The organism is Demequina ureilytica (assembly GCF_048553575.1).
Classification (GTDB): Bacteria; Actinomycetota; Actinomycetes; order Actinomycetales; family Demequinaceae; genus Demequina.
This window is the reverse complement of the sequence record NZ_JBLZIE010000001.1, coordinates 1,136,963-1,312,173: the sequence shown is the minus strand read 5'-3', so window position 1 is coordinate 1,312,173 and position 175,211 is coordinate 1,136,963. Positions and strand designations below refer to the sequence as shown.

Sequence of the window (175,211 nt, the reverse complement as noted above, 5' to 3'; positions counted from 1 at the left end):
GGCGCATCGGCCGATCCCCGGGCAGGTGCGCGCGCAGTCGCCCGCCTGCGCGGCGTGGGCCTGGGCTACATCCACTTCGCCATCGCCGAGCCGGGATGGTTCGAGCTCGCGCTGCTCACCTTCGACCCGAACGTGGGCGACGAGCCCGGCGTGACCGTAGCCGAACAGGTGCCGGCGCCGTTCCAGCTGCTGCTGAACGCGCTGGACGGCATGGTCGAGGCCGGAGCTCTCTCCCCCGCGGAGCGCGAGCATGCGGAGTGGCCGTGCTGGTCGGCGGTGCACGGCTTCGCGGACATCGCCACGCGCGGCCCGCTCAAGCACCAGGACCGGGATGTGCTCTCGGTACTCGGCGCGCACGTCGTCGACAGAACTATTGCCGGACTGTATCGGGGGCAGGATTCGCGGCAGCACGGCCTGGCGTGAGCTCGTCGAGCAGTGCGGTGGCAGCGCTGAGCATGCCGTCCATTCCGCACCGCGCCGACAGTTGGTAGAGCTCCTCGACCTGCTGCAGCGCCTTTGCGCGGTCGCCCCGGGCCATCGCCATCCGAGCGTGCGTGAGCGCCACGTCCGCGCGTACCCACACATGCGCATCGGTCTCGCGGGCACACGCTCGCGCCGCCGTGACAAGCCACTGCTCCGCGCCCGCACGGTCAAGCGCTGCGTCGCAGGCGAGGGCGATCGCCTTGGCGGCGAGCCCTTGCCAGCACGCGTCGCTGAGCTCGCACGCCATCGCGAACGTCGCCTCGAGCTCGTCACGCACCTGCTGCGGGTCGGATCCGAGCGCGAGCCTCACGTGCGCTCTCCAGGACTCGGCACACGGCCGGAAGGCGTTCCAATGCTCGGCGTCGACGATCGCCAGAGACTGATCGAGCCACTCCTGCGCACCTGCGAGGTCACCGAGCCCATACAGCGTGCGCGCGCCCACTCCCAGCGACCAGCACTCGCGACGCACCCTTCCCGCCGCCCGCGCATGGTCGATCGCCGCGCGAAAGCCCTCCGCCGCCTCGGCCAGCATCCCGCGGTCGTGCAAGTCCGTCGCCTCGATCGATGCGACCGTCGCCAGGAGCGCCCGATCGCCGCCGGCGATCTCCCGTGCCCACTCCAGATGCATCCCCGCCGTGACGCGCCGTCCCGACAGCACGTCCACGTAGCCGAGCTCCGCGAGCGCACGCGAGGCGACCGCATCGTGCCCCGCCTCCATCGCCACGGCGACGGCGCTCGCCAGCACCACCGCGCCCTCGTCGTCATGACAATGCACGGCGTGCACCAGCGCCGTTCCCAGCTCGAGCAGGCACTCGGCGAGCACCCGCGGATCGTCCGCCTCCTCCGCCGCCGCGGCCGCGCCGCGCAGACGGTCGATTCCCGTGACCGCCACGCCTGCGGACAGCGCCGCGAGGCCCGAGGTGCGCAGCGCCACCGAGGTCGCGCGCGGCGATACGCCCTCCGGCAGCGGCTTCGGAGGCGGCCGGGCGGCGTCGCGCAACGCGGCGCTGGGCGCCACTCCGAGCTCGCGCCGCAGCATGGCGGTAGCGAGCTCCGCCTGCTGCGAGGCCGCGGCGTGGCTGCCTGCTGCGGACAGGGCGGAGATCAGCAGCACGTGCGGGCCCTCGTCCAAGGGGTCACGCGCCACCAGTGCGCGGGCGAGGTCGATGCCGCGCACGGTGTCGCCTTCGGCGAGGGCGCGAATGATGGACTCGCGAATGCCGCCGCACAGCTCGGCGTCCACACGCTCGCGCTCGACCAGCAGCCAGGTCTCGAACGACGCGCTGTCTCGCACCTCGACTCCCTCGAGAAACCGTCCCTCGGGCGGTGGTCCCGCGAAGCGGCCGTGCGCCGCAACCGTGACATCGACCTCGATTCCCGGTCCCAGTTCTCCGGTGAGGGGGTTGCCGTGGAACGCCTCAGGTGCGCCGAGCCGCCGCCTGAGCTCAGCGAGGCTCCACCGCAGCGCGCCCATCGGATCGTCCGCCTGGCTGAACAGCTCGTCGACGAGGCTCTGGCGCGACACCGGGTGGGGGGTGCGGACCAGTCGCGCCAGCAACGCCCACGACTTGTGGCCGCGCGGGCCCGCGATGGGCACGCCGTCGCGTTCGAGCCGCGGGCGTCCCAACAGTCGGACTGTGAGCATGGGGCCGGGCCTCCCCTCACCCGCGAAGCGGGCTCATGCCGCCAACGCTACTCCGCGGAGCGCGAGGAGGCTCGACGCGAGTTCGTGACGCTGTACCGCATCGGCATACGCGGCCTCCCTGCGGAGAATCGCGAACGCCCGCTCCCGCGCGATCTCCGCGCCTTGCCAGTCGGTGAGTGCCGCCGCGGCGCCCGGGTGGTCGGCCTCTGCGCTGCGGGCGAGCACGCCGAGCTCGTCGCGCACGGCGGCGGTGCCACGCGCCATGATCACGTCGGCGAGCCGGTCGAGGATGGTCTTGAGTTCCATGATGGTGTCCCTTTCTGTGGTGACACAGTCATGGTGGAACGCGTGCGTGTGACGGCGCGTGTGACCGGAGAATTCGCATGAAACGGGCAACGCCGGCTCTCGCTCGTCACGGAGATCGCCGGGGAGATCGGGGCCAACTCGCGCGTGACCGGCACCCTCGGCTGCTGGCAGGATCGAACTGTGCCCTCCCTATCCCCGCTGACACGCACCGTGCAATGGCGCGGTCGCACCGTCGCCTGGGATCGGCTCGGCGAGGGGCCGCCGGTGGTGCTCCTACACGGGACGCCGTGGTCCTCGGCGCTGTGGCGACCGATCGCCGAGTCCCTCTCGGCCCAGTACACGGTGTACCTGTGGGACATGGCCGGCTACGGAGCATCGTCGAAGGATCCCGATCACGCGGTCGACCTCGGGGTGCAGGGCGAGCTGTTCGCGCACCTGCTCGACGAGTGGGGACTCGAGCGGCCCCACGTGGTCGCCCACGACTTCGGAGGTGCCGTAGCGCTGCGCGCGCGGCTCCTCCATGGGGCGCGATACGCGTCGCTGTGCCTGGTGGACGTGGTGGCGCTGTCGCCGTGGGGCTCGCCGTTCTTCACGTTGGTGAAGGAGCACGCGGACGTGTTCGCCCAACTGCCCCCGGCGATCCATCGCGCCGCCGTCGAGGCCTACATCCGTGGCGCGAGCCACCGCGGGCTGCGCGACGAGGACCTCGCCATGCTGGTCGAACCGTGGGGGGGACCGGAGGGGAAGTCCGCTTTCTATCGCCAGATCGCGCAGGCGGACGAGCACTTCACGGATGAGGTCGAACCCCTATATCGAACGCTCCACGAGCCCACGCACATCGTGTGGGGCACCGAAGATGCGTGGATCCCGGTGGACCGCGCGCACCGGCTGCGCGACTCCATCCCTGGTGCGACCCTCGCACTCGTCGAGGACGCGGGGCACCTCATCCAACTCGACGCGACCGGAGAGCTCTCTACGGAGTTGGCCCGGTGGCTCGCCGCGCAGACGCGCTGACGAGCCTCCGGACTACCTCAGCGCGTCTGGTCGCCTTGACCGTCCGGTGCCGCCAGCAGCTCCCGGACGCGAGGCACCACGTCCAGGCCGAACCGCTCGATGGCCTCGACCTTGTCCGCGTGCGGCATGCGGCTCGCGGCGGCGACGAAGTCGAACCGGGAAGCGCCTGAGCGCCTCATCACATCGGCGACGCGCTGCGCGACGGTCTCAGCCGAGCCGACCACCAAGGTGCCCGCGTCGACCTCCGCATCGAAGCGTTCGCGCTGTATGGACCAGCCGCGTCGAGAACCTTCGCCATTGATCATGTCCGACCACACCGGCCAGAACTTCTCGCGGGCCTCATCATCGCTGTCGGCGATCAAGCCGTGGATGTGGAGTCCCACGGGCTGTTCCACCTGTTCAAAGCTTGCGAGAGCCCGGCGGTAGAGGTCGGCCAACTGCGCAAACCGATCGATCGTCCCGCCGATGATGCCGAACATGAGCGGCAGGCCGAACCGCGCGGCCCGAATGGCGGACTGCGGGCTGCCGCCCACGCCCACCCACACGGGAAGCGAGCCCGGTGCGACCGGCGGTTCCAGGACCTGGTCCTCGAGAGCCGGACGGAACCGCCCTGACCACGTCACCGGCTGCTCCCGCAGCAAACGCATCAACAGGTCGAGCTTCTCCTCAAAGAGCTCTTCGTAGTCCTCCAGATTGAAGCCGAACAGCGGGAAGGAGTCGATCGCGGATCCCCTGCCGACGATCATCTGCGCGCGGCCGCCGGAGACGGCATCGAGAGTGGCGAACTCGTTGTAGACGCGGACGGGGTCCTGCGTGCTGAGGACCGTGACCGCCGTGCCGAGCTTGAGCGTCGAGGTGCGTCCGGCGATGGTCCCCAGGATGACCGGGGCTGCGCTGTCCATCATTCCGGGGCGGTAGTGCTCCGCGATGCCGAACGAGTCGAGCCCGGCGCGCTCGGCCGCCACCGCCTCCTCGACGACGTCGCGCAGCACCTGCTGTCCCGAGACCTGCTCGCCCCCCTGCGGGGGCGGCTGGAAGGCGAAGGTCCCGATGCCAAAGTGGAGAGCGCCGGGAGCGGGGTCGGAGATCCGCAGCTCCTTGCGCACGGGCGCGGTCCCGTTGTCTGTATCGTTTAAGTTACTCATAGTGACCGGTGTAACACGCAGTAACCGGTCACTTCAACGTGACTGAGTAACACCCATGAAACCGGGAGGACCACGTGGCGAGTGACATCGACAAGGGCCAGATGCTATCGATCTGCACCGAAGACGATCCGGCCATCTTCCGCTCGGTGCTCGATCGCCTGGCGGACAAGTGGACGCTCATCATCGTCGGGCTGCTCGAGGTGAGGGCGCTGCGTTTCACCGAGCTGCTCGATTCAATCCCCGGGATCTCGCGCAGGATGCTCACGCGCACCCTGCGGTCGCTCGAGCGCGACGGGCTGGTCCACCGAAAGATCTACGCGGAGATTCCACCGCGGGTGGAGTACCGCGCCACCGAGCTAGGGCTCTCCCTCAGCGAACCTGTGCTCGCACTCGCGACGTGGGTCGACGCCCATAAGCAGGTCATCCTCAGCAACCGCGAGACGTACGACGTCGCGCTCGATGGGCCCGACTCTTCGGACTCCCCCTAGACGCAGAACGACGGCTCGCCGCTGCGCGGGAGCCGTCGTTCTCAGGCCTTGCGGCCGGCGGGGCCTGCTACTCCGTAATCTCGATCGAGCGGTCGAACGCGACGTATCCGGAGAAGTCCTTGCCCACCCGGTCCGCCGCCCCCGGCAGCAGGTCGTTGTACGACCAGGCCGCATCGGCCTTGTCGCCGCCGTCAGTCGTGGCGTTGTAGTACTGCGCGTCGCCCTTCCAGGGGCAGTGGTACTGCGTGGGGCTGGTGGGTGTGACGTTCTCGGTCAGGCTCGACGGCGGGAAGTACCAGTTGCCCTCGATCTTGACCAGGTCATCTTTGCTTGCCTCGGCCAGAACGGTGCCGTTGTGAATCGCCTTCATGTCTACCTCCGTGAGTGATGGCGCACTTCGATAGAAGCTGCCGTGTGGGGGTGGTGCGTGGGTGTCAGACCTGCTGAACGCGCTCGACGTCGCGGGTGAGCTCTTTGAGCTCCTCGAGCGTGGCGCGCTTGCCGTAGGCGGGAGTGTCGCGCTCCACGCGCCAGCTCCCGCTGAGGTGGCCGAGGTCGAGCACGTCGAAGCCCAGGTCGTCGAGGAACCCCGCGACGGCCGCCTTCGCGTGAGGGACGTCTCCCGCGATGGGCAGGGCGCGGCGGTTCTGATCACCCTTGGGCAGCCCGTCGGTGGGGATCTGCTTGGCGTAAATGTTGTTGAACGCCTTCACCACGTGGCTGTAGGGCAGGCGTGCCTGCAACAGCTCGGAGGTGGTGGACTCGTTGTGGTCGAGCGCCTCGATGCGCCCGTCGCGCTCCGGGTAGTAGTTGTTGGCATCCATCACGACCTTGTCCTCGAACGGCTCCACGGGCAGATCGTCGATCGCCTTGAGCGGGATGGCCACCAGCACCATGTCGCTCTTGCGGATCACCTCTTCCACAGTGGCGGCGGACGCGCTCTTGCCAAGGTCGCGCACCAGGTCCTGGAGGGTCTCAGGCCCACGCGAGTTCGCGATCAGCACCTCGTACTCATGCTCGACGGCAGCGCGGGCAACGTTGGAGCCGATGTTCCCGGAGCCGATGATTCCAATGGTTGTCATGGTGCGAAGAACGTCGTGCCGGGCCTGGCCATTCCTCGTGAGAGAGCCGACGGCGATCCTTGCCCCCGAGAGAGCGACCTGCCAAGCTGCGGTCATGATCACGGACGGACCTGAGCTGAGGCAGGCCGCGTTCCAGTACGTGTCCGACGTCGCACAGACTCACGGTGGAGTCATCTCGCGGGCGGAACTTGAGGCATTCGCTTACCAAGGGACGCCGATCAAGCTCATCGCCCCTATGCAAGGCATCAACAACCCCAAGGTGCTGGACGCGACCATCTCCGTGGTCTCTTCGCCCACCGGTCCGTATGCGGATGGGTCTCCCACCGAGGGCGTCTGGGACTACGCGTATGAAGGCACCACGCCCGGTCGCACGAACATCAAGCTTCGGCGGGCCTACGAACTTGGCCTGCCAATCCTCTACCTCGAGAAGATCCATGACGGTATCTATATCCCTTACGCACCCGTTCTATTGATCGGCGACCGGCCAGCAGACTTGCGCTTCGATATGGCGATCGAGGCGATTGCGCCGCTCGGAGACCCGTCCGCGGACTCCCCCGTGGAAAAGGCGTACCGGGACTCGATGGTGCGTCAGCGCCTCCACCAGCCGAAGTTCCGCGCCCGAGTCCTTACCGCCTACGCCACCCAGTGCACGGTGTGCCACTTCAAACATGCGGAGTTGCTCGACGCTGCTCACATCGCCGCCGACCACCTCGACGACAAGACAGCAGATGTCACTAACGGCATGGCGATGTGCAAAATTCATCACGCCGCCTATGACCGCAACTTCCTGGGCGTCACTCCGGACTACACGATCAAGATCAATGCCGAGCTCTTAGCTGAGGTCGACGGGCCGATGCTCAAGCATGGGCTGCAGGAGATGCACGATCTTCAGATCCACCTGCCCGTCCGACGCAATGATCGCCCCAACAAGGACCGGCTCGCCGCGCGTTACGCGGAGTTCGACGCCAGGTAGTCCGCGCCGCAGTGCCCACTGACGCTCCGTTGGCGTTGCCCCTTCACCCGGTGCACGCGTCCCGCGGCCGTCCCGAGTTATCTGGCTAGAACAGCTCAAGGGCTTGGCGGCACGACCCCGTAGACAAAATAGACCCTGTCGTCGTACCCGGTGTGCCGGTGATACTTACTTTCAGCCGTCAAGGTGATGTCCGGCTGGAAACGGTCTCCGACGTCTTCCTCGCTGACCGTCCACTCGAGCGACGCCGTTTCACCAATGGCCTGTATCGGACGACGGCCGTGATGCGCAACCCGCCATGTGAGCTCGCGGCCCTGCGGGTCGCGTCCGGCGCACTCCCAACGCAGCACATCGCCGACTTGAAGCCACTTGTTTGTCGGCACGATGTGCATGTTTTCGAGCCCGGTCGGGCCTGTAGCGTGGCCGAAATTGTCGTGAACGGACTCAATCACGGGGTAGTAGTCGCCCGTAACGTCTTGGGAACTTCTATGGATTGTCACTAGATTCCTGATCTCGCCCGCGATACCTGCGAGCAGCATCTTCTCGTGTGCCATGAGCGGCCGCGAATGTGCCGAGGGATTGCGAAACGAAGCGAGCCGTGACATGTAGGTGTCTATGTGCTTCTTGTCGCCAAGTATGGGCTTGAATTCGGCCCAGTGCTTGCTGATGATCGTTGCAAGGTCGGTCACTTCGAGAAAGTCGAGGGGGTCAATGGACGTCACTACGCTCTTGCGGCGCTTGGCTTCCTCGGACATGCGTTCGGGGATGCGCTCGAGCCGCTGTTCCGAGAGTCCGGACTTGGCGAGCCAATTGGGCCCAAGCTCTTGCTCGAGAACAGATCGAACGAGTCTCCGAAGGTCCGTCTCGGCAATTCGTACAGAGTCGGCGGGGTCCACACTGATCACACGACCACCCTAGTGCGGGTGGTTTCGCGAGTTGCTCCCTTCGGCGGCGGTGTTGAGCCGTGGGCACTCTTGCGAGTTGCGTGAGGCGCGTCATGGCTCCGGCAACGTCTCCAGGTGCATACTTTGCGCATTCCACGCCGCATCATGTTCATTCAGCTGAAGACGGGCTACGCGCTGGATCACGGCCCATCATGGATCGGCTGGGTCGACTTCAACCGATCTTTCAAGACTGCGCGATATCGCGGTAGGACGCTGCGCCGCTGGACAGGCGGTCTGGATGCGAATATCTTCGACATCGAGACCGACGAGGAGTACTGGCTCTCAGGCCCTAAGCGCGACCGTACTGATACGCGCTACGGGCCCGCGAAGACCGCAGTTGATGACGACGCACGCGATGCTTACGAGTCATTTCTCAGCGGCTCTGCGTTGCCCGGCCGCGAGAGCGGATAAGTCGCGAACGGCTCGGCCTATGGGGGCATTGACGAGTTGCTCCATTACTCGACTGTCTGCGCGCCGCGCAACTGCTCAACGAATTGCTGCCCCTCTTCGGTCAGGCCCCACTTTGCCGGGCCAAAGTGTGATTCGAGATTCGTGGTCGCCTCATCTGGACCTGGACCGCCAGCCACTTGGAAGAACACCGCGCCGTCGGCGCTGCCTCGATACTCGAGGATTCCGTCATCGATCAGGTAGTCCAAAGCTAACTTCTGCGCCACGTCGACGACCACCGTTTCCAGTTCTGGATCCGCAGTAAACCGCGACAGAACACGTCGCTCTAGGTCGCCGTAGCGACTGTTCAGCAGTGCGAGATTCGCCTTGTAGGCCTTTACCGACGTCCGGTCAATCTCGCCCCGCGTGACTCGCGCGTGGCAGACAGCGCACAACAGGATCAGGTTCTGAAACTCGTCCGGACCGCCCCTCGCGTGCTCGCGGATGTGGTGGATTTCGAGGCCCGAGGTGGCGCGACACGTTGGAACCGCACACCTGTGACCAGCCTCTACCTTCACCTGACGTTGCACCGCACGGGGGATCGACTTGCGCTTCTTCATATTGTCACAGTAGCGAGCGGCACCAGACCGCGCTCGTGCGCGCGAACGCTAGGGGCCGACGGCAGGTGACGAATGCCCGGCGCCAAGGGCTTATCGACGAGCTTCTCCCTCGGGCGGCCGAGTCAGTCCTCTAGGTACCTGCGCACCGTCTCGCGTATTGCGTCCGCGTGAAGGTAGATGTCATCGACATTGTCGATGGGCAATCGCGTCTCGTCCTTGCTGGCGTCGAGCAATCCGAGGTACTTCTGCTTCGAGTTGAACCACAGGCGCGCGATGGGCTTGCGGTTATTGTCGTCCAGCAGGATCGCGAAGTAGGACTTGGCGTCGCGTTGCGAGACCCGATTGGGCTTGACCTCGGAACAGGCGATGGCCTTGACGATGTGGTATCCCTCGAGTTCCTCGAGCGTGGTCTCGACGCCAGTGTCGCGGTCAAGATCCTCCTCGACCGCAGACTCGCTCGACACAGCATCAGTTGAATCACCGTCCGATGACTTGAGTGTCAACTCGGGCGTACCGAGAGCAGTCTTGAGCCGGGCGTTGACCTGCTCGTTGATGAACTGGCGCTGAGCCTTCGAGTGCAAAGCAGTGAACTTCTCGAGTGCGGCCTGGGTGAAGCGACCCTCATAGACCTCGCCCGCATAGTGTCGGACCAACTTCTCGCTTGGCGACTTGAACTCAGCGGTAATCGCGCGCTTGAGGGCACCGACGTATTTCAGCTCCTCGGCGGCATTCACGACGGAGTCGATGTCGAACACTTCTTTGGAGAGCTTCTTGAGTTCGGGAATGAGCGTCGGGTCGATATCGAGCAAGTCGAGTACCAGGAACGGCCTCTCGTCCATGCGATTCGCGTTGTCAAGGTCGGTGTAGAAGTTGTACACCTGGCCGTTCGTCAGCACTGCGATCCTTGCGTTCGTGACCGCGAAATATCGGAACAGTTGCGACGCGTGCTCGATCTTTAGCCCACCGGAAGAGCGCTTGCACTCGACGAGAATCTGCACCTCGCCCTCACGCATAATCGCATAGTCGACTTTTTCATTCTTCTTCAGTCCAACGTCGGCCGTGAACTCGGGCACGACCTCAAGCGGGTTGAACACGTCGTAGCCGAGGATCGCCTGAATGAACGGCATGATGAACGCGTTCTTCGTCGCCTCCTCAGTCTGAATCGCGCCTTTCTGATCCCTTACCTTGGTCGCAAGTGCTTCGAGCTTCTCTTCAAATTCCATGTCTCAGACACTATCGTCGCGCTACGACATCGTGGGGACGGCACGGTCGAAAGCCGTTGGCGGTGGTGCCCGCATGCAACCACAGCAGTAACTTGTCGATCTGCTGATGGGGATCATGGGTGTATTGACGATTTGCTCCATTGGGAGCCTGTCTGTTCACCTACTGGATCTGGTGCGCTGCGTGGCCGACCGTCCTAACCTGGCTCCATGGGACGCATCATCGTGGAGCAGCACGTCACCGCCGACGGGTTCGCGGCGGGGCCGAACGGCGAATTGGACTGGGTCGACGGATCGGTCTCGGAGCCTGGACCGATGGTCGACCTCGCGCTCGGTGAACTCGAGGAGACGGACGCCATCCTCCTCGGTGCCACCACGTACAGGATGTTCATCGGCTACTGGCCGTTGCATGTGGCCCGCAACGATCCACTCGCGGAGCCCATCAACCGCCTCCCCAAGCACGTGCTCTCCTCCACGCTCAGCGAGGCGCCCTGGGGCCACCACGCACCCGCGACCGTCGAGACCGGCGGGCCTGCCGAGATCGCTGACCGCCTCAAGGACAAGTACGAGCGCGACATCATCCTGTGGGGAAGCCTGCAGCTCGCCTCGGCCCTGCTGGAGGCCGGCCGAGTGGACCAGTTACGCCTGCGCATCGCGCCCGTCGCGATCGGTCGCGGCACTCCCCTGTGGGACGCCCCGATCCTGCCGCGCCCGCTGTCGCTGGTCGCGACCAGTCAATTGGAGACTGGACAGATTCAGCTCACCTACGACGTGACCTGACCCGCGCATCGGCCGCTAGCAAGCGCCGAGTGCGCGCTGTGCGCGCCTCAGCCGCGCGAGGGCGGCATCGCCTTCGAGTAGATCTCGTCGACGACCTTCGCGTAGTGCGCCATGATGACGGCGCGCCGCGTCTTGAGCGAGGCGGTGAGCTCCTCCCGCGCCTCGGAGAACGAGCTGGGCAGGATCCGGAATTCCCGAATGGACTCGGCGCGCGACACCTGGGCGTTCGCGAGCGCGATGGCCCGCGAAATCAGGTCGCGCACTCGGGAGTCGTTCGCCGCCTCCTCGACCGTCATGTCGGGCAGCTCGTGCGACTTCAGCCACGCGGGCAGCATCGCCTCGTCCAGCGCCACGAGCGCGGACACGAAGTGCTTGCCCTCGCCCACCACCACCGAGTCCTGAATCGCGGGGTGAGAGCGCATCGAGTTCTCCAGCACCGCGGGCTGCACGTTCTTGCCCGAGGACAACACCAGAATCTCCTTCTTGCGGCCCACAATGTTCAGCGCGCCGTCGACCATCTCGCCCATGTCGCCGGAGGCGAACCAGCCGTCGCGCATGACCTCGGCCGTGGCCTCGGGCGCGTTCCAGTAGCCCTGGAACAGGCTCGCGCCGCGCAGCAGAATCTCGCCGTCCTCGGCCAGCTTCATCTCGTTGCCCGCGATGGGGCGGCCCACGGTGCCCACGATGTTGGCGTCCTCGGGAGTGCCCATCGCCGCCGCGGTGGTCTCCGTGAGGCCGTAGCCCTGGAGCACCGTCACGCCGAGTCCCTGGAAGAAGTGGCCCACGTCCTCGTTCAGACGGGCGCCGCCCGCGAGTGCGTACTTGAGGTTGCCGCCCAGCTTGGCGCGAACCGTCGACAGCACCAGCTTGTCCGCGACGGCGTACTTGGCCTTCAGCGCCGGCCCCGGGGTTCCGGTCTGCTGCGCCTGAGAGTACTGGCGAGTGACCTTGGCGGACCAGCGGAAGATGCGCTTCTTGACACCCGACTGCGCAGCATCGGCCCTGTTGTAGACGGTCTCGAGCACCCGGGGCACGAGCACGAGGAAGGTGGGCTTGAAGCTGCCCAGGTCCGCCGCGAGGGTCTTGTGGCTGGGCGCGAAGCCGATGACCGTGCCGGCGGACAGCGCCAGAATCATGGCGATGCGGCCGAACACGTGGGCCAGCGGCAGGAACAGCAGCAGCCGGGCGTCGTCGCCCTTGACGAAACCGCCGTATCCCGGGTCGCGCTCGATGTTCAGCACCTGCTCGACGAAGTTGGCGTGCGACAGCATGGCGCCCTTGGGGCGGCCCGTGGTGCCGGACGTATAGATGATCGTGGCGATGTCGTCGCCCACCAGGTCCGCAGTGCGCGCATCGAGGTCGGCGTCCGAGATCGACTCCCCCGCGGCGGCGAGCTCGTCCAGGCCGTCGTCGTCAAGCATGACCATGGCGACGGAGGCCTCGGACACCAGCTCGGCCCGCTCCGTGGTGTCGACGCCGACCAGCTTGACCCCCGCATCGGCCACCATCCATTCCACCTGCGCGGCGGACGAGGACGGGTAGATCGGGACGCTCACGGCACCCGCGGCCATGATCGCGAAGTCCATCACCGACCACTCGTAGCGCGTGTCGCCCATGATGCCCACGCGGTCTCCGGCCTTGACGCCGCGGGCGATCAGGCCCTTCGCGACCGCGCGCACGCGCGAGTGGTACTCGGACAACGTGATCTGGCGCCAGGTGTCCTCCGTGGCCTTGACCTCGGCGAAAACAGAACGGGGCGCAGCGTGGGCTCGCGCGGCGAGCATGGCGGTCAGGTGCGTGATCTCGTCACGCGCAACCAGCGTTGGCGTCGACATTTCCGTAGTCATGCTCTTATCGTAAGTTACGGTTGCGTAGGTTACCTAGCGGAAGGGTCCCGAGTTTCGCTACGGATGAACTGCTATGGCGCTCAGGCCCCGCCCACTCAGTCCGTGACCACGTCGCCGAGCATCAGCCACGCGCCGCCCACCGCGCACGCGACGGTGACCAGCCAGAAAACGCCCACCCAGACCAGGCCCGGCACGCGCGTGGAGCGAGCCAGCGCATCGGCGTCCGAGGTGCGGCCGCCGCCGGAGCGCCGCGATCCGTGCAGCTCCACCACGGCGCGCACCGCGCCGAGCAGCAGCAGCCACGTGACCGCATAGGCGACGCCCACGCGCCACGGATCCGGTGCGGACCACGCCAGCCACCCGAAGCCGCCAATCGCCACCACCATCACCAGGAAGCCGTACACGTTGCGGATCTGCACGAGCACCAGGACCAGCACCACCAGCAGCAGCCACAGCAGCCCGAACGCGTACCCCGCTCCCAGCAGCGCCGCGGCCCCCACGCCCAGCACCGCCGGCGCCGGGTAGCCGGCGAAGGCGGTGAGCGCGAGCGGCAGCCGCTTGGTGGAACCCGAGTGCGTGGTGAGCCCTGAGGTGTCCGAGTGCAGACGAATCCCCCGCACCTGCCGGCCCAGCAGCGTCGCGATGCTCGCGTGACCCGCCTCGTGAGCAATCGTCACGACGTGGCGGACCAGGTGCCACGCCTGAGGAATCACCAGGCACACGAACACCGCGGCCAGCGGCCACAGCGCGCCAGGCGTCGACGCAACCACCTGCGCAGTCGCGTCCGCCCAGACCGCGTCCCACACGTCAAGCAAGTTCATTGGGGCTCCTCAGCGACTGCGCGCGGGCGTTCACGCGGCACGGGCGCCGATGCTCGCCCACCAGTCCTCGAGCACACGCGCGTGCGCGGCCGGCCGGTCGATCCACGGCTGGTGGCCCGAGCCCTCCATGACCACATACGTCGAGTCGGCGGCGTGCGAGGACCACTCGCGGATCCGGTCCGGCGTGGCGAACGGGTCGTTGTCGCCCGCCACCCACAGCGACGGCATCGTGAGCGACTCGATCTCGGAAGTGGTCGCCACCCAGCCTGGGCGCGGACCGCGCCAGGTCGCGGCCTGACGCATCATCTGCATGTCATGCGCGTAGGTGTCGGTGTCGCGGGACAGCGCGTAGCGCCACTCGAGGTCCGCCTGGGAGATGCCGCCCTGCGCCACCAGGTCGCCGTGGCCCATGGACCGGAACGACCGGCGCAGGTCGCCCTCGTTGACGTCGTGGCGAGCGACAGCGTTCGCGATGGGCCCGAACGTCGCCAGCCGCATCCACACCGGCAGGTTCATACCCTCCACGGCGGGCGCGCCGAGCAGTGCGACCGTGCGCACCAGTTCCGGCCGGCGCGCCGCGAGCACCAGCGCCACGAACGCTCCCGCCGAACTCGCCACAAGATCGACCGGCTCGTCGGACACCGTCTCCACGAGCCGCGACATCCAGATCTCAATGACCTCGCGCGCACGGTCGGGGGTCATGCCCGAGTAGTCCAGGGGCTCGCTGAGCGCGCAGCCGGGGCGGTCGACGACGATCGCGCGCACGCCGGTCAACTGACCCACGAGCGGCACGAACACCCCGCCCGCGGTGGGCGTGCCATGAATGAAGATCGCCGACATTCCCTCACCAGACTCGTTCGCATGCACGCGGATGCCCAGTTCGGGCGCCTCCGCCCACCGTTCCGTGGGCTCCATGCCGTGGTGCGCCCACATGGCCGCCTCGGCCTCGCGGTAGCGCTGTTCGCTGGGCTGTCTGCTCGCCGCTGCTCGAGAGGTCATGGTGACATTGTCCCTTAAGGCCCGCCCGGGCATCGGCCGCTGCTAATCGACGGAGTACGTGCCCACCAGGCGCGCCTGCTCGACCACCTCGCCGCGGTACTCGCGCAGGAAGTCTTCGCGCGCCGGAGCGCCGGCGACCGGCGTCTTCAGCGCGTAGATCCAGAAGTAGTAGCGGTGCTCGCCGTGACCGGCGGGTGGGAACGGGCCCACGTAGCCGGTACCCCCGTCGTCATTGGGGCCCGCCCTGCCGGAGTCAGGGTCGATGTCGCCATCCCGTGGGGGCAGCCCGTACAACGTCCAGTGCGTGAAGCCCCCCGGCATCGGTGCGTCCGGATCGTGGCAGACGACAGCGAGCTCGACAGCCTCGGACGGCACGCCCGCGACGTGCAGGCGCGGGGTCTCGGCGCCCTCCTGGCCAGTGAAGCGATCGTCGATCCGCTCGTTGCTGGCGATGTCGGGACTGGTCAGCCTGAGGTCCTTGATGGCCATGCGTACCTCCTCGAATCGGGTGCGTCACCTTCCATCATGCGCGCCCGATGCGCGGGTTGCGAGCGCGGCCGCGCTATGGTCGGTCGGCACGACGGCCGCGCAAGGACAGCGCGGTGCCGACGATCGCGAGCACCGCCTGCGCGATCGCGAGAATCGGCATCCCTACGGCCCATAAGGCCGCAGCGCCAAGGAGAAGCAGGCCAATGCGCACGGCGAGTTGCGCGGGCTCGGGCGGCGGCATGGGCGCGCGCGGGGACAGGAACACCGCCCAGATGGCCATGATGGCGACAGGCAGGCCGATGCCGACGATCCACGACATCGCGCCCTGGTAAGCGGCCAGCCCCCACCACGCGAACCCGACGTACATGCCGAGCTCCGCCAAGAATACGGTCGCGCCGCCAGCCCTGTTCATGGGGCTAGCGTGCCATGTTCTCGGCACGCACCAGGCCTCACACGAGGCTTGCGGAACGCTCCCACAGCTTGCGGGCCAACTCGGCGTCGCCGAGCTCCGGCGCAACCTTCGTCGCGACCTTGTAGGACTCGTAGTAGCGCCCCGGCTCAAAGTCGAGGCCCGGCTCGCCCGTCGCCAGCCACACCAACTGACCGGCGCCCTCGTCCGCGCTGATGGTGAACAGGCGCTTGAAGGGCCCGTGATAAAACCAGCGCATGAAATGGGTGGTGTCGTGCGCGAAGCCGGTGGCGACCAGACCAGGGTGGAACGACACCGCGGAGATGCCGCGGTCGCCGTACCGGCGCTGCAACTCTTCGGTGAACAGGATGTTGGCAAGCTTGCCGTTGCCGTAGGCCTTCTGGGGCGCGTAGCCCTGCTCGCCTTGCAGATCATCGATGTCGAACTCGGCGAACCTCAGCGCCGCTGCGCTCGAGGTCTGGATTACGGTGGCGTTCCCGGCTTCGAGGGCCGGCATCAGATCCATAGTGAGCACGAACGGCGCGAGGTGATTGACCTGGTGCGTCTTCTCGTGGCCGTCGACGGTCAGTTCGCGGTGCCCCATGATGCCGCCGGCGTTGTTCGCGAGGACGTGGATCTCGGGGTAGGACTCGAGCAGGGTCGCGGCGAGATCGCGAACCTGCGACAGGTCCGCGAAATCCGCAACGCGATGGATGATGCCGAGCTCGGACGCGACCGCGGCCGTCTTCTCGGGGTTGCGCCCGACGATGACGACCTCGTGGCCGTCCGCTGCCAGCCTGCGTGCGGCCGCCGCTCCTATGCCATCACTACCTCCGGTGATGACGATGGTCTTGCGGGGCATGCGAGTCCTCTCGTGCGAATGCTTCATGGTTGAGGCAAGTATGAGTGCCTGTGCACCTGGGAACCCAGCCCCTGCATCGGCCGGTGTTAGTGGGCTCGCGGAGCCTTAGGCGACGCGGCGCATCCAGCCGTAGGTGTCCTCGTCGCGGCCGTACTGAATGTCGGTGAGGCGCTGGCGGATCCCCATTGTGACGGGTCCTGCCTCGCCGCCGTTGATCTGCACGTCGAAGCCCGGCGACGCGAGCCGGCCCACCGGGGTCACGACGGCGGCGGTGCCGCACGCAAAGAGCTCAGCGATGTCGCCGCTCTCGACGCCTTCGCGCACCTCATCCAGCGTGATGTCCTTCTCGATGACCTTGCGGCCGTCATCCTCGAGCTGGCGGATCACACTCGAGCGGGTGATGCCCTCAAGGATGGTGCCGGTCAGGCGCGGCGTCTCGATGGTGCCGTCGCGGCGCACCACGAAGACGTTCATGCCACCGAGCTCCTCGAGGTAGCGATCGTCCTTGGCGTCGAGGAACAACACCTGCTGGCAGCCGTGCTCGGCCGCCTGCTGCTGAGGGAGCAGCGACGCGGCGTAGTTGCCGCCACACTTGGCGTCGCCCGTGCCCCCGGGGCCAGCGCGATGGAATCCCTGCGCGACCCAGATGGACACCGGCTTGACGCCGCCCGGGAAGTACGGGCCCACGGGAGAGGCGATGAGCAGGTAGTCGATGATGTGTGCGGGCCGCACGCCCAGGAACGCCTCGGAGGCGAACATGTAGGGGCGCAGGTAGAGGCTGGACTCTTCGACGCCAGGCACCCAGGCGGCGTCGACCGCGACGAGCGCCTCGATGGAGCCGATGAAGTCCTCGACCGGCAGCTGCGGCAGCGCGAGGCGGTGCGCGGACCGGTTGAACCGCTCCGCGTTGGCCTCCGGGCGGAACAGGTGGACGCTGCCGTCGGCCCACTTGTACGCCTTGAGGCCCTCGAAGATCTCCTGCGCGTAGTGCAGCACCGCGGCGGCGGGGTCGAGCTGAAGGGGCCCGTAGGCCTCGACGCGGCGGTCGCCCCAGCCCTCGTCGAGGCGCCACTGCATGCGCGCCATGTGGTCCGTGAACTGGGTGCCGAACTTGAGATTCGCAAGCGCGGCGTCGCGGTCGGCGACGGGCAGCGGGTTGGCGCTGGGCCGCACGTCGAAGGCTGCTGAGTTGGACAGCACTGCGTGTGAGCTGGTGTCAGTCATCTCAGCTTCCCTTCGTGGTGCGTTCTGGAGGGACATGAGTGCAAGAATCCCGCGGGATCCTGCACCCATGTCCCTCCAGCGCGCGTCAGCATGGTGCTACCCGCGGATCCGCGCGGCGAGGGCGTCGCCCACCTGCACCGTGGTGCGGGAAGAGCCGTCCTTCGCCGCCGCATCGGCCGCCACCGCGTGCTCCACGCGCTCAGCGAGCTCCGGGTAGCCCAGGAAGTCGAGCATCAGGGCCACCGAGAGCACCGTCGCGGACGGATCCGCGATGCCCTTGCCCGCGATGTCCGGAGCGGAACCGTGCACCGGCTCGAACATCGAGGGGAAGGTGCGGTCCGGGTTGAGGTTTCCGGACGCGGCGAGGCCGATGCCGCCCGAGATCGCCGCCGCCTGGTCGGTGAGGATGTCGCCGAACAGGTTGTCGGTGACGATCACGTCGAACTTGCCGGGGTTCGTGGTCATCACGATGGTCGCGGCGTCGATGTGCAGGTAGTCCCACGTGACGTCCGGGAACTCGGGAGCGACGGCCTCGACCGTGCGCAGCCAGAGGTGACCGGCGTGCACCAGCACGTTGTGCTTGTGCACCAGCGTGAGCCGCTTGCGGTCGCGCTTGGACGCCGTCTCGAAGGCGTAGCGGACCACGCGCTCCACGCCGTGGCGGGTGTTGATGGACACCTCGGTCGCGATCTCGTGAGGAGTGTCGACGCGCAGCGCGCCGCCGTTGCCCACGTACGGACCCTCGGTGCCCTCGCGCACCACCACGAAGTCCACGGCCTCGACATCGCGCAGCGGCGACACCTCGCCCGGGTACAGCCGCGAGGGGCGCAGGTTGACGTACTGGTCGAGCGCAAACCGCAGCGGCAACAGCACGCCGCGCTCGAGCACACCGGACGGCACCGAAGGGTCACCGATGGCACCGAGCAGGATGACGTCGTGCTCCTTGATGGCTTCGAGGTCGTCCGCGGCGAGGGTGTCGCCGGTGGCGTGCCAGCGCTTAGCACCCAGATTGAACTTGGTGGTGTCGAACGAGATGCCGGTCCCCTCGGTCGCGGCGTCCAGGCACTTGAGCCCTTCCGCCACGACCTCCGGTCCGATGCCATCGCCCGCGACCACCGCGAGGCGGTAGGCCTGTGGCTGAGTCTGCGCGGTCATCGAGCGGTCTGGCCGTCCACGTAGTCGGCGTCCACATCGTCCTTCCATGCGAACAGCTTGCGCAGCTCGCGGCCGGTCTCCTCGATGGGGTGGCCCTCGCCCTTCGCGCGCAGCTCAGAGAACTCCTTGCCGCCGTTGTCCTGGTCGCCGATGAACCGCTCGGCGAACGCGCCGGACTGGATGTCTGCGAGCACGGCCTTCATGTTCTCCTTGACCTCCGGGGTGATCACGCGGGGGCCGGACACGTAGTCGCCGTACTCGGCGGTGTCGGACACGGACCAACGCTGCTTGGTGATGCCGCCCTCGTGCATGAGGTCCACGATGAGCTTGAGCTCGTGCAGCACCTCGAAGTAGGCGATCTCGGGCTGGTAGCCGGCCTCGGTCAGGACCTCGAAGCCGTACTGGACCAGCTGGCTGGTGCCGCCGCACAGCACCGACTGCTCGCCGAACAGGTCGGTCTCAGTCTCCTCGGTGAAGGTGGTCTTGATGACGCCGGCGCGGGTGCCACCGATGGCCTTCGCGTACGACAGCGCGAGGTCCCAGGCGCCGCCCGTGGCGTCGGCCTCGACCGCGACGATGTCCGGGATGCCGCGGCCCGCGACGTACTCGCGCCGCACGGTGTGGCCGGGAGCCTTGGGGGCGATCAGCAGCACGTCGATGCCCTCGGGCACCTCGATGTAGCCGAACCGGATGTTGAAGCCGTGCGCGAACGCCAGCGCCTTGCCCTCGGTGAGGTGCGGCTTGATGTCGTCGTTGTAGATGGTGCGCTGGTGCTGGTCCGGCGCGAGGATCATGATGAGGTCCGCCCACTGCGAGGCCTCGGCCACCGACAGCACCGTGAAGCCGTCGTTCTCGGCCTTCACGGTCGAGCGCGACCCCTCGCGGAGCGCGACGCGCACCTCGACGCCTGAGTCGCGCAGGTTCTGCGAGTGAGCGTGGCCCTGCGAGCCATAGCCGACGACGGCCACCTTCTTGCCCTGGATGATCGACAGGTCCGCGTCCTGCTCGTAGAACATTTCAGCCATGGTGGGTTCTCTCCTTAGAGTGTTCGGAATTCGATGAAAGTGACGGGAATTGCGGGCGGCCGATGCTCGGGCCGGGTCGCGCGCTCTCGCTCAGTTGCTCAGTTGCTCAGCCGCTCAGCCGCTCAGGCGCTCACGCGTTCGAAGGCGCGCTCGGTGATCGACTTGTGCCCGCGGCCGATGGCGACGGTGCCGGACTGGACGATCTCCCGGATGTCGTGCGGCTGGAGCGCGGCGAGCAGCGCCTCGAGCTTGTCGGGCGAGCCGACCGCCTCGATGACGAGCGAGTCCGTGGACACATCGACCACGTGGGCGCGGAACAGGTCCACGACCTGCAGTACGTCCGCGCGCTGACGGGCGTCCGCGCGCACCTTGATGAGCAGCAGGTCGCGCTGGACCGACTTGTCCCGGTCGAGTTCGACGATCTTGAGCACGTGCACCAGTTTGTTGAGCTGCTTGGTGACCTGCTCGAGCGGCAACGCATCCACGTCGACGACGACGGTGATGCGCGAGATGCCCGCGTGCTCGGTCTGACCCACCGCGAGCGAGTGGATGTTGAAGGCGCGGCGGGAGAACAGTCCGGAGACGCGCGCGAGCACGCCTGGCTTGTTCTCGACGAGCACCGAGAGCGTGTGCTTGGTCATGAGGTCACTCCTCCTCGCCGCGGTCCCACTCGGGGGCGATGCCGCGGGCATACTGAATCTCGTCATTGCTCGTGCCGGAGGCCACCATCGGCCACACCATCGCGTCACGCGACACGGTGAAGTCCACGACGACGGGCTGGTCGTTGATCTCCATGGCGCGCTTGATGGTCGCGTCCACGTCCGCATCGGTCTCGCAGCGCAGCCCCACGCAGCCCATGGCCTCCGCGAGCTTCACGAAGTCGGGGATGCGGCGGGTGCCGTGGCCGGTGTGCAGGTCCGTGTTCGAGTACCGCGAGTCATAGAAGAGCGTCTGCCACTGGCGCACCATGCCCAGCGACGAGTTGTTGATGATCGCAACCTTGATGGGGATGTTGTTGATCGCGCAGGTGACTAGCTCCTGATTGGTCATCTGGAAGCAGCCGTCGCCGTCGATCGCCCACACAGTGCGGTCCGGCTCGCCCACCTTGGCGCCCATCGCGGCCGGCACGGAGAAGCCCATGGTGCCGAGGCCCCCGGAGTTGATCCAGGTGTTGGGGCGCTCGTACTTGATGAACTGGCTGGCCCACATCTGGTGCTGGCCCACGCCGGACGTGAAGATCGTGTCCGATCCCGCGATCTCGCCCAGGCGCTGGATCACGTACTGCGGAGAGCCATGGCCGTCGTCGGTGGGCGTGTAGCCCAGCGAGTAGGTGGTGCGCCAGTCGTCGAGCTGGGCCCACCATGCCTCGAGGTCGGGCTTGCCGTGGCGCTCGTGCTCGGCCTCGAGTGCTGGCACCAGCGCAGCGAAGACCTCCTTGAGGTCGCCCACGATCGGCACGTCGACGGCGCGGTTCTTGCCGATCTCCGCCGGGTCGATATCCGCGTGGACGATGGTCGCGTTCGGTGCGAAGCTGTCGAGCTTGCCGGTCACGCGGTCGTCGAAGCGGGCACCGAGGGCCACCACCAGGTCCGCCTTCTGCAGCGCCGCGACCGCAGCCACGGTGCCGTGCATACCGGGCATGCCCAGGTTCTGAGGGTGCGAATCGGGCAGCGCGCCGCGGGCCATCAGCGTGGTGACCGCTGCGGCCCCGGACAGGTCGGTGAGGCGGCGCAGGCCGGCCGATGCGCCGGAGCGGATCACGCCGCCGCCCACGTACAGCACGGGACGGCGCGCCGTGGCGAGCAGTCGGGCCGCCTCCTGGACGGTCTTGGCGTGCGGACGCGCGCCGGCGTTGAAGCCGGGCAGCTCGATGCGCTCGGGCCAGTTGAAGGTCATGGACTCTTGCTGCGCGGACTTCGCCACGTCCACCAGCACGGGGCCGGGGCGGCCGTGGGTCGCGATGTAGAACGCCTCCGCGATCGCGCGCGGGATGTCGTTCGCGTCCGTCACCAGCACGTTGTGCTTGGTGATGGGCTGCGTGATGCCCACGATGTCCGCCTCTTGGAAGGCGTCCGTGCCGATGTTCGCCGCAGCGACCTGGCCCGTGATCGCGACCAGCGGGATCGAGTCCATGTTCGCGTCCGCGATGGGGGTGACAAGGTTGGTCGCGCCGGGGCCAGACGTCGCAATGCACACGCCGGGGCGGCCCGTCGCGTGGGCGTAGCCCTCGGCGGCGTGGCCGGCACCCTGCTCGTGGCGCACCAGGATGTGACGAAGCTGCGTCGAGTCCATCAGCGGGTCGTAGGTCGGGAGGATGGTGCCGCCCGGCAGCCCGAAGATGTCGGTGACGCCTGCGGCCTCGAGCGAACGAACAATCGCCTGCGCGCCCGTCATCCGCTCTCCCGCTGACGCTGCCGCGGCCGCTGTGGCCGCGGGCCGCGCGCTGGCGGGCGCGGGGCTCATCAGCGCAGAAGGCTTGGGTGCCTTGACCTGTGCCATCTTCTCTCCCGTTGAGTCGAAATGATGAGGCGGTTCTCGCATCCGCCTCGCATGAAAAAACCCCTCAGGCTTGGGGAGCCTGTCGGGGTATGCGCGCGGACGATGCCTGGGCTTGGACTAGCGGTCCGCGCGCCCGGTAACTACGAGAATCGTCTGCATAGGCACGACTGTACGCCTACGAGGGCGCGATTGTCGCCTTTTCGGTGAGGAATCTCACATCCTGGTTCACCGTCTCGCATAGCGAGACACCAAAGCCCCCTCCCTCCCCATCCCCGCCTTAGCGTCGCAGTGGGCGCTCAGCGTCGCATCTCGAGAGTCCGCGTCTCCTGCAGGTCGCTGGGTGTCGTTCCGGCCCGCCCCGCGCTCTGCTCAGCGAGCGCATAGGTCCCACCCAACCCCCGCATCGGCCGCGAGGACAAAGGTCCCGGGCACCCCACCTGGGGTGGGCCTAGCGTCAATCAACAACGCTATTGGGAAGTGAGGCGATCGACCATGATGTGGTTCCCGTACGGAGGCGCGATGGGCGGCGGCATGTGGTTCTTGTTGGCTCTGACGTGGGTCGCAATCGCGGTGATCGGATACTTCGTCGCCCGCCGCAGCACTCCCCCAGCCCAGCCGCAGGATCCGGTGGCGGTTCTCGACATGCAATTGGCGCGCGGCGAGATCGGCCTTGACGATTACAAGGCGCGCCGCGAGGCACTGAAGGACACCAAGTGAAGGCCGACACGCGCAAGACCGGGTTCCGGCTGCGCACCGCTCGCGGCCACCTCGACGCCGTGGTGCGCATGGTCGACGACGACCGATACTGCATAGACGTGCTTCATCAGCTCTCCGCGGTGCAGGGCTCGCTCGAGGGAGTCAAGCGCGACATCATCGAGGCCCACCTTCAGAGCTGCTTGCCAGAGGCGGTCGCCAGTGGCCGCATGGACGACATCGTCGAGGAACTGATGGCCGCCGTGTTCGGCGCCGCACCGGGCCGCAAGGCAAAGGCGAAGGCCCACGCGTGCCACACGGACACCCAGAAGATCTCCGCCGCCCCGACTGCGGACACGCAGCTCTACTTCGGTGCAGGGATCTGACATGAGCTCCCCCGTCGACATCACCCTGGTGACTGCGGCCTCGTGCCACTTCTGCGCCGACGCGCAGACCATTCTCGACACGCTCTCCGGGACGTACCCGATGCGCGTGCGCCTGGTCGACATGATGTCCGACGACGGCCGCGAGCTGGTCGTCAAGCATCGGATGCCCTTCCCGCCACTGCTGATCGTCGACGGCACGGTCTTCGGCTACGGACGAATCTCTGAGCGCAAGCTCACCAAACACCTGGCGGCCCTCGCCAACACCGTGGAGGTGAAGTAGCCATGGAAGGCCTCTTCTTGGGCGGGTCGCTGCTGGCGGCTTTCGTCGCCGGCTCGGTCGCACTCTTTGCGCCCTGCTGCATCGTGGTCATGTTCCCCGCGTTCCTGGCGGCGTCGGTGCGCAACAACCGTTGGCGGCTCGTGCCGCTCACCTTCCTCTTCACCGCGGGCCTCGCGACGGTGCTGCTGCCGATCACCCTCGGCCTCAGCCTGCTCACCGAGAGCCTGCTGCGCTTCCACGAAGTCGTGTACGCGCTTGGCGCGGTGCTGCTCCTGGCCCTCGCCGTGATCTCTCTCACCGGCGCGAGCTGGTCCCTGCCGTTCCTCCGCGGCGCGCCCGACGTGTCGCGGACGGACTCCGCGGGCGTGTTCGCGCTTGGGGTGTTCTCGGGTGCGGCCAGCGCGTGCTGCGCCCCCGTGCTCGCGGGCGCCCTCACGCTCTCCGCCCTCTCCCCCAGCCTGCTGGGCAGCGCCGGCGTGGGAATGGCCTACATCTTCGGCATGGTCTTCCCGCTGGTGCTCATGACGCTGGCGTGGGACCGTCTGCGCCCGTCGCAGAAGGCCATCGGCACCAGCCAGGTCTCGCTCAAGCTCGGGCCGCTGAACGTCCGGACCACCCGCGCCGGCATCGCCGCCTCGATCATGTTCTTCGTCATGGCGATCGTGCTGGTGTGGATCACCGTCACCGGCGCCTCGCTGACGACCTCCGCGACGGAGGGCATGTCGCAGCAGATCGAGAGCGTGCTCGCCCCCATCCTCGACGGACTCGCATGGATCCCCGACCTGGCGGCCGGCGCGATCTTGCTCCTCATCGCCGTGGGAGCCATCTGGCTCTCCGCCCGCCGACCGCGGGCCACCGAAGAAGACGAGTCACCTCACACCACCGAAGGGTCCTGCCATGGGCACGAAGCCGAAGTCAAGTAGCAAGAAGCAGACCGCAGCGGACAAGCGGGCGGAAGATCGCCGCACCGCGATGATCACGTGGGCGTCGTTCCTCGCGGTGCCGGCCGTGATCGCCGTCCTCGTGGGGATCACGATCACCTCCGAGGAGGACGAGACCACCCTCACGGCGGCTCCGGACTTCACCCTCACCACGACCGCGGGCGAGCAGGTGTCGTTGGACGAGTCGCTCGCCGACGGCGACACCCTGCTCTACTTCTCGATGGGCCTCGGCTGCGACGGCTGCTTTGCCCAGATCCCCGAACTCGACGACGTGCTCGCCGAGCGCGACATCGAGATGCTCTCGATCATGGTCGACCCACCCGAGCCGGTGGCGGCCGAGGAGGAGCGGTTCGGCGTGACCCAACCCATCCTTATCGACCCCGACGCTCAGGTGTCAGCCGATTACGGGATGATCGGGATCTACGGGCACGGCGATCGCCCCAGCCACAGCTTCGCCCTGGTCAACCAGGAAGGCGAGGTCGAGTGGGTCCGCCACTACGCCGAGATGTTCGTCGAGGCGGACGCGTTCGTGGAGGAACTGGACGCCGCCGTCAAGGGCTGACCTCGGACTGATGCCGGGCCCGTCACGCCGCCTTCCGACAACTTCCGGCCGATTCGCGCAGCAGGCGATTCTCCACGCGCAACTTTGGCGGTCCCAACCCTCAGTCAGACAGGCAGTCCCGCAACGCCGGTTCGGTGTAATCGGGCACCGCGCGTGCCTCGGCCTCCGCCGCGGTGCTCGCAATGCCGTTCTCGGCGATGTCCTCGATGAGCCAGTCCATCTCGAAGATCTCGCGGCGCTGGGCCTCGCTGATCTCGACTGCCAACTCGCACACCCTGACGTCGTCCAGGTTCGCGCGCTCCGACCGCGTGATCGCCAGCGAGTGGTGCGGGATCATTGCGCTCATGTAGGACGTGTCGTCGACAGTGGCCTGACTGCGGTCGAGAGCGATGCCACCCGCAAGCACCAGGGCGCTGATGGCCACGACGGCGATGTTGGCCTTCGCGTTCTTGTACATGTTGAGCATCCAGGCGATCATCACCAGCCCCATGGACCCGCCCATCGTCAGAGCCATGAAGAGCCGGCTCTCGCTCCAGCGGACGTGGCCCCACTCCCAGGAACCCACGTACATCACGCCGTACATCACCACCATGCCTGTCAGGATCATGGCGGCGAACCTCAGGTACATCATCTTCTCGTGGCGAGCCATGCCGTCGTCGCCGTCGCTGTGCTGCTGATCGGGGTTGTCCTGCGCGTTCATGACCGGTTCCCTTTCGCTCGCGTGCGTGGACCTCGAATGCGCGGTCGACGAGCTGCAACTGGGCACCGGCCCGGCCGCCGCCGTCGCACTGCGCTCCGGCGAACTCGCGTGGGCTCGCCGGCACTGTCGTAACGCCTCGAACCGAGCGCTTTATGCCAACGAGGCTGCGGCGACGCGAACGGCCGTCGAAGTGACCACGTTGGGGAGGCGCGGCGGATTACTCGAGAATGGCGCCGCGAGAAGCTGACTGGACCAGCTTCGCGTACTTCGCGAGCACGCCCCGGGTGTACACGGGAGGCAGCGGCGCCCAGCCCTCGCGGCGAGAGATCATCTCCGCCTCGGAGACGTCGAGATTAAGCAGGCCGTTCTCGACGTCCAAGGTGATCTGGTCACCGTCGCGCACGAACGCGATGGGGCCGCCGTCGACGGCCTCGGGCGCCATGTGGCCCACGCACAGTCCGGTGGTGCCACCAGAGAAGCGCCCGTCGGTCACCAGCAGCACGTCCTTGCCCAGTCCCGCACCCTTGATGGCAGCGGTGATGGCGAGCATCTCGCGCATGCCGGGTCCGCCCTTGGGACCCTCGTAGCGGATCACCACGACGTCGCCGGCCATGATGGTGCCATCGTTCAGGGCGTCGAGCGCGGCCCGCTCTCGATCGAACACGCGGGCGGTGCCGGTGAACACCGAGTCGTCGAAGCCGGCGGACTTCACGACGGCGCCCTCGGGCGCGAGCGATCCCTTGAGGATCGTGATCCCGCCGGTCTTGTGGATCGGGTTGTTCAGCGCCCGCACCACGCGGCCGTCGATCTTCTCCGGCTTCAGCTCCTCCATGTTCTCGGCAAGCGTCTTGCCGGTCACGGTCATCACGTCGCCGTGCATCAGCCCTGCCTGCAGCAGCGTGTTCATCACTGCGGGCACCCCGCCCACGCGGTCCACGTCGTTCATCACGAACTGTCCGAAGGGCTTGAGGTCGCCCAGGTGCGGCACCTTGGCCGCGACGCGGGAGAAGTCGTCAAGGGTCAGGTCAACCTCGGCCTCGTGCGCGATCGCGAGCAGGTGCAGCACCGCGTTGGTCGAGCCGCCGAAGGCCATGACCACGGCGATCGCGTTCTCGAACGCCTCCTTGGTCATGATGTCGCGCGCGGTGATCCCCTGGCGAAGCATCTGCACGACGGCCTCGCCGGACTTGCGCGCGTACATGTCGCGGCGGCGGTCGGCGCTGGGCGGGGATGCGGAACCGGGAACGGACATGCCGAGCGCCTCGCCAACGGACGCCATGGTGTTGGCGGTGAACATGCCGCCGCAGGCACCCTCGCCCGGGCAGATCGCCTTCTCGATCGCGAGCCGGTCCTCCTCGGACATCAGGCCGCGAGCGCACGCGCCCACCGCCTCGAACGCGTCGATGACCGTGACGTCCTTCTCCGTGCCGTCGGAGAGCTTGACGTGACCGGGCATGATCGAGCCCGCGTAGAGGAAGACCGATGCAAGGTCCAGTCGCGCGGCCGCCATCAGCATTCCGGGCAGCGATTTGTCGCAGCCGGCCAACAAGACAGAGCCGTCCAGGCGCTCGGCGCTCATCACGACCTCGACCGAATCCGCAATGACGTCGCGCGACACGAGAGAGAAGTGCATGCCCTCGTGGCCCATCGAGATGCCGTCGGAGACGGAGATGGTGCCGAACTCGAGCGGGTACCCGCCGCCGGCATGCACGCCCTCCTTCGAGGCCTGCGCGAGACGCTGCAGCGACAGGTTGCACGGCGTGATCTCGTTCCACGAGCTCGCGATGCCGATCTGCGGCTTGACCCAGTCGTCATCGCCCATGCCGACGGCGCGGAGCATGCCGCGCGACGCGGTGGCCTCCAGTCCGTCGGTGACCTGGCGGGAGCGGGGCTTCATGTCTGGCGTCTGCGTCATAGACGCGAGTCTAGGACCGGCCGATGCGCGGGCGCGGCACGAGCGCGAAAACGCGCCTTGAGATTGACGCAGCGTCAACTTCAGGAGGCGTGCTGCGGCGAGTGAGCCTCCGTCACCAGACGTTCACCCAGCCGTCATCGTTCCGTGGCGCACCAGTCCCGTTCGCGTCGATACGTTGACCACAGCCCACCTCCTCCCCGCGATCCGGGGTGCGAGCCGGGCCCCTGTTCGACTCAGCCGTTCCCGGCGCGAGTGACGCCGTCGGGAGCACCCGAAACTCGGAGGAAACTCGTGCCCCTCAGCACCGCATCATCCCCGCGCGCCCGCCTCGTGGCGTCCTGCGCAGCCGCCGGCGCCACCGTCGCCCTCGGCGCCGTGCTCGCCGTCCCCGCCACCGCCGCTGTGATCGACGAGCCGCTCGTCGCCACTGGCGACAGCACCGTGACCCTGACGCCCATCGGCAGCCACGACACCGGCGTCTTCGACGAGTCCGCGGCGGAGATCGTCGCCTTCCACGCCGGCACCGAGCGCTTGTTCACTGTCGACGCGAACGCGGGCGACATCCGCGTGCTCGACGCGTCGGACGCGACTGCTCCCGCCCAGCTGTTCACCCTGTCCGCAGCCGGCATCGCATCCGCGGACGGCTCGACCATTCCCGCCGGCGCGGTCGCCAACTCCGTCGACGTGCGCTCGGACGGCCTCGTCGCCGTCGCCATCGAGGCGCCCGTCAAGACTGACGACGGCTGGCTCGCGTTCTTCGACGCAGACGGTGCCGCGCTCGGCGCGGTGCGCGCCGGCGCGTTGCCGGACATGGTGACGATCACTCCGAACGGCAAGCGTGCCGTGGTCGCGAACGAGGGCGAGCCCTCAGACGACTACGACGTGGACCCCGAGGGCTCGATCAGCGTTGTCGACCTGCCCAAGAAGTTGGGCGCACCGTCGCAGCAGGACGTCGCCACCGCAGACTTCCACGAGTTCGAGGACGCGTTACCGGCCGGTGTGCGCATCTTCGCCGGGGTCGACGGCGCTGACATGCCCGTCTCCCGTGGTCTCGAGCCCGAGTACGCCACGGTGGACCCCAGGTCCCGCACCGCGTACGTGACACTGCAGGAGAACAACGCGGTCGCCGTCGTGGACCTGGCTTCTGCGACCGTCACCGACATCCTTCCGCTAGGCGCCAAGGACCACTCGATCGAGGGCAACGGGATAGACGCGTCGGACGAGGACGGCCCGAGCGCCTACGACTACGAGGGCGCCATCTCGATCGGCACCGTTCCGGTGATGGGCCTCTACATGCCCGATGCGATCGCCTCCTACTCCTCGCGTGGCCGGACGTACCTCGTCACCGCGAACGAGGGCGACGCCCGCGAGTTCGGGGACTACGAGGAGCCCGTCCGTATCAAGGACCTGGGCGACGACGGCATCCCGCCGGTGTGCGACGGCGTGCTGACCGAGTCGCAGCTTGAGGACTCGGTGCTCGGACGCCTCGACGTCAGCACCGCATCTGGTCTGAGCGACGACGGCTCGTGCTACGAGACGCTCTACAGCTTCGGCGCGCGGTCCTTCTCGATCTGGTCCACGGACGGCGAGCGCGTGTTCGACTCGGGCGACGACTTCGAGACCATCACCGCACAGGTGGCACCCGCGCACTTCAACTCCGACAACGACGAGTCGACGTTCGACAGCCGTTCTGACGCCAAGGGCCCTGAGCCGGAGGCCGTCACCACCGGACGCATCGGCTCACGCACTTACGCGTTCATTGGACTCGAGCGTGTGGGCGGCATCATGGTCTACGACATCACGGTGCCGACCAGGTCCACCTTCGTGACCTATGTCAACAACCGCGACTTCGCCGCAGACCCCGAGTCGCCCGAGGCCGGCGACCTTGGCCCGGAGGGGCTGGCGTTCATCGACGCCAAGGACTCCCCCACGGGCGAGCCCATGCTCGCTGTCGCGAGCGAGGTCTCGGGGACCATGACCCTGTTCGCCATCGACGTCGCCCCCGGCGGCAAGGGCCAGGGCAAGGGCAAGGATCGTCGCTGAGCCTGCGCGCTCATCCAGTAGCGAGGGCCCGGGGGCCGGTCACACGACCGGCCCCCGGGCCCTCGGGCGTCTGCCCCTACGGTGCGGGTACTGCGCCGGCCAGCCTCCGCGCGCATCGGCCGCATGTGCACCTTGACATTGATGCAGCGTCAACTTCTAGAGTCGAACCATGAACACGACAGACATCACCGAGGACGACCTCGACATCGCCCAGGTCGCTCGCCTCACCGGCGTCACCAGCCGCACGCTGCGCCACTACGACCGCATCGGCCTGCTCACTCCGGCCTGGACGGGCGCGGACGGCCGCCGTCACTATGCCCGCCCCGAGCTGCTCCGCCTGCAGCACATCCTCGTGCTGCGAGAGCTGGGGACGAGCCTTGAGCGCATCGGCCGGATCGTCGATGCGGAGGACCCGACCGAGACGGTGGCTCAGCTGCGCGGCCACCTCGCCGGCCTCACCGCCGAGCGCGACCGCTACACGCGACTGGCCGCCACGGTCGCTCGCACCATCGAATCACTGGAGAAAGGCAAGACCATGACCACCGATCAGCTCTTCGACGGGTTCGACCACACCCGCTACGAGCCCGAGGCACGCCAGCGCTGGGGCGACGGCGCGGTCGACCGCTCTCATGCCAAGTGGGAGGGCCTCGGCGAAGAGGGCAAGCGCCAGCACATGCAGAGCGACCGCGAGATCGTCGAGGCCCTCGGCGCCGCGGTCCGCGTGGGCCTCGCCCCCGATAGCCCCGAGGTTCAGGAGGTCGTCGCCCGCCATCACGCCTGGGTGAGCGTCATCTGGACGCCGGATGCGGACGCCTATCGCGGCCTGACCCAGATGTACGTGGACGACGAGCGGTTCCGCTCTCACTACGACGAGATCGCGCCCGGTGCGGCCCAGCTGCTGCGCGACGGCGCCGAGGTGTACGCCGACACGCGCCTCTAGCGCCTGCTCGCTCCATGCGGCCGATGCGGTCGTCGCCAAGCCGACGACCGCATCGGCCGGTCTGGGGCCGGGCAAAGAACTTCGCTGGATGGGAATAGTTGAAAGATCATCTATTGTTGTACAGGTGTCGCCATCGCTGCCGACAGCCATGACCACCTGCACTCAACGATCAAGGACATCCCATGACTCGCATCGGTATCATCGTCGGCTCCGTCGCCGAAGGCTCCATCAACAAGAAGGTCGCGACCGTTCTTCCCACGCTCGCGGATGACCAGAGCGTCGAGTTCGTGCACCTCGACCTCACCGCTCTCCCCATCTACAACTACGAGCTCGACGGCAACTGGCCCGAGGTTGCCACCGAGTGGAAGCAGTCCATCGAGGACGTCGACGGCATCATCATCGTCACCCCCGAGTACTCCCGCTCGATCCCCGGCGCACTCAAGAACGCCCTCGACTGGGCCTCGCGCCCCTGGGGTCAGAACTCCTTCACCGGCAAGCCCGTCGCCATCATGGGCGCCTCGATCGGGACCACCGGCACCGCGATGGCGCAGCAGCACCTGCGCAACATCCTCGCGCACTTCTCGTCGCCCACGCTGGGTCAGCCGGAGACGTTCTTCCACTTCAACCCGGCCGCGTTCGGCCAGGACGGCTCGCTGCAGGACGACGCACAGGCGGCCGTGCTCGGTGGCTTCGTCAACGCCGCAGTGGACCACATCCAGTCGCACGCGCGCCTGAACGCGAACGTCTAATTGGGCGTGGCGCCTACGGAGGAAGCCGGACCGCCCCATCAGTGGTCATGAGCACTACGTAGGACGCAACGACGTCGCAGGACAGAACGGCCGCCGGGACTTCCCGGCGGCCGTTCTGCGTTGTGCCTCGCATGACACACGTGTGGTGGGCCCGCCGAGACCTGCGCCTGGATGACAATCCCGCATTGCTCTCGGCTCAGGAGGACGGCCCGGCGGTCGCGGTGTTCGCGTGGACTCCGGCCCTGCACTTCTGGTCGGGACGCCGGCGCGCCCACCTCGCTCGAGTGCTGTGGTCGCTGCGGGAGGAAACCGGCGGCGCGCTCGCCGTGCGCCGCGCACCTGCGGCCCACGCGGTGCTCGCCGCGGCCCGGCAGGCCGATGCGACGGTGGTGTGGGCAGCGCAGGAGTACACCCCTGCTGGCGTGCGCGAGCAGGCCGAAGTTGCCGAGGCGCTCGAGGCCGATGGCCGCGAGTTGCGCATGATCGGCTCGCCTTACGCCGTGGCCCCCGGCCGCGTGAGGAAGGCCGACGGCACGCCGTACCGAGTGTTCACACCCTTCAGAGGCGCGTGGCGTGAGCACGGTTGGCGCTCCCCCGCCGGTCCCGCCGACCCGGAGGGCTTCGCACACCTCGCACCGGACGCGTCCGACGTCGACATCGACCAGATCGCCGCGCACGGAGACAGCGAAGATCCGCTCGAGCGTCCCCACGAGTTCCGCGAGGCCCGCGTGCGCGAGGCGCTCGAAGACTTCGTCGGCGGCGACCTGGAGCACTACAGCGAAGAGCGCGACCGCCCCGACCTGGACTCGACGTCTCACCTGTCGAGCGCGCTGGCATTCGGGCTGGTGCACCCGCGCACCGTGCTCGCGCTCACCGGCACCGTCGACCATTCGGCGGCCCGCACGTTCGAGTCCGAGATCTCGTGGCGTGAGTTCCACGCCGACACCCTGTGGCACGAACCGCGGGCTCTGCGCGAGTCGCTGAGCACCGTCGTCCTCGAGGAGGACTGGACGAGCGGGCCCGATGCTGACCGCGCCTTCATGGCGTGGCGCGACGGACGCACCGGCTTCCCGCTGGTGGACGCCGGCATGCGGCAGCTGGCCTCCACGGGGTGGATGCACAACCGAGTGCGGATGGTCGTCGCGAGCTTCTTGGTCAAGGACCTGCACCTGCCGTGGCAACGCGGGGCCGACCACTTCAGGCGAGCACTCGTGGACTATGACCACTCCCAGAACCAGCTCAACTGGCAGTGGGTCGCGGGCACCGGCCGCGATGCCTCACCGTACTTCCGCATCTTCAACCCGGACACGCAAGCGGCCAAGTTCGACCCGAACCGAAGGTATGTCGAGCGCTGGGTTCCCGAGCTGGACACCCCCGCCTACCCGGCGCCCATGGTCGACCACAAGGCGGAGCGAGAGACGGCGCTCGCGCTCAATCAACGCGCGAAAGGCACACAAGGGCGGTAGCGTCGAAATCATGAGGGGCGATGAGGTGGACCGCTGGATGAGCCACTACGACAATCCGATGAGGGACGTCGTACAGCGAATCCGCCAGGTGATCCTGTCCAGCGACGACCGCGTGACCGAGTGCCTCAAGTGGGACACCCCCACCTTCACGTACAAGGGCAACATCGCGAGCTTCTTCCCCAAGTCGACCCAGCACGCGACGCTGATGTTTCACCAGGGCGGGCTCATCCCCGGCACCTTTCCCCACCTCATCGGTCAGGGAACGGTCGCGCGCGCGATGAAGATCGTGTCCATCGCCGAGGCCGAGGAGCGCCGCGACGAGATCAACTCCCTCGTCCAGGCTTGGATCGAGTGGAAGGACCTGGACCCCGCCCTGAACTGATGGGCGCCGCGCTCAGGCCGGGAAGGCACCCATCGCGACGAAGTTCACGGGATCGTCGCCGTGACGCATCGCCTCCACCTGCCGCCGCACCAGTGCCGTGTAGCGCTTGTCGGTCAGCAGCGCGAATCCCGCGACGTGCGGCACCACGATGCACCCGGGGGCGGAGAACAGCGGGTGGCCATCCGGCAGCGGCTCGGGATCCGTCACGTCCAGCGCCGCGCGCAAGCGGCCCGCCTCGAGCTCGGCGAGCAGCGCGTCCGTGTCCACCACCTTGCCGCGACCGACGTTGACCACCAGGGCATCGTCCGGAAGGGCTGCCAGGAAGCCCGCGTCCACCAGGCCCTCCGTCTGCTCGGTGAGCGGCGTCACCAGGAACACGACCTCCGCATCGGGCAGCAGAGCGGGAAGGTCCTCGATGGCGCGCACGTCGGTGCCGTCGGGCGCGGTGCGGGCCGATCGCGCGACGCCGGTGACGCGCGCCTCGCACGCGCGCAGCCGCTCCCCGAGAGCGGCACCAATGCTTCCGTAGCCGATGACGAGGCAGCGACGGTCCGCGAGCGACGGGGCGTAGAAGTCCGCCTCCCAGGTCTCGCGCGACTGCGCGTCCCAGAACTTGGGGAGCCGGCGCTGGCTGGCGAGAGCGAGCGCGAGCGCCATCTCCGCAGTGCGGGAGTCGTGCACGCCCCTGGCGTTCGCGAGCTTCTTTCCCGCGGGGATGAACGGCATGGCGTGCTCGTAGCCCGCGGACGGGATCTGGATCACGCGCAGGTCGGGGCACTCCGCCAGGCGGCCGTAGACCGCCTTGCCGCCGGAGAGGTGCGGAATGCACGCGATCGTGATGCGTTCGCGCTCCGCCTCCGGGACGGGATCCGCGCTGGGGTCCCACACGATGACCCGGGCGTCGTCGCCCAGCTCACCCAGGGCATCGGCAATCTTCTGGTGGGGAACGGCGACGGTGATCATGCCGCCAGTGTCCCACCCCTGGGACCCGCTCCGCCTGCCATCCGGACCGTCACCAACATCTGCGGCGATGGCTCGCCGGCATCGCGACTGTTGGGGTGCGGGGGCCGGCGTGTTGCGCCGGCGGATGTTCGGGAGGACCCGGTGCAGGGTCAGGGAATGGACGCGGCCCGCACCTTCTGGGGCGGCGGCGCCGTGCTGCCTCGCACGATGAGCTCGGTCGACATGCGCACGTGTGTCTCGCGCTCCACGCCGTTGATGATGTCCAGCAGCATCTCCATCGCCGCACGACCCATTGCCTGCATGGGCTGACGAACGGTCGTGAGCTGCGGCACCGCCAGCGACGCCTCAGGGATGTCGTCGAAGCCCACGACGGACAGGTCCTCCGGGATGTTGAGGCCGTACTCGTGGGCGACCTCCATGGCGCGGATGGCCGTGACGTCGTTGGCGGCGAAGATCGCGGTGGGGCGGTCCGGCAGCTCGAGCAGGTCGCGCGTGATCTCGGCCGCACGGTCCGGGGCGTAGCGGGACTCTCGCACGAGCGACGGGTCGACCGGCACGCCGGCGTCCTCCATCGTGCGCCGGTAGCCTGCCTCGCGCAGGTGCGCCGAGTCCAGCTCGGAACGCCCACCCAGGAACGCGATGCGGCGGTGCCCGAGCGAGATCAGGTGCGCGGTCGCCTGTTTGGCACCCGCGTACGAGTCCGCGTCGATCGTAGGCATCGACGACGGACCGAAGTGCGGGTCGACGGCGACCGCGGGGACGATCGTGCGGGCGTCGAGGACGGTCGGGGTGACGAGCACGGCGCCATCGATAAGCGAACCTCCCAGGCGCGATAGCGAACGTCGCTCCCAGCCATGCTGATCCCCACCAGAGTGCGACAGCAGCTCATAGCCGCTGCCGCGCGCGCCGATGGCGGCACCCTTGAGGAGCTCGGCGCTGAACGGCTCGAAGTCGGGCACGAGGATGCCCAGCACGTTGGTGCGCTGGTTGCGCATCGAGGCGGCGATAAGATTTGCCTCGTAGCCGAGTTCGGCAATCACCCCTTGAACGAGCTCCACCGTGTCCTTGGCAACGCCGTAGCGGCCGTTGACGACTTTGGACACTGTGGCGACGGAGACTCCCGCCTTCGCAGCGACATCCGCCATCTTGACGCGAGGGGCAGTTTCCATGGCCCGATGCTACCGCGCCGAGTCTCCGCAATGCGCTTGTGACTAAAACGTTATCCATAACGATTGACACGGTGCGTTGCCGCCTGCCATAGTTCCCGTGTTCAGCTGGTCAACGAAGATCGAAAGGACGGACATGGCGAACATGCGACGCGCGACTGCCATCACGGCATTCGCAACATCAGCCGCTCTCTTGCTGGCTGCGTGCAGCAGCGGAGAAAGCGACGACGACACCACGGAGCCCACTGACGCTGCCACCAATGGGCAGGCAGAGGAAAGCGCGGAACCGGTCACCCTCACCTGGTGGCACAACGCGGTTGCCGGCGACAACGGCGAGAATGCCCTAGGCGACTACTGGCAGACCGTGGCTGACGACTACACGGCGGAGAACCCGCACGTGACCATCGAGATCGAGCAGATCCAGAACGAGGACCTTCAGCGCACGCGCATCCCGCTCGCGCTGCAGTCCGGCGACGCTCCTGATCTCTTCCAGGCGTGGGGCGGTGGCGAGCTGGTGAGCCAGGTCGAGTCCGGCTACGTCATGGACCTGTCGGAGACGCTTGCGGAGGATGTCGACCGCCTGGGCGGCGGTGTCTCTCCGTGGCAGCACGAGGGCTCGACCTACGGTCTTCCCTTCACGTTCGGCGTCGAGGGCATCTGGTACCGCGAGTCCTTGTTCGAGGAGGCCGGCATCACCGAAGAGCCCGCCACCATGGACGAGCTCAACGATGCGGTCCAGGCTCTCAAGGACGCGGACATCACGCCCATCGCGGTGGGTGCTGCCGACGGTTGGCCCGCTGCACACTGGTGGTACAACTTCGCGCTGCGCTCGTGCTCGCAGGAGGTCATGGCGGCCGCAGGCGTTGACCGCGACTTCTCGGACCCGTGCTGGATCGAGGCTGGAGAGCAGCTCGAGGAGTTCATTGGCACCGAGCCGTTCCAGGACCAGTTCATCTCCACCGTCGCACAGACGGGAGCGACGTCCTCCGCTGGACTCGTCGCCTCCGGTGACGCGGCCATGGAGCTCATGGGCCAGTGGAACGTCTTCGTGTACGAGGGCTTCACGGACGGCACCGACGAGGGGATCGCTGCGCTGCAGGACGACCTCGGCTGGTTCCCGATGCCCGCGACCGACGGTGGCGAGGGTGACCCCTCAGCCGCTCTGGGTGGCGGCGACGGGTTCTCCTGCTACGTCGACGCTCCGCCGGAGTGCGCTGACTTCCTGTCGTTCATCGTGAGCGACGAGAACCAGATGGCCTTCACCGAGGCCACGGGCGCACTGCCCGTCGCACCGGCTGCGGCAGACGCCGTGACCAACCCTGTGCTGGTCGAGCTGGCCCAGGTGGCCGGTAGCGCTGAGTACGTCCAGCTCTGGCTGGACACCTCCTTCGGCACCAACGTCGGTGGCGCGATGAATGACGGAATCGTCAGCATCTTCGCCGGCACTGGTGAGGCTCAGGACGTGGTGGATCTCATGACCGCCGCCGCCCTGACCGAGTAGGACTCATCCACCCGACCCCCTGATCCCAAGAAAGCGAGGCTCCCTGGTGACTGCACTAGAGGCCTCGGGTACGGGAACGGGCCCCGCCGCCGATGCCAAGGCATCGGTGGCGGGGTCCGACCCTGTCACACCCGCCGCATACGACCCCCGCCGCGACCGCCGCCGCAAGTGGCTCGAGATCGCCATCTTCGTCGGCCCCGCGCTGCTGATCTTCCTGGTCTTCGTGATCTTCCCGATGATCATGGCCGCGCGCTACAGCCTTTACAAGTGGGACTCCCGCCAGCCCTTCGAGCTCGCGGAGTTCATCGGATTCGACAACTACACCCGCGCTCTCATGGGCGGGACCGACCCCGAGACCAAGGACATCTTCTGGAAGGCGTACGCCCAGCCGTTCTGGAACGCCGTGGGCAACAACGCGCAGATCATCGCGCTGTCGATGCTCATCCAGTTGCCGATCGCGATGATCATCGCGCTGGTGCTGAACCGCAAGTTCCCGGGCCGTTCGAGCGTGCGACTCATCATCTTCGCGCCGTACGTCCTCAGCGAGGTCGTCGCGGGTCTGATGTGGCTGATGCTGCTCGACCCCCGCGGCCCGGTGACCGAGATGCTGGCGGCGATAGGAATCTCCGATCCGGCGGGTGGCTGGCTCGAGGACCCCGTAGCGGGCTTCTGGACCTTCTTCTTCATCGTGTCCTGGAAGTACATCGGCCTGGCGATCATCCTGTTCCTTGCGGGCCTCTCTGGGGTCCCGCCCGAGCTTCAAGAGGCGGCGTCGATCGACGGCGCGAGCTGGTGGCAGGTCCAATGGCGCATCAACATCCCCTTGATCGGACCCACGGTCCGGGTGTGGGCGTTCCTGTCGATCATCGGCTCGATTCAGCTGTTCGACATGGCCTGGGTGCTCAACAAGGGCGGTTCGACCGGCCAGTACTCCACCATCGCCACGCTCATGGTCGACATCGGCACGCAGCGCAACGACGGTGGCTACGCCTCCGCACTCGCCATCATCATGTTCATCTTCTCCATGGTTGCCGCGCTCACCTACATGGCCGTGGTCATGCGGCGTGACAATAGCGCCCGTGCTGGAAAGGGGGCCTAGCCATGGCCACCGCAGTCAAGGACGACACGACGCGCAAGTCGCACTCGTCACGTCAATCACGTACCCGCACAAGGCTCGGCGGGGACTCTTCGATCTACGTGACGATCTTCGTCGCCCTGATCGCCGTCGGGCTCACGCTCGGCCCCATCCTCTTCCTCGCGATCGGGGGCTTCCGTACGAACGGCCAGATCGCCGCCGACCCGACCGGACTCCCGGACCCATGGGTGTGGGAGAACTACTGGGCGATCCTCACCGGCTCCAGCTTCTGGGAGTTCACCCTCAACTCGGCGATCATCGCGGTGGCCACCACGGCCGGAGTAGTGCTGTTCGGCACGATGGCCGCATACCCGCTAGCGCGGTACTCGTTCCGCGGTCGCGAGGGCGTGTTCCTGATGTTCACGGCCGGGCTGATGTTCCCGCTCACCGTCGCGATCTTCCCGCTCTTCCTGTTGCTGCAGGATCTGGGACTGGGCGGCATGTGGGGACTGATCGTGCCGCAGGTGGCCTTCGCGCTGCCCGTGACGGTGATCATCATGCGTCCGTTCCTCGCGGCACTCCCCGACGAGCTCGAGGAGGCGTCATTCATGGACGGCCTGACCCGTGTGGGGTTCTTCTTCCGCATGGTCCTTCCGCTGGCGCGACCGGGCATGGTCACCGTGGGCGTGCTCGCCTTCCTGGGCTCGTGGAACGCGTACCTGCTGCCCCTCGTGATGCTGACGGGCCGCGACGCTCCCACGACGCTGCCGCTTGGCGTGACCCAGTTCCAGGGCCAGAATGCCGCGGACTTCGCGGGCATCATGGCGTACACGTTCCTCGCCATGATCCCGGCCCTCGTGTTCTTCCTGATGATGGAGAAGCGCATTGTCGATGGACTGTCGGGAGCGGTGAAAGGCTGATGACGATGAGCACCGATTCCCTCAGCGCGCCCTCGCGCGCCGAGATCCGACGCAACGGCGTCAGTCCCAGAGTGCGTGCGCTCGTGGCGGAGCTGTCTCTCGACGAGAAGCTCGCACAGATCGTGGGCTTCTGGGAGGGAGAGGAGGGCGACTCTGTCGCGCCGCTCCAGGGCGAGCTCGCCGCGACCGGGAAGCTGGACGATGCCATGCAGCACGGCCTCGGCCACCTCACGCGGGTCTACGGCACCAATCCCGTCGAGCCGGACGAGCGGGCGGCGTACCTGTGGCAGCGGCAGCGCTCGCTCGTCAGGGACACCAGGCCCGGCATCCCCGCACTCGTTCACGAGGAGTGCCTGACCGGACTCGCGGCGTGGAAGGCAGCCACCTTCCCCACCCCCCTCGCGTGGGGCGCAGCCTTCGACCACGAGCTCGTGGAACGCATGGGCGCCCTCATCGGCAGCTCGATGCGTTCGCTCGGAATCCACCAGGGCCTCGCCCCCGTGCTCGACGTCATCCGCGACGTGCGCTGGGGACGAGTCGAGGAGTGCATCTCCGAGGACCCCTATCTCGTAGGCACCGTCGGCACGTCCTACGTGCGCGGCATCCAGTCGGAGGGCGTCGACGCGACCCTCAAGCACTTCGTCGGCTACTCGGCGTCGCGCGCCGGCCGCAACTTCGCGCCGGTCCACGCGGGCAGGCGGGAGCTGCAGGACACCCTGCTCATCCCGTTCGAGATGGCCGTGCTCGACGGCGGCGTGCACTCCATCATGCACTCGTACGCGGAGATCGACGGGCTGCCCGTGGCCGCGGACCCCGAGCTGCTCACCGTCAAGCTGCGCGACGAGTGGGGCTTCGAGGGCGTGGTCGTGGCGGACTACTTCGGTGTCGCGTTCCTCCACCTGCTGCACGCAGTGGCGGCGGACCTGGGAGAGGCCGCCGCCCAGGCGCTGGCCGCCGGCGTCGACATCGAGCTGCCCACGGGAGACGCGTACCTGGCGCCGCTGAAGGCCGCCATCGAGGCGGGCACCGTCGACGTCGCGCTCGTGGACCGCGCCGTCGAGCGTGCGCTCGCGCAGAAGGAGCGTCACGGGCTGCTGGACGCCACGTTCGACGAGGAGCCGCCCACCGGCGTCGATCTCGACTCCCCCGCGCACCGCGCGGTGGCGCGCGAGCTCGCCGAGAAGTCGGTGGTGCTGGTCTCGAACGACGGCACCCTGCCGCTGGAGGCCAGCAACGAGAGTCAGGTGCTGGGCGTGATCGGTCCGAACGCGGACCGCTTCGCGGCACTCTTCGGCTGCTACTCGTTCGCCAACCACGTGCTGTCCCAGCGCCCGGGCGTCGATCTCGGCTTCGAGGCGCCGTCGGTGCTCGAAGGGATCCGCGAGGAGTTCGCGGGCACCATCCTGGCCGCGCCGGGCTGCGGTATCGACGATGACGATCGCTCGGGCTTCGACAAGGCGCTCGAGGTCGCACTCGAGGCGGACACCGCCATCGTCGTCGTCGGCGACGAGGCCGGTCTGTTCGGCCGCGGCACCGTCGGCGAGGGCTGTGACCGCGATGACCTAGAACTGCCGGGAGTGCAGCGCGAGCTCGTCGAGGCCATCCTCGACACCGGCACCCCCGTGGTGCTCGTGATGCTGACGGGACGCCCCTACGCGGTGGCGTGGGCGATCGACCGTTGCGCAGCCGTCGTCCAGGCATTCTTCCCCGGCGAGGAGGGCGCGGGCGCGGTCGCTCGCGTGCTGTCCGGACGAGTCAACCCGTCGGGCCGGCTCCCGGTCACCCTTCCCCGCTCGGTGGGAGCGCAGCCCTACTCCTATCTGCACCCCAAGCTGGGCGGCGACGGCGAGGTCACCAACCTGTCCACCGCCCCGGCGGCGTGCTTTGGCCACGGGCTGTCGTTCACGTCCTTCACTCACGAGGAGCTCCAGACCGCCGATGCGCCCACGGACGGCTCGATCGTCGCATCGGTCCTGGTGACAAACACAGGCGACCGCGAAGGCGACGAGGTCGTGCAGCTTTATGCGCACGACGTCGTCGGCTCGATCACCCGCCCGGTCGCCCAGCTTGTCGGGTACCACCGCGTGAGCCTCGCACCCGGCGAGAGCAAGCGCGTCGAGTTCACGGTGCCCACCACCAGGCTGGCATTCTCGGACCGCTCCTTCGCGCGGATCGTCGAGCCTGGCGCGATCGAGCTGTGGACCGGTACGAGCCACAATCGGCTGACCCAGGCGAGCCTGAACCTGGTGGGCGAGGCGCACCCGGTGACTTTCCGCTCGGCCCGCTGGACCACGACGAGGATCGCGTGACCACCGAGCGCGGCACCGACCACCGCATGGGCGAGGCGTCGGTGACCGTCACCGACGCCTCCGGACGGCCCGTGGCCGAACAGAAAGTCACCATCGAGCAGACCCGGCACGACTTCTCGTTCGGCAACATCGGGTTCGACCTGGTCGAGTGGATAGGCGGCGAGGGCGACGCAGGCACTCACCTGTTCGGCGGCGCCTCCGTCGCCTCCGCGCCGGAGCTCGCCGACAGATATCTCGAGCTCTACAACGCCACCACCCTGCCGTTCTACTGGCGCGGCTTCGAGCCCAGCCGTGGGGAGCCGGACACGCAGCGCCTGCTGCGGGCCGCCCGGTGGTTCGCGGATCGCGGGGTATCCGTCAAGGGGCACCCGCTGCTGTGGCACACTCTCGCGCCCCAGTGGCTCATGGAGCTCGACGACGCGGAGGCGGAATCCGTCATGCGCGCACGGATCGTGCGAGAGACGCACGATTTCGCCGGAGTGGTCGATCTCTGGGACGCCATCAACGAGGCGGTCATCCTGCCCGTCTTCACGGCCGATCCGAACGCCGTCACGCGTCTTGCACAGACCAAGGGCCGCGTCGAGATGGTGCGCATGGCGTTCGATTCTGCGCGCGAGGGCAACCCGAACGCGCGGCTCGTGCTCAACGACTTCGACCTGTCCGCCGACTACGAGCGGCTGATCGAGGAGTGTCTGGACGCGGGCATCCAAATCGACGCGATCGGCCTGCAGACCCACATGCACCAGGGGTACCGCGGGGAGGATGCCGTCTGGGAGATCCTCGAGAGGTTCGCGCGGTTCGGCCTGCCGCTGCAGATGACCGAGACCACGCTCGTCTCGGGCGACCTCATGCCGCCCCACATCGTGGACCTGAACGACTACGTGGTGGACGACTGGCCTTCCACGCCGGAAGGCGAAGAACGTCAGGCCGAGGAGATCGTGCGTCACTACCGCACGCTCGTCTCGCACCGCTCGGTCGAGTCGATCACGTACTGGGGCCTCACCGACGAGGGCGCGTGGCTGGGCGCTCCGGCCGGGCTACTCCGTCGCGACGGCAGTCCCAAGCCCGCCTTCGACGCCCTGCTCGGCCTGATCAAGGACGAGTGGTGGGTGGCACCGACTCAGATGCGCACCAACGGCGAGGGCAGGGTGGACGTGCGGGGCTTCGCGGGCGACTACCGCATCTCGCACGGCAACAGCAGCGCCGACTTCCACATCGACCGCGGCGCCCCGGCGCGCGCTAGCGCCACGCTGGAGTAGGGAAAGCGATGACCTCCGACCGACAACGAAGTCGATCGCCCAGGGTCACGATCGGAGACATCGCGGCGCACGCGGGCGTGTCCATGCCCACCGTCTCGCGCGTCCTCAATGGGCGCGCGGGAGTGTCCGACGAGACCAGGGCGGCGGTGCAGCGCCTGCTCGACGAGCACGGCTACGAGCGCCGCGGGACCGCATCCCGTCAGCGCGTGGGTCTCATCGACTTCGTGCTGCGCGACCTCGACGCCATCTGGGCGATGCCGCTCATCCAGGGCGCCGAGACCGAGGCCATGCGGGTGGGAGCGAGCATCGTGCTCACCTCCACTCACGGCAGATCTGCGGGCAACCGGCGGTGGATCCAGCACCTCGCGAGTCGGCGCACCGATGCGGTGGTGATCGTCGTGTCCGAGCTGTCGGCCGGCGCGGCTGAGGAGCTGAGCCGTCTCCACACACCCGTGGTCCTCGTGGACCCAGTCGGATCCGCCCCGGGCGACATGCCCGCCGTCACGGCCGCGAACCGCGCTGGCGGCCGCATTGCAACCGAGCATCTCCTGCGGCTCGGCCACCGGCGCATTGGCGTCATCACCGGCCCGGCGGGGGTGAGCTGCTCCGAGGACCGGCTTGCGGGGTATCGGGACGCGCACCTGCGCCACGGCATCCCGCTCGACCCCGAGCTGCAGGCCTACGGGGACTTCATGCCCGCCTCGGGCCTCGTAGCGGCACGCCGCATGCTGGGCATGGCCCGCCGCCCCACCGCCATCTTCGCGGGCACCGACCAAACCGCATCGGGCGTGTATGCCGCCGCGCGCGAGCGAGGGATGCGCATACCCGAGGACCTGTCGGTCGTGGGGTTTGACGACGTCATCCTGTCGGAGTGGCTGCAGCCGCCGCTCACGACCGTGCGCCAGCCGCTCGAGCAGATGGCGCGGGCCGCGATCCGCGTGGCCGCCCAGATCGCCTACGAGGGCAGGCGCCCTACCGGGCGGCTGGAGCTGCCGACCTCGCTCACGCTACGCTCATCCACCTCGGCGCCCGCGCGCGCGGCGGCCTAGGAGCGGGCCCGGGTGCGTCGCTGAGCGGACCGCGGGGCCGATGCGTTCCCCCGCCAGCCGTCAGCCCGTCGCCTGGTCTGGGCGCAGGTTCACGCGGCGCAGCAGCTGCGCATTGGCCGCCACGACGATGGTCGACAGGCTCATCGCGATGGCCGCGACGGCCGGCGGCATCGTGACTCCTGCCCAGGCAAGTGCGCCAGCCGCGACCGGGATCGCGATGACGTTGTACCCCGTGGCCCACACCAGGTTCTGGCGCATCTTGCGGTACGACGCGCGCGACAGATCGATGACCGACAGCACTCCGCGCGGATCGGAGCTCGCGAGCACCACACCCGCCGCCTCCATCGCCACATCGGTACCGGCGCCGATCGCCAAGCCCACATCCGCGCGGGCGAGCGCGGGGGCGTCGTTCACCCCGTCGCCGACCATCGCGACCCTCGCGCCCTGACTCTGGAGCCGGGCCACCGCATCGTCCTTGTCTCCGGGAAGCACCTCGGCAAACACCTCGTCGATTCCCAAGTCGTGGGCGACCGCATCGGCGACCGCCTGCGAGTCGCCCGTGACGAGCGCGACTGCGATTCCCCTCTGGTGGAGCGCATCGACGGTCGCACGGGACTCCTCACGAATCGGGTCCGCGGTGGTGAAAGCCCCCACGACCTCCCCGTCGACCACCACATGGAGCACGGCACCACCGCGCTCGCGCCACCGAGCCGCCGCGTCGGTCAGCGCCTCGGGCTCGGCCACGCCCAGCTCCGCCAGCAACGCGGGGCCGCCTACCGCCACCTCGTGGCCCTCCACGTGGGCGCGCACACCCTTGCCCGGCACGGTGTCGTTCGTCTCCGCGGAGGGAATCTCCATATGCCGTTCGCGCGCTGCGACTACGACGGCGCGTCCCACGGGGTGCTCGGAGTCGCTTTCGGCCGCCGCCGCGAGAGCGAGGACCCGGTCGGCCTCCCAGCCGTCAACCACTGCGGTGTCGGTCACGTCGTGGGAGCCCTCGGTCAGGGTGCCGGTCTTGTCGAACAGCACCGTGTCCACCGTGCGCATCGCCTCGAGAGCCTGGGTGTCCTTGATCAAGATGCCCTGCCGCGCGCTCGACGAGGTGCCGATGGCGATCACCAGCGGGATGGCCAGGCCCAGCGCGTGCGGGCAGGCGATCACCAGCACGGCCACGGCCCGAGTGAGACCCGTAGCGGGGTCGTCGACGATCGAGCTCACGGCGAGGGTCAGCGCGGCGGCACCGAGCGCGATCCAGAACAGCCACGCAGCCGCGCGATCGGCCAGGCGGCGTGTGCCCGAGTGCGACTCCTGCGCCGACTGCACCATGCGTTGGACGCCCGCCAGCGCGGTGCCTTCTCCCGTGGCAGTGACCCGGATCCTGAGCGAGCCGTCGGTCGCGACAGTGCCGGCCACGACCGCATCGTCCGTGCGCTTGGAGACAGGTGCCGACTCGCCGGTGATCAGCGACTCGTCCACCGCCGCATCACCGCGCACGATCGTCCCGTCCGCGGGGATGCGCCCGCCGGGACGGACCACCACCACGTCGTCCTCGGCGAGCTCCGAGATCGGCACGGTCTCAGTAGTGTCGCCGTCCGTGACCCGCTCGGCATCGTCCGGCAGCAGCTCGGCGAGCGCCTCCAGAGCGCCCCGCGCCTGACCCACCGCCTTCATCTCCTGCCAGTGGCCGAGGAGCATGACCACGATGAGCGCGGCAAGCTCCCACCAGAAGTCGAAGTCTCCGAGGCCCAGCGTCGCGGCTGACGACGCCAGGAAGGCCACGGTGATCGCGAGCGAGATCAGCGTCATCATGCCCGGGCGCCGCCGAGTGATCTCGTCCCGCCACGCCATCGACAGGAAAGGCCAGCCACCCCACGCGAAGATCGCCGTGCCGAGCAGCGGAGGGACCCACGCCGTGCCGGGCAGGTCGTAGTTGAACCAGTCCTCGACCATCTGGCTCGTCGCGATCACCGGGACCGCGAGGACCAGGTTCCACCAGAACAGCCGGCGGAACATGTCCGCGTGGCCCGAGTGGTCAGTGCCGTGCTGCTGATGATCCATGGATACCTCCTGATAGGAGAACGTCCCTGCACCGTAAACCTTCCACTTCAGTGGAAGGTCAAGCCGTGGCTCGTGCGCGGCGGCGCAGGCCCAGCGCTACTCGCTGACCCCTGCGCGCTGAAGAATGATCTCCCGCACTCGGCCAGCATCGGCCTGACCGCGGGTTGCCTTCATGACCGCACCCACGATCGCGCCCGCCGCCTGCACCTTTCCCCCCTGGATCTTCTCCAGGACGTCGGGCTGAGCCGCGAGCGCATCGTCCACGGCCTTCTCGAGCGCGGAGTCGTCCGAGACGACCTCGAGGCCGCGGGCCGCGACCACGTCGGCCGGCGACCCCTCCCCCGCAAGCACGCCTTCGAGCGCCTGGCGGGCCAGCTTGTCGTTGATGCGCCCCTCATCGACCAGCCCCTGGAGCTGCGCGATGTGCTCCGGGGTGACCGGCAGGTCACGCATAGCAACGTCGCGATCGTTCGCGGTGCGGGCCAGCTCGCCCATCCACCACTTGCGCGCTGCCTGCGGCGACGCCCCGGCGGCGACGGTCGAGGTGATCAGGTCCAGGGCATCGGCGTTGACCGCGTCCCGCATCTCCAGGTCGCTGAAACCCCAGTCGACCTTGAGGCGGGCACGCATTTTGGCGGGGTGCTCCGGCAGAGTGCCGCGCAGCTCCTCGACCCACTCGCGGCTGGGCTCGACAGGCAGCAGGTCCGGCTCCGGGAAGTAGCGGTAATCCTCCGCCTGCTCCTTGGAGCGTCCAGGCGTGGTCGAGCCCGTACCTTCCTGCCAGTGGCGAGTCTCCTGCACCACGGGCTCGCCCGCCAGCAGCAGCCCGGCCTGTCGCGAGGCCTCGTGATGGATCGCGCGCTCGATCGCGCGCAACGAGTTGACGTTCTTGGTCTCGCTTCTCTTACCGAACGGCACCAGGTTCTGGTCCTCGCCGGGCGCGGCCTTGGCACGCAGCGACAGGTTCACGTCGGCTCGCACCGACCCCTGCTCCATACGGCCGTCCGAGATGTCGAGAGCCTTGACGATGTCGCGGATGGTCGCCACGTACGCACGGGCGACCTCGGCTGTGCGGGCACCCGCGCCCGTAATGGGGTGTGTCACGATCTCCACGAGCGGCACGCCGCCGCGGTTGTAGTCGACCAGCGAATGCGAGGCGCCCTGGATGCCGCCGGTGCCACCCACGTGGGTGTTCTTGCCGGCGTCCTCCTCCATGTGCGCGCGCTCAATGCCGATGGTGAAGACCTCGCCGTCATCGAGCACCACGTCGAGGCTGCCCTCGAAGCATGTGGGTTCGTCGTACTGCGAAATCTGATAGTCCTTCGCGAGGTCCGGGTAGAAGTAGTTCTTACGCGCGAACCGGCTCGACTCCCGGATCTGGCAGCCCAGCGAGAGCCCCAAGCGGATCGCGGACTCGACGGCCTTCTGGTTGGTCACCGGCATGGAGCCAGGCAGTCCCAAGCACACCGGGCACACTTGCGTGTTGGGCTCGTTGCCGAACTGGTTGGCGCAGCCGCAGAACATCTTGGTCGCGGTGTTGAGCTCAACGTGGACCTCGATCCCGAACACCGGGTCGAACTGCTCCATGGCCTGCTCGTACGTCAGGGCGGTCACTTATGCCACCTCCAGCTCGGGGGCCTGGGCGGCCAAGGGGCCGCCCCACTCGTCGGTCAGCGCCTTTTCGAGCGCCGCGCCGATGCGGTAGAGACGGGCGTCCTCGTGCGCGGGGGCGAGGATCTGGAATCCCGTGGGAAGCCCGTCCTCGGGCGCGATGCCGGACGGCAGCGACATGCCGGGGATGCCGGCCAGGTTGGCGGGGATCGTCGCCACGTCGTTGAGATACATCGCGAGCGGATCGTCGATGCGCTCGCCGATCTTGAACGGCGTCGTCGGTGTGGTGGGGCTCACCAGCACGTCGGCCTGCTCGAATGCCGCGGCGAAGTCGCGCTGGATCAGGGTGCGCACCTTCTGGGCGGACCCGTAGTACGCGTCGTAGTACCCCGCGCTCAGCGCGTACGTGCCCAGCATGATGCGGCGCTTGACCTCGTCTCCGAGCCCTGCGGCACGGGTCGCGGCCATGGTGCGCTCGATCGTGCCCTTCTCGACTCGCATTCCGAACCTCACCGAGTCGAACTTCGCCAGGTTGGACGACGCCTCTGCGGGGAGGATCAGGTAGTACGCCGCGAGGGCGTACTCGAAGCTCGGGCAGGAGACCTCCACCACCTCGGCGCCCAGGGCGCGGAGCTTGTCGAGCCCCTCCTCGAAGCGCTGTTCGACACCGGCCTGGTAACCCTCGCCCGAGAGCTCCTTGATGACGCCCACCCGCACGCCGCTCAGGTCGCCGTCGCGGCCCTGACGTGCCGCCTCGACACAACCAGGAATCGGCTCGTCAAGGCTGGTGGCATCCATGGGGTCGTGACCGCCCATGACCTCGTGCAGGAGCGCGGCGTCCTCGACGCTGCGTGCGCACGGGCCCAGCTGGTCCAGCGAACTCGCAAGCGCGATCGCGCCGTAGCGGGAGACACCGCCGTACGTGGGCTTCACCCCCACGGTGCCGGTCACGGAGGCTGGCTGACGGATCGAGCCGCCCGTGTCGGAGCCGATCGCGAGTGGGGCCTCCCATGCCGCGATCGAGGCCGCGGAGCCGCCGCCCGAACCACCAGGGATGCGGTCGAGCGACCACGGGTTGTGGGTGGGGCCGTAGCCCGAGTGCTCGGTGGATGAGCCCATCGCGAACTCGTCCATGTTGGTCTTGCCGAGGATAGGCATGCGCGCCTCGCGCACCTTGCGGGTGACCGTCGCGTCGTACGGCGGCTCCCACCCCTCGAGGATCCGCGAGCCCGCCGTCGTGGGCATGCCCTGCGTCACGAGGATGTCCTTGATGGCGATGGGGACGCCGGCGAGGGCAGGCAGCTCCTCCCCTGCGGCACGCGCCTCATCAACCTCGCGCGCAGTGGCGAGCGCACCCTCGGCATTCACGTGCAGGAACGCGTGGACGTCGCCGTCCACGGCCGCGATGCGGTCGAGGTGGGCCTGAGTGAGCTCTACCGACGTGATCTCGCCTGCACGGAGAGCGGCCGCCATCTGCGCGGCGCTCAAACGGGTCAAGTCCCGGGGGGCCGTCATGCCTCCTCCCCCAGGATCTGAGGCACGCGGAACCGGCCGTCCTCGGCCTCGGGCGCACCTGACAGCGCGGCCTCTTGCGTGAGCGAGGGACGGACCACGTCCTCGCGGTGCACGTTGGACATCGGGATCGGGTGGCTCGTGGCGGGAACGTCGTCACCGGCGACCTCAGCGACCTTGGCCACCGAGTCGACGATCGCGTTCAGCTGGCCGCCCAGCCGGTCGAGATCCTCGTCGGTCATATCGATCCGGGCGAGCGCCGCGAGGCGCGCCACGTCTGCGCGTTCAAGTGACATGCCCACGAGTCTAGTGGCGACGCAAACGTCGATTCCCCCGGCGCTTGCGTCGACGCGGCAACCGGTCAATCGGCGGGTCTGGGCTCCCAGGAGTAGCCGATGAGCCGAATCCCACCCTCGGCCTCCGACACCTTCGAGACGGTGCCGTCCTCGTTGTCGATGACGGTCCAGTCGAGGTCCTCACGCCGCTCGAAGCCCATGCGCTCGTACAGTCGGTGCGCGACGTGCATGGACTCCATGGTCGACAGCACGATCCGCGACGCGCCCCATTCGACCGCGAGGTCCATCGCGGCCCGCGTGAGCTTCGCGCCGATGCCACGGCCGCGCTCGATCGGCGACACCGCGAGCATGCGCAGTTCAAATTCATCGCCTTGAGCGAGCTCCACGAAGCTCGAACCCGGCGGCACCACCGTGATGGTTCCCACGACGGGGCCCTCGCCCGATTCGCCGTCCACCATCATCAGCAGCATCGCCTCCTCGGCACGCGCATGGGCGTCCTTGAGCTGCGGGATGTAGGGGTGCGCCTGGTCGACGAGGCCGTCCGCCAGGTAGGCCAGGGCGGTGAGTTGGCCGATCTCGGTGAGCCGGCTCGACTCGCTCGGATCGACGATGCGAATGGTCTCGGCCATGACTCTCCTTCGACGACCTGCAGGCGGGCTGGAATCCAATGTAGCCCACCTCACGCGCCCGCGAGCGGGGCGGTGATCAGCCCTCAGCGTCTGCTGGCGGCCCCTCGGCGAGCAGCCGTTCGAACCCGGCCTCGTCGAGCGTGGACACGCCGAGCTCCTCGGCCTTGGCGGCCTTGGAGCCCGCGTTCGCGCCCACCACCACGTAATCGGTCTTCTTGGATACGGACGATGCGGCCTTGCCTCCGCGCGTGATGATCGCCTCTTTCACGGAGTCGCGCGTGAAGTTCTCGAGCGAGCCTGTGGCGACGATGGTGAGCCCCTCGAGGGTGCGGGCGATCGACTCGTCGCGCTCGTCGGCCATGCGCACTCCGGCCGCGGCCCACCGCTCCACGATGTCGACGTGCCAGTCGACCTCGAACCAGCGCTGCACGGACTCGGCGATCACCGGACCCACGCCCTCCACTGCCGCGAGCTCCTCCTCGGAGGCGGAGCGGATTGCGTCCATCGACTCGAACGCCGTCGCCAGGGCCCGCGACGCCGTGGGCCCCACATGCCGGATCGACAGCGCCACCAGCACCCGCCACAGCGGCTGCTCCTTGGCGGCCTCGAGGTTGTCCAACAGCCGCTGGCCGTTCGTCGACAAATCGCCTGCTGAGCGGACCACACCGTCCTTCTTGGAATCCGCGTCGAGCGTGAACAGCGGCACGCGCCGCAGATCGTCTGCGGTGAGGCCGAAGAGGCCCGCCTCGTTCACGAGCACCTTGGACTCCACCATCGCCGCGGCGGCCTTCTCGCCGAGGACCTCGACGTCGAAGGCGCCCCGCGAGCCGATGAACGCGATCCGGTCGATGATCTGTGCCGGGCAACTCCTCGAGTTAGGGCAACGCATGTCCTTGTCACCTTCGCGCTGCTCCGCGAGGGCGGTGCCGCACGACGGGCAGTGCGTAGGCATCGACCACTCGCGCTCGGCGCCGGTGCGCGCAGCCGCGACGGGGCCGACGATCTCCGGAATCACGTCACCGGCCTTGCGCAGCACGACGGTGTCACCGATGAGCACGCCCTTGCGCTTCACCTCGTGCTGGTTGTGCAGGGTCGCGTACGTGACGGTCGAGCCAGCGACCGTCACCGGGGTCATCACTCCGTACGGCGTCACCCGGCCCGTGCGGCCAACGTCGACGCGGATGTCCTCCAGGGTCGTGTGCACCTCCTCGGGCGGGAACTTGTAGGCGATCGCCCAGCGCGGCGCCCTGGACGTGGAGCCGAGCTCGGACTGCACCGCCCTGTCGTCCACCTTGAGGACGGCGCCGTCGATCTCGTGCACCATGTCGTGGCGGCGCTTCTCGAGGTCGACCAGGTACGACTCGATGCGACCGATCCCCTCGAGCACCTTTGCGAACTCGCTCACGGGCATGCCCCACTCGGCGAGGACCTCGTAGATGCCCGACTGCGTGCCGATGCTCGGGTGCGGCTGCGCATCTCCCCAGTCGAGAGCGCCAAGCGCATACGTCGTGACGGCGAGCGGCCGGGTCGCGGTGACGGCAGAGTCCTTCTGCCGGAGCGAACCGGCGGCAGTGTTGCGCGGATTCGCGTAGGGATCCTTGCCCTCTTCGCGCAGTCGCTCGTTGAGCCGCTCGAAGGCCTCGACGGGCAGATACACCTCGCCCCGCACTTCGACAAGCGCGGGCACGTGGTCGCCTGACAGGCGGTCGGGCAGCCCCTCGATGGTGCGCACATTCGCGGTGACGTCCTCGCCGGTGGTCCCGTCCCCGCGCGTCACGCCCTGGACGAGCTCACCGTTCTCGTACGTCAGCGAGATAGACAGCCCGTCGATCTTCGGCTCGCACACGATCCGACGCGCGCCGGCCTCCTTGCCGATGCGCGCGAGCCACGCCTCGATCTCGTCGAGCGAGAAGGCGTTGTCGAGACTCATCATGCGCTCGCGGTGACGGACCGAGGCGAAGCCCGAGTCCCCTCGCGCGGCGCCGACCACCTGCGTAGGTGAATCGGGCTCAGCGAGCTCCGGGTGCTCCGCCTCGAGGTCCTTCAGCTCCTGCTCGAGGGCGTCGTATTGAGCGTCGGAGATGATGGGGGCGTCATCGCCGTAGTACCTGGCCCGGTGCTCCTCGACCTGCTGCACGAGGTCGCGGTGGCGGGCGCGTGGGTCGCCCTGGGCGGCGCGGGTCTCCGTCTTCTTGCTCACCCCCCTATCTCACCACGCAGGTGCGACACGTGCGATGCCCGCGACCACGACGCGCGCGGTGCACGCCGGCTGCCAAGGCGACCCCCGCATCGGCCCTGGCCACGCCGTACGCTCGCCGCCTATCCTGAGGCGGTGTCCCTCCGTCTCACCCTCCTGACCGTCGCTGCGGCCGTCACGCTCGGCGGTTGCTCCGCGCTGTCGCCGTCACCCACGCCGACGATGACCGTCGAGGCCGTCACCACGGCGACCGCAACTCCGTCCCCGGAGCCCGCACCCACCGTGACCCTGAACGCCGATCAGCAAGACCACGACGCGATGTACGACCGGCCCCAATGGCTGGGCACCATTCCACTCGAGGTCCAACCCGACAACCTGGGCGAGCGCAAGCCGACTCCAGAGGAGCTGCGCGACCGTCAGCTCGCCCCCCGGCCGTGGCTGCCCGAGCCCGAGACGGACGAGTTCGTGTCCACCATCAGCGAGGTCCCAGACGACGTCGCGGAGCGGTCCTCGTGGCGGCCCGAGTGCCCCGTGGGTCTCGACGAGCTGAGCTACCTCACCATGACGTATTGGGGATTCGACCAGCAGCCCCACCTGGGCGAGATGATCGTCCACCGCGACCATGCCGAGGACGTGGTGGGCGCATTCGAGACCATCTACGAGGGCCGCTTCCCCATCGAGGAGATGCGGGTGATCTCCCTGGAGGAGCACCTGTCGCCGCCCACCGGCGACCAGAACATTACGAGTGCGTTCTGGTGCCGCCGGGTCGTGGGCGCCGCGACGGTGTGGTCGGAGCACTCCAAGGGGCTCGCGATCGACATCAACCCGTTCCACAACCCGTACTACAAGGGCGAGGAACTGTTCCCCGAGCTGTCCGAGGCCTACCTCGACCGCAGCTGGGAGCGCGACGGCATGATCTACGACCCCAGCATCGTCTACGACGCCTTCGAGGAGATGGGCTGGACGTGGGGCGGCCACTGGGACGGCCGCGAGGACTGGATGCACTTCTCGGCCGAAGGTGGATGAGAAGTCCCAGCAGTCCATGAGTGCCGGACAGGACGGTCCGACCTCGTCACGGCGACAATGAGTGCCGGACAGGGGTGGGGCGCGGGGCCCGGGCATTCGGCCGCGCGGCACGGCAGACTGGTCCCGTGAGCAACATCCCCACGCCAGACGACATCGCGAACGCCAGCCGGGCCATCGCGGCCCACGTGCGCCGCACGCCGAACATCGAGATCCCCGGCCAGACGCTCGGCATCGACGCGACCTTGGTGTTCAAACTGGAGTTCCTGCAGGTGACGGGCGCCTTCAAAGCCCGCGGCGCCACTCACTACGTGGCCACTCAGCCCATCGGACCGACCGGGATCGTCGCCGCCTCCGGCGGGAACCACGGTGCGGCCGTCGCGTACGCCGCCCGCGAGTTCGGGCACGAGGCGCACATCTTCGTCCCCACCACGGCGAATCCGTCCAAGGTGGAGCGGCTGCTCAGCCTGGATGCGCAGGTCCATTCGATAGGCGTCACCTACGGCGACGCCCGCGACGCGGCGGACGAGTACCTCGCCACCCACGACGCGACCAGCATCGAGGCCTTCGACGATCCGATCGTCATGGCTGGCGCAGGCACCGTAGCGATGGAGCTCGACCAGGACGACCGCGCCGCGTCCGGCCGCGAGCTCGACGCGATGATGCTGGCGGTGGGCGGGGGCGGCCTCGCCGGCGGCGCGGCAGCATGGTGCGGAGATCGCATGCGCATCATCGGCTGCGAGACCGCAGGCACCGCGTCGTATGCCGCCGCTGTCGAGGCGGGACGCCCCGTGACGGTGCCCGTCTCCGGGGTGGCCGCGGACCACCTGGGTGCCCGCCGCATCGGCGATGTGCCGTGGGCAGCACTGTCCCGTGCCGCGGCGGAATCCGTGGTGGTGACGGACGACGAGGTGCTCGATGCCCAGGCACGGTTGTGGCGCTTGCTGCGCGTGGTCGTCGAACCCGGCGTCGCCGCCCCCTTCGCCGCACTGCTGACCGGGCGCTGGACGCCCGAGCCTGGTTCGCGCATCGGCGTCGTGCTGTGCGGAGCGAACGTGGTAATGCCAGCCGTGGGGCGTGCCGCAGCGGCTTCCTAGGAACCGCACCGCCCCTGCGGGGAGAGCGTTGCGCGGCACCGCGGCCGTCGAACCACGGGTGTTTCGCGGAAGTAAATTTCGCCCGAAATGGCGCGGGACTGCCTCACATTCGTGGCAGATTCATGGGATGACGGCCCGCGAGGCGGCCGTACCAAGGCCGCAGAGCGAAGGTGGAGACGTGGATCTGACGGCGGTTCAGGCAGTGCGGATCGCGCGCTCGCGCGCTGACCTCACGCTGGGCCCGGGCGAGCGGTACCTCGCGGGCGGCACCTGGATGTTCTCGGACGACCAGCCCGGCGTCACGGGTCTCGTGGACCTGTCCGGACTGCGCTGGGACGAGCTGGACGTGACCACGGCAGGCGACCTGCGCATCGGCGCCATGACCACGATCGGAGGCCTGGAGCGCTGGGCCACGACGGCCCCCTATCCGGCGGCCCCGCTCTTCACGCAATCCGCGGAGTCGCTGCTGGCGAGCTTCAAGGTGCGCGCAGCCGCGACCGTCGGAGGCAACATCGTGCGCTCATACGCTGCCTCGTCGATGGTGGCGCTCGCCGCGACCCTGGACGCCACCGCGACCATCTGGCACGCGGACGGCACCGATTCCGTGGTGCCGGTCGCGAGTCTGCCCACCGGCAACGGCACCACCTCTCTCGCCCCCACTGACGTGCTGCGCGACGTCGTGGTGCCCGGGGCCGCCCTCGGTGCGCTCACCGCCAGCCGCCGCATCGCTCTCGCCCAGCACGGCCGGTCCGGCGCGCTGCTGACGGGCCGACGGGACCTGGAAGGCGCCTGCACCTTCGTCATCACCGCCGCAACGCTCATCCCGACTGTCCTGCGATACCCGTCGCTTCCAGAGGCCAAGCGTCTGGAGGCTGATGTGCGAGGCGCGACTGGCTACTACACCGACCCCCTCGGCTCGGCCGACTGGCGGCGCCAGGTCAGCGCGGTGCTGCTGGCCGAGGTGCGCGAGGAGCTGGCGCAGTGAGGGTCGACGGCGAGGACGTCGCAGTTACACCCGCGCCCGGTCAGTGTCTGCGCACTTTCCTGCGCGACGCCGGCCACACCGCCGTCAAGAAGGGTTGCGACACGGGCGACTGCGGAGCCTGCACCGTCCTCGTCGACGGCACGGCGGTGCACTCGTGCATCACCCCCGCCTTTCGCGCGGCAGAAGCCGAGATCACCACCGCCGCCGGTCTCGCGCCGGGCGACGAGCTGAGCCCGCTGCAGGAGTCCTTCGTCGACCACTTCGGGTTTCAGTGCGGATTCTGCACGCCCGGCATGGTCGTCGCGGCATCTACCCTCCCCAAGGGGCAGGCGGATGACCTCGCTCGCCAGATGCGCGGCAGCCTGTGCCGGTGCACCGGATACCGCGCCATCGAGGAGTCGATCCAGCACTGCGGTGACGCCCGCGAGGGGTGCGGCGGTTGCGCTCGGGGCCACGACCGCGCGACCAGGAACGCTCGTGCGGACGATGCGGGGGCTGGCATCGAGGGGGTCGGCGCCGCGGCTTCCCCGCCGGCCGCGCGGCGCGTGGTCCAGGGGCGCGAGCCCTTCACGTTCGACGAGGTGCCCGCCGGCACCGCACACCTTGCGGTCGTGGGGTCCCCGCACGCTCACGCGCGGATCCTCGGGATCGACTCGTCGCGCGCGCTCGCCATGGAAGGCGTGCTGGCGGTCCTCACCCACGAGGACGTGCCCTCGGCTCGCTACTCCACCGGACGCCACGAGCACCGTACGGACGATGCGGACGACACCCGGGTGCTTGACGACACTGCGCGGTTCATCGGGCAGCGCGTGGCCGCGGTAGTCGCCGAGAGCGCGGGCATTGCCAAGGAGGCGGCGCGCCTGGTCGACGTCGACTACGAGGTTCTGCCGTCCGTGCTCGACCCCGAGGCCGCGCGCGCCCCCGGGGCACCACTGCTTCACGGCACGCTCGGCCCGGACGATCGCGTCGTGGACGCCGGTCGCAACGTCGTCGCTGCCGCGCACAGCGAAGTGGGCGATGTCGACAAGGTGCTGGCCGCATCGGCCGTGACCACAGAGGGCACCTGGACGACCTCGCGCGTGACGCACGCCCAGCTGGAGACGCACGGATCCATCGCGTGGGTCGACGAGGACGGGCGACTCACGGTGCGCACCAGCTCGCAGGTCCCGTTCCTCGTGCGGGACGAGCTCGCGCGCCTGCTCGGGCGCGATCCCGCCACCGTGCGCGTGTTTACCGCGCGAGTGGGCGGCGGGTTCGGCGGCAAGCAGGAGATGTTCACGGAGGACATCGCCGCGGTGGCGACTCTCGCCGTGGGGCGACCGGTGGCGTACGAGATGACGCGGGAGGAGGCGTTCATCCGCACCTCCGTGCGTCACCCGTTCCGCGTTAAGGTGAGGGTGGGCGCCGACTTCACTGGACGGCTCACGGCTTTGGCCGTCGACGCGCTGAGCGACACGGGCGCCTACGGCAACCACGCGACGGGCGTGCTGTTCCACGGCTGCCACGAGTCGATCGCCCTCTACCGCGCGCCCGCCAAGCGCCTAGACGCTGAGGCGGTCTACACGAACAATGTGCCGTCCGGGGCGTTCCGTGGTTACGGCCTGGGACAGGTGATCTTCGCGATCGAATCCGCTCTCGACGAGCTCGCGATCAGGCTCGACATGGACCCATACGAGCTGCGTCGCCTCAACGCCGCGCGGCCGGGGGATCCGTTCGTCGTCGCCGGCGCACCGGACCAGGACCTCATCTTCGGCTCGTACGGGCTCGACGAGTGCCTCGAGCTGGCGCGAGCCGGGCTCGACGCGCCGGACGACGTCCAGGCGCCCGCGGGCGACGCCTGGGTCACCGGCGAGGGGATGGCCGCATCGATGATCGCGACGCTGCCGCCACGTGGCCACCGGGCCGTCGCCTCGGTGAGCGTGGGCGTGGACGGCGTCTTCCATGTGGGGGTCGGCACCGCAGAGTTCGGCAACGGCACCGTCACCGTGCACTCGCAGATCGTCTCGGAAGTGATGGGCGTTCCCCGCGCGCGGGTCGAGATCACGCACTCGGACACGGACGCGGTCTCGTACGACACCGGCGCGTTTGGCTCGGCCGGAATCACCGTCGCGGGCAAGGCACTCCACGTGGCATGCCTCGAGCTGCGCAAAGCGCTAGTGGTTGCCGGCGCTCGGGTGCTCGGGGTGGAGACCAGCGAGTGCTCTCTCGTGGCGGAAGGGGTGCGGTCCGCCGATACCACCGTGGTGTTCGCCGACCTCGTGGCGGCCGTGGACGCGGAGCATGAGCGCGACGGCTTCGCGTACGCAGAGGCGTCCCTCAACCAGCTCGTGCGCTCCGTGTCCTACAACGTGCAGGCATTTCGCGTTGCCGTGAACCGCGACACCGGGGAGGTGCAGATCCTGCGATCCGTGCAGTCCGCGGACGCCGGGACCGTCATGAATCCCGAGCAGTGCCGTGGGCAGATCGAGGGCGGCGTCGCGCAGGGCATCGGTTCCTCCCTGTACGAGGAGGTCCTCGTTGATGCGGAGGGCGCGGTCGCGAACCCGGTTTTCCGCCAGTACCGGGTGCCGCAGATGGCGGACGTGCCGCGCACCGAGGTGCTGTTCGCGACCACCTCCGACGAGCTGGGTCCCTATGGGGCGAAGGCCATGTCGGAGTCGCCCTACAACCCTGTGGCGCCGGCACTGGCGAACGCGATCCGCCGGGCACTGGGGGTCAGGCCGCAGGAGCTGCCGATGTCGCGCGATCGGGTGTGGCGGCTCGCGGCGGGCTGACCACCCTGGGGATGAGGGTCAGGCGCGGGCGTGGATCGGTCCCGATGTCTCGCTGAGGCGTGGCGCCCGGGACTTGCCCGCGACGATCTCGGCCACGATCGAGACGGCGGTCTCCGCGGGCGTCACGGCACCGAGGTCGAGGCCGATGGGGCTCCGCAGGCGCGACAACGCGGCCTCTTGGACACCAGCCTGGCGCAACAGCTCCCGGCGCCGACCATCCGTGCGGCGCGAGCCCATGGCCCCCACATAGGCAGCCTCGGTGGCGAGCGCCGACACCAGCGCAGGGATGTCGAACCGCTCCTCGTGAGTGAGAATGCAGATCGCATCTCGCGGGCGGACCTCGGTACCGGCCAGGTACTCTCCCGGCCACGCGCGGATCACCTCGTGCGCGTCCGGATGGCGGGCGGTGGTCGCGAAGGCCGGCCGGGCATCGACCACCGTGATGCGGTAGCCGAGCGGCCGCGCCGCCGTCGCGAGCGCCGAGGAGAAGTCGACCGCACCCACGATGATCAGCCGCGGCGCGGGTGGACGCGCGAGGTGGAGGATGCCGGCGTCGAGCCACGGGTGCGATGCGGTCGCGGCTGGCGTCACCGCACCATCGTCGAGGGCGACGTCGAGTGCCGCAGCCTCGCCGCACGATGCCGCACGCAGTTGCTCCCGCACGCCCGCATCGGCCGGTGACAGCACGCTCACCACCACGGTGAGGTGACCGCCGCACGCGAGGCCGGCCGCGAGCGCATCCCCGTCGGAAAGCCCGAGCGTGCTCGATGGCGCGGCACGGCCGTCGAGGGCAGCACGGGCGAGCTCGTGCGCCTCCGACTCCACACAGCCGCCCGAGATCGCGCCGATCACGTCGCCGGTCGAGGTCACAGCCATCGCGGACCCCACGGTGCGCGGCGCCGAGCCGTGCACCGCCGCAACGGTCACGACGCCCACCCTGTGGCCGGCGTCGAGAGCACGCTCGAGCTCGGCGGCAATCTCCAACATGAGCCCAATCTAGGCCGATGAGGTTTCGCGTGCGTTGCGCCCCCGCGTCACTCTTTCGACACGCACGCGCAACATCGACGCCGTACTCTCGCGCCATGACGGACTTCGACCTCGTAGTGCGCGCCGACCGGGTGCTGATCGACGGAAAGTGGAAACGCGCCGCGGTGGGAGTCAGCAGGGGCGTGATCGCACGCATCGGCCCGCGTCACGCGGAATGGTCCGCGACGCAGACGGTCGCGTTACCCACCGACGAGGTGCTGATCCCCGGCGTCGTCGACACCCACGTCCACGTCAACGAGCCGGGGCGCACCCACTGGGAGGGCTTCGCTACCGCGACCCGCGCCGCGGCCGCCGGCGGTGTGACCACCATCATCGACATGCCACTCAACTCGATCCCGCCCACCACAACCGTGACCGCCCTTGAGTCCAAGCGCGCCGCCGCGGCCGACAATGCTGCGGTGGACATCGGGTTCTGGGGCGGTGCGGTCCCCGATTCCCTGGGTGCACTTGAGCCATTGCATGAGGCCGGGGTGTTCGGCTTTAAGGCCTTCCTGTCCCCCTCGGGAGTCGACGAGTTCCCTCACCTCAGCACGACGCAGCTGAGGGAAGCACTGGCGGAGACGGCCCGGTTCGGTGGGCTCGTGATCGTCCACGCCGAGGACCCGGACCGCCTCGAGCAGTACGCGGGCAGCCGCTACTACGAGGACTTCGTCGCGTCGCGACCGGTGGCGTCCGAGACGAGCGCGATCGCCACCGTCATATCTGCGCTGCGAGCCACCGGCGGCCGCGCCCACATCCTTCACCTGAGCTCCGCGGCGGCGCTGAATCAGATCCGCGGCGCCAAGGCCGAGGGACTGCAGCTGACCGTGGAGACCTGCCCGCATTACCTGACCTTCGATGCCGACCACATTCCCGACGGCGCCACCGAATTCAAGTGCTGCCCGCCTGTGCGTGACGAGGACAATCGCGAGGCGCTGTGGGCCGCTCTGGCCGACGGCACCATCGACTTCGTGGCCTCCGACCACTCGCCCGCGACCGCCGAGCTCAAGGTGGGCGCCGACGGCGACTTCGCCCGCGCATGGGGAGGCATCTCGGGGCTGCAGGTGATGCTCTCGGCCGTCACCTCGGGTGCGGCGACGCGCGGGATCGCACTCGAGACCGCCGTGTCGTGGCTCACCTCGAAGCCCGCGACCTTCGCCGGCCTGGAGGACAAGGGCGTGATTCGTGAGGGTGCGCGAGCCGACCTCGTGGCGTTCGCTCCGGGACGCACGTGGACCGTCGAGGCAGGCGGCCTCGAGCATCGCAACAAGGTCTCCGCCTTCCACGGACGCTCGCTCGCCGGCCAGGCCACGCGCACCTGGGTGGGCGGCGCTCAGGCACATCCGCTCGTGCCCGATGCGCCCCTCGCCGGCCGCTTGATCGAGCGGCCCGGGGTCGGAGCAATGAGCGCTGGCTGAGGGGCTCGGCCGGTCTCGGCGCCGCGTTGAGCGTGAGAAGTGCCGCCGCGAAACGCCGCCGAAACCAAGCATGTATAGCGTGAGGTCATTGATGGGTGCGCAACTAGGCGCGCAAAGGTGAAAGGCAGGGCCATGGCGATCGTCCTCGGGGACCACCAGTACGGCAAGGCGGAGAACCGCATCGTCAGGATCGTGCGCGACACCGCGCGGCACGAGATCGCGGACGTCAACGTGTCGACGTGCCTGCGTGGCGACTTCGATGCGGCGCACCTGAACGGCGACCAGGGCACGGTGCTCCCTACGGACAGCCAGAAGCAAACCGCGTACGCCTACGCCAAGACCGTGGGGCTCGAGTCGATCGAGGAGTATGCGCTCGCCCTCGCCACGCACTTTGTCGACGATGTCGCGCCGGTGCGCGAGGCCCGGATCGAGGTCGAGCAGTACGACTGGACGCGGGTGGACGCCGACGGCAGCGGCGCCGGCCACGACCACACCTGGGTGCGCTCGGGCCAGGAGGTGCGGACGGCGTCGGTCACGGTGACGGGCACGGCCGATGCGCGGCGCACCTGGGTGACGGGCGGCCTCAAGGACCTGGTGATCCTGAAGTCCACGGGCAGCGAGTTCCACGGCTTCCTAGAGGACGAGTTCACCGTGCTCGAGCCCACGACGGACCGCATCATGGCGACCGCACTGAACGCCAAGTGGCGGTTCGACGGCACGGAGGTCGATTGGAACGCGGCATACGCGACCATCAAGCGCGCGATGACGAGCACGTTCGCGGAGCTCCATTCGCTTGCGCTGCAGCAGACGCTGTACGCCATGGGCACCGCGGCGCTCGAGGCCGTGCCCGAGCTCGTCGAGGTGCGCATGTCCGCGCCCAACAAGCATCACTTCGAGTACGACCTGGGGCGGTTCGGCATCGACGCCCAGGGCGAGGTCTTCCACGCCGACGACCGCCCTTACGGCCTCATCCACGCCAGCGCCATCAGGGACGATGCTCCCGATGCGGGCCCCGCGTGGTCCCAGTACTCCGGCCTCGTCTGAGCGGCGCCGGAATGACACAGACCCCGGGGGTGCGCGTGTTCCGCGCGCACATCTTCCACATCGCCGGCTCCCCGAGCCAGCAGGGCGTGACGGAGGCGCTCGTGTCGATTCCGGACGGCGCCCTGGTCGTGAGCGGCGAGCACGGTGAGATCGGCTGGATCGGCCCATACGCGCAGCTGCCCGCCGAATACGCGAGCGCCCCGGTCACCCGCGCCGACTACCTGATCCCCGGATTCGTCGACTCTCACGTGCACTTCCCGCAGTCCTACGCCACGGCGGCCCATGGCGGCGGCCAGCTGCTCGAGTGGCTCGACCACTGCATCTTCCCCACCGAGACTCAGTACGCCGACCCGGAGTTCGCGGGCCGCGCGGCGCGATACTTCACGCGTCGGCGGATCGCGGCGGGCACCACGGCGGCGATGGTGTTCGGCAGCGCCTTCCCGGTGGCGCAGGACGCTCTGTACCGCGAAACTCTCGCCTCGGGCCTGCGCATCGTTTCCGGCCGCGGAATACAGACGGTGGGACCGGATACCGCATCGGCCCTCATCACCGACGAGAAGACCGCGCTGGACCTGGTCGCCAAGGAAATCAACCACTGGCACGCTGTCGACACCGGGGACCCGCGCACCGCGCGCGTGCAGGTGGCGATCGTGCCGCGCTTCTCGCTGTCGGTCACGGCCCAGACCCTTGGGGCGCTCGGCGAGCTTTATGACGAGGCGCGCATGCGCGGCGTGTACTTCCACAGCCACCTCAACGAGAACAACCGCAAGGGCGACGGCGAGATTGCAGCGGTGCTCGGGACCTACGGCGTCGAGACCTACCTCGACACGTACGACGGCAAGTTCTTGAGCGGGTCCAGGGAGGGCGGGCGCACGCTGCTGGGCCGGCGCTCGTCGCTCGCGCACGCCGTCCACTCGCAGCCGCGCGAACTCGCCCGCATGGCGGAGACCGGCACCTCGATCGCGCACTGCCCCACCTCCCAGTTGTTCTTGGGCTCGGGGACCATGCCGTGGCAGGCCACCATGGACGCGGGCGTGAACGTCGCGCTCGGCACCGACATCGGCGCGGGCGACGAGTGGCTGATCTCCCGCGTGGCGGGCGACTGCTACAAGGTCCACATCTCGGAGGACGGCGACGCCGGCACCGCGCTGCACCCTGCCGAGCTGCTGTTCGCCGCGACCCTGGCCGGCGCCCGCGCGCTCGACATGGAGCACGCCTTCGGCAATCTCGACGTGGGCAAGGAGGCGGACTTCCTGCTGATCGACAAGTCCCGCTGGGAGCCGCTGGACGGCATGCTCACCATGGGCATCCGCTCGGACGACGAGGCCGAGGCGACGCTCGAGGAGCTGTTCACGCTGCTGATGGGGCTTCGTCAGCCCGCGATCGCCGGCGTGTACGTCCAAGGCCAGGAGGTCGTCACCCCAAACCTGGACCCCGACTAACCCCTGTCCGGCACTGGTTGTCGCCTACACGAGGTCGCGGCCCCCTGTCCGGCACTGAGTGTCGCTTGGTACGGTGTCGCCCATGCACCCGGTCGCCAAGCGCTGCCTCATCTGGGCCGCCGTGCTCGTGGTGGTCGGTTCCCTCCTGTTTCAGTATGGGGCCGACCTCACGTGGTGGTTCCAAGACTTGGTGGGGGCGAATGCCGAAATCGCACTCCACGTGCATGCCTTCATCACCAATTTGCTGCACAACTTCGCGCTCCCTCTCGCGGCGGGCCTGGTGACGGCAGGAATTGTGATTCAGACCCTCGCGCCCCGACCCAAAGCGGAAGCCGGCGAGGACTGACCGCCCAGCCCGCGCATCGGCCGCGCCGCAAGTCCCCGTGACGCCGCCACGCAAGCCCACTAGCCTGGGAGGCGTGAACTCACCCATTGATGCCACCGCCACCTCCGCCTGGGCCGAGCTCGAGGCCCACCACCGCGACTTCGCACCCGACCTGCGCGGCTGGTTCGCCGCCGATGCCGGCCGCGTCAAGCGCATGAGCCTGCCCCTGGGCGACCTCTACGTCGACTTGTCGAAGAACCTCGTCACCGACGAGATCCTCGCCAGCCTGGTCAAGCTCGCAGACGAGACCGGAGTCCTCGACCGCTACCAGGCCATGCTCGCGGGCGAGCACATCAACACCACCGAGGACCGCGCCGTGCTGCACACCGCGCTGCGCCGGCCGGCCGACGCGTCCCCCGAGCTGGTCGTCGACGGCCAGAACATTGACGAGGACGTGCAGGAAGTCCTCGGCCGGGTGAACGAGTTCGCGGACCGCGTGCGCTCCGGCGAGTGGACCGGCGTCACCGGCAAAAAGGTCGAGACGATCGTGAACATCGGGATCGGCGGCTCCGACCTCGGTCCCGTCATGGTCTACGAGGCACTCGAGCCCTACGCGAACGCCGGCATCACCGCGCGATTCGTCTCGAACATCGACCCCACCGACATGGGCCAGAAGGTCAAGGGCCTCGACCCCGAGACCACGCTGTTCATCGTCGCCTCCAAGACCTTCACCACGCTCGAGACCCTCACCAACGCGCGCCTGGCCCGCGCCTGGCTCTGGGAGCAGCTCGACGCCGCGGGCGTCGACGTCTCCGACGACGCCAAGCGGGCCGATGCGGTCGCGCACCACTTCGTCGCCGTCTCCACCGCGCTCGACAAGGTGGCGGATTTTGGCATCAACACCGACAACGCGTTCGGATTCTGGGACTGGGTGGGCGGCCGCTACAGCGTCGACTCCGCCATCGGCCTCTCGCTCGCGATCGCGCTCGGCCCGGACGTGTTCGGCGAACTGCTCGACGGCTTCCACACTGTGGACACGCACGTGGCCGAGACCCCGCTCGAGGAGAACGTCCCCGTCCTCATGGGGCTGCTCAACATCTGGTACGTCAACTTCTTGGGCGCCCAGTCGCACGCCGTGCTCCCGTACGCGCAGCAGCTTCACCGATTCGCGGCGTATCTGCAGCAACTCACCATGGAGTCCAACGGCAAGTCGGTGCGCTGGGACGGCTCGCCGGTGACCACCGAGACCGGCGAGATCTTCTGGGGAGAGCCCGGCACCAACGGTCAACATGCCTTCTACCAGCTGATTCACCAGGGCACGAAGCTGATCCCCGCGGACTTCATCTCCGTGGTCAACCCGGCGTACGACCTCAAGGACGGCGACCAAGACGTCCACAGCCTGTTCCTCGCCAACTTCCTGGCGCAGACCAAGGCGCTGGCCTTCGGCAAGACCTCAGAAGAGGTCGAGGCGGAAGGCACCACCGGCGCCCTCGTCGCGGCCCGCACGTTCAGCGGCAACAAGCCCACGACGTCGATCTTCGCGCCGTCGCTCACGCCCGCCGTGCTCGGCCAGCTCATCGCGCTGTACGAGCACATCACTTTCACTCAAGGCGTGATCTGGGGCATCAACAGCTTTGACCAGTGGGGCGTCGAACTCGGCAAGCAACTGGCCGTGCAGATTGCCCCGGCGGTCCAAGGCGACGAGGACGCTTTCGCCTCTCAGGACGCCTCGACCCAGTCGCTCATCGAGTACTACAAGGCGCACCGCTCCTAGGTTCGTGCGGCAGGGGTCCGAGCCGAGCACGCGGGAATGCGGGGCCGCCAACCATCGTTGGCGTAGACTGTAGGCACAGTCTCGATCTAGCACCGTCGCAATGACACCAGCTATATCGAGACTTTTTCTGTCCCAGCGTGGGGCTCCGGAAGCCCGGACCCACGTCTTGGCTCCCGGATCAGAACTCGATCCCCAAGGAGAGCCCATGATGCTCAAGTTTTTGTCGTCCTTCTCGCGCAAGCGCAACGCCGACCCGTACTCACACCTGCCGGAGCCTATCCGAAATGGAATCCGCGCCGACATGGAAGCCACGTCACGGTACGACCTCCGGTAACTCGCGCGTAGCGCCCGGACCACTAGCCCCGTCGAGGAACAACTCCTTGGCGGGGCTTCGTCTGTCCACGCCAAGCATGCGAAAGGGACCCAGCCACGCGGTGGGGTCCGCTTGGTGTGTCAACCAGAGGACGCATCGGGCCGACGAGCGGTTTGTGACGGTGATCGCGCCCCAGTCATACTGGCTGCTCACAGCGCGCCGGGCGCCACCGGCACGCAGACCCACGAGTGTGAAGCGCCACGGAGATTCCTCTTGCGGGGCATTCGACGGACACGGGAGAGCAGCCGATGATCGCAGCCACGATCGGCGGAGTCCTGGTCCTCGCAGCGACCGGGCTGGACCTGGCACTGACGCTGCTGCATCCAACTCGTAGTGGATACCTGAGCCGCGTTGCCACCAGCGTCACCTGGCGGCTTGCCCGGACCACGGCGACTCGACTGCGCCGCAACGCCATCATCGGGTACGCGGGCCCGGCCATGATGCTGGCCCAACTGTCGAGTTGGGTCCTGGGTCTTTGGCTCGGATTCGCTCTCATCTACACCGGTCAACTCGATCAACTGGGGTACATGCCTCCTCACGACGACGCGAGCATCACCTTCGTCGACGCCATCTATTTCAGCGGTGTCTCGCTGTCCACCGTGGGCTTTGGGGAACTGGTGGCCGAGAACGATGCGCTTCGCCTGACCAGCGCGGTGCAGGCGGCGTGTGGACTGGCGGTGTTCGGCGCATCGATCTCCTACCTGCTCACCGTGTATCCATTGGTCTCCGAGACGCGCATCATCGCGCGGCTGCTGACCAGCGCCCAGAACCACCGTGGAGCGGCCGAGCTGGTGGTGCACGGCGGGCAGTCGCGGCTGCAGTCGCTGCAGCGCGACCTCATTCAGCTCGACGAGAGCACGCAACGTTTCCCGATCCTGTACTACTTCCACGCCAATGACGCCAGCGCGTCGCTCGGCAGCGCGATTCGCGGAGCCAGCCTGGTCACCATGCAGCTCCAGTTCGGGCTGGCGGGTCACGCCGTGCCGTATGGGCATTGGTACGGGCAGGTCCTCGGCAGGACCCTCACGCGCGTGACCGAGCACTTCAGTGAGCGCTTTCACCCCGGCGCCGATGCCTCCGCAACTCCCCAGCACACCTCCGAGCAGGTGGACCAGCAGTTGGCGCGCATTCGCGCGGCTGCCGCCGAAGTCACCGGAGTGCACGCCGAGGAAGAGGCGGACCGTGACGCTCTCGCGCACCTCCTGGATCACACCAACACGTTCCTCGCCGAGCTCGAACGCCAGCACCTCCACTCGCACGAGCGCATCTGACTTCCTGGCCCCACTGGACCTAGGGCGCGGTGTCCCCACGCCGCGCACGTGCAGCCGCCTGGACCCGTGCCGCGCAATATGAGTACGATGCAAGGGCAAACGCGGGGAGCTCGGGGCAGCCGAGCTGAGAGTACGGCCACCAGCGCGCCGTAGACCCGAGAACTTGACCTGGGTAATGCCAGCGTAAGGACGTGTCTTCGGCACGGGCGTGAGCACGATGGGGCCTGCCGTGGCCCTGCACCGCACACGCTCATAGAAGCCGACGACGGCTGCCTGTGCGCCGTGCGGACCCCCGGGTCCGACGCCAAGGAGTCACCAGTGATCGCCGAGATCCAAGTCCTGCCCCGCCCCGTGGGCACTCCCGATGACCGTTACGCACACGTCGATGCCGCCATCGCCACCATCGAGGCCTCTGGCCTGTCCTACGAGGTAGGCGCGATGGGCACCACCCTCGAGGGCTCTCCCGACGAGGTCTGGGCCCTGCTCCGGCAGGTGCACGAGTCCACGCTCGCGGCCGGTGCGGAGGGCTGCATGTCCATGATCAAGGTGTCCGGCGGCGTCGGCGACGCCGGACCCAGCGTCCAGGACCTGGTGGGCAAGCACCGCCGATGATGCGCGGCACCCGTGGGCGCGCCGCGCTCATCGGCACCGGCACCGTCGTCGCGCTGCTCGCGGCGTGGGAGGCGGCAGTGCGCCTGGGCGACCTGCCTGAGTTCGTGCTGCCCAGCCCCACCCAGGTGGTGACAGCCGGGGTCAGCCAGGCCCCCGCGCTCGGCCAGCACATCAGCACCACCGCCACCGAGGCGGTGCTCGGGCTCGCGCTCGGCACCGCCCTCGGGTGGCTGCTGGCCGTGCTGACCTCGGCCGTCGCGTCCATCGGCCACATCGCCCAACCCGTGGTGCTACTCAGCCAGACTATCCCCACTGTGGTACTCGCGCCGCTGATGATTCTGTGGGCGGGGTTCGGGCTCGCCTCCAAGGTGGTGCTGGTCGCGCTCACCGTGTTCTTCCCGGTGCTCGTGGCCGCGACCGCCGCCATTCGGGAGGTCGATGGCGAGTACGCCGACACCGTCGCAGGGCTGGGCGGAACCCGGGCGCATCAGATGTGGCTCGTGCGCCTGCCGGCCTCCGTGCCGGGGGCTCTCGCCGGCCTGCGTATCGCCGCTACCTACGCCGTAGGTGCCGCAGTGGTGTCCGAGTACCTCGCCGGCGAGTCCGGCATCGGCGTGTTCATCCAACGCTCTCGCAAGGCGTACGCCGTGGACCAGATCTTTGTCGGGATCGCGCTCATCGCGCTTCTGACGGCCGTGCTGGTCGCGGCGATCACGCTGCTGCGCCGCGTCGCGACGCCATGGCAGCACCACCTTCCTCAGCACTGACCGAACCTTCCCCACCCCCCTTCCAAGGAGAGAAATCATGAATCGTGACCACCGCATCGTCGCGCTCGCCGCAGGCGCCGCACTCACCCTGACCGCCTGCTCCGGCTCCGCGTCCACTGACAGCGCTGCCGCCGTCGCGCCGTCCGAGGAACCCGCGGAGCTCACCCCCGTCTCCGTGGTCCTCGACTGGACGCCCAACACCAACCACTCCGGCCTCTACCTCGCGCTCGAGCGCGGCTGGTACGAGGACGCGGGTCTCGATGTGACCGTGATCGAGCCCGGCGAGACCTCGGGGCTGCAGCTGCTCGCCGCGGGCCAGGCCGATTTCGCCTACTCGGTGGCCGAGGGGCTGCTGCCGGCCCGCGCCGCCGGCGCCGACGTGGTGTCGATCGCCACCGTGATCGAACACAACACGTCCTCGCTGCTGTCCCTCACGGAGGAGGGCATCGAGCGTCCCCGTGATCTGGAGGGCAAGCGGTACGGCTCATACGGTTCGGACCTGGAGGAGGCCATCATCTCGAGCCTCGTCGCATGCGATGGAGGCGACCCGGCGCTGGTGGAGCACACCCCTCTCGTGAGCGACGACTTCCGCATTGGGCTCACCCAGGACCAGTTCGACGTGGCGTGGGTGTTCGACGCGTGGGACACGGTACGGCTGGGAGAGGTGGACGACCTCGAGGTGTCCACGATCGCCTTCCGCGACTGGTTCGACTGCATCCCGGACTGGTACACGCCGCTGCTAGCGACCAGCGGCGAGCTCATCGAGGAGTCGCCCGAGACCGTCAGCGCCTTCCTGGACGCCACGGCGCGCGGGTACGCGGCCGCGATGGATGACCCGCAGGCCGCGAGCGACGCGCTGATGGTCGCCGCGCCCGAGCTCGACGAGGAGCTGGTCACCGCGAGCGCGCGGTGGCTCGCGGACCAGTACGCACAGGCCCCGGAGGCATGGGGCGTGCAGCAGGAGTCCACCTGGACCGAGTTCTCGCAGTGGCTCACCGATGGCGACATGCTCGACGGAGACCCCGAGGTGGATGGCGCGTGGACGAACGATTTCCTCACCGCGCAGCAATGACGTCCACCACGGCCGATGCGCGGGCCAGCCACGCAACAGCGCCCGTCCTGTCCGTGGCCGACTTGAGCATCGCGTTCCCGCCGATGCGCGGGCGGAGCGGGCTGCTGGTGCTCGACCAGGTGAGCCTCGCGCTGGGCGACGGCGAGTTCGTCGCCGTACTCGGGCCTTCCGGGTGCGGGAAGTCCACGCTGCTGCGAGCGCTCGGCGGGCTGCTCGATCCACGCGCGACCGTCGCGGGTGAGATCACCGTCCCTCGGGACGGCGCCGGCCGCCAAGCCACCGCGTGGATGCCGCAACGCGACGGGCTCCTGCCATGGCGGCGAGCGCTGCCCAATGCCATGGTGGGCGCGATCGCGGCCGGAGTGCCACGTGAGCGTGCCCTGCCCCGCGCGCGGGCGCTCTTCGAGGAGTTCGGGCTCGGCGGTTTCGAGCGGGCCTGGCCGCACGAACTGTCTGGCGGCATGCGGCAGCGGCTCGCGCTGCTGCGCACGTGTCTCGCGGAGCGTCCGGTCCTCCTCCTGGACGAACCGTTCGGCGGGCTCGACCCAGTCACCAGGCGGCGCATGAATGCCTGGCTCGCGTCGGTGCGCCTCACGGAGCGTGCGCAGGCCAACGGTGCCGCACACGTGGCCAGCGCCCCGGGTTCCGGGGTGGTGCTGGTCACTCACGACATCGACGAGGCGATGATGCTGGCCGACCGCATCGTGGTGCTGTCGGATAGACCCGGTCGGATCGTGCACGAGGTGGCGAGACAAGGGGGTCAAAACGAGGCCTACGACCGCGCGGAACTGCTAAACGCCCTCGACTGCTGAGCGGCGCAGTGGCCGGGGACGCCCGCCGAGGAACAGAATGGATCGGTTCGACGACGAACTCCGAGGGGACATCATGGACACCAGGTTCGCCAAGCTCCGCCCGTTCAATCTGATAGCAGGGCTGCTACACCTGGCATCGTTCGTGGCCATCCTGGTCCTCGCGAACGATGCCACCCTGCCCGTGCGCGCGACGTACCTGAACGGTCCGCCGGGGTCCGACGCGTTCGGCGACCCTGTGACCCTGCTGGACATCAACATCGCGTATGCCGTGGCGGGGTTCCTGCTGCTATCGGCCGTGTTCCACTTCCTGGTGATCTCGCCGGTGTTCTTCCCGCGCTACCTCGCCGGGCTGCGTGAGAACCGCAACACGTTCCGCTGGGTCGAGTACTCGCTGTCGTCGTCCATCATGATCGTGCTCATCCTGCAGCTCAACGGAATCTCCGAGTTCGCGGCGCTCGCGGGCCTGTTCACCGTGAACGCCAGCATGATCCTGTTCGGCTGGCTGCAGGAGCGCTACACGACACCAGGCGACGGTGACATGCTGCCGTTCATCTTCGGCAGCATGGTCGGGATCGTCCCGTGGCTCATCATCGCCATCAACCTCATCGGCCCCGGGAACACGAGCGAGGAGACCGTGCCCGGCTTCGTGTGGGGCATCATCGTGTCCCTCTTCGTGTTCTTCAACGCCTTCGCCATGGTGCAGTGGCTGCAGTACCGCGCCAAGCGCAAGTGGGCGGACTACCTGCGTGGCGAGCGCGCCTACATCGTGCTCAGCCTCGTCGCCAAGACGGCGCTGGCGTGGCAGGTGTTCTCGGGGGCGCTCGCAGCCTGACCAGCCGGACCTATGCGACGTCCGCGGTTGAGCTCCCGCGCGCGGGCTCAGTGCTCTGCACGCGGCCGGCCTTCCGAGTGGCGTCGCGGGAGTACATCACAGCTCGGTTGCGGCCCTCGGCCTTGGCACGGTAGAGCGCGAGATCGGCCCGCTCGTGGATCTCGGACAAGGAGTCGCCGTCGTTGAGTCCCGCGAGCCCGTGACTCACGCTGGGCAGCGCGAAGTCGAAGCCGTTCGAGCGCGCGGAGTACGCCTTGCTCATGGCCTCCAGACGGGCCAGGGCGCCGTCACGGTCGACCCCGAGGAGCACGAATCCGAACTCGTCCCCTCCCTGTCGCCCCACCGGCTCACCACTGCCAAGGAATGCCCGCAGGACGGATGCGAACGTGACGAGCGCCGCATCCCCCGCCGGGTGGCCGTGTGCATCGTTGAGCTCCTTGAAGTGGTCGAGGTCGGCCACCACGAGCAACGCGGGCACGCCACCGGACCGCGCTCGGGAGAGCGCCCGCTCTGCTTGCAAGCGGAACTCCGTTCGCCCCAGCAGGCCCGTGAGATCGTCCCGCATCGCGCGATCACGGAGCTCCTGTGTCTGCTGGTCCCAGCCCACGGCAGACACGCTGAAGGTGACTGCCACCACGCAGACCAGCAGGATGATGCTCTCGGACCCGGAGAAGCCGGCCAGCGCTGCACTGTCCGTGCCCGGACTCACGACCACCTGCGTGACTGTGCGCACTGCGTAGAAAGCCGCGAGGACGCTGCCTGCGATGGCGGTCACCAGGAGAGCGACCACGGGCTCACCGTTGGGCGTGGGACCGGGAGCCGCGCGCCGTGCCCGCAGCGCCAGCCACGTCTCGACGGACCCCAGCACGAACATCGCCGTCATGTAGATGAAGAGCGGACGGTTGCCCGCCAGGATGCCTCCAGCGCCGAGCTCGAGGATCCGCGGCGCGAGGATGGCGACAGGCGCAACCACCAGTAGCCACAGCGGCAGCCGCTCGCGTCGCAGCGACCGGGTGGCGAACCATACGCAGGTGACGCCGATCGCGGCGGTCACAATCGACGCCGGGTTGGTGATCACCTGAAGATCGGAGCCGTTGAACAGCAGCAGCAGGCGCCCAAGGCCCGCACACAGCAGCACCAGCGCCCACCAGCCCGAGAAGCTGGACCGGGTGGGGCGGTAGACACCCAGGTAGAACAGCAAGAAGACCGTCAGCGAGACGCCGCCGAGAACGATCCGCATCGTCTGGTCATCTAGCATTCGTTCAACCTAGCGGGCCCGGGGCGGCAGCCGGACCCTTGGTGACTAATCCCATGCGTCGGCGTGGTCCGGCATGACGCCGCGCGCGCAGCGACTCGGCCCGCCGCCAGCAACGAGGTCGCGCTCACACCGTGTCGAGGTTGTCCGGGGCCGATACGGCCCGGGTTCGGGACTCGCGAAGCTCAACGGATGGCGCTCGATCGCTCGTGGACCCGGTGCGCGCGCGTCCCCTGCGCCATCCGAGATCGTTGGAGTACTTGACGGATCGGTCACGTCCGTCGGCCTTGGCTCGGTAGAGCGCGAGATCTGCCCGCTCGTAGAGGTCCCCCAGGGAGTCGCCGTCGCCAGGACCTGCGAGACCGTAGCTCACGGTGGGCAGTGTGAACCCGACGTCGCTCGACCGTTCAGCGAAGGTCTCGCTGATGACGTTCAGCCGCGCCACCGCATCGGCATCGTCGACGCCGAGGAGCACGAGGCCGAACTCCTCTCCCCCCATTCTCCCCGCAAGCTCTCCGGGCCGGAGGGTATGCGTGACGACGCCAGCGAACTCCACCAGTGCGCCGTCTCCGGCAGCGTGGCCGTGGGTGTCGTTGACGTCCTTGAAGTGATCGAGGTCGGCCACCACCAGCAGCGCCCGATCGCCCTTCGACTGGGCTTGAGCAAACGCGCGTTGAGCCTGTGCGCGGAACTCGGATCGCCCCAGAAGTCCGGTGAGGTCGTCCTGCATCGCCCTGCGCCGCAGCGCTCGCGTCTGCTGATCCCAGCCCACTGCGGAGACACTGAAGGTGACGGCCACCGTACAGACCAGCAGGACCACGTCTTCGGGGCCCGACCCGGCCATGCGCTCGAACGCGCCGCTGTCGGGGCCGGCCGCCACGAACATCACGAGCCGGAACGCGTAGAACGTGCTGAGCGCGGACGCCGCAAGCGCGATCACTAGCAACGCCACCAGCGCCTCCCCGTTGGGCTCGGGCGCATCATTTGCACGCCTCGCCGCCCACGCTCGCCACGCCTCGACCGCTCCCGCGACGAACATGAGGGCCATGTACAGGGACACCGGGCCAGTGGTCGTCATCGCGCTGTTGTCGGGAACCTCCAACGCAGCGGGCACAAGCATCACGCCGGGACCGAAGACGAGCACCCACAGCGGCAGCCGCACGCGCCGCAGCGACCTCATCGCGAACCACACACACGTCGACCCAGCCGCAGCCAGCGCGGTCGAGAAGGGATAGGACACGAATCCCACGCGGCTGTCATTGAAGGCCACCAGGAAGATCGCCAGCCCGGCCAGCAGCAGCGAGACGCACCACCAGGCGGAGAAGGTCGACCGGGTGGGTCGGTAGACGCCCAGGTAGAACAGCACGAGCACGGTCAACGACACGGCGCCGAGCGCGAATCGCATGGTCTGAACGTCGAGCACGCGCCCAACCTACGCTGGCGCGGCCGACACGGCGACCAGGACGTGACTCATGTCACCGACCCTACCGGCGGGAGTCGTCCTCCCAGTGCGCGGGGCGCACCACCGGGTGCCGGCCGCTCGACGACATGGGCCCTGGCTGCCGGACCGCTCAGACCACATCGTAAGTGTCCGCGTCCGGCCTTACTCCATGCTCGAGCTCGTGGGACGCCACGGCTGCGCCGCGGTCGGACGCCAGTCCGGTCCGCACGCGCCCGCTGCGCCGCCCAAGGCCGCTGGAGTACGTCACCGACCGGTTGCGGCCGTCGGCCTTGGCGCGATACAGCGCCAGATCCGCGTGTTCATAGATCTCCGCCACCGACCCTCCGGTGTTCACGCCAGCGATTCCGTAGCTCACCGAGGGCAGCGCGAAGTCGACGTTGCTGGAACGCGCGGCAAACGCGTCGCTGATCGCGGTCAGGCGCGCGTGCGGACCGGACTCATCGACGTCCAGGAGCACAATGCCGAACTCCTCGCCTCCCAATCGTCCCGCCAATTCGCCGGGCCGGAGCGACTCCTTCAGGACGGATGAGAACTCCAGGAGCGCCCTGTCGCCGGCAGCGTGACCGTGGACATCGTTGATCGCCTTGAAGTGATCGAGATCGGCGACCACCAGCAGCGCCTCGGTGCCACTGATTCGGGCGCGCGCGAAGGCACTCTCGGCCTGCAGGCGGAACTCGGTCCGTCCCAGCAGGCCAGTGAGATCGTCGTGCATGGCCCGGCGACGCAACTCTTGCGTACGCTGATCCCAGCCCACTGCCGAGACACTGAACGTGATGGCAACAAGACAGACAAGCACGATGGCGCTCTCGGGCCCGGACCCCGCCGTGGTCCTGAAGGATTCGCTGTCCGGCCCTACCGCGAGGTGCATCGCGGTGCGCATCACGTAGAATGCGCTGACCACGCTCCCTGCCAGGGCAATTACTAGGATGCCCACCGCTGCCTTGCCGTCCAACGCAGGGCTCGCCAACGCGCGCCGTGCCACCCACGCGCGCCACGCCTCGACCGTCGCGGCCACCAGCATCACGGCCATGTAGAGGAACAGCGCGCCGTTGTCCGGCGTCAAATTCCCGGTGGGGTCTTCCAGAGCCCTGGGCACCATGACCGCGACGGGGGCGACGGCGAGCAGCCACCGCGGCAATGGCTTGCTACGGAGCGAGCGCATCGCGAACCAGATACAGGTCACGCCCAGCGCCGCCACCATGTTCGACACGGGGTTCGTCACTACCTGCATGTTGCCGTCGTCGAACGTGAGCAACGAGGTCCAGACACCCACCAACAGCAAGGACAGCGTCCACCAGCCGGAGAAACTCGAACGTGTGGGCCCATAGACACCGAAGTAGAACAGGACGAAGACGGTGAGCGACATGCCAGCCAACACGATGCGCATGGTGTCGTCGTCTATCACTGCATCAACTTACGCCTGCTCCTGCCCCCGCGAGAAGGCGCGGTGACGCAGGTCACGTGACATAGCAACGGGACCCCGCCCGCGGCTGCGTCCCGTTGCTGCGTCACCGGGCGAGCGCATCGGCCCTTCGCACGCTCACGCGATGCCAACTCACACCCTGTCGAACGTGTCCGGATCGGGGCCTACGCGGCCCTCGGGACCGCGGTCGAGCGCGTCGATCTGCTCCATCTGCTCCGGCGTCAGCTCGAAGTCGAAGATCTGGAGGTTCTCCTCCATGCGTTCACGGTGCATCGACTTGGGGAAGATGATGTCGCCACGCTGGATGTGCCAGCGGAGGATGACCTGCGAGGGTGCGCGCTCGAGCCCTGAGGCGATTCTGCCGATCACGTCGTCGTCAAGCACTGCGCCCTGGCCCAGCGGGCCCCACGCCTCGACGGCTATCGCGTGCTCGTGCGATGCGCGCCGAGCCTCATCGTTGCGGAAGTATGGGTGTGCCTCGATCTGGTTGACCACGGGGGCGAAGCCGGTCTCGCCAACGATCCGGTCGAGGTGATCGGGCTGGAAGTTCGATACCCCGGCCGAGGCCAGGCGGCCACCCTCGACCAACTCCACCATCGCCTTCCAGGTCGACACGAAGTCGCCGTCATAGCGGGTGGGCAGCGGCCAGTGGATGAGGAACAGGTCGAGCTTGTCGACCCGCAGCTTTTCGAGCGTCTCGTCGAAGGTCCGCAGCACGTCGTCGCGCTCATGGTTGGGGTTGTTGAGCTTGCTGGTGATGTAGACCTCGTCGCGCGCGAGTCCAGAGTTCGCGATCGCCTCGCCCACCTCGGCCTCGTTGCTGTACCCCTGAGCGGTGTCGATGTGCCGGTAGCCCACCTCGAGCGCCGTGCCGACGGTGGCGGCGGTCTCCTCAGGCGGCACAAGGTACGTGCCGAATCCGAGTTGCGGGATGGTCGTGCCGTCGTTCAGTGTCGTGGAGGGAATCATGTGGGGGCCAACCCCGATGGACGGTTCAAGATTCCCTTATCGGTGCGCGGGCTCAGTCCCGAGAGCCGGCTTCCTCCCAGCGCAGGACGTCCCCGGGCTGGCAGTCGAGCACCTCGCAGATCCGCTCCAGCGTGGTGAACCGGATCGCCTTGGCGCGGCCGTTCTTCAGCACGGCGACGTTGGCTGGGGTGATCCCCACAGCCTCGGCGAAGTCCCCCACGGACATCTTGCGCCTCGCGAGCATCACGTCGATGTCGACCACGATCGCCATCAGATCACCTCCGTGAGCTCGGTGCGATCCGCGATCGCGGTCGACAGGAGGCCACGCATCACCAGCATCAGGAGAACGAAGGCCGTACCTCCCACGAGCGATCCGATCCACAAGAAGGCGGCGGGTGGTCCGCCGATGCTCTCGACAAACATCATGTGCGACGAGACTGCGAGGCACATGACGGCCGCCACTGCCCCGCACCAAGCGATGGCGTCGACCCATCGCAGCGCCCTGGCAGTGAACACTTGGCCCGTCGCCCCCAGGCTCAGCAGTCGCCACACCACGGCGAGTGCCACTTGGAAGCATGCGATGGCTGCGATTCCCGCGGCCGAGTACGGCGCCTCGAGATGCGCCGCGTCGGGGTAGGTCGCCCCCATGTCAGCCGCGGTCGTAGGCACCAGCGCTTGGAAGCCGAGCGCACCGAGGAACAGAAGGACGAGGAGCAGGCGCAGCGCGCCAATCACTAGCGGGTTCATGTATTGATAATCGATAGATTTCTATCGATTGTCAAGTGTCAGCGCGGTCGATGCGACAGTGAGTGCCGGATAGCGCGCCGCGAAGCGCAGCAGGCGACAGTGAGTGCCGGACGGGGTCAGGAGCCCCGGTACGTCGAGTAGGCGAACGGGCTCAGCAGCAGGGGGACGTGATAGTGCTCGGCGCCGTCGACCTCGAACGTGATGACCACCTCGGGATAGAACGTCTCGACGTCCAGTTGCGAGAAGTACATGCCGGTGTCGAACCGCACTTGGTAGACGCCGTTCTCGAGGTGCTCGGGGCCGAAGTCGCTCACGCGTCCGTCGTCATCGGTCACGGCGGACGCTACTGGCTCCCACCCCTCTCCCCCGCGCTCGGACAGGGTCACGGAGACGCCGGATGCGGGAGTGCCGCGAACGGCGTCCAGCACATGCGTGGTGACCTGGCTCATGCGTCCTCCCATATCTTCTTGAGGCGCAGCGCGGCGATCTGCCGCAACTGCTCGGCGACCTCGTCGGTCTCGACGCCCGGGTCGTTCATGAGGCGCCGGTCCAGCTCTTCGAGAATGGTGCGGCGGTCGCGACCCGCCGCGCGGATGAGGAACACGCGCCCGAACTGCGCCTCGTACTTCTCGTTGCCCAGTCGCAGCGCAGCCTCGAGCTGCTCGTCCGGGTCCTCGCTGGATGCCTGCTCCGCACGCGAGAAAGCGGCTTCCGCCCCTTCCCCTTCGGCCTTATCGCCGATGCGCGGGTGGGCTGCCAGCGCCTCGTCCACCTCGGCCTCGGAAAGCGGGGTGGCGGCGTCCAGCCCCGCCGCCACCAGCTCATCGGCCGTCTCGAAGTCACGCCCCGCGAGTTCGTCGGCCCAGCGCTCGACGCGCAGGGCTTCCAGCAGGCGGTCTCGTTCGAACTTCATCCACCCATCGTAGGGTGAGGTCATGGATGTCACGGGAGTGGTACTCGCCGCGGGAGCGGGAAGCCGCGCGGGCGGTCCGAAGGCCCTGCGCAGAACCGAGGACGGCACGCCGTGGCTCGAGATCGCGTGCACGGCCCTGCGCGAGGCAGGTTGCCGCGAGGTCATCGTCGTCCTCGGGGCGCAGGCCGATGCGGCACTCACCTTGGTGCCCCAGGGTGCGTTGCCCGTGGTCGCCACGGACTGGGAGGACGGCCAGTCGGCGTCCCTGCGTGTGGGGCTAGCCGCCGCCGCGACGTCGAGCACCGACGCCGTGCTGCTCACCCTGGTCGACTTGCCCGAACAGACCGCCGCTGCGGGCCGTCGCGTGCTCGACGCGGCCCTCGACGACCCGCGCGGCACTCTGGCCCGCGCCCACTACGACGGCGAGCCCGGCCACCCGGTGCTGATGGGCCGCGACCACTGGGGAGACATTGGTGACACCGTGGTGGGCGACATGGGCGCCAAGGACTATCTGGTGCGCCACCTCACGGTCGCGGTGGACTGCTCGGATCTGGGCGGCGGGGCGGACGTCGACGCCTGACCACTGATCAGGCCTGAGGCGAACGCACGCTGACGGCGGCCGGCTGGACGCTGAAGTTCACACGCTTGCACTCCCCGACCTCGTCGCCGTCCAACTCCAGGACTCGCGGCTTGCCGAGTCTGAGCGTCGCCGACGTGAACTGTCGATTGGTGACGGCGCCGCTGCTCTCCGCCTTGCGCTTGCGGCCGAACAGGCGCTTGATCCCGTTGTCCCACAGCATGGTGCGCAGCGTCTGCAACCAGCCGCTCACACCGTCGGCTCGGAGCACGAGCATGTCGAGCGTGCCGTCCGCGGGGTCCGCGTCGGGCAGGAGCGTCACCCCGCCCTGCAGCATCCCGCAGTTGCCGACGATCAGCGTGTGTGCTCGCTCCCGTGAGGCCTTCCCGCCATCGACTTTGAGGTCCATGTTGATGACCTCGCTCGCGGACAGCGCGCGGCCCAGCGACTCGATGTAGGCCAGCCAGCCCACCTTGTCCTTGAGCCCCTCGGCCGTTTCGATGATCATGTGGGCGTCGATCCCGACGCCCGCCATCACCGTGAACGCGAGCTTCTCGCTGCCGTCCGACCTCGTGATGTCCGCCCAGCCCAGGTCGATGGAGCGGGCCTCGCAGTTCAGGGCTGTCTCCATGGCCTTCGCCGCGTCGTTCAGCGGGATCTCGAGGTTGCGTGCGAGGAGGTTGCCGGTGCCCATGGGGATGATCCCGAGGTCCGCAGATGACTCGACTTCCGCGAGGTACTCCGCGACGGCGCGGACGGTGCCGTCGCCGCCAGCGGCGATCACCAGGTCGACGCCGGCCTCGAGCGCATCCTTGGCCATGCCCCGGCCCGGGTCCTCCACGGTCGTCTCGAACCAGGACACCTGCATCTCCGGGTGCTCAGCGATCGCCGGTGCCAGCTCTTCTTCAAGCTCGGACCGGCTGGTCTTCGACGGGTTCAGGACGATTCCGACGTGCGTTGCACTCACCGCGGGGGCTCCCTTTGTGGATGTGGACTCGGAGCAAAGGTTGCCTTGTCCGTGATCTGCCTCAGAATACGGCACCCCTGGCGCACATCACCGAAGGCCGGACTCGGCATTGGCGAGTGGGGCCCGGGGGCGGACCAGCGCTCTCAAGAGAGCGTCAGTGTGGCCGAGTACCGCTCAACACCATGAGTTCGGCCCAAGGTCATAAACACCGCATCCAGAGTTATGACTTACGAGTTGTACCCCGCCAGTTCCAGCACGGCCCACTCGAACGCGTCCAGCGCGACCTCGACATCGTCCGCGCGCACCGCCTCGTCGCGGTGATGCGAGATGCCGTCCTTGCAGCGGATGAACAACATGGCGTAATCGCACAAGTCCGCGATCGCCATCGCGTCGTGTCCCGCCTTGGACAGCAGGTACATCGGTTCGGCGTCACCGGTGGCGCGGATCCCCGCCTCGACCGCGAGCGCCAGCGACTTCCCCACTTGGGTGGCCCGCGCCGCGTGCATCTCTGACACCTCGAAGGCAAGGTTCCGAGCCGCGGCGGCCTTGCGCGCCGTCTCCTCGATCTCGCGCCACACGTCGTCACGGACAGCATCCGACTCGGCGCGAAGATCCAGAGAGAACTCCACCCGGCCGGGGATGACGTTCATGGCGCCGGGGAAGGCCCGCAGCTTGCCCACGGTGCCCACCGCACCGGCATCGCGCGCGAGCACCTCGACTGCGGACACCACCTCGGAGGCGCCCAGCAGCGCGTCACGGCGACGTCCGTACGGCATGCCGCCCGCGTGCCCGGCCTCACCGATCATCTCGAGCTCGAACCGGCGCGCGCCCATGATGCCGCGCACCACGCCCAGAGCGCGGTCCGCGTCCTGCAGCAGCGGGCCTTGTTCGATGTGCGCCTCGAGGTAGCCGATCACCCGGGAGGGCTCGAGCGCAGCCTCGCCCACACGCGAAGGGTCGAGCCCGAAGGCCCGGAACGCATCCCACATCGTCACGCCGTGAGCGTCCTGCAGGCCCCACCATGAGTCATCCCATGTTCCGGCGACGGCGCACGAGCCCAGCAGAGTGCGCCCAAAGCGCGTGCCCTCCTCGTCCGCGAAGCCCAGCACCTCGACGCCAAAGGGCAGCTCGATGCGGCGCGCACGCAGCCGCCCCACCACCGCGATGGCCATGATCGTCCCCAGCACGCCGTCGTACTTGCCCGCACCCGGCACCGTGTCCAGGTGAGACCCCAGCAAAAGCACTGGCGCATCGGCCGTCGGACCTGCCAAGCTCCCCCGCTGATTGCCGGCAGCGTCCTGCCAAGCCGCGAGGCCCGCATCGGCCATCCACTCGCCCACGGTCCAATTGGTGCGCGCGTGCTCGGGGGTCAGGTAGCTGCGCTCGATGCCGTCGACTGCGGCGGAGATCCCAGCAAGGACGTCGCAACGCGCGAGCACCTCCGCCGCATCATGCGTTGACGCGGGTTCAGCGCTCACGCGGACGCCCCGTAGACCTCGTACGCGGCGTCCACACCAGCACCCGCGGGGGCACGATGCCCGGCCCGGCGGAGCACGGCCTCGAGTGAGGCGAGCGTCTGCAGCACGGCGTCCGCCCGGGCGTTGTAGCCCATGGTGCCCAGGCGCCAGATCTTCCCGTGCAGGGGACCGAACGAGGTGCCGATCTCGATGCCGAAGTCCTCGAGCATTGCGCGGCGCACCTCATCGCCGTTCACCCCGTCGGGGATCTTGACGCCGACGACGTTGGACATCTTGTAGGCGAGCTCTCCGAACGGTTTGAGCCCGAGAGCGGTGGTGCCGTCGAGCATCGCGCGACCGTGGAGCTGATGCCGGGCCCAGGACTCGGGGAGCCCCTCCTGCAGCAGGACCCGAGCGCACTCGCGCGCGCCGAACAGCATGGTCGTCGCCTCGGTGTGGTGGTTGAGCCGGCGCTCGGACCAGTAGTCGAAGATCTGCGCCATGTCCAAGTAGTTGGAGCGGATGGGGTGAGCCGAGACGGGGTCGCCCTCGTCGCGGATGCCCTCCTCGATGGACTTGCGCCCCTCGACCACTGCGGCGGCGCGCTCGGAGAACGTCACGGGCGCGGAGCCCGACGGACCTCCCAGGCACTTCTGTAGACCGGCGGTCGCGACGTCGATGCCCCACTCGTCGACCCGGAACTCGTTGCCGCCCAGGGTCGCCGTGCAGTCCGTGTAGAGCAGCGCGCCGTGCTTCTCGCACAGTTCGCCCAGCCCTTCGAGCGGCTGTGCGACCGTGGTCGAGGTGTCGCCATGGACGATGGCCAGCACCTTGGGGTTCACGTCGGACAGGGCCGCCTCAAGAGACTCCTCCGTGAACACACGGCCCCACTCCGTCTCGATGGTGTGGACCTCGGCGCCCGCCCGGCGGCAGATCTCCGCGAGCAGGTGACCGAACCTCCCGAAGATTGGCACGAGTACGCGGTCCCCGGGCTCGAGCAGCGACACGAGCGCCGCCTCGATGCCGGCGCGCGACGTGCCATCCACCACCATCGTGTGCGGGTTGTCCGTGATGAACACCTGCCGGTAGAGGTCCATGACCTCGTTCATGGTGTCCGTCATCCAGGGGTCGTACTGCCCCACCAACTGAGCCGACATGGCGCGCAGCACGCGCGGATCCGCGTTGATGGGGCCGGGGCCCATGAGGAGCCGCTGCGGCGGATTGATCGACTTAGGGATGATCACCCTGCCATCATGCCAAGTTCGAGGTTACCGGTGGGTTACGTGAATGCGGCCGATGCGCGCATGGGGCTGCGCAGTCACCTCACCTTGCGCTCGATTCAGCCCGCGATACCTCTACCGCAGTGCGTCGACCCATCCCAGCGCGACGTCGATGAGCGCCAGGTCGCTGCCGTGCGGTCCCACGAGGCTGAGTCCCACCGGGCCGCCGTCGAGCTCGAGCAGCGGCACGGACAGCGCGGGCCGTCCAGTGATGCCCGCCACCGCGGTGATCCCGAGCGTCGCCTCGCGCACCTTCTGCAGTCGCTCGGGCGACGCGTCGAGGGGCGGGGCGGCCGAGCTGGTCGACGGCAGCAGCAGGATGGCGTCGCCGAGAGCGGCGTCGATCTTCTCCCGCGCCGCCTGCTTGGCCTCCAGCGCCTCCTCCTCTTCAGCCTCGGTCACCGATGCGGCCCAGGCGAACCTTTCAGCGACGTCGGGCGCGAGCGCGTCCGGGTGCGCCTCGACCCACCCCTGCCACGACCGAGCGGCCTCCGCAGACTGCGTGTAGCGGAAGATGCGGAACAGCTCGGCCGGCCCGGGCATGCTCACCGGCTCGAGCGAGGCGAACACGCCGTGGGCCGCAAGACCATCGATGACGTCTGCAAGCCCTCCGCGCACATCGGCATCGGCGGCCTCAAACAGCGCCGCGGCGACCACCGCGCGGTCGCTGGCGAGCATCCGTTGCGTCCCCGGCGCAAGGGACGCGGCAGCCGCGGCGCGCAGCGTCGCGCCGTCGCGGGCGAGCCATCCCGGGGTGTCGTAGGACGGGGCGAGCGGCAGTGCTCCGGCCAACGAGACGGCGTCATGCGTGGGGCGAAGGCCCCACAGCCCCTGGTAGGAGGCGGGCACCCGGATCGAACCCGCAGTGTCCGTGCCAAGGCCCAGGCTCGCGTGGCCGCTCGCCACCGCCGTGGCGGGGCCAGACGAGGAGCCTCCGGGGATCGTGCCCGGCGCGGCCGGGTTGGGCGGCGTCCCGTACGCGCCGTTCTTGCCCGCGATCGAGTACGCGAACTGATCGGTCTGCGCGATGCCCCGCACCGAGGCGCCGGCGCTGAGCAACGCCGCAACCGCATCCGCCGGCTCGTGCTCGACTGGCGACTCGGCAAGGTAGGCGGGAACTCCGGCACCGACCCGGTAGCCAGGAACCGCAAAGACGTCCTTGACGGCGACCGTCGCTCCGGACAGGGGCCCGTCCGCGGTCGCGGGCACGAGCGGTGACCCGAGCACGCGCCAAATACGAGTGTCCAGGGCTGGCGCAGGCGCGCTCACGTGTGCTGCGGTGATGACCCAGCCGCCGGGCGTCTCACGCTCGTCACCACTGCGCTCCCACAGCTGGGTGACCAGACCACGCCCTCCCGCGTCAGCGACGTTGACGGAAGTCACGTAGGCGTGGGTCTCGGTGATGGGGCGCACCTGGATCTCCGTCACGGTGCGCGCGGGCGCTCCCCCGCGGCCCGTGCGGAATCGGTCGATGTTGGCGCGCCCCACCAGCAGGCCGCCGGAGTCGCCGCGCATCACGTCCGGCCCGTCGGCGAAGTAGGCGCCCAGCCGCTCGACGTCGTCCGCCATCAGCGCTGCCTCGTAGCCCCAGAAGGCGTCCAGCAGCTGCGGCGGCGGCTCGACGCCTTTGGGAAGCTGCAGGATCGCCTGCAGGTCGCGGGCGGCGTCCTGTGCCGGGTGCTCGCTGCGCTCAGTCATCTCGCACCGCCGCGAAGTCGCTCACTCTGATCATGGCGTGTACCCCCTGGACGAGGTCTACCACCTGCGAGATGCGGAAGTCAGTGGCAGCGCTCAGGTACGCGTAGGCCAGGTGCGCCTCCATTCCGTAGCGCGCGCTGAGGATGGCGACCGCCTGCCGCACGCACGCCCGCATTGCCTCGTCGAGATCCGCGTCGAGGCCGGTGGGAATCAAGTAGTCAGCGGACTCACCGAGAGGCCCCGCCAACGCACCGAAGGCCCGCGCCGCCTCGCGCTCCGGCACCACGTCGAACCGGACGGTCGCGCGCAGCGACGCCTCAAGCGCCGTGAGCGCCACTTCGCCATCGCCTTGAGCGAAGTGCGGGTCGCCCAGATATGCCAGAGCACCGGGGACCTGCACGGGCAGGTACAGCCGCGTGCCGGCCACGAGCTCCTTGATGTCGAGATTGCCGCCGTGCGCGCCCGGGGGCACCGAGTGCGCGCGCTCATCCGTGTCGGTCGCGACCCCGATGATCCCCATGAAGGGTGCGAGCGGGAAGCCGGCCACCGGGGGCCCGCCCTCGCGGCCTAGGAGCCATCCCCGCCACTGCCCCGCGGTGTCGCGCCCGAGCTCTGAGAACACGCTGACGCCGTCCGGTCCCACTGGCATCTCGCCAGCCAGGGCACCGCGCCCGTGGCGATTCGAGATCACGCCGTACGGCACGCGCGGAGTGAACTCGAGCAGGTCGACCACGAGCAGGTCGCCCGGCCGCGCTCCGCGCACCTCGATGGGCCCCGTGACCACGTGCGGGCCGTCGTCCGCCGAGCGAGCCCCCGACTCGGCGAACTCGGACGCCTCGGCGAGCACCGCATCGGCGCTCACCCCGTGACCCGCGAAAAACCGAACGGGATCCGATCCTTGATCAGGGAGCAGGCCCTCGTGGGAGAGGGTGTCCACCACCACCGTCGCACCGGGGTCGACCGTGAGCGCCGGAGCATCGCCCCTGGCGGGAAGCCGCCCCCACAGCGCGGTGTCGGTGGAGACAGGCAGATAGGTCGCGCCCTCGGGCACGCCCTCGCCCCTGCGCAGCACGCCGGCGTATTCGCCCATTCTCACGTCTCCTGCCTGGTCGGTGCCCTACTCTTGTTCGAGACTACCGGCGCCCTGGCCAAGGATGGCTCCACCGCGAACTCGGTGCGGGGCTATTCGACACAAGGAGGCCTCCATGCGCGACGCCCTGCGACGAGACGTCGCCCGCACCCACCTCGGGCTCATGCTCGCCCTGACGTTCTCCACCGGAGTCATCGACGCAGTGGGCTACTTGGGGCTCGACCGTGTCTTCACCGGCAACATGACGGGTAACGTCGTGATCCTCGGCATGGCCCTCACTGGCGTCGACGACCTGCCCGTGCTCGGTCCGGTGCTTGCGCTCGTGGGCTTCCTGCTGGGCGCTGCGATAGGCGGGCGCACGCTGCGCACCTTTGACGCCGGGTGGTCGAACAAGACCACCCTGCTGTTCTCCTTCGTTGCCATCGCGCTGATCGCCTCCGCCATCGTCGCGACCATCGAATCCGAGCCGCCGCACCCTCTCGCGTTCTCGATCACTGCCGCGCTCGGGGCAGCCATGGGTCTTCAGGCTGCTGTCGCGCGCCACATCGCCGTCAAGGACATCACCACCGTGGTCGTCACGTCGACCATCACGGGCCTGGCCGCAGACTCGTTCGCGGGCGGAGAGGGCCTGAACTTCTGGAAGCGGCGCATGGGCGCGATCCTGCTCATCGGCGCCGGCGCCTGCGCGGGGGCGCTGCTATTGAACATCCACATCGCCGCCGGCATGCTCGCGAGCGCGCTCATCACCATCGTGGTGACCATCATCGGACACGTGTCCAAGCCGCGGCCGGGCGATCTGGCCGGAGCCACGGGCCTGTAGCGCGCCCGCATCTCGGGGTGCCCGCCACGCGCCACCCCGCCCATACGCCCTTGCCGACAGTGTGAACCAATCGGGGGCCGACACGCGGCGCTACCCCGCATTACCCTCTCTGCGCCTGGCGTGTCTCGACGCTTCTGGTTCTAACTTTCGGGACGGCGGGGCGGCCGCGATCTCCCTCAGCGAACATGCCTTTCCCAGAGTTGCGCGCCCTCGACTCAAGTCTTAACATGAGTGTCATCGGCTCAACTTTGACGCCGACGCCGCCACAGGGGCGGTGACACGACACTTTCAGGAGGTTCACCATGGCACGAGAGGTCACTCGTCAGACGGTCCCGGCGACGGCTCAGTCGCTGTGGCAGGACGACTTCAACCGGATGGTCCGCCAGTTCTTCGGCGACTCCGACGCGTCGCTCGCGGGCGCCTTCAGCCCCGCCCTCGACGTAGAGGAGACCGAGGACGGCTTCACCCTTCACGTCGAGCTGCCGGGCGTGACGCCCGACCAGGTCGACGTCTCGATCGAGGAGAACGTGCTGACCGTTGCGGGCCAGCGCGACTTCTACTCGGACACCAACGCCGACGGCTTCAAGCGCATCGAGCGCCGGTTCGGCCGCTTCCACCGCGCGGTGAGGCTGCCCGACCGCGTGGACCCCGACGGGATCCAGGCGGCGTACCGGGACGGCCTGCTCACCATCACGGTGCCCAAGGCCGAGTCCGCCAAGCCCCGACGGATTCAGGTCGCCACGGCGTAAGCGCGGCGACGCACCAAGGGCCGGGTCCGCCTCCACGGCGGTCCCGGCCCCTTGCTGCGCATCGACGGCCCCTACACCGCCGACCACCCGCCGTCCGAGGGCAGGATCGCGCCGTTGATGTTGTGGGCGTCGTCGGAGAGCAGGAAGGCGATCGAGGCCGCGAGCGACTCCGGCCCCACGGGCGTGGGCATGGCGGCCATGGCCGTGTGAATGCGCGCCCTCCCAAGGGCCGAGTCGAAGCCCGCCTCGATTCCGGTGATGACCGGCCCGGGCGCGACGGCATTGACGCGGATGCCTTGGGGTCCGTACATGAACGCGCTCGACTTGGTGATACCGACGACGGCGTGCTTGGACGCGGTGTACGCGAGCCCCGCCGCGGAGCCTCGCAGCCCCGCCTCCGATGTGACGTTGACGATCGCTCCCGCGTGGGCCTCCAGCATCGCCGGGATCACGGCGCGCGAGAGCTTGAACAGACCGGTCGCGTTGACCGCCATCACGCGATCCCACACCTCGTCGCTGACCTCGTGCAGCGGGGTCATGTTGTCCATGATCCCCGCCACGTTCGCGAGTCCGTCGATCCGGTCTCCGGCCGTGTCCACGATGGCGTCGACGCCCGCCTGCTGGGTGATGTCCGCGAAGACTTTGACGATCTCGGCGTCCGGGTTCTCGGCGATGAGCTCGTCGAGGCCCGGCTCCTTGACGTCCGCCGCGATCACACGACCACCCTCGCGCGCAATGCGGGAGGCGGTCGCGCGGCCAATGCCGGACCCCGCGCCCGTGACAATCACCGTTTTACCCGCAAAGCGGCCCGGCGTGACGACTTCCACGAACTCGGGCAGGTCGATCTCCTCGACTCCGTCGCCGCCCTCGGGGGCCGATGCGCGGGCCGGCTCGGTCACTGCAGGCTCGGCGGACGGGTCGTAGCCCTCCGCCTTCACCACCAGCTGTGCGATCGTCTCCTCGGTGAACTGCCCCTTGCTCATGGGGATCAGACGCTTCATGGCGAAGCCGCGCACGGGCTTCAGCTGCGACTCGTCAGAGCCCGCCTCCGCGAGCATCGCCCGCAGCACGGGCCCGCCCCGGGGGTGGTCCAGCCAGTCCTTGATCTTGGTGTCGCCGCTGAGCCCCGTCGAGCCGGGAGCAGAGGTGACGCCCGGCTCCGTCGCCGGAGCCGGGTCCTTGTCCTGCTTCTTGTCCTGCTTCTTGCCGAACATGTTGCCCTCCTTGTCCGTCAGGCCTTCGTCGACACCCTCGTAGCGGCGTGCCGTGCGCCCAGGTACCCGAAGACGGTAGCTGGGCCGATGGTCGAACCCGCGCCCGGATACGTGCGCCCCATGACCGCTGCGCTGGCGTTGCCTGCCGCATAGAGGCCCTCGATGGGGGCGCCATCGGTGTCGAGCACGCGCGCGTGCTCGTCGGTGAGGAGCCCGCCCTTGGTGCCGAGGTCTCCCGGCACCACCATGAATGCGCGGAACGGACCCTTCTCGATGGGTCCGAGGTTGGGGTTCTTGAGTGACGGATCGCCGTAGTAGTTGTCGTACTTGGTGCGACCGCGCTCGAAGTCCTCGTCCACCCCGTTGCGAGCGAACTTGTTAAAGCGCTGGATGGTCGCCTTGAACGTCGCCTTGTCGAGACCCAGCTTCTCAGCGAGTTCCTCGAGAGTGTCCGCCTCCACCACGCTGCCGGCTTCGCGAAGCTTCTTGAGCCCCTGCAACGCCGTGTTGTTGAGATACCGCTTCTGGTGGCGACGGTCCGTGACCATCCAACTGTGGATCGCGGGCACCGTCTTGTGGCGTTCCAGTATCGCGTGGCCGACATCGATGTAGCTCGCGGACTCGTTGACGAAGCGCTCACCCGTCTGGTCGACGATGATCGAGTAAGGGTTGGAGCGCTCGTTCACGCTGAAGCCCACGTTGCCGTCGGTGGTCACGAGAGAGGCGCCCCACCAGGCGTCGTCCATGAGCGCCACGTCGCCGCCGGCGTCGATTCCCACCTGAATGCCGGTGCCCATGTCGCCCTCGGGAGCCGAGGTGAAGCCCTCGATGCCATGGTGCTTGAGGCGCCATTCCTTGTTGGCCGCGAAGCCGCCGGTGCCGAGCATGATGCCGGCGCGTGCCTTGATGCGCACCGTGCCACCCGGCGAGGCGACCTCAGCGCCCACGGCGACGCCCGCATCGTCCTTGATGACTCGGGTGATCGGCGTGTTGAGCCGCACCTCGACGCCCGCCTTCTGCACGGCCACCATGAGGTGACCGACGTACGCTCCGCCGAGGCCGTACAGCCGTTTGCCCGTGATCAAGCCCTTGAGAGTGCGGCCCACGAACTGCGCGCCGCGCCAGAAGCCACTGGCGGAGGACCAGGCACGGGACAGCAGCCACACGTCGTCCGTCTTGACCGGGATCGGAACCATCGCGCGCGACTTGGCGTACCAGTCGCCCAGACGCTTGGAGTCGAAGGGCTCTGTCTCGATCGCGCGCCCGCCATCCATGCCGCCGGGCTTGTCGGGGTAGTAATCGGGATAGTCGGCGCTCAACGCCCACTTGACGCCCAGGCGCTTCCACTCGTTGTAGACGACCGGCACGGTGTCCACATACGCTTCGCGGCGTGCCTTCGAGCTTGCCGGCCCCACGTCACCGATGACGGTGTCCATGTAGGTGAGCACCTTCTCGCGGGAGTCTTCCTTGCCGAGCTTGCCCATGTCAGGGTGATTGGGCATCCACAGCCCGCCGCCGCTGATCGCAGTGGTGCCGCCCCACTTCTCGGTGCTCTCGACGATCAGTACCGTCAATCCCGCGTCCGCTCCGGCGATCGCAGCGCTCATCGCAGCAGCCCCGGATCCCGCCACTAGGAGATCGACTTCTTCATCCCACGTCTGCTCTGCCATCGGTGTGCCTCCCATGCACTCGCGTCCGGACAACGTTGTCCGGTGCCTATTCTAAGCCTATGACTGACGACCGCCGGGCGAACCGGGGACCGAGCGCCGGGCCGGAGAACCGCGCCGCACTCATCGCCGCTGCCCGAACGGTGTTCGACGAGCGCGGGGTCGACGCGCCTTTGTCCGCCGTCGCCAAACTCGCCGGCGTGGGCCAAGGCAGCCTCTACCGCCATTTCCCGGACCGCATTTCCCTGACCGTGGCGGTATTCGAGGAGAACGTCGAGGAGATCGAGCGGCTGGGTGAACGGCCGGACTCGACGATGCGCGACGTCCTCGACCTCGTCACGCATCAAGCGGAGGCGGCCTCCGCATTCATCGAGACCATCGCGGTCGCGAGGGCCGATGCGCGCGTCGCGGACTTCGACACGCGGCTTCGCGCGGTGCTCGCGAGCAAATGGTCTGAGGAGGCCCGGTCCCCGGATCGTGCTGACCTCCGCGCATCGGTGGACGACCTCATGCTCGCCGTCGGCATGGTCGCGATGGTGGTCAGCCACGCAGAGCGCGAGGACCGACATGCAGTGTCGGAACGCGCGTGGCGCCTGCTGGCGCCCGGGCTCCGCGGCGACGTCCCCGCGTCGCCTGATTCCTAGAGCGTGCCTTTGCGGGCATCGGCCCAAATGTCGACTCCGGCATCCGTCGCATGCTCGTCGATCGCCGCCAGCTCCGTCTCGGTGAAGTCGAGCCGTTCCAGTGCGCCCACGTTGTCCTCGAGCTGGCGCACCGAGCTCGCACCCATGACGATCGAGGTCACTCGTGGGTCGCGCAGCGTCCATGCGAGCGCCATCTGCGCCAGCGACTGCCCACGAGATCTCGCGATCTCGTTGAGTGCCCGCAAGCGGCGCACCACGTCGTCCGTCAGCCATGAGCTGTCAAGAGAGGACCCCTCGGACGCGCGCGAGCCCTCCGGGATGCCGTCCAGGTACTTGTCCGTGAGCATGCCCTGCGCGAGCGCCGTGAAGGCAATCACTCCGGCACCGGCCTCGTCGGTCGCGTCGAGCAGCCCTTCGTTCTCGACCCACCGGTTGAGCATGTTGTAGCTGGGCTGATGGATCAGCAGGGGCGTGCCGAGGTCCCGCAGCAGGGCGGCCATCTCGCGGGTGTGCTCCGCGTCGTAAGAGGAGATGCCGACGTACAGCGCGCGGCCCGAGCGCACGGCGGCGTCGAGCGCAGCCGCGGTCTCCTCGAGTGGGGTGGTCGGGTCGTACCGGTGCGAGTAGAAGATATCCACGTAGTCCAGCCCCATGCGCGCGAGCGACTGGTCGAGGCTCGCCAGCATGTACTTGCGCCCTCCCCCGCCTTGTCCGTAGGGGCCGGGCCACATGTCCCAACCGGCCTTGGTGGAGATCACGAGCTCGTCGCGATAGGGCGCCAGATCGCTGGCCATGACCTGGCCGAAGTTGCGCTCCGCAGATCCATACGGCGGTCCGTAGTTGTTGGCCAGGTCCATGTGGGTGACGCCCATGTCGAATGCGCTCGTGATGATGTCGCGCTGCGTCTCCAGAGGCCGATCATCGCCGAAGTTGTGCCACAGCCCGAGCGACAGCACCGGCAGGTCGAGGCCGGACCGGCCAGTCCGGCGGTACTTCATGGTGCCGTCGTAGCGGCCATGGTCGGCGACATACGTCATCGTGCGTCTCCTCAGTCGTGGGGCAGTGGTTCCACAGTCATCAACTGCGCGACAGGAGCGCGCATTCCGGCTGCCCACGTTGCAAGGAATGGGGGCACCGCACAGGGACGTTGTCCTCGCCATGAGAGCCATCACCTACGACCAATTCGGCTCAGCCGATGTCCTTGAGATGAGCGAGGCGCCCGAGCCGCACATCGGGCCGGACGCCATGGTGGTGGAGGTCCACGCTGTGGGGCTCAACCCCGTGGATTACAAGATCCGAGAGGGTTACCTCGAAGGCCTCATCGACACCCACCTTCCTGCCATCCCCGGTTGGGATGTGTCTGGGGTCGTAGTGCAGCCAGGGCTCGACACTCCTGAGTTCGCCGTGGGCGACGAGGTGTTCGCGTACGCGCGTGCCGACGTGGTCTCGGGAGGCACGCTCGCGGAAAGGGTCGCAGTTCCAGTGCGGACGGCGGCGCACAAGCCGAAGTCGATCTCGCACGCACAGGCCGCTGCTGTCCCGCTTGCGGGATTGACCGCCCTCCAGACCCTGCGGCGCGCCGGCGTCACGCGCGGGACAACCGTGCTGATCCACGGAGCCAGCGGCGGGGTTGGGACATTCGGCGTGCAGATCGCCCATCACCTCGGAGCCGACGTCGTGGGAACGGCCTCGCACGGCAACCACGACTACGTGTGCAACCTAGGTGCCAGTCACCTGCAATATGGCGACGGGCTGCTCGAGCGAGCGATCGAGGCGCGTCCGCACGGCTACGACGCCATCGTGGACTTCGCCGGCGGAGAGTCGCTGGACGACACATTGTCGCTGCTGGCGCCCGATGGGGTGGTGGCGTCCATCGCCGATCCCCGTGCCGCCACCGAGTTCGGAGGCCACTACATCTGGGTGAGGCCGGACGCGGCGGATCTTGCCGAGCTGGGCCGGCTGATCGACGAGGGTCACGTGCGCGTGGAGCTGGCTGGCCGCTATCCCCTCGCGGAGGCCGGCGAGGCCTATCGCGAACTGGAGCGCGGCCACGTCCGGGGCAAGATCGTCGTGACCGTCTAGGCGGATTCCCTCACCACGAGGGTCGTCGGCATGATCGTCGTGCGCGGCCTGTCGGTCTGACCGGCCAGCACCCCGAGCAGGATGTCGGCCATCTCACGGCCCATCTCCTCGGACGGTTGCCGCACAGTGGTCAGCGGAATCTCGCACGCCTCGACAGCCGGGCTGTCGTCGTAGCCCACGAGCGCCACGTCGTCGGGGATACGCAGGCCTCGGTCGAGAGCGACCGGCATCGCCCCGCTCGTCATGAGGTCCGAGGCGACGAAGATGCCGTCGACCTCTGGATATGTCGCCAGCACCTCGCGCATCGCACGCGCGCCGCCCAGCATCGTGTAGTCGCCATCGACGACGGGACCCGGCTGGAGTCCGGCATCGTGCAAAGCGCGCCGCCATCCTTCGACTCGGTCCAGTGAGCTGTGCATTGACAGCGGTCCCGAGATGGTCGCAATGCGCGTGCAGCCCCTGTCGATGAGTCGCTGGGTGGCCTTCACGGCACCGTCGACGTTGTTGACGTCGACCACGTAGGCGTCCACGCCCGGAATGGCCGACCGGCCGCCGAACACCACAGGCATCAGCTCGCCGATCTGGCGCAACGAATGGTCGCTCGTGTGATGCGAGACCACCACCACGCCGTCGACGGCACCACCCGCGAGGTAGCGCAGCATCTTGCCCTCGGGCGCTTGGCTCGCCACCATCAGGCTCAGCACGTAGTCGGACTGCTCGAGTCGACTGGTGATGCCCGCCACGATCGAAGCGAAGTAAACATCGCCAAGGAACCGCGTGATGTCCTCGGGGACCACCAGCGCGATCGCGTGCGACTGTTGGCTCGCGAGTGAGCGCGCGGCGCGATTCGGTACGTAGCCGAGCTCCGCAATGGCCTGTTCCACCGCCGCCGCACTGTCCGGATGCACCTTGGGAGAGCCGTTCACGACGCGCGACACCGTCGCGCGTGAGACGCCCGCCCGGGCCGCCACCGCTTCAAGAGTGGGGGCGGCGGCCCGGACGTAAGCTCGGTCCTTGCCCGTGGAGTACATTCTGCGAGCACTCGCGGGCTGCTCGCGCCGGCCGGAGACCGGCCCGGCGCTTGGGACCTGTGTCATTGCCTAACCCTTCAAGGCGCCCTGCATGATGCCCGTCACGAGCTGGCGACCGGTGAAGACGAACAGGATGAGCAGCGGCACCGTGGCCAGCAGCACTCCCGTGAGGACCAGCGAGTAGTCCACGAAGTAGTTCGCCTGCAGCATCGACAGGGCAACGGGCAATGTCGGGTTCGACTGGTCGAGAATGATCAACGGCCAGAAGAAGTTGTTCCATGCTGTCACAAACGTGAACAGGAACAACATCGCCGCAGCCGGACGCGCAGCAGGAACTGCCACGTGCCAGAACGTGCGGATCATGTTGCAGCCATCCACCCGCGCCGCCTCGATGAGCTCGTACGGCAACGACTGCTGCAGGTACTGCGTCATCCAGAAAACGCCGAAGGCCGTCACCAGCGCCGGCACGATCACCGCTCCCAGAGATCCCGTCCAGCCATACTCGGCCATCAGGATGTACAGCGGCACCACGCCCAACTGGACAGGAACCGCCATGGTCGCGATGACCGCGACGTAGAGCACGCCGTTGCCCTTGAAGCGCAAGCGGGCGAAGGCGAACCCCGCGAGAGTCGAGAGCACCACCGTGCTCACGGCGACCGTCGTCGAGACGATGATCGAGTTTCCCAGCGCCTTCCAGAAGTTGACGGCAGGGTTCTGGATCACAGAAACGGCGTTGTCCAGGAAGTTCCCGCCCGGTATCCACGACATGTTCGGATCCCTGACGGTGCTGGCGTCACCGGAACCTACGAGCAAAGACCAGTAGAACGGGAACAGTGCGGCGACGACCACCGCAGCCAGGGCGGCGTAGACGAACCACCCCGGACGCAGAATGTCGGCAGAGCCGCGCTTCAGTGTGCGGGCCATCATTTGCCCCCTGAGTTGTCGGAAGAGACCAATCGACGCGTGATCCAGAAGTTGAGCAGACCGATCACGATGATGATCAAGAAGAGTAGCCATGCGATGGCCGAAGCGCGGCCGAAGTTCAACTCGCCCCAACCGGTGTTGTACAGGTACATCACGATCGTCAGCCACTGCTGGTCGGCGCCACCATTGCCCGCGGTGTCGAACATGCGCACCTCGTCGAAGATCTGCAGACCGCCGATGGTCGACGTGATGATCACGAAGATCGCGGTAGGACGGATCTGCGGCAGCGTGATCGAGAAGAATCTCCGGAGCTTTCCAGCGCCGTCGATGGCTGAGGCCTCATACAGTTCTCTCGGCACCGCCTGCATGGCGGCGAGCAGGATCAGCGCGTTGTATCCGGTCCACCGGAAGTTGACCATGGTGGCGATGGCCCAGTGCGAGGCCAACGGGTCCTTGTGCCACTGGATGGCGTCGATGCCGATCATGCCCAGCCAGTGGTTGAAGATGCCGTACTCGTCGGCGAACAGCTGAGAGAAGATCAGTGCGACGGCGACCGGCATGACGATGTAAGGCAGCAGTACCGCCATGCGCCAGAAGGTCTTGGCCTTGAGGTGGTGGTCCAGCATCGCCGCGATAAACGTCGCCATGATGAGCTGGGGAATCGTGGAGAGCGCGAAGATCGAGAAGGTGTTGCGCAGCGCGATCCAGAACTTGCGGTCGTTGAGCACGAACTCGAAGTTGCCAAACCCGATGAACTCGCCGGAGTTGCGAATGGTGTCCCAGTCCATCAGGGAGATGACCGCCGTGTAGGCGATCGGGAACAGGCCAAAGATGCCGAACACGATGAAGAACGGCGCGACGTAGAGGTAGGGCGATACCTTGACGTCCAAGCGGCCCAGGCGCTGGCGCCTGGAGTACTTCGCACGCGGGGGCTCGATGTTTGTGCTGCTGTGCGGCGGCGCGTCGAGATCTGTCGATGCCATGAGGTTCCTTTGCAGGGTCAGGAGCTAAGGATGGATGAGTCCGGACCGCCCCCGTGAGGAGGCGGCCCGGACCTCATGCATCGGTGTTAGCCGATCGCCTCAATGTCGGCGACGGCCTTCTCCCACGAGGCGGCCGGGTCGTCCGTGCCCTCCTCGACGCGAGTCAGCGCGTTGTTGATCGCGTCATTCACCTGGAAGTAGAACTCTCCCTTGTACGGCGAAGGCACGACGGCCTGGGCCCGCGCGGCGAAGATCTCGCCGATCGGAGCGTCATTGAAGTACGCGTTCGTGGCGCCCGTCACGGCCGGGTCCTCATATGCGGCGACCTGGCTGGGGTAGGTTCCAGCGTTCTGGAATGCCTTGGCCTGCTGCTCGGGAGCAGTGAGCCACGCGGCCAGCTTGGTGGCCTCTTCGATGTTCTCGCCAGAGGCGGGAACGGTCAGCCATGATCCACCCCAGTTGCCGCCGCCGTTCGGGTAGACGTCGGCGATGTTCCAGTCGGTGGTGTCGGGGGCGTTGCCCTCGATGACGCCGAGCATCCACGGCGGGCACAGCATGGTCGCGAATGCACCGTTCGAGATGCCGGCGGTCCAGTCCTCGCCCCACTGGCCGAAGTGCGACGACTGCGTCTCGGACGCAGCCGTGACCTGGTCGTAGAGAGCCTTGACCTCGGGGTTGTCGAGAACAATAACCTCGCCCGAGTCCGGGTCCTCGTACGCGACGTCGAGCTGGTTGACCATGCCCTGCCACACGCCGGCGGCAGAGTCGTAGAACGCGGAGCCGGTGGCCTCGACGTAGTCGTCGCCGACTGCGAAGAAGTTGTCCCAGTCACCGTCGAGAAGGTCAGCGACCTCTTCGGGGTCGGACGGCAGGCCTGCCTCTTCGAACAGGTCGGCGCGGTAGCACACGCCCTGCGGGCCCGTGTCCGTGCCGTAGCCGATCAGGCGTCCGTCGGCGTCGGTGGCGCCGGCCTCAACGTAGTCGACCCAACGTCCCTCGACGTCAGGCGAGGACAGGTCCGTCAGGAGGTCGGAGTACTGCATGACCTCGGGCATCCAGTCGACCTCGACGAGCTCGATGTCGGCGAGACCGCCCGGGCCGAGCTTGGTGAAGAAGTTCTCGCGAGCGTCACCCGACTCCGCGGCACGGTTGTACGTGATGGTCACGTGGTCGTTGAGCTCCATGTACTCCTCGATGAGGTCGTACTGGTAGTCAGCGTCGGTCTCGGAGTCCGAGAGGCCCGGAGTGTTGAAGGTCGCAATCGTGAGCGATACGGGCTCGCTGTTGGTCTCTTCACCGGCCTCGGCGGTGTTCTCCGTCGTCGTGCCCTCTTCGGGCTCGTCGCCACTGGCACAGCCAGCGAGGGTCAATGCGAAGATCGCGGCACCTGCGGTCAGGGCCAGCGTCTTCTTGCGTCGCGTGAAACTCACGTCCACTCCTTTGTGATTCGGATTGATATCGGACTCCTGAGAGCGCTCTCCCCTGCGTGAGAGCGCTCCCACGAATCGCGTTCACGGTATGCCCAGGGGGGCCCAGTGTCAAACCACGAACACGCTTGCAAAACGTTTCGATACCGATTCGTTACCCGCGTGGGTCAAAACGTTACGATATGGCTCCGAAAGACACTCCCTCGGACTGGGCTGCGCACTGAGAACGGCTCCCGCGGCGCCCGAGCAGGCCGGGTCCGACCGGTGGCGCGAGGCGTTGACAGCGCGGCACCGCTGCGCGAAGGTGAGCCATGACCACCGCTGCTCCACCGCGGGCCGCCACCCACGCATCGGCCGCTTGCGCGGCGATCGCCTCAATCGTGATCGCCGGCTGCGCCGCGTCAGTTCCCCCACTCCCCGAGGGCGCGCCGGTGGCGACGTGGGAGTGGAATGCCGAGGGCGCAGATCAGGCCCTCCTCGAGGGCGAGCTCGCGCTCGAGGACGGCTGCGTCTACGTCGTCTCTTCCGACGGCCTCCGTACCCTTCCAGTGTTTCCCGTCGACCGCGTGGGTTGGGATGCGGACGCAGAGACTCTCACGTATGGCGGCGCCGAGTTCGAGATGGGCGACGCCATCGCGGCGGGCGGAGGCTGGACCGCGCCGCCCGAATCGGCCATCATCCCCGACGGTTGCGAGCCGGACGAGTGGGGCGACGTGATGCTCGTCCAGGACGAGTCGCTCGCGCCGATGACGGAACGGGGCTACTAGGCGAGCTTCATCGTCGTGAGGCAGGTGGGGTCTTCGGGCCCGGTCGCGATGGGCGTCTCGGCCACACCGGCCGCTCCCTCAATGCGCAGCGTGGCATCGATGTCGCGAGGCAGCCAGACACCCGCGAAGCCGTTGTCGAACGTCGTCATGGCCTCGTCGACCAGCACCTCGCCCGTTGCCTCGTCGGTGACAGTCACCCTGAACTCCTCGTTCCCCAGCTCGCCCACGCACGTGGTGAGGCTGTGGAAGTAGCACTCGTGGGTGGTGTCGACATAAGGGGCGAAGGACAAGTAGAACTCATCGCCGTCCAACTCGACCGGTGCGGGCTCGGGCCAGTCGGCGGCGGAGACGAGCACCTCGTCGTAGCGCACCGACGCCATCAGCCCCTCGGGCCGGTCCGCGAGCGCGGTCTCGTCAAGAGCATCCACCAGCTCTTCGCCCTCGAGGCCGTCGAGACCGTGAGCGGCGAGCAGCTCCTCGACCTCTCCGGACGCACTGACAGCGGGCCCTGGGGTGGAGTCGGTGGCGGACTCCTCTGGGGCGGTGCACCCAGCGAGGACGAGGGCAGCGACAGCGGCGAGGACGAGTGAAGTACGCATGTGACTACGGTAAGCGACCCGGCGGCGCGCCTGATCAGGACCTGGGACGCACGGGTCCATGCGGTCATCGAGTCCGGCGAGCGACGGCTCAGACGTCCCGCTTCATCAGCGTCGCCTGCCCGAGCACCCGCGAGCCGTCGTAGACCACCAGCGACTGGCCCGCGGCGACACCGCGCATCGGCTCGTCGAGCTCGACCGTCAAACGGTCGCCGTCGCGCGTGACCGTGCCCGGCACCGGTGCGCCGTGTGCTCGCACCTGAGCCTCGCATCGCGTAGGCGCGCTAGCAGGGACGTCGGGAGCGAGCCAGACGGTCTCGTCAGCTTCCAGCGTCGACACCGACAGTAAGGTCTCGGGACCCACCGTCACGACGTTGCGCGCAGTGTCGACGCCGGTGACGTAGCGGGGCGCGCCGTCCGGCGTCGGTCGGCCGATGCCAAGCCCCTTGCGCTGGCCCACAGTGTAGGAGTACGCACCCTCGTGCTCGCCGACGACCGAGCCGGTCTCATCGTGAATCTCGCCCGGGCTCTCCCCGAGCGCCCGCTGCAGGAAGCCCTTGGTGTCGCCGTCGGCCACGAAGCAGATGTCGTAGGAGTCGGGCTTGTTGGACACGCCCAGACCGCGCGCAGCCGCCTCGGCCCGCACGTCCGACTTCGACTCCGCGGTGCCGAGCGGGAACATCGATCGTGCCAGCTTGTCCGGGCCCATCACGGCGAGCACATACGACTGGTCCTTCGCCGCATCGGCGGCTCGGTGCAGTTCACGCACGCCGTCGGCGCGAATGTCGATGCGCGCGTAATGGCCCGTGCAGACCGCATCGAATCCCAGCGCCTTGGCACGCTCGAGGAGGGTGTCGAACTTGATGTGCTCGTTGCAGCGCACGCACGGATTGGGAGTGCGGCCCGCGGCGTACTCCGACAAGAAGTCCTGCACCACGGTGTCGTGGAACTCATCGGACAGGTCCCACACGTAGTACGGGATGCCCAGCTTGTCGGCGGCCCGGCGGGCATCGTGGGAGTCCTCGATCGAGCAGCATCCGCGTGATCCAGACCTGAACTCGTCACGATTGCGGCTGAGCGCCATGTGGACGCCCACCACGTCGTGACCGGCCTCGAGAGCGCGCGCGGCAGCGACGGCGGAGTCGACTCCTCCTGAAAGGGCAGCAAGAACGCGCATGGGGTACCTCCGTGGGGGACCCCACCATGCTACGCGGCTCGTCCCTCCCCAAAGTTGGTCACCTGCAAGAGGTCGTCAACCACCGGGTTAGGCGCGAAGGCGGCGGCGCAGCTCGGCGAGCGTCTCCGCGTCACCTCCGTGAGCGAGGTACCACCCCTCGACCCCGCCCCGATACGCGTCCCATTCGTCGAGGACCGTCTCGATCGCGCTCATGGGCGCACTCAGGACCTCCTTCGGCACCGCTACCAAAGGGGTGTCGCCGACCGAGGTCCGGCTGCTCGCCAGCATGCGGGCGAGCACTCCCGGCATGTGGTCCTGGGTGAGCGTGTAGTCGGCGACCACGCGGGAGCGCTCCACCTCGAGCAGGCGCAGGACCAGCGCCACCGACACTCCGGTACGGTCCTTGCCTGCAGTGCAGTGCACCAGCACGGGCGCTGGGCCACGTGCCACCTCGCGCACGACGGATGTCAGGGTGGCCGCCGCCACGGGGGCGATCATCACCGCATACAGGTCAGCGAGCGATCGCAGCGGCCCGCGTGCCTCGCCATCGGTGAAGGCCGCCGCCGCCAACAGGTCGAGCTCCACCACCGTCGCCCCGTCCTCGAGCGGGTGGGCGTCGCCCTTCTCCGCCGGCCCCCGCAGGTCGATGACGGTTGCCGGTGGCCATGTCACCACGCCCTCGGGCGGCGAATCGCCCGGCATCGGCGCGTCGGAGCGATACACGACGTCCCGGACCAGACCCGGCGAGGCATCGGCGAGGTCCCGCACGTTGGCCAGGCGGTGCGACGCGTGACCCATGAACCGGTGCCTCCAGTACACCCTGGCCCAAGCGAGCAGGCCCTGCGCGCGCCTCATCGTCGTCTGCGTGGCGCCATGCGTCAGCCGAAGACGCTCGAGTCGAACGTGCCCGCAACCTTGCGCGCTCGATCAACAGCCTCGGGCAGCACCGCGACCAGGGCGTCGATGTCCTCCTGCGTGGAGGTGTGGCCAAGCGAGAAGCGCATCGTGGACGCGGCGTCGCCCTCCGTGCGCCCCATCGCGATGAGCACGTGGCTCGCCTGGGCCACTCCCGCCGAGCACGCGGAGCCGTTGGAAGCCTCGACCCCGTGGGAGTCGAGCACGAACATCATCGCCTCGGCGGCGCAGCCCGGGAAGACGAAGTGCACGTTGCCGGGCAGCCGTTCGGGGCCGGGCGCTGGCCCGGACAGGCGAGCATCCGGCACCGCAGCGCCGATGCGGTCGATCAGTTGGCGCTGCAGCGCACCCAGGCGCTCGGCTTCGACCTCGATCGCCTTCACCGCCTGCTCGGCGGCGACGGCGGCCGCGCGAAAGCCCGCGGCGTTGAGCGTGCCAGAGCGAACCTTGCGCTCCTGACCGCCGCCGTGTGTGAGCGGGGTGATGGCGAGATCGCGTCGCGCCACGAGCGCGCCCACTCCCACCGGTCCGCCAAACTTGTGGGCGCTGACCGCCATGGTCGCGAGGCCCGAGGCTCGGAAGCTGACGGGGATGTGCCCCACCGCCTGGACGGCGTCCGCGTGCACCGGGATGTCGTGCTCCGTGGCAATGTTCACGATCTCGCGCACCGGCTGGACGGTGCCCACCTCGTTGTTCGCCCACATCACGGAGATGAGCGCTATCTCATCGAAGTGCTCGGCCACCTCGGCACGCAGCGCGTCGAGATCGACGCGGCCTTCGCGGTCCACCGGCAGCGCCACGGTAGTCGCGCCGTGCTCGGCCTCGAGCCAGTGGACCGGGTCGATGCCCGCGTGATGCTCGATAGAGGTTGTGACGATCCGCGTGCGGCGCGGGTCAGCCTGGTGACGTGCCCAATAGAGGCCCTTGATCGCGAGGTTGTCCGCCTCCGTGCCGCCGGAGGTCCAGATCACCTCGGTGGGATGGGCGCCCAGGGCTGCTGCCATGCGCTCGCGCGCATCCTCGACCACGGACCGCGCGAGCCGGCCGGATTTGTGCAGTGCCGAGGGGTTACCGACCCGAGCGAGCTCCTCGACGAGCGCCAGCCGCGCCGCATCAAGCATCGGCGTCGTGGCTGCGTGGTCGAGGTAGTGCGGGGACATGTCGGGAAGTCTATCGACGCAGCAAGACGCCCGCCCCCGGAAGGATCCGGGGACGGGCGTCATGCCTGATCGGTGTCAGCGAGCCGAGGCGCGGCTCAGGAACGCGGCGATCGCGTCACGGGTCACAGGCTCGAACGGACGGAAGGTGCCGTCGTCCCAGCCCTCGACGATCCCGGCGTCAGCGGCCCACTCGATCGCGAGGTAGTGCTCCGAGCTGTCCGCAGTCACGTCCGAGAACGTCGGCTCCTGCGGGGCGGTGAACTCGGGCTCGCCGGCGATCCGGTAGAGGAACGCCGCCATCGCGTCGCGAGTGACGGAATCGAACGGACGGAACGTGCCGTCCTCCCACCCCTCGGCGTAGCCCGACTCGAGCAGCCAGATGATGTCCTCATAGTGCTCGAGAGACTCATCCACGTCGCTCGGGACGTCGTCACCGGCCTGGACCGGAGCGGCGTCCTGCCAACGGAACAGGAACGCCGCGATGGCGTCGCGCGTGGCGTGGTCGAACGGACGGAACGTGCCGTCGTCCCAACCGGTCGAAATGCCCTGTTCCGCCATCCACAGGATGTCCTCGTAGTGCTCGAGGGACTCGTCCACGTCGGAGAAGGTGGGCGTGGTGTCACCGAGAGCAAGACCCACCAGCAGCGGGTCGTGGTCCGAGGTGCGGTACCAGTTCGGTGCGTAGAGGTCCTGGATCTGGGCTTCCGACTTGAAGTCGGTGTTGTAGTCCAGGACCGGGACCTCGTCAGCGTTGATGTTCACGTGAGCCGCACCGGTGACCTGCACGGCAAGGCTCTGCGAGGCGAACACGTAGTCCAGCGCGCCCCACTGCCCGTCGAAGACGTATCCGTACCCGTCCTCGCCCTGGTCGACGTAGCCCGCCTCGCGGAGGACATCGATCGGGTCCTCCTGTGCGTACGAGTTGAGGTCTCCCAGGATGAACACGTCGTCGTCCTCAACCCCGGTGGGTGAGGTCTCCAGCCAGTCGACCATCGCCTCTGCCGCGAGGGTGCGGGTCTCGTTCCAGCAGGCCGCCCCGTCGCCAAGGTCGGAGTTGGGTCCGCTGCTCGCGCAGCTGCCCTTCGACTTCCAGTGGTTCGCGACCACCGTGAAGGTCTCTCCGGTGGCGGTCTCCTCGAACGCCTGCGCAAGCGCTGGGCGGTTGTTGCTGTCGTCAAAACGCTCATCGACGTCGGAGTCGAGCACCGCGATCGAGCCGGCCTCCGTTACCGCCGTCGTGTCGTAGAGAATGCCCACCCGGATCACGTCGGAACCGATCACGCCGGAATCGACGTACGAGTAGGTGCCTTCGCCCACCTCGGCGTTGATCTGCTCGGCGAGGTACGCCAGCGGCTCGACGCCGGCGGTGTTCTCCATCTCCATGATGCCGATCACGTCGGCGTCGAGCTTGACCATGGCGTCGACCAACTTCTCGGTCTGACGGTCGAGCTCCAACTGTGAGTCCGCGCCGCGGCAGTACTGCTCGTTGCCGACGGGACCACAGATGGGCCCGTCGCCGTCGATGGTCGTGAAGTAGTTGAGCACGTTGAAGCTTGCGACCTTCAGCGAACCGCCGACCTCGGGAGCTGCCGTCGGACGGGGGTTCTTGGACTCGAACACCGGGGCGTCCGACTCGGCAGAGGCCGGGCGCACGCGCCACGCGTTGCCCGAGGCCGAGTTGCCTGCCCAGGTGTAGGTCATGACGCCAGTGAGACCGGTCACGGAGTCGCCACCGCGCAGCGGGTTGTCCGCCGTCAGAGGCTCGCCGCCGCCACCGTAGATGATGGTCTCGGGGTTCTGGTTGTTGAAGGCGTCGTCGAGCTTGATCCGGCCCAGGTCGTTCGCGGCCTGAAGCGCATTCGCCTCGTTGCCCGGCTCGACCACCGCGGTCGGCTGGTCCTGGCGGCCGCCGCTCGAGACGGTGACCTCTCCAAAGCGTCCGAGCTGGTAGAACTCGGTCAAAAACAGCTCCTGGTCGAACTCGACGGCCATGCCCTCGTAGCGCTCGGCCTCGTCATCGTCTGCGAAGGGCAGCGTGACCGATGCGGGGGTCGCGGTCGCGGTCTCGCCCTCGAGAACCTCGACGACGTCCGGGAAGGCGATCTGCGTCTGGCCCTGGAATTCGTCGACCTCACCGGTCACCGAGACGACGTCGCCCAGCGACACTAGGTCGGTCTCTTCCTCGTAGTAGACGTAGATGCCCTCGGAGGTCGCCGGGTTGTCATCGGCGTCCTCGTCACGTGACTGGAGATAGAAGCCGCCGAGGATCGCACCGGTGCCCTCGTAGTCGCCCACGACGACACCCTCGACGGTCACCGTCTGGCCGTTGTAGGGGGACTCGTCGGTCTCGCCCTGCACGGTGCCGATCGTCACCACGCCCTCGCTCACGGTGAAGGTCGAGGCGTAGTCCTCCTGCATGGGGTTCTGCGTCTCCCCATCGAGGTCGGCGACGGTTGAGGCATCCACGGTGAGCTCGCACTCGGCGGCCTCCGTGAGGGACTGGTCGGGCGTCACCGTGTACGTGTCCGCATCTCCGGTGACCGCGATGGTGAGCCCCGCGTTGTCGCACTGGAGCGAGAACGTGCCGTCCTCGACGGACACGGGCTCGGAGAACGTGACGACGGGCGCGACCTCAGTGGGGACGCCCACGGCGCCGTCAGCGGGGTCGACCTCAGCAACGGTGGGCGCGACGTCCGGGGCGGGGCCGCCGTCGCAGTTCACCGTGTGCGTGCCGAGACCGTCGAACGTGTCCTGGTCGAAGGTCTCCCACTCGACCGAGGCGTCGAACGCGTCGGAGGGGTCGGTGTCACCGGCGCACACGGTCGCGCTGCGGCGCAGCGTGTCGTTCTGGCCGCCGCCGGTCCACTCGGAGCCGGGGTCGACTTCCAGTTGGCCGAACGAGTCGATCACCACGTCGCCGTTGTTGAGCACGAGGGAATCGTCGCCGTTGAAGTTCGCGACGTTGTTCTCCTCGTCTGCCAGCGCGAGCAAAGCGGCCTCGGACTGTGTGTTGACGATCACGTGGGTTTCGCCGGCGGGCAACGCGCCCGCGAGATCGAGCGTGGTCTGCGCGGGAATATTGCCATTCGAGTAGAGCTCAAGGGAGTAGCCGCTCAGGTCGACGGTCGCGCCGGTGGGGTTGTAGATCTCGACGGCCTTATTGAAGCTCGAGCCCTCGACGTACTCCGACAGGATCAGATCCGAGGCGGGTTCGGCCGCGGCGGCCGGCACCGCGACGAGTAGAGAGGCGCCTAGCGCGCCAAGTGCAGAAGCAGCGCCGAATCGGCGCGTGAGTGATGTTGGGGAAGTCACGATCTTCACTCTACGAAGCGAGAACGCCTGTCCCGTTGCTCCCAGGAAAAGCCTGCGTAACTCTTGTGTGAACGACGTGTGACACCCCGTCTGGCTCGGTGAGGTCCGGGTGGAACTCGCCGCCGACCGGACGGATCACCCGAGTGCGACCCGCCACGGTGACCGCGGCGCGCGACGGAGGCGCACAGTTGGCCCGGCCCGCTGGCCGATGCGCACACGGGGCGCGCATCGGCCATCGCGGTGAGACGAGCTGGAGCGAGCTACGGCGCCAAGGCAACTAAGGCAGCACAGTGCAACTCGACCCGTTCAGCACGAACTCCTCGATGTCGAGCGGCCCGTCGACGCTGGCGCCAACGAACCCGAAGGTGGTGCGCTTGCCCGGCCTGATGGTCCCGTTCCACGGCATGGACTCGACACTGACATCGGCGCCCTGCTGCGTGGCCTGCCCGCTCCACAGGTTGGTCACCTGCTCATCGCCTGCGAAGGTCCACTCGACCTCCCACCCGGTGATCGGCTCGTCGGAGGTGTTCGTGACCCACAGCTGAGAGATGAAGCCTCCGGGCCGCTGGCCGTGAATCGTGTAACTGATCTCGCAGATCGGGGTCGGTGCCGGTCCGGAGTCGAGGTCCAGCCCGACCAACACGGGGTCGTGGTCCGACGTGCGGTACCAGTCGGGCGAGTAGAGGTAGTCGATCTGCGCCTCGGACTTGAAATCGGTGTTGTAATCCAAGACCGACGGCTCGTCCGCGTTGATGTTCACGTGCGCCGAGCCCGTCACCTGCTCCGCGAGGCTCGACGAGGCGAACACGTAGTCGAGCGATCCCCACTGACCGTCGAACACGTACCCGTACCCATCTGCGGCCATGTCGACGTAGCCCGCGTCGCGCAGCACGTCGATGGGGTCCTCCTGCGCGTACGAGTTGAGGTCTCCAAGGATGAAGACATCGGGGTCCTCGACGCCGGTGGGCGAAGTCGCGACCCAGTCCACGATCGCCTCCGCTGCCAGCGTGCGGGTCTCGTTCCAGCACGCCGCGCCATCGCCCTGGTCAGCGTTGGCGCCGCTGGAGGGGCAGCTGCCCTTGGACTTCCAGTGGTTCGCGACAGCGGTGAAGGTCTCTCCGGTGGCGGTCTCCTCGAAGGTCTGCGCGAGCGCAGGCCGGTTGTTGCTGTCGTCGAACCTGGGGTCGACGCTCGAGTCCAGCACCGCGAAGTCGCCAGCCTCACTGACCGTCGTGGTGTTGTACAGGAACCCGACCCGGATCACGTCTGTGCCGATGGCACCCGAGTCCACGTAGGAGTACGTCCCCGCGCCGGCGACTCCGTTGATCGCTTCCGCGAGGTACGCGAGCGGCTCGACACCCGGGGTGTTCTCCATCTCCATGATGCCGATCACGTCGGCGTCCAGCTCGAGCATCGCCGCGACCAGCTTCTCGGTCTGACGCTCCAACTCGAGTTCGGAGTCCGCGCCTCGGCAGAACTGCTCGCTGCCCACGGGGCCACAGATGGGGCCGTCGCCGTCGATCGTCGTGAAGTAGTTGAGCACGTTGAAGCTCGCGACCTGAACGGAGCCACCGACCTCGGGGGCACTCACCGGACGCGGGTTGTTCGACTCGAACACCGGCGCATCCGCATCTGGCGAAGCGGGCCGAACGCGCCAGGCGTTGCCCGAGGCAGAGTTGCCGGCCCAGGTGTACGTCATCACACCGGTCAGTCCAGTAACCGAGTCGCCGCCGCGCAGCGTGTTGTCCGCCGTCAACGGGTCCCCGCCACCGCCGTAGATGATGGGGTCGGGGTTCTGGTTGTTGAGGGCGTCGTCGAGCTTGATCCTATTGAGGTCGTTCGCGGCCTGGACCGCGTTCGCCTCGGGACCGGGCTCGGCGACCGTGGTGGGCTGGTCGAGCCGGTCACCGCTTGAGACAGTGATCTCGCCGAACCTGCCCAACTGGTAGAACTCGGTGACGTACAGCCCCTGGCCGAACTCGACGGCCATGCCCTCGTAGCGCTCGGCCTCGTCCGCATCGGCGAAGGGCAGCGACACCGAAGCCGGCGTCACGGACGCACCGGTGTCGAGCACCGCGAGGTCGTCGGGGAACCCGATCTGCGTCTGGCCCTGGTACTCGGCCACCTCGCCGGTGACGGAGACGACGTCGCCGAGCGACACCTCGTCCTCGTTGCCGTGGAACACGAAGATGCCCTCCGACGTCGCCGGGTCGCCGTCCGCATCCTCGTCGCGGGACTGGAGGTAGAAGCCGCGCAGGTTGGGGCTCGCGCCCTCGTAGTCGCCCACGACCACCCCCTCGACGGTGACCGTCTGGCCCACGAGCGGCGACTCCTCGCCATCGCCCTGAACCGTGCTGATGAGCAGCGGGCCGTCCGAGACGGTGAACGTCGCGGTGAGGTCGCCCTCCATCGCATCCGGCGGATCGTTCGTGTCCACGTCCGTGACGGCCGATGCGGTCACGGTCAGCGTGCATTCCTCGCCTTCCGCGAGCTCGGCATCCGGCGTGAGAGTGAAGGTGGTGGGGCCAGCGTCGACAGCGAGCGACAGCGCACCGGACTCGGTGCACTCCACCGCGAAGGCGCCGTCGGCGACCACCGGCTCGGTGAACTCCACCTCGAGCGATGCGGCGGGGCTCACGCCCAGCGCACCGTCCGCGGGGGTTGTCGAGGCGACTGCGGGGGCCTCGTCCTCGACCGGGCCGCCGTCACACTCAGTCGCGTGAGACCCCAGGCCGTCGAACGTGTTGGTGGGGAACACCTCCCACTCGTCTGCGACGTCGAACTCGTCGAATGGGTCGGTGTCTCCGGCGCATACCGTGGCGAGGCGGCGCAGCGTGTCATCAGCGCCTCCGCCCGGCCACTGCGAACCCGGGTCGACGCCCACCTGGCCGAACGCGTCGACCACGGCCTCATCCCGGTACAGCACCAGTGCATCGTCACCGTTGAACAGGCCCGCGCCGCTGGTGAGATCCGCCTGGGCGAGAATCGCCGGGTCCGCGCTGGAGTGCGCCACGACGAATACATCGCCGGCCGCCAGCGTCCCGGTCAGGTCGAGATTCACCGACGCCGAGGTGTTGCCATTCGAATATTGGGTGAGGACGTAGGGCTCGAGGTCCACTGCCTCGCCGGTGCCGTTGTAGATCTCGACTGCCTTGTTGAAGCTCGACCCCTCGACGTACTCCGAGACGAGCAGTTCCGTCGGGGTGTCTGCGGCCGAGGGAAGCGCCGATGCGGCGGTCACCCCCAGCGCGAGAAGTACTGCAGAGGCGGTGGCGCGTCGTTGCATGGTAGCTCCCTGTATGTCCGGTTGATCCCACGCTAGGGCTGCTCTCCGCACCAAGCGCGGCGAGCGGGGAAACACTGGGTGAAAACTGTGTGTCCACCACGTTGCGTTGGCCGAAAGGGCGGCCCGCGGTCCTGATCCATCTCAGTACGCCCGCGGTAGCGTGTCCGAAGGATCACATGAGGAGCACACATGGCTACTTGGTTCATCACCGGCTGTTCGACAGGGATTGGCCGCGCCACCGCACAGGCCGCTGCCGACGCGGGCCATACCGTGGTCGCCACCGCCCGTCGCCGCGAGACGCTCGACGATCTCGTGGCCGGCTATCCCGAGCAGATCATCGCCCTCGCGCTGGACGTGACCGACGAGAACGCCGTCACCTCGGCCGTCGAGGAAGCCGAACGCCGTGCCGGCGGCGTCGACGTGGTCGTGAACAATGCAGGGATCGGCGCCTTCGCGACCATCGAGGAGACGCCGCCCGCGGATGCCAGGGCGGTGATGGAGGCGAACTTCTGGGGCGCCGCCGCAGTCACCACGGCGTTCCTCCCCCACTTGCGCGAGCGGCGCGCGGGCCACATCATCACCATCTCGTCGATCGCGGGCGTGCGCGGCTCCGCAGGACTGGGCTACTACAGCGCCTCTAAGTGGGCCGTATCCGGGTTCATGGAGTCACTGTGCAAGGAGGTGTCGCACTTAGGTGTCAAGGTGAGCATCGTCGAGCCCGGCCCGGTGCAGTCGCAGTGGATCCCCTCGGGCACCAAGGTGCACGATGGGCTCGACGACTACGCCGAGGTGATGGACCCGTACTGGCAGCGCATCGACGCGCTGCCGGGCAACCAGCCCGGTGCCCGCATGCCCTTGCACGCGTGCTGCTGCAGATCGCCCAGATGGACGATCCTCCCCTCCACCTGCTCGCCGGCCGGCACGCCATCACGCAGGGGCGCGGGAAGGCCGAGGGCCTCGCCGCCGAGATCGACGCGTGGGAGGAACTGGGACTGTCGATCGACACCCGCGGCTAGCACCCGCGCCGCGCGCTCCCCTGTACATAGGTTCTGTGCGCCGAACGCCGTCGGCGTGCGCATGGGAGGCGGGTTCTGGTCAGCGATCGCCGTGCGCTCGCTGCCCCCAAGCAGCAACAGGCGCCCGCCCCAGGGGGGCGGGCGCCTGCCGACCGGTCAGGACTGCTGCGGGAGAGCGTCGTAGCGGAACAGCATGGCCGCGATGGCGTCACGGGTGATCGGCTCGAACGGACGGAAGGTGCCGTCGTCCCAGCCCTCGGTCACACCCACCTCGGCGGCCCACGCGATCGCGTCGGCGTGCTCCATCTCCGAGTTCACATCGGGGAAGCCCGCCTCTGCACTGACGGCAGGCTCGCCCTCCAGACGGTAGAGGTAGGCGACGAAGGCGTCACGGGTGATGTTTCCGAACGGGCGGAAGGTGCCGTCCGAGTATCCCTGGGTGATGCCCTCACTGGCGAGCCACTCGACCGAGGCGTAGTGCTCGAGCGAGGACGGCACGTCCGGGAACGTCTGTCCCGTGGGCGTGAACTCGGGCGAGCCCTCGATGCGGTAGAGGAACGTGGCCACAGCATCGCGCGTCGCGTTGTGGAAAGGACGGAAGGTTCCGTCCGGCCATCCCTGCGTGATGCCCTCGCTGGCGAGCCACTCGATCGCCGCGGCGTGCTCGTTGCCGTTGACATCCGAGAATCCGTCACCCATGACCGTGATCGCGATCGGAAAGCGGGTGCCGGTGGTGTCGCCCTCGACCCAGAGCACCACGTCGCCGGAGACCCCGGCCGGAATCGTGACAGTCACGGACGCGGTGCCGTGCTCATCCAGGATGTCGGTCGGCAGTTCGTTGGTCACTGGGAAGGTGCCCAACTCGCCACGGCCCAGGCTGACGGTCACGGTCTCGTCGACCAGATCGGTCGGCGCGGTGAACATCAGCGACGTCAGGTCGAACGAGATCTCGTCGCCTGCCGCGACCTCAAGGGTGTCGGCCTGCAGGCCGATCGCGCGCTGGCCGTAGTCGGTGCCCAAGGCATCGTTCGCCTCCATGTAGCTGACCATGATGTCCCGGTCCACGCGTGCGGTGTCCTGGACGTCGGCACCCTCGGTGAAGGTGGAGAAGTTGTCACCACCCGATGCGAGGAACGAGTTCGTCGCCACCGTGTAAACCTCGTCGAGATCGATCGGCTCGTCGTTCAGCCACATCTGGACGATGCGGTCGCCCGGCTCCGCGGTCGCGTCATAGGTGTACTCGAAGCCCTCTGACACGCCCAGCCGCAGGAACGGACGGGATGAGCCGGCAGGCTGCCACTGCTCCTCGAGGAGCTCGGCAATCTGTGAGCCGGTGAGATCCATGGTCGACAGCGTGTTCCCAAAGGGCTGCACGTCGTAGGCCTGCCGGAATGACACGTCGGTCGGGTAGTCCCCAGTGCCGCCGGCCGTGCCGAGCAGGTCAGCGCGCAGACCACCCGGGTTCATGAACGCGATCTCGGCACCATTCGCCTCGGTGGCCCACAGGTGAACATCGGCAATCGCGTTACCCAGAGTGGACTCCGCGCCGCGCGTGCTGCCGAACGATCCACCCTCGGTCCGAGCCCGGTAGAGCGGATCGGTGAGCTCGCCAATGGTGCGGGCGCCCAACTCCTCAGAAGCCTCCTCGGCAGCGTCGACGAGCGCCTGGACCTCAGCGTCCGCAGGGAAGACAGGAGTCGTCTCGCACGGCTCCTCTTCGGTTCCCGTGCACCCGGGGTCTACCTGCTCGGTCTCAGCGATGTCGATCACGGAGGAGTCGATGCCGATGAGTTCGTCGGTGACGTTGTCGAACTCGAACACGAGTTCGTTGAGATTCATGCCGTACTGGCCGGAGGAGACCACCGGGCGACCGAAGTCCCGACCCGCCCACGTGGCGACAGGGACCTCGTGGTTGTACTCCAGGTGGGTGTGGCCGGACATGACGGCATCGATCGAATCGTCCAACTCAGAGATCATCTCCCCGAAGTCGTTGCTGGGGTCGACCGCGTCTGCGTAGTCGGTGGTCGGGGCGCCTTCGTGCACCAGCAGCACGATGGCGTCCGCGCCCTCGTCTTCGAGCATCGCCGCGGAGCGGTTAGCGGCCACGGCCTCTTTCTCGAACTCGAGGCCCTCAATGCCGGCAGGCGAGACGAGGGAAGGTGTGGAGTCGGTCACGACACCGACGAAGCCGATGCTGACATCGTCGGCCGTGTCGTCGGGCGTGGCGTTGTCGAACGTCGCCAGCCAGGTCTCGGGAAGGGCGGCCGAACCGTCCTCCTCGATCCTCACGTTGGCACCCAGGTACTCCCAGGTGGCACCGCCGTCGGTGGCGTCTTCGTTCATGACCCGGTTCACCAGGTCGTCGTAACCCTGGTCGAACTCGTGGTTGCCCACAGCCGAGACGTCGAGGCCCATGGAGTTCAGGACGTCGATCGTGGGCTTGTCGCCCGCCACCGAGCTCTCGAACGACGAGGCACCGATGAGGTCGCCTGCCGCCCCGAACACCGTGTTCGTGTACGGGCCCTGCAGTTGCTTGACCGCACCGGCCATCACCGCAGCCCCGGCCTCACCCGAGTCGAAGTCCGGAAGGATCCGGCCGTGGAAGTCGTTGGTGCCGAGGAATTGAACGGAAGTCGTCGTGGCGAGTTCCGGCTCAGGATCGATCGGCACGCCCGCGCTGGCGGGGAAGGCGATCATGAGTGATCCGCTCATTGCGGTGACGATGGTGGCGGCGGCGACTCTGCGCTTCGGTGATGAGAGAGGTTTCACCCTTCACACAGTAGGCACACAACCCTTCTCGCGCGCGACGAGAAACGTAACAGCAGGTGTCCGTTCTATGACGGGGCTGCGTATTCGCCCGATGCGCGGGAAAGAGCACCTACACCGATGAGGCCCGGTGCTCCTTGATGGTCTCGATTGCCTGAGGGATCACGTCGAACATGCTGCCTACGACGCCGAAATCGCTGATTTCGAAGATGGGTGCGTCGGGATCCATGTTGATCGCCACGATGGTGCCGGAGGCCTGCATGCCGCCGCGGTGGTGCACCGCGCCCGAGATGCCGCACGCCACGTACAGCGCGGGCGTGACGGTGGTACCGGTCTGCCCCACCATGTGCTCGTGACTGATCCAGCCCTCGTCGGTCGCGTCTCGCGAGGCGCCGACGGCGCCCCCTAGCAGCTCGGCGAACTCCGCCACCAGCGTGTAGTCACCATTCGTTCCGCGCCCGCCCGAGACCACGACAGGAGCCTCGGCCAACGGCACTCCCTCACCCTGCTCCACCATCTCCACGGAGACGATGCGCTCGCGGGTCTGCGGCAGCGTCACCTCGACCCGGCTCACGGTCGCGGCAGCCGGCTTCTCGGCCGGCGTCGCCTGAGTCGTGTTGGGCCGCACCCCGACGATCGCGCGGTCGGCATCGATGCGAGTGCGCACATTCCAGGTGGCGGCGAAGACAGTCTGGAAGGTCTCGACACGACCGTCGACCATCGAAGCGCCCGCGGCGTCAACCACGACGCCGGCGCCGTTCAGCACAGCGAGCCGGGTCGCGATCTCCTTGGTAACGAACGTCGAGATCACCACCAGCACGGGGACGTCCTGCGTCGCGGCCGCGATTGCGGCGGCCGCCTTGGCGGGCAAGCGCGACTCCGCACCGATATCCACCACGCGCACCTCGGAGGCGCCGTATTCGCCCAGCTGGGCGACAGCATCGGCCGCAGGGGCATCGCCCAGCCACACCGCGACGGGCGTGCCCAGCGAACGCGCCAGCGTGAGCGCCTCGAGCGACGGGTGCGTGACGGCCCCGTCTCGATGCTCGATCAGAACTGCGACGGTGGCGGTGCTCATGCGAGTCCCTTCTCGATGAGGAACTCGGCCAACTCGCGGCCGCCCTCCCCCTTGTCGGTGACCTGCGTACGGTTCGCGCGGGGAGGCCGCTCGGAGGCGTCCACCACCGTGGCGCGCGCGGCATCGCCGCCCACGAGCGCAGGGTCGATCCCCAGATCGGCGAGGGTCCACACGGGCACCTCGGCCTTGCGGGCGGCCATGATCAGCTTGAAGTTCGGGTAGCGGGGCTTGTTGGCCTCGTCGGTCACGGAAACGACCGCGGGCAGGGGCGCCGTGACGGTCTCGTGCGCGTCGGGCAGGTGGCGCTCGATGGTCGCCTCCCCGTCAGCCACGGAGACGGCCGATGCGAGGGTCAGCTGGGACCAGTCCAGCTCGGCCGCGAGCGCGGTGGGCAGCATCGAGGTGAGGCCATCGAGGGCCGCCATGCCGGTGATGACCATGTCGAGCGGAGCCTCCGCGTGCACCTTGCGCACGGCGGCGCCGATGATCATCGCGGTGCCGAACACATCCGATCCGGCGATGCCCTCATCGCTGACGTGGATCGCGTGGTGGGCTCCGAGCTGGAGTGCCTTGCGCACAGCCGAGACAGCATCGGGCCCGCCCACAGTGAGCGCGTAGACCTCTCCCTCGCCGGCCTCCTCGACCAGCTGAAGGGCGGCCTCGACCGCGTGCTCGTCGAGCTCGTTCATGGAGCCGTCCTCTGCGGTCCGCGTGACCGTGCCGTCGGTGAACGACCGGTTGGACTGAAGGTCCGGGACGTGCTTGACCGTGACGAGGATTCGCATGCGCCAAGCCTAGCGGTGGCAAGGCGGTGCACCGTCGGCGCTTCACGGCTCTCGAGCCCGGGCGGCTCTGGAGGCTGTGCCGCGCTCGTAGGAGGGGGCCGCCTCCACCCTCGAACGAGCCTGCTGAGGAGATTGGGCATCGCTACGTACCACCCGGCCGCGTCGCCACAGGCACAATAGGGGCATGTCCCGAGAAGGTGTCACCCCATCCCCCACGCCCCACCGCCTGGGCGTCCACCTCGTCGAGGGCGGCGCGGTGGTCGGCGTCTACGCCGGCCACGCCACCGCTGTCGACCTCTGCCTGTTCGATGCGGACGGCGTCGAGGAGCGCATTGCGCTGCACGGGCCATCCGCCGGCGTCTGGCACGCGTACGTGCCCGAGATCGCCGAAGGACAGCTCTACGGATTCCGAGCCGCGGGTCCGTGGCAGCCCAACAAGGGCCACCGGTACAACCCCGCGAAGCTGCTGCTCGACCCGTACGGTCGCGGCATCGAGGGCGACTTCACCCCCATGAACGCCGAGGGCGCCCAGACGCTGCTGTCCAACCGCGACGCGACCGACACGGCTCCGCTGATGCCGCGCTCCGTGGTCACCGTCGAGCCGGGCGGCTCGTGGCAGACCCCGCACCCGTGGGTGCCGTGGGAAGACACCGTCATCTACGAGCTGCACGTCAAGGGCTTCACCAAGCAGATGGAGGCCGTGCCCGAGGAGTTGCGCGGCACCTACGCCGGGCTGGCGCACCCCGCCTCTGTCGAGTACCTCAAGTCGCTGGGCGTCACGACCATCGAGCTGCTGCCCGTTCACGCGTTCGCGTCCGAGCCCCACCTTGACCACACCGGACTGAGCAACTACTGGGGCTACTCCACAGCGGGCTTCTTCGCGCCCCACGCGCCGTACGCGACCGCCGAGGCGCGGGCCAAGGGTGCGCAGGGCGTGCTCGACGAGTTCGTGGGCATGGTCGACCTGCTGCACCAGGCCGGACTCGAAGTCATCCTCGACGTGGTCTACAACCACACGGCTGAGGCCGGCTGGGGCGATCGCGTGCTCAGCTGGCGCGGCCTCGACAATCACGACTACTACAAGCACCAGCCGCACTCCCCGGGCCACTACGACGACATGACCGGCACCGGAAACACGCTGGACTTCACGCACCCCCGCGTGGTGCAGATGGCCATCGACTCGCTCAAGTTCTGGGTCGAGGAGGTGGGGGTCGACGGCTTCCGTTTCGACCTCGCGGTGACGCTGGGCCGCACCGGCCACGGCTTCTCGACTCGTCACCCGTTCCTCGTGGGACTCACCATGGACAGCGTGCTGGGCGGCGTCAAGCTCATCGCCGAGCCGTGGGACACGGGGCTGGGTGGCTGGCAGGTGGGCAATTTCCCGGCGCCCATGACCGAGTGGAACGACAGGTTCCGCGACCGGATCCGCTCGTTCTGGCTGACCGACACCGCCAAGGGCGCCCGCCACCACCCCACGGCACCCGAGCTCGCCACCCGGCTGGCCGGTTCGTCGGATCTTTTCGGCCACACCGAGCCGCCACTCGCACGCGGTCCGCTCGCGTCGATCAACTTCGTCACGTGTCACGACGGCTTCACGGCGCACGACCTCACCGCCTACAACGGCAAGCACAACGAGGCCAACGGCGAGGACAACCGCGACGGCACCGACAACAACAGGTCCTGGAACCACGGCATCGAGGGCGCCACAGACAACGAGGACATCCTCGCGTTGCGTCGCCGGTCGGTCCGCAACCTGCTCGGCACCACGTTGCTGTCAGCCGGCACACCCATGCTGCTGTCCGGGGACGAGTTCGGCAACAGCCAAGGCGGCAACAACAACGCCTACTGCCAGGACAACGAGATCTCGTGGCTGAACTGGTCGCACGAGCCCTGGCAGAAGGATCTGCGCGCGAGCGTCGCCCACCTCGTGAACCTGCGCCTGCTGCACCGGGTGCTACGGCCCGCGACGTTCTACGAGGGTCGCGACCCGCGTCCCAACGACACCAATCCTCGCGCTGATTCGGCCTGGTTCACCGCTACCGGTGAGCCCGAGACCGAGGACTGGTGGGAGGACCCCAGCACGCGCGTGGTCCAGTTCATGCGGTCGCTGTCCGACATCGGCGAGCCCGATGCGCTGCTCGTCATCAACGGCTGGCGGGAACCGGTGGACGTCACGATCCCGTTCGATGACGGCAACCCCTGGCGCCTCATGTGGGACTCCGCATGGGAGACGCCGGAGGGCGTCGACATCGAGGTGGTCACCCCTGGGCAGACAGAGACACTCGAGGCGCAGACCGTGCGCCTGTACCTGTCCGAGGTCTAGTCAGGCCAAGTCTCCTCACGCGACTGTGGCGCGGCGCCCGAAGGTGCCGCGCCACAGTCATGTGAGGGACGCGGCGGCAGGTAGGAGCGAGTAGTCGCGGCGGTCGTCCGGTGGCTCGCGGGCGCCGTCGCGACCGTGAGGAAGTCCGGGCGCTAGGTATCCCCCGACGCCGCCGGCGAGGGCCTTGCTGTGTCCGCGAGAGTGCCTATCGAACTCAGCGTGCGCTAGACCGCCTGAGGCGCAGCAGCCGGCCCCAGCATCGGCCCTCATCCACGCGAACCGAGCGGCGTGCGCTATCGAACACCGTCGAGAGCGGGTAGGTTCGGAACATGCCGTTCCCTGGAGAACTGTCCGTCGGACGCATCCCGATTGTCGGGGTAGGTCCCTCCCTCGAAGAAGGCCGCTGGCCGGCCCGCGCAGTCGTCGGGGAGGCGGTGCCCATCTGGGCCACCATCTTCCGCGAAGGCCACGACGCGGAGGGCGCCACCGTGGTCGTCACCCGTCCTGACGGCAAACGCGACGTCCTCCCGATGCCATGCACGGACTGGGGCAACGCCCTGTACGAGGCGGCGTGGATTCCCAAGCTCGAGGGGCACCACACCTTCCATGTCGAGGCATGGTCCGATCCGTACGCGACCTGGGCGCATGCGGCCGAGGTGAAGGTCAAGGCGGGCGTCGACGTCCAGCTCATGCTCGACGACGGGGTCACGGTCCTCTCACGTGCCCTCAAGGAGGTGCGCCGCACCGCCGCCGGCAAGGCGCGGCTCACCGCGGCGATCGAGACGCTGGGCGACCAATCGCTGGCTCCCGAGGCACGGCTCGCCCCCGCGATCAGCGACGAGATGGCCGCCGAGATGACGGCGCGCCCGCTACGCGAATGGGTGAGCCCCTCCGCGGTCTACCCATTGCTCATCCAACGGGAGAAGGCGCTGGTCTCTGCCTGGTACGAGATCTTCCCGCGCTCCGAGGGCGCCCGCTACGTGAAGTCTGCCGGCGAGTGGCGCTCGGGCACGTTCGCGACTGCGGCGAAGAGGCTGCCTGGAATCGCCGACATGGGCTTCGACGTGGTCTACCTCACGCCGATCCATCCCATCGGAGACACCCACCGCAAGGGCCGCAACAACTCGCTGCGCGCGGAACCAGGAGACCCGGGCAGCCCGTACGCGATCGGCTCTGCCGAAGGCGGGCACGATGCGATCCATAAGGACCTGGGCACGATGCGCTCCTTCCGCACCTTCGTCGGCCGGGCGAATGAACTCGGTCTCGAGGTGGCACTCGACCTCGCACTCCAGTGCTCGCCGGACCACCCGTGGGTGACCGAGCACCCCGAGTGGTTCACGACGCGGACCGACGGCACGATCGCCTACGCGGAGAACCCGCCCAAGAAGTACCAGGACATCTACCCGCTCAACTTCGACAACGACCCCGAAGGGATCTACCAGGCCGTGCGCGGCGTCGTACAGGTGTGGATCGACGCGGGCGTGACCCTGTTCCGCGTCGACAACCCCCACACCAAGCCGCTCACCTTCTGGGAGCGACTGCTGCGGGACATCGCACGCGAGCACCCCGAGGTGATCTTCCTGTCCGAGGCGTTCACTCGCCCGGCGATGATGCACACACTCGCGCGCATCGGCTTCCACCAGTCGTACACATACTTCACGTGGCGCCAGAGCGCCGCGGAGATGGGCGAGTACCTGACGGAGGTGTCGAGCAGGGAATCCTCGTTCTACATGCGCCCGAACTTCTGGCCGACCACGCACGACATCCTCACGCCCGACATGCAGGCGGGCGGCGCCCCCCTGTTCAAGGCTCGTGCCGTGCTCGCCGCCGCAGGATCGCCCAGCTACGGCATCTACACCGGCTACGAGTTCGTTGAGAATGTCCCGCGCCCCGGGGTCGAGGAGCAGATCGACAACGAGAAGTACGAGTTCAAGCCGCGAGACTGGGCTGCAGCCGATCGTTACGGCGTGAAGGACGTGCTGGTGCGGCTGAACGCCGCCCGCAAGCGCCACGTCGCCCTGCGCCGCCTGCGAGGGCTCACGCTGCACAAGAGCTCCAACGAGGACATCTTGTGCTTCTCGCGACACGTGCCCGCGGCCGAATCCCCCACCGGCAAAGCCGACACCGTGATCGTCGCGGTGAGCCTCGACCCCCACGTGGTGCGCGACGCGATCATCACCCTCGACATGGCGGCACTTGGCCTCACGGACGACGCCCGCATGGTCGTCGACGACGCCCTCACCGATGCGACGTACACCTGGGGCAAGGAGTTCTACGTGAAGTTCGACCCGGCGGAGACGATGGCGCACGTCGCCGGGGTGCGCGGACTGTGAGGGCTATCCACGGTCCGGGCGCTCGGCATGGCGCTAGGGTGAGAAGGATGAACGCGAACTCGTCCATGCGAGGCAAGAGGCCGGCGCCTCACCGGCGCCGTACCTCGAACGACGGACAGGCTGGTGATGCGCAATGACGGCCAAGGACATTGACACGAGCGCGCTCCGAGAGATCGCGGCGGGCACCCACCACGAGCCGCATGCCGTGCTCGGTCCCCACGTCGACAGCGACGGTGTCACGGTGAGGGTGCTGCGGCCCCTTGCGAGCAAGGTGAGCATCGAGACGCTCGACGGGTCATTCGAGGCGGTCCACGAACACGAGGGAGTATGGCGCGCCGAACTCCCCGGCGAAGATGCACCCGACTATCGCGTGCATGTCACCTACGACGGCGAACCGCTCGTGCAGGACGATCCCTACCGGTTCCTGCCCGGCCCCGGCGAGCTCGACCAGCACCTGTTCCGCGAGGGGCGGCACGAGCGCCTGTGGGACGTGCTGGGCGCGAACGTGCGCCGGTTCCCCTCCGTGCTCGGAGACGTCACCGGCACCTCCTTCGTGGTGTGGGCTCCCAACGCCCGCGCCGTGCGCGTGGTCGGCGATTTCAACAGCTGGAACGGCGTCACGCACGCCATGCGCTCGCTCGGATCCTCCGGACTGTGGGAGCTGTTCGTTCCCGGCGTCGGCGACGGCACCAATTACAAATACGAGATTCTTGGCAGGGATGGCCACTGGAAGCAGAAGGCCGACCCCATGGCCCGGTGCATCGAGTTGCCGCCCCTGACCGCATCGGTCGTCACCGAATCCTCGTACGAGTGGCGCGACGACGACTGGATGGCCAAGCGCACGAACTCAGAGCCGCACCGCTCGCCCATGAGCGTCTACGAGGTCCACCTCGGATCGTGGCGCCAGGGGCTCGGCTACCGGGAATTGGCGCGCGAGCTCGTCGACTACGTGTCCGAGATGGGCTTCACTCACGTGGAGCTCATGCCGGTGATGGGGCACCCGTTCGGCGGGTCCTGGGGATACCAGGTGACCTCGTACTACGCCCCCGACTCCAGGTTCGGCTCTCCTGACGAGCTGCGCTATCTGATCGACGAGCTGCACCAGGCCGGCGTGGGCGTGCTGCTCGACTGGGTCCCCGGACACTTCCCCAAGGATGAGTGGGCGCTCGGCCGCTTCGACGGCACCCCGTTGTATGAGCACCCCGACCCGCTGCGCGGCGAGCAGCCCGACTGGGGCACCTTCATCTTCGACTTCGGCCGGCGCGAGGTTCGCAACTTCCTCGTCGCAAACGCGCTGTATTGGCTCCAGGAGTTCCACGCCGACGGCCTGCGCGTCGACGCCGTCGCATCCATGCTCTACCTGGACTACTCCCGCAGCGCGGGACAATGGCGCCCGAACATCCACGGTGGCCGCGAGAACCTCGACGCGATCGCCTTCCTGCAGGAGACCAACGCCACCGCGTATCGGGTGTGCCCGGGCATCGTGATGGTGGCCGAGGAGTCCACCGCATGGCCGGGCGTCACGGCACCCACGTCCGGTGGCGGGCTCGGTTTCGGGCTCAAATGGAACATGGGCTGGATGAACGACACCCTGCGCTATCTGCGCGAGGACACGATCAACCGTTCATACCACCACCACACGATCACGTTCTCCCTGATGTATGCGTTCTCGGAGCACTTCATGCTGCCCCTCAGCCATGACGAGGTCGTGCATGGCAAGGGATCGCTGCTGACGCGCATGCCGGGGGATCATTGGCAGAAGGTCGCTGGTCTGAGAGCCCTCTACGCGTACCAGTGGACCCACCCGGGCAAGCAGCTCATCTTCATGGGCGACGAGATCGGGCAGGAGGCGGAGTGGTCCGAGGGCCGGTCGATCGACTGGTGGCACCTCGACGATCAGCTTCACTCCGGACTCAAGGATCTCGTGCGGGATCTCAACGGTCTCTACCGAGACATGCCGGCATTGTGGGAGCGCGACGCCGATTCACAGGGCTTCACCTGGGTCGACGCGGACTCGTCTGATCGCAACCTGATCGCATACCTGCGGTGGGACAGCCGCGGCGAGCCCGTGGCGGTGGTGGTCAACTTCGCCGGTGTACCCCACGAGCGCTATCGGCTGGGGCTGCCGTCGGGAGGCGAGTGGGAAGAGGTGCTCAACACCGACGCTGAGGCCTACGGCGGCTCAGGCGTGGGCAATCTCGGGAAGGTCGAGGCGACCGCGCGCGGCATCGGCGAATGGCAATGGAGCGCCGAGGTGCGCATTCCGCCACTCGGCGCGGTCATCCTGCGCCCCGCTCGGTAGGACCGGCGTCGCCGAACATATCGGCTACGACAGACGAGGGCCCCCGCACCTTCTCGGTGCGGGGGCCCTCGTCTGTGCTGAGCTGTTAGCCCTGCAGGTTGTCGTAGCGGTTGAGGAACGCCGCCATCGCGTCACGGGTGGTCGAACGGAACGGGAGGTACTTCGTTCCCTGGTCCGTCTGCCACCCGGTCGTGATGCCGGTGTCCTCGAGCCAGGTGATCTCGGTGTAGAACTCCGTGTTGGTGGACGTGATGTCCACGAACGGCGGGTTCACCGGGTCCACTCAGGCCGGCTCGTCCGCTAGGCGATATAGGAACGCCGCCATCGCATCACGAGTGATCGCGTTGCACGGACGGAACTCCGTACCGTTCTCCGTCTCCCACCCCTGCGTGATGCCCTGGCTCGCAAGCCACATGATCTCGTCATAGAACTCCGACGAGTGCTCCGTGACGTCGACGAACTCCACGTCCGGCCCCTCCCCCACAATCACCTGAGCGGTCACGACGCGGTTCTCGGGGAGCACGTGACGATCCGGGGTCATGTCCAACACGAGGTTGCCGAAGGCACCCCAGTGAGCCACGCGTACGGTCGCATTGCGGCCGGAGCCGTTGCGAGCGTGAATGGCGGTGAGCAGTTGCCCATGCTCGTCCGTCAGGTACGCGTTGTGACCGGGTCCGGCCTGTCCAGCGATGTTGGCCGAGTTCAGGAGCGGCGCGTTCGTGCGAGACCAGGATGCGGGGTCCAGCAAGTCTGCATCCAGGTCCGCCTCGAGTTGACCGACCGCGTAGGTGGTGTCCACGCCATTGCCGGAGAAGCTCACGACGATCTTGCCGTCGCGAATCAGCGCATAGGGCCCCTCGACGACCTCGGTCGAGTAGCGTTCCCAGCTGTAGTGGGGACGGATGACCGTGACAGGGTCAGACGTCAACCGCGTGGGGTCTGCCGGGTCGATCGTGGCGATCTTCATGTCCGCGGTCCCTGTCACCGGTGTGATCGGGCGGTCCGACCACATCGTGTACCAGGTGCCTCCGACCTCGAAGTAGGTCATGTCGAGAGTGATGCCGTCCGGCTGAATCGAGCTGCCGTCCGACCGCACGACCTCCTCGGCATTCGCCCAGTCCCAGTCGGCCTGGACAGCCGGGTCCCCGCCTTCGTTCAGCTTGACCACGGTCGCCTTGACTTGGTTCCACGCGCCGCCACGCGCCCAGTTGAGATACCAGTCGCCGTCGATCTGGTGTACCTCAGGCGCCCACGCGAGATTGGTGGTGTCCGTGAGAATCCAGTTGCGGGGTGCAGTCGCCAGACCCTCGATCGTGTCCGCCTTGCGGATAAACAGACCCGCCTGGCCGCGACCACTTCCGCCTGGGGGCGCGATCCCCTGCTCGTTCGTGGCGATGAGGTAGTACGAGCCCTCGAACAGGAACACCTGAGGATCGGCGAGTTGCTCCCCGGTCATGGGGAACGGGTAGTCCGCCGCCCGGACGTCACCGGTCACCTCGTAAGTGCCCGGTTGGGTGGTGTCGATCGCGTCGATCTCGGCCTGGTCCCAATCCACTGGCACCGGCGCGGATGAACCGTCGGTGTAGTGAGCGGTCACGTCACCAAGATCGTTCGGCACCTCGTCCCCGTAAGCCACCGCGGTGGCGCCGGGCTCGTCGACAGTGGTGTTAACCACGCGAGAGAAGCGACGGTCGAGCACGTCGGCCTCGGAGGCCGTGAGTACCACTGCCTCGCCCGCCTGCGCGCCGGAGGCCGCCGGAGCCGTCGCCGCTCGGGTCGGGATGACGCCCGGCTCAGCGGCGGACACGGTCTCGAAGTCTGCGGTCGCACTCACGTACGACCCGCCGTCGGAGCCTTCCCAGCCGATGAGGTACTCGCCCTCGGCGCCGTCGAAGACCACAGCGGGGTCGGACACGGTCAACTCGGTACCCAGATCCACCAGTCCCACCTCGGTGAAGGAGACCAGGTCGTCAGAGGTGAACAGCAGCACGCTCGAATCGGCGAGTGCATCGGCCGCACCGTTTTCATTGGTGCGGGTGGCCACGACGCCGAACGAACCATCTTCCATGCGGAAGATGGAGGGGTCCGCGAGCTCCTTCGCCACGCCGTTCACCGGCTCAGCGTCGAAGTCAGCGCCGGCGAACAGCACGCCCTGGTTGAGGTTCAGCGCCTCGTAGGACAATCCGTCGTAGGACAGTGACAGGTGCATCGACGAGTTCAGCGGCCCACCCGGGTTACGCGCGTAGCCCGAAGCGTAGGCAGGATCCATCTCGGCGACCATGAGTGAGAACTCGCGAGTCGCGGTCGAGGAGTCGAGAGCGACCGTCGCCGTGAGCGTGACTGGCTCAAGGCCGGAGACCGAGCCGACAACGTCGCCCGCATTCGTCACCAGAGCGGTGTCCGAGCTCGCCCAAGTAATGTCGGCGCCGAGCCGCGCCGTGGGCAGTGTGTCGCCTCCAGCGAGCACAAACGGCAGCAGCAACGACGCCGCGACCTCGGCGGCGTCCGCAGGCTGGGCCGGCAGGTTGAGCACGAAGTCGCGCGTCGCGGTGGCGCCCCCTGCGGCCGTCACGGTGGCGGTGAGGGTGACGGTCTCGGGGCTGGCGCCGAGCGTGACCTCACCGGTGTTCGAGACCACGGCTTCGTTCGAGGAACTCCACGCGATGGTGGTCTCGAACTCCCCGGCGGTGGGCAGCGTCAGATCGTCAGTCACGTTGCCGGTGTTCCCCAAGTCAAGAGCAGCGGCGCCCTCGGCGGCCACCACTGCCTGGGTGGGGGCGTCCTGCGCATCGGCAAACACATCCGCGACCGTCGCGTCGTCCAGGGCGGAGCCGTAGACGCGCAGGTCGAGCAGGCTACCGGCCCACGTCTGATCCGCAAGGTAGTTCGAGCGCCCCAGGTAGGCGTCGAGCTCGGTACCGAAGCTGGAGAAGGCGATGCTGCGACTCGCGCTGCCGATGTTCTCCCCATTGACGTAGCCGGTGATCGCGTCGTCCGAGATCACCGTCGTGTACTGCGTCCACACGCCGTTGTGCGACACGCTAGACGGCCCAGCGGGGCCGACCTCGGTGCCCCATGGCGCCGTGGTGCTGGAGCCGTCGGTCACGACGGTCTTGAAGTTGCCGCTGGGGTTGCGGGGGTTGAGCAGCCAGTAGTTGACCGGGATGTTGTCTGTCCCCTGGGGCTCGGTGCCGACGAACATCGCCGAGTAGTTGCCAGATCCGGTCGAAGCCTTGACCCAGATCGACACGGTGAACTCGTCGCGGCCCTCGAACGTGTCGCCGGGCAGCTCCACGTAGTCGGTGGTCGACGCGGAGCCGCCGGGCAGGGTTGCGCCCTCGGTACCGAAGGTCACTGCGCCGACGGCGGTGCCGTCCGCGGTACCGACGGAGTCGGAGGCGTCCGTCGTGAGCGGGTACGCCGCGACGGGGTCAGGGAGGTCGGCGATCGCGGCAGTCGCACCGCTGGGCACGGCGACGGCTGCCGCAATGCCGACCAGGCCGGCCAGGGCGGCCAGGGCGGCCAGTGGTGCTCGGGAGCGTCGCGCTCGCGCCGGAATTACGTCCGGCCTGAGCATGGGAGGGGTGGTGCGCATCATTGCGTCCTCTCGGATGGGGGTGAAGGCGCCTGTGCCGAAGCACGGGGCCAGGGATTCAGGCGGCAGGCGGGCTCGAAGGCAGGCGGCATCCGCGCATGGCGGGTGGGGTGGCGAGCGCACGCAAGAGGCCGCGGCAATCGGCACCACAGGTCGGCACGACCGTGGGGCTGGGGCCTACCTGCGTCATGGGCTCTCCTTCGAGCGTCGTGCACGGCGAACGTAATGTTAGCGTTCACTCTGACCCCGATGCTAAGCGTTCGATCAGTTCAGGTCAACACCGCGCTCGACGACCAGAGTGACCGTGGAGCGACCGCGCACACGTTGCTCGATCCGGGCGCCGCCGCGCAGCCCGATGCATCGCGATCCACCCCGGTGCACTCCAGGGCGGCGAGGACGTGCACGGTCTCCGCCCTTGGGCGTGCCGCGGAGGGCGCGAGCGGTCTAGAAGAGAGCGGCCGCGAGCGCCTGGCGGGCCTGCACCACTCGCGGGTCGTCCGCGCCCACGACATCGAACAGCTCGAGCAGCCGCACGCGGAGCTTCTCCTTCTCCGGCCCCGCGCTGGTACGCACGGTGTCGATCAGACGGGCGAAGGCGTCCTCCACCTGCCCTCCCATGACGTCGAGGTCGGCCACAGCCATCTGCGCATCGATGTCGCCGGGGGCGTTGGCGGCGGCGGCCCGCACCGCATCCAGGTCTGCGAGCCGGCTGCGCTCCATGAGCGCCACCTGGGCACGCCCAGCACGGGCGTCGGCGTCCTTGGGGTTCTCCCGTAGCGCGCGATCGTAGGCATTGATCGCCGCCGGGTAGTCCTCGCGCTCGATCGCGTCGTACGCCTCCTGGTGCAGCGGAGGCAGCGGCTCGGGCTCTGGCTCGCCCTGAGGCTGTACGGGTGCCCCGCCCACGCGGCCGGTGACGCCGTTCTGCTGTGCGATCTCCAGCACCTGGTCGAGCACGCTGCGGATCTGCTCGTCCTCCGCGTTGCCCTGGAACAGGGGCGCTGGCCGGGCTGCAATGAGCGCCATGACGGTCGGGACGGACTGGACCTGGAAGGCCCCAGCAACGGACATCTGCGTGTCGATGTCGCACGTCGCCAGCACGAACGCGCCGTCATAGCGAGCCACCGCCGTACGCATTCGCTCGACCAGCTCCTTGGAGGCTGGAGAGGCATTCGAGAGGAACACGATCACCACGGGAACCTGCGCCGACGTCTGCGCCAGCTCCTGGAGGCTCTGCTCCGTCACCACGATGGGCGCGGGCGAGGCGCCCGCCGCGTCAGGCGCAGGCGCCGGCGGCTCGTCCTTCTTGAGGAGCTGGGACAGGTCGACGGAGCCGCGCAGCGGCACCTCGGGGTGGTCAGCAGTCATGCTCGCCTAACTATCGGAGACTTGGATCAGGGTGTGCTCGGCCGCGACGACCGCAGGCGGCTCGTCGACGTCCGGACCGGGAATGTACAGCACGATCAGGTCGAGATACTCATGGGTCACGGTGTCCTCGAGCTCACCGTCAAGGAGTGGCTCGTCGTCCTCGGGGATCGACACGGTGGCGTCCTCGACCGTGAACGACGATTGGATACGCACCGGCGCGAACACGAGCGCACCGCCATCCGCAGTCTCCATCGCGTAGGAGCGATCCACGTTGGTGTCGATGGTCTCGGAGTACTCGCCATCGGAATCCTCGGCGGCCTCAGTGAGCGTCTCGCGCGCCGCGAACAGGCGCTCGCGATACGAGTCCGCGGCGTACACATCCTCGAGGTCCGAGCCCTCTCCCTCGCGAAGCAGCTCGACGTAGTCGGTGAGGGCCGTCTCTGGCGTCGGGTCAACGGCGTCGCTGGTCATCTCGAGCTGCTCCGCTCCGGATGACGTCCCGGGCATCGCGGGCAACGTAGCGCCTGGCACCATGTGGGCCCACCCGCGCAACTGGTACTCGCTGTCGATCGAGTCCTGCACCCACAGGAGCACCACCGGCGTGACGTCCTCGGAGGCCTGCTCGGTCACTGCGACAAGCGTGCGTGGCCACTCCTCGTCTCCGGAGACATAGGCGGCCTGAATCTCCGACGGAATCTCCGTCAGGTCGGGCCCGTCCTCCGCCTCCGCGAGCGTGTACTCGACGCCACGCAGCAGCTCGGCATCGCCACCCACGCGCTCGTTCAGCAGCTCCGTGTCACGGGCCTCGTCCGCCGCAGACAGCTCTGCGAGGGTCTCCTCGACGATTCGTGTGCTCTGGTCTTCGAGGAGTGCTGCGGCCTCGGTCATCGGCGGAGCGGATGTCACGGGGGCCGGAACCTCTGCGACGCAACCCGAGAGCGCGAGCGTCCCGGCTGCCGTGGCGGCGCCGGCGATCATGAGCCGATTCATCGGTGCTCCTCTCCCGGACGCTGGTCGTCGTCGCTGTGTTCATCATCTGCGTGGGCACGCGGCTCGGGATCATCCGAGCTCGGGGACGCGGGCGAGCTGGCCGATGCGGGCTGCTCGTCCTCGTCCAGGCTCGCCTCCGGTAGGTGCTCACCGTTGGCACGTCGCGCTCGGCGGCTGCGGGGCCGAGGCTCGTCGCCGTCGCCGCCCGCGCGCTGGCGCTTGGCCATCCACTCCTCGCCGCGCGCCTGCGCAGGTCGAAGGTCCACGAATCGCAGCACAAGGGCGATCACGCCGACCGCGAGCAGGAAGGCGCCCCACCAGATCAGAGGTGCGATCCACCCGTCGTCGACGTCGCGGGTGAGCGCAAGATCGGTCACCGTGAGGTCTGTTCCGTCTGAGCTGACGATAACCAAGGTCTCGCCCGGGGGCACATCCGATCCGCGGATCGACAGCCGGTCCTCGCCCCGCCATTCGGCGCGCCAGTGATCCTGGGAGGTCTGGGCCAGGATGTCGACTGGCTCGGACTCCGCATCCTCGCCCGCAGAGGGCGAGGCGCTCGGACTCGGGCTCGGACTCGACTCCTCCGCCGGCTCCTCGGAGGCCGAGGGAGACGCCGACGGGGAGGGGGAGGCCGTCGCGGCCTCGAAGGCCTCGGTCGACAGCGTCTCCCAGGTGGGCAGCCCGGTCACGAGCGTCGCCTCGTGATCCGCCAGCCACGCCTCAGCGTCAGCTGGCCTGGCCGTACGCGCGACGATCGGGCCCTCACCCGAGACCGCGATGCGGGAATCGCCAGCGAAGGCGACCATTTCCGCCTCATAGACCACGATGGCAGTGTCGACGCTTGCGGACGCGGTCACGTGGCGCGGCGGCCGCTGCGACTCGGCGACCAGACCTGCTGCGAGCAGCAGCGCGCCGATCACGCCCGCTACGAGCGCGGTTGACCTCAGACTCACTCAAACCTCCAGGTGTACACGTCCACTCTAGGACAAGGGGGTAACGCCTCACATTCCCGCTTTGTCTCACCTCAGGCCGCGCACTACCCTGGGGAGCGGACCGCGCGGCCCGTTCGGGCCGCGCGAGAGGAGACAAGCATGCCCGATGAGAGCCTTCCGTTTCCAGTCGCGATGCGAGGCTACGACCGCGAGGCCGTAGCCGCACACATCGCCCGACTGGAGGACTCGGTCAAGGAAGCCAAGTCAGCCGCGGAGCAGGCGCAGCACGACGCCGCGCAGATCCGCGCGCAGTTCGACGAGGCTCAGCGCTCCCTCAGAGAGTCCGAGCAGCCCACCTACAAGGGACTGGGCGCACGCGTCGAGCAGCTCTTGCGGTCAGCGGAGGAACAGTCCTCGGACGTCGTGCAGCGCGCCAACACGCACGCGCAGGACACGGTGGCGCGCGCCAACGTCGCCGCGCAGCAACTGCGGGCACGGGCCGACAACGAGGTAGCCGAGATACTCGCGCAGAGCCGGCGGGAAGCCGAGGAGATCCGCACGGCCGCAGAGACGGACGCGACCAACGCCCGCGACGCGGCCGGGCGCCAGGCGGCCGAGATCATCGAGAAGGCGCGCCGCGAGGCCGAGCGCACCTCATCGGCGATGGAGGCAGAGGCCGCAGAACGCCGGGCTACGGCGGACCGAGACGCTCACACGCTGCGAGCCACCGCCGAACGAGAGGCGACCGAGCTGCGCGTCAACGCGCAGCGCGAGGCGACCGAGCTGGTCGACGGGGCCCGCGCAGAGGCGGACGAGCTCGTTCAGTCGGCGCAGGCGGACGCCGAGAACACCCACGCTGAGGCCGACGCCGCTCTCGCGGCGGCCCGGGACCAGGCGAAGGGGATCAACGCCGAGGCGGCCGACGCCCTCGCTGCCGCCGAAGCAGAGGCGTCCGACGTGCGCGCCACCGCCGAGTCGCAGGCGGCGAGCATGCGAAACGAGGCGCAGACGTTCCTCACCCAGGCCAACCGAGACGCCGAGGCCCTTCGAGCGGACGCCGAGGCCGAAGCCAGAGACCTCCGCCAGCAGGCCCAGCGCGAGGCCGACTCGCTGCACGCCGAAGCCGACGAGTACGACGACCTCACTCGTGCGGACGCCGAGGACTATGCGACCGCGAGCAGGCGCGAGGCTGATGCCTACGACGCTGACACCCGTGCCCAAGCGGACGCCTATCGCGAGAGTACTGTCGCCGACGCGGATCGCGACGCCAAGGAGATCCGCGCCCAGGCGGAGGCGGACGCCGCCGAGCTGCGCGACGGTGCCGACGAGTACAACGACCGGACCCGCACCGCGGCGGACGAGTACTCCGACACCACCCGCGCATCCGCCGACGACGACGCAGCCGCAACACGCAACGCCGCCGACCAGTACGCGGACACCACCCGCGCGGAAGCCGACACCTACGGCCAGGACACCCGCGCATCGGCCGACGAGGACGCACACAAGGTCCGTGCGGACGCGGACCAGTACGGCCAGGACACCCGCACCGCGGCAGACCAGTACTCCGACACCACCCGCGCATCCGCCGACGACGACGCAGCCGCAACACGCAACGCCGCCGACCAATACGCGGACACCACCCGCGCGGAAGCCGACACCTACGGCCAGGACACCCGCGCATCGGCCGACGAGGACGCACACAAGGTCCGTGCGGACGCTGACCAGTACGACCAGGACACCCGCACCGCGGCAGACCAGTACTCCGACACCACCCGCGCATCCGCCGACGACGACGCAGCCGCAACACGCAACGCCGCCGACCAATACGCGGACACCACCCGCGCGGAAGCCGACACCTACGGCCAGGACACCCGCGCATCGGCCGACGAGGACGCACACAAGGTCCGTGCGGACGCTGACCAGTACGACCAGGACACCCGCACTGCGGCAGACCAGTACTCCGCCACCACCCGCGCATCCGCCGACGACGACGCAGCCGCAACACGCAACGCCGCCGACCAATACGCGGACACCACCCGCGCCGAAGCCGACACCTACGGCCAGGACACCCGCGCCTCCGCCGACCAGTACTCCGCCACCCCCCGCGCATCCGCCGACGACGACGCAGCCGCAACACGCAACGCCGCCGACCAATACGCGGACACCACCCGCGCCGAAGCCGACACCTACGGCCAGGACACCCGCGCATCCGCCGACCAGTACGCCGACGAGACTCGTGCCGAGGCCGACCGCTACGACGCCGACACCCGCCACGGCGCAGACGCGTACGCGCTGTCCACTAGGGAGGCCGGCGAGACGTACGCGCGCGGCGTGCGCAAGGACGCGGACGGCTACGACGTCACGACTCGCAAGGCTGCGGACGACTACTCGGGGACGACCCGCGGAGAGGCCGACGACCACGCCGCTCGTGTGCGACGGGAGGCCGAGAACTACGACGCCCACCTGCGCAACGAGACCGATGCCTACGCCGAGACCACGCGGCGCGAGGCCGACGCCTACGCACTGCAGACGCGCGAAGGCGCGGACCGCGAGGCCGCGAAGGCGATCGCCGCGGGCCAGGCCACGGCGGAGCAGCGCGTGGCGGACGGGGAGGCCGAGACCAAGCTGATCCTCACGAGGGCACGCAAGGACGCCGAGGAGGAGCGCGCCGCCGCGCACGCCGACGCCGAAGCCGCCCAGGAGGAGGCTCGCCGCACCCGTGAGGACCTGCTCGTCGAGATCGCGCAGCGTCGCGAGAAGGCCGAGCAGGATCTCAGCCGTCGCCTCGCCGAAGCCCAGGCCGAGGGCGCCGCGATGGTCGAGGACGCCCGAGTGCGGGCGGACGAGGCCGAGGAGCGGCTCAGCGCCGCTCTCGAACGCGCCGAAACGGTGCGACGCGAGGCCGAGGTCCACTCCCAGACCCTGCTCACCAACGCGCGCAACAACGCGGACGAGATCGTCTCCGGCGCGCGCGAGCACGCCGAGTCGATCATCTCCGAGGCCGTTTCGGACGCGGAGCGCGAGCGCAACAATGCCTCGCGTGAGGTCGACGAGCTCAACCGTCAGCGCGAGTCCATCACCGGGTACCTCGACGACTTGCGTGGACTGCTCGGATCCGACCCGGTCGCAAGCCTCAAGAAGGCTGCGGGGGTCTCGTCATCGAATTCCGCGCCCTCGGCGCAGTCTCCCGACGACGAGGGCGACGAGGACTCTGCCGAGTCCGAGCCGGCCGCGAACCGCAACAGCTGACCGATGGTCGACGACTCCCCGACCTCGCCGCATCTGCGACGGGCCGAGGCTCTCGACCGGCAGCGGGATGGACAGACACGTCGCGCCGCCGAGCTGGTGCGCAAGTTCGCTGAGGAGGCGCACGCGGCGGGGCTCGTCCCTGTCCCCCTGACGGCGCGGACGTACGACGGTCGCTCGCGTCTGCGCACGCACCTCCTCGGGTGGTACCTCAAGCGCGACCTGAGCGTCGCCGTGGGCACGGACGGCGAGTTCTACGTGATGTCCGCCCCACGCAGCCTGCGCGGGATGGTGAAGGGCGTCACTCTCGAGCCGGGCGAGCCGCCTCTTGAGCTCGGTCGGGGCGCGCGGGATGGTGAGTCAATGCCGCTGGCGGACGCGCTGGCGAAGCGTCTGGCTGCGGGCAACGACTGGGGTTCCTGAACCCCGCTGACCCGCTCCCCCACCTCAGGTGGGTGACTTTCACGGCCCTCAACGCGATCTGAGCCGACGGTCGGTCACTTCTGACGTGCGTCAGGACTCGAGAAGCGTCGCGAGCGCATCGGCTGTGGCCGCCGGGGCCTCGAGGGCGACCAGGTGCCCCGCGTCCTCCACCACGATGGGCTCCACGCCTGCCGCCTCAGCCATGTGATCGCCATCCGCCCGGCTCACGATCCCGTCCTTCTCACCGAGTACGACCACGACGGGAGCGCCGACGGCGCGCAGCACCTCGGTGCGGTCCGGGCGGGCCGCCATGGCCCGCTGACCCCACGCGATGCCGTCCCCGCGCTGACGGCCCACGTTGTCCGCCACCCACTCCACGAGCTCGTCGCGTCCCCGTCCCTCGGTGCCGACCATGCCCTCGGCTGCGGCGCTCGGGTCGGGGTGGCCGCCGGATTCCTCCGCGGCATCGGCCTGCCCGTAGCGCTTGTCGCGCGCCGCGTCATCGTCGGCCGTTGACTTGGTGCACACCAGGCCCAGCCCAGCGACCGCATCGGGCCACCGCTCGGCCACCGCGAGCGCCACATACCCGCCCATCGAGCAGCCGATCCACACCGCTGCCTGCGCCCCGGTCGCCTCGCGCATCGCGAGCACGGCGGCGTCCGCGATGAGGTCCAGCCCGGGATCCTCGTCAGTCAGCGGCATCTCGCCGATGCCGGGCATGTCGAACGTGATGAGATCGCCGCGCACACGATCGCCCAGGACGGCGATGAGGGGCTCCCACTGCTGGCGATCCAGCGGGAACGCGTTGAGGAGGACCACGGGGGCGGCGTCGGGGATCAGGCTCATGGAGTCTCCCTGGTGACGGGCGGCGGGCTGTCCCCCCTATTGCACCACGTCTGCCTGCACCTCGGTGGGAAGGGGCCCGCGCTCCGGTGCGACTGCCGCGACGATCGCGTCGAGCACGATCCGCACATACGTTTCGCCTACCCAGAGGTGCTTGGCGTCGTCGACGGCGATCAGCTCGACCTGCGTCAGCGGCGCGAACCGCTCGCGCGCCTCGGCTGGCTGCAGGAAGTCGTCGTGCTCGGGCACCAGCGCGGTGACCGGCTTGCCCGACTCCGCCCAGCGCTCGAGATCCTCGGAGCCCGCGCGGCGCAGCGGCGGCGATAGCAGGACGGCACCCTCGACATCGAGCTCCGACCCGTGCATGAGCGCGAGTTCAGTGCCAAAGCTCCAGCCCACCAGCCACCGATGGGGCAGACCCCTCGCGATCGCGAAGTCGACGGCGGCCCGGACATCAGCAGCCTCGCCGTCGCCTTCCTCGAACTCTCCCTCGCTGGTGCCCCTCGGCGAGGATGTGCCGCGCGTGTTGAAGCGGACCACCGCCAGCCCCGCAAGGTGCGGCAGACGCCACGCGGCCTTGCGCAGCACGTGCGAGTCCATGAATCCGCCATGGGTCGGCAGGGGGTGCAGCGTGATGAGCGTCGCGCGCACCTCGCCGTTGGCGGGAAGCGCCAGCTCCCCCACCAGCTCCAGCCCGTCCTCGGTACGCAGCACGATGTCCTCGCGGATCGCCGGCAGCACCGTCATCGCGCGGATGTCTTCGTTCTCAGCGTTCTCGTCGGCCTCAGCCACGGTTCCTCCCAAAGGTGTTCCAGCAGTGGGTGTGCCAGTGTCGCCGCTGAGCGGCCGCCTGCTCGGCCCCGAACAGGCCGTCCGCGGCCCAGGCCACCAAGTGCGGCGTGCGCGGCGGGATGTCCTGCCGGCACGCGGGACACACGTAGGTCTTGTCGGTGGGCCGGGGCGTCACGACGATGTACTCCTCGCCGCCCGGACCTGGCTCGCGTCGCCCGCCCGTGGCATTTGCCGCGCGGTCGACGTCGAGCTCGGGGTGCGGCTCTCCATACGGGCGCTTGGANACTCCCTCGAGCGCCGCTGGAAGGACTCGGCCTACTGGTACCAGGAGGTGCTGCGCCAGCGCGCCGTCGTTTCCGTCGAGCAGGCCGATGCGCTTGCGGTCACTCCGCCGCGTACCTTCTGAACGCCTCACGTGAGTAGAGCGCCCGGCCGATGCGCGCATCGGCCGGGCGCTCTACTCACGTGAGGCGTTCAGAAGGTACGCGGCGGAGTGACCGCAAGCGCATCGGCCTGCTCGACGGAAACGACGGCGCGCTGGCGCAGCACCTCCTGGTACCAGTAGGCCGAGTCCTTCCAGCGGCGCTCGAGGGAGTCGTAGTCGACGTGCACGATGCCGAACCGCTTGGCGTAGCCCTGCGCCCACTCGAAGTTGTCCATGAGCGACCACGCCAGGTAGCCGCGCACATCCGCGCCCTCGCCGATGGCCTTCAGCACGGCGCCGATGTGGCCGTGGAAGTACTCGACGCGGTCGATGTCGCGCACGCGGCCGTCCTCGTCGATCTGGTCGTCCCACGCCGAGCCGTTCTCCGTCACATAGATGGGCTTGCCCGTCTCGCGGTGGATCTTCATGAGGTGCGCGTGGAAGGCGGAGGGGTCGACGTTCCAGCCCATCGCCGTCACCTTGCCCGTGGGGGGCATGAACTCGATCTCCTCGTCCCCAGGCCACGGGGAGTTCGTGCCCGCCTTGTGACCGTCCGCGAGGGTCGCGAGCTTGGTGCTCTCCTTGCCCTTGTTCGGGTTGTGGCGGACCACGTGGGACGCGTAGTAGTTGACTCCGAACCAGTCCACCTGGCCCAGCATCTCCTCAAGATCGCCGTCGTGCAGGAACGACCAGTCGGTCAGATGCGCGGTGTTCGGCAGCAGCACCGCGGGGTACTGACCCGTGATGAACGGGTCGTGGAACATCGTGTTGGCCAGCGCGTCGATATGGTCCGCCGCCGCGCGGTCTGCGTCGCTCGACGGGTCCCACGGGCGAGGGGTGTGGCAGTTGTTCACGAGGCCGATGTCAAGGTCGCCCCGCACCTGCTTCATGGCGCGGTACGCCCGCGCGTGAGCAAGGTTGAGGTGGTGGGCCACCTGCAGCGCCTCCGCGTCGTCGGCATGCCCGGGGGCGTGTGCGCCGGCACCGTATCCGACGAACGCGGCCACCCAGGGCTCGTTCAGCGTCGCCCACCTATCGACGTCGGCGCCGAACTCCTCTGCCATGCGCCGCGCGTACACCGCGAAGGCATCCACGGTGTCGCGGGACAGCCAGCCGCCCTGATCGTCCAGGGCCTGCGGGAGGTCCCAGTGATAGAGCGTGACCATGGGGGTGATGCCCTTGGACTTGAGGCGGTCGATGATGCCGCGGTAGAACGCGATTCCCTCCTCGTTGAACTCCCCCGTGCCGAGCGGCTGGACCCGGGGCCACGCGATGGAGAAGCGATACGCCTGCAGGCCGAGCTCGGCCATCATGTCGATGTCCTCTTCCCAGCGATGGAAGTGGTCGCACGCCACGTCACCGTTGTCGCCGCCCACCACCTTGCCGGGGGTCGCGCAGAAGGTGTCCCAGATCGATGGCCCGCGGCCACCTTCGTGGGCACCGCCTTCGATCTGGTACGAGGCGGTCGCGGCTCCGAACAGGAAGTCGTCGGGGAAGGTCTCAGGCGTCGTTGTCATGTCCCTGAGTCTAACGAAACGTTGCGAACATTTCTACCGACTGGTAGGTGCATCTCTCTCCCCATTCCCAATGGACGATGGGACCCGAGTGACTCGAGTGTCTGGTGGGACAGCGCCCTCATCACTGGGCTCCCACCCGTCACATGGGCCATTGGGAGTGGCAGTGGGTGGTGGCGGCTTCAGAAGAGGCGCGTGCTCGAATCGTCCACGCCGCGCATCGCGTCGTAGTCGAGGAGCAGGCACCGGATGCCGCGGTCCTGGGCGAGCACTCGCGCCTGCGGCTTGATCTCCTGGGCCGCGAACACCCCCTCGACGGGGCTGAGGAGCGGGTCCCGGTTCAGCAGCTCGAGATAGCGCGTGAGCTGCTCGACGCCGTCGATGTCACCACGGCGCTTGATCTCCACCGCGACCGCCGCGCCCTCAGACGTGCGCGCGAGGATGTCCACCGGCCCGATGGCCGTCGGGTACTCGCGGCGCACGAGGGTGTGACCGTCGCCGAGCACGGATATCTGGGCGGCGAGCAGCTCCTGCAAGTGCGCCTCGACGCCGTCCTTGACGAGGCCCGGATCCACGCCGAGCTCGTGCTCGGTATCCGCGAGCACCTCGTGGATCTCGATCTCCAGCCGATCGTCCGTCTTGTCGTGCTGGACAGTCCACACCGCGGTCACACCGGCCGATGCTTGGGGCTCGTCCGGCACCACCTCACGGGTGGTGCATGGTGGGCTCATCCAGTTGAGCGGCTTGTACGAGCCGCCGTCCGAATGCAGCAGCACCGAGCCGTCAGCCTTCAGCATGATCGCTCTCGTGGCGAGAGGCAGATGCGCGCTGAGCCGTCCGCTGTAGCGAGCGGCGCAACGCGCGATCACTACCCGCATGGGTGAGTTCGCACGGGTCAGTCCTCTTGCGACTCCGCCGGCTCCGCGACGATGTTGACGATGTTGTGGTCGAACGAGATGAAGCCGCGCTTGATCGCGAACTCGCTCCAGTCGCCCTTCTCGCTGCGCACGCGCACGGAACCCGCACGGAGCAGCGACAGGACGGGCTCGTGGTTCGCGAGCAGGCCGATCTCGCCCTCGACGGAGGGGGCGATCACGCGCTCCGCCGTCCCGGACCACAGCGTGCGGTCCGGGGCGACGATGTCGACGGTCAGGGCGCCGGCCATGGTCAGCCGATCTCCTTCTGAATGCGGGCCCAGTTCTTGTCCAGGTCCTCAAGACCACCGATGTTGAAGAAGGCCTGCTCCGCGATGCTGTCGTACTTGCCGTTGACCAGGCCGTCGAAGGCCTCGATGGTCTCGCTCAGCGGCACCGTCGAGCCGTCCACGCCGGTGAACTGCTTCGCCATGTAGGTGTTCTGCGACAGGAACTGCTGGATCTTGCGTGCGCGGGCGACGATGATCTTGTCCTCTTCGGAAAGCTCATCGACACCGAGGATCGCGATGATGTCCTGCAGCTCCTTGTTGCGCTGGAGGATCGACTTCACCGCGTTCGCCGTCTCGTAGTGCTTCTGGCCCACGTAGCGCGGGTCGAGGATGCGCGAGGTGGAGGTCAGCGGGTCGATCGCGGGGTACAGACCGCGCGAGGCGATCTCACGTGACAGCTCCGTGGTCGCGTCCAGGTGGGCGAACGTCGTCGCCGGTGCCGGGTCGGTGTAGTCGTCAGCGGGCACATAGATCGCCTGCAGCGAGGTGATCGAGTGGCCGCGGGTCGAGGTGATGCGCTCCTGCAGCTGACCCATCTCGTCCGCGAGGGTGGGCTGGTAGCCCACGGCGGACGGCATGCGGCCCAGCAGGGTCGACACCTCGGAGCCGGCCTGGGTGAAGCGGAAGATGTTGTCGATGAACAGCAGCACGTCCTGCGACTGCACGTCGCGGAAGTACTCCGCCATCGTCAGTGCCGATAGCGCCACGCGCAGGCGCGTGCCCGGCGGCTCATCCATCTGGCCGAACACCAGGGCGGTCTGCTCGATGACGCCGGACTCGGTCATCTCCTCGATCAGGTCGTTGCCCTCACGGGTGCGCTCGCCCACTCCGGCGAATACCGAGACACCGTTGTGGTTGTTAGCGACGCGGTAGATCATCTCTTGGATGAGCACCGTCTTGCCGACGCCCGCTCCGCCGAACAGGCCGATCTTTCCACCCTGCACGTACGGGGTGAGAAGGTCGATCGACTTGATGCCGGTCTCGAACATCTCCGTCTTGGACTCGAGCTGATCGAAGGCCGGGGGCTTGCGGTGGATGGGCCACCGCTCGGTCACCTCGATGACCTCCCCCTCCTTGGCGTTCAGCACCTCACCGGTCACGTTGAAGACGTGTCCCTTGGTGATGTCGCCCACGGGAACCGAGATGGGCTCGCCGGTGTCGACCACTGTGGCGCCGCGCACCAGGCCGTCGGTGGGCTTCAGCGCGATCGCGCGCACCATGTTGTCGCCCAGGTGCTGTGCCACCTCGAGCGTCATGTGCAGCGTGCCGCCCTCTTCGCCCTCTCCCTGCGCCGACAGATCGATCTCCGTCGTGAGCGCGTGGTACATGTCGGGGATGGCGTCAGCCGGGAACTCGATGTCGACCACGGGGCCGATCACCCGGGCAACGCGACCGGTCACGGCCTGCGCCGGGGCGTCCTTCGTCTCGGCGGGCTTGTCGCCTGCCGGCTTCTTCGCGGTCTTCGCGGTGGGGGTCATGGGTGTCTCGCTTCCGATCACGAGGCCGCGAGCGCATCGGCGCCCGAGACGATCTCGCTGATTTCCTGGGTGATCTCGGACTGGCGCGCCGAGTTGGCGAGCCGGGTGTACTGACGAATGATGTCCTCGGCATTGGACACGGCGGTGTTCATCGCGCGCTGGCGGCTCGCCAGCTCGGACGCCGAGGACTGCAGCAGGCAGCTGTACAGGCGCGCTTCGATGTAGCGCGGCAACAGTGCGTCCAGCACCTCTTCAGGCGAGGGTTCGAACTCGTACAGCGGCTCGACCTCGTCCCCGGGCTCGGCCACTCCCTCGACGATCTCCAGCGGCAGCAGGCGAATGACCCGCGGCTCCTGAGCAACCATCGAGGTGAAGTGCGTGTAGACGATGTGGATCTCGGAGACGCCGCCGTCCTCTGGCGCTGCTGTGAACGCCTTGTAGAGCGCATCGGCCATCTCGGTGGCGGTCTCCACGTCCGGTGAGTCCGAGCCGCCCGTCCACTTCCCCGCCAGCTCACGCTGACGGAAGTTGTAGTAGGACACGGCCCGACGACCCGCCGCGAACTGCACGACCTCCCGGCCGTCGCGCTCGAGATTCTGGCGAAGCCTCTCCGCCGCGCGGATCGCGCTCGCCGAGTAGGCGCCCGCCATGCCGCGGTCGGCACTCACCACGAGCATCGCCACCTTGTTGGTGTCGGTGCGCTTGCTCGTGAGCGGGTGCTCGACGTCGGAGTGGATCGACACAGCGCTGATGGCCCGTGTGATCGCCTGCGAATAAGGGGTCGCGGCGGCCACGCGGGCGCGTGCCTTACCGATGCGAGAGGCCGCAATCAGCTCCATCGCACGGAAGATCTTCTTGAGCGACTGAGTCGACCGGATCTTCTGCCGGTAGACGCGCTGCTGTCCGCCCATCGGTCCCTACTTCTTCTTCTTCGCGACGATCTGCTCCTGCTCAACTTCAACATCCTCGCCGCTGGCGGTGGACGAATCGGTGGTGAGCTCGGTGCCCTCTGAGGCGAGGAACGTCGAGAGGTAGTCGTCGATGGCGGTTTCGAGCTCCGCCTCGTTGTCATCCGACATCTTGCCGGACTCGGCGATGTCGGTGAGCACCGAGGTGTTCCGACGCAGGTGGTCGATCAGTTCGCGCTCGAAGCGCAGCACGTCAGCAACCGGAACCTTGTCGAGCTTGCCCTTGGTGCCGGCCCAGATCGACACGACCTGGTCCTCGACCGGGTACGGCGTGTACTGGGGCTGCTTGAGCAGCTCCATGAGGCGCGCACCGCGGGTCAGCTGCTGACGCGAGGCCGGGTCCAGGTCGGACGCGAACATCGCGAACGCCTCGAGAGACCGGTACTGCGCGAGGTCGATCTTCAGCGTTCCCGAGACCTTCTTCATGGCCTTGATCTGCGCCGAGCCGCCGACTCGCGACACCGAGACACCGACGTCGATGGCGGGGCGCTGGTTGGCGTTGAAGAGATCGGACTGCAGGAAGATCTGGCCATCCGTGATGGAGATCACGTTGGTCGGGATGTAGGCCGACACATCGTTCGCCTTGGTCTCGATCATCGGCAGGCCGGTCATCGAGCCCCCCCCCATCTCGTCGGACAGCTTCGCGCAACGCTCGAGCAGGCGAGAGTGCAGGTAGAACACGTCGCCGGGGTAGGCCTCACGGCCCGGGGGGCGGCGCAGCAGCAGAGACACGGCACGGTACGCCTCGGCCTGCTTGGACAGGTCGTCGAAGACGATCAGAACGTGCTTGCCCTGGTACATCCAGTGCTGGCCGATGGCCGAGCCGGTGTACGGGGCGAGGTACTTGAAGCCTGCAGGGTCAGATGCCGGAGAGGCGACGATCGTCGTGTACTCGAGAGCGCCGGCCTCCTCGAGCGCGCCGCGCACTGCGGCGATGGTCGAACCCTTCTGACCGATCGCGACGTAGATGCAGCGCACCTGCTTGGTCGGGTCGCCCGTCTCCCAGTTCTGCTTCTGGTTGATGATCGTGTCGATCGCGATCGCCGTCTTGCCGGTCTGGCGGTCACCGATGATCAGCTGGCGCTGCCCGCGGCCGATCGGGATCATGGCGTCGATGGCCTTCAGGCCCGTCTGCAGGGGCTCGTGCACCGACTTGCGTGCCATGACGCCGGGCGCCTGGAGCTCCAGGGCGCGGCGTCCGTCGGTCTCGATGTCGCCAAGTCCGTCGATCGGGGTGCCCAGCGGGTCCACCACGCGGCCGAGGTAGCCGTCGCCCACGGCGACGGAGAGGACCTCGCCGGTGCGGTGCACCTCCTGGCCCTCCTCGATGCCCGTGAACTCGCCCAGGACCACGACGCCGATCTCGCGGACGTCCAGGTTGAGCGCGAGGCCGAGAGTGCCGTCCTCGAAGCGCAGCAGCTCGTTCGCCATGCACCCGGGAAGTCCCTCGACTCGGGCGATACCGTCGCCGGCGAGGGTCACGTGACCCACCTCTTCACGTACGAAGCCGGACGGCTCGTACGACTTCACGTAGCTGTCGAGCGCGTCCCGGATCTCGTCGGGACTGATCGTCAACTCAGCCATGTCTCATCTCTCCTGTCACTACCGCGTTCGCGGCTGTAGTCTTCGCTAGCCGACGAGTCGTCGTCGTGCCTCGTCGAGGCGGCTAAGGACGGTTCCGTCCACCACCTCGGAACCAACCTGAACTCGGATGCCGCCCAGGACCTCGGGGTCCACGGCGACGTTGATCTGCATGTCGCGACCGTACGCCTGCTTAAGGATCTCGCCCAGCCGGGTGCGTTGCGCAGCGCTGAGCTCGACGGCGGCAGTGACGTTCGCCACCGACCGGCCGCGCCGCGCAGCCGCGGTCTCCAGCAGCGCGTTGATGGCGGGAATCAGCCGCCGCCCGCGCGGCATCCCGACCACTCGGGTCAGCAGCGCCTGCGTCGTGGGACGCAGCTTGCCGCCGAGCGTGCCCTCGAGCAGTGCGAGCCGCTGCGCCTTGGTCGCGGACCGGTTGCTCATCGCCACCAGTAGGTCGCGCTCTGCAGTCAGCACCCGCTCCACTCGGAACAGTTCTTCCTCGACAGCCTCGAGCGTCCCCTGGTGCTCCGCGTACGAGAACACCGCGACCTCGCCGGCGTCGTCAATGGACTCCGCGAGGTCCTGCTCCCCCGACCAGCGGGCGTTGGCGAAATCGGCGACGACGTTCACGGCGCGCTCGTCCAGCGAGCCGAACAGCCGCTTCACCAGCGTGGCCTTGTCGGCACCGGGTCGTGCTGGATCCGTCAGGGCTCGCCTCAGCGAGCCCGACTTGTCCAACGTGTCGACCACCGCGAAGAGCTGCTCCGCGATCACAATGCCCTCGTCACCTGCCGCGGTCGCCACGGGCTCGAAGTCCCGAAGCACCGCCGCACGCGAGGCCTGACTGGTTCCGCGCATCGGCGCTATCCCTTCGCCTTGCTGCTGTCCGACACCTGAGTCTCGAGGTCGTCGAGGAAGGAGTCGATGATCCGCTGCTGACGAGCGTCGTCCGCGAGCGACTCACCCACGATGCGGGATGCGAGCTCGGACGCGAGAGCGCCCACCTCGCCGCGCAGCGACACGATGGCCTGCTGACGCTCCGCATCGATCTGCTTGTGAGCCGTCTGCACCAGACGCTGAGCGTCCTCGGCGGCGTGCTCGCGCGTCTCCGCGACGATCTGCCCCGCCTCGGCACGAGCATCCTCACGGATGCGCGCCGCCTCAGCACGTGCCTCGGTCAGCTGCGCGGTGTACTCCTCGAGCGCCGCGGCGGCCTCGGCCTGAGCCTGCTCCGCCTTGAGGATGCCGCCTTCGATCTTCTCCGCGCGCTCGTCGAGCACATTCTGAAGCTTCGGCAGCAGCACCTTCATGAAGACGCCGACGACGATCAGGAAGACCACCGACGACCACAGGATGTCGTAGGCGGCAGGAATCAGCGGGTTGGGGTACTCGCCCTCTCCCGCTGCCACAACGATCACGTTGGCCGGTGTCATTACGTGAAGAGGAATCCGGCGACGAAGCCCAGCAGGGCGAGCACCTCGACGAACGCGACACCGATGAACATGGTGGCGCGCAGCTGGCCGGCGACCTCGGGCTGGCGAGCCATGCCCTCAACCGTCTTGCCGATCAGGATGCCCAGACCGATGCCGGGGCCGAGCGTCGCGAGGCCGTAACCGACCGTGGCGATGTTGCCGGAGACCTCAGCGAGAGTGGTGGTGTCCACTGTGTTTCCTTCCGTTGGAGCGACGCCGTTCCGGCGCCGCAGGTCGTGATGGGTTAGTGCTCTTCCTCGACAGCCATGGTGAGGTACACCGAGGACAGCATGACGAAGACGTAGGCCTGGAGGGCCGACACGAATACTTCGAACAGTGTGAAGGCGAGTCCCGCGATCAGCGTGACCGAGCCCACGGCCTTCAGCGCGAGAGCCGCTTCGAAGAACAGGTACTGGGTCGCGGCGAAGCACAGCACCAGCAGCAGGTGGCCGGCCATCATGTTCGCCGCGAGTCGCAGCGCGAGAGTCGCCGGGCGCAGGATGAACACCTGCAGGAACTCGATGGGAGTTAGCAGGATGTAGATGGGCTTGGGCACACCCGCGGGGAACAGGCTGGTCTTCAGGTAGCCGCCGAAGCCGTGCTGCTTGATGCCCACCGTGAGGTACAGCACGTACACCCACAGCGCCATGATGATCGGCAGGCCGATGAGCGCCGTGCCTGGCATGTTGATGAACGGGATCACGCCGGTGATGTTGAACGTGAAGACCGCGAGGAACAGCGTTGTGAGGAAGGGCACGAAGCGCCGCGCGTGCTCCTTGCTCATCACCTGCTCGACGATCTGCACGCGCACGAAGTCGAGGAGCATCTCCACCAGGGACTGGCCACGGGTGGGGATCAGGGTGGCGCGGCGGGCCACGAGCCAGAAGATCAGGATCAGCACGGCTGCAGCGATGACGCGCGCCAGCATGATCCGGTTGAACTCGAAGAAGGTCCCGTCCCCGAACAGCGCCGGGGGGAAGAACTCGCCGACGGTCGGGGCGTGGAAGCCGTCCGAATAGAACAGCCACCCGAAGAAGCCGCTGGCAGAGCCGGACTCGTCGGCAGCGAGCTCGGAAGCGACCTCCGTGGTCGCATCCAGGGCTAGATTCGCCACAGAATTATCTCCTGATGTCGTGAGGCAAGCGCGGGCTGGCCGCCGAGCACGCCGGGACCGTGATGCCCCAGAATCCTAACGCATACCTACCGGTCATTCGAACTCGGATCGACATAAGGAATGCGTCCCGCCCGCATCGCCCACATGTCGATCGCGAGCGTCGCGAACACGCCAGCCAGCGCGAAGCCCGCCAGCAGCCCCCGGTGGAAGCCCTCGATGCTGCCCAGCGCCACCAGCGCGACCACGATGATCAGCATCTTGAGCAGCCACGAGCCGCCGATGTATGCCGCGAGCATGTGCGGTGCCTGCCGGTGGCCGATGAGCATCGCGACCTGCGTGGTGATGCCCGACAGCGCGGCGACTGCGACTCCCGCCTCCGCCGCCAGCACGCCTGCTCCCCCGGCCACGATTAGCCCCACGGGGACGGCGATGATGGCAAGCGCGGCGATGGCGATGACGGTCGCGCGCAGCGCGCGCCGATAGGTAGCGGTCTCTTCGTTCACTGACGTCTCCCTGGTCGGGGCGGAGGGGTGGGGTGGTCGTTGGTCTGGCGGCCGGGGGTACCAGCGGCCGATGCGCGGGCCGGGAGATCTGTGCCGTCGCCTGAGGTCCGCGCTGGCTCGTCCTCGCCGGTGCTGGCGTGCTCGTCGTGCAGGCGCTCGTGGCCCTCGGGGGTGAGCCGCTGAAGCGGCTTCACCCGTTGACCCGCCGCTCGCCAGCCGCGCGACAGCGTGCGTCGCAGCGGCGGGGAGAACGTGAGCAGGCACGAGACGATCACCGCGGTGCCAATCAGCACCAACGCACCACGCAAGGGCAGGAACACCAGCGACACCGTTCCGAAGGACAGCACCGCGGTCCACAGGTACAGCACGCTCACCGCCCACCGATGCGAGTGCCCGGTGCGCAGCAGCACGTGGTGGAGGTGGTGAGCGTCCGGCATGAACGGCGACTGTCCCTTGAGGGTGCGCCTGACCACGGCGAGGGTCATGTCCACGAGCGGCACCGCGATCACCATCAGCGGCAGCACGATGGGGATGAAGGCGGGGATGGTCTCCCGCTCGGACACCACCTCGGGGTCGATCTGCCCCGTCACCACGATGGCGGCGGCTGCGATGGTGAGGCCCAGCACCATCGACCCCGAGTCACCCATGAAGATGCGCGCAGGGTTGAGGTTGTGAGGCAGGAATCCCAGGCAGGCGCCCACGAGCACGGCGAGGATGAGGGTGGCGAGCGACGAGTAGTCGCCTGGCGACGCGGACCGCGCAAGCACGTACGTGTAGGTCAGGAACGCGGCACCGCCGATCGCCACCATCCCGGCAGCCAGGCCGTCCAGACCGTCCACGAAGTTCACGGCGTTCATCGCCACCACCACCACGATGACGGTCGCCGCGAGCGACAGGTACGAGCTGCCGATGGTGAGGCCCGCGATCGGCACGGTCACGAGCTGCACGCCGCTCCAGGCCATCACCAGTGCCGCCAGCACCTGTCCCGCGAGCTTCGCCATCCAGTCGAGGTCCCAGATGTCATCGGCCATCCCCAACGCGCACACCAGGCCCGCACCGGCGAGCACACCCCAGGCCGCGCCCGACGCGTCGAAGACGGGCTGCAGGAACGGGATGTTCTGCGCGATGACGATGCCGGCCGCGAGCCCGAGGAAGATCGCCAGACCGCCGAGCCTGGCAGTGGGCGTGGCGTGGACGTCGCGCTCGCGCACGGCGGTGACCGCTCCCACCCGGAAGGCCAGGTGCCGCATCGCCGGAGTGGCCGCATACGCAACGAGCGCGGCGATCACCATGAGGGTGAGATAGACCTTCACCCGTGGGGCCCGCCTTCGGGTTCCGGTCCGGGTGCGAACGCGTCCTCGCCGACGATCTCGACCAGCCGCTCCCGGGGCACTCCCCCGTCACGCACCACCCGCAGTCCCGCCGGGTCGGTGGCGTCGACGATGGTGGAGGCGGTGCCGAGCGGGCTGTCGCCGCCGTCGAGGTAGACCGCAACGGCTTGTCCCAGCTGCTCCCGTGCCCCCTCGGCGGTCGTGGCCGCAGGCTGGCCGGTGAGGTTGGCGCTCGTGACCGCGAGGGGCCCGGTGCGCGCCAGCAGCGCGAGGGCCGCGCCGTGGTCAGGCTGCCGCAGCGCGACGGTCCCGTGGGTGTCACCCAGATCCCAGGCGAGGGACGGCTGCGCGTGGACGATGACCGTCAGTGCGCCGGGCCACAGCTCCTCCATGAGGGCGCGAGCGGACGCCGGCACGTCACGGGCGAGGCCGTCGACCGTGCGCACATGGGGGATGAGAACCGGCGGGGGCATCTGACGTCCGCGTCCCTTCGCGGCGAGGACCGCAGCCACCGCCGCCGGCTGGAACGCATCCGCCCCGACGCCATAGACCGTGTCCGTCGGCAACACGACGACCGCTCCACGCTGCACGGCGTCCACGGCTGCGTCCAGGCTCGGACCCCACGTCGCGGGGTCGAAGCAGGGGTAGATCACGTGGACCAGTGTCTCAGACGCCCACACGGGTGGCGATGAGCATGCGGTCGCGTCCGTTCAAGTCTTGCGCGGTGCGCGCGTCGGCCCAGAACTCCGAGCGCTCGACGAAGGCGCGCAGTCGGGGGCCCTGCTCATCGCCGTGCTCCATGATGAGAGTCCCGCCCACTCGCAGCAGCCGCGCGGCCTCGTCGATGATCGCCCGGGGCAGGTCGAGTCCGTCCGTGCCCATTCCGTACAAGGCCTCGGGCGGGTCGTAGTCGCGCACCTCGGGGTCTCGCGGCACGCCGTCGGGCGGGATGTACGGCGGGTTGGCGACCACGACGTCGGCGCAGCCGTCGAACAGGTGCAGGCAGCGCCGCGCGTCGCCCAGCACGGTGCGCACCCGAGGGCGCACGTCGGACGGCATGAACCGGGCGTTCAGCCTCAGATAGACCAGAGCGCCCTCGCTGGCCTCAAGCATCGTCACCTCGGCGTGCTCGACCTCGCTCGCGACCGACAGACCGATCGCCCCGGATCCCGCGCACAGGTCCGTCACGCGCACGCGCCCGTCGCGACCCGGCTTGGCCGCGCGCGCCGCATCGATCGCGGCCTGCGCGACGGTCTCGGTCTCAGGTCGCGGGATGAACACTCCGTCGCCCACCTGGAGCTCGAGGTCACGAAAGTACGCCACGCCAGTGATGTGCTGCAGCGGCTCGCGGCTCGCCCTGCGTTCGACCCGTGCCTCGAGCAGCTCGAAGTCGAGCGGGTCCTCGGGCCAGTGATCGTCGCGAGCGGCCGCAGTGCGCACCTGGCTCAGCGACCACCCGAACGTATGCGCGATCAGCGCGACCGCATCGGCCTCAGGAGAGGGCACGCCGGCCGCGGCCAAGCGTGCTGCGATGCCGCGCAACCGTGCGCCGACGCTGGGCATCAGGCCCCGTGGGCTTCGAGTCGGGCGGCCTCGTCGGCGTCGATCGCGGACTGCACCACGGGTCCGAGGTCGCCGGAGAGCACGTGGTCGAGGTTATAGGCCTTGTACCCCGTGCGGTGATCCGCGATGCGGTTCTCCGGGTAGTTGTAGGTGCGAATGCGCTCCGACCGGTCCACCGTGCGCACCTGTGACTTGCGGATGTCCTGAGCCTCCGCATCGGCCGCCTCCTTCTGCGCCGCAAGAATGCGCGCGCGCAGGATCCGCATCGCGGACTCCTTGTTCTGGAGCTGGCTTTTCTCGTTCTGGCAACTCACCACGATGCCCGTCGGCTCGTGCGTGAGGCGGACGGCGGAGTCGGTGGTGTTGACCGACTGGCCGCCGGGACCGGAGGAGCGGTAGACGTCGACACGGACATCGTTCATGTCGATCTCCACCTCCTCGACGGTCTCGACCTCCGGGTAGACCAGCACGCCCGCAGCGGAAGTGTGGATGCGGCCCTGAGACTCGGTCGCCGGCACACGCTGCACGCGGTGGACGCCGCCCTCGTACTTGAGGTGCGCCCATACGCCGTTCTCCGGATCGACCGCGCCCTTGGTCTTGATCGCCACGGAGATGTCCTTGAAGCCGCCCATGTCGGTAGGCGTGGCCTCGAGGACCTCGGCCTGCCAGCCGCGGGTCTCCGCGAACTTGAGATACATCTTCAGCAGGTCGCCCGCGAACAGTGCCGACTCCTCGCCGCCCTCCCCGGACTTGATCTCGAGGATCACGTCGCGGGAGTCGTCGGGGTCGCGCGGGATCAGGATCCGGCGCAGCTTCTCCGTCGTCTCCTCCGCGGCCCGCTCGAGAGCGGGGACCTCGGCGGCGAACTCAGGGTCCGCATCGGCCATGCCGCGCGCTGCCTCGAGGTCCTCCTGCGCAGCCTCCCAGGCCCGGTGCGCGGCAACGACGCGGCCGAGCTCCGCAAAGCGCCGTCCGAGTTTGCGCGCGCGCCCGGCGTCCGCATGGACGTCGGGTTGCGAGAGCTGATGCTCGATGTCGGCGTACTCGTCCAGCAGAGGCAGGACGGCAGCGAAGGCTTCGGCCACGTCGTGTGGAGGCTTGTCGGACTACTTGTTCCCGTAGCGCTTCTCGAAGCGGGCCACGCGGCCGCCGGTGTCGAGAATCTTCTGCTTGCCGGTGTAGAACGGGTGGCACGCCGAGCAGACCTCGACGCTGATCGCGCCGGACTTCACGGTGGACTTGGTCTCGAACGTGGAACCGCAGGTGCACGTGACAGTGGTGGTCACGTACTCGGGGTGAATATCCTTCTTCATGGTGCTCCCTTTGAGTTGCCTCCGGGTCCTCGCGCGTACTTCGCGGTCGGTGAACCGGACGGCCAGCGGTCTATTCTGCCACGTCCGTGCACGCGGGGCTACCCGCCGGGTGTCCGCCCAGCGCGTAGCCGGCCCGCGCATCGGCCGCTTGCTCGCTCCCTCCCCCGCCCTCTCCCGCGCTGGAGGGACATGAGTGCAGCATGCCGCCAAGATCCGGCGTCCATGTCCCTCCAGGGCGCATCAACTATCCACAGAAGCGCCGTCACCGGCCTTCGTCAGCGCCGAGAGGCCGGTCAAATGCCTTCATGCGACCCATTCCGGGCCTCGTCCAATTAGGCGACGGCCTCCAAGCGTTCCTTGCCGCGAATGCCCATGCGTTCAGCCGGGCGGACATTCTCGAGCACTGGACCCGGACGTCACTCGAACACGAGGTGGCGGACGGCAACGCGAGCCGCATCCTGCCCGGGGTGTACTGCGGCGCGGTTCATCAAGCGTCTGCGCTGGTGCGCGGCGAGGCTTTGAACCTCTGGCATCCCGCCGGGCTCGTGACCGGGCCACTCGCTTTGCGGCTGTACTCAGATGCGCTCCCCACGCCGCGGCTGGCCGATATCCGTGTCATCGATGGCTTTCGTCCGCGCGTTCCGGCATGGGTCCGCTGTCGCCAAGGAAGGCCGATGCGGGCGCACAGCCTTCCGCACGGCGTCGCCTGCACTGCTCCTGAGCGCGCACTGCTCGACGCGTGGCGGTTCTCGCCTTCTGGCGACCGGCGCAACTTGCTCTACGAGGCACTATGGGCGCGAGTCTGCACGTGGCAAGGCCTCGCGCGCGAGCTGGATCGCTCCCCGCGTGTATCCGGCCGCCGCGACCTGGAGCGTGTACTCGGATGGTTCGCCGAGGGAGCGACCACTCCCCTCGAGGTGCGCGCCAAGCACGAGACCTTCGCCGATGCGCGCTTTCGCGAGTTCGAATGGCAAGTCGAACTCCGGCTGGGCCCGCGCCGTCCGGCCGTCGATATGCTCCACCGAGCGGCGATGGTGGTGGTCGAACTGGACGGCGATCGCTACCACTCCACGCGCCAGGCCCGCAATGACGATCGCGACCGACAGAACGACCTGACAACGGCGGGCTACGTCACCATCCGGCTCGGGTGGGAGGACGTGGCGCGGCACCCCGAGCGAAGCCGCCAACGGGTGCTGACCGTGGTCGCGGGCCGCCTCGCGCGTCCTGGAGGGACATGAGTGCTGGATCTGGCACGGATCCTGCGCTCATGTCCCTCCAGCGCGCACGGGGGGCGGGAGCACAGGGGCACGGGCGCGGGGCAGGCGGCCGATGCGCGGGTCGGGGACGCAGAAGGCCCCGGCCCACCTGACGGCGGGCCGGGGCCTTCTGCTTGTGCGACAGCGGCTACTTGAGCGTGAGCTCGTTCTCACCGTTCTTGTCCGGCGTGGTCTTCGCGACCTGCATCAGGAACTCGGCGTTGGTCTTGTGGTCCCTGAGGCGTCCCAGCAGCAGCTCGGTCGCGGCAATGGACTCCAGGCCGGAGAGCACGCGGCGCAGCTTCCACATGACCTTGAGCTCCTCGGTCGAGACCAGGATCTCCTCGCGGCGCGTGCCGGACGAGTTGACGTCAACGGCCGGGAAGATGCGGCGGTCGGCGAGCTGACGCGACAGGCGCAACTCCATGTTGCCGGTGCCCTTGAACTCCTCGAAGATCACCTCGTCCATCTTGGACCCGGTGTCGACCAGCGCCGTGGCGAGGATGGTCAGCGAGCCACCGTGCTCGATGTTGCGCGCGGCGCCGAAGAACTTCTTGGGCGGGTACAGCGCGGCGCTGTCCACACCACCGGAGAGGATACGGCCCGATGCGGGCGCGGCGAGGTTGTAGGCGCGACCCAGGCGGGTGATGCCATCGAGCAGCACCACGACGTCCTGGCCGAGCTCCACGAGTCGCTTGGCCCGCTCGATCGCGAGCTCCGCGACCTGCGTGTGATCGATTGCGGGGCGGTCGAAGGTCGAGGCGATGACCTCTCCCTTGACGGACCTCTGGAAGTCGGTGACCTCCTCGGGACGCTCATCCACCAGGACCACCATCAAGTGGACCTCGGGGTTGTTCGCGCTGATCGCGTTGGCAATCGACTGCATCACGAGCGTCTTTCCCGCCTTGGGCGGGGACACGATGAGGCCACGCTGACCCTTACCGATGGGCGCGACGATGTCGATGACCCGGTTGGTGAGGTTGCGGCTATCGGTCTCAAGGTGCAGGCGCTCCTGCGGGTACAGCGGAGTGAGGTCGCCGAACTCCTTGCGGGACTTAGCCTCCTCGGGGCTGACGCCGTTGACGGTCTCCACCGTCGCGAGAGCGTTGAACTTCTGACGCTGGCCGCGCTCGCCCGGCCGGGGCGGGCGAACCGTGCCGGTCATGGCATCGCCCTTGCGCAGGCCGTACTTGCGCACCTGGTTCATGGAGACGTAGACGTCCGACTTGCCGGCGAGGTAGCCGGTAGTGCGGATGAAGGCGTAGGAGTCGAGGACGTCGACGATGCCGCCGACGGGACTCAGTTCTTCGTCATCGCGGGCATCATCCTCGTCGGGACGGGCCTGGGGCTCGTTGCCACCGCCGCGCTCGGGGCGCTCGTCACGATTGCGCCCGCGGCCGCGCCCTCGGCCGCGACGCCGGCGACCGCCGCGCTCATCGTCATCGTCGCCCGCATTGCCACGACTGTCATTGCCACGGTTGTCATTGCTGCGGTTGTCGTTGTCGTTGCGCTCGTTGCCGTTGCGCTCGTTGCCGTTGCGCTCGTTACCATTGCGCTCGTTGCCCCGACCGCCGCGCCCATCGCTCTTGGATGAGTCGCCCTGGGAACCGGCGGACTGCACGGCCTCCGCTGCGCGCCGTGCCCGCTCATCGCGCTCGGCATCGGTCTCGCCCTTGCTCTGGCGATCCGATCGCGCGCGGCGCTGGCCGCCGTCACGCTGGCCGGAAGATTGCTGGCCGTTCGACTGCTCTGCTTCCGGCTGCGGCTCGTCGGCCGGGGTCGTTTCTGACCTGGGCGACCCGCCATTGCGGCTGCGCTCGTCTGCTCCGCCCTTGGTCGGCGCGGACTCAGGGGCTGAAGACCGCTGCGCCTTGGCGTCGCCGTCTCCGCGGTTTGACTCGGTCTTTGATGCATCGGGTGCGGGCGCATCGGCCTTGGCGGGCACTACGCCGCCGTTGTTGATGGCTTCCACGAGATCGCTCTTTCGCATCTTCTTGACGCCAGAGACTCCAAGCTCGGAGGCGAGAGCCTGCAACTGAGGGAGCTTCATGGCGCTGAGGGCGGCACCCTGATCGGGGCTGGCCACGGTGGTGTCTGTCACTGATGATCCTTCCCTCGCACGAGCCCGTCTGGCTCCTGAAAAGTGCGAGATACTCCCTAGCGGCGGGGAATGCGCGTACGCCATCGGCCGCAAACGCCTGAATGCTGTGGGATCGCTGTCCGCCGGGGCCGGATGCCGTCCGGGGGAAGCTCCTTCAGGCTACCACTGCACGGCGCCTGGCTCAAATACCTCCGCCGCGGCGTCCGACCTGCACCTAGCTCCGCCGCGGCGTCCGACCTGCACCCTGCGTTATCGAGAGGGCGCGGCGCTCTGCGCGGGGGCATCAGTAGCGTTATGACGAACTTGGCACAAAAGTTGTCACTCCATGCAAAAAAAGTGCATGCCGGACGCATGCCTTCAGATAGGATCGCTCATTATGATTGATCCGCACGGACAGGAGACCCTTTCGGGCTCCGCGCAGTCCGAGATCTTCCAGATCCTGCGGGACGGCAAGTCGCGCACGCGCGCCGAACTGGCGACGCTCACAGGATTGGCGCGTTCTACCGTCGCCGCACGCGTCGACTCTCTGCTGCGCGCGGGACTGATCCGCTCCGTCACTCACGCTGTGTCCACCGGTGGCCGCCCCTCCCGCCAGTTCGCCTTTGACGGCACGCGACAGGGTGTACTCGGCGTCGACATCGGTGCCACTCACACGCACATCGGGCTCAGCGACCTCCGTGGCCAGCTCCTGCTCGACACCCAGGTCTCACTCGCGGTCGCAGAGGGCCCCGAGACAGTCCTCAACTGGGTGATCGAGGAAGGTCAACGCCTGCTCAAGCAGCATGGAATGCCAGACTTCCTTCACGCCGTCGGCGTCGGCCTTCCAGGGCCAGTCGAGCACTCGACCGGTCGTCCTGTGGATCCGCCCATCATGCCGGGCTGGGACCGCTTCGATGTGCCGGGCATGCTCACCGCGGCCTTCGAAGTGCCGACCCTGGTCGACAACGATGTCAACGTGATGGCGGTCGGCGAGCGCAATGACCACTGGCCCGACGTCGACGACCTGCTCTTCGTCAAGGTCTCGACGGGCATCGGCGCTGGTGTGATCACCGGCGGCAAGGTCCACCGTGGGGCCCAGGGCATCGCAGGCGACATCGGCCACGTCTACATCCCCGGATCGGACGACATCCCGTGCCGGTGCGGCTCCACGGGATGCCTCGAGGCCGTCGCCGCAGGACCCGCGATCGCCGCGAAGCTCCGTGCAGCGGGTGTCGAGGTGGAGAGCTCAAAGGACGTCGCCGCCGCGATCAACCAGGGCAACATCGACGCGGTGCGCGCGGTGCGAGAGGCTGGGCGGGTTCTCGGCCACGTCCTCACCACCTGCGTCAGCCTCATCAACCCTGCGGTCATCGTGCTCGGAGGACCGATCGCGAATGCGGGCGACCACCTCGTCGCTGGCGTCCGGGAGACCATCTACACACGGTCGACCCCTATTGCCACCGGTAGCCTACAGATCGTCCGCTCACGCGGTGGCGACAACGCTGCAGTGTCCGGCGCGTCGTCGATGGCCATTCAGCACGCGCTGTCGGTCGAGAGCGTTGAAGCCATCGTGCGGCGCGAGCTCGCTTCCGCCTGAGCGCGGTAAGCCGGCTCGACCCGTCCTGCACATAAGGCCCTTCCAGAGACGCGAGAAGGCGCACGACACCCGCACCAGCGTGCGGGCGCCGTGCGCCTGATGCTCTCAGTCAGTCCTTCGAGCTGAAGGCCGCATCGAAGGCCGCGTCGGGCGCGTCAAAGGCGTAGCGACGCACGAACTCGAGCGCCTCGGGGGCGCCGACGAGCCTGTCCATGCCGGCGTCCTCCCACTCCACTGACAGCGGTCCCTCGTAGCCGATCGCGTTGAGCATGCGGAAGGAGTCCTCCCAGGGCACATCGCCGTGGCCGGTCGAGATGAAGTCCCAGCCACGCCGGGGATCTGCCCACGCAAGGTGCGAGGAGAGCCGCCCGTTGCGTCCGTTGAGGCGACGCTTGGTGTCCTTGCAATGCACGTGGTAGATCCGGTCCTGAAAGTCCCACAGGAAGCTCACGGGATCCAGGTCCTGCCAGACCATGTGGCTGGGGTCCCAGTTGAGGCCGAAGGACTCGCGGTGGCCGATGGCCTCCAGGGTCTTCTTGGCGGTCCAGTAGTCATAGGCGATCTCACTCGGGTGAACCTCGAGTGCGTACCGCACACCCTCGGACTCGAAGACGTCCATGATGGGGTTCCATCGGTCTGCGAAGTCCTTGTACCCGTCCTCGACCATGTCGGCGGGGACCGGCGGGAACATCGCCACCGTCTTCCAGATGGACGAGCCGGAGAAACCCACCACGGTGGACACGCCGAGCCGAGAGGCCATGCGAGCGGTGTCCTTGACCGCCTCGGCCGCGCGCTGACGCACGCCCTCGGGATCTCCGTCGCCCCACACCTGTGGAGGCAGGATCTCCTCGTGACGCCGGTCAATCGGGTCGTCGCAGACGGCCTGGCTGGTGAGGTGGTTGGAGATCGCCACGATCTTCAAGCCGTGGCGCTCCATCAGGTCGAGCCTGCCCTGAACGTACTCGGCGTCATCCCAGCGACTCACGTCCATGTGGTCGCCCCAGCAAGCGAGCTCGAGGCCGTCGTAGCCCCACTCCGATGCGAGCTTCGCCACCTCTTCGAGGGGAAGGTCCGCCCATTGTCCGGTGAAAAGGCTGATTGGTCGTGCCATGTCCTATTCCTTTCCTTGCGTCGGTCGTGCCGCGGCGTCGTTCAGGCCGCAGTCCATGCGCTGCCGGCCTCCGCGCTGCGCTCCACCGCTCCGAGCACACGCTGAACCTGGTATCCGTCCGCAAAGGAAGGAGTGGGCTGAGTACCGGAGGCGATCGCCTCCACGAGGTCCTTGACCTGGTGGGAGAAGCCGTGCTCGTAGCCGAGCAGGTGGCCTGGTGGCCACCACGCCTCCATATAGGGGTGGTCGGCCTCGGTGACGAAGATGCGGGTGAAGCCCTGCTCGGTACCAGGAGCGGTCGCGTCGTAGTACTGCACCGCGTTCATGTCCTCAAGGTCGAACAGCACCGCACCCTTCTCGCCCGCGACCTCGATACGTAGCGCGTTCTTGCGTCCGGTCGCGAAGCGCGTGGCCTCGAAGGTTCCCAGTGCTCCCGAGTCGAAACGACCGGAGAATGCGGCGTAGTCATCGACGGTCACGGGTCCCCGTTCGGCGCCGGCGGAGCCGGACAAGCCCTGACCTTCCGCGAGCACCGGACGCTCCTTGACGAAGGTCTCCATCACGCCCGACACCTCGGTGAGGCTGAGGCCGGTGATGAATTGGGCGAGGTCCACGGCGTGCGCACCGATGTCGCCGAGCGCGCCGGAGCCCGCCTTGGACTTGTCCATGCGCCACGTCAGCGGTGCCTCGGGGTCCGAGAGCCAGTCCTGCAAGTACTGCGCGCGGACCTGGCGTACGGTGCCCACCGCTCCCCGCGCGACGAGGTCGCGTGCGAAGCTTGCGGCGGGCACGCGCCGGTAGGTGAAGCCCACCATCGCAAGCACACCGCGGTCTGCGGCCGATGCGGCGGCCTCGGCCATACGGCGGGCCTCTTCCACGGTGTTGGCCAGCGGCTTCTCGCAGATCACGTGCTTGCCCGCCTCGAGAGCGGCGATCGCCATGTCGCAATGGAGGTGGCCGGGAGTCACGATGTCGACGACGTCGATGTCATCGCGCTCGATCACGGCTGCGAAGTCTTGGGACGCCTCGGCCCAGCCCCACTTGCGGGCGAGCGCAGCGTTCTTGTCGGGATCGCGGCCGACCATGACGGTCATCTCCGGATCGACCGGCAGGTCGAAGAATCGGGGGGCGGTACGCCACCCCTGGGAATGTGCGGCGCCCATGAATCCATTGCCGATCATGGCGACGCGCATCGGCGCGGGCATCTGGCTCTCGCTTTCTCTTTGGTTGAGTGGGTCGGTAGAACCGTCGGAGCGGTGGCCGCCCCCACCGAGGGGGCGGCCACCGCTACCTAGGTACTTAGGACTCGAACCCGATGTCCATGTAGTCGGCCACGTNCCCCCCCCCCCCCCCCCCCCCCCCCCCCCCCCCCCCCCCGCTACCTAGGTACTTAGGACTCGAACCCGATGTCCATGTAGTCGGCCACGTTGTCCGCGGTCACCACGGGCGCATCGAGAACGATGCGGCGCGGGATTCCGGGAGACGCGAGTGCCGGCATGTTCTCGTCGAGCGCCAGCAGGCGGGCCAGAGCGATGCCGTCAGCCGCCTGCGTGGACGGGTAGATGACAGTCGCCTCCAGGACGCTCTCACCAGACTCGATCTCACGCATGGCGTTGGCCGAACCTGCGCCACCGACCATGAAGAACTCGTCACGACCGGCCTCATCGATCGCCGCGAGGACTCCGATGCCCTGGTCGTCGTCGTGGTTCCAGATGGCGTCGAACTCGGGGTTGGCCGAGAGCAGCTGAGCCGTGACCTCCTGGCCACTGTCGATCGTGAACTCTGCCGCGACGCGTGCGTCGACGTCGAGGCCACACTCGGAGAGTGCGTCCTCGAAGCCCTGCGACCGGTCCGTGGTGAGCTGCAGCGAGTCGATGCCCGCGATCTCACCGATGATGGCGTCTGGGTTGTCGCCGAGGCGCTCGCACATGTACTCGCCTGCGCTGACACCCATGCCGTAGTTGTCACCGAGGATGGTGACGCGCGCGGCATCGCTGGAAGAGAACTCGCGGTCCACGTTCACGACCGGAACACCGGCGTTCATCGCGTTGATCGCGGCCTCGGTGAGCGCCGCGCCGTCGGTGGGGAGCAGCACGATCACGTCGACGCCCTCGTTGACGAAGGTCTCGACCTGGCTGATCTGGAGGTTCGGGTCGTTGGTGCCCTCTGCCACGCGGAGGTCCACGTCGTCGTAGGTCTCTGCGAGGTCGAGCGCGGCCGTGTTGATGGCGCCGAGCCACCCGTGGTCGGCGGCGGGACCCGAGAAGCCGATGACGACGGTCTCGCCAGAGCCGCCCTCTTCGGGTGCAGTGGTCTCTTCGGTTCCGGGGTCAGTGTCGTCCTCGGCCTCGCCGTTGTCGGCGTCGGAGCTGCAGCCAGCCAGCAGTGCCACGCCCGCGAGCGCCGCCCCGGTAGTGGCCAACATCCGCTGTCGCTTAGAGCGGAATGCGTACATGGGTTCCTCCTATATAGGTCACTGTCATCATTGCCAGTTCGTAGGGGTCACGCCTGCCGGGATCGCGCAATGCGCCTCGGCTCGTTGTCCACGCTGACGTGGCCAAAGTAGCAGAAGTGACTGGCGCGTGCGCAACTTATGTCTTCGACTCGTCATTACGGTTTGGTCACGAAAGATCTCGCGACGTACGCCTCGCGCGCGCGAAGATAAGAAGTGTCGGATGGGGCCGTCAACCACCGCTCATCACTTCCGACGGCCTCGGCGCTGTGTTATGTTTTCCGCGTGATCGAAGACGACCACCCCGTGTCATTACTCGAGGTTCGGGGCCTCGTAAAGAGTTTCGGCAGCGCGCAGGCGCTCGCAGGAGTCGACCTTGACGTGCGCGAAGGCGAGGTCCATTGCGTCCTCGGCCAGAATGGCGCAGGCAAGTCGACCCTGATCAAGACCCTCTCGGGCGCACACCAGCCCGATGCAGGCGAGATCCGCTGGAAAGGCGAGTCAGTGACGCTCGCCGACCCGGTCGCGGCACTCGAGCTCGGCATCGCCACGATGTATCAAGAGCTCGACGTCGTCGGCGGCCTCTCCATCGCGGAGAACATCTTCCTTGGCCACGAATTGGCGCGCGGAGGTGTGTCGAACCGCCGCGAGGCCGCGCGGCGCACCCGCGAGCTCATGGACCGGCTCGGGCACCCTCAGCTCTCGCCCTCTCAGGAGGTCGGAACGCTGTCCCCCGCCAATCAGCAGATCGTGTCGATGGCGCGCGCCCTCTCCCACGACATCAAGCTGATGATCATGGACGAGCCCAGCGCGGTGCTCGACTCCGGGGAGGTGGACAACCTCTTCCGCGTCGTCAAGGAGCTCACCGAGCAGGGCATCGCGGTCATCTACATCTCGCACAGGCTCGAGGAGATCGAGCGCATCGGCGACCGCATCTCGGTGCTGAAGGATGGCAAGAGCGCAGCATCGAACCTGCCCGTCCAGGGCACTCCCATGCGCGAGCTGATCTCCCTGATGACCGGCACGGACATGGAGCACGTCTTCCCACCGCGAGCGACGCTCGCGCAGGACGCGCCGGTCGTGCTCGAGGTTGAGGGGCTCTCGCTCGGACGGACCTTCTCCGACATCAGCCTCAAGATTCGGGCTGGAGAGATCGTTGGCCTCGCGGGTCTCGTGGGCTCCGGCCGTTCGGAGATCCTCGAGACCATCTACGGTCACCGGAAGGCCACGTCCGGCTCTGTGCGCCTCAAGGGCAAGAAGCTCCGCGCGGGTTCTGTCTCGGGGTCGGTCAGTGCCAACATGGGCCTGTCGCCTGAGGAGCGCAAGAGCCAGGGGCTGCTGCTCGAGGAACCGATCTACCGCAACGCGACGCTATCGACGTTTGCCCGCTTCGCAAAGGGTGGCCTCCTCGATGAGCCCGCCGAGCGCCGGGCAACAGCAGAGCAGATGAAGGCTCTCGAGCTCCGCCCAGCGGAGCCCAACCGACTCACACGCACTCTCTCGGGTGGTAACCAGCAGAAGATCATGCTCGCTCGCTGGCTCATCCACGGCACCGAGGTCCTGCTGCTCGACGAGCCCACCCGTGGAGTCGACGTCGGTGCCCGCATGGAGATCTACGCACTCATCCGCAAGCTTGCTGCGGATGGCACCGCCATTCTCATCGTCTCGTCCGAGATCGAAGAGGTACTGGGCCTCGCTGACCACGTGCTCGTCATCTCCGACGGCCGCGTCATCGACGAACGACCTGCAAACGACATCGACGAGCACGGAGTGCTCGACCTGATCATGAAGGGAAGTGCCGCGTGAGCGAGCAGACCTCCACCACCGCCGCTAGCGGCGGCTCCACCTCCGAACCGGCTGCCAACCAGTCCAATCCCGTGAAGAGGTTCTTCGCGAGCCCGGCGGGCCGGAACTCCGGCCTGGTGGTTGCGCTGCTGCTGCTGATCGCTGTGGGCGCCATCACCGGCGGCGAGAACTTCATGAACCTGGACAACTTCTTCGTGATCGTGCGCTACGCCTCGGTCATCGGTGTGGTGGCGATCGGTATGACGTTCGTCATCACCGGTGGCGGCATCGACCTGTCGGTCGGCTCGGTGCTGGGGCTAGCATCCGTCGTCGCCTCCGTCGGCGCCATTCAGACCGCGAGCGCGGGCTTCTGGCCCCTCATGGTGTTCGTCTCGATCGCCGTCGGAGTGATCGCCGGACTGCTCAACGGGATGATCATCGCGTACGGCAAAGTCGTCGCGTTCATCGCGACGCTCGCCATGCTCGTCGGTGCCAGGGGCCTCGCGGAGCTGATCTCGGGCCGCTCGACGCAGGTGGTCAGCAACCAGGGCTTCCTCGACTTCTTCCGCGGAGATCTGCTCGGCATCGACTGGGTCGTATGGATCTTCCTCATCGTCGCGGTGGCGGGCTGGTTCCTGCTCAACCGCACTACGTTCGGGCGCCGCACCGTCGCTATCGGCGGCAACCCGGTCGCGGCCCGACTGGCCGGTGTGAACGTGAGGCGCCACACCGTGTACCTGTACATGATCGCGGGCGCCTGTGCAGGCATCGCGGCGCTGATCACTCTCTCGCGCACCACTGCGGGGACCTCGACCCACGGCATGCTCCTGGAGCTGGACGTGATCGCAGCGGTCGTGGTCGGTGGCACGTTGTTGGCCGGCGGCCGCGGCACCATCGGCGGCACCGTGCTGGGCGTGATGCTCTTCGCTGTGCTGATCAACGTGTTCACGCAGAACGATCTCTCGAGTTCGTGGCAGCTGGTTGCGCGCGGCGTGATCATCGTGATCGCAGTGATGCTTCAGCAGCGGCTCGCGAACCGCGCGTCCTCCTCGACAGCCTGACGCTCGCACCGCACCGACGAAGGCCGTCGCCCCCGCGTGGGGTGGCGGCCTTCGTCATATGTGGGGACGGCATCCGGCCGATGCGGGGGCTAGGGCTGGTGGTCGGGCTCAGTTTCCTCGGGGCGCGGGACCGCAGCCGCCTCGAAGGCGGCGGGAGCGTCTACCGCCGCGACCGCATCGGCCGCCTTGCCATCGAAGCCCTGCGGGCCGTCAGCCTCGTCGATGGGCGCCGCAAACTGCGCCTCGTACAGCCGGGCGTACGCGCCGTCGGCCGCGACCAGTTCCGCATGAGTGCCTTGCTCCACGATATCGCCGTCCGTCATCACCAGGATCATGTCCGCATCGCGGATGGTGGACAAGCGGTGGGCGATCACAAAGCTGGTGCGGTCGCGGCGAAGCCTGGCCATGGCGTGCTGGACGAGAAGTTCGGTCCGGGTGTCGACCGAGCTGGTCGCCTCGTCCAGGATGAGCACGCTCGGCTGCGCGACGAACGCGCGAGCGATCGTGATGAGTTGGCGCTCCCCTGCGGACACGTTGGTCGCGTCATCATCCAGCACCGTGTCGTAGCCCTCGGGCAGCGAGTGCACGAACCGGTCGACGTATGCGGCCTTCGCGGCGTCGAGAACCTCCGCGTCGCTCGCCCCCGGCCGCCCGTACGCGATGTTGTCCCGGATCGTGCCACCGAACAGCCAGGCGTCCTGGAGCACCATCCCCGTCCGCGAGCGCAGATCATCACGCGTCATGTGCGCGATGTCGGTGCCGTCAAGCGTGATGCGCCCGCCATCAAGCTCGTAGAAGCGCATGATGAGGTTGACAAGCGTGGTCTTGCCCGCCCCCGTGGGCCCGACGATCGCCACGGTCTTGCCCGGCTCCGCCGTCAGCGACAGCCCGGTGATCAGCGGCGTCTCGGGGTCGTAGCTGAACCGCACATCCTCGAACACGAGGCGGCCCCGGAACCGTGCGGGAGTCTCTGCTGGCTGCCTATCGGGCGACTGATCGTCAGCGTCGAGGAACTGGAACACCCTCTCGGCCGATGCGACGCCGGACTGGAGTAGGTTCACCATCGAGCCCAACTGGCTGAGCGGCTGCTGGAACTGGCGCGAGTACTGGATGAAGGCCTGAATTCCGCCCAGGGGCAGGGTGCCATTGGCGACCATCACCCCTCCGAGCACCGCGATCGCGACGTACACGAGGTTGCCCACGAACATCGTCGCCGGCATGATGATCCCCGAGATGAACTGTGCCCCGAAGCTGGCCCGGTACAGCTCTTCGTTCTTGCGGTCGAACTCCGCCTGCGTCTCGCGCTGGCGCCCGAAGACCTTGACGAGCGCGTGCCCGGTGTAGGTCTCCTCGATCTGCCCGTTCAGCTCTCCCGTGTGCTTCCACTGATCCACGAACCGCGACTGCGACCTCTTGGCGACTTGGGCGACGATGACCACCGTCAGCGGGATCGAGACCAGCGCAATCAGCGCCAATTGGGGGGAGATCACGATCATCATCGTGACCACGCCCACCACCGTGAGGACCGAGGTGAACATCTGGCTCAGGGTCTGCTGGAGGGTCTGCGAGACGTTGTCGATGTCGTTCGTGACTCGGCTGAGCAGATCGCCCCGTTGGTGCCGGTCGAAGTAGCTCAGCGGCAGCCGGTGGATCTTCTCCTCGACCTCGGTGCGCATGCGGAGCACGGTGCGCTGCGTCACCCCGTTCAGAATCCACCCCTGAGCGAATGCCAGCAGGGACGACCCGACGTAAATGACGGCGACCGCGGTCAGCACCCGGTGAAGGCGGTCGAAGTCGACGCCGTCCCCCGTGATGAAGCCCTCGTAGATCACCGTCGTCGCGTCGCCCAGCACCTTGGGGCCAAGCACCGAGAGCGCCACCGAGCCCGCGCCGAGCAGCACCACGAGGCCCACCAGCCCCCGCTCGGGGCGCAGGCGACCGGCGAGGCGCCTGACCGAGCCGGTGAAGTTCATGGGCTTCTCGGGGGGCAGCTGCGGGCCTCCCATCGGCCCCGCCTGCGGGCGAGGCCGCGGCGGCGGTTGCCGAGTCTGCGTACTCATGACACCTCCTCGGCCCGCAGCTGGGTGCTGACGATCTCCTGGTAGGTCTCCGAGCTCGCGAGCAGTTCGGTATGTGTGCCACGCGCCACCACCTCGCCGTCCTCGAGCACCAGGATCTGATCTGCCCCGACGATGCTCGAGACGCGCTGTGCGACGACGATGACCGTCGCATCGGCCGCCGCGTCAGCGAGCTCGGCCCGCAGGCGTGCGTCCGTCGCCGTATCCAGCGCGCTGAACGAATCGTCGAAGATCAGCACCTGGGGCTCCCGCACGAGCGCTCGCGCGATCGCGAGGCGCTGGCGCTGACCGCCCGACACGGTGGTGCCGCCCTGGCCCATCGGCGTCTCGAGACCGGCCGTCATGGCCCTGACGAAGTCGTCACCCTGCGCCACCCGCAGCGCTTCCCAGATCTGCTCCTCGCTCGCGTGCGGGTGCCCGTAGCGCAGGTTCGATCCGACGGTGCCGGAGAACAGGTACGGCCGCTGAGGCACCAGCCCCATACGGGCCCACAGCGATTCGAGGTCCAGGTCGCGCACGTCGATGCCGCCCACGCGCACCGTCCCCGAGGTCGCGTCGTACAGCCGCGGGATCAGGTTGATCAGGGTGGACTTGCCCGCGCCCGTGGATCCGATGATCGCCGTCGTGCTGCCCGGTCGCGCTGTGAAGCTCACGTGTCGCAGCACCGGCTCCTCCGCCCCGGGGTAGGCGAAGGTGACGTCCTCGAACTCCACCGCAACGGCATCGGGCATCTCCCGGACTCCGTGCAGCGGAGGGGTCACCGTGGTCCGAGTGTCGAGCACCTCGCCGATCCGGTCCGCGGACACGGACGCGCGCGGCACCATCACGAACATGAAGGTCGCCATCATCACGGCCATGAGGACCTGTATCAGGTAGGTGAGGAACGCCACCAGCGCGCCCACCTGCATCTCGCCGTTGTCGACCCGCTCGGCACCGAACCACAGCACCGCGACTGACGAGGTGTTCAGCACAAGCGTGACGATCGGAAACATGGCAGCCATGAGGCGGCCCGCCCTGAGCGCCGACTCGGTGACGTTCTCGTTCGCCGCGCCGAACCGGTCGCGCTCCGCCTCCTCCCTCACGAACGCGCGCACCACCCGGATGCCCGTGAGCTGCTCGCGCAGCACCCGATTGATGGCGTCGATGCGCTTCTGCATTCGACGGAAGTGCGGCACCATGCGCCAGATGATCAGCGTCACGGCGATCAGCAGCAGTGGCACGGCCACCACCAAGATCCACGACAGCGCCACGTCCTGCTGGACCGCCATCACGACGCCGCCGACCGCCATGAACGGGGCGCTCACCAGCAGAGTGCAGCTCATCAGGACCAGCATCTGCACCTGCTGCACGTCATTCGAGTTGCGCGTGATGAGGCTCGGTGCGCCGAAGTGCTGCACCTCGCTCTCCGAGAAGGTGCCGACGCGGTGGAAGATCCGTGCACGCAGGTCACGGCCAATGCCCATGGCGACCTTTGCAGCGAAGTAGACCGCGATGATGGCACCGATGATCTGCAGGAACGACAGCCCCAGCATGACCCCACCCTGTTGCCAGATGTACGGGACGTTCCCGGCGGCTATGCCGTTGTCGATGATGTCCGCGTTGAGCGCCGGCAGGTACAGGTTCGCCAACGACTGCGCGAGCTGGAACACCACCACTCCCACCAGCAGTCGCCAATACGGCCTCGCGTACTCGACCAGCAGAGACCCCAGCATGGCGATCATTGCCCTTCGGCGGCGATGCCGCGCAGGATGAAGTCCGACAGGGTGGCCGGGTCGATCTCCACGTCGCGCAGGAACGGCACGGACGTGCCGAAGACCAGCACGCGCAGGAGGTCGATTGCGGTCGCGATCGGCACCCGGATGCGGTCGCGGTCCGGCTCGAGCAGCGCATGGATCACGCTCGTGGCTTCGCCGAGGACGGGCCGGCGAACATCCTGGGCATCTGCCCGGTGGCGCGCGTGATCGCGCGGCCCGAGCGCCCCCATGAACGCCACGACATCGCGCATGCGGGCGTGCAGTAGGGCCACGATCTGGTCCAGCTTGTCCGGGAGCGAGCCCGCAGGGTCGATCCGCTCCAAAGCGGCAAGCAATTCGGCGGGATCCATCACGCGCCCCACAGCCGCATCGATGAGCTCGTTCTTGTCCACGAAGGCGCGGAATACGGTGCCTTCCGCAATGCATGCGGCATCCGCGATCTGGCGCGTGGTCACCTCGGCGCCGTGCTCGAGGATCAACGGGATCGCGGCATCGAGGATCGAGGCGCGCCGGTCCGCTGGGCTCATGCGCGGGGCCCGAGCACCCCGTGAGCCGTCGTTCTGAGGAGCAGTCACCACGCGACACTAAGTGAGTGAGCACTCACTCCGCAAGTTCAGGACGACGGCTCTTCGCTCTCGGTATCCCTGCTCTCCGGTCGCAGCGCCCTGCCGAACGTGACCGAGCCGGCGTCCTGCGCGATCGGCACGAATCCCACGCGCGGGTAGAAGTGCTGGGCAGCGGCGTTGTCCCTCGCCGCAACGAGATGCACACCCGGGACGCCCCGCTCGGCAAGATGCTTCGCCATCGACTCGATGAGCGCGCGGCCCGCTCCCCTGCCCTGCGCCTCGGGAAGGAGGTCGATGTGAAGGTGAGCGGGATACGCGTCGAGCTGTGGGATCAGCGTGCGCTCCGGGTCGTTGGCGGAGGGCAGGAGCCGGCGGTCCGCCTCCGTTCGGGGCTGCCGCGGGCGGCGTGACGGCCACCACTGCTCGGTGAACCAGCGCTGGAAGGCCCGGGTGTCCTCGGCACCGACCAGGTATCCCACGGCGCCTCGCCCCTCGTCCCACACCCACGCGAAGCAGGAGGGCCCGTGAAGATAGGGCGTCGCGTAGACATCCGCTACCGCCTGATCGTCGCCGAACATGCCGGTGGCGTCAGTGCCTGCGTCGCCGGTGAGAAGGCATATGCGGGCGATGGCCTCGTGATCAGCCGTCGTGGCTGGGCGAATCGTCAGCGCGCCGCCCACTGCATGCCGCGCTCGATGAGCGAACTCACCTCTTCGCGCTGGAGGACGTCCAAGGTGTGACCGAGCGTGACGGCGAAGATACGGCCCTTCCCCCACTGACGGGTCCACGCTACGGGCATGGTGATTGGCTCGTCCCATTCGTCCCCAGGCCCCGGTACGAGCTCGCAGTCCGCAAGCACGCGGTTGTGGGCGTCGCTGAGGACCCAGTACTGCTCGGTTCGGATGGGGAAGTCCGCCATGCCCTTGGTGATCGGGTGGTCGGCCGCCCTCTCGGTGAAGTGAACCGTGTAGTCCCGGTAGGCCTCGACGTCGGTGCGACCACGGTCCTCGGGCGCATGCGGGTGCGCCGCGAATTGGGCACCGAGGAGCTGCAGGTAGTCCGTGGAGTTGCGGTACGAGTCGATGACTCCGCCGTGCCAGCCAGCGAGGCCGGCGCCTGCGGCTACCGCCTGGCGCAGCCCCTCGACCTCTTCGACAGTCGCACTGCCCATCGTCACGCACTGCACGATCAGGTCGTACCGCGCCATGATGGAGCTGTCCGCGTAGACCTCGGGCGTGTCCTCCACGTCCACGATGAAGTTCAAGTTCTCCAGCACCGGGACGAACGCGTCGGTCGCCGCGACCGGGTGGTGACCCGGCCATCCCCCTCGGACAATCAAGCAATGCTTAGCCATACCTGTCCCCTTCGCAACTCTGCGGGCGTGCCCTCCATGATAATGCCAGGCCGCGACTGATTGAGAACCATGCTTGGTCCTCTGGGTGCTACAACCGCTCGACCATCGCTCCTGGCACCCGCTCCACTGTGTGGATGCTGCGCCACGACTCCCCGCCGATGCCCTCTGCCCACGGCAAGGGACCCGTCTCGAGCCCGAGGGCCGCGAGATCCGTCCCGAGCACCAGCACCGACGGTCCGGCTCCGGACACCACGGCGGCGATGCCCTGGGCCCTGAGGTGCGCGATCATCGCGGGCGCAGCGGCCATCACCTCGGCACGGTAGCCCTGGTGAAGCCGGTCTTCCGTCGCCGCGAAGAGGTCTTCCGGACGCCACGCGAGCGCGTTCACGAGCAGCGCGGCCCGCCCCGCATTGAAGGCCGCATCCTCGTGGGGAACGTGTGAGGGAAGCACCGAGCGAGCCTGCTTGGTGGGCAGCACCGACTGTGGGATGAGGACTGCGGTCTCCACGCCATCAGCCATGACAAGCGGGCGAGAGTGCGCGCCATCCGAATCCTGCCACGCCACGGTTGCGCCCCCCAAGATCGCCGGCGCCGCGTTGTCAGGATGCCCCTCGAAGCGCGTAGCGAGGTCCAGCACGACCTCGGGCGACAGCGCTTCGGGCTCCGCGATGAGGCCCCGCGCCGCCCACAGCCCCGCGACGACGGCCGCGGCCGAGGACCCCAGACCTCGCCCGTGGGGGATCCGGTTATGAGCGCGAATGACCAGCCCGACCTGTGACGCACCGACGTGGTCCAGCGCTTCGCGCAGTGCGCGCACCACCAGGTGAGTCTCGTCTCGCGGGAGGGAGTCTGCTCCCTCGCCCTCGATCTCGATCTCGACATCCGCCGCGGCGACGGCCCGCACGTCGAGCTCATCTGCGACGCCCAATGCGAGGCCGAGCGCATCGAACCCTGGGCCGAGGTTTCCGGCAGTGGCGGGAACCTGGACCCGCACGCGATCCGCGACGAGCCTCATGCCTACAGCCCCAGCGCCTGCGCGGCGGCCTCGACGTCGACGGGGATGACGACGGGCTCGACCTCATGCCCGGCCAACGCCGTCGCGGTGTCCTTCAGTCCGTTGCCGGTCACCGTGCAGGTGATGGTCGCCCCGCGCGGGACCTCGCCCTTAGCGGCGGCCGCGAGCAGTCCGGCGATCGGGGCGGCCGATGCGGGTTCGACGAACACTCCCACGTCGGCGGCCAGACGCTGCTGAGCAGCAAGGATCTCGGTATCTGAGACCGCCCGAATCCACCCACCGGACTCGTCGCGCGCTGCGATGGCCAGATCCCACGAGGCGGGCTTGCCGATGCGGATCGCGGTGGCGACCGTCTCAGGGTCCTTGATGGGATGCCCCGCGACGAATGGGGCGGCGCCCTCCGCCTGCACTCCCCAGATGCGCGGCGTGCGGGAGGCGACCCCAGCATCGGCGTATTCGCGAAAGCCCATCCAATACGCAGAGATATTGCCGGCGTTGCCCACGGGCAGCATATGGATGTCTGGCGCGTCGCCCAGTTGATCCACGATCTCGAAGGCTGCGGTCTTCTGGCCCTGAAGGCGGAACGGGTTGACCGAGTTCACGAGCGCGACCGGGTAGGTCTCGCTAAGTTCCCGGACGATGTCGAGGCATTCGTCGAAGTTGCCGTCCACCTGCACCAGTCGCGCGCCATGCACGATGGCCTGCGCCATCTTGCCCGCCGCGATCTTGCCCTGCGGGATCATGACGACGCATGTCAGGCCCGCGTGCGCCGCATACGCGGCGGCAGAGGCGGACGTGTTGCCCGTCGAGGCACACACGACGGTGTGGTCGCCGCTCTTCACGACCTGGGTCATCGCGGCGGTCATTCCGCGGTCCTTGAAGGAGCCCGAGGGGTTCATGCCCTCGACCTTGACGAACACCTCGGCGCCCACCTCGGAGGAGATCGACCTCGCGTGCACCAGCGGCGTGCCGCCCTCGCCAAGAGACACGATCTGATCGTTCTCGTCGAACGGCAACCGGTCCAGGTACTCGCGGACGATGCCGCGCCACACGTGCGCCACTACAGCTCTCCCTCGATGCGCAGCACCGACCACACGTTGTTGACGGCATCCGACTCCCGCAGGTCGGCGACAGTCGCGCTCAGCGCGGCCTCTCGGGCCCGGTGCGTGGAGAGGATCAATCCCGCGTGTCCCTTGCCGGGCATCTGGCGCACCGACTCGATGCCGACGTCGTGCGCCGCGAAGATGGTGGCGACGGCCGCGAGCACCCCGGGACGGTCCGGCACGCTCATGCGGACCGCGTAACGCGTCATGGCAGCGGACATGGGCAGCACGTCGCGGAGCGCGTAGTTGGACTCACGAGGTCCCTTGCCGCCGCCCGCCTTGTGTCGAGCGACGGACACGATGTCGCCCAGCACAGCCGATGCTGTGGGCACCCCGCCGGCTCCCTGTCCGTAGAACATCAACTCTCCGGCCGCCTCAGCCTCGACGAACACGGCGTTGAAGGCGCCGCGTACGCCCGCGAGGGGATGCTCGAGTGGCAGCAAGGTGGGGTGTACCCGAACCGACACACCCTCGGCGGTCTGTTCGGCGACGGCCAGCAGCTTGATGACACGACCAGTCTCCGTCGCTGCGGCGATGTCGTCGGCAGTGACCTCGGTGATACCTTCGCAATAGACGTCGTCGATCCCCACGCGCTGGTGGAAGGCGAGCGAGGCCAGGATCGCGGCCTTGGCCGCGGCGTCGTGTCCGCCCACATCGGCCGTCGGGTCCGCCTCTGCATAGCCGAGCCGCTGTGCCTCCGCCACCACGTCGTCGTACTCGAGGCCCTTGGACGTCATCTCGTCGAGCACGTAGTTGGTGGTGCCGTTGACCACGCCGAGGATGCGGGTGACGCGGTCGCCGGCGAGCGACTCGCGGACAGGACGCACGATGGGGATCGCTCCGGCGACCGCAGCCTCGTAGTACAGGTCCACTCCCGCCGCGTCGGCCGCCTCATACAGCTCGGCGCCGCCCTGCGCGAGCAGAGCCTTGTTGGCGGTGACGACTGCAGCGCCGCCCGCCAGAGCACGAAGGATGAGCGTGCGCGCGGGCTCGATGCCACCCATCACCTCGACGACGACGTCCGCCGAGTCCACAAGTGCCTCGACATCCGAGGTGAGAGCACCGACGGGCACGACGGGGTCGCGCGGGGCGGCCGTGTCGCGGACATAGATTCCGGCCAGTGTCACGGGTGCGCCCACGCGTGCGCCGAGGTCATCGGCCTGCTCCAGGAGGAGTCGCACCACCTGGGTACCGACGGTGCCGCATCCGAGCACGGCGATGGTCACGGGGGCAGGGATGGGAGACACGGCCCCACTCTATCGGAGCCCGAGACAACGCCCGGGCGGCTCGTCGCGCACGGTCGCGGGCCTCACGTAGGGTGAAAGTCATGAATGAAGGCCCCGCGAAAATTGTCATGGTCTGCACTGGGAACATCTGCCGATCCCCCGCGATGCACTACCTCGCACAGCGCGAATGGGGAGACGCGGCCGAGGTCTCGAGCGCGGGCATCTATGCGGAGATCGGCATGGACGTCCCCACTCCTATGCGCACCGCTGCGCGCAGGCACGATCTGGACATCCCCGCTCACCGGCCCACCCAGCTGGACCGGGCGATCATCGCGGACGCGGACCTGGTGCTGGTTGCGACCCAGCAGCACGCCACGTGGATCGAGGAGGAGTGGAGCGGGTGGCCCTCGCACGCCTTCGGCATCAAGGAGGCGCACGAACTCGCCGAACGCGCCGAGCCGCCAATGGGCGCGTCGCCTCGCGAGCGGCTGCTCAACGCTGCCGCGTCACTGCAGTTGGCGCGCAAGCAGCAGCCCGTCGCGCTGCGCAGCCTCGACGACCCATGGTCGCTCGACCAAGACACCTACGACCGCGTGATGGACGAGATCGCCGAGTCGCTCGAGGCGATCACCCTCTGGGCAAGGCTCGCCGACCGCTGATCATCAGCGCAACGCTACAAGACGGGTCCGCGGATGCGGCTTGCCGATCCGACGGCACCCGCCCTGGTGGGATCGTTCGTGTCGCTCAGCGGGGACACATCGCCAGCATGGTCCTCGCGAGTCGTCGGGTCCTCGTCCTCGGATCCGGACGTGTCGTCGAAGGGTAGAGCGCCCTTCTCCTGGCGCTCACGCTCCACCTCTTCTGCGAGACGCTTGAGTTCCTCGGTGCTTTCACGGTTGGACTTCGCCATGTCGGACTCCTTCCCTTCGCTACGAGCGCCATCATTGCGCCCACCGCAGGCGACCTACTCGTCGCCTGCTTGGTCAGGTCAACGCTCGATGGCCGCTCAGACCTTTCTAAGGTTGGCGGGACGCTGCGTTCACCAGGCCGGACGTGTCACTTCTGCTCGTCGAGACGGTCGTCGAGAGGCGTGTCGACCTCCGGCTCGAGGTGGTCCTCGCGGGTTTCGCCTGCGGTTTCTGCTTCAGCCTTCTTATCCGCGTCGTCCATGCTTCGTCCCGCGCGTTCGCGCTCGGCCACCAGGTCGTCCGCGATCGCCTGCAGGCTCTCCGTGCCCTCGTGAACCTGCTCGTCGTCGTTGGTCCGCTTTGACATCGTTGCACTCCCTTCGCAGCCCGGACGGCAACTTGCCGCCCTGTTGACGAGAACGACGCATGCCCGCGAGGACTTCCACTCTCCTCGAGAACGGGGCTGTGCCAGGTGCTACGCGGCGAGCGCGTCAGTCCGGTGCGACATCCAGCGCCAGCAGGTCCTCGATAGTGTCGCGCCGCACCAGCAGGCGTGACTGGCCGTCACGAACGGCGACGACGGCGGGCCGCAGTGCGGCGTTGTAGTTGGACGCCATCGAACGCCCGTAGGCGCCGGTGGCGGGCACCGCCAGCAGGTCTCCGCGAGCCACGTCCTGCGGGAGCGCCACGTCGCGCACCACGATGTCGCCCGACTCGCAATGCTTGCCCACGACCCTCGAGGCCACGGCCTCGGCCGTCGACTCGCGCGACGCGATCGCCGCGGTGTAGTGGGCGCCGTAGGTGACGGGCCGCATGTTGTCGCTCATGCCTCCATCGACGGCGACGTAGGCGCGGCGTCCACCATCGTCGAGCTCGACGGACTTCACCACGCCCACGCGGTAGAGCGTGAGTCCGGCCGGACCCGCGATGGCGCGTCCCGGCTCGATGCTGAGGCGCGGCCAGGTGCCGCCGACGGACTCCACTACCGCCGCCACCGCATCGGCGATCGCGTAGGCAGCGTCCGCAGGGTCGAGCGCCTCCGCGTCATCGGTGTACTGGATGGCATACCCGCCGCCGAGATCGACCTCGGCGAGCTCGGCGCCCGTCGACGCGGTGAAGGCCGCGCGCAGCCCGAGCATACGCTCGGCGGACTCGCGGAATGCCTCGATGGACATGATCTGACTGCCAATGTGGGTGTGGATGCCGAGCAGACGCAGGTGCGGCGCCTCGTAGCACGCGACGAGCCCGCGCATTGCGGCGCCCGAGGCGAGAGAAAGCCCGAACTTCTGATCCTCGTGAGCGGTGGCGATGTACTCGTGACCGCCGGCATGAACCCCGGTGGTGACACGCACCATGACGGGTGCGACGACTCCGAGCTCCCGAGCAAGCGCGTCGAGGATCTCGATCTCGGTGAACGAGTCGACGATGATCCGCCCCACGCCCGCGATGAGCGCGCGCCTCAGCTCGTCGTCCGCCTTGTTGTTGCCGTGCAGCCCGATCCGTGCGGCGGGCATGCCGCCCCGGAGCGCGATCTCGAGCTCGCCAAGGGACGCGACGTCGAGGTGCAGACCCTCCTCGTGCATCCACGCGGAGACCTGCGAGGTGAGCAAGGCCTTGCCGGCGTAGTAGACGTCCACCTCGGCCCCGTGCCGCTCGAAGGCGGCGCCGAAATGGTCACGAAACGCCGCGGCGCGGGCTCGGAAGTCTGCCTCGTCCACCACGTACAGCGGGGTGCCGTAGGTGCCCGCGAGCTCACACACGTCGGCGCCACCGACGGACAGCGCGCCGTCCTTCCCACGCTGAACAGTGCTCGACCACACAGACACGGCTACATCCGCTCCGGCGCCGACACGCCGAGCAGGCCGAGCCCGTTCGCGATCACCTGCCGAGTGGCGTCGTTGAGCCACAGTCGTGTGCGGTGCAAGTCGGTGATCTCCTCGTCGCCCTGAGGCGTCACGCGAGTGCGGTCATACCAGCCGTGATAGACACCGGCCAGCTCTTCGAGGTAGCGCGCCACCCGGTGCTGCTCGCGGTGCTCGACGGCCATCGTGACCACGCGCGGGAACTCCCCGAGCACGCCCAGCAGCTTGGCCTCCCACTCGTGCGCGAGCAGCGAGGCATCGAAGCCGTCCTCGCGTCGAATGCCGTACTCCGCGGCGTTGCGAGCCACGCCCGATGTGCGCGCGTGCGCGTACTGGACGTAGAACACCGGGTTCGCGTTGGACTGCGAGGCCAGCAGGTCCAGGTCGATGTCGATCGATTGGTCCGCGCTCGAGCGGGCCAGTGCGTAGCGGGCCGCATCCCGTCCCACTGCGTCGACCAGGTCCTCCATCGTGACCACATTGCCTGCCCGCTTGGACATGCGGACCGGCTGTCCGTCTTTCACCAGGTTCACCATCTGGCCGATGATGACCTCGACGATCTCGGGGGCGAAGCCCAGTGCCGCAGCACCGGCCTTGAGCCGCGCGATGTAGCCGTGGTGGTCGGCGCCCAGCAGATACACGCACAGGTCAGCACCCCGCTCGGCCTTGTCGCGAATGTACGCGATGTCTCCGGCGATGTACGCGGCCTGGCCATCCGACTTGATGACCACGCGATCCTTCTCGTCCCCGAACTCCGAGCTGCGCAGCCACCACGCCCCGTCCGATTCGTACAGCGAGCCCGACTCCTTGAGCTCGTCGAGCGCACGCTCGACCTTGCCCGAGTGGTGCAGCGAGTCCTCGTGGAAGTACACGTCGAACTCGACCCCGAAGTCCGCCAAGGACTGCTTGATTTCGCGGAACATCAGGGTGACCCCGCGGGCGCGGAAGAACTCCAGAGCCTCGTCGCGCGGCAGCTCCAAGGGGTCCTTGTCCCCCGCCGCCATCGCCTCCACCATGACCTCGTCCGCGATGTCCTGGATGTACTGACCGGAGTATCCGCCCTCGGGTGCGGGCTCTCCCGACACCACCGCGTATAGCGAGTGCGCGAATCGGTCGATCTGGCTGCCGTGGTCATTGAAGTAGTACTCGCGCACCACCCGAGCACCGTGGAACTCGAGCAGGCGCGCGATCGAGTCGCCGACGGCGGCCCATCGGGTCCCGCCCAGGTGAATCGGACCCGTGGGGTTGGCGGAGACGAACTCGACGTTCACGGTCTTGCCGGTCATGGACTCGCCTCGCCCGTAGTCGGCGCCGTACTCGACGATGCCGCGCGCCAGCTCGCCTGCTGCAGAGGCCTGGAGGCGGATGTTGATGAAGCCAGGGCCCGCGACCTCAGCCGTCTCGATGCCCTCCACGTCCGCGAGGCGCTCCACCAGCGTGGCGGCAAACTCACGCGGGTTCGTGCCGGCCTGCTTCGCGAGCTGCATCGCGATGTTCGTCGCCCAGTCGCCGTGCTCGCGCTGGCGCGGTCGCTCGACACGCACCTCCTCGGGCACATCGAATGGCGACAGCTGGAAGTCGCTGTCATCGATGCCCTGAAGCAGGGCGGCGCGGATCTTCTGGGAGAGCTCGTCGGGGGTCACTTCTCGAGTCTATCGGCGCGCAAGCGGGCTCGGGCGCGCGGCCGATGCGCGGGTCACGGGCGCGCTCGTCGCCCGGCGCGTGCGCTCACCCGAGCGTGGCTTGGACCCTCTTGGGCAGTCCCTCGCGCACCAGCGCGTAAGCCGTCTCGAGCGCCTGCACCGCCACTTCACGCGGCAGTGAAGGATCGTCGATCTCGATCGAGATCCATCGCCGCTTGTCCGCGTAGTACCCGGGCGTGATCGCCGCGTGGCCTCCCACGAGTGCGGCGTTGACGTCGGGGTCGCCCTTGACGGTCATGATGCGAGCGCCAGTGGGGTGCTCGCCAACGCGGCCGAAGTGCTTGCCCCCGACCCGGAAGGTCTGCGAGCCCCAGGACGGGTAGGGCACGACCTCTGCCCCGGGCAGGCGCGCAAGCACCTCGAGGATCCAAGGCTCCACTGCGGGCAGGCTGCCAGGCTCAGTCATGCCCTCACGCTATGACCGATCTCTGACACGCGCCTGCTCAGGAGGCTGCGACGACCTCGACTGGAAGTGCGGTGCGCTCGCCGCGCTCGAGCAGCGAGATCGCATCACGCTGCCCCTCGGCCGCGAACCAGTCGATGAGATCCGCGCGCGGCTCGGCGAAGTGCGCCCAGTCGTCGATGTGCACTGGGAACACGGTCGCATCGGGCCATAGCGCACCGATCCGTTGGGTGCGCTCCGCGTCTGCGGTGAGGAGCATGTCCCCGAATCGCTCCACCTTCGCACCGCCGGCGAACACGAACGCCACGCGCACGTCGGGGAAGCGCTCGGCGACGCGAGTGGCCTTCTTCACCGACGAGTTGTCGCCCGAGATGTAGATCGTGGGCCAGCCCTCGGCCTCAAGAACGAACCCCGTCACCTGGCCGGTGAGGTGCTTGATGACGCTGGGACCGTGACGGGCAGGCACGGCAGTGATGGTCACGGGGGACGAGCCGCCGGGGATGATGGCCTGATCCCAGCGCCGCATGCCCTGGGCCCGACCGATGCGGGTACCGCCGGACGGTGTGGTGAGCACGTGTGGGACCTCGTCGAGGAGCGCGCGGCCGGAGATGTCGAGATTGTCCTCGTGCTCGTCATGCGAGAGCAGGACCACGTCTATCAGGCCGATGTCTCCCTGCGACAGCGCGGGCCCCTCGAGCTTGGTGAGGTTCCCCACCTGTCCCGGAGGATCGAATGTGGGGTCGGTGAGGAACGTCAGTCCCGCATATTCGAGAACGATGGTGGGACCGCCGACGAGCGTGGCGTGAGGGGTGCCGGTCATGGCGTCAGTCAAGCACCTCCACGGCCTCGACCTTGCACTGGACGGGGAACGACTCGGCGCACACTTCGGTCCATACGGCCAGACGGTCGCCCGCGCGCAACGTGTCCTCCAGGTCGGCGTCGCCCACGACCGTCACCTCGTCGTCGATCGCGAACTCGGTTCCCTCGAAGTACTCGTACCCCGGGTCGGGTTCGAACTCCACGCGGAGGGCCTCGCCCGCGGCGTCGACCGCGGCGGCCGTGCCGACCGCATCGGCCTCGCGATCAACAGGCTCCGAACCGCTTCCGCAGGCGGCGAGCACGAGAACGCACGCCACCGCGCCCGCTGCCCTGCGACTCATCACTGGACCGCCCCGGCAAGCACGTAGGCCCCACAAGCGATCCCGAGCATGAGCACACTCGCCGACATCGCCGCGAGCGCGAGCCCGGGGCGCGGCGTGGTCCCGTGCGCGATCAGCTGGGCGTGCGCGGTCCGGTACCGCACCGAGGCGACCACGTACGCGGTCGCCCCCAGGGCGATGCCGCTCAGGCCGATCACGATCACCACGGCGCCCGCGTCCGCCATCACCCGGATCCCCACGAGGGAGGCCACCACGAAGGCGAGCGCAGTTCGTCGCCACGCAAGCAACGTCCGCTCGGCCTGGAGGCCCTCGTCGAAGGGGCCGGAGCTCGTCACCACACCAGGCCCACCGACACGAGCGCGACGCCCACGATCATCCCCACCGTGAGCACGGGCGCGATCGACGGACCACTCAGCGGGGTGCGCAGCCGCAGCGCCCTCTCCGTGCGCAGCCAACCGAGCAGTCCCTCGACCGCGGCCAACACTCCCAGCATGACGAACAGCGCCGCGGACCACGCCCGAAGCCCTGCGTCGATGGGAACGTCGAGCGCCTCGAGGGCGACTCCGGCGGCAAAGAGCGTGAGCGCGGTGCGCGTCCACGCCAGGTACGTACGCTCGTTCGCGAGGCTGAAGCGCGGGTCCGGCTCGTCGCCGACGCCGTAGACGCGCTGGGGGAAGCGTCGGGACACGTCACGGGCAGCCATGGCTCCAGCCTATGCCGCCGACCCCCACGCCCCGCGAATCCACCACCGCGTGGTCAGAGGCCGCGCGCGAGCTGCTGGTAACCTTGATCCTCGCGGGTTGATCCCGTGTTGCCCTCGTAGCTCAGCGGATAGAGCACCGGTTTCCGGTACCGAAGGTCGCAGGTTCGATTCCTGTCGAGGGCGCGTCGCATGCTCGCGACACAGAAGCCGGAGGGGGCGCTGAGAGGCGTCGGTCCCTCCGGCTTCGTCGTGTCTGGAGCGCAACAACGCCCAACTCCGTACCGTCGATGAGTCACCGGCGCAGTGCCCGCGCAGCCGCAGCCGCCAGGCCCTGCGCGACCCGGTTCAGCAGTTCCGACTGCACCCGCCATTGCTGCCAGTACAGGGGCACCGTGACAGCTGGACCGCCGAGACCAACGAGCCCCGTCGCGCTCTCACTCAGGTCGTGCGGCAACACCGCCCAGCCCATACTCTGCTCGATAGCGCGCACCATCTCCCCCGATCCGGGTATCCGGTGCCGCGGCGGGGCGCCCGGTTCAACCCCGCATGCGGTGAGGTATCTGCTCTGCAGCTCGTCGTCCGCGTCGATATCGACCACCGGCGCGACGGCGAGAGCGGAGGCCGAGACACCGTCCGCAAACCAACGATCCACGAATGCCGCAGACGCGTGGGCGGTGTAGCGCATGTCACCCAGCAGGGTGACCGTGCAGCCAGGAATCGGTGTCGATCGCGTGGTCACCGCAGCGGCGACGGTGCCGGCGGCAAGGAGATCGACCGTGCGGCTCTCGTCCTCGCGGTGAAGGTCGAAAGTCACCTCAAGCTGATCGGCCAATGCGGCGAGCGGCTCGAGGAACCAGGTGGCCAACGAGTCACCGTTGACGGCGATCGCGACGGCCGCGCGCTTGCCAGCCACCCCAAGCGCCGCGACGACGTCTCGATCGAGTAGGTCCACCTGCCGCGCGTAGCGAATGACGATCTCGCCCGCGGCCGTGGGCCGCACAGGTCGCGAGCGCACGAGCAGTACCTGCCCGAGGGTGCGTTCCAGGGCCTGAATGCGCTGCGTCACTGCAGGCTGCGTGACGTGGAGGGCACGCGCCGCGCCGTCGAGCGAGCCCTGTTCGACCGCAACCGCGAGGGTCATGGCCAGTTCGTGGGGCACACTCATATCAGCAATGCTAATGGACATGTAGAAATCCTTAGTGGCGCTTATGCAGATCACCGCCTAGCGTGACTGGCGTGACCTTCCTCGCCGGCATGGCCCTCGGCCTGTCCCTCATCGTCGCGATCGGCGCCCAGAATGTGTTCGTGTTGCGGCAGGGACTGCGCAAGGAACACGTGGCGCTCGTCGTGGTGATCTGCGCGCTCTCGGATGCGGTCCTCATCGCCGCAGGTGTCGCGGGCGTCGGGGCGGCACTCGCCTCCATGCCGTCCCTGGTCACGGCGATCCGGTGGGCCGGGGCGCTGTTCCTGCTCGGGTATGCGGTGCTGGCCGCTCGTCGCGCGTGGCGGCCGCAGGCCG

159 protein-coding genes, 1 tRNA gene, 1 pseudogene and 1 riboswitch are annotated in these 175,211 nt (G+C 68.2%); of the genes and pseudogenes, 56 read left to right on the top strand and 105 right to left on the bottom strand.

Annotated features, from left to right (window positions below):
• Positions 1–423, top strand: a 423-nt coding sequence (locus tag ACNI3K_RS06015) for a TetR-like C-terminal domain-containing protein (RefSeq protein WP_419390936.1), incomplete at its 5' end; no start/stop codon positions are given.
• Here ACNI3K_RS06015 and ACNI3K_RS06010 read toward each other — a convergent pair.
• Positions 371–2,128: an AfsR/SARP family transcriptional regulator gene (locus ACNI3K_RS06010; RefSeq protein WP_419390935.1), complete on the bottom strand. Its 1,758-nt coding sequence runs from the start codon at positions 2,126–2,128 to the stop codon at positions 371–373. The genes ACNI3K_RS06015 and ACNI3K_RS06010 overlap by 53 nt on opposite strands.
• A gap of 33 nt (positions 2,129–2,161) precedes the next feature.
• Complete coding sequence (locus ACNI3K_RS06005; RefSeq protein ID WP_419390934.1) at positions 2,162–2,434, bottom strand: hypothetical protein; 273 nt, start codon at positions 2,432–2,434, stop codon at positions 2,162–2,164.
• Positions 2,435–2,614: 180 nt separating this feature from the next.
• On the opposite strand from ACNI3K_RS06005, the gene ACNI3K_RS06000 reads away from it, so the two are divergent.
• Positions 2,615–3,448 (top strand): alpha/beta fold hydrolase, encoded by an 834-nt coding sequence (locus ACNI3K_RS06000; protein ID WP_419390933.1) that lies wholly within the window; start codon positions 2,615–2,617, stop codon positions 3,446–3,448.
• A gap of 17 nt (positions 3,449–3,465) precedes the next feature.
• Here the strand turns inward: ACNI3K_RS06000 and ACNI3K_RS05995 are convergent, their stop codons facing one another.
• Positions 3,466–4,593: an LLM class flavin-dependent oxidoreductase gene (locus tag ACNI3K_RS05995; protein ID WP_419390932.1), complete on the bottom strand. Its 1,128-nt coding sequence runs from the start codon at positions 4,591–4,593 to the stop codon at positions 3,466–3,468.
• Between the two features lie 74 nt (positions 4,594–4,667).
• Between ACNI3K_RS05995 and ACNI3K_RS05990 the strand changes: the two genes are divergently transcribed.
• Complete coding sequence (locus tag ACNI3K_RS05990) at positions 4,668–5,081, top strand: winged helix-turn-helix transcriptional regulator (RefSeq protein WP_419390931.1); 414 nt, start codon at positions 4,668–4,670, stop codon at positions 5,079–5,081.
• 67 nt (positions 5,082–5,148) lie between these two features.
• Here the strand turns inward: ACNI3K_RS05990 and ACNI3K_RS05985 are convergent, their stop codons facing one another.
• Both ACNI3K_RS05985 and ACNI3K_RS05980 read right to left on the bottom strand, forming a co-directional pair.
• Positions 5,149–5,451, bottom strand: a complete 303-nt coding sequence (locus tag ACNI3K_RS05985; protein ID WP_419390930.1) for a DUF427 domain-containing protein — start codon at positions 5,449–5,451, stop codon at positions 5,149–5,151.
• A gap of 64 nt (positions 5,452–5,515) precedes the next feature.
• On the bottom strand, positions 5,516–6,163 hold the full coding sequence (locus tag ACNI3K_RS05980; protein WP_419390929.1) for an NADPH-dependent F420 reductase: 648 nt from the start codon (positions 6,161–6,163) through the stop codon (positions 5,516–5,518).
• 94 nt (positions 6,164–6,257) lie between these two features.
• Here ACNI3K_RS05980 and ACNI3K_RS05975 point away from each other — a divergent pair, with 94 nt between their 5' ends.
• Positions 6,258–7,136, top strand: coding sequence for an HNH endonuclease (locus ACNI3K_RS05975; RefSeq protein ID WP_419390928.1), 879 nt, complete (start codon positions 6,258–6,260; stop codon positions 7,134–7,136).
• A gap of 95 nt (positions 7,137–7,231) precedes the next feature.
• Here the strand turns inward: ACNI3K_RS05975 and ACNI3K_RS05970 are convergent, their stop codons facing one another.
• Positions 7,232–8,038: a Swt1 family HEPN domain-containing protein gene (locus ACNI3K_RS05970; RefSeq protein WP_419390927.1), complete on the bottom strand. Its 807-nt coding sequence runs from the start codon at positions 8,036–8,038 to the stop codon at positions 7,232–7,234.
• 144 nt (positions 8,039–8,182) lie between these two features.
• Between ACNI3K_RS05970 and ACNI3K_RS05965 the strand changes: the two genes are divergently transcribed.
• Positions 8,183–8,488, top strand: coding sequence for a hypothetical protein (locus ACNI3K_RS05965; RefSeq protein WP_419390926.1), 306 nt, complete (start codon positions 8,183–8,185; stop codon positions 8,486–8,488).
• Between the two features lie 44 nt (positions 8,489–8,532).
• Here ACNI3K_RS05965 and ACNI3K_RS05960 read toward each other — a convergent pair whose 3' ends face one another.
• Together ACNI3K_RS05960 and ACNI3K_RS05955 are read right to left on the bottom strand one after the other, a co-directional pair.
• Positions 8,533–9,084, bottom strand: coding sequence for an HNH endonuclease (locus tag ACNI3K_RS05960; RefSeq protein WP_419390925.1), 552 nt, complete (start codon positions 9,082–9,084; stop codon positions 8,533–8,535).
• 122 nt (positions 9,085–9,206) lie between these two features.
• Positions 9,207–10,307, bottom strand: a complete 1,101-nt coding sequence (locus ACNI3K_RS05955) for a type I restriction endonuclease (protein ID WP_419390924.1) — start codon at positions 10,305–10,307, stop codon at positions 9,207–9,209.
• A 207-nt stretch (positions 10,308–10,514) separates the two neighbouring features.
• Here ACNI3K_RS05955 and ACNI3K_RS05950 point away from each other — a divergent pair, with 207 nt between their 5' ends.
• Positions 10,515–11,084 carry a dihydrofolate reductase family protein gene (locus ACNI3K_RS05950; protein ID WP_419390923.1) on the top strand — a complete coding sequence of 190 codons (570 nt, stop codon included), beginning with the start codon at positions 10,515–10,517 and terminating at the stop codon, positions 11,082–11,084.
• Positions 11,085–11,131: 47 nt separating this feature from the next.
• Here the strand turns inward: ACNI3K_RS05950 and ACNI3K_RS05945 are convergent, their stop codons facing one another.
• The 11 genes and pseudogenes from ACNI3K_RS05945 to ACNI3K_RS05895 form a co-directional block, all read right to left on the bottom strand.
• Positions 11,132–12,931 carry an AMP-dependent synthetase/ligase gene (locus ACNI3K_RS05945; RefSeq protein ID WP_419390922.1) on the bottom strand — a complete coding sequence of 600 codons (1,800 nt, stop codon included), beginning with the start codon at positions 12,929–12,931 and terminating at the stop codon, positions 11,132–11,134.
• A 95-nt stretch (positions 12,932–13,026) separates the two neighbouring features.
• A complete protein-coding gene (locus ACNI3K_RS05940) occupies positions 13,027–13,752 on the bottom strand; it encodes a M50 family metallopeptidase (protein ID WP_419390921.1) in 726 nt (241 codons plus the stop codon).
• A gap of 30 nt (positions 13,753–13,782) precedes the next feature.
• Positions 13,783–14,751 carry an alpha/beta fold hydrolase gene (locus ACNI3K_RS05935; protein ID WP_419390920.1) on the bottom strand — a complete coding sequence of 323 codons (969 nt, stop codon included), beginning with the start codon at positions 14,749–14,751 and terminating at the stop codon, positions 13,783–13,785.
• Positions 14,752–14,793: 42 nt separating this feature from the next.
• Positions 14,794–15,240, bottom strand: coding sequence for a YbhB/YbcL family Raf kinase inhibitor-like protein (locus tag ACNI3K_RS05930; protein ID WP_419390919.1), 447 nt, complete (start codon positions 15,238–15,240; stop codon positions 14,794–14,796).
• 73 nt (positions 15,241–15,313) lie between these two features.
• Entirely contained in the window at positions 15,314–15,652 is a 339-nt protein-coding gene (locus ACNI3K_RS05925) for a DUF2568 domain-containing protein (protein ID WP_419390918.1), read from the bottom strand.
• Between the two features lie 37 nt (positions 15,653–15,689).
• Positions 15,690–16,511 (bottom strand): SDR family NAD(P)-dependent oxidoreductase, encoded by an 822-nt coding sequence (locus tag ACNI3K_RS05920; RefSeq protein WP_419390917.1) that lies wholly within the window; start codon positions 16,509–16,511, stop codon positions 15,690–15,692.
• A 105-nt stretch (positions 16,512–16,616) separates the two neighbouring features.
• Complete coding sequence (locus tag ACNI3K_RS05915; protein WP_419390916.1) at positions 16,617–17,735, bottom strand: branched-chain amino acid aminotransferase; 1,119 nt, start codon at positions 17,733–17,735, stop codon at positions 16,617–16,619.
• Positions 17,736–17,831: 96 nt separating this feature from the next.
• Positions 17,832–18,890 carry a 3-isopropylmalate dehydrogenase gene (locus ACNI3K_RS05910; protein ID WP_419390915.1) on the bottom strand — a complete coding sequence of 353 codons (1,059 nt, stop codon included), beginning with the start codon at positions 18,888–18,890 and terminating at the stop codon, positions 17,832–17,834.
• Positions 18,887–19,948 (bottom strand): annotated as a pseudogene (gene ilvC, locus ACNI3K_RS05905) (ketol-acid reductoisomerase); the annotation flags it as partial. The pseudogene ilvC and the gene ACNI3K_RS05910, both read right to left, overlap by 4 nt.
• An 89-nt stretch (positions 19,949–20,037) precedes the next feature.
• Positions 20,038–20,556 carry an acetolactate synthase small subunit gene (ilvN, locus tag ACNI3K_RS05900; protein ID WP_419390914.1) on the bottom strand — a complete coding sequence of 173 codons (519 nt, stop codon included), beginning with the start codon at positions 20,554–20,556 and terminating at the stop codon, positions 20,038–20,040.
• Positions 20,557–20,560: 4 nt separating this feature from the next.
• A complete protein-coding gene (locus tag ACNI3K_RS05895) occupies positions 20,561–22,414 on the bottom strand; it encodes an acetolactate synthase large subunit (RefSeq protein WP_419390913.1) in 1,854 nt (617 codons plus the stop codon).
• A gap of 492 nt (positions 22,415–22,906) precedes the next feature.
• Here ACNI3K_RS05895 and ACNI3K_RS05890 point away from each other — a divergent pair, with 492 nt between their 5' ends.
• Genes ACNI3K_RS05890 through ACNI3K_RS05870 form a run of 5 tightly spaced genes read left to right on the top strand, consistent with a single transcriptional unit; the run spans position 22,907 to position 25,276 of the window.
• Complete coding sequence (locus tag ACNI3K_RS05890; protein WP_419390912.1) at positions 22,907–23,131, top strand: hypothetical protein; 225 nt, start codon at positions 22,907–22,909, stop codon at positions 23,129–23,131.
• On the top strand, positions 23,128–23,493 hold the full coding sequence (locus tag ACNI3K_RS05885; protein ID WP_419390911.1) for a metal-sensitive transcriptional regulator: 366 nt from the start codon (positions 23,128–23,130) through the stop codon (positions 23,491–23,493). The genes ACNI3K_RS05890 and ACNI3K_RS05885 overlap by 4 nt, the downstream gene beginning before the upstream one ends.
• Before the next feature lies 1 nt (position 23,494).
• A complete protein-coding gene (locus ACNI3K_RS05880; protein WP_419390910.1) occupies positions 23,495–23,773 on the top strand; it encodes a glutaredoxin in 279 nt (92 codons plus the stop codon).
• 2 nt (positions 23,774–23,775) lie between these two features.
• A complete protein-coding gene (locus tag ACNI3K_RS05875) occupies positions 23,776–24,696 on the top strand; it encodes a cytochrome c biogenesis CcdA family protein (protein ID WP_419390909.1) in 921 nt (306 codons plus the stop codon).
• Positions 24,671–25,276, top strand: coding sequence for a peroxiredoxin family protein (locus ACNI3K_RS05870; RefSeq protein WP_419390908.1), 606 nt, complete (start codon positions 24,671–24,673; stop codon positions 25,274–25,276). The genes ACNI3K_RS05875 and ACNI3K_RS05870 overlap by 26 nt, the downstream gene beginning before the upstream one ends.
• 100 nt (positions 25,277–25,376) lie before the next feature.
• Here the strand turns inward: ACNI3K_RS05870 and ACNI3K_RS05865 are convergent, their stop codons facing one another.
• Both ACNI3K_RS05865 and ilvD read right to left on the bottom strand, forming a co-directional pair.
• Positions 25,377–25,976, bottom strand: coding sequence for a DUF305 domain-containing protein (locus ACNI3K_RS05865; RefSeq protein ID WP_419390907.1), 600 nt, complete (start codon positions 25,974–25,976; stop codon positions 25,377–25,379).
• A gap of 217 nt (positions 25,977–26,193) precedes the next feature.
• Complete coding sequence (gene ilvD / locus ACNI3K_RS05860; protein ID WP_419390906.1) at positions 26,194–27,891, bottom strand: dihydroxy-acid dehydratase; 1,698 nt, start codon at positions 27,889–27,891, stop codon at positions 26,194–26,196.
• A 291-nt stretch (positions 27,892–28,182) separates the two neighbouring features.
• Between ilvD and ACNI3K_RS05855 the strand changes: the two genes are divergently transcribed.
• From ACNI3K_RS05855 to ACNI3K_RS05835, 5 genes are all read left to right on the top strand, one after another.
• Entirely contained in the window at positions 28,183–29,934 is a 1,752-nt protein-coding gene (locus tag ACNI3K_RS05855) for a choice-of-anchor I family protein (RefSeq protein WP_419390905.1), read from the top strand.
• Positions 29,935–30,103: 169 nt separating this feature from the next.
• Positions 30,104–30,874 (top strand): MerR family transcriptional regulator, encoded by a 771-nt coding sequence (locus tag ACNI3K_RS05850; protein WP_419390904.1) that lies wholly within the window; start codon positions 30,104–30,106, stop codon positions 30,872–30,874.
• A gap of 182 nt (positions 30,875–31,056) precedes the next feature.
• Positions 31,057–31,623 carry an NADPH-dependent FMN reductase gene (locus tag ACNI3K_RS05845; RefSeq protein ID WP_419390903.1) on the top strand — a complete coding sequence of 189 codons (567 nt, stop codon included), beginning with the start codon at positions 31,057–31,059 and terminating at the stop codon, positions 31,621–31,623.
• Between the two features lie 131 nt (positions 31,624–31,754).
• Positions 31,755–33,089: a cryptochrome/photolyase family protein gene (locus ACNI3K_RS05840; RefSeq protein ID WP_419390902.1), complete on the top strand. Its 1,335-nt coding sequence runs from the start codon at positions 31,755–31,757 to the stop codon at positions 33,087–33,089.
• Between the two features lie 10 nt (positions 33,090–33,099).
• Positions 33,100–33,471: a DUF1801 domain-containing protein gene (locus ACNI3K_RS05835; protein WP_419390901.1), complete on the top strand. Its 372-nt coding sequence runs from the start codon at positions 33,100–33,102 to the stop codon at positions 33,469–33,471.
• 12 nt (positions 33,472–33,483) lie between these two features.
• Here the strand turns inward: ACNI3K_RS05835 and ACNI3K_RS05830 are convergent, their stop codons facing one another.
• Positions 33,484–34,434 (bottom strand): 2-hydroxyacid dehydrogenase, encoded by a 951-nt coding sequence (locus tag ACNI3K_RS05830; protein ID WP_419390900.1) that lies wholly within the window; start codon positions 34,432–34,434, stop codon positions 33,484–33,486.
• 149 nt (positions 34,435–34,583) lie between these two features.
• Positions 34,584–35,603, bottom strand: a complete 1,020-nt coding sequence (locus ACNI3K_RS05825) for a LacI family DNA-binding transcriptional regulator (protein WP_419390899.1) — start codon at positions 35,601–35,603, stop codon at positions 34,584–34,586.
• A gap of 133 nt (positions 35,604–35,736) precedes the next feature.
• Here ACNI3K_RS05825 and ACNI3K_RS05820 point away from each other — a divergent pair, with 133 nt between their 5' ends.
• From ACNI3K_RS05820 to ACNI3K_RS05795, 6 genes are read left to right on the top strand one after another with little or no spacing between them, the layout of a single operon-like run.
• On the top strand, positions 35,737–37,101 hold the full coding sequence (locus tag ACNI3K_RS05820; RefSeq protein WP_419390898.1) for an ABC transporter substrate-binding protein: 1,365 nt from the start codon (positions 35,737–35,739) through the stop codon (positions 37,099–37,101).
• Positions 37,102–37,147: 46 nt separating this feature from the next.
• Positions 37,148–38,200: a carbohydrate ABC transporter permease gene (locus tag ACNI3K_RS05815; RefSeq protein ID WP_419390897.1), complete on the top strand. Its 1,053-nt coding sequence runs from the start codon at positions 37,148–37,150 to the stop codon at positions 38,198–38,200.
• Positions 38,201–38,202: 2 nt separating this feature from the next.
• Positions 38,203–39,096 carry a carbohydrate ABC transporter permease gene (locus tag ACNI3K_RS05810; RefSeq protein ID WP_419390896.1) on the top strand — a complete coding sequence of 298 codons (894 nt, stop codon included), beginning with the start codon at positions 38,203–38,205 and terminating at the stop codon, positions 39,094–39,096.
• Positions 39,096–41,405, top strand: a complete 2,310-nt coding sequence (locus ACNI3K_RS05805; protein ID WP_419390895.1) for a beta-xylosidase/alpha-l-arabinosidase — start codon at positions 39,096–39,098, stop codon at positions 41,403–41,405. The genes ACNI3K_RS05810 and ACNI3K_RS05805 overlap by 1 nt, the downstream gene beginning before the upstream one ends.
• Entirely contained in the window at positions 41,402–42,664 is a 1,263-nt protein-coding gene (locus ACNI3K_RS05800; RefSeq protein ID WP_419390894.1) for an endo-1,4-beta-xylanase, read from the top strand. Before ACNI3K_RS05805 ends, ACNI3K_RS05800 begins: the two co-directional genes overlap by 4 nt.
• Positions 42,665–42,672: 8 nt before the next feature.
• A complete protein-coding gene (locus ACNI3K_RS05795; RefSeq protein WP_419390893.1) occupies positions 42,673–43,713 on the top strand; it encodes a LacI family DNA-binding transcriptional regulator in 1,041 nt (346 codons plus the stop codon).
• Positions 43,714–43,773: 60 nt separating this feature from the next.
• On the opposite strand, the gene ACNI3K_RS05790 is transcribed toward ACNI3K_RS05795, so the two are convergent.
• The 6 genes from ACNI3K_RS05790 to ligA all read right to left on the bottom strand — a co-directional run bounded on the left by ACNI3K_RS05790 (position 43,774) and on the right by ligA (position 52,019).
• Positions 43,774–45,771, bottom strand: coding sequence for a heavy metal translocating P-type ATPase (locus ACNI3K_RS05790; protein WP_518486592.1), 1,998 nt, complete (start codon positions 45,769–45,771; stop codon positions 43,774–43,776).
• A 96-nt stretch (positions 45,772–45,867) separates the two neighbouring features.
• Positions 45,868–47,385, bottom strand: coding sequence for an Asp-tRNA(Asn)/Glu-tRNA(Gln) amidotransferase subunit GatB (gene gatB / locus ACNI3K_RS05785; protein ID WP_419390892.1), 1,518 nt, complete (start codon positions 47,383–47,385; stop codon positions 45,868–45,870).
• Positions 47,386–48,897, bottom strand: coding sequence for an Asp-tRNA(Asn)/Glu-tRNA(Gln) amidotransferase subunit GatA (gatA, locus tag ACNI3K_RS05780; RefSeq protein ID WP_419390891.1), 1,512 nt, complete (start codon positions 48,895–48,897; stop codon positions 47,386–47,388).
• Positions 48,894–49,190 (bottom strand): Asp-tRNA(Asn)/Glu-tRNA(Gln) amidotransferase subunit GatC, encoded by a 297-nt coding sequence (gatC, locus tag ACNI3K_RS05775; RefSeq protein ID WP_419390890.1) that lies wholly within the window; start codon positions 49,188–49,190, stop codon positions 48,894–48,896. The genes gatA and gatC overlap by 4 nt, the downstream gene beginning before the upstream one ends.
• A 65-nt stretch (positions 49,191–49,255) precedes the next feature.
• Positions 49,256–49,819, bottom strand: a complete 564-nt coding sequence (locus ACNI3K_RS05770; RefSeq protein ID WP_419390889.1) for a GNAT family N-acetyltransferase — start codon at positions 49,817–49,819, stop codon at positions 49,256–49,258.
• A gap of 76 nt (positions 49,820–49,895) precedes the next feature.
• The gene (gene ligA / locus ACNI3K_RS05765; RefSeq protein ID WP_419390888.1) at positions 49,896–52,019 is read right to left on the bottom strand and encodes an NAD-dependent DNA ligase LigA; all 2,124 of its coding nucleotides are present in this window, start codon (positions 52,017–52,019) and stop codon (positions 49,896–49,898) included.
• Positions 52,020–52,151: 132 nt separating this feature from the next.
• Between ligA and ACNI3K_RS05760 the strand changes: the two genes are divergently transcribed.
• The 4 genes from ACNI3K_RS05760 to ACNI3K_RS05745 all read left to right on the top strand — a co-directional run bounded on the left by ACNI3K_RS05760 (position 52,152) and on the right by ACNI3K_RS05745 (position 57,895).
• Complete coding sequence (locus tag ACNI3K_RS05760; RefSeq protein ID WP_419390887.1) at positions 52,152–53,042, top strand: M15 family metallopeptidase; 891 nt, start codon at positions 52,152–52,154, stop codon at positions 53,040–53,042.
• Positions 53,043–53,167: 125 nt separating this feature from the next.
• On the top strand, positions 53,168–54,136 hold the full coding sequence (locus tag ACNI3K_RS05755) for a serine/threonine dehydratase (RefSeq protein ID WP_419390886.1): 969 nt from the start codon (positions 53,168–53,170) through the stop codon (positions 54,134–54,136).
• A gap of 178 nt (positions 54,137–54,314) precedes the next feature.
• A complete protein-coding gene (locus ACNI3K_RS05750; protein WP_419390885.1) occupies positions 54,315–55,121 on the top strand; it encodes an FAD binding domain-containing protein in 807 nt (268 codons plus the stop codon).
• Entirely contained in the window at positions 55,118–57,895 is a 2,778-nt protein-coding gene (locus ACNI3K_RS05745; protein WP_419390884.1) for a molybdopterin-dependent oxidoreductase, read from the top strand. The genes ACNI3K_RS05750 and ACNI3K_RS05745 overlap by 4 nt, the downstream gene beginning before the upstream one ends.
• A gap of 18 nt (positions 57,896–57,913) precedes the next feature.
• Here ACNI3K_RS05745 and ACNI3K_RS05740 read toward each other — a convergent pair whose 3' ends face one another.
• Entirely contained in the window at positions 57,914–58,882 is a 969-nt protein-coding gene (locus tag ACNI3K_RS05740) for an XdhC family protein (RefSeq protein WP_419390883.1), read from the bottom strand.
• Between the two features lie 95 nt (positions 58,883–58,977).
• Between ACNI3K_RS05740 and allB the strand changes: the two genes are divergently transcribed.
• The 11 genes from allB (at position 58,978) to heR (ending at position 70,663) form a co-directional block, all read left to right on the top strand.
• The gene (gene allB / locus ACNI3K_RS05735; protein ID WP_419390882.1) at positions 58,978–60,339 is read left to right on the top strand and encodes an allantoinase AllB; all 1,362 of its coding nucleotides are present in this window, start codon (positions 58,978–58,980) and stop codon (positions 60,337–60,339) included.
• 132 nt (positions 60,340–60,471) lie between these two features.
• Positions 60,472–61,383: a factor-independent urate hydroxylase gene (pucL, locus tag ACNI3K_RS05730; protein ID WP_419390881.1), complete on the top strand. Its 912-nt coding sequence runs from the start codon at positions 60,472–60,474 to the stop codon at positions 61,381–61,383.
• A gap of 11 nt (positions 61,384–61,394) precedes the next feature.
• A complete protein-coding gene (locus tag ACNI3K_RS05725; protein ID WP_419390880.1) occupies positions 61,395–62,825 on the top strand; it encodes an amidohydrolase family protein in 1,431 nt (476 codons plus the stop codon).
• Positions 62,826–62,907: 82 nt separating this feature from the next.
• Positions 62,908–63,171, top strand: coding sequence for a hypothetical protein (locus tag ACNI3K_RS05720; protein ID WP_419390879.1), 264 nt, complete (start codon positions 62,908–62,910; stop codon positions 63,169–63,171).
• Between the two features lie 73 nt (positions 63,172–63,244).
• Positions 63,245–64,924 (top strand): glucose-6-phosphate isomerase, encoded by a 1,680-nt coding sequence (gene pgi / locus ACNI3K_RS05715; protein WP_419390878.1) that lies wholly within the window; start codon positions 63,245–63,247, stop codon positions 64,922–64,924.
• A gap of 621 nt (positions 64,925–65,545) precedes the next feature.
• The gene (locus tag ACNI3K_RS05710) at positions 65,546–66,568 is read left to right on the top strand and encodes a potassium channel family protein (RefSeq protein WP_419390877.1); all 1,023 of its coding nucleotides are present in this window, start codon (positions 65,546–65,548) and stop codon (positions 66,566–66,568) included.
• A gap of 92 nt (positions 66,569–66,660) precedes the next feature.
• A riboswitch (TPP riboswitch) is annotated at positions 66,661–66,775 on the top strand.
• Between the two features lie 111 nt (positions 66,776–66,886).
• Positions 66,887–67,180: a thiamine-binding protein gene (locus tag ACNI3K_RS05705; protein WP_419390876.1), complete on the top strand. Its 294-nt coding sequence runs from the start codon at positions 66,887–66,889 to the stop codon at positions 67,178–67,180.
• The gene (locus tag ACNI3K_RS05700) at positions 67,177–67,947 is read left to right on the top strand and encodes an ABC transporter permease (protein WP_419390875.1); all 771 of its coding nucleotides are present in this window, start codon (positions 67,177–67,179) and stop codon (positions 67,945–67,947) included. The genes ACNI3K_RS05705 and ACNI3K_RS05700 overlap by 4 nt, the downstream gene beginning before the upstream one ends.
• A gap of 37 nt (positions 67,948–67,984) precedes the next feature.
• Positions 67,985–69,019: an ABC transporter substrate-binding protein gene (locus ACNI3K_RS05695; RefSeq protein WP_419390874.1), complete on the top strand. Its 1,035-nt coding sequence runs from the start codon at positions 67,985–67,987 to the stop codon at positions 69,017–69,019.
• A complete protein-coding gene (locus ACNI3K_RS05690; RefSeq protein ID WP_419390873.1) occupies positions 69,016–69,831 on the top strand; it encodes an ABC transporter ATP-binding protein in 816 nt (271 codons plus the stop codon). The genes ACNI3K_RS05695 and ACNI3K_RS05690 overlap by 4 nt, the downstream gene beginning before the upstream one ends.
• A 73-nt stretch (positions 69,832–69,904) precedes the next feature.
• Complete coding sequence (gene heR / locus ACNI3K_RS05685; protein ID WP_419390872.1) at positions 69,905–70,663, top strand: heliorhodopsin HeR; 759 nt, start codon at positions 69,905–69,907, stop codon at positions 70,661–70,663.
• Positions 70,664–70,673: 10 nt separating this feature from the next.
• On the opposite strand, the gene ACNI3K_RS05680 is transcribed toward heR, so the two are convergent.
• From ACNI3K_RS05680 to uraD, 8 genes are all read right to left on the bottom strand, one after another.
• Complete coding sequence (locus ACNI3K_RS05680; protein ID WP_419390871.1) at positions 70,674–71,921, bottom strand: diguanylate cyclase domain-containing protein; 1,248 nt, start codon at positions 71,919–71,921, stop codon at positions 70,674–70,676.
• Positions 71,922–72,045: 124 nt separating this feature from the next.
• Positions 72,046–73,341 (bottom strand): diguanylate cyclase, encoded by a 1,296-nt coding sequence (locus ACNI3K_RS05675; protein ID WP_419390870.1) that lies wholly within the window; start codon positions 73,339–73,341, stop codon positions 72,046–72,048.
• A 148-nt stretch (positions 73,342–73,489) separates the two neighbouring features.
• Complete coding sequence (locus ACNI3K_RS05670; protein WP_419390869.1) at positions 73,490–74,785, bottom strand: GGDEF domain-containing protein; 1,296 nt, start codon at positions 74,783–74,785, stop codon at positions 73,490–73,492.
• Positions 74,786–74,935: 150 nt separating this feature from the next.
• Entirely contained in the window at positions 74,936–75,772 is an 837-nt protein-coding gene (locus tag ACNI3K_RS05665) for an aldo/keto reductase (protein ID WP_419390868.1), read from the bottom strand.
• A 52-nt stretch (positions 75,773–75,824) separates the two neighbouring features.
• Positions 75,825–76,043 (bottom strand): helix-turn-helix domain-containing protein, encoded by a 219-nt coding sequence (locus ACNI3K_RS05660; protein WP_419390867.1) that lies wholly within the window; start codon positions 76,041–76,043, stop codon positions 75,825–75,827.
• Positions 76,043–76,519: a DUF2975 domain-containing protein gene (locus ACNI3K_RS05655; RefSeq protein ID WP_419390866.1), complete on the bottom strand. Its 477-nt coding sequence runs from the start codon at positions 76,517–76,519 to the stop codon at positions 76,043–76,045. Before ACNI3K_RS05655 ends, ACNI3K_RS05660 begins: the two co-directional genes overlap by 1 nt.
• Positions 76,520–76,635: 116 nt before the next feature.
• Positions 76,636–76,968, bottom strand: a complete 333-nt coding sequence (uraH, locus tag ACNI3K_RS05650; RefSeq protein WP_419390865.1) for a hydroxyisourate hydrolase — start codon at positions 76,966–76,968, stop codon at positions 76,636–76,638.
• On the bottom strand, positions 76,965–77,432 hold the full coding sequence (uraD, locus tag ACNI3K_RS05645; protein WP_419390864.1) for a 2-oxo-4-hydroxy-4-carboxy-5-ureidoimidazoline decarboxylase: 468 nt from the start codon (positions 77,430–77,432) through the stop codon (positions 76,965–76,967). The genes uraH and uraD overlap by 4 nt, the downstream gene beginning before the upstream one ends.
• A gap of 22 nt (positions 77,433–77,454) precedes the next feature.
• Here uraD and ACNI3K_RS05640 point away from each other — a divergent pair, with 22 nt between their 5' ends.
• Positions 77,455–78,012, top strand: coding sequence for a nucleotidyltransferase family protein (locus ACNI3K_RS05640; RefSeq protein ID WP_419390863.1), 558 nt, complete (start codon positions 77,455–77,457; stop codon positions 78,010–78,012).
• A 7-nt stretch (positions 78,013–78,019) separates the two neighbouring features.
• On the opposite strand, the gene ACNI3K_RS05635 is transcribed toward ACNI3K_RS05640, so the two are convergent.
• The 5 genes from ACNI3K_RS05635 to ACNI3K_RS05615 all read right to left on the bottom strand — a co-directional run bounded on the left by ACNI3K_RS05635 (position 78,020) and on the right by ACNI3K_RS05615 (position 84,501).
• The gene (locus tag ACNI3K_RS05635) at positions 78,020–78,976 is read right to left on the bottom strand and encodes a diacylglycerol/lipid kinase family protein (RefSeq protein ID WP_419390862.1); all 957 of its coding nucleotides are present in this window, start codon (positions 78,974–78,976) and stop codon (positions 78,020–78,022) included.
• A gap of 227 nt (positions 78,977–79,203) precedes the next feature.
• A complete protein-coding gene (locus tag ACNI3K_RS05630) occupies positions 79,204–80,454 on the bottom strand; it encodes an allantoate amidohydrolase (RefSeq protein WP_419390861.1) in 1,251 nt (416 codons plus the stop codon).
• A complete protein-coding gene (gene pucG, locus ACNI3K_RS05625; protein WP_419390860.1) occupies positions 80,451–81,677 on the bottom strand; it encodes a (S)-ureidoglycine--glyoxylate transaminase in 1,227 nt (408 codons plus the stop codon). Before pucG ends, ACNI3K_RS05630 begins: the two co-directional genes overlap by 4 nt.
• A 111-nt stretch (positions 81,678–81,788) precedes the next feature.
• Entirely contained in the window at positions 81,789–83,411 is a 1,623-nt protein-coding gene (locus ACNI3K_RS05620; protein WP_419390859.1) for an AtzH-like domain-containing protein, read from the bottom strand.
• Positions 83,404–84,501 carry an acetamidase/formamidase family protein gene (locus ACNI3K_RS05615; protein ID WP_419390858.1) on the bottom strand — a complete coding sequence of 366 codons (1,098 nt, stop codon included), beginning with the start codon at positions 84,499–84,501 and terminating at the stop codon, positions 83,404–83,406. Before ACNI3K_RS05615 ends, ACNI3K_RS05620 begins: the two co-directional genes overlap by 8 nt.
• Positions 84,502–84,616: 115 nt before the next feature.
• Here ACNI3K_RS05615 and ACNI3K_RS05610 point away from each other — a divergent pair, with 115 nt between their 5' ends.
• Together ACNI3K_RS05610 and ACNI3K_RS05605 are read left to right on the top strand one after the other, a co-directional pair.
• Positions 84,617–85,321, top strand: a complete 705-nt coding sequence (locus ACNI3K_RS05610; protein ID WP_419390857.1) for a YoaK family protein — start codon at positions 84,617–84,619, stop codon at positions 85,319–85,321.
• Positions 85,322–85,623: 302 nt separating this feature from the next.
• Entirely contained in the window at positions 85,624–86,070 is a 447-nt protein-coding gene (locus ACNI3K_RS05605; RefSeq protein WP_419390856.1) for an Hsp20/alpha crystallin family protein, read from the top strand.
• 71 nt (positions 86,071–86,141) lie between these two features.
• Here the strand turns inward: ACNI3K_RS05605 and ACNI3K_RS05600 are convergent, their stop codons facing one another.
• Positions 86,142–87,284: an SDR family NAD(P)-dependent oxidoreductase gene (locus ACNI3K_RS05600; protein ID WP_419390855.1), complete on the bottom strand. Its 1,143-nt coding sequence runs from the start codon at positions 87,282–87,284 to the stop codon at positions 86,142–86,144.
• 17 nt (positions 87,285–87,301) lie between these two features.
• Positions 87,302–88,954: an FAD-binding protein gene (locus tag ACNI3K_RS05595; RefSeq protein WP_419390854.1), complete on the bottom strand. Its 1,653-nt coding sequence runs from the start codon at positions 88,952–88,954 to the stop codon at positions 87,302–87,304.
• Positions 88,955–89,013: 59 nt separating this feature from the next.
• On the opposite strand from ACNI3K_RS05595, the gene ACNI3K_RS05590 reads away from it, so the two are divergent.
• Positions 89,014–89,595, top strand: a complete 582-nt coding sequence (locus ACNI3K_RS05590) for a TetR/AcrR family transcriptional regulator (RefSeq protein ID WP_419390853.1) — start codon at positions 89,014–89,016, stop codon at positions 89,593–89,595.
• On the opposite strand, the gene mgrA is transcribed toward ACNI3K_RS05590, so the two are convergent.
• Positions 89,592–90,632 carry an L-glyceraldehyde 3-phosphate reductase gene (mgrA, locus tag ACNI3K_RS05585; protein ID WP_419390852.1) on the bottom strand — a complete coding sequence of 347 codons (1,041 nt, stop codon included), beginning with the start codon at positions 90,630–90,632 and terminating at the stop codon, positions 89,592–89,594. The genes ACNI3K_RS05590 and mgrA overlap by 4 nt on opposite strands.
• Before the next feature lie 121 nt (positions 90,633–90,753).
• Between mgrA and ACNI3K_RS05580 the strand changes: the two genes are divergently transcribed.
• Positions 90,754–91,677, top strand: coding sequence for an NADP-dependent oxidoreductase (locus ACNI3K_RS05580; RefSeq protein ID WP_419390851.1), 924 nt, complete (start codon positions 90,754–90,756; stop codon positions 91,675–91,677).
• Here ACNI3K_RS05580 and ACNI3K_RS05575 read toward each other — a convergent pair.
• From ACNI3K_RS05575 to ACNI3K_RS05560, 4 genes are all read right to left on the bottom strand, one after another.
• Positions 91,674–92,708 carry a LacI family DNA-binding transcriptional regulator gene (locus ACNI3K_RS05575; RefSeq protein WP_419391110.1) on the bottom strand — a complete coding sequence of 345 codons (1,035 nt, stop codon included), beginning with the start codon at positions 92,706–92,708 and terminating at the stop codon, positions 91,674–91,676. The genes ACNI3K_RS05580 and ACNI3K_RS05575 overlap by 4 nt on opposite strands.
• A 69-nt stretch (positions 92,709–92,777) precedes the next feature.
• Positions 92,778–93,632, bottom strand: a complete 855-nt coding sequence (locus tag ACNI3K_RS05570) for a carbohydrate ABC transporter permease (RefSeq protein WP_419390850.1) — start codon at positions 93,630–93,632, stop codon at positions 92,778–92,780.
• The gene (locus ACNI3K_RS05565) at positions 93,632–94,615 is read right to left on the bottom strand and encodes a carbohydrate ABC transporter permease (protein WP_419390849.1); all 984 of its coding nucleotides are present in this window, start codon (positions 94,613–94,615) and stop codon (positions 93,632–93,634) included. Before ACNI3K_RS05565 ends, ACNI3K_RS05570 begins: the two co-directional genes overlap by 1 nt.
• 86 nt (positions 94,616–94,701) lie before the next feature.
• On the bottom strand, positions 94,702–96,045 hold the full coding sequence (locus ACNI3K_RS05560) for an ABC transporter substrate-binding protein (RefSeq protein WP_419390848.1): 1,344 nt from the start codon (positions 96,043–96,045) through the stop codon (positions 94,702–94,704).
• Between the two features lie 308 nt (positions 96,046–96,353).
• Between ACNI3K_RS05560 and ACNI3K_RS05555 the strand changes: the two genes are divergently transcribed.
• The gene (locus ACNI3K_RS05555; RefSeq protein WP_419390847.1) at positions 96,354–96,809 is read left to right on the top strand and encodes a hypothetical protein; all 456 of its coding nucleotides are present in this window, start codon (positions 96,354–96,356) and stop codon (positions 96,807–96,809) included.
• Here the strand turns inward: ACNI3K_RS05555 and ACNI3K_RS05550 are convergent.
• From ACNI3K_RS05550 to ACNI3K_RS05525, 6 genes are all read right to left on the bottom strand, one after another.
• Positions 96,806–97,408 carry a CueP family metal-binding protein gene (locus ACNI3K_RS05550; protein WP_419390846.1) on the bottom strand — a complete coding sequence of 201 codons (603 nt, stop codon included), beginning with the start codon at positions 97,406–97,408 and terminating at the stop codon, positions 96,806–96,808. The genes ACNI3K_RS05555 and ACNI3K_RS05550 overlap by 4 nt on opposite strands.
• A gap of 88 nt (positions 97,409–97,496) precedes the next feature.
• On the bottom strand, positions 97,497–98,582 hold the full coding sequence (gene mnmA / locus ACNI3K_RS05545) for a tRNA 2-thiouridine(34) synthase MnmA (protein ID WP_419390845.1): 1,086 nt from the start codon (positions 98,580–98,582) through the stop codon (positions 97,497–97,499).
• Positions 98,583–98,669: 87 nt separating this feature from the next.
• Positions 98,670–99,380 (bottom strand): tyrosine-protein phosphatase, encoded by a 711-nt coding sequence (locus tag ACNI3K_RS05540; RefSeq protein WP_419390844.1) that lies wholly within the window; start codon positions 99,378–99,380, stop codon positions 98,670–98,672.
• Positions 99,381–99,460: 80 nt separating this feature from the next.
• Positions 99,461–100,657 (bottom strand): cysteine desulfurase family protein, encoded by a 1,197-nt coding sequence (locus ACNI3K_RS05535; protein WP_419390843.1) that lies wholly within the window; start codon positions 100,655–100,657, stop codon positions 99,461–99,463.
• A gap of 75 nt (positions 100,658–100,732) precedes the next feature.
• Positions 100,733–103,969, bottom strand: a complete 3,237-nt coding sequence (locus tag ACNI3K_RS05530) for an ExeM/NucH family extracellular endonuclease (protein ID WP_419390842.1) — start codon at positions 103,967–103,969, stop codon at positions 100,733–100,735.
• Between the two features lie 277 nt (positions 103,970–104,246).
• Positions 104,247–107,255, bottom strand: a complete 3,009-nt coding sequence (locus ACNI3K_RS05525) for an ExeM/NucH family extracellular endonuclease (RefSeq protein WP_419390841.1) — start codon at positions 107,253–107,255, stop codon at positions 104,247–104,249.
• 189 nt (positions 107,256–107,444) lie between these two features.
• On the opposite strand from ACNI3K_RS05525, the gene ACNI3K_RS05520 reads away from it, so the two are divergent.
• The gene (locus ACNI3K_RS05520; protein WP_419390840.1) at positions 107,445–108,455 is read left to right on the top strand and encodes an SDR family NAD(P)-dependent oxidoreductase; all 1,011 of its coding nucleotides are present in this window, start codon (positions 107,445–107,447) and stop codon (positions 108,453–108,455) included.
• Here the strand turns inward: ACNI3K_RS05520 and ACNI3K_RS05515 are convergent.
• The 3 genes from ACNI3K_RS05515 to ACNI3K_RS05505 form a co-directional block, all read right to left on the bottom strand.
• The gene (locus tag ACNI3K_RS05515; RefSeq protein ID WP_419390839.1) at positions 108,428–110,983 is read right to left on the bottom strand and encodes a 5'-nucleotidase C-terminal domain-containing protein; all 2,556 of its coding nucleotides are present in this window, start codon (positions 110,981–110,983) and stop codon (positions 108,428–108,430) included. The two genes, ACNI3K_RS05520 and ACNI3K_RS05515, sit on opposite strands and share 28 nt — an antisense overlap.
• Before the next feature lie 166 nt (positions 110,984–111,149).
• A complete protein-coding gene (locus tag ACNI3K_RS05510; protein WP_419390838.1) occupies positions 111,150–112,115 on the bottom strand; it encodes an electron transfer flavoprotein subunit alpha/FixB family protein in 966 nt (321 codons plus the stop codon).
• A complete protein-coding gene (locus ACNI3K_RS05505; RefSeq protein ID WP_419390837.1) occupies positions 112,112–112,900 on the bottom strand; it encodes an electron transfer flavoprotein subunit beta/FixA family protein in 789 nt (262 codons plus the stop codon). The genes ACNI3K_RS05510 and ACNI3K_RS05505 overlap by 4 nt, the downstream gene beginning before the upstream one ends.
• A gap of 184 nt (positions 112,901–113,084) precedes the next feature.
• Between ACNI3K_RS05505 and glgX the strand changes: the two genes are divergently transcribed.
• From glgX to glgB, 3 genes are all read left to right on the top strand, one after another.
• Positions 113,085–115,223, top strand: a complete 2,139-nt coding sequence (gene glgX, locus ACNI3K_RS05500) for a glycogen debranching protein GlgX (RefSeq protein WP_419390836.1) — start codon at positions 113,085–113,087, stop codon at positions 115,221–115,223.
• Between the two features lie 329 nt (positions 115,224–115,552).
• The gene (locus ACNI3K_RS05495; protein WP_419390835.1) at positions 115,553–117,556 is read left to right on the top strand and encodes an alpha-1,4-glucan--maltose-1-phosphate maltosyltransferase; all 2,004 of its coding nucleotides are present in this window, start codon (positions 115,553–115,555) and stop codon (positions 117,554–117,556) included.
• A gap of 133 nt (positions 117,557–117,689) precedes the next feature.
• Positions 117,690–119,858, top strand: coding sequence for a 1,4-alpha-glucan branching protein GlgB (glgB, locus tag ACNI3K_RS05490; RefSeq protein WP_419390834.1), 2,169 nt, complete (start codon positions 117,690–117,692; stop codon positions 119,856–119,858).
• An 85-nt stretch (positions 119,859–119,943) separates the two neighbouring features.
• On the opposite strand, the gene ACNI3K_RS05485 is transcribed toward glgB, so the two are convergent.
• The 5 genes from ACNI3K_RS05485 to ACNI3K_RS05465 form a co-directional block, all read right to left on the bottom strand.
• Positions 119,944–120,141, bottom strand: a complete 198-nt coding sequence (locus tag ACNI3K_RS05485) for a hypothetical protein (RefSeq protein ID WP_419390833.1) — start codon at positions 120,139–120,141, stop codon at positions 119,944–119,946.
• Positions 120,142–123,453, bottom strand: coding sequence for an immunoglobulin-like domain-containing protein (locus ACNI3K_RS05480; RefSeq protein ID WP_419390832.1), 3,312 nt, complete (start codon positions 123,451–123,453; stop codon positions 120,142–120,144).
• Between the two features lie 444 nt (positions 123,454–123,897).
• Entirely contained in the window at positions 123,898–124,821 is a 924-nt protein-coding gene (locus tag ACNI3K_RS05475; protein WP_419390831.1) for a tetratricopeptide repeat protein, read from the bottom strand.
• Positions 124,822–124,827: 6 nt separating this feature from the next.
• Positions 124,828–125,811 (bottom strand): DUF8094 domain-containing protein, encoded by a 984-nt coding sequence (locus ACNI3K_RS05470; RefSeq protein ID WP_419390830.1) that lies wholly within the window; start codon positions 125,809–125,811, stop codon positions 124,828–124,830.
• On the bottom strand, positions 125,808–126,764 hold the full coding sequence (locus ACNI3K_RS05465; protein ID WP_419390829.1) for a hypothetical protein: 957 nt from the start codon (positions 126,762–126,764) through the stop codon (positions 125,808–125,810). The genes ACNI3K_RS05470 and ACNI3K_RS05465 overlap by 4 nt, the downstream gene beginning before the upstream one ends.
• Positions 126,765–126,902: 138 nt before the next feature.
• On the opposite strand from ACNI3K_RS05465, the gene ACNI3K_RS05460 reads away from it, so the two are divergent.
• Together ACNI3K_RS05460 and ACNI3K_RS05455 are read left to right on the top strand one after the other, a co-directional pair.
• A complete protein-coding gene (locus ACNI3K_RS05460; protein WP_419390828.1) occupies positions 126,903–129,992 on the top strand; it encodes a hypothetical protein in 3,090 nt (1,029 codons plus the stop codon).
• Positions 129,993–129,995: 3 nt separating this feature from the next.
• Positions 129,996–130,412: a hypothetical protein gene (locus tag ACNI3K_RS05455; protein ID WP_419390827.1), complete on the top strand. Its 417-nt coding sequence runs from the start codon at positions 129,996–129,998 to the stop codon at positions 130,410–130,412.
• 90 nt (positions 130,413–130,502) lie between these two features.
• Here the strand turns inward: ACNI3K_RS05455 and ACNI3K_RS05450 are convergent, their stop codons facing one another.
• The 19 genes from ACNI3K_RS05450 to rpmE form a co-directional block, all read right to left on the bottom strand.
• Entirely contained in the window at positions 130,503–131,258 is a 756-nt protein-coding gene (locus ACNI3K_RS05450) for an alpha/beta fold hydrolase (RefSeq protein WP_419390826.1), read from the bottom strand.
• Between the two features lie 36 nt (positions 131,259–131,294).
• Entirely contained in the window at positions 131,295–132,002 is a 708-nt protein-coding gene (locus ACNI3K_RS05445) for an alpha/beta hydrolase (RefSeq protein ID WP_419391109.1), read from the bottom strand.
• Between the two features lie 37 nt (positions 132,003–132,039).
• Entirely contained in the window at positions 132,040–132,492 is a 453-nt protein-coding gene (locus ACNI3K_RS13080) for an Rv1322 family protein (protein WP_518486591.1), read from the bottom strand.
• Positions 132,493–132,521: 29 nt separating this feature from the next.
• Positions 132,522–133,988, bottom strand: coding sequence for a glycoside hydrolase family 1 protein (locus tag ACNI3K_RS05440; RefSeq protein ID WP_419390825.1), 1,467 nt, complete (start codon positions 133,986–133,988; stop codon positions 132,522–132,524).
• Positions 133,989–134,167: 179 nt separating this feature from the next.
• On the bottom strand, positions 134,168–134,863 hold the full coding sequence (nucS, locus tag ACNI3K_RS05435) for an endonuclease NucS (protein ID WP_419390824.1): 696 nt from the start codon (positions 134,861–134,863) through the stop codon (positions 134,168–134,170).
• A gap of 17 nt (positions 134,864–134,880) precedes the next feature.
• A complete protein-coding gene (locus ACNI3K_RS05430) occupies positions 134,881–135,150 on the bottom strand; it encodes a F0F1 ATP synthase subunit epsilon (RefSeq protein WP_419390823.1) in 270 nt (89 codons plus the stop codon).
• A 2-nt stretch (positions 135,151–135,152) separates the two neighbouring features.
• A complete protein-coding gene (atpD, locus tag ACNI3K_RS05425) occupies positions 135,153–136,667 on the bottom strand; it encodes a F0F1 ATP synthase subunit beta (RefSeq protein WP_419390822.1) in 1,515 nt (504 codons plus the stop codon).
• 17 nt (positions 136,668–136,684) lie between these two features.
• Complete coding sequence (locus tag ACNI3K_RS05420) at positions 136,685–137,578, bottom strand: F0F1 ATP synthase subunit gamma (RefSeq protein WP_419390821.1); 894 nt, start codon at positions 137,576–137,578, stop codon at positions 136,685–136,687.
• Between the two features lie 6 nt (positions 137,579–137,584).
• The gene (gene atpA, locus ACNI3K_RS05415) at positions 137,585–139,219 is read right to left on the bottom strand and encodes a F0F1 ATP synthase subunit alpha (protein WP_419390820.1); all 1,635 of its coding nucleotides are present in this window, start codon (positions 139,217–139,219) and stop codon (positions 137,585–137,587) included.
• Between the two features lie 45 nt (positions 139,220–139,264).
• A complete protein-coding gene (locus tag ACNI3K_RS05410; RefSeq protein WP_419390819.1) occupies positions 139,265–140,077 on the bottom strand; it encodes a F0F1 ATP synthase subunit delta in 813 nt (270 codons plus the stop codon).
• Between the two features lie 5 nt (positions 140,078–140,082).
• The gene (locus tag ACNI3K_RS05405) at positions 140,083–140,652 is read right to left on the bottom strand and encodes a F0F1 ATP synthase subunit B (protein WP_419390818.1); all 570 of its coding nucleotides are present in this window, start codon (positions 140,650–140,652) and stop codon (positions 140,083–140,085) included.
• Positions 140,652–140,882: an ATP synthase F0 subunit C gene (locus ACNI3K_RS05400; RefSeq protein WP_301142635.1), complete on the bottom strand. Its 231-nt coding sequence runs from the start codon at positions 140,880–140,882 to the stop codon at positions 140,652–140,654. Before ACNI3K_RS05400 ends, ACNI3K_RS05405 begins: the two co-directional genes overlap by 1 nt.
• Positions 140,883–140,935: 53 nt before the next feature.
• Positions 140,936–141,805 carry a F0F1 ATP synthase subunit A gene (gene atpB, locus ACNI3K_RS05395; RefSeq protein ID WP_419390817.1) on the bottom strand — a complete coding sequence of 290 codons (870 nt, stop codon included), beginning with the start codon at positions 141,803–141,805 and terminating at the stop codon, positions 140,936–140,938.
• Positions 141,806–141,891: 86 nt separating this feature from the next.
• On the bottom strand, positions 141,892–142,308 hold the full coding sequence (locus ACNI3K_RS05390; RefSeq protein ID WP_419390816.1) for a Cg1360 family ATP-synthase-associated protein: 417 nt from the start codon (positions 142,306–142,308) through the stop codon (positions 141,892–141,894).
• On the bottom strand, positions 142,305–143,621 hold the full coding sequence (locus tag ACNI3K_RS05385) for an MraY family glycosyltransferase (RefSeq protein ID WP_419390815.1): 1,317 nt from the start codon (positions 143,619–143,621) through the stop codon (positions 142,305–142,307). Before ACNI3K_RS05385 ends, ACNI3K_RS05390 begins: the two co-directional genes overlap by 4 nt.
• The gene (locus ACNI3K_RS05380; RefSeq protein WP_419391108.1) at positions 143,618–144,289 is read right to left on the bottom strand and encodes an L-threonylcarbamoyladenylate synthase; all 672 of its coding nucleotides are present in this window, start codon (positions 144,287–144,289) and stop codon (positions 143,618–143,620) included. The genes ACNI3K_RS05385 and ACNI3K_RS05380 overlap by 4 nt, the downstream gene beginning before the upstream one ends.
• Before the next feature lie 16 nt (positions 144,290–144,305).
• Positions 144,306–145,202: a peptide chain release factor N(5)-glutamine methyltransferase gene (gene prmC, locus ACNI3K_RS05375; protein ID WP_419390814.1), complete on the bottom strand. Its 897-nt coding sequence runs from the start codon at positions 145,200–145,202 to the stop codon at positions 144,306–144,308.
• Positions 145,202–146,287, bottom strand: a complete 1,086-nt coding sequence (prfA, locus tag ACNI3K_RS05370) for a peptide chain release factor 1 (RefSeq protein WP_419390813.1) — start codon at positions 146,285–146,287, stop codon at positions 145,202–145,204. The genes prmC and prfA overlap by 1 nt, the downstream gene beginning before the upstream one ends.
• Positions 146,288–146,308: 21 nt before the next feature.
• Complete coding sequence (rpmE, locus tag ACNI3K_RS05365; RefSeq protein ID WP_419390812.1) at positions 146,309–146,515, bottom strand: 50S ribosomal protein L31; 207 nt, start codon at positions 146,513–146,515, stop codon at positions 146,309–146,311.
• Between the two features lie 305 nt (positions 146,516–146,820).
• On the opposite strand from rpmE, the gene ACNI3K_RS05360 reads away from it, so the two are divergent.
• Complete coding sequence (locus ACNI3K_RS05360) at positions 146,821–147,753, top strand: endonuclease domain-containing protein (RefSeq protein WP_419390811.1); 933 nt, start codon at positions 146,821–146,823, stop codon at positions 147,751–147,753.
• A 166-nt stretch (positions 147,754–147,919) separates the two neighbouring features.
• Here the strand turns inward: ACNI3K_RS05360 and rho are convergent, their stop codons facing one another.
• Positions 147,920–149,872: a transcription termination factor Rho gene (gene rho / locus ACNI3K_RS05355; protein WP_419390810.1), complete on the bottom strand. Its 1,953-nt coding sequence runs from the start codon at positions 149,870–149,872 to the stop codon at positions 147,920–147,922.
• Positions 149,873–150,248: 376 nt separating this feature from the next.
• Between rho and ACNI3K_RS05350 the strand changes: the two genes are divergently transcribed.
• Positions 150,249–151,448, top strand: coding sequence for an ROK family transcriptional regulator (locus tag ACNI3K_RS05350; RefSeq protein ID WP_419390809.1), 1,200 nt, complete (start codon positions 150,249–150,251; stop codon positions 151,446–151,448).
• A gap of 109 nt (positions 151,449–151,557) precedes the next feature.
• Here the strand turns inward: ACNI3K_RS05350 and ACNI3K_RS05345 are convergent, their stop codons facing one another.
• The 3 genes from ACNI3K_RS05345 to ACNI3K_RS05335 all read right to left on the bottom strand — a co-directional run bounded on the left by ACNI3K_RS05345 (position 151,558) and on the right by ACNI3K_RS05335 (position 155,014).
• Complete coding sequence (locus ACNI3K_RS05345) at positions 151,558–152,559, bottom strand: sugar phosphate isomerase/epimerase family protein (protein ID WP_419390808.1); 1,002 nt, start codon at positions 152,557–152,559, stop codon at positions 151,558–151,560.
• Between the two features lie 41 nt (positions 152,560–152,600).
• Positions 152,601–153,764 carry a Gfo/Idh/MocA family protein gene (locus ACNI3K_RS05340; protein ID WP_419390807.1) on the bottom strand — a complete coding sequence of 388 codons (1,164 nt, stop codon included), beginning with the start codon at positions 153,762–153,764 and terminating at the stop codon, positions 152,601–152,603.
• Positions 153,765–153,949: 185 nt separating this feature from the next.
• A complete protein-coding gene (locus ACNI3K_RS05335; RefSeq protein WP_419390806.1) occupies positions 153,950–155,014 on the bottom strand; it encodes a substrate-binding domain-containing protein in 1,065 nt (354 codons plus the stop codon).
• A 282-nt stretch (positions 155,015–155,296) separates the two neighbouring features.
• Between ACNI3K_RS05335 and ACNI3K_RS05330 the strand changes: the two genes are divergently transcribed.
• Both ACNI3K_RS05330 and ACNI3K_RS05325 read left to right on the top strand, forming a co-directional pair.
• Complete coding sequence (locus ACNI3K_RS05330; protein ID WP_419390805.1) at positions 155,297–156,817, top strand: sugar ABC transporter ATP-binding protein; 1,521 nt, start codon at positions 155,297–155,299, stop codon at positions 156,815–156,817.
• Positions 156,814–157,857 carry an ABC transporter permease gene (locus ACNI3K_RS05325; protein ID WP_419390804.1) on the top strand — a complete coding sequence of 348 codons (1,044 nt, stop codon included), beginning with the start codon at positions 156,814–156,816 and terminating at the stop codon, positions 157,855–157,857. Before ACNI3K_RS05330 ends, ACNI3K_RS05325 begins: the two co-directional genes overlap by 4 nt.
• An 89-nt stretch (positions 157,858–157,946) precedes the next feature.
• On the opposite strand, the gene ACNI3K_RS05320 is transcribed toward ACNI3K_RS05325, so the two are convergent.
• From ACNI3K_RS05320 to ACNI3K_RS05285, 8 genes are all read right to left on the bottom strand, one after another.
• Complete coding sequence (locus tag ACNI3K_RS05320; protein ID WP_419390803.1) at positions 157,947–159,917, bottom strand: ABC transporter ATP-binding protein; 1,971 nt, start codon at positions 159,915–159,917, stop codon at positions 157,947–157,949.
• A complete protein-coding gene (locus tag ACNI3K_RS05315; protein WP_419390802.1) occupies positions 159,914–161,647 on the bottom strand; it encodes an ABC transporter ATP-binding protein in 1,734 nt (577 codons plus the stop codon). Before ACNI3K_RS05315 ends, ACNI3K_RS05320 begins: the two co-directional genes overlap by 4 nt.
• 5 nt (positions 161,648–161,652) lie before the next feature.
• Positions 161,653–162,264 carry a TetR/AcrR family transcriptional regulator gene (locus tag ACNI3K_RS05310; RefSeq protein ID WP_419390801.1) on the bottom strand — a complete coding sequence of 204 codons (612 nt, stop codon included), beginning with the start codon at positions 162,262–162,264 and terminating at the stop codon, positions 161,653–161,655.
• 38 nt (positions 162,265–162,302) lie between these two features.
• A complete protein-coding gene (locus tag ACNI3K_RS05305; protein ID WP_419390800.1) occupies positions 162,303–162,833 on the bottom strand; it encodes a GNAT family N-acetyltransferase in 531 nt (176 codons plus the stop codon).
• An 86-nt stretch (positions 162,834–162,919) separates the two neighbouring features.
• The gene (locus ACNI3K_RS05300; RefSeq protein ID WP_419390799.1) at positions 162,920–163,609 is read right to left on the bottom strand and encodes a ThuA domain-containing protein; all 690 of its coding nucleotides are present in this window, start codon (positions 163,607–163,609) and stop codon (positions 162,920–162,922) included.
• Between the two features lie 88 nt (positions 163,610–163,697).
• Positions 163,698–164,624, bottom strand: coding sequence for a homoserine kinase (thrB, locus tag ACNI3K_RS05295; RefSeq protein WP_419390798.1), 927 nt, complete (start codon positions 164,622–164,624; stop codon positions 163,698–163,700).
• A gap of 2 nt (positions 164,625–164,626) precedes the next feature.
• Positions 164,627–165,685: a threonine synthase gene (thrC, locus tag ACNI3K_RS05290; protein WP_419390797.1), complete on the bottom strand. Its 1,059-nt coding sequence runs from the start codon at positions 165,683–165,685 to the stop codon at positions 164,627–164,629.
• On the bottom strand, positions 165,685–166,965 hold the full coding sequence (locus ACNI3K_RS05285; RefSeq protein WP_419391107.1) for a homoserine dehydrogenase: 1,281 nt from the start codon (positions 166,963–166,965) through the stop codon (positions 165,685–165,687). Before ACNI3K_RS05285 ends, thrC begins: the two co-directional genes overlap by 1 nt.
• 89 nt (positions 166,966–167,054) lie before the next feature.
• Here ACNI3K_RS05285 and ACNI3K_RS05280 point away from each other — a divergent pair, with 89 nt between their 5' ends.
• The gene (locus tag ACNI3K_RS05280; RefSeq protein ID WP_419390796.1) at positions 167,055–167,612 is read left to right on the top strand and encodes an arsenate reductase/protein-tyrosine-phosphatase family protein; all 558 of its coding nucleotides are present in this window, start codon (positions 167,055–167,057) and stop codon (positions 167,610–167,612) included.
• Positions 167,613–167,626: 14 nt separating this feature from the next.
• Here the strand turns inward: ACNI3K_RS05280 and ACNI3K_RS05275 are convergent, their stop codons facing one another.
• The 9 genes from ACNI3K_RS05275 to ACNI3K_RS05235 form a co-directional block, all read right to left on the bottom strand.
• Positions 167,627–167,863, bottom strand: a complete 237-nt coding sequence (locus tag ACNI3K_RS05275) for a hypothetical protein (RefSeq protein ID WP_419390795.1) — start codon at positions 167,861–167,863, stop codon at positions 167,627–167,629.
• A gap of 146 nt (positions 167,864–168,009) precedes the next feature.
• Positions 168,010–168,228: a hypothetical protein gene (locus ACNI3K_RS05270; RefSeq protein ID WP_419390794.1), complete on the bottom strand. Its 219-nt coding sequence runs from the start codon at positions 168,226–168,228 to the stop codon at positions 168,010–168,012.
• A gap of 124 nt (positions 168,229–168,352) precedes the next feature.
• Positions 168,353–169,687 carry a diaminopimelate decarboxylase gene (gene lysA, locus ACNI3K_RS05265; protein WP_419390793.1) on the bottom strand — a complete coding sequence of 445 codons (1,335 nt, stop codon included), beginning with the start codon at positions 169,685–169,687 and terminating at the stop codon, positions 168,353–168,355.
• Between the two features lie 2 nt (positions 169,688–169,689).
• A complete protein-coding gene (gene argS, locus ACNI3K_RS05260) occupies positions 169,690–171,366 on the bottom strand; it encodes an arginine--tRNA ligase (protein ID WP_419390792.1) in 1,677 nt (558 codons plus the stop codon).
• An 85-nt stretch (positions 171,367–171,451) separates the two neighbouring features.
• Positions 171,452–171,832 carry an MmcQ/YjbR family DNA-binding protein gene (locus ACNI3K_RS05255; protein WP_419390791.1) on the bottom strand — a complete coding sequence of 127 codons (381 nt, stop codon included), beginning with the start codon at positions 171,830–171,832 and terminating at the stop codon, positions 171,452–171,454.
• A 37-nt stretch (positions 171,833–171,869) separates the two neighbouring features.
• Positions 171,870–172,649: an MBL fold metallo-hydrolase gene (locus ACNI3K_RS05250; RefSeq protein ID WP_419390790.1), complete on the bottom strand. Its 780-nt coding sequence runs from the start codon at positions 172,647–172,649 to the stop codon at positions 171,870–171,872.
• Between the two features lie 4 nt (positions 172,650–172,653).
• Complete coding sequence (locus ACNI3K_RS05245; RefSeq protein WP_419390789.1) at positions 172,654–172,989, bottom strand: hypothetical protein; 336 nt, start codon at positions 172,987–172,989, stop codon at positions 172,654–172,656.
• Complete coding sequence (locus ACNI3K_RS05240) at positions 172,989–173,324, bottom strand: DUF202 domain-containing protein (protein WP_419390788.1); 336 nt, start codon at positions 173,322–173,324, stop codon at positions 172,989–172,991. The genes ACNI3K_RS05245 and ACNI3K_RS05240 overlap by 1 nt, the downstream gene beginning before the upstream one ends.
• Positions 173,321–173,692 carry a YidH family protein gene (locus tag ACNI3K_RS05235; RefSeq protein ID WP_419390787.1) on the bottom strand — a complete coding sequence of 124 codons (372 nt, stop codon included), beginning with the start codon at positions 173,690–173,692 and terminating at the stop codon, positions 173,321–173,323. The genes ACNI3K_RS05240 and ACNI3K_RS05235 overlap by 4 nt, the downstream gene beginning before the upstream one ends.
• 110 nt (positions 173,693–173,802) lie before the next feature.
• On the opposite strand from ACNI3K_RS05235, the gene ACNI3K_RS05230 reads away from it, so the two are divergent.
• Positions 173,803–173,875: transfer RNA gene (locus ACNI3K_RS05230), tRNA-Arg, on the top strand.
• Positions 173,876–173,984: 109 nt separating this feature from the next.
• Here ACNI3K_RS05230 and ACNI3K_RS05225 read toward each other — a convergent pair.
• On the bottom strand, positions 173,985–174,857 hold the full coding sequence (locus tag ACNI3K_RS05225) for an ArgP/LysG family DNA-binding transcriptional regulator (protein ID WP_419390786.1): 873 nt from the start codon (positions 174,855–174,857) through the stop codon (positions 173,985–173,987).
• 89 nt (positions 174,858–174,946) lie between these two features.
• Here ACNI3K_RS05225 and ACNI3K_RS05220 point away from each other — a divergent pair.
• Positions 174,947–175,211: LysE/ArgO family amino acid transporter (locus tag ACNI3K_RS05220; protein WP_419391106.1), on the top strand; the 265-nt coding region annotated here is incomplete at its 3' end.

Coding starts and splice junctions, on each gene's coding strand:
- ACNI3K_RS06010 (WP_419390935.1), bottom strand. CDS start 2,128: ATGCTCACAGTCCGACTGTTGGGACGCCCGCGGCTCGAACGCGACGGC.
- ACNI3K_RS06005 (WP_419390934.1), bottom strand. CDS start 2,434: ATGGAACTCAAGACCATCCTCGACCGGCTCGCCGACGTGATCATGGCG.
- ACNI3K_RS05995 (WP_419390932.1), bottom strand. CDS start 4,593: ATGAGTAACTTAAACGATACAGACAACGGGACCGCGCCCGTGCGCAAG.
- ACNI3K_RS05985 (WP_419390930.1), bottom strand. CDS start 5,451: ATGAAGGCGATTCACAACGGCACCGTTCTGGCCGAGGCAAGCAAAGAT.
- ACNI3K_RS05980 (WP_419390929.1), bottom strand. CDS start 6,163: ATGACAACCATTGGAATCATCGGCTCCGGGAACATCGGCTCCAACGTT.
- ACNI3K_RS05975 (WP_419390928.1), top strand. CDS start 6,258: ATGATCACGGACGGACCTGAGCTGAGGCAGGCCGCGTTCCAGTACGTG.
- ACNI3K_RS05965 (WP_419390926.1), top strand. CDS start 8,183: ATGTTCATTCAGCTGAAGACGGGCTACGCGCTGGATCACGGCCCATCA.
- ACNI3K_RS05960 (WP_419390925.1), bottom strand. CDS start 9,084: ATGAAGAAGCGCAAGTCGATCCCCCGTGCGGTGCAACGTCAGGTGAAG.
- ACNI3K_RS05955 (WP_419390924.1), bottom strand. CDS start 10,307: ATGGAATTTGAAGAGAAGCTCGAAGCACTTGCGACCAAGGTAAGGGAT.
- ACNI3K_RS05950 (WP_419390923.1), top strand. CDS start 10,515: ATGGGACGCATCATCGTGGAGCAGCACGTCACCGCCGACGGGTTCGCG.
- ACNI3K_RS05945 (WP_419390922.1), bottom strand. CDS start 12,931: ATGACTACGGAAATGTCGACGCCAACGCTGGTTGCGCGTGACGAGATC.
- ACNI3K_RS05940 (WP_419390921.1), bottom strand. CDS start 13,752: ATGAACTTGCTTGACGTGTGGGACGCGGTCTGGGCGGACGCGACTGCG.
- ACNI3K_RS05935 (WP_419390920.1), bottom strand. CDS start 14,751: ATGACCTCTCGAGCAGCGGCGAGCAGACAGCCCAGCGAACAGCGCTAC.
- ACNI3K_RS05930 (WP_419390919.1), bottom strand. CDS start 15,240: ATGGCCATCAAGGACCTCAGGCTGACCAGTCCCGACATCGCCAGCAAC.
- ACNI3K_RS05925 (WP_419390918.1), bottom strand. CDS start 15,652: ATGAACAGGGCTGGCGGCGCGACCGTATTCTTGGCGGAGCTCGGCATG.
- ACNI3K_RS05920 (WP_419390917.1), bottom strand. CDS start 16,511: ATGCCCCGCAAGACCATCGTCATCACCGGAGGTAGTGATGGCATAGGA.
- ACNI3K_RS05915 (WP_419390916.1), bottom strand. CDS start 17,735: ATGACTGACACCAGCTCACACGCAGTGCTGTCCAACTCAGCAGCCTTC.
- ACNI3K_RS05910 (WP_419390915.1), bottom strand. CDS start 18,890: ATGACCGCGCAGACTCAGCCACAGGCCTACCGCCTCGCGGTGGTCGCG.
- ilvN (WP_419390914.1), bottom strand. CDS start 20,556: ATGACCAAGCACACGCTCTCGGTGCTCGTCGAGAACAAGCCAGGCGTG.
- ACNI3K_RS05895 (WP_419390913.1), bottom strand. CDS start 22,414: ATGGCACAGGTCAAGGCACCCAAGCCTTCTGCGCTGATGAGCCCCGCG.
- ACNI3K_RS05890 (WP_419390912.1), top strand. CDS start 22,907: ATGATGTGGTTCCCGTACGGAGGCGCGATGGGCGGCGGCATGTGGTTC.
- ACNI3K_RS05880 (WP_419390910.1), top strand. CDS start 23,495: ATGAGCTCCCCCGTCGACATCACCCTGGTGACTGCGGCCTCGTGCCAC.
- ACNI3K_RS05875 (WP_419390909.1), top strand. CDS start 23,776: ATGGAAGGCCTCTTCTTGGGCGGGTCGCTGCTGGCGGCTTTCGTCGCC.
- ACNI3K_RS05870 (WP_419390908.1), top strand. CDS start 24,671: ATGGGCACGAAGCCGAAGTCAAGTAGCAAGAAGCAGACCGCAGCGGAC.
- ACNI3K_RS05865 (WP_419390907.1), bottom strand. CDS start 25,976: ATGAACGCGCAGGACAACCCCGATCAGCAGCACAGCGACGGCGACGAC.
- ilvD (WP_419390906.1), bottom strand. CDS start 27,891: ATGACGCAGACGCCAGACATGAAGCCCCGCTCCCGCCAGGTCACCGAC.
- ACNI3K_RS05850 (WP_419390904.1), top strand. CDS start 30,104: ATGAACACGACAGACATCACCGAGGACGACCTCGACATCGCCCAGGTC.
- ACNI3K_RS05845 (WP_419390903.1), top strand. CDS start 31,057: ATGACTCGCATCGGTATCATCGTCGGCTCCGTCGCCGAAGGCTCCATC.
- ACNI3K_RS05840 (WP_419390902.1), top strand. CDS start 31,755: ATGACACACGTGTGGTGGGCCCGCCGAGACCTGCGCCTGGATGACAAT.
- ACNI3K_RS05835 (WP_419390901.1), top strand. CDS start 33,100: ATGAGGGGCGATGAGGTGGACCGCTGGATGAGCCACTACGACAATCCG.
- ACNI3K_RS05830 (WP_419390900.1), bottom strand. CDS start 34,434: ATGATCACCGTCGCCGTTCCCCACCAGAAGATTGCCGATGCCCTGGGT.
- ACNI3K_RS05825 (WP_419390899.1), bottom strand. CDS start 35,603: ATGGAAACTGCCCCTCGCGTCAAGATGGCGGATGTCGCTGCGAAGGCG.
- ACNI3K_RS05820 (WP_419390898.1), top strand. CDS start 35,737: ATGGCGAACATGCGACGCGCGACTGCCATCACGGCATTCGCAACATCA.
- ACNI3K_RS05810 (WP_419390896.1), top strand. CDS start 38,203: ATGGCCACCGCAGTCAAGGACGACACGACGCGCAAGTCGCACTCGTCA.
- ACNI3K_RS05805 (WP_419390895.1), top strand. CDS start 39,096: ATGACGATGAGCACCGATTCCCTCAGCGCGCCCTCGCGCGCCGAGATC.
- ACNI3K_RS05795 (WP_419390893.1), top strand. CDS start 42,673: ATGACCTCCGACCGACAACGAAGTCGATCGCCCAGGGTCACGATCGGA.
- ACNI3K_RS05790 (WP_518486592.1), bottom strand. CDS start 45,771: ATGGATCATCAGCAGCACGGCACTGACCACTCGGGCCACGCGGACATG.
- gatA (WP_419390891.1), bottom strand. CDS start 48,897: ATGACGGCCCCCCGGGACTTGACCCGTTTGAGCGCCGCGCAGATGGCG.
- gatC (WP_419390890.1), bottom strand. CDS start 49,190: ATGTCACTTGAACGCGCAGACGTGGCGCGCCTCGCGGCGCTCGCCCGG.
- ACNI3K_RS05770 (WP_419390889.1), bottom strand. CDS start 49,819: ATGGCCGAGACCATTCGCATCGTCGATCCGAGCGAGTCGAGCCGGCTC.
- ACNI3K_RS05740 (WP_419390883.1), bottom strand. CDS start 58,882: ATGTTGGAGATTGCCGCCGAGCTCGAGCGTGCTCTCGACGCCGGCCAC.
- allB (WP_419390882.1), top strand. CDS start 58,978: ATGACGGACTTCGACCTCGTAGTGCGCGCCGACCGGGTGCTGATCGAC.
- pucL (WP_419390881.1), top strand. CDS start 60,472: ATGGCGATCGTCCTCGGGGACCACCAGTACGGCAAGGCGGAGAACCGC.
- ACNI3K_RS05725 (WP_419390880.1), top strand. CDS start 61,395: ATGACACAGACCCCGGGGGTGCGCGTGTTCCGCGCGCACATCTTCCAC.
- ACNI3K_RS05720 (WP_419390879.1), top strand. CDS start 62,908: ATGCACCCGGTCGCCAAGCGCTGCCTCATCTGGGCCGCCGTGCTCGTG.
- ACNI3K_RS05710 (WP_419390877.1), top strand. CDS start 65,546: ATGATCGCAGCCACGATCGGCGGAGTCCTGGTCCTCGCAGCGACCGGG.
- ACNI3K_RS05700 (WP_419390875.1), top strand. CDS start 67,177: ATGATGCGCGGCACCCGTGGGCGCGCCGCGCTCATCGGCACCGGCACC.
- ACNI3K_RS05695 (WP_419390874.1), top strand. CDS start 67,985: ATGAATCGTGACCACCGCATCGTCGCGCTCGCCGCAGGCGCCGCACTC.
- ACNI3K_RS05690 (WP_419390873.1), top strand. CDS start 69,016: ATGACGTCCACCACGGCCGATGCGCGGGCCAGCCACGCAACAGCGCCC.
- heR (WP_419390872.1), top strand. CDS start 69,905: ATGGACACCAGGTTCGCCAAGCTCCGCCCGTTCAATCTGATAGCAGGG.
- ACNI3K_RS05680 (WP_419390871.1), bottom strand. CDS start 71,921: ATGCTAGATGACCAGACGATGCGGATCGTTCTCGGCGGCGTCTCGCTG.
- ACNI3K_RS05665 (WP_419390868.1), bottom strand. CDS start 75,772: ATGATTCCCTCCACGACACTGAACGACGGCACGACCATCCCGCAACTC.
- ACNI3K_RS05660 (WP_419390867.1), bottom strand. CDS start 76,043: ATGGCGATCGTGGTCGACATCGACGTGATGCTCGCGAGGCGCAAGATG.
- ACNI3K_RS05655 (WP_419390866.1), bottom strand. CDS start 76,519: ATGAACCCGCTAGTGATTGGCGCGCTGCGCCTGCTCCTCGTCCTTCTG.
- uraH (WP_419390865.1), bottom strand. CDS start 76,968: ATGAGCCAGGTCACCACGCATGTGCTGGACGCCGTTCGCGGCACTCCC.
- uraD (WP_419390864.1), bottom strand. CDS start 77,432: ATGAAGTTCGAACGAGACCGCCTGCTGGAAGCCCTGCGCGTCGAGCGC.
- ACNI3K_RS05640 (WP_419390863.1), top strand. CDS start 77,455: ATGGATGTCACGGGAGTGGTACTCGCCGCGGGAGCGGGAAGCCGCGCG.
- ACNI3K_RS05620 (WP_419390859.1), bottom strand. CDS start 83,411: ATGACTGAGCGCAGCGAGCACCCGGCACAGGACGCCGCCCGCGACCTG.
- ACNI3K_RS05615 (WP_419390858.1), bottom strand. CDS start 84,501: ATGGGCGAATACGCCGGCGTGCTGCGCAGGGGCGAGGGCGTGCCCGAG.
- ACNI3K_RS05610 (WP_419390857.1), top strand. CDS start 84,617: ATGCGCGACGCCCTGCGACGAGACGTCGCCCGCACCCACCTCGGGCTC.
- ACNI3K_RS05605 (WP_419390856.1), top strand. CDS start 85,624: ATGGCACGAGAGGTCACTCGTCAGACGGTCCCGGCGACGGCTCAGTCG.
- ACNI3K_RS05600 (WP_419390855.1), bottom strand. CDS start 87,284: ATGTTCGGCAAGAAGCAGGACAAGAAGCAGGACAAGGACCCGGCTCCG.
- ACNI3K_RS05595 (WP_419390854.1), bottom strand. CDS start 88,954: ATGGCAGAGCAGACGTGGGATGAAGAAGTCGATCTCCTAGTGGCGGGA.
- ACNI3K_RS05590 (WP_419390853.1), top strand. CDS start 89,014: ATGACTGACGACCGCCGGGCGAACCGGGGACCGAGCGCCGGGCCGGAG.
- mgrA (WP_419390852.1), bottom strand. CDS start 90,632: ATGACGTATGTCGCCGACCATGGCCGCTACGACGGCACCATGAAGTAC.
- ACNI3K_RS05580 (WP_419390851.1), top strand. CDS start 90,754: ATGAGAGCCATCACCTACGACCAATTCGGCTCAGCCGATGTCCTTGAG.
- ACNI3K_RS05575 (WP_419391110.1), bottom strand. CDS start 92,708: ATGTACTCCACGGGCAAGGACCGAGCTTACGTCCGGGCCGCCGCCCCC.
- ACNI3K_RS05570 (WP_419390850.1), bottom strand. CDS start 93,632: ATGGCCCGCACACTGAAGCGCGGCTCTGCCGACATTCTGCGTCCGGGG.
- ACNI3K_RS05565 (WP_419390849.1), bottom strand. CDS start 94,615: ATGGCATCGACAGATCTCGACGCGCCGCCGCACAGCAGCACAAACATC.
- ACNI3K_RS05555 (WP_419390847.1), top strand. CDS start 96,354: ATGACCACCGCTGCTCCACCGCGGGCCGCCACCCACGCATCGGCCGCT.
- ACNI3K_RS05550 (WP_419390846.1), bottom strand. CDS start 97,408: ATGCGTACTTCACTCGTCCTCGCCGCTGTCGCTGCCCTCGTCCTCGCT.
- mnmA (WP_419390845.1), bottom strand. CDS start 98,582: ATGCGCGTTCTTGCTGCCCTTTCAGGAGGAGTCGACTCCGCCGTCGCT.
- ACNI3K_RS05540 (WP_419390844.1), bottom strand. CDS start 99,380: ATGGGTCACGCGTCGCACCGCCTGGCCAACGTGCGGGACCTCGCCGAT.
- ACNI3K_RS05535 (WP_419390843.1), bottom strand. CDS start 100,657: ATGTCCCCGCACTACCTCGACCACGCAGCCACGACGCCGATGCTTGAT.
- ACNI3K_RS05525 (WP_419390841.1), bottom strand. CDS start 107,255: ATGCAACGACGCGCCACCGCCTCTGCAGTACTTCTCGCGCTGGGGGTG.
- ACNI3K_RS05520 (WP_419390840.1), top strand. CDS start 107,445: ATGGCTACTTGGTTCATCACCGGCTGTTCGACAGGGATTGGCCGCGCC.
- ACNI3K_RS05515 (WP_419390839.1), bottom strand. CDS start 110,983: ATGAGCGGATCACTCATGATCGCCTTCCCCGCCAGCGCGGGCGTGCCG.
- ACNI3K_RS05510 (WP_419390838.1), bottom strand. CDS start 112,115: ATGAGCACCGCCACCGTCGCAGTTCTGATCGAGCATCGAGACGGGGCC.
- ACNI3K_RS05505 (WP_419390837.1), bottom strand. CDS start 112,900: ATGCGAATCCTCGTCACGGTCAAGCACGTCCCGGACCTTCAGTCCAAC.
- glgX (WP_419390836.1), top strand. CDS start 113,085: ATGTCCCGAGAAGGTGTCACCCCATCCCCCACGCCCCACCGCCTGGGC.
- ACNI3K_RS05495 (WP_419390835.1), top strand. CDS start 115,553: ATGCCGTTCCCTGGAGAACTGTCCGTCGGACGCATCCCGATTGTCGGG.
- glgB (WP_419390834.1), top strand. CDS start 117,690: ATGACGGCCAAGGACATTGACACGAGCGCGCTCCGAGAGATCGCGGCG.
- ACNI3K_RS05480 (WP_419390832.1), bottom strand. CDS start 123,453: ATGCGCACCACCCCTCCCATGCTCAGGCCGGACGTAATTCCGGCGCGA.
- ACNI3K_RS05475 (WP_419390831.1), bottom strand. CDS start 124,821: ATGACTGCTGACCACCCCGAGGTGCCGCTGCGCGGCTCCGTCGACCTG.
- ACNI3K_RS05470 (WP_419390830.1), bottom strand. CDS start 125,811: ATGAATCGGCTCATGATCGCCGGCGCCGCCACGGCAGCCGGGACGCTC.
- ACNI3K_RS05460 (WP_419390828.1), top strand. CDS start 126,903: ATGCCCGATGAGAGCCTTCCGTTTCCAGTCGCGATGCGAGGCTACGAC.
- ACNI3K_RS05455 (WP_419390827.1), top strand. CDS start 129,996: ATGGTCGACGACTCCCCGACCTCGCCGCATCTGCGACGGGCCGAGGCT.
- ACNI3K_RS05450 (WP_419390826.1), bottom strand. CDS start 131,258: ATGAGCCTGATCCCCGACGCCGCCCCCGTGGTCCTCCTCAACGCGTTC.
- ACNI3K_RS05445 (WP_419391109.1), bottom strand. CDS start 132,002: ATGACGGTGCTGCCGGCGATCCGCGAGGACATCGTGCTGCGTACCGAG.
- ACNI3K_RS05440 (WP_419390825.1), bottom strand. CDS start 133,988: ATGACAACGACGCCTGAGACCTTCCCCGACGACTTCCTGTTCGGAGCC.
- nucS (WP_419390824.1), bottom strand. CDS start 134,863: ATGCGGGTAGTGATCGCGCGTTGCGCCGCTCGCTACAGCGGACGGCTC.
- ACNI3K_RS05430 (WP_419390823.1), bottom strand. CDS start 135,150: ATGGCCGGCGCCCTGACCGTCGACATCGTCGCCCCGGACCGCACGCTG.
- atpD (WP_419390822.1), bottom strand. CDS start 136,667: ATGACCCCCACCGCGAAGACCGCGAAGAAGCCGGCAGGCGACAAGCCC.
- ACNI3K_RS05420 (WP_419390821.1), bottom strand. CDS start 137,578: ATGGGCGGACAGCAGCGCGTCTACCGGCAGAAGATCCGGTCGACTCAG.
- atpA (WP_419390820.1), bottom strand. CDS start 139,219: ATGGCTGAGTTGACGATCAGTCCCGACGAGATCCGGGACGCGCTCGAC.
- ACNI3K_RS05410 (WP_419390819.1), bottom strand. CDS start 140,077: ATGCGCGGAACCAGTCAGGCCTCGCGTGCGGCGGTGCTTCGGGACTTC.
- ACNI3K_RS05405 (WP_419390818.1), bottom strand. CDS start 140,652: ATGACACCGGCCAACGTGATCGTTGTGGCAGCGGGAGAGGGCGAGTAC.
- prmC (WP_419390814.1), bottom strand. CDS start 145,202: ATGCCCAGCGTCGGCGCACGGTTGCGCGGCATCGCAGCACGCTTGGCC.
- rpmE (WP_419390812.1), bottom strand. CDS start 146,515: ATGAAGAAGGATATTCACCCCGAGTACGTGACCACCACTGTCACGTGC.
- ACNI3K_RS05360 (WP_419390811.1), top strand. CDS start 146,821: ATGCGACCCATTCCGGGCCTCGTCCAATTAGGCGACGGCCTCCAAGCG.
- ACNI3K_RS05350 (WP_419390809.1), top strand. CDS start 150,249: ATGATTGATCCGCACGGACAGGAGACCCTTTCGGGCTCCGCGCAGTCC.
- ACNI3K_RS05345 (WP_419390808.1), bottom strand. CDS start 152,559: ATGGCACGACCAATCAGCCTTTTCACCGGACAATGGGCGGACCTTCCC.
- ACNI3K_RS05340 (WP_419390807.1), bottom strand. CDS start 153,764: ATGCCCGCGCCGATGCGCGTCGCCATGATCGGCAATGGATTCATGGGC.
- ACNI3K_RS05335 (WP_419390806.1), bottom strand. CDS start 155,014: ATGTACGCATTCCGCTCTAAGCGACAGCGGATGTTGGCCACTACCGGG.
- ACNI3K_RS05320 (WP_419390803.1), bottom strand. CDS start 159,917: ATGAGTACGCAGACTCGGCAACCGCCGCCGCGGCCTCGCCCGCAGGCG.
- ACNI3K_RS05315 (WP_419390802.1), bottom strand. CDS start 161,647: ATGCTGGGGTCTCTGCTGGTCGAGTACGCGAGGCCGTATTGGCGACTG.
- ACNI3K_RS05305 (WP_419390800.1), bottom strand. CDS start 162,833: ATGTTCGGCGACGATCAGGCGGTAGCGGATGTCTACGCGACGCCCTAT.
- ACNI3K_RS05300 (WP_419390799.1), bottom strand. CDS start 163,609: ATGGCTAAGCATTGCTTGATTGTCCGAGGGGGATGGCCGGGTCACCAC.
- thrB (WP_419390798.1), bottom strand. CDS start 164,624: ATGAGGCTCGTCGCGGATCGCGTGCGGGTCCAGGTTCCCGCCACTGCC.
- ACNI3K_RS05280 (WP_419390796.1), top strand. CDS start 167,055: ATGAATGAAGGCCCCGCGAAAATTGTCATGGTCTGCACTGGGAACATC.
- ACNI3K_RS05275 (WP_419390795.1), bottom strand. CDS start 167,863: ATGGCGAAGTCCAACCGTGAAAGCACCGAGGAACTCAAGCGTCTCGCA.
- ACNI3K_RS05270 (WP_419390794.1), bottom strand. CDS start 168,228: ATGTCAAAGCGGACCAACGACGACGAGCAGGTTCACGAGGGCACGGAG.
- ACNI3K_RS05255 (WP_419390791.1), bottom strand. CDS start 171,832: ATGACTGAGCCTGGCAGCCTGCCCGCAGTGGAGCCTTGGATCCTCGAG.
- ACNI3K_RS05250 (WP_419390790.1), bottom strand. CDS start 172,649: ATGACCGGCACCCCTCACGCCACGCTCGTCGGCGGTCCCACCATCGTT.
- ACNI3K_RS05245 (WP_419390789.1), bottom strand. CDS start 172,989: ATGAGTCGCAGGGCAGCGGGCGCGGTGGCGTGCGTTCTCGTGCTCGCC.
- ACNI3K_RS05235 (WP_419390787.1), bottom strand. CDS start 173,692: ATGGCTGCCCGTGACGTGTCCCGACGCTTCCCCCAGCGCGTCTACGGC.
- ACNI3K_RS05225 (WP_419390786.1), bottom strand. CDS start 174,857: ATGAGTGTGCCCCACGAACTGGCCATGACCCTCGCGGTTGCGGTCGAA.